Genomic DNA, 230,686 nt, shown 5'->3' with positions numbered 1-230,686 from the left:
TTATTAAGAAAGAAGAATTACCTCATGAATTGTACTCAGAACTCCAGGAAGAAATAAAAGCCCTTCCTGAAGGATACTATGCAGTAAGATCATCCGCAGTGGCTGAGGACCTGGAAGATGCCAGTTTCGCCGGGCAACTGGACAGTTTTCTGAATATAAAAAAAGAGGATATTCTGGATAAAGTTGTTGATTGCTGGGCTTCCTACTGGACTGATCGTGCGGTTAAATACAGGCACGATTCTTCCATCGGACATCTGGACACCGAACTGACTGCTGCAGGGATAGCAGTTCTGGTTCAGAAAATGGTCAATGCCCAGATCAGTGGGGTGACCTTCACTGCCAACCCGGTGAACGGGACTGATGAAATTGTAATTGAATCCACTTGGGGCCTTGGTGAAGCCATTGCCTCGGGAATAGTCACACCAGACATTTATGTCCTAGAAAGAGACGGAACATTGAAGGAAAAAACCATCAAAACCAAAAAGAAAGGATACTTCCTAATCAACGGTGAAAATACTTTAATTAATATTGATGAAGAAAAAAGGAAAACCCCAACTCTCAATAACGAAATCCTCAAAGAACTGCTGGATATTGCAATCAAGCTTGAAGAATTCTTTGGAGTGCCCCAGGACATTGAATGGGCCCTTGAAGGTGAATATAATCCGTCAGGAGTGGGAATAAAAAAACCAAAACCCTGCAAAATTTTCATACTCCAATCACGCCCTGTAACCACCCTCACCGATGATTTCAGTAAGGATGACGATGATATTTTATGGACACGGGCTTACGGGGATGAATACTGGGCTGATGCCACCACACCCCTCTTTTATGATGTTATGGGTAAAATGCTCACTGATTATGTGAACCACGAAGGTGCCAGGATTATGGGTTATAAAGAAATAACTGACACCCCACTCTTAAAACTTCATAAATCACGGGTTTACTTCAACAGCTGGGTCCTGGAAAAAGCCTTTTCATATTACCCTAAATTCGCCCGGTCCAAAGAGTTATTGAACTACTTTCCCCTGGAAGATCAGGAGCGCATATCCCATTACCCTTCCATACTGCACAAAACCTTACTCTCCCAGTTTTTAGTGGCTATCCGGGACCCGGATGGTATGATGCACCGCACAGATAAAGCCTACCGAAAATGGGCAGAAGGTTTCATGGAAAAATGTGAATCATTCGACAAAACCAATTTAAAGGCACTGAGTGATGAGGAGCTTTTAGAACTCTATGATGATATTGAAACCAGGGGGATTAAGCATTACCGGCTGATCAGATACGGTATGGTTTCTCATTCCATTGCCACCAACCTCATGGTTAAAAACTGGCTGGTGAAATGGCTGGATGATAATGATGGATCCCTTTATGCTGGTTTAATTTCCGGATTAGATGATAATAAAACTGTGGAAATGAATATCCGATTTTCTGACCTGGCCAAACTTTTAAAGGAAGATCATGAACTATTGCAAAAAGTAAATTCAATAAAGGACATCCGCTCCCTGAGTGCATCCCAGATTTATGAATTAATCTCTTCCCATCCCCAATTTAGAGAAGAATTTGATTTGTTTATTTCTGACTATGGACACCGTTCTAATACCCGTGAAATATTATACCCCCGCTGGAGGGAAGACCCGGCCTATGTGTTGGAAGTGGTTAAATTATTATCATCCTCAGATTTAGACCTGAGAAAAAAAGAATTAGAAAGCCAAGAAAACAGGTTGAAAACCGAAAAAGAAGTTTCAAATAGAATAAAAAAACTTAGAGCCGGATTTTTCAAGGAAAAAGTATTCAGGATTGTTCTGAAATTAGCTCAGACCTACCTGACATTCCGGGAAAATCAGAGATTCTACCTGGACCATCTCCTTTTCCGTCAGAGATTGATGCTCCGGGAGATGGGAAAGAGACTGGTGGAGAGGAATATTCTCCAAAAAGTCGATGACGTGTTCTTCTTATACGAAAAAGAATTATTCACCCTCTTCAATCCAAAAAATCTTCCAGGGGGTTCAGCAGAAAATATAAATCAAAATAATTCCCTTGAAAATGAAAACATCCCTTCAGAAGTGGGGGATATGATTCTGGAAAGGAAAAAAGAATTTCACCGCTTTAAATCATCCCTACCCCCAAAATTTATTAAAAACGGGATTGAATTTGATGACACAGTCACTGAGGACCATCAAAATGCAGTTTACGGTGCGGCAGCCAGCCCCGGAACCTTCACCGGCACTGCCCGGGTGGTGGAATCCATTGAGGAACTATCACAACTGGAAGAAAATGAAATTCTCATCACCAGTAACACTGACCCTGCCTGGACTGCAGTGTTCTCAAAGGTGGGCGGCCTTATCACAGAAACTGGTGGCATCCTATCCCATGGAGCCGTTATTTCACGTGAGTACCGGATACCTGCAGTCACTGCAGTTAAAGGAGCCACCGAAATTTTTAAGACAGGTGAAAAATTAATAGTGGATGGTAATGAGGGAGTGGTTTATAGACCCTGAATAAATTTTAAATTGCTCAAAAAAATAATCAACCCCCAGAAACTGATGAGGAGTCAGGATTATGAATTTTGATCTGGAAAATCTGAAAAAACACCCGGAATGGAATGAGAGCTATTACTTTAATTTTCATGATAAAAATAATGATTTAACTGCCTTCATGCGCATTGGAAACAAAATCAACAAAAAGGAAAAATCCATGTTTTTCTTTTTAATGTCTCCAGATATGGTGGCTGGAATTAAGTTAGAAGCCCCCTATGATAGTAATCCATTGAGCATTGCCGGCCTGGATTATGAAGAGCTAAAAGAGGGTAAATGGAGACTTAGATATGATGGTTCCATTTTCAACCCGGTTGCTGAAGCTCCTCAAGAATTTAAGGTTAAAATGGATGTAACCTGGGAAGCTTTAAACCCCCTGATGAATTATGAGGACTGTGTTGATGAAAGGCAGGCTGAATTATCATCCCAGGTGGCATCAGAACACTACGAGCAGTTTGGAAGAGCAGGGGGAACAATTGAAATCAACAAAAAAACCTTGGAAATTGAAGCCCTGGGTGAAAGGGATTACAGCTTGGGGGTGAGGATGTGGGGCTCTCCTCGGATGTGGATGTGGATTAACTCCGCCTTTTCCCAGAAGGAGGCCTTTAATATAACCAAACTCTCAGTGGATGAAGGAGATATTGATGCGGGATACTTCCATACCAGTTCAGTGAACCATCCCCTGGTAAAATCAGAAATAGATGTTAAATACCATAACCAGATTCCATCCACCTTTTCCATGATCTTGTCTGACAAAAATGGTTCCCAGTATGCCATTGAAGGAGAAGTAATTAGATATGGAATGATTCCAGTTGATGACCGGATGATTCTCATAGAAACCCTGTCCAAATATGACTGGGAGGGTAAAGAAGGTTATGGTGTGGCGGAGTTTTTAGTTCCCAGAGGGTAATGATTGGATGTGGCGATTAAATGCACAATGATTATTATTATCATCCAAAAAACATTAATTCAGTAATTTGTGGGAAAAAAATCCCACAACTGAACTTTCAACGTCATAATCAGGGTAAATTTTCTGTATTTTAAAAATTCCAGAAATCATTCGCCAAAAAATTTCTAAAGCAATGTTCTAGATCCTCTAAACTTTCATCAAGTTAAGTGTGCATACTCTTTCTTCAGGATAAGCATATTTAAAGTTTTTATAATGATTAGATTAACTTAATACTCTAATTTCAATTATACCTGTTTCTTCAAGATTTCAAATACTATCAATCTGCAAAAGCTTAATAGAAATTCTAATCTTTTCCTCCACTAAAAAATAGCTAATTAAGTAGGTATGAATAAAGAATACTTAAATCGTGCTTCACCCATTAATTTTTACTCATTGAGGCGTGTTTTTGTCATGGTTAAGGATTTATGATAGTTTGGTCAAGTTCGGGATATTTTATGTGAGATAGATCTAAATGTGGATGAGGCAAAGATTATAGAGTCAAAACATGGTATGAAGTCTTTTGATTTAAGATCTGCTTTTTTAAAATCGTGAGATTGTTTATGACTCTTTGATAAATAATAAGCCTGTTTTGATAGGTAAATCTGATTTCAACTCATTTAAACTGATTTATGAACATCCTGAAAAACATGGAGCAGAATTTTATTAATTATAAGTTCGGATGATAACGAAAATATTTTATTAGTTACGGTATATACCCATAGTAATGACAGGAGGATCAGGCCCTATGAAAGCCCATAATTCTTTTGAAGTAAATTATAACTATGATGGAGAGGTAGATGCACTATTTATTCATCTTAAAAAAGATTTCTCTTATGCTACTTCTGTTGAATTAAATGAAAATGTGATTCTTGATTTTGATTCAAACAGCCTTCCTGTTGCACTGGAAATATTAAATGCTTCTAAAATTCTAAAAACCACAAAATTTTCCTTGAGAAATATTCAGCAAATAAGAATGAGAGTAAATGTTGATTGTAGGTCCATCAGTCTCAAATTAAATCTTACTGTAGCGATTCATCATATGAATCAGACTCAGAAGGTTAACACCTTTACTTCTAATGATATTGGCATTCCTTCTATGCACAAAGAGTTAGTAACTGCATAGTTTGGAAATGAAACTTTTCTTTTACTTATTAATAGAAAAGCTCTAAATATTTCACCATACAAAATTTTAAGGTAGAATTGTAGGATGTATATTTTGAGGTAAATTGGATGGGTATCGGCCATCTAAGAATCACTGAAAATTAACATTCTTTTATAGAATTATTCCCATTTCAGGAGAGATATTCAATGTCAGAACCATCATCTACAGAACTTTACGAGGTTAAAAAGACGCTCAAAGAACTTTCAGATAAAAAAGGAAGGGGAACAGAGTTGGTGTCTGTTTACATTCCCCCTAATAAGCAGATCAGCGATGTGGTAAAGCACATGCGAGAAGAACTCAGTCAGAGTGCTAATATCAAGAGTAAACAGACAAAAAAGAACGTTCAGTCTGCTATTGAAGTTATAATGCAGCGTATGAAGCTTTTCCCCAAGCCACCTGAAAGGGGTCTGGTCCTGTTTGTGGGAATGATTCCCAAAGGAGGGCCGGGCACAGAAAAGATGGAAACCTATGTTTTCGAACCCCCGGAACCTGTTCAGACCTACACCTACCACTGCGACTCCCAGTTCTACCTGGAACCCCTTCAGGAAATCCTGGAAGATAAGGAAATCTATGGACTGGCTGTTATAGACCGGAAAGAAGCCACCATAGCCCTGATGAAGGGTAAAAGAATTGACATAGTGAAAAACATCACCAGCGGAGTTCCAGGTAAACACAAAGCAGGTGGACAGTCGCAGAGGCGTTTCGACCGATTGATTGAACTGGCAGCTCACGAATTCCTGAAGAGAATAGGAGAACATATGAATGAAGCCTTTTTAGATGTTGAAGGGCTTAAGGGAATTATAATTGGTGGACCGGGGCATACTAAAGAGGATTTCGTTAATGGGGATTACCTGCACCATGAGATCAAACAGAAGCTCATCACCACTGTGGACACCTCCTACACTGGAGAATTTGGTATCCGGGAAGTCATAGATAAATCCATGGATGTTTTAACTGAAATAGACATTATGAGGGAAAAAAAGCTGGTCCAAAGATTTTTAACCGAACTGGTGGATGAAAATGGCCTGGCCTCCTATGGTGAGAGAGAAGTCAGGCAGAACCTGATTAACGGTGCAGTGGAGGTTTTATTGCTCTCTGAAGATCTTAAATCCAAGAGGTACACTTACCAGTGCACTTCGTGTGGTGCTGAGGAAGTTACAACCATTAAAGATGGGGTTGAAGCTCAAGATAAAGCCTGTGACAAGTGTGGAGATACCATGAAAGCCTCTTCTTCTAAGGATATAATTGAGGAGTTTGTGGATATGGCTGAAGAGGTGGGTTCTGAGGTGGAGATCATATCCACCGAGACCGAGGAAGGGATGCAGCTACTCCGGGCCTTTGGTGGTATTGGAGCCATATTAAGGTACCGAGTGTAACTAATATGTGCCAGTGATGATTATTAGCAGTTATAAGGTTTTTTTAATTATTTTAAAAGTTCAAAGTAAAGTATATTAAAGTTTAGACTAACCCAAACGACTAACCCTTATCAGAGACTCCACTGGAACCTTTTCCACTTCTAATAATCCTTTCTTGTCGATTAAGACCACCGCAGCCAGTGGCTCTGCTTTCAGGTTTCTGAAAACCTTTATTGCCTCACCAATGGTGCCTCCGCTGGTTATGACATCATCCACTATTACCACCTTTTTCCCCTCAACAGAAGCGAAGTTGCTGCTTACAGCTCCCTTAGCATCTTTTCCTTTGCGGTGTTTAATGGGGTGGAAAACTGCCATGTCTGCATCTAAAAACTGGGCCATCATGGTGGCAAAGGGTATTCCACTGACTGTAATTCCCACCACCACTTCCACATCTCCGTGCTCTAATGCCATGTCTGCCATGGCTGCGGATACGTAGGACATTCTGGTGGAACTACCCCCCAGGCTCTTCCAGTTAATGGCAAAATCAAGTGGTGCTTTTTCCTCTGTTTTTTTCTGGGTTTTGTCTGTTGCCTGGAGTATAAGCCACCGTGCAGTGTCTTTGGAAACATTGAGTTCGTCAGCTATCTCACCAGTAGTAAAACCTCTGCTTCTAAGTTCATGAGCCTTTTCAATTAGTTTCTGATCCATTATACCCCTCCAAATCTCTCAAAAACAACCATAGTTGGTCTCTAATTTAATTATGACAGTTTCTAATTCTTTTTTTAATAATGTTATGGATTTATTAAAAGTTATGGCTTTATTTAAATATATTTATTATGGAACCTGTTACAAAAATCTAGCTTTAAAGCGTGGGAAATCAATGATGAATCCAACCAGTTATGGAATCAAATTTATCAACCCAGAAGGGAATGTGTTTCCAATAATTTGTTGAATAGAATATTTGCAATCATTTGTGGAGTATTATAATTTATTTGTAGATTATTTTAATCGATGTCAATGTTCACTGGTATTTTTTCTCTGGCAGATTTCATGGCGGCAAGAACTGTTTTCAAGGCGTGGATCCCGTCTTCTCCTGTGATTTTTGGTTTTTCGTCTAGGATTATTGCATTTAAAAATGAGTCCAGTTCCTCCATTAGTGGTTCATGGTGAGGTACCCTGACTTTACGGGCGTTTTTACCATAAACCTCTACATTCTGGTCTATGTAGTCCAGTGAAATTATTCCATCAGTTCCTGTGACTTCCAGTTGCCTTTTCTTGTAGGGAGTTAACCAGTTCACCTCCAGCATACCGGTGGCCTGATTGTAGAATTCCATCATAATCTCGGCATGGTCCTCGAATTCACATTTTTCAAGGCGGCTGCCCACATGAGCGTAAACCCTGGAAACAGGGCTGTCCATAAGGTAGGCCATGACATCAACTTCGTGGATTGCCAGATCAATGGTTACCCCCACATCTTTGATTCGTGGAGGGAATGGCCCCACCCTTTTGGCAGAGACTGAAACTACTTCCCCTATTAACTTTTCTCGGAGGAGCTTTTTAGCCTCCAAAACTGCGGGGTTGAAACGTTCCACATGACCAGTTGCCAGTTTCACTCCTTGCTTCCTGGCGGCCCTTACCATGTCTTTTGCTTCTTTCAGGGTGAAGGCTATGGGTTTTTCCACCAGCACATGTTTTCCCTGTTCAATGGCACTCATCACCACTTCGTGGTGGTAGGTGGTGGGAACACAGACACTGACTGCGTCGATTTCTGGCATTTTCAGGATGTTATCATAGTCAACGAATCCTACAGTGTTGTATTTCTTGGATACTTCTGCCAGGGTGCCTTTCATAAGGTCGCTTACTGCCAGGAGATTGGCGTTTTTGAGTCGGGTGTAGACCCGGACATGGTTGTGGCCCATGGCTCCTACACCAATCACCCCCACATTTACCTTATTCACGAGCAATCCTCCCTCATTCGTCTGGCAGCTTCAAGACCAATTTTTTCATAGTCACTGGCAGAACCGGTTACAACTTGTTGGGAGAGAATTTCACCCTCACGGGTTAGTAGAATAGTTTTAAGCTCCATTTCATCTCCTTTAATTCTTGCACAGACTCCAAGAGGCCACTGACAACCCACTCCCAGTTCTTCGAGTACTTTCTTTTCAGCCATCACTTCTTTGTAGGATGTATCATGGTTTAAGGCATGTAAAGTCTTTCTTTTAGGAGTATCTTCTCTTGCAACTATGGCCAGTGCTCCCTGACCAGCTGCGGGAGTCATGTAATCAATTGAAAATCTTTGCTGGATGTGACTGGTTAAGCCTAATCTTTTAATACCTGCTTCAGCCATTAATGTGGCATCATATTCCCCGGATACGACTTTTTTTATCCTGGTGTCAATGTTACCCCTTATTGGTTGAATTTCCAGATTTTTCTGATGATACCTGCAAAAGGCTTCTCTCCTGACACTGCTGGTTCCCAGTGTGGATCCTTCGGGGAGTTTATCCCAAGTGTAGGGTGATACCAGCACTTCATGGGGGGATTCTCTTGGGGGTACAGCTATGATTTCCAGATCATCAGCCAGTTCACTGGGAAGATCCTTTAAACTGTGTACCGCAAAATCCACATTCTCTTCAAGTACTGCTTTGTCCAGTTCTTTGGTGAAAATTCCTTTAACATCCATATTATAAAGTTGAGAATCTTTTATTTTATCCCCTGTAGTTTTTATTATTTTTATCCCTATTTCATCATCTGTTATTTTTGATAAAGAATTTATAACATACTTGGTTTGAACCATGGCCAGACTGCTGCCCCGTGTACCTACCTGCAATGCATCATCTCCGAATGTGGCGAATCACTGAATTTAAGTCATAAAAGTTCATCATTAGATAATAAGCATGGTGCCTACCATAGCTAACTAAAGATTAAGAATCCTTAGTAGATTGATACTGTATGATCTTTAATAAATGTTGCCATAGATAAAATTCCCCACCAATCCTCACTAACATGGCGGATAAAATAGAAATACTCCTTTAAAGGCTATCTTCTCCTTAAATCAGCATAATTAGAACGGAAAATGAGTAAAATATTTAAAGCGCCTTTGTCACGAGCTTTATTAACTGCCTGGTCTATTTGACTGTGATAAATCAGTTTAGAATTCATTTTATCATTTATGCTCCTGCCTAATTCTCCAGTTAGGATTACAGTGATCTCCTTACTGACCTGTTCCAGGTATTTGGAAAGTGATCTTTCATCAATTTCCTCGCATGTAACTCCGTAGCTTCCCCCCAGTACTAGGGCTGGTTTTTCATATTCCTGGATCATGTTAACTGCCTTTCGAACCGCAGTGACATTTATTCCAGGATTTATTTCTTCAAAAACCCGCACACCCCCGTGAGCAGCAAAATAATGATTGTTGATACTGGTTCTCCCTGGCAAACCTTTGAAACGTTCTAACCCCCGGATTATGGTTTCTGGATGAGTTCCCATAGATAATGAGGAACAAATTGCAGATAGAACATTTTCCAAGTGATAATCAGCAGGGGCGAAAGTGGAACACTCAAAAGAAGTGTTTATACACTTTCCATCTCTTGTTTTCAAATCACAGGCATTGACCAGAAATGAGGTTTTAAAAAGACCATAATTTACATGAGATACTGTTAAATTGGATCCTTCCTGTAGGGAGTAGGTATTCGTCTTCTGATCTAGAGTAGGGGAATTAGAACTTTGGGAATAAATGTTCTGGTAGGAATCATGGTCACAGACAACTAGTTTACTTTCAAACATCTGTGCTTTGGCTTTACTGGCACAGCTTTTTTTCTGGGCTATGGAGTAATCCTCGGCAATGTTGGTGATAACTCCCACCTCAGCCAGGCCAGTTCCTCCTAGGGAACTTTCAAATATGCATAAACCCACCCTGAAATTTTCTTTCTGTGAAAATTCTTCTGCCAGTTTCCAGGCAGTTATGATGCTGGCTGGAGTTATACTGATGTCTTTCAGAAGATTAATCACCCTTCCATCCTTTACTATTTCAACACCAAGACTGCTTAATATAAGGGGATTTTCATCCCGGTATATTTCCTTGAGTATGGCTACTGCACTGGTTTTTCCCTTCACACCAGTGACTTCTATTACTGGCACCCTGATTCTGTCCTTCAAAAGGTATCTGACTGCCTCATGGTGTGTCATGTGCACAGGGTAGGGTATGTTACAGTGCACCGGAGCAACCACCAATAATTCATCATTTTTAGCTGTTCTTAAGGGATTCGCTTCAAATCCTGATTTTCCCCCATCAAAGATAGTGGATCCGCCACTTTCAAAAGAGAATGACTCATCACCTTTTCCAGTGCCAAATGTGTTAGTTTCTGGGGGATTTTTGAATTCTTCTTGTGAATATTTATCTAAAAATGAAGCATCAACCAGCTGAACATTCTGATCTTCCAGTGCTGCCTTCTCTTCAGAGGATAGGGTATGGTATATATCCCAGGCGAAAACTTCAAAGCCTTGCTTTTTGGAGAATTCACTGGCCAGTACGGCTCCCCCATGGGTGGTATCAACCATCAGAACTTTCATTGGTTTATTCCACCCTGAGTTAATTTTTCTCTTACTTTACGATAGAAATCTTTGGTTAAACGCACAAAGTAGGCGCAGTTTTCTGATTTGCGGAAGGTGATCTCGTCCATGTAGTTTATTTCCTCTTCAAACTGACCATCAATCACTGCAATGGCCTTTTTACCTTCTCTTAATAGTTTGACCTTTATTATGCTTTCATCTGAAACTACTGTGGGTCTGGATCCTAGTTTAAAGGGGCATATAGGGACTATTATAAACGCTTTCACCCGGGGGTCAATGATAGGTCCCCCTGCAGACATGGAATAGGCTGTGGAACCACTGGGGGTGGCAATGATCAGACCATCGGCACGTAGCTCCTCCACAATCTCATCATCAACACTTACCTGAATGTGGAGCATTTTAGCTGGCTTACGGGTCATGAGAACCACTTCATTTAGGGCGGGGGGTAACTCGTGATTGTGCCATACTAAGAGCTGATTTCTCCTTTCCACTGAATAATTCCCGGCAAGAACCTCTTCTAAGGCATTGAAAGCATTTTCAGGATCTATCTCAGTTAAGAAGCCCACTGTTCCCATGTTAATCCCTATGAGGGGGATTTTTTTTCCGCTGATGTAACTCTGGGTGCGGAGTATGGTGCCATCTCCCCCTACAGCCACCATCATATCCACCTGCATATCCTCCAGTGCACACTGTTTATCCTGATATCTGCCCAGTTCTTGGGCTAGAGGTGTATCCAGAACAATGTTAACTCCTCTTTTTATCAAAAAATCAGCCAGTTGACCTGCTAATTCTACGGCCTCTTTAACATCGCTACGGGCCACCAGTCCCATCTTCATTAGATCCCCTCCACTATACTCATTATTTCACCATGAATAACCTGGTTACAAGTGGCGATCAGGGAAGTTTTCTCCAGGACATCTAATTCTCCACTCAAGGCCTGGCCGAAACGATCCGTAACCACCCCTCCACTTTCTTCCAGGATCAGCTTGGCTGCGGCCACATCCACCAATCTTAAGTTGTTCCTGACATCAACAAAGGCGTCGTAAGTCCCATCAGCAACATAAGCTATTTCTATGGCCACTGCTCCCAGAATTCTCATTCTCCTAACACTTTTACAAAGATTTTCTATTCTCCCCATGTTCATTCTGTAAACATAAGCCCCCAAAGATACGTGGGATAAATCTTGTTTAGAAGATGGTGTTAGATTTTTCCCATTAATTGAAGCACCTTTACCCTTAAATGCTGTGTAGAGATCATTTGTGGCGTAGTTTTTTACAAATCCCATTTGTATATCCTGAATGGTTAGTCTGCCATTGTGTTCAGGGGGGACTGGTGCCACTGCCACTGATATCCCATAGGCAGGTATATTCTTAAGTGCATTGCTGGTCCCATCAAGTGGATCAACCACCACCACCACCTCTGGTTGGCCTTTGCCTATATTAACTTCGCCAATTTCTTCACTGATCAATTTTAAAGGCTTGCCAACACTCTGGAGGATTTCTATAACCTTTTGTTCTGCGATGATATCGATTCTTGTGGTTGGTGTTCCATCAGCCCCCATTTTAACTATTTCTCCCCCTTTTTCAGACCCTATGAATGGTGATATTGCATTTTCAGTTTCTTCAATTAGCTCCTGGCAGATTTCATTCCAAAATTCCTGAGTTTTATCATCCATCATATCACACCATCTCCTTGGGCCTTTAATAAGACTTTATCCCCTTAATTTCATTAAATTATGATATATTCTGCTCAATCCTGGGAATAATTTAATTATCCTTTTTCATTAATACGTGCCCCATTCAACTTAAGATCCTAAAAATCTGTACTTATTTTAGATATACCAGTGCTGCCACTGCCACTGCCTCTTTTTTTACTTTATGACTTTCATATTGTATGATGATTTCCCTTGTGGTAAGCCCCCTCACCTGCATCATATATTTAACCATGGCCTCTGCTTCCTGTTTAATCTTTTCAGGGTCCTGGTTAATGCCTGAGTGCTCCACTACGCATCCGAAGTCATTGGAAGTTGCAACTGCCAGTGCTGCAGTTATCAAATCTCCTGGTTGGTCTGAATGTGCCGAGGCCAAGACACAATTTACCATTTCACCTTCTTTAATAGGGGGAAGTTCCACTATCTCTGTGTCCCGGGGTAGTATGCTGGAAACTGGTATGAGATTCACATCCCCAATTCCTGCATCCAGTAGGGCATTGTCAAAGGCATTTAGTCGTGTGGGTCCTTCAGATTTTCCAGAGGTTATTGACACTTTCATCATATCACTTATTATTTCACTTAAAAATTTAAATAGGGAAAAAAATATAGGCATTCCTATATCAGAATGAGATATCTATAAATATATTTATACCCCCTGTTAGATTATTAAAAAAAAGATTTGAAAAAAGGTTATAATTCAATATTAATGTTATAGATTCTTTTTCTAGTTTATAAAAATCTAAGGATCCCATGGGATCTGATTTTATATGTAATACGGAGGTAAAAAGCATGTCAACTAAGGTTGTGGAAGTTAAAACGCTTAAAGTAGGTAAATATGTGGTATTGGATGGTGAAGCATCTAAAATTGTGAATATTCAGACTTCATCCCCTGGAAAACACGGGGCAGCGAAGGCCCGTGTTGATGCCATTGGAATTTTTGATAATCAAAAAAGAAACCTGGTTAAACCAGTAGATGCCAAAATCGAAGTCCCCATTATTGACAAAAGAACCGCCCAGGTACTGGCTCTGATGGGTAGCGATGTTCAGCTCATGGATCTGGAGACCTATGAAACCTTTGAAGTGCCCATACCCGATGATATGCGTGATGAGCTTATTGAAGGGGCTGAAGTAGGCTACATCGTGGCCATGGGTAACAAAAAACTCATGAGAGTTAAATAAAACTCATGAAAATAAATCTTTATTTTTGAAAATTGATGAGGATTTGGATAAATGTATCTTTACACTGAAAATCCTCTAAAATTTGCTTTTTCTAAGGATTTAAACACTGCACTTTCCACTGATAACCCTGGTTTCGGTATTCTGGGTGTGCCCTTTGACAGTACCACCACCTACCAATCAGGGGCGCGTTTTGGTCCTTTTTTTGTGAGAGAATCTTCATACAACTTCGAGAAATACAACCTATTCCTGGATAAAGTCATGGATGCAAATGTCTTTGACCTGGGGAATCTGGAAGTTGTTCCTGGAAACCTGGAAAAAACCTACCAACACCTGGAATCTGTGATATCTTCCATGTCAGAAGACGGTTTAATCCCCTTAACCATTGGCGGTGAGCACAGCATCAGTTATGGAGTTATAGATGCTCTTCACAAGCGAGATGATCTTAATACACAAGATATTACCCTGCTGCATTTTGATGCCCATATGGATCTTAGAGACGATTATATGGGGGAGAAATACTCCCATGCCACAGTGATGAGACGGGTGCATGAAAAAAACCCCAGCAGGATAATCCAGATGGGTATTCGTTCTGCTTCTTTAGAAGAAGCAGAATTTGCCCGGGAGAATGGTATTGATTTTTACTCTCCCCAGGAGATAAGGGAAGACCTCCGCCAGATGGAAAAAATTATTCACCATATAGATGGACCCATCTATGTAACCGTGGATATGGATGTTCTGGACCCTGCTTTCGCTCCCAGTGTAGGAACACCAGCTCCCTGCGGTATAAGCCCCCAGGAACTGGAAAGCCTGATTTTTCAACTCAAAGGAAAAGAAGTGGTTGGATTTGACGTGGTTGAAGTTTCATCCACATCCATTGGAGATGTTACATCACATAACGCGGCCAAAGTACTTTTAGACTTTTTATTTCTGGTGTGAATTTGAATAAAGGCCTAATTTTCCCATAGATTATTATTTTAAGATGTAAATACCCATAAATATAAAAAAATATGGAAATGAATATTAATAATATGATTTGTTTAAATTTCTATTAAAATCACCGGAAAAATAGCATTCTCTGTGTGAAATTTTCACAGATACCCCCTATATAAATATTTATAGATAAGCACCCAATTATAGATTGCCACTTGAATCTGTGAAAATCTTTGAATATTAAGATTTACACATTTACGCACATCCTAAAATAAACTGATAACAAGTTATTTCTTCAAAAGCTCGGCTGAATTGGATTAGGAGGAATTATATAATGCATTCAAGAGAAGTTAAACTTTCCGGACATATTATCGACTCCCTCACCCTACCCAAAGCCCTGGATCTCATCATGGACATGGGTGGTGATTTCCAGATACTGGAATTTGAGGTGGGTAAAAGGAAAAAAGACACCAGTCATGCTAGGATCAAGGTTCAAGCTGAGAATGAACTCCTTTTAGGTGAAATTCTGGATGAGCTGGCAGAAATTGGTGCCATGGTAGTGGAGATTCAGGAGGTGCAGTTAGTTGCTGCCAGCAAAGATAAAACACTCCCTAATGACTTCTATTCTACCACCAATCATCCTACCTTTATCCGCTACCAGGATAAGTGGATACCTGTGGAGAACATAGAAATGGACTGCATGATTGTAGTTGACCCCCAGTCCGGGAAGGCCCTTATCAAACCCATAGGTCGGATTAAAAAGGGCGACCTGGTGGTGGTGGGTCGTGAAGGGATAAAAGTAATGGCACCACAACGGCCCCGTGGCAAGAAAGGAGTTTTTGAATTCATGGGAAGTGGGGCGTCATCAGAAAAACCCCTTAGAACTCTCATAAAAAGTCTGGCAAAGGAAATAAATGAAATTAAGGATCGTGGAGGTAAAATTGCACTGGTTGGTGGGCCTGCCATCATACACACCGGATCTGGTCCGGTTCTGGCTGAAATGATCCGGGAAGGACTTATTGATGTTATCTTTGCAGGTAATGCACTTGCCACTCATGATATTGAAAGTGCATTGTACGGAACTTCCCTTGGTATCTGTTTAAAGAGTGGGGATGCTGTGGCACGAGGACACCGCCACCATATATATGCCATCAACCAGATAAACCAGGCCGGCTCTATCCAGGGTGCAGTTGAGCAAGGTATTCTTAAGGAGGGGGTTATGTATGAATGTGTGAAGAACAATGTCCCCTTTGTGCTGGCAGGTTCCATAAGGGATGACGGACCTCTGCCTGATGTTATTACTGATGTTATTGATGCCCAGGATGAAATGAGGAAATATGTTCAGGGTGTGGATATGGTGCTGATGATTGCCACCATGCTCCATTCCATAGCCACTGGAAACATGCTCCCCTCCAAGGTTAAGAGCATATGTGTGGATATTAACCCTGCAACTGTCACCAAGCTTAGTGATCGTGGCAGTGCACAGGTACTGGGCATTGTTACTGATGTGGGAGCATTCCTACCCATGCTTTATCATGAAATCAAAAAGGTTAATGGAAAGAATTAATCATACCTTGAATGTTTTTTTTGCTTTCAAGAGAAGATGAAAATATACCCTTAACCTAATATCCCATTTACTTGGAAATAAAGCACTCCCTACCCATTGACTTAAAAAAATCCACTCAATTAACCAAATCCCTGAAAAACATCCAAAAATTAATAAATTACCTTTGATAGCTCACTCACGTTACTTATATGTTACAATCTCGTGATATCCCAGACTGTATTACCTGAATCCAGACATAAACCTGAATAGGGGGAATGTGATGATTAGAGGAAACCTGGTTAACCTTTTCAGCGAAGAGATAAATCCTGCAGAGATTGAAATAAAAAATGGGCTTATAAAATGTGTAAGGGAGGTTAAGGGTAGTTTTAAAAATTTTATCCTCCCAGGTTTTATTGATGCCCATATACATGTTGAAAGTTCAATGCTCACTCCCTCACGTTTCGCTGAGGCAGTTGTTCCCCATGGGACAACAGCAGTGGTGGCTGATCCTCATGAAATCGCCAATGTAATGGGAATGACAGGTATTAAATACATGATGGAGGATTCTGAGTCTGTTCCTCTTCGTTTTTTCTTCACTGCCCCCTCATGCGTCCCTGCCACTTTCTTTGAAACCTCAGGATCAGTTCTGGGTCCAGAGGAAATTGATGAACTCCTTCAAATGGAGGGTGTGGTGGCATTAGGAGAGATGATGAACTTCCCAGGAGTTATAGGGGATGATCCTACTGTTTTAGAGAAAATAAAAATTGCTAAGAATCATCGGAAGCCTGTTGATGGTCATGCACCTCTCCTTAGAGGTCATGACTTGTGTAAATATGTTGGAGCGGGTATTTCCACTGATCATGAATGCAGTCAACTGGAGGAAGCTATGGAGAAAAAACGGCTGGGAATGAAGATTATGATCCGGGAGGGATCCTCAGCCAAAAACCTGGAGGAGTTGTGGAGTGTGGGTGGTGATTTCCTGGTGTCTGATGATAAACATCCCGAAGACCTTCTGAAAGGCCATCTGAATGACACACTTAAAAAAGCTGTTCAACTGGGTACAGACCCCCTTGAAGCCATCCGAATGGTTACCTTTAACCCTGCATCCCATTATAACCTTAATAATGGTTCTATTTCCCCGGGTAAAGCAGCTGATCTGGTCATAGTTGATGATCTTGAAAATTTCAATGTTTTGAAGGTTCTTATCAACGGTGAACTCGTGGCCCGGGATGGTAAGCCACTATTCCAGGTTCAACCCGCACCGGTGCAGAATTCTTTTAACTTAACTGAAAAGAAAGCGGATGAGTTTGATATAAATTGTAACCTTAAAATAAATGTTAAATCACGTTCTGAAACTCTTAAAATTTCTAGACAAGCTGAAAAGGTATTAGTTAGGGTGATTAAGGTTATTGAAGGTCAACTTCTAACTGAAGAAACTGAAGCTGTTTTAGGGGTTTCTGATGGAATAATCAATCCTGATATTGGTCAGGATATCCTTAAAATTGCAGTTGTGGAAAGATATGGGCATAATCATGTTTCGAATGCCTTTGTACATGGTTTCGGACTTAAAAAAGGAGCAATTGCCTCCAGCATTGCCCATGACTCCCATAACATCATCGTGGTGGGCACCAGCAGTCAGGATATGGCAGAGGCTGTGAATAATCTCACCAGGAATAGAGGGGGGCTGGTTGCAGTGTGTGATGGGAATATTCATTCCCTGAAATTACCAGTAGCAGGCCTAATGAGCATGAAAGGTGCTAGTGAGGTTTCTTCCAAACTTAACCAGTTACATGATTTGGTTAAGGATATGGGTTGTAAACTGGCTTCACCATTCATGACCATGTCTTTTATGGCCCTACTGGTTATCCCCAAACTTAAAATAAGTGATCAGGGCTTATTTGATGTGGAAAGTTTCCAGTTTGTTGATGTTATAAAATAAATCATTTCCTAAATAAATCCCCCTCCTAAAATCCATTAACTAGAGTGCATTTAAAAAAAAGCATTGCAATTAATCCATGAATAATAATCTTAATGGGTGTTTTTTATGAAAATTGTTCCTCTGGCCTTTGAAAGCATGGGTGTGCGCTCCATGGCCACCTTCATTGAAACGGACCAGAAGATACTGGTGGATCCCGGGACATCCATCGCCCCGAAAAGATTCGGATTCCCACCCTGGAAGGATGAATTCGATGCTTTACATGAAACTCGATTTCAAATACAGAAATATGCTGCTAAGGCAGATATTATAATTATAAGCCACTACCATCATGATCATTTCACTCCCTTCAGTCTGGGTAGATATCTTGACTCCTCACCAGGGTATGCTGAAGAAATTTACTGTGACAAAAAACTTTTCATAAAACATCCCACATCCCAAATAAATAAAAGCCAGCAAAAAAGGGCTCGCGACTTTTTAGGGAATTTGAAAATCCTGGGAAACCGTGACATCCATTATGCTGATGGAAATTCCTTTAAAATTGGAGAGACTTTAATTAGATTTTCAAATCCACTACCCCACGGTGCTGCAGGAAGCAGGATGGGTTTTATAATCACCACCACCATTGAGTGGGAGGGTGAAAAGGTAATGCATGCTTCTGATGTGCAGGGACCAATCTATGAAGATACCAGGGAGATGATAATTAACTTGAAACCAGATACCGTGATTTTAAGTGGTCCTCCTACCTATCTTGAGGGTTTTGCCCTGGAAACTGAGGATCTTGAGAAAGCCCGTGCCAACCTTATAGAAATCGCCCGAGAAATACCACTGGTGGTTGTGGATCACCACCTGTTAAGAGATATTAACTGTTTCGATTTTATTGAGGCTGTTAGGAGAGATTCTGGTGGGAAAATAATGGTGGCATCAGAACTTCTGGGAAAAGAACCTTATTTATTGGAAGCAAGGCGGAAAGATTTCTATTATTAACAATACCTTTATTTCCATTCTATACTAAGTTATGTTTTTGTGCTCAGCCCTATAAATTCCTTTTTTTGAGTTTTACCCCTCATTAATTTCCTCTTTTGGTTTTTAACTCAACTTTTTTATGCTAAATAATGATGGTAAATAAAAGAATAATCATTTGTCCTTTAAATATTCCAAAATCATCTTCATTGCTTTTTTATGGTTTTCTCCCCCAACTTTATTCACCACCCTGGAGATTTCATTGATTTTTTCCAGGTTTCTTTCCTTCTCTTCTAGAGAAACAATTCCAATCCTACTTGAATACACTAATGCCTCGATTATGCCATAAATAGCCCTGTTTAAAGGTTCTGCGCAGGGATTAATTTGTACAACATCTTTAACACTGGCTGTGACAATATTCATGATGGAGGGGCCCATTTGATCCTTCCTCTCTATAATCCTTTCGTGAACAACTTCAGCCTTGAAAAAAGCATCAGCTCCTTTAAGGGAAAACCCGTTATCCTGAATTTGAAATTCTCCACTCTCAAGATTTCCTATGGTTGACTGGACAAACAAAAGGGGATCTTTTAGTATATTAACATGAAAACTCTTCTCACGTCTCACATTCAGATAAGTTTTCGACCCTTTGAATAGATAGAGAACGATTTCATTTTTGTCTTTGCATAACACTCCAATAGGTGCGGCATTAGGTGTTCCATCCCTGTTTCGGGTGGTGACAATGGTTTCATAGAGGAGACCTTTTTCCATTCCCAAAGAATAAAGATTTAACATTTTTTTGACCATTTTAATCATTAAATCTGTATTTTTATCTGTTACTTTTTTATCATCTTTTTGTATAAATTTCACCATTTAACGTACCGTTAATAATACAGTCGAAGTCTATTAACTCATCCCAACCTGCTTTTTGGAACATGTTCATGTAACAGAGTCCTATGATCTTGCCCGGTGGTTTTAGAATATCATCTAAGAGTTTTAAAACATCAGCAATATCCACCTGGTATTGGGGCATGGAAAGCCCCCCTAATAATGCCACCACACTTGAACAGGGATCCGCCTTTTTGGTAAACTGCATCCCCAGATCTGTGGATTCAATTTTGCGAGCAGTTTCTTTATCTGTCCGGGCCATGAAAACAGATTCTCTGTCACGTATTACATAAGCAAATAATTCAGCAAAAGGACTGCACACTCCAGGAATGCCTGCAAATGTAACCTTCTCTGCATCACCCACTTCTCTTTTGAATAATTTTAAATTCCCAGTTAAACCATGAAATTTTTCTGTTTCAATCACATTATCATCCCCTAAATCTTTAAAAATAACAATTTTTTGTTGATAAAAAAGGAATATAACCTTTCTAGACAGTGTGTTCTCTAAATTAATTAATTTTTAAATGGAATGTATTTTTCCTGTTTCTCAGGATCCCTTCAAAAATACATATATGATGTAGGCTATTACCAGAATAATTATAACTGGAAGTAACCATATAAAAACATAGAAGAAAACCACTGCCAGCACCAGGGCCACCAGTATGAGTAAAATGTCTCTTAGTTCCATATTTTTCTGTATAACCATTTTAACATAAAAATATTTCCATAAGAAAGATTTATAGATAAACATGGCCATTTACTAAATTAAATAAGCACCATCCACATTTATATTAAATTTAACTGATTAAAAGTATAGAATTCAAAAGATAAAATCAAGGAGATTGCCTATAATGATATTAGTGGTTAACAATCACGGACAGTATAATCACCGCATCCACCGTACCCTTCACTACCTTAAAATACATTCTGAACTGGTGCCCAACACCACTGCACTTTCTGAAATTGAAGAAAAGGAACCTCTGGGCCTTATACTGGGAGGTGGACCTTCAGTTGAGAGATCTGGTAACAGCTTAGAATATGTTAAAAAACTGGATTATCCCATTTTAGGAATATGTCTCGGTCATCAGATTATAGCCCAGGCCTATGGTGGTGAGATAGGATCAGCAGGTTCAGAAAGTTATGCTCAGATCCAGATTAACATCACTGATGAAAATGATATATTCAAGGGACTGGGCCCCCAGTTAGATGTGTGGGCCTCCCATAAGGATGAAGTAAGCAAACTACCCCCTAAATTTGAAATTCTCGCATCATCATCCATATGTGAAATTGAAGCCATGAAACACCCGGAAAAACCTTTATATGGAATACAATTTCATCCAGAGGTTTACCACACCCCCCAAGGACCCAAGGTTTTTGAGAATTTTTATGAAGTTTGTAAAAAATATCATAAAGGTGATTAAGATTCCACCGGGATTACTTGAGGGAATATCTGCCCATTTTTTAAATCCTAGAAGGAACCCCCAGTAGAATCTAATGATTAACTAAATATAAAAAAAAATTGAATGAATGAAAATCATTGCAGGTTGATAAAAATGTTAGATCCGTCTTCTTTTATTAAAGAATCAATAGAGACCATAAAAAACACCATAGGGGATAAAAAAGCTATAATCGCCCTATCTGGTGGTGTTGATAGCTCAGTAGCTTCAGTACTAGTTTCAAAGGCTATTGGAGAGAATTTAACTGCGGTTTTTGTAGATCATGGGCTTTTAAGAGAAGGAGAGGCTGATTACGTCCAAAAAACCTTTCAAAACCGGTTGAATCTGAAATATATTGATGCTAGTGAAGAATTCCTGGGGAGACTGGATGGTGTGGAAGATCCTGAGGAGAAAAGGAAGATCATTGGAGAAGTTTTCATCCGGGTTTTCGAAAGGGAAGCTGAAAAGGTCGGTGCTGAATTTCTGGTGCAGGGCACCATTGCTCCTGACTGGATAGAAAGCCATGGAGATATAAAATCACACCATAACGTGGCACTGCCCCATGGTATGGTTTTAGAAGTTGTGGAACCAATTAGAGAGCTTTACAAGGATGAAGTGAGGGTTATAGGAGCTGAAATGGGCTTGCCTGAGGAGATGGTGAAAAGACAACCTTATCCTGGTCCGGGTCTGGCAGTGCGCATTGCCGGAGTGATCACCCCTGAAAAGATTGAGATCTGCCGCAAAGCCAATGCCATTGTAGAGGAAGAAGTGCAAAAAGAGGGACTTGATAAAACTTTATGGCAATATTTCGCTGTTTTAACCGACACCAAGGTCACTGGAGTCAAGGGAGATATTCGGGACTATGGATACCTGGTTGTACTTCGAATGGTAGAATCATTGGATGCTATGACTGCAGATGTTCCAGAATTGCCCTGGGAAATGGTTAAAACTATCTCCAGGAGGATAACTGCAGAAATTCCCGAAGTAACTCATGTTTCTCTTTCTGTGAGTGATAAACCTCCCAGTACCATTGAACTGGCCTGATACTTCATAAAATTTTATGAAATTTTTTATAAGATTAATCCTGCCAGAAATGGTAAAACAATGTTTGTTTTTTGTATTACGGCTTTAAAGCAATATTTTTTAGAGAATACAATATTACAACCCACAATCCACTTTTTATGTAATGTGATTGAAAGCACATATCTTTTTGTCTTATTTATAATCATGTGAATGCATGATAATAACATTCATTGGCAATGATTTGATGAACGATCATTGATACACCCATTCTATTTGACTGATTAAAGGAAATTAAACAAAAAATAATGGATTGAAATTGACACTTTGTAGATTTTTTTAAAAGAAAAAAATAGTTCCATACTTAGGTAAAAAAACTAATTATAATCTTAGGTAGTTAAAGGTAAAGGCATCTAAAATTGGATATTGAACCATCTGAGGTAGTAAGAGGTGAATGAAGCTTTGAACCTTCTATTGATCTGAAATAAAATCCATTTATAAATTTTTTATGTGAATTTCATCTTTAAAACGGTTTGAACTTTAAACATCCTCTGCTACGGCTTTAAATGATAGTTGATTTGGAGTGGATAATTTCCATTAATTATAATATCCTCATAACACAAATTATTATAGGGGTTTGGTTTATCCATTCAGAGTTGGATGGCTATGAAGGATGAAAAAAAATCTAAACAAGAGTTAATTGATGAAATAAAAAAATATAGAGATTTATACTCTGAGTTAGAAGGCCACATGGCTGATTTTAATTTGCTTAAACCTGAGAATAAACCCTTTCAGGATGCTTTAAAATTTTTATATCCTCTAATTATGGATTTATTGAGACTGGATACAGAATCGGAAATATACGATTTTGTGATGGATAAACTTCAGGAAATAGTTAAAGACGCTTATATAATCATATCAACCTATGATAAAGAGACTGAGAGTTTTAAGATTCATGATATATCTGGAATGACTCCTAGAATGATTGCAATGGCTGAGAAGTTAACTGGTCTTGAAATAAATAATTTTCATTTTCCCGGGGATAACATTGATTCTGAGTCAAAGAATTTCTTATCCAGTGGTAAACTGCAAAAGATAGATGATGGGATTTACTATATCACCGCTGGAAAATTATCTAGAAAAACCTGCCAAATGATTGAGAAAGCCTTTGGTATTGGTGATGTTTATGTAATGGGTTTTTCACTTAAAGGGGAGATGTTTGGAAGCGTGAATATAGTTACACAGAAGAAAAGCAAACCCCTGAACATAACCACCATTGAAACTATTCTAAACATTGCTTCGGTTGTTCTGCAGCGTAAAATAGCTGAAAGAGAATTAGTCGAGCGTGAAAAACTTTTAAGTCTGGTCACAGATAACATGCTTAACGTGGTTGGTCAGATAGACAAAGATGGAACCTTCCAATATATCAGCCCATCCATAAAAACTGTACTGGGATATAATCCGGGAGAAATTTTAGGAGAGAGTGTCTACAAGTTCATTAATTTAACTCACCCTGATGATCAAATTAAGGTTAGTTCTTCCTTCTTGGAAGCTACTGTTTCATATTCCCCTGGAGATGTGCAGCATCGATTCAGACGTGCCGATGGAAGTTATATATGGGTTGAATCTTTGGGAAACCCCCTGTTTGATGAGGATAATCAATATATGGGGGTGGTATTCAGCATGACTGATATTGATTCTTTGAAGAATGCTGAAGAAAAATTTAAATCTTCCCTGGAAGAAAAAGAACTGCTTTTACGTGAGCTCCATCATAGGGTTAAAAACAATATGCAAATCATATCCAGCCTCCTGAGCCTTCAAAGTCAGCATATTAAAGATGAGAGGGATTTGAAGATCTTCGAAAGCAGCCAGAATCGGGTGAAAACCATGGCCCTTATTCATGAGGAACTCTACAGTTCCCAGGATTTGAAACATATCAGTCTGGCAGAATATATCCGAAACCTTACCAAAGAGCTTTTAACCTCACTAATTAGCAATCCCAGTAGAATCGAACTTAAAGTTGATGTGGAAGATGTGGATATGGAAATAGATACTGCCATACCACTGGGACTTCTTATTAATGAGCTGGTAGCCAATTCTCTGAATTATGCCTTTCCAGACGACCAGGAAGGTCAGATTATCGTTGACCTGCACCAAAATGAGGATAAATTTATTTTAACTGTGAGTGATAATGGAGTTGGAATACCCGAAGATATCGATTTTAAAAAAGCAGAAACTTTAGGATTTCAATTGATAAATAACCTGATGTATCAACTTGATGGTGAGATTGAATTGTGTGAGGGTGAAGGAACAACTTTCAAGATAAAATTCCAGGAATTGAATTACAAAAAAAGGTTTTAATATCCTTGTTATTAAAAATAAAAAAATCACCTTCTCATCAGATATATCTAAAGATTATTGATTACTAATTTAATTTTATTAGTTTAATTTTAAAACCTACTTAGTGAGCTTTATGTCAGGAAAACCAGAATTTCACCTAAAACAGCAATCAAAATACTGGGATGAACTAGCAGAGGTTAAAGATTTTCCCACCCCATTTAATATGTTGGATTTCCAAAAAAATGTCCCCAAAAGTAGTAAAATACTTGATGTGGGTTGTGGTTATGGTAGGACCCTTAATGAACTGTATAACCAGGGATATGAAAATTTAACCGGCGTGGATTTCTCCTCAAAAATGATAGAAAGAGGCTTGAGAATGCATCCTTATCTGAATCTTCTAAAAAATGATGGAGATGTCTTGCCCTTTCGAGAAAGTGCCTTTGATTCGGTTATTCTGATTGGTGTGCTTACCAGTAATGTACTAACCACTAAACAGGAAGAGTTAATTTCGGAAATATCTCGAGTTCTGAAAGAGGGAGGGATTTTATACCTTAGCGATTTTCTCTTAAATAATGATGCAAGAAATCTGAAGCGTTACCAGAAATACAAAGATAAATACGGTACCTATGGAGTTTTTGAACTTCCAGAAGGATTGGTCTTAAGACATCACAGCATAGAACATATTAAAAATTTAACCAAAGATTTTCATAAGATAATATTAAAAAAAACTGTTTACAAAACCATGAATGGCAATAAATCCAATGGTTTTTATTACATAGGGAAAAAACTCCGAAATCTAGAATAAAATATTGATATACATGATTTGAATCAAATCAACCCATTATCAATAAACTGTATGAACTTGAATAAAAACCCTGAATAAAAAAGAATTAACCTTATATTAACCTAAAAAATTTGGTCCTCAAAAATTAAACTAGAGGATTAAATTATAATGATGATTTCATTTAATGAATATGAATATGAATGATCCTTTATATAAAAAATTAAAAAAATAGACGATTTTTATTAAAAACACTCATTAACACTCCTCACAGATTTGATCCCTCTAAAAATTGTTTTACCTCCAGAAGGTTTTGGAAGTGTTTTACTGCTTTTCCATCAAAGTCTTCCAAGACCCTGGAATCAGAAACGAGCACCGGCATCATGTTGGCTTTTAAAGCTGCTATTATACCCTTCTTCGAGTCTTCTAGTACTAAACACTCCTCATTTTTAGAGTTCAGTTTTCTAGCGGCTGCTAAAAATATGTCTGGGTGGGGTTTGCCTTTGGAAACATCTTCTCCACAGATTATAACATCAAATTCTTGTCTAATACCCGCTGCTTCTAGGTAAAATTCAGTTCTTTCCCTTTCAGTGGAAGTGGCCACTGCTTTAAACACTGGCTTGTCAACTAGGTATTCCAGTAGTTCATAGAGACCCTTTTTTAGGGGGACACCATTTTTTTCAATGTAATCCCGAAGATAGGCTAATCTTAAATCCCTCATTTGATGGTAAGGAAAATCATCACCTAAATATTTTTTAAATACCCTTTCTGCACCCTGAATGTCTAAACCTGTGGATTCAAGAACAATTTGTTTTTTGATCTTAATTCCCGCAGTTTCACCTGCTTTAATCCATGTTTCTACATTTAATCTTTCTGTATCAAACATTAATCCATCCATGTCAAAGATTATAAGAGAAATTTTATTATTTATACCCATTTTTACCCCAATAGACCTTGTATAAGTTTATCATCATTTATTTTATTAATTACACTTATTAATTATTTTAATCATGAATATTTTTAATATGGGCCTAGTTTGAGTCTTAAAACCCTAATATTTATTTTGTTGTCTTGAATCCGTATCCATCTATTTTAAGCCTTAAAAGTTACATAATAATAAATAGTAATTAAAAATTACAATAGTGCCCTTAAAAGTTTTTAAAACAATACTTTGGTGTTTTTTATGGTTTACAAGCATGGAGATGATGATCTTATTCCCATCTATTTCACCAGTTCTGATGAGGTTAAACTTGTTGAACGGGTTGTTAAATCTGATGAAGAGTGGGAAAAGATTTTAAGTCCTGAACAGTTTAATGTTGCCCGGAAAAAAGGAACCGAACTTGCTTTTACTGGTAAATATCATGATTGCCATGAAGAAGGGATTTATCAGTGCGTTTGCTGTGGTACTGATCTTTTCAGTTCCCAGACAAAGTTCGATTCTGGTACTGGTTGGCCCAGTTTCTACGCTCCAGTGGCAGAAGAGAATATTATAACCAAAACTGACCGTAGTTTATTCATGATCCGTACTGAGGTGCTTTGCGCCCGATGCCATGCACATCTGGGGCATGTATTTGATGATGGGCCTCCCCCCACTGGTTTGCGTTACTGTATGAATTCAGCTTCCCTTAAGCTGGTGAGAAAATAATGAGATTACTCAGGAACTAATTAACATAATAACAAGGATTTATAATCATCTTCCAAGAGAGAAATTATTTAATTCTATTTACCAGCAAGTTTCTAGAAATTGATGATGGTATTAGTTCCCATCCTTGTGTAAACTATTTTATTCTGGCATTATAAATTAGATATTATGATGGGTAAGAAAACTTACCTTAAAAAGCTGACTTCTAAGTTTCAGATACCTTCAGTTGAGGTGGGTAAAGAGTTAGAGGGAAGCACACCCCCCTCGGTTTTTATAGGTAGCTGGAACTATCCCAAGGTCTATGCAGGCCCTATGATATCCCCGGTAGCTGGAGACACTACTATAATGGACACCCCTGAAGCATGGATACCTGGAGATAAAAGCCAGGAGGAGATTATTTCTTATCGCATGAGTCTTGTTCGGGGGAAAAATATGCTGGGAGTCACTGATCTGGATAATAGGATGGTGGAGAAACTTCAGGAGATCTCCCTGGCTTCGAGTTCCATTGACAGTGAAGCTCAGTTCTGGAAAGAACCTCGAGGAGTTTCATTCAGCGAATATCAGGCACCTCATGGTCCCAGTGCTATTCTGGAGAAGTTTGAAATTGACAATGTCCGCTGGGACCGGGAACTGGAGAAAGTATATTATGACACAGATCTCAGGGCCAGGGACGCGCTGATGGATTTGCACAGTAAAGATGTCCCCTTTTCTCACATGCAAAAAGCTTTTTCCGTTGGAACCATGGGTGTGGAGAAACGACGACGTTTGGTGCCTACCAGATGGTCTATAACTGCCTGTGACAGCACCATAGCCAATCAATTACTGAGAGAAGTTAAACATTACGATCTGCTGGACATCCACCGGGTTTATGAATTCCAGAGTCTGGAGAATTATTATGCAGTTCTCCTACTACCCACTCCCTGGCAGTACGAATGGATGGAAGCATTCCTGGAAGTTTTAGGAAAAGAAAAACTGATATTCTCTGATTATGAACATTACCAGGGTAAAAAAGAATATTCCAGGGTGGGGGGATGTTATTATACCTGTAAAATGGCTGTTCTTGAATCATTAGCTCTTCAAAAACTTCAATCTGGAGTTATAGTTTTCAGGGAGGCTTATTCTGGATATGTGCCTCTGGGTGTGTTTAATGTTAGGGAAAACGTTAGAAATGCTATGAAACAGCCCTACCTTGAATTTGAAGATATGAAATCTGCCCTTTCCTATATTGACAGCAAATTGAAGCTTTCAGTTGATAGTTTCATTAAAAAAAGCGACTTGCTGCAAGATATTCTCCGTTCCAGACAGACTACCCTTGATTCCTACTTCAAATGAATAAAAAGCCTCACTAAATAGTAGCCTTACTATACTTGACTATTAAAAAAAGAAATCCATTGCTTTAATATCTGTTTAGATGCTCTTAAAAATTAAAACACCTTAAAGCCTTTCCTTAATAACTTAATAAAGTACTTAATAAATTAAAACTCATCCTATACTTCATTCCAGCTTAAAAAATTAGAACCTTTAATTTGATTTGTTTATAAACTAAAATGGTAAATAAAACTGTGTATCATACTTAATTATGGAATTCAATTTACATTTCAATATAACCCATTTCTATATAACCCTACTCTCTTAAAAGAAGTGATTAGATGGAACTTTTCTTTAAAAAACCTTCAAGAGATGCGAGAGAAGCCATGTGCCAAGCTTCTCTAGAAATCGAAAACCAAAAAAAAGGTAATGAATACAGGAAAGCTGCTGAAGATGTTTTAAGAAAGGTTACTGGTCACAGCCACGCCCGGATGCTTTGTAGTGGTAATGCGGCTATTATGGCGGCCATGAGTATTATGAAAGGACCGGTTATGCTTCCGGATCAGGGCGGTTGGAGTGGATTTATTAAGATGGCCGAATTTTTTGGTCTTGAAATAGTGTATGTTCCCACCAGGATGGGAGTTATTGATCTCAGGATCCTTGAAGACTATATAATATCAAAAAATCCGGAATCCCTTTTTATTACTAGTTTTGCAGGTTATATGGCAGAACAACCAGTCCGGGAGATTTATGAGCTTTGTGATTCCAATAATGTGACCTTGGTTGAGGATGCTTCCGGGGCAGTGGGTGACCGGGATAAAAATCTGGCCTGGGGTGAGAACTCCCATATAATGGTGGCTTCAACTGGAGCTCCTAAAATGGTTAATTTAGGCAATGGTGGCTTTATTTCCACAGACAAACCTGAATTTTTCAATCGCGCCCATTATATCCTTAAAACATTAAAATGCAGTCCGGTTACCTGTGCTGGACTGGTGGAAGAAATTAAAAAAACCCCTGAAAATCTTCATAGAACTATTGCCGCTTGCCAATTCCTGAAAAAGAGAATTCCATCCAGTTTACATCAGGATAAATCTGGAATAAATGTGGTGATTCCAGTTCAAAACCCCAAATCCACGGCAAATTCACTCCGCAATCTTATCACAGTAAATGGTGGTGGTATGATCACTACCTGTCCCCGTTATGATCGAGTTAATGATTCTGCAGTTTGCCTAGAAATAAAAAACCTGGATATTCGCTGTTTAGACAAAGATAAACTAAAGTTTATATCAGAAATTGTTGAAAACCTAATATAAAAAAATTAAAGTTTGCGAATCAGTTCAAAAAGCTAGATCTAATTTATAGGATTAAAAAAATCCTTTCCTCGGAGGATATAGTTAATAAATAAAACTTTTATTGGGAAACTATATTCCTTTATTTCGACAATATTGGAATATATGGTCACATCCTTTGATTATACAAATTGATGATAAAATTGGTACAATTAAATTCCTAGAACCCCTTGGAACGTTAACGGGTAGAGGATATAAATGCGTAAATTAGTAATCACTCCGGAAGATGTGAGTAAATTTAAAGAAGAGTTCAATGAAGAAAAACTTCTAATGGCTCTCTTCTACCAGGAGGACAGTATGGTCCGGTACTCTGCAGCGGAAGCTCTGGGAGATTTGGAGGCTAAATTTGCGGTGGATGCGCTGATTGAAGCACTGGTAGATGAAGATGAAACTGTTCGTCAGATGGTAGTTTACGCCCTGGGAGAAATTGGAGATAAAAAAGCTGCTGAACCTATCATAGAAAGTATAGAATATGAAAATAGAGATTTTAAGGAAATAGCTATCTTTGCATTGGGAGAAATTGGAGGTAAACAGGCTACAGAGTACCTGATATGGATTTTAGAATGGGATGAGGAAGATGATATGAGGTGGAGAGCATCAGACGCTCTGGGGAAAGTGGGAAGTGTTGATGCTGTTTTGCCCCTTATCGCAGCCCTTCAAGATGACAACAAGGAAGTGCGTCACTCTGCTGCAGATGCACTGGGAGAGATTGATGACCAAAGATCAGTCCCTCCCCTTTTGCAGGCTTTGCAAGATGAAAGCTGGCAGGTTCGCAAATGCAGCTTAAATGCCCTGGCAAAACTTAATAAAATACCGCTTAATGTGTTAAATGCCTTATTGAAAGATGAAGATCCTCATGTAAGGGAAAAGGCAGTTCAGATAATTGGGAAGCTGGGAAATTATAAATTCATACCGGCCATTAAACCTTTACTGAATGATAAAGACCCTGACGTTCGTAAAACTGCATCTGATGTTTTGAAAAAACTGAAAAGTAGAAAAACAAGAATGAGACATCTGAAGAAATCTGATAAAATCTCTAAACATAGGCAAAGTCATATCGAAGAAGTGATTGAAAAGTTCGGGCCTGAAGAAGCAGTTGGAGTATTGATTGATGCCCTTAAAGAAGATGATCCTGATCTTAAACATCGAGCAGCCGAAGTTCTGGGAGAGATTAAAGATCCCCGTGCAATTCCCTTTCTCATCAAAGCCTTGAAGGATGAAAATCCCAGTGTCCAGTGGAGAGCTTCTGAAGCTCTGGAGAAGATTAAAGAACCTGCAGTTTTACCCCTGATTGATGCAATCCAATCTGATGATCCCAATGTCCGTAGTAGAGTTGTCTGGGCTCTGGGAGAAATTGGAGATCCCAGGGCAATCGAACCACTCATCGGGAATTTGAAAGATGATAATGCAGGTGTTCGATGGAAAACTGTACTTGCACTGGTCAAATTTGGTGAAAAAGCTGTTAAACCACTTAAAAATGCTTTAAAAAATGAAAATCCACTTATCAGGAAAAAAGCATCAGAAGCACTTGGAGAGATAGGTTCAACAACTGCTCTGGATTCTTTGAAAGCTTTACTGAAGGATGAAGACGCCTATGTCCGTCATGGGGCAGAAGAAGCTATAAAAAGAATAGAAAAGAAAAATTTAGTAAAAAAGGAATTGTGAATGGGAAAAATCCCGATCCATCTACAAGTAATTTATAATTAGATTTCAAGACTTAATAGAGCTGTTCTTTCTATCATAACCCTTTCAATATTCCCTGCAGCAGCTATTTCCTTATCATTGACCTTATAAATGTTTTTTAAAGTATTAATATTAGTATCAACTTCAAAGACTTCTTCATGGTTTTTTCCCAGAATCTCCATTATTTGAGAAAGAACCTGATTATCACCGTTGATTACCAGTACATATACTGAGTTTTCTCCTTTCTTAATACCCAGAATCTGTAAAGCCCTGGATATTTGCCTCTGAAAAGATGCACGGACACATATTTCCAATCCCAGGTCTTTTGAAATATTTTCACCCCTATCAAATGCTTTCAGGGCCTGGTATATTGCCTGTAATAAATGTTTTTCACCAGCTATTCCCTGTGCATTTATTATCTGGATGGTGCAATTCCCATTATTGCAACGTGAACTTACATCCTGGATCATGTTGATGGTTTTATTCGGGTCATTTATTTCTGTAATAAAACTTGCCATTTGAATCTTATTACCCAAAATCTGATATTCCTTCATTATTTCAACCTATAACATATCCATATTTGTCAGATTCTTAATTACTAATTGAGACTTCATTCAATAGAATTAAAAAGATAATTTACCTCAAAGGTTACCTCAAAAGCCCCATAAAGTCGTTGAAGGCTTCATAAAGTTAAATACTCCATAAAGTCCTTTAATGCCCATAGTTTTTAATGTTTTCCAAGCTCCTTATCACTGAGTACTTTGTTAATACCGCCGAGGAAAGCCTCTACACTGGCGTTTATAATATCGGGTTGGGTGCTTCTGGCACTCACTATTTTACCATCATGTTTGAGTTTAACCACCACATCTATAAGGGCGTCTGTTCCACCGGTTATGGCATCCACGTGATATTCTTCAAATTCAATTTCTGCCACGTCTTCGATGGTTTTTTTGATGGCTACAATAGCAGCGTCAACCGGACCCACACCCACACCTGCCTCTAATTTTTCAACATCCCCTATTTTAAGCTTCACAGATGCAGTGGGTGTTACCTTGTTACCTGAAACAATGGTAAGTTCTTCCAGCTCCACGGGTTTCTCAGCCATTACTCCTAAAACATCCTCTGCTATGGCCTGTAAATCCACGTCGGTGACGCATTTTCCCATATCTCCCAGTGATTTGATCCGGTTGAATATTTGTGAGAATTTTTCATCATCAACTCTGAAACCCATTTCATCAATTCTTTGTTTGATTATGTGGGAGCCTACATGTTTTCCCATGACAAATCGACGCCTGTGCCCCACAAGTTCTGGTGTGATGGGTTCGTATGTTTCAGCTTTCTTCATAACTCCATCTGCATGTATACCTGACTCATGAGCAAAGGCGTTTTCACCTACAATGGCCTTGTTGGGCTGTAGGTACATTCCAGTTATCCTGGCCACCATCTTAGAAACTTCATAGAGCATTTGAATGTTTACATCGGTCTTAACATCGTATAAAGAGTATAATGAAACTACCAATTCTTCTAAGGAAGCATTACCTGCTCTTTCACCTATTCCGTTAATGGTGACGTGGGCCTGAGTTGCTCCGGCCCGGATTCCTGAAAGGGAGTTGGCCACAGCCAGTCCAAAGTCATTGTGACAGTGCACACTCAAGGGAACTTTCAGTTCTGCCAGTTGACTGTAAAATTCAAATGAACGCTCCGGTGTTAGCATCCCCACCGTGTCGCAGGCACATATGCGCTTAGCCCCGGCATCAACACCTGCCTGGAAAATATCTTTCAAGTATCCCATATCACTGCGGGTGGAGTCTTCTGCAGATATTTCCACTAGAAGTCCATGGTCCACAGCGTATTGAGTGGACTCAACAGCCATGGCTTTCACTTCTTCCCGGGATTTGCGTAATTTGTGTTCCAGGTGCAGGTCTGATGTGGGAACTACCAGATGAATGCTGTCAACATTACATTCAATAGCTGCATCTATATCCACCTGAACTGCCCGGGTGAAACTGCATATCTCCGCAGAAAGGCCTTCGGAGGTTACTTTTTTAATACCTTCCCTTTCCCCTACAGATGTAATGGCGGAACCTGCTTCAATAACATTTACTCCTAATTCGTCCAGCTTTCTGGCTATTAAAAGTTTTTCATCCGGGGTTAAGGATATTCCCGGTGTTTGTTCTCCGTCACGAAGCGTGGTATCGAATATTCGGGCTTTCATTGGATTCACCATGTATAAATTTTCAATCAATACGATTTTATCCCCATAGATGTTCACATATAAGTGAATTTTTATTAAAATTGTGTAATCAATTTATATAATCATAAAATCTTGGTTTGAATTAGGATTTGCAAACCCCTCAAGTAACAGGGGAGTAAATCAGAGTTTTTAAAAGAGCAGCCTTATTAAAAAGTTTGAAAATGCTCAGTTAAATTTTTTCCAGTACTGATACAACCCTAGTTAAACTCTTATGCATTCTAATGTGGTGCTGTTCTATTATTTTAAATTTTGTACCTGCCAGCACCTCATCTAGATCAAGGTAATGAGGAGTTGCCAGACACATTAAACCATTATCAACTATTAATTCCTGTAAAGCAACCATTGATTTTTGGTATAGGTTTTCACTTTTCTCTCCACAGGTAGATGCAGATATGCCGTAAGGAGGGTCTGTTACGATAGAATTAACTTTATGGGGAAGTTCTAGTTCACGGGCATCTTTCTGGAAAACCTGAAAATCATGAATCCCACAATGCTCAAGGTTCTCCCTGGTGCCTTTAACCATCTTATAGTCAATATCTGTTCCTATGACCCGGGCTCCGATAATTCCGGCCTCTATAAGTATGCCACCAGTTCCGCAGAATGGATCCAGAACTGTTTCTCCCTGCTGAATGCGGGTTAAATTAACCATACACCTGGCAAGCTTGGGACTCATTGATCCAGGATAGAAAAAAGGCCTTTTGTGGGGTTTGAAATTGTAGAAATGTTTTTTAGATATTTCAGCAATTCTAGGACCGATTAATACTCTTTTTTCTGAAAGCAAAATTCTAATAAAAATTGAAGGATCTTCCAGATTAACCTTGACTTTTTCCCCAACTCTTCCATTAATTATTCCCCCTATTTCCCATTCAAGCTTTGAAGTATTAAAATTAGACTTTTTATCCATCTTTTTAACTCTTACGGAGTAATCAGAATTGATAATCTCGTTCCAGGGATAATCTTTTGCTTTGCTCGTGAATTCCTCTTCATCAGCCTCCATTAGAACCTGGAATACTTCATGGGTATAGGAAAGTCTTGTTATAATTTTCTTGAGATGGTCTGAATTTTCTTCTTTTAAATCTAAAATTAGCAGTCCTTCTTTCTCTGCTTTTATCCGGTAATCAATCCCCTCACACTGGAGTACTGCTACCACTTCCGCCAGGGGCAGGGTGGGATGTTCCTTGGATAATATCAGGGCTATTTCCATAGGATGGATATCCCCCGGGACAACATTTTAGGTAGAATAGAAAAGAGAATGCCTCTTTTAAACATTTCTTTAACCAATGTGGATTGGGTGTCCATATCCCCATACTGCGATATAATATCCTCTGCACCTTCTTCTTTGAGCTTACTGAACATGAATTCCAGATCAGAATCAGTAAGGGATCTAAAAACCTTGTGAACCATTAATTGTACTTTTAACTCTTTTTTGAATTGATCATTGCATTTTCTAGGATAATCTTTAAGTAATTTAATGTCTTCATCTTCTAGAGCTTTTGAAGCAACCTTGGAAGCTATTTCAGCACATTTAAAGCCCATTATTAGACCTCCACCAGTGGTTGGCTTGATCTGGGATGCAGCATCACCCATTAAAATAACCCTATCCTTTACTAGCTGCTTTCTCGGGTTGTGCTTTGGAATAACCCCATAATATTTCTTTAAGATGGTTGCTCCTTTAAGTTGAGTCTTTTTATTAATTGATTCATTGATATACTGGGTTAATTGTTGGTAGTTTGCATCGGCGAAAAGCCCTACCCTGGCTGTGGATTCAGATAAAGGTATGGTCCAAAAAAAGCCCGGAGAAATTTTTGAATCAACATAAAGATCTACATAATTTTTATCAAACCTTTTTTCTTTGAAATCAACAAGGTATTGTGCTGCCCGGAATGATTCAGGGGGAGGATTGAAGGTTCTAGATACTACTGAAGAATGTCCATCAGCTCCTACTATTAAATCAGCAGATATTTTAGTTTTTTCATTATCTTTAACCGTTATGATACCTTTAGTCGGATCTATTTTCTCCACTTTATGTTTTAAAAATAGATTTGCACCGGAATTTTCTGCTAATTCTGCCAGAAATTTATCATATCCCACCCTGTCCAGGACGTATGCTTCTGGCTTTTTTTTACTGACAAATAGCACATTATCTTCAGGTGAATGTAAGAATGCTCCTTTAACAGAATTAATTATAAATTCATCCGGTAGAATATTTACTTTTTTTATTTGTTTACCCAGAAGGCCTGCGCATTGTAATGGTACGCCAATCTCCTTCTTTTTCTCTATCATGGCAACTTCAAACCCTTTTTGCGCCATATATCTGGCGAATGTTGAACCCACTGGCCCAGCACCGACTACTGCCACGTCATAGTTTTTCATGCCCATGTCTATATATTCCTTTTAATTCAGTTTTTGAATAAGTTAGATAAAAATTAAAATAATGAGGAAACTTTAATCTCCCTAAAATATGTACTTGATTCTATTTTCATATTCGCCGGATTATCTTTTAAACTTTTGGTCATATTCTTCAATAATTGTTTTTCGGTGGGTTTTATTGCGCTTGGTACGATCCTGGGAGGTATAAAAACCTTCTTCACCTACCATAATACGGTCAATCATGTCTTCCACTTCTCTGGGGTTGGGGATGTCCTCTAAGACTATGTTGGTGTGCTCATGACCACCATAAATCTCTATATTCCCTGCAGAAAATATTCGATCCATAATTCCCTGATAAATATCAATATCCTGAATCTTAGCATAGTGGATGTAGGATCTCTTTCTTCTGAGGATACCCTGTTGAATGATTACCCTCTGATTGGTGAGCTGATATTTCTTCCTCCTCCAGGAGATTAAATCAAAGATTATGGATAATATCAATATCAGAATAATCAAGAGTAAAAAATAGAATGTGGCTTGAACGACAGGTAACTGTGTCATCTGCATTACATATTCCTGTAAAGATATTGAAAATGACATTATCATCCGGAAATAGTAGAATATCAGCAGTAAAAAAATTAATTTGAGAATGGTTGATTTGAGGTTGGCTAAAAATCGGGGCCGGGTTTCAAATATTAGCCTCTCCCCATGATTTGAATTGTTTTTTCTGTTAAACATTTAATATACCACCGTTAATTTCCAAAAACTATGATTAATTGTAACTATTTTAGTGAGTAAGAAATTTAAGGGAATAAGTTTGAAAATGGACTTTGCCTGGTTAAACTATAATGAAACATTGGCTTGGAAAGTATTTGAATATGAACTTTACATGATATGACTGGTAATCTATTAATAGTTTATCAACTGCATTAACCATATTCCTTTAGTGATGATAAAAAAGAGGATTCTGATCCATGAAACCAGCATTATGCTTAAATCCGATATTGAACCCTACCATCTCCCTAATTTTATTTTAAAACAACGCCAGGATTTAAAAAATTATATCAGAAGAAATAAAGAGTTTCAAACTAGTTTGGAGCCTGTTAAAATAATTGAAGCTCCCCTTATCGTGGAATTGATGGCAAAAGCTGCCAACATAGCTGGTGTGGGTCCTATGGCTGCAGTGGCTGGGACCATCTCCCAACTATCTATGAATTATCTGTTAAAGCAAGGTGCTAAACATGTTATTGTAGATAACGGAGGCGATATAGCTCTTAAGACTGATAAAAATGTGATTATAGGACTGTATGCTGGTGAATCATCTCTTTCAGGAAAAATTGGTTTTAGAATCAAACAGAAAAACACACCAGCCGGTATTTGCACCTCCTCAGGAACCGTGGGGCACTCCATAAGCTTTGGACGGGCAGATTCTGTTACCGTTTTTGCAGATGAAGCTAGCATTGCTGATGCTCTGGCAACAGCCATAGCAAACCATGCCACCGGGGAGAAGGATGAAGAATTGGTGGAAAATTCTCTAGCTAAATCCGATGAATTGAGAGAACACTTCAGAGGAGTAATGGTAATAGCTGGAGAAAATGCCGGTACAATTGGGAAGATTCCCAAAATGGTAGAAACAGATAAAAAGATGGTTTTAGGGGACCTTTTTGATGTATACTAGCATTAATACTGTAAAATAATAAAAATAATATAAATATTAATAGGATAAAAATTATTTTAATAATTTGATTATAATTGGATTGTGAAATTAAAATCCAGATAAAGGCATAACCTTGATTTTTTCATCTTTTTCAATGATTTCTACATTCTTGGGAACTTCAAAATAACCATCAGCTTCAGCAAGGGCGGTGATGGCACCAGAATCTTTTAATATTGGATGAGCAACATTTCCCTGGATCTTCACCAGGACCAGCTGGCTTCTTCCCCTTGCAGAGTGATATCTGCGAGATATATTAAGTGAAAAACCCTCTTTTTCATGGGAGTCTTGAGGAATCCCTGCAATCTTCTTTAAAAACGGAGCTACAAAACCCTGAAACACCATTAAAGCAGCAACAGGATATCCTGGAAGGCCGAATAAAATTAAATTAGTATTTTCTCGAGGTATGGTGCCAATTAAGGTTGGTTTACCTGGTTTTGTGGAAATTCCATGAACTAGAACATCCCCCATATCATCCACCACCCTACGCAGAACATCACCCGCTCCAGCAGATGTCCCCCCAGATGTTATTATCACATCAGCATGTTTAAATTCATCTATTTTATTTTTAATAGAATTATAATCATCTTTAACAATTTCAGATGTTAATGGGGTGCAACCACATGATTTTACGGCGCTGGAAATAGATTGTGAATTAGTATCATATAATTGACCGTATTGAATATCATCACCAGGGTTAATAAGCTCATTACCTGTAGAAATAACCGCAACTGTGGGTTTTCTGAATACTGGGACTTCTGACAAACCAATTGCACTTAAAACTCCAATTTTATCCGGAGTGAGTAGGGTGCCCTTTGATAAGAGCAGTTTTCCTTTTTCCATGTCAGAACCTCTGGCCGTGGTATTGGCTCCAGGGGTAACTGCCTCAAATATCTGAACATCTCCTCCCTTAATATCGGTGAATTCAACCATAACCACAGAATCAGAACCTTCTGGCATGGGTGCTCCGGTTCCAATCTCGCTACAAGTGCCTTCATCCACTTTTTTTAATGGAACATCTCCTGCTTGAACTTTTTCAATTAACTTTAAAGTCAGAGGATTATCCTCCGAAGCTCCAAAGGTGTCCTGGGCACGTACTGCATAGCCATCCATAGCTGCACGTTCAAAGGGAGGGAGATCTATTGTGGCATAGACATCTTCAGCTAAAACTCGCCTGTAAACATCACTTAGATTAATTTTTTCTACCTTTTCCTGAACTTTAAATGAATCCACAATTTCTTTAACTTCATCTGGATCCATCAAATTTAGAAATGTCTTCCCCATGAATACGCCTCAGTTCTAGTTGCGCTGTAATGCTGATTTTACCTGGCTACTAAATGCTACTAAATAATATTATTCAATTTTGATATTCACCAACATTAAAAAAGATTAAAATGAAATATTGATTGAATCGGTACCAAGCTAATGATATAAAAAGTTAAAAAAGATATAAATCCATCTGATAAAAATTGAATTTGTAATTTTATATTAATTTTAAAATCATTAACTTATAAGTGGATTTATAATCCTATTACAATCTTAGAGTGTTGGTTAAATCCACCAGAAATTGGACAATTAAATTAGTGTTTTACTCCTCTGCCTCGTTTGCTTCCAGGTTTCTTATGCTTTGCTTTAGTTCTTCTCTTGGTTCCTTTAATTTTTGCCATGTTATTCAACTCTTTATTCACTAATTTTAAATGAATTAAATTAAATGCTGGAAATATATGCCGGAAAAAATATTTGCTGAACTTTTTTATACAAAAAGTATCTAATCCATCACTAATTTATCCAAAAAGGCTTGAAATGATCTTTACTCTAATATCAATGAGTTAGATCATTTCAAAGAGTGATCAGAAAATTTTTTAAAATTTTTTCAGATTTTTTTTATTTTGATCACCATTTACTATCTTGAATATATTTTTAATTTTACTTTATATACGTTGCCCATTCACTATAATTTACTTAAAAACGATTGTTGATAATTTTTTTTCTTAAATAATTCTCCAGTTTTCTTTCATTAAAATAAGTTTTCATTTAATTTAAATTTATATTTAAATACTAAACTTTTTATATTGATTTATATAATTTATATCATGTCAAAGTGGGATCGTATTGAGATTAAGCGCCATATGTCGGCTGAAGAGCTTAATGAAAGAATTAAAACTTTGGAAAAAGACGTGAAAGTTTTAAACAGATTGCATTTCATTCGAAATCGATACATGGGTGATTCAGTCGAACTCGCAGCCTCTAAATCAGGAGCAACTAAGCGCGTGGGGTACATTTGGCAAGAGAGATGGAACGAAGAAGGATACGAAGGATTAAAACCAAAATATGGTGGTGGAAGACCAGGTCAACTCAGTGAGAAAAATAAAGCTGAATTGAAAGAAAAATTAAGTAAAAGAGATGATTGGACAACAAAAGAAGTTAAAAAACTCATAAAAGAAGAATTTGGCCCAGAGTTCTCAGAAAAACATGTGAGAACCATTTTACGAGATCTTGGAATGAAATTCGGTAGGCCTTATCCAAAGATTACAGAAGGACCTCCAGATGCTGAAGAACAGTTAAAAAAAACTTAAAAGAGCCTCTTAGTAAATAACCCCTTATTATTATTGGATTTTTAAATGAATCTTCACCTCAAATATACATCTAATACTCAAAAACTATGGTCAATTACCAAACCCACCATCACTAAAAATACCACAAAATTACGAGCCAACACATTTGGATTATGCTATAAAAGGAAATAGCGCTATTGATTTCAAAGAAAACTCACGAAAAGAAAATTTAGTAGAATTTTTAGAACTTATAAGGACTGTGAACCCGTTTGGAAGGATACTATATTATCCTTGATAATTTCAGATCACACCATGCTAAATTAACCACTGAAACAGCAGAAAAACTAGAAATAGACTTGGTATTCTTACCACCATACTCACCAGACCTTAATCCCATAGAATTCATCTGGAAAACAGTAAAAAGACACTTATCACCACTATTCATAGAAACTCAAGAACAATTAAGAGATATCATAGAAAAATACTTTAAAAAGAACTCAGAATCACTAACATTCGCCAGCGCATGGATAAAAAAATTCTTAAAAAGAGTACAATAAAATAGGTATTTACTACAATATTTACTGGACAAATAACACATATAAAAAAGGTTATCGTCTGCAAACTTACTAATTGGTTCATTTGTAGCTGACTTTTTTTATTCTTTTAAACCAATGATTACATAACTAAATAGTAGGGGGAAGTTCCTTGTTATCAGATGATTTTAAAGAAATTCTAGATCAATATCCCATAGAGAAGAAAAAAGATATTAAAGACAATCATTTTGCTTACAAAATGCGTAACGATTTTCTAGATGATTTAAAGCATTTTTTAGAGTCCATGCTGGATCTTGATAAATATAACATAAAAATATCTCATGGGCAGGGTAAATGGGTTGAAACACCGTGGGCAGGAATTACAAAGTTCAATAGTTTCCAAGAGGGGCTTAATATAGGTTTTACTTTTTTTCCAGATGATAAACTTGTCACATTACATATTGTACAGGGACACCAAAAAATCTCAAATTCGACATATAATGAAAGAAAAAAGGTACTAATTGGGATAATCAATCAACATAAGAATTTACGTTCAATATTAGAAAGACAAAATTTTACAGTACAAAAAACTTTAAACAGTGAAGATAGCAGTGAAATTATAGAGAAATTATATAAATATGATGAACTTAAAGATGACGACTTAAAAGAAGATTTAAGAGTACTTTTGGAAGCTTATCAAAAATTAACTCCCAAATATGAAGAAATGATGGGAAAGAAAACTGATTCTAATGATTTAAGATCTAAATTAGAATATAGAAGTAATTTGTCAAATGACCCAAATTCACATGATGGTTCTTATGAATTAGTAAATAAAACTGTTGAGTTTATTTCTAATGTAAATCCATCAAAACTGAACGTAAAAGACATGGATTTATTGTATTTAATGACTGTAGGAACATGGAAGTGTGGATGGGACTGTAAGTTACGTAGAATTGAAAACAGTAATCTTAAAGAAAATGATAAAAAGTCATTGATTCAAGTTTTAAATTCAGTCAAGGGGAAATTAGAAAACGGAGAATATAATAATTCAAAGGATCATGTGGGAATGTTTGGGGCTGGATTTATGGCTTTTGAAGGAAAATTGGATGGTGTAGATGCCAGAAAATTTTTAAGTCTGTGTGTAGAGCTTCAAAAAGCCGATAATGATGAAGTGATGTACAAGAAAGCTGAAAAAGTATTAAGTAGAGGAATCAAGGGATTAGGTGTTGCCACTGTTTCACAAATTTTACATTGCTTGAAGCCATTCACATTCCCCATAATTAATGGTGCTATGGGTAAAGGCACAATTGTCTATGATGAACTAGGAATTGAGTTAAAAAAACCTGTCTCAGAATCTAATTATATTGAAAACGCGATGTTAATTAAAAAATTTAAAGATACCAATTATGGTTTTATTAAGAATTATCGGGCTATTGATCTATTAAATTTTGAAATGGACAATAATAATTTAGAAAATGGCAAAAATGTTTGGTTATTAAGTCCTGGTGAAGATGCAGCCTATTGGGATGAATTTAGAAAAAATAATATTATTACTATTGGTTGGGGCAAATTAGGAGACTTAACCCAGTATGGTGGAGACAAAGACAAAATATTAGACGCACTAGAAAAAACATATCCCAAGAAATCAGGAACATATCGTGCTCAGGGTAGAAATAAAACCCCTAAACAAACAAATAATGCAAAAGCCATTTTAGATTTTTCACAAGAAATGAAGGTAGGAGATATTGTTTTTATTAAAAAAGGTACAACCACACTTTTAGGTGTAGGAATTATAACTTCTGATTATAAATTTTCTAAAGAATCTATGATTCCCATTGGATTAGAAAAAGTACCTGATTATAATCATTTTCGTGACGTAAAATGGTTGAAGTGTGGAGAATTTGATGCTACCCCTGAAGGCAAGATGAACCAGAAAACTTTAACAAATATTACAAATTATCCATCTAAGGCCTTTGAAGGGTTGCTCTATTATCAGGCTTTAGCAAAATTGATGGATGACTTTCCAATTGATGAATATATGCATCACCGAAAAAAACTTGGGATCAAATATGATAAAGAAGATTTTCTAGATGAGGTAGTATTTTTAGAAGAAGACTATAATCAACTAGTAAATCTCATAAAAAGAAAGAAAAACATTATTCTTCAAGGTCCTCCCGGTGTTGGGAAAAGTTTTATTGCAAAAAGATTAGCTTATTCCATCATGGGATGTAAGGATGAAACCCGTGTTGAATTTATTCAATTCCATCAAAGTTATTCTTATGAAGATTTTATCCAAGGTTTTCGTCCTGCTATAGATGGATTTGAATTAAAAAACGGAGTTTTCTACAATTTTTGCAGGAAAGCACAAGATGATCAAGAAAATGATTATTACTTCATAATCGATGAAATTAACCGGGGAAATATCAGTAAAATCTTTGGTGAAATAATGATGCTCATTGAGGAAGATAAAAGAGGAGAAGAGTTTGCAATACATTTAACCTACTCTGATGAAGATGAGCCTAAATTTTATATTCCTAACAATGTATATGTCATAGGAATGATGAATACTGCAGATAGAAGTTTAGCCATGATAGATTATGCTTTAAGGAGAAGATTTGTTTTTTACTCTGTTGATCCACTCTTTGAAGAAGAGGATCTATTTAAAAATCATTTAATTGGTTTGGGACTTAAAGAAGAACTAGCTAACAAGATCATATCCCGTTTCATAAAATTAAATCAGAAAATTTCGGAAGATGATAGTTTAGGAGATGGTTTTAAAATTGGTCATAGTTATTTCTGTGGAGAAGGATTTATTGATGATAGTTATGGATTTAAAAATGATGAAGATTGGTATAATTCCATAATAAATTATGAAATAGCCCCTCTTTTAAAGGAATATTGGTTTGATAGTCTAGAAACTGCCCAAGAAGAAATTGATAAACTTATTAATTGATTTTAATGATAACTGAAAGTAAAAAAAAACAAACAAACAAATCGGATGAATATCAACCAGATGGAGACATGGTTTCCAGGAAAAATGAGATTCCTATTAAAAATATTTACTATATGCTTAGCTATGCTTATACGAACCTCAAAATTGATGAAAACGTTAAGAAAGAATCTGAAAACTTTGAAAATATATATGAACTGTTATCACGGGTCTTAATTTCAGGTGTAAACAATTGATAAAAAGAGGATTCTATAAAGAGTATATTACAAGAGATGAAGATATCAAAAATATTCGCGGGAAAATCAACATTAACGAAACAATAAAAAGACAAACACAGATCTATAAAAAGTTAAACTGCATTTATGATGAATTTAGTGAGGATGTTTTGTTTAATTCTATAATTAAAAGCACGATTAATAATTTAATTAGAATTAAAGATTTAAATAAGAAATTAAAAGGTGAATTAAATAAATTAACTCTATTTTTTGATTTTGTAGCATCAATTGATTTAAGCCAACGTGTTTTCAGTTTAATTTTGTGGAATAGGAATAATCAACATTACAAGTTAATAATAAATATATGTGAATTGATCTTCAACTTAGAGCTTCCTGATGAGTCTAAAGATGGAGAAATCAATTTCAAAGACTTCATAAAAAGACATGAGAAGGAAATCGCCACCCTGTTTGAAAACTTTGTATTTAATTATTATAAAAAAGAATTTAAATATTTAAAAGTTTATAAACCCCATATAGAGTGGAATTTAGACTGGAAATACGAAAATAATTCTGATAACAACTTACTACCTACTATGAGAACAGATATTGTTTTAGAAAATAAAGATCTAGAATCTACCAATGCTAAACAGCTTGTAATTGATACTAAATTTTATTCAAGTATTTTATCTACTTATTATGAAAAATCATCCTTGAACTCTGGAAATCTCTATCAAATTTATTCTTATGTAAATAATAGCTCATTTTCTGGTGAAGTTAGGGGAATGTTACTTTATGCTGCCCTAGGAGAAGAAATTGATTTAGATTATAAACTCGGAGAACATATCATATACATAAAGACACTTAACCTAAATCAAGACTGGGTTGGAATAGATAAAAGATTAAAAGAGATAGCTAATTTAATTTCCTTTTAAGGCTTCGATCCCTAATCTGACTAATCAGATTTCGTATTTAGAGATTTAATATTTTGGTTATAGGCCTATTAAAGTTGTTGAAAAATAGCCAGATTAGAAATATGTTTTTTAAAAAAAATTTAAGGAAATATTACACTTTATCTGCAGTTTAAGGTGATGTGCGTACAATTTATTGAATTTTGGTTTAAATATTACATTTTTCAATATTTTAAAAAATCCAAATTATTCACATTTAAAAAACGGATTTTTTTTATTCAAGGGGTGTTTTTTTATACTCTGAAACACAATATAAAAAGAAAGAGTAAATGAATAAAGATGAATGTCAATAATAAGCACCATCTTTTTTATTGATTATTATCTTACTCATCATTTTAAAAATAAGGAGGAGAGTATTTGAGCAGAGGTCATAACCGCGATCAACAAACTCAGGAAGTGAGGAGGGTAAGATCCCCTAGAAGGGGAGAAATACCTGGTGTAGTAGAACAAATTATGGGACATGGTAAGCTTAAGGTGCGATGTAGCGATGGAAAAATAAGGCTCTGTCGTATTCCTGGGAAGATGAAGAAAAGAATCTGGATTAGAGAAGGAGACGTTGTTTTAATTAAACCATGGGCATTCCAGAGTGATGAAAAAGCAGATGTTATCTGGAGATACACTAGAACTGAATCCAACTACTTAGAACGTCGCGGATTCCTAAAACTCTGATATTGTTCATTAGATTTTCAATATCCTATATTATTTTCATTTAAAACTTGATTGAAGAACTCAAAAACTTGAAATAAAATAACAATGAATATAATTTAATAATATTAAATAATATTTTATTAAACTATGTTTATTAAATTATGGATGATTATTTTGGAAATTATAAAATCTTCCGGAATTATTAAATCCTGAAAAGTTCATATAATTACAATATATATGACCAGTGTATGACTAGTGTAAGATTTTATTTAAAATAATACTAATTTTTCCATTATTTTAATTTTTCAGGATTGATTTATGGACAAATTAGATTTATATAATTTATATAATTAATTAATCAAAAATTACTTAATTAACCATTAGAAAATGCGAAAAATCGTTATGTGAGATTTAATTGATGTGCTGGAAATGGAATCCCCTGTAACCAAGTCAGATATTAGCCTGCAGAAAATGCGGGAAGTGAAACGTCTGAAAAGTGTTGAAGATAAGAGAGTGGGTAGTGAGGTTTTTGACAGAATTACCCTGAAAACCCTGTACAAACTTGCTAATCAGGGTTATATTCATCTTTTAAACGGAGCTATCAGCACTGGTAAAGAGGCTAATGTTTTTAAAGGTGCTGATGAGGATGGAAATATTGTGGCTGTCAAAATATACCGGGTCACCACTTCAGATTTTAAAAAAATGCAATTTTACATCCAGGGAGATCCCAGATTCAATGTCAGAAGTAATAGTAAGCGTCAGCTGATAAATAATTGGGTTTTGAAGGAATTTAAAAACCTTAACCGAGCATACAATGCAGGAGTGCGAGTTCCTAAACCAATCATAGCTAAAAATAATGTGCTGGTCATGGAATTCATAGGAGATGAATATGGCAATCCAGCACAACTTCTGCGCCAGAGTGAAATTTCCAATCCCAAATACGTGGCTTGTAAAATAATTGATTACATTAAAAAGCTATATAAAGATGCAGAAATTGTTCATGGAGATTTATCTGGTTTTAACATCCTAATGGAAGATGGAGAACCGGTTATAATTGATCTGTCACAGGGCCTGGTGGTTGATCATCCCCTGGCAGTGGGGCTTTTAAACCGGGATATTGACAACTTGATTAAAGATTTCAAAAAAATGGGTATTGAAATATCCCATGATAAGATTAAAAGAAAAATTATGGATTTATGAGGATAGAAAAGTATATGTTAAAGGATAATGTAATATCTTTTCAAGGAGTAGAGGTGAACATTTTGCCAAACACAGAGTATCTTAAGATCCCCAAGGAAAGAGTGGGGGTACTTATTGGACCGCATGGAAAAACCAAGGAAACCATTGAAAAAACCACCCAAACCAGTATAGACGTGGACAGCGAAGCGGGAAGCATTGCTATAGCGCCACAAGAAGAATCTAAAGACCCTTTATCTGTTTGGAAAGCCCGTTACATGGTTAAAGCCATAGGCAGGGGATTCAACCCAGAAATAGCACTTAAACTTACTGATGATGAGGTAATGCTTGAGATTATCAACCTTCCCGATTATGTGGGTAAGTCAAAAAAGGCTATTTTAAGGCAAAAAGGACGTATTATTGGTAAAGATGGTAAAACCAGGGATATTATCACTGAAATGACCGGAACTTATGTTTCAATTTATGGAAAAACAGTTTCCATCATTGGTGACATGGAACATTTACAGATCGCCAAAGAAGCAGTAGAGATGATCTTAGATGGTGCCCGGCATAAAACAGTTTACGCCTTTCTGGAGCGTAAAAAACAGGAAATGAAACTCAGAGAAATCAAAATGGGGCCACCAATATAATTCACCCCCTACATAAAAATCATTACAGAACCTAATATTCAGAATCTTTAAGGAGGCATAGTTTGGAGCGAGAAGCAGCTGAACTTTTTGAGGAATTTAAAGAACTCACCGCATCTGAATTTTTCAGAAGAAACAAACAGATGCTGGGCTTTTCCGGGAAAATCCGGTCTTTAACCATGGTATTCCACGAACTGATCACCAACAGTCTGGATGCTGCGGAAGAAGCAGGGATACTTCCGGAAATAAAAATAGACCTCAAACGTTTAGATAAAGATCATTACATACTCAGACACACTGATAATGGACCTGGAATCCCTGAACCTTTTATAACCAAGGTTTACAGTACCATGTTTGCTGGTTCCAAGTTCAGGAACATTCAATCACGTGGACAGCAGGGATTAGGTTGCAGTGGATGTGTTTTATTATCACAGATGACCACCGGGAAACCTGCAAAAGTTATTTCAGGTTACAAGGATGGAGACACTCTTAAAGGCGTTGAAATGACCTTTAAGATGGATGTAAAGAAAAATAAAGGATTGGTTCTGGAGCGGAAGGATGTTGAAGTTCAAAACACCGGGGTGTCCATTGAATTACACTTTAAGGATGTTTCTTATTCCCTCTCAGAACAGGGAGCCTATGAATACATTCGAAGAACCATGATCGCCAACCCTCATGCTAAGATCACCTTCCGAGACCCCACAGGACACAAATATATTTTTAAAAGGGCTACTGAATTAATCCCTCCCCTGCCAAAGGAAGTACTTCCCCATCCCAAAGGAGTTACAGCGGATGATCTAATATTCATGGCCAAACACACCGATAAACGCCGCTTCCGCAGTCTGCTGACCAGTAACCTTTCCAGAATGTCCACTAAAAGGGTTAACGAGATCGAAGAAATCACAGGTATTGACCTTAACAAACGTCCCAAGGACATGAAATGGGAAGAAGCAGAAAAGATCGTGGAAACTTTCGCCAAAATGGACTTCATGGCACCACCCACCTCTGGACTTATACCCATAGGAAAGGAGCAGATAGAAAAAGGAATCAGGGAAATTTTGAATCCTGAATTCGTAGCCACTACAACTCGGAAGCCTAAAACATTCCGTGGAGGAGTTTCATTCATAATCGAAGCAGGTATTGCCTATGGGGGGGATTCCGGAAGAATGGTTGGTGAACAGAGAAAAGCAGAGATTATGCGTTTTGCCAATCGTGTGCCCCTGGCCTTTGACCAGGGCAGCTGTGCCATAACCGAAGCCCTCAAAAGTGTGGACTGGAAACGTTACGGGATAAGAGACCTTGATAACGCTCCCATTACTGTGTTCGTGAATATTGTCTCCACCAACGTACCCTACCTTTCCACTGGTAAACAGAGCGTGGCTCCTGAGCCTGATATTCTCCATGAGGTGAGACAGGCCACCATGAAGATTGCTCGTAGCATGCAGAAATACTTGCGCGCTAAAAAAGCTGCCAAGGAAGAAGCTATGCGTTCCAAGGTGTTTGAAAGCCTGGTTCCAGTTATAATACGTGAGGCAGCTGTGCTTGCAGAGAAGGATGTTCCTGAATATGATGCCGTACTAGCTAAAGTCACCCGCAGATCCAAATACGAAGGCGTGGTTCAAGATGAATAAGAAAGAAATTGCCGTTAACAAACTTAAAAGCCTGGGAGAGATGATCTTAGAAGATGTTAAAAATAACAATGTCCCAGCAATTAAAGTTCCTTCCCGTGGAACATCTAACATAGTCTACGATGATGAAAAGCGTTATTACGTGTTGGGAGATCGTTACGGGAAACGATCTCTGGGTAATGTTAAACAAATAAGTAAACTGGCCCAGATGGTTTATGTGGCCAACTTCTGTAAGGATTTGGTTCGTCGTAACAAAACAGCCACTTTAAGGGAGATGTACTACGTCTCAGAAGGTTGGGATGTGGATTTTGGAGACCAGCAGGAATCCAACATCGTTGGAGAGGACTTGGAAGTTACCCTGGGAATGACCCGTGAAGACTTGGGTCTGATGCCTGAAGAAGACGGAGCATCAGTTTATGGAAACATCACACTGAAGGATGATGATGTGGAAATAAACGCTCTTAGAGCCGGTAAATCTGGTTACACCATATCTCCCACCATTGACGAAGTGGAATTCGTGGACCATGATGTGCAGAGGGTTATTGCAGTGGAAACCATGGGTATGTTCCACAGGATGGTTCAAGAAAATGCTTACAAAAAATTTGACTCCCTTATTGTTGGTTTGAAGGGTCAGGCTGCGCGTGCCACCAGACGTTTCCTGAAAAGGGTTAATGAGGAACTCAATCTGCCGGTTTATATTTGTAATGACGGAGACCCCTGGGGATTTCACATTGCCATGGTTATCATCAGTGGAAGTGCCAAACTGGCCCACGTGAACCACCAGCTGGCAACACCTGATGCCAAGTTCCTGGGTGTTACTGCCTCGGATATCATCAACTACGATCTTCCCACCGACCCCCTTAAAGATATCGATGTTTTAAGGCTTAAAGAACTCTCCAAGGACCCCCGCTACAAAGATGAAAACTGGCAGGTGGAGATTAAGAAGATGCTCAAGATCGGGAAAAAAGCAGAACAGCAGTCTTTCTCCAAATACGGGCTAGAGTACGTGGTTGACACCTACCTACCTGAAAAACTTGAAGCACTGGAATAAATACGTAAATAACAGCCTTTAGATTTAAAAGGCTGAAAAAACTTTTTTTTTCATTTTTAAAAAAGATTTTTATTCTTTTTTCAATCCATATTTTATTTTTTTCATTGATTATCAAAACTTTCCAATGCCCTACTTTATTTTAAAGTTTTCCTAGTTTCAAAGATCCTTATTTATCTCCAATTTATAACCCCTTCATTGGAAATGGTGATGGACTAGTTTTTATAATAATAAAACTGATTAAAAGATGCTATCCTTTTTTAAAATTGAAACATAAAATTTATTATGTTCTAAAAAAGATAGATACTTTATATAATACTATAACGGGGATTTTATATATGAAGAACGTCGGGATAAATGGATACGGTACTATTGGTAAAAGAGTGGCAGATGCTGTTGCATGTCAGGATGATATGCAGATTGTTGGAGTGACTAAGAGAACACCTGACTTTGAAGCTCAAATGGCTGTGGATAAAGGATTCCCACTCTATATAAGTGCACCGGAGAGGGAAGGACTCTTTGAAGAAGCAGGAATAAAAGTTACAGGTACCATTGATGATCTCTACAATAAAATAGATGTAATGGTAGACTGCACCCCCGGAGGAATAGGTGCTAAAAATAAAGAAATCTATGCTGAAAAAGGTGTGAAAGGCATATTCCAGGGTGGAGAAAAACACGAGCAAATAGGAAAATCATTTAATTCATTTACCAATTATAAGGATAACTGGGGAGCAGATTTCGTTCGGGTGGTCAGCTGTAACACCACCGGACTCTGCAGAACTTTAAAACCAATCGACGACCTCTGCGGTATAAAAAAGGTTCGAGCCGTGATGGTTCGTCGTGGAGCAGACCCCGGGCAGATTAAATCAGGACCTATCAACGCTATAGTTCCCAACCCCCCAACTGTGCCATCTCACCACGGCCCTGATGTGCAAACTGTTATGTATGACCTGGATATTACTACCATGGCCTTACTGGTACCCACCACCATCATGCACCAGCACAACCTTATGGTGGAACTGGAAAACCCACCAGCAGTGGATGATGTGATTGAAGCTCTGGAAGCAACCCCTCGTGTTCTGCTGGTGGAAGCAGAGAAAGGTTTAGACTCCACAGCAACGGTTATGGAATGTGCACGAGATTTGGGTAGATCCAGAAGCGACCTATTTGAAATAGCTGTGTGGAAAGAGTCTTTAAACATTAAAGATGGTGAACTCTTTTACATGCAAGCCATACACCAAGAATCAGATGTTGTACCCGAGAATGTGGATTGCATACGTGCCATGTTAGAAATGGAGGAAGAACCATCTAAATCCATTGAAAAAACCAATAAGAATATGGGAATAATCGGATAAATTTCTCATTTTTTTATCCTTTTTTCCTGCGATCTAATATAAACCTCAGAAATTATTGTAGAACTCTTCTGAGAATTATTTATTAATGAATACTCTGTTTATACTTGATAGACCATCAATAAAAACCCTAACTATTAGAAACAGAATAATAATTCAACTTTATCCAGTCAACTAAATTTAAGCTAATTGATAGCCATAAAAAATTTCAGAAATTTCTGTATAATATAATTTCATCATAAACTATCCATTATCATTTATCATGTCCATGTGAAAAAATGGGAAAAAATAAAAATTTAAAATCTCACATCCAACCTTGAGAGATGGAACAAATGTCCCCCCCCCCAATTTCTCGGAGATTAGAGAAATAAATTAGAGAATAAAGAGATTATACCTACCATATTCTGTTTATACGTGGCAATTTAACTTGGTTTTCCATTGAATTCAGTAAATAAAAAAATAACTTGAAATCTAGAAATAATGTGAGATAAAGTTTAAATGTTTAATATCAATATTTCGGTGACAAGATATGCAATGCCAGGATTACTCCCTCAACAGAAACACTGAAAGAGATAACTTAAACCTCAACCCCCTCCAGAGGGGTGGTGTGCTTCCTCCGGAATCCCGGAAGGCACTTTATGAATTCTCAGATGGATACAGCATCTGCGATTACTGTGCTGGTCGTCTGGATGAAGTGTCCAAACCATCCATCCACGGTTTTCTGGAGGATCTGGCCAGTTTCATCAATACCGATTATGCAAGGACAGTGCACGGTGCAAGGGAAGGTAAATTTGCAGTAATGCATGCAATTTGTCGTCCGGGAGATACGGTAGTAATGGATGGTAATGCCCACTACACCAGTCACCTGGCAGCAGAAAGAAACAAACTCAACATTGTGGAGGTTCCCAGTAGCGAAGAACCCGAATATCGCATTGAACCAGTGGCTTATCAGGAAGTTCTAGACAGCCTTTATGACCGGGGAGAAGAGGTTAGTCTGGTTCTTTTAACCCATGTGGATGGTAATTACGGCAACCTAACTGACGCCAGGGCCATTGGAAAAATTGCTCATGATGCAGGTATACCCTTCCTTTTAAATTGTGCTTACTCCATGGGACGAATGCCTATAGATGCTAAGAAGTGGAATGTGGATTTCGTGGTGGGAAGTGGGCATAAAAGCATGGCTGCCTCCGGCCCCATTGGTGTTCTGGGAGTGCAGGAAGAATGGGTAGAACAGGTTCTTAAAAGGTCTATGCGACATCAGGTTAAAGAATTGGAAATGCTGGGATGCACCAGTAGAGGAGCTCCCATTGCAACTTTAATGGCATCACTCCCCCATTTAATAGATCGGGTGAATAAATGGGATGTTGAAGTAGAGAAAACTCGTTATTTTGTTTCTGAAATGGAAAAAATCAGTGGAGTGAAACAAGTGGGAGTACGACCAAAAGAACATGACTTAGTACGGTTTGAAACTCCATTTTTCCATCGCATCGCTCAAAAACATCCACGGAAAGGTTTTTATCTTTATGAAGAACTCAAAAAAAGGAATATTGTAGGTATCAAAAGGGGTCAGACCCAGTGGTTCAAGTGCAGTGTTTATGGTTTCAGCCAGGAACAGGTACATTACATTGCACATTCTTTTGCTGAAATTGCTTCTAAATTCAGAGAACTAGCTGATTGACTTGTCCAGTAATATCTCAGCATCTATTGAAATTTTTGGAAATTCAGAGGAAATCAGAGATATGTCAAACTGGAATCAGATTATAGCCAATCAATCACTTAATATTTCAATTTTATTTATTAATAGTTAATTTAATGATTAATGAGCCTCAAAAATAAAATTGAAACATGATTACTGAGGGGTTGCATTCCATGGGATATTTGTTCTGTCAAAAATGTGGAGGCTATTACGAACTTAGTGAAGGAGAAACCTTAGATGAATTTGCGCATTGCTCTTGTGGAGGTAGTTTAATCTACACTGAGAAAATCAAAGAACAAAGCCATCCACACAATACTTCTGAGAATTTAAATGAATCTAAAGATAAAAAAACTTCCATTCCTCCTCCTGAAGGGATTAATTCAAGGGAATTCGCTGATGATTTGGATGAAAAATCCAAAAACAAAACTAAAATGGACTATTACAATTTAAAATACCATAATGAGAAGCAAATATCTAAATTGGGCCTTATTCTAATGTTTATAGGATTATTATTGCTTATTTTAGCTTTTTTTTATCCTTTCTTATTATTTGGAACTGTAATAAATAATCCTGATAATTTTATTGGTTTATTTGTTCAAACTATTTGGATTTATATGATTTCCATAATTACGATGATTTTGGGAGCTTTCTTATTCCTCTTTTTCAATATTAGTATGAGTAACACCAAGAAAAGATCCAAAACCAGTCATATCAGGGAAAACTTGAAGAATCTCCCTGGTAGTTATACAATATTCCAAAATATCAGGATTCCCAAAACGAGAAGTTTAATTGGTCACATGGTCATTGGATCCAATGGTATCTTTATAATCCATCATGGAAGCAATAAGGGAAACTTCGTCATTCTAAAGGATGAATGGTGGAGATTGCAGGGAAACAAAAGAACTAAATCTGCATTTAATCCTGCTAAAACCGTTAAAATGAATGTGGTTGATTTAAAAAGGTTTTTAAACACACACAATGTTGATGTGGATTATAGGTTAATCACCCCCATTGTATCATTCCCTTCCAGACAGTTCACGGTTGAGGAAGCACCTGAGAAATACAATTTAATGCCACCAGAGGAAGTTTCCGAGTTTATAATCAACACCAAAAGGACCATGGATCCCCAACTTATGATGCGAGTTATTGCTTTAATAGCCCGCCACTCCAATTAATCTCCAAATAGTTTTCATGAATAATATTCGAGTTCAAGGAGGTGTATGATTAAAATGGATGGAAACCTATCAAATGCACTGATATTGAGTGGAACAGGAATTACAGGAATTGCCTGGGAGTTAGGTGTCCTTTTTGGATTTGAAGAAGGTGGAGTGGATGTAATTAACGCCAATCTAATTGCAAGCACATCAGCCGGCTCAATAGTGGGTGCTCAGATTTGCAGTGGTAAGAAAATGGAATATCTCTATCATCAGCAGCTGAAGTTCATTAAGGAAACCATGAAAAATGAAGTCATCATCAAAGGGCAAGAATTCCGTAAAATGATGGCAGCAGTAATCATGAGTTCTCCTGATTCAAAAACTGCCAGGATTCGTATTGGAGAAGCAGCTCTGGCAGCCAGTACCATGAGTGAGGGAGAGTATTTGGAGTTAATTGCAGAATATCTCCCCAGCCAGGAGTGGGATAGGAAGAGGAATCTGATAATCAATACCGTAAATGCAGAAAATGGTGAATGGGTAACCTTTGACTCTAATTCAAATATACCACTGCTAATTGCTGTGGCAGCTAGTTCAGCTGTTCCAGGAATGTTTCCACCAATTACAATAAATGGTAAACGTTATATTGATGGAGGGATAGCCGGGACCAATGCGGATTTAGGAAAAGGTTATGATGGGGTTCTAATATTAGTAGCTGAACCCAGCATAATTCATCCCCCCATGGGCCCTACCATGCACCGGAAGAGCTTCCAAGAAGAACTTAAGGAACTAGAACAATCAGGATGCAAAGTGATGATCATCACGCCTGATGAAGAGTCATTGCGCATTAAAGGAACCAACCCCTGGGATGTAACTTTAGCCAGTGCCTCTGCAGAGGCGGGTTACAGGCAGGGAATAAGCCTGTCTGAGGAAGTTAAAAGTTTCTGGGATTTTTAGTAAGAAGATATGGCTGGGATTAGATTCTTTTATATAAATAATGAATCGAAAGGGAGTTAAATGTGCTACTTGGAAAGTATACTCCTTGGAATGTGAATCTAATGTGGTTATTTAACTTAATCGGATGCTGATGACATATTCATATCCCTGGGGAGAGTTTTGCTGGGCATGTTCATCAAAAATGAATTCAACACTTTTACTGAAATGCTCTGCAGCCACTTTTAAATGGTAAAGTGCAATACCCATATCAATTGGAATATACTTCTTAAGCATAATTGCCCTGATGATATTGGGTTTTAGTGAATAGGCATGGATAATGTTTTTATCACCGGTGAAGTACCAGGGCTGACTATTGGTAGCAGAAGGTGCCAGGCGAGCTGCCTCCAGCAACTCATCAATTTCATTCCCACTTACATTGCATATTTTTTGTAAAGGTTTTCGCTTGAATTCCAGGATGCTCCTCCGGTGCAGTGGAACTTTCGCCTGGCCAAAGGCCATTAAAATCACGAATTCAAGTTTTGAACTTTTAAAAACATCTTTAGTTGGTTTGGGGATTCCCTGCCAGCAACTGCCCAGATCATGGGCAGAAAAATAGAGATCCATCTGTTGTAGCATGAATCCTATGTTGGTTTTATACCCTTCAGAAGATTCTGAAAAAGCGGCAATGTAGTGTGGTGCTTTCTTCATCATCCGTTGATTAACATCCTCATGGGAAATGATCTTAAAATCAGTTTTTACATCCTTAAATAAGGATTTTAAAGAATTTATCTCTTTTTTGATGTTTTTTAGAGTGCCTTCATCCAGAGGAGTTAATTCATAGTTACGAATAGACTTTCTCTTGAAAATGATGGGATAATAATCAGAACTCCCCATTATTTTGTCTCCTTTAAAAATAGTATAAAATTGCTTCGATTTTTAATTACCTGGATTTGTATTTATCATCAAATCTTCGCCAGGATTTTGCAATGTAAGGCTCACATTTATCCAGTTCTGTTAAAAGACACATCTTTATTGTTTCACTCTTGATCTCTTTTTCTTCGTCTATTTTTTTATTTATATTGGCTAATACTGCGCTGATAATGTCTTGTTTTTCTTCTAAAGTGTAACCTGCATCAATAGTTGCCTTCTGGAGGGAGCCTTTAATTTTATTAGGATTGAAAGATTCCACATTACCCTTCTTTTTTACGACTTTTTTCAACTAATTCACCACCCATTAAAATATTGTAATTAAATTTATTTATTTATTTCCAAAGTTGTAAAAAAGATAAGATTATCCGTGAAAGTTATTTTCAAGGATGTCCCTTAAAAAACCAAAGTAATTAATTTGTTTTAAATAAGAATATGAGGCTCAAAAACTGCAATGATCAAACCACCCTAAACAACTTTATACTTTCTTTTCTCACCATAAAAATGTAAAATAATTGTAATTTCAAATATTAACAGTAGAAAAGAAACATAAAAACCTAATCAACCTTTAAATCTTATTTAATTGAATTAAAGACTTTTGTGGCTCGTTAAATAAGAAATTAGCTTAAGATTAAAAATATGGATGGATAGAATGAATAAAAAAAAATGTTGTTACCTGAAAAAAGTGAAGAGGAATTAGTATTGCATACCCTCTTCATAAGGCTGAACAATTACAAATCCATTGCCCTGGAACTTTAACTGGAATTCTTCACCACTAGTTTTCCCTAATAAAGTTTTAAAACCTATATCAGTTTTAACAGAAGGGTTTAATCCACCAGACCAGGCCACTGTTGCCTGAGGATCAGTGAACACCGGTTCATCTGGTGTTACCACCAGTGTTATTGGTGTGAAATAAGTGGTTATTGCCACCATCCCAGTTCCTTCTAATTTTACATTAAATAATCCTGCTCCACTGGAAAGACCCACGCCAGTGCTCATCATGGTTATATCCCAGTCAATCTGGTCTTCGAAAGCCAGTAAATCATTCCCCTTTACATATATTCTTTCATTTTGAAGGTTCAAAACCACAACTTTCTTACCATAATCAGCCAGATAAGCTTTCCCACGGCCTTCCATTTTCATTAGAGTGGATGATTCCCCGGTAACTGCTTTTTTAACAAATTTGTCCAGTCCGTGTTCAAAAGTTCCCTCTTTTTTGAACTTTAAATCACCACTATAAGCAACCATTGCCCCTCTTTTAGACCAGACTCTGCCATTAACATTTATGTTTAACAGGTAATCATTTTCCAATTCGAAAATTTCACCTGTACCAGTTTTCTCTTGGGTTTTAGCCACAAATTCATCAATACTGTATTTCTTAGTAAGTTGAACTGGAGCAGTAGTCACTGCTGGCTCGAATTCCGGATTTTGGGTAGTCTCAGGCTCCTTTTCCACACTTTCAATGGCTGCACCACAATTAGGACAGAATTTTCCATCTCCAACCTCAGTTCCACACTCTGGACAAAACATTTATCACACCTCTTTTAGATTCACTTGTCCATAGAGTTGTCTTTAGGGGTTAATATGTGTAAGGGTTTGAGTGCTAAAACTGGATTTTAAAAAAAAAAGATTAAAAAAGATTGAATCATAAGAAGTTTCAGAGGATTAAAATCATTAAGGGATTAGATTAATGAGTTAGATCCCCTGATAAATATTTAATATCACCAACAATAGCTTCAACAGCAGTTTCCAGGAGTTTTTTACCTTTATCAGGATCAATGCAAACTCCCTCTTTTTTTATGGTTCGGGCAGCTTCATTTATACCCCTATTCGCCTTTCGAGCCTCATATAGACCAACCATTCCCACTTCAGGGTAATCCTCAAAATTGCAATGTTCATCAAGACGGGCTTCATCCACTATTCCCAGAACTGCACCCATGGAAAGTTCTCCAGTGCCGGCGTGTGGTCCTTCAATTTCCACGATTTTATTATTTAAGACAATTTTTAAGCCCAAATGGTTTTCCATTTCATCAATATAGTCTTTAATAGGTAAGTTACCCCCGTGACCATTTACCAGAACCACTGCGTGCAGATCCAGGTTATCTCTGGCACTTTTTAATGTGGGGATGAGTTCTTTTTTAACCAGATCCTCAGGGGGAAGGTGAACTCCGTGTTTAACATAATGGTATTCAGTTGCAGCATATAATATGCCTAAAAACTTAGCACCGGTGCGAAATGATGATTCTAAAGCTAAATATGAGGCTATTTTAGAATCCGTGTCAATGGGTAGTGCTGGACCATGGTTCTCTAAGTGAGAACCTATTGCCATCACCCCCACTTTATGAACCTCTGGTGAGAGCACATTCCCAGAAGAATATCGAAGATCAACCATATTATCCACTAAACATTAATAATTCTTTTTAGGCATTATTATAATTCATTTATTTCATCAGACTCGTTGTTAGGTTTCTCCCACTTTCAAAGTCTTTTTATGAACTACCATAAGTATGATGAATACTAGAGGCATCACAATGTCAAAGTAAAGCACAAATCCTGCGTTTCCAGCTGCCATGTTTCCTGTTTGCTGAATATTATAAATGTGACCTATGGCAGCCCCCCACATAAACACAGTGTAAGCTATGATGGTTGGTGCCCAGAAACTACGATAACGAATGGATATAATGCCCAGCAAGCCATAAGATATATTTGCAAAACCCACTTCCCGCAAAAACGGCGTGTTAGCCCAGCCTACAGATTGTGCAACCATTTCTGGAGACAAAACTTGGGCCAGACCACTGAATAGGGATCCCACTCCAATACCAACACCTAATAACCATATCAAAAGGACTTCCGTTATTCTGTTAAGAGTTTTTGGCTTTTTACTAACCAATAAATGTATTAAAGCCCCTATTATCGGAACTACGACAAAAATGTACCATATTTCCATTTATAACCACCTTTCGTGAATATTGCTACTAATATTGCCCATAAACAAAATATAATTACTGATATGTCATTAATTATGATTGTTGAAGCTTTAGGGATTAAAGATCAAAATTCCAAATTTTATCCCCAATATAATGGAGTGTCTTGACAGCCTTTCCTTTATCATTTTCAACCATTTCTTTCCCAGATATCAGGGCTTTCCCCATGGCTAAGGGTTTGTGGTGGTTTTCATCAACTATTATCACTGTTTCCCCCTCTTTAATTTGTGGATCGGCGTTTACTATTCCTGGAGACATTACATCCGCTCCACTGGCCATGAATTTCACTGCACCCATATCCACTACCACCATATGACTTTCTATGGGTTTTTGCAGGGCTCCTTTGAGTGTGGGGAATGGTTCACCATCTAAAATCATTAGTAATGGTTCACCATCAACCAGTATCAGATCAGGGAGTTCTGTTTCCAGCATTTCAACCCGGGCTTTGGAGGGTATGAGGGAACTGTAAGGCCCCAATTTAGCTTTCAGCTCTTTTAACTTCTTCTTCTTGAGATAATATCTCTTTTTGATTTTCACTTTACAACTCACCTTAATCCTGTTTCCATCCTCATTTTTATATTTTTGATGGCGGTACATTTAAATATAAATCTTACCAACATGATTGGTATAGGAAAGGTGATAATAGTGAGTGTACAGAAGAATGTTAATACATCACGACCATTAGATGTTTTAGGTCGAGCTCTTAACTCTCAAGTGTTAATTAAACTTAAAGGCGGCAGAGAATTCCGTGGAGTTCTCGAAAGCTTCGATATGCATATGAATTTAGTTCTAAATGACGCTGAAGAATTAGAAAGCGGGGAATCATCAAGAAGATTAGGTGTGGTCCTCATTCGTGGGGATAACATAGTATACATATCACCCGGATAAAACCATATTACCGGCCATTAAATGGTCGGGTGATGATAATTAGGAGGATATTAAATTGAAAGGTACACCATCATTTGGTAAACGTAATAAAAAAACCCATATTCGCTGCAGAAGATGTGGGAAAAACTCATACAATGCCAGGAAGCGCTACTGCGCTGCCTGTGGATTCGGACGATCCAAAAGGGTTCGAACCTACAACTGGCAGAACAAGAAGCTTAACGGCTACAGGTTGAAGTAAATGGAAATGAGAAATCCCATCGATGTGCGCATTATTGTGGAAGGAGCTTCCGATGTGGAAAATGTTTCCCGGGCACTGCAGAACATTGCTCTGGGAGCAGAGTACCATATAACCATCTCCTCCATTATACCCACCACCAATATTGAAATAGCTAAAAAGGCAGTTAGTGGTGCAGACATTGTTTTGATTGCCACCGATGTGGATGCTCCAGGAAGGGAACTGGCTGAAAAATTCCAGAAAGTTCTGAAAAAAGAAGTGGGTCATATTGAAAGGATGAAACTCCCCTTCGGCCATGATGTGGAGTACATTGACCCGGCACTCATCCGTAAAGAAATTAAAAACGCCATTATTCGTTCAGGACTAACATCCATAGCCAACTTGGGGCGTTTCCAGGAACTTAAAAACCGGCTTAAAGAATCTGAAAATAAAATTAAAGAATTAAATAAAGAAATAGATGATCTGTCTTCTTTTAATGAAAAATTAGCCAATGAAAATCAGGAACTGGCTTCTTCCCACGAGAGATTGGAGTTGAAACAGAAATCCCTCCAGGAAGAGTTCAAGGTTGTTAAACAAAACTATGCCGATGTTAAAAATCAGTACGGGATTATCCTGAATAAAAATCTGTACGAAACATTCAATCTTGGCGAATTATGGAAGGAAATATTTAACGAGCCTCTCGAAGAGGAAGATCATATTACTTTTATTACCACCGAATTTAAACCAGATAACATTGTTTTGGGGCAAGGTTTCATTGCTGCCCCTTCCAAAAAAGATGCAATAGACTGGTTAAAGGTTATTCGCACGGTACTTATTTTTTACGATTCAAAAATTGAAGATCTTAAAGAAGAAATAGGTGATGAGAAATTCAGCTCCAATCTGCTTAAGAGTTAGTGATTTTAAGAATTTTTCCATCTCTTTTTAGTATGAATACACCCGATAATTAAATCTTATATCTATAATATAATAATCAGGGAGAATTCCAATTGCAGGATAAATGCGGTATTGTTGGTGCTTATTCTAAAGATAAGTCCCATAATATTTCAAGAGAGATATACTACGGCCTATACGCTTTGCAACATCGTGGACAGGAGTCTGCAGGCATATCAGCCCATAACGGTGAGGAGATGCGCACCTACAGGGGCATGGGACTGGTTTGTGATGTGTTCAACAATGGGAACATCCAGGGATTGGATGGAAACGTTGGCATAGGTCATGTTCGTTACTCCACAACCGGTGAATCTCAAATACAGAATTCTCAACCATTCATAAGTAAATTCGACATGGGCACCATAGCTATAGCCCATAACGGAGATATTATCAACTCCATGGAACTTCGAAGAGAACTGGAAAGCGAAGGAAGAGAATTCTTATCAACAACTGATTCGGAAGTTGTGTGTCATCTGTTAACCCGGGAATACTCCAAAACTCAGGATATGATAGAATCCATTAAAAGAGTTTCCAGGAATCTTATTGGTTCATACTCCTTGGTGTTGCTGGTGAATGATGATCTGATGGTTGTAAGGGATCCTGTTGGGATCAAACCATTGGCACTGGGACGTAGCAAAGAAACCACCCTGGTGGCTTCTGAAACTGTTGCTTTCGATGTGGTGGGTGCTGAGTACGTGCGTGACGTGGAACCGGGAGAAATATTACTTATCAACGATGAAGTTAAAAGTTTTAAAATACCTCAAAATCCAGGAACACCCCGAGCCCATTGCATGTTTGAATACGTTTATTTTGCCCGTCCCGACAGTATACTGGATGGAAGGATTGTTTACAATGTGAGAAAAAACATTGGAAAAGCCCTGTGCAGGGAACATCCTGTGGAAGCTGATGTGGTTATGCCAGTACCTGACTCAGCAATTACCGCAGCCATTGGGTATTCACGTGCCTCAGGAATCCCTTATGGTGAAGGATTAATTAAAAACCGTTACATAGGCCGAACTTTTATCATGCCCACTCAGGAAGAACGTGAAACATCAGTGAAACTGAAGATGAACCCCATAAAGTCTGAACTTGAGGGTAAAAGCATTGTTCTTGTGGATGACAGCATAGTAAGGGGTACAACTTCTAAAGCCCTGGTTACCGTACTCCGTGAGGCTGGTGTAAAGGAGATTCATCTGCGCATTGGATCACCTCCCATTATTTCTCCCTGTTACTACGGAATTGCCATGGCCACCCGAAAGGAACTCATAGCATCAGACAAAGAAGTAGAAAAGATAAAAGAAACCTTGGGGGTTGATTCACTAGGTTACTTAAGTATAGAGTCCCTAGTAGAATGTATTGGCATTGAAAAGGATGAATTGTGCTTGGGATGTCTGACTGGCGAATATCCGACGGAATTACCTGCTGATATTGAAGAATATGAGTCCTGCCGCTGCTAATTTTTATAAGAGATTGCGATAAAAAATAAAAGTTTGAAAAAATAATTAAAACATTAATTAAATCTTATATTTACTTCTAAAATAAATTCCATATTAGTGGAAAAATTCTTTCTGTGGTTTTATGGTTGAATTACTATCTCCTGCACGGGACTTCACTGCCCTGGAATCAGCACTGCAAAATGGAGCAGATGCTGTGTATGTTGGTGTGCAGGGCTATAATATGCGCGCCCACAGTGCCAATTTCACATTAACCAACCTTAAACAGGCTGCAAATCGTTGCCATGAACATGGTTCTCGTCTTTATGTCTGTACCAACACAGTAATGAGAAACAGAGATATTGAACACCTTGAAACAATTTTACCTGAAATAAAAAGTTCAGGAGCAGATGCCATAATTGCATCTGACCTGGGAGTTCTTAAAATAGCCCATGATGAAGGTATTGATGTTCATATCAGTGTTCAGGCCAACATATCCAATTCAGAATCTCTGAAACTTCTGGCGGACTTAGGTGCTAAAAGGGTGATCCTATCGCGGGAGTTATCCCTGGAGGAGATTAAAGAAATAATCAGTGATAGTCCCCTGGAAGTGGAGGTCTTTGTGCATGGAGCCATGTGTCTGGCCATCTCCGGGAGATGTTTTTTAAGTTCTTACCTTTACCATAAGAATGCTAACTGTGGTGAATGCCTACAACCCTGTAGAAAAGAGTGGAAACTGGTTTGTGAGGAAAAATCTGAAGATATGTTAACTCTAAAAGGGGATAGTATTCTAAAAGGATATGATGATGGATTTAAAGGTCATATCTTAAGTCCTAAAGATCTGTGTATGATTGAACACATCCCCGAACTTATTGAAGCGGGAATTGCCTCTTTTAAGATTGAAGGAAGGGCTAGACCTGCAGATTATGTTGCCACCGTTACTAAAGTTTACAGAAAGGCCATTGATTCTTACCATCGTGGTTCATGGGAATTTCAGGACCACTGGATGGATGAACTCCGTAAGGTTTATCATCGTGGTTTTGACACTGGATTCTATTTCCAAACACCCCAAAAGACCAGTTGCTATAACCAGGCTACCCACAGCAAACAGGATATTGGTGAAGTGGTAAATTATTATTCTAAAGTGAAGGCTGCTGAGATACGCTTGTGGAACCCATTGCAAGTTGGGGATAATATTATAGTGCAGGGTCCTACCACTGGTTCTGTGATTGGAGAGGTTGAATCTATGCAAATCAGGGGTGAAAATGTTCAAAAAGGAGAGAAAGGGGAAAATGTGGGGATTCTATTTGATCAAAAAGTTAGGCCTGGAGATCTGGTCTATCGGCGTTATAAACGAAATTAAAACTTCAAATGTAAATAATAAAGAATATATTTACTAAAAAAAGTACTCAGACATGTTACCTCGGCCCCGGCAACACTGAGATTAGGCATGGACAGTTCATACAGTGTTCTCAAAGGCATTCACTAGCAAAAATTACATGTAAAGGACTGAACTAATTCTTTAGTTTTTTAGAGATTGAATTTATTTTCATTTCCAGTCTTTGTAGTTATTTCTCTTTATTTAGCCTATAATTTAATTAAATTCACTTTCATTTATGCCGATATAATAGTCAAGTTATTGCGGACCTAGAGAGAGTTCTAAAATCATGTTCTATTCCAAAAGAATAAGTTAATTAATGAATCTTTGAGTGGTCTAAATCCCTTATAATCTTCTTTTTCAATCTTATAATACCATGACAGATATGAAACAATTCTCTATGAAAAGTTATTTTGAATCATAAATATTGAAAAATATCTCCAGTAAATGATATTGGAAGAAATTTCCCTTTAAATATGAACACTTTTTATAAAAAACAATTATAGGAGTAGGATCAATAGCATTAACAATGATGAAGAAATTATATCTGTATCTATTGGAGATAAACGAAGGATTAATTTAAGATAATATGAGATTTAGATAAAAATGATAAAAAAAATATCATTTAAGAATATTTTTATGGATAAGGAGTTGATGTAATGAAAATTGAGGATGCCATGGAAAAAGAGGTAATCACATTCAAGGTGGATGATCGCATCATTGATGTGGCTGGAAGACTGCGTGAAAACAAGATCAGTGGCGCACCAGTAGTAAATAATGAAGGCCATCTGGTAGGAATCATCAGTGAAGGCGATATCATGCGACTCATAGAAGTTCACTCCCCCCATATGAACCTGATCCTACCTGCACCTCTGGATCTAATTGAACTACCCTTGCGCATGAAATATGAAATGGACGAAATAACCGAAGACATGAACAAAGCTGCCAGCATCCTTATTGGAGAAATAATGACTAAAAAGGTAGTCACCATCAGCCCGGATGCAGATATCTCGGATGCAGCCAAATTAATGGACACTCATGATGTTAAAAGGTTACCTGTAGTGGATTCCCAAGGAAAAATGGTGGGAATCATCACCAGAGGAGACATTATTGGAGCCATGGTGAGGGGATGAGTAAAAACAAAAACATTGCCATTTACGGGAAGGGAGGTATTGGCAAATCCACCATTGTCTCCAACCTGGCCGCAGCTTACTCAGAAAATAAAAAAGTGCTGGTTATAGGCTGCGACCCTAAAGCAGACACCACAAGAACTCTGGTGGGAATGAGAATACCCACCATACTGGACATCCTAAAAGAAAAAAGGGATGCCAACCAGGAGGATGTTCTCTTTAAAGGATTTGGTGGTGTGAGCTGTGTGGAAAGTGGAGGGCCCGAACCTGGAGTTGGCTGCGCAGGAAGAGGAGTGATTGTAGCCATGAAACTCCTGGAAAACTTGGAAGTCTTTTCTGATGAAGGAGAAGTTATCATCTACGATGTGCTAGGAGACGTTGTTTGCGGAGGATTCGCAGTCCCTTTGAGGGAAGACTATGCTGATGAGGTATACATTGTGACTTCTGGAGAGTACATGGCATTATATGCTGCTAATAACATCTCCAAAGGTATTAAAAAGCTTAAAAGCAATCTGGGAGGGATAATATGCAACTGCAGAGGAATTAACAAAGAAGTGGAGATTGTGGAAGAATTCGCCCGTAGAATCGGAAGTCAAGTTATTGGAATTATCCCGCGGAGTGAACTGGTTCAGAAAAGTGAGATTGATGCTAAAACAGTAGTGGAGAAGTACCCAGACTCAGCACAGGCCCAAAAATACCGTGAACTTTCCAAAACAATCTATGATAACCAGAAGTTTGTGGTACCCGAGCCCATGGATGTAGATGAATTTGAAGAATTTTTCAGGGATTTCCAGTGAAATGATTTTCTATAATCATTTAGATTTTTTTATTCTTAAGGAGAAGTCATAAACTTATCAAATTAAGCCCTAAATTTACCTAATTGTAATCCTAACTTTTCAAATGCACTTCTACATGAAAAATCAGCTTCAAAAGCTGAGGCAAAGTAAATTAGATGGGATTTGCATTTACAATCCGAAGAGCCAAAATTGGGAATTTCTACCCCTTGAAGGGCAATTTGGGTGGCAATTTCACATTCATGTTTTACACCATCATCTGACAAGTATACTCCCATTATCTCTGACTGAGGGTTTTCCAAGAGGTAGTCAATATGCCAGTGGAGTTTTTTACTATTTCCTAAATGTCTCTGTATCCTGCCATCCAAGGAGTTCATAGCAGAACCCACATAAACATAATAACCTTTATGAAAATTTATTTTACCTAGTTTCCCAATCTGAATAACCTGACCCTTTTTTAATTGAATGAAAATACAGTATGTGCCCTTCCGAATTGTTTTGTGAGTCATATGAATTATTATCCTCTGATCATTTCACATCTAATCTTTAATGCCATTAAATTTCCCAGTTCAACTATGATTTCAAACCAGCTGCATGGAAATGAATTTATCTTGAAACCACTATAAAACATTTTAAATATCCTTAAACCCCGTGCAGTGCCCTAATGCTACCATTTTTAAGACCTGGTTTTCTAAAGCCATTCATGTTTTTTCTATAATCTGGCAGGTGACTTGAACTAGGTTTGATCCTCAATAAACCACATATTTCATCTTGGAAGTATTCCTTATCTTGGAAGTACTCCTAATAAAATAGAGAATGTTAATCACACCTTGATGTGCGCATCCTGACAAAACAACTAGGCCCGGGTCTGTTTTTAGAACCAGATTTAGCTCATCAAGAATTTTATCTTTAAAAAATTGTTTATCCTCCTTATTACCCAATACTGAGGGATGATTTTGAAACTAGTGTGTTTATCTAACTAACTTGAAAATCCAAATGATTTCTTAAATATTATTAATCCATTACCTCAATTTGAATTATTGTTCATATTAGATATTAAATAGCTAGAACTTAACTAATTAATGGGTGATTAATTAATGAAATATACCTTCAAGGCCCATGGACATCACAATATTACCAGCAAACATCACAGCACATTCGAAGTAACTCGAGATAAGGATATTGGACTGGCAGCTGATTGTATAGTAGGAGTATCATCTAAAGTGTCCTTGAATGATTTGCCCCAGCAAATGAAGAGGGCAATTCAGCATGAGAAAAGCCAAGTCCAAGTAATTTTGGAAACAGAAAACGCTTCTGACATGATTATCGGGTATGGTCATCCTGGACTGACTCTGGATCATCCCACCGACATGGTGTGCCGCAAGAGCGATTACATTTGCAGCCGAACCCTCATGATACGTGCAGATAAGGCAGCTGTTGATTTAAACCCAGATCTGGTAGAGGATCTTAGATCAGGGAAAACATTAAAGGTTACCATAAACGTTCAAAACCCTGAAATAAATTTAAAATAGTTTTAATTAATTAATACAATCTAAAACAAGTGCAGGGGACGGGATTCGAACCCGCGAAGGGACTCACCCACTAGGCCCTCAACCTAGCGCCTTTGACCGCTCGACCACCCCTGCTGTGCTGATTCTCACACATGAGAGTAAAGCATACCATCATCTCTCACTTTCACTATTTAAAGGTTACCTTATGTGAGCATCCACAGTATCCATTATTATAAATGGGTAAAAAAATTACCCTAATTCATGAAAAAATAAATTAAGTGAATAGAATATTATCTATAGGGATAAATACTTTAATACCTATTTTTTACAATCTTAAAAATTTAAAGGATTGAATAAGGATAATATTGGGGATGCAGATGATAAATCAATCATTGAATGATTGAAAAGATGATTAAAATGAATAGAGTTCAATCTACTGCCAAAGGAATAACCGTTAACATAGAAGTATCACCAAACTCGAGTAAATTTCAGATCACCGGTTACAATCAATGGAGGCAAACTCTTGAAGTTAAAATCAAAGCACCTCCAAGCAAAGGGAAAGCCAATAAGGAAATAATGAAAGAATTCTCAAAACTTACTGGGTATGAAACCGAAATAGTATCTGGACATAAAAGTCGGCGAAAAACTCTTAGAATTAATGGAATAACAGAGCAAAGTTTTGTAAATATTTTAAAAAAATTGAAAATAGATTTATGATAAAAAATTTTCAAATGCAAATAATTAGATTAACTCTTACATATTACTCCTTGATAATCTCCACATTTTTGAACAAAAAAAATGAAAAAATAAGGTTTATTCAAACCTGGAGAAGTTTTTTTTATACCATTCCACAGTTTCCCGCATGGCATCCTCAAAAGGAGTTTCAGGCATCCAGCCCAGTTTCATGATCTTGGAAGAATCCAGGGAATAACGCCGATCATGACCTAAACGGTCTTCAACAAAGGTTATCAGGCTCTCTGGTTTTCCCAAGAGTTCCAGTATAAGGTGGGTTATCTCCAGATTATTTCTCTCGTTTCCTCCACCAATATTATAGACTTCTCCCAGCTTACCTTTCATCAGGGCTACTTCTATTCCCTTACAGTTATCCATGACATATATCCAGTCTCTAACATTTTTACCATCACCATAAACTGGTAACGGCTTATCCTGCATGGCGTTCATAATAAACAGGGGAATTAATTTTTCCGGGTATTGCCGGGGCCCGAAGTTGTTACTGCTCCTAGTGATGATGACCGGGGTGCCATAGGTCTTCCAGTAGGCACTTACCAGCAAATCACCCCCAGCTTTACTGGCAGAATAGGGGCTGGAAGGATCCACGTTGCTTTCCTCAGTAAATGAACCATTTTCAATACTACCGTAAACTTCATCAGTGGATATCTGCAAGTAACGCTCCACATCGTACTTGCGCACGCTTTCTAAAAGATTATAGGTGCCTATAACATCTGTTTTTACAAATACACCCGGGTCTTTTATTGAACGGTCCACATGGGTTTCAGCAGCAAAGTTTACTACCATATCGCAGTCTTTCATAGAACTGGAAACTGTTTCTTCGTCTGCAATGTCCCCTTTTACGAATTCTATTTTGTCACGGATTTCCTTGAGGTTTTCCAAATCCCCGGCATAAGTTAATTTGTCCAGGACAATTATTTCATAATCCTCATTCTCACTCATGTGGTGTACGAAGTTGGATCCAATGAATCCCGCACCACCTGTAATCATTATTTTCATAAAATCGCCAATATCATTTCTATACTAATAATATGCCACGATAGATGTTTATACCCCCAAAAGGCGTGTAGATCAAGGATTTAACCATGTTTTTTACTCTTATCCAATATCCAGTCGTAGGGTATTTCATCAGTGTCGGGGTCAAGTCTGTATTCATCAGGGTCATCGTAGTTAAATGGTAAGGTGGGGACGCTGACAAAATAGGCTGTTTCATCACCCACCGCTTTAAAACCATGATAGACGTATGGTGGGACGCTTATGAGCATTGGGTTTCTGTCTCCAATGAAAAATTCGTTTATCTCACCATAGGTAGGGGAATCCTCCCTGCTATCATATAATGCAACCTTCATCAGACCATGGACACAGGTGAAGTTATCAGTCTGCTTTTTATGCAGATGCCAGGCCTTCACCACTCCAGGATAAGCTGTGGTCAGATATACCTGTCCGAATTTTTCATAAATATCATCATCATTTCTTAATATTTCCATTAGCCAGCCCCTCTCATCTGGAATGACCTTAAGCTTCTTTACTTTTACGCCTTCAATCATAAGTACACCGTTTATTCTTCTTGGAAAGTTTTATATATCTCGCGCTTATTAACCATTACCATGGATCGTGTTTTGGTAACTGGAGGAAGTGGATTGTTAGGCTCCAGATTCCAGGACCTTGCCTGTGAAAACTACCAAATCATTAGCATCCATCATCATAACCCTCTGAAAGACACCATCTCACTGGACATTACAAAGGAGAAAGAGGTTCTGGATAAGTTAACTTATCTGAATCCAGATGTGGTTATACACTCCGCTGCACTTACCCAAGTGGACTACTGTGAAGAAAATCATGCACTAGCATGGAAGGTGAATGTAAAGGGAACTTGTAACCTGGTTAATATTTGTGAAAAATTAGGAGCCCGGTTGATATATGTTTCCACCGATTTTGTCTTTGATGGCAGCAAGGGAATGTACAGTGAGGATGATAAGCCCAATCCCCTCAATTACTATGCCTATACAAAACTTAAAGGCGAAGAGATAGTAAAAAAATCTGAACTTGAATTTGCAATTGCCCGGGTAAGTGTACTATACGGATGGCATAACCGGACGGGTTTCGTTAACTGGGTTATAAATGAGTTACAAAAAAATCATACAATAAAGGTGGTGGATGATCATTACAATTCCCCCACACTGGCGAATAATGCTGCACTGGCCATTTTAAGGATAATTGAGAAGAATAAAACAGGAATATATCATACTGCAGGCAGTGAGAGGATCAGCCGCTTTCAACTGGCACTGAATATTGCAAGGGTGTTTGAACTGGATGAAACTCTCATTAAACCTGTAAGTAGTTCAGAGTTAAAACAAAAAGCAAAAAGGCCCCGTGATTCATCATTATCTGTTAATAAAGTCCGAAGAGATCTTAAAATTCGGATGCTGGATACTAAAAAAGGATTAAAAATCATGAAAGAGGAAAGATTATGAAAGCTGTTATACCTGCCGCAGGGCTGGGAACTCGGTTCTTACCAGCTACCAAAGCCCAACCAAAAGAAATGCTACCTGTTTACAATAAACCAACTATACAATACGTGGTGGAGGAAGCAGTTGCCTCAGGAATCGATGATATACTGATTATAACTGGTAAGGGAAAAAGATCCATTGAAGACCACTTCGATCGTTCCTTTGAACTGGAGTACTCTCTGCGTAACTGTGGTAAGATGGATTACCTGGTGGAAGTGGAGGCCATATCAGAGATGGCAGATATCTACTACGTCCGGCAGAAGCAGCAGAAGGGATTGGGAGATGCCATCCTTTGTGCGAAAAAGCATATTGATGGTCAGTCCTTTGCCGTTCTCCTGGGAGATACAATTAGTCAGTCGAAAACTCCCTGTACTAAACAGCTTCTTAATATTCATGAAAAATACAAATCTTCTGCTATTGCCATTGAAAGAGTCCCCCGGGATAAAATTGAACGTTACGGAATTATTAAGGGACAGCAGGTTGAAGATTCTGTTTATAAAATTGAGGACATGGTTGAGAAACCACGGCCAGATGAAGCACCATCTGATTTAGCTATAACCGGACGTTATGTGCTTGAATCAGAAATATTCGACCATATTGAGGATGTTCCGCCTGGTGTGGGTGGGGAGATACAGTTAACTGATGCCATGCGACGATTGGATAACGTTTACGGCCATGTTTTCGATGGACGAATTTATGATATTGGGAACAATGTGGAATGGCTTAAAAGTTCTCTGGAGATTGCCCTGCAGGATCCTGAAGTAAATGGAGAGTTGAGAGAGTATTTAAAGAAGGTTTTAGAATAAAAACAATTTTTAAAGGAAGATCTAAAAATTAACAAATTCATTTGTTAATTTAACATTGAATTATCTTTTTTATGCCATTCCCAAGCTGTGGTGATGATTTTATTCAGATCATCATATTTAGGTTGCCATTTCAGGATTCTGCGGGCCTTTTCGGAACTTCCAACCAGAATGGGAGGATCACCAGGCCTTCTTTCTGTTTCGGTAGCTTTGATCTTTTTTCCTGTAACTTTTTTAGCCTCTTCTATTACCTCCCTCACTGAAAATCCGTTTCCATTTCCCAGATTGAAAACTTCACTCTGACCACCTTCTTCCAGATATTTTAAGGCTTTTATATGGGCATCTGCCAGATCAGTGACGTGTATGTAATCCCTGATGCATGTTCCATCATCTGTGGGATAATCTGTTCCGAATATTTTTATATCCTCTCTTTTCCCTGCTGCAGCATCTAAGATGAGTGGTATGAGATGAGTTTCTGGATGGTGCCTTTCTCCAACATCACCTTCAGGATCAGCTCCTGCTGCGTTAAAATAACGCAATGAAACGTATCGGAAATCATATGCCACATTGTAATCTGCTAGGACCTGTTCCACCATAAATTTACCCTTACCATATGGACTTATGGGATTTTGGGGATGGTTTTCAGTGATGGGGATTTCCTGAGGGTTTCCATAGGTAGCACAGGTTGATGAAAAAACTAACTTCCGTACCTTGAATTCATTCATCACCTGGAGAAGATTAAGGGTGTTTTTCAGGTTATTGAGGTAGTATTTTTCCGGATCTTCCACTGATTCACCTACATAGGTGAATGCTGCAAAGTGCATCACTGCATCGATGGTATATTTCCGGAAAACCTTTCTGAGTGAAACTAAATCAGCAAGATCAACTTCTTCCAGGACTCCCCACTTAAGAAAATCCTGGTGCCCGTAGCTCATATTATCCAGGACTACCGTATCGTATCCAGCACGGTTGAGCTCTTTATTGGCGTGGGAGCCTATGTATCCTGCCCCTCCAGTTACTAGTATCATGTTTTATGTGTTGAATTTTATTCCATTTATAGTCCATTGTGTTCTGGTCATGTTGCCATATTGATTCAGGAAACACAAATGACTACATATAGTCACAATAACAACTTTATTATCAAGAACAAACACTTGCTCAAATAATAACTAATTAGATAGGATTTAATAATCCACTAAATTGATTAAGAGGATAAAATGAACATGCGCTATTTACTGATTATAACCTGCATTATGATTCTAGCGGTTTCGGGATGTACTCATAGTGACTTAAATCAATCTATTAACTCATCATACTCTGATAACAGTACTTCTAAACCCACCCAGACTCCTACAGTCGCTGATAACCCCACTAACCTCACTAACCCCCAACCTGGTACTTTGACTGGTCAAAATGTGGAGGTGAGTGGTAAGTGTTACAAGGTAGTGGATGGAGACACCATAGATGTGGAAGGAGTGGGTAGAATACGTTTTGTGGGGGTTAACACCCCTGAGAGGGGAGAATCCGGATACCAGACAGCCAAGGACTATGTGACCAGCATGTGCCTGGGTAAAACCGTTGGCTTGGATATTGATGATAAAAAGAATAAGGATAAATATAGTCGCACCCTGGCTGTGGTCTATGTGGATGGAGTTAACCTAAATCAGGAGCTTTTAAAAAAGGGTTATGCTGAGGTGATGTATATTCCACCTTCGGAGTTTAGCCCTTATAGCTGGTTGTGAATCATTATATTCTATCATATGGTGATCTAATATATTTAAAAGGATATAAACTACAAAGATACAAATTCGATGCGAAATTGGATGAAAATATTGGATTAAAAAAAATTTAAGATGATTTAGGCAAATATTTTTTTAATGAAGATCGGCAAAGTAAGATAGTTCAAGGAGTGAAGTGATAATACTCCCCATCTGTAAGTGTTATCTTCTTTAAAAATCCTTTGTATTCCAGTGAAATGATAAGATTGTACATGCGAATGTTGCTTAACCTTAAATCTCCATAGAGAAGTGTTCCCTCCAGAAGAGTTCGTGAAATATTCCCTGATTCATCAACTAATTTGCTGATTATTTCCAGAGATTGCTGTTCAGTTTCAGAAAGCTCCTCTTTAACTTCATCCCCCCCAGCATCCCCCAGATCTTCATTAAATTCATTATACTCATTATCTTCATTTTTCCCATTATTCACATTTTCTTCTGTTTTTTCAGCTTTTCCCACCAAAACATCCCTTTCATCAGTTTTATCGCCAATAGATGATTTTGGAAAATTATTATCCACATGACTGTCTGCAGTTTCACTGGTAGTTTCCTTTGGTAAATTCTCCTGGAGAACAGTTTCGCCTTTTTCATCCCTTTCATTTTTCTTTCCATTAGTTTTAAGGCGGATAATGCCATCCTGCCATGATATGTACTCCTCTTCTTCGAGTTTATGCAAAATTAAGCTAAGATCATCTTCGGGAATGTTCAGATCCAGTTTCAGGATGTTGTAGGGAACTCCTTCCTGGTATTCTGCTTGGAATACTTTGATGGTGTTAAGAACCCTTTTTTGTTGGGGTTTGAGACTAGTCATAGTGATAGATTGGTTAAGCATGTTAATAAATAAAGTTTAAATCCACTTGGGCAGAATATATTTGTAATGTTCACCTACCTATTGACTTATTTGCCATGAAACTTATTTCGAAAACTCCTATATTAATTTGAGGGATCAAATGCTGGATTCACTTTATGAAAAGGCCTTGAAAAAGAGAAGTTATATTAATCAGAGATTAGAGGAAATCAGATTCTCACAATTGGATGCTGCAGAACACTGGGTTAATTTCCAGATAGAAGAAAGCACATCAGAAGTAAATATTGCTGCAGGCGATGGAAGTATAAATAAACGCAAGTTTTTGCCATTCATATTCTACGCTATTGATGCAGAAGGATTAATCCACACCAAAAATGGTCTTAAACGAGTTGAGAGCTCTGAAATTGACATTATCAACCACCATAAATATGTTGAGGATCGTTTAAGGAGTTATATGGAGATATTTGAAATAAAAAATGCCCTGAAAATGCTGGCTGAACATGAAGTTGATTTATTCCTCTTTGACGGATCTATTCTGGGCAACCTTATAAGACCGTTCCCCATTGAAAAAGAACTCAAAGAAGAAGTAAAAGAAAAAATAAGGGGGAAGTACTTACCAGCACTAGTTGAAGAGTTAAAATGTTCTGATGTGGGGATTTCTTCAGCTAAATTTGCTGGAGAAATCACCGCTGAATTTGAAGATAATACTGAACCTATGATCTACCTGGAAAACCTGGAAAAACTCCTGGTTATAAGCGAATTAATGGATATGAATGAGAAAATAGTTGCTATCTCCAAAACATCTACCCGTACCGAATATTTCGGTTCAAAAGTGCCTGATATGGCCATATTTGATATGCACCGTAAAACACAAGGGTACTCTAAACCAAGATATTCCAGTGTTTCAGAGGTTAAAAGGTATTTCCCAGTTAGAAACGATTTTCTGAAGAGTTTGACTTTCAGCATTTTTTACGCCAGATTATCCGATTATAAAAACATTCTAAAGTTTGAATTACCTTACCAAGCCACAGAAGAAGATATAAAAAAATTATTGGAAGATGTGAAGAACATCAGTGCAGAGGGATACCCTTTGTTACTAAAAAAAGCACATGATGATGTTGTAATCCGTAAAAGTGACTTGGAAAATCTTTCCAAGATAATTGGATTCCAGGAGAAAAGTGGGAGGGAAATGTTAAATGAATAGTATCCTAGGAAGATGCATTGGAGAAACTTCACTGGTTGATGTTAGTTTCATTTCAAAGGAAATGCCCAGGGTGGGCGAATACGTTTGCCTGAAATATGATGGAAAAAATGTTCTGGGAATGATCGAATCACTGGTAAGAGGCAGTGTTTCCATCAATGATCAAATATATGATCCCCTCACCATTGAAAAAATCAAAGCCATTGAAGGTGACGACCATTATGTGAAGGGAACCGTCAAAATACTGGGAGATATTGATAATGATCTACGCATCCCCCGAACACCAGCACCACCTGGAACCGAAATAAAAGTTGCTGATGCAGAGGTTTTAAAGAAAATATTCAAAGTGGATAAATATGGTTTGAAACTTGGAAATCTCATCACTCAAGATGAAGTGGCTGTAGAAGTTGATATCAATAAAATGGTGTCAAGACACTTGGCAGTTCTGGCTATGACCGGAGCAGGTAAATCAAATACTGTCTCAGTTATTGTTGATGGTCTTTTAAATGTTAAGGGAAGTGTTTTGATATTTGACATGCACTCTGAGTATGTGAACACTGATTTTGGAGAAGATAAAGTTAATGTAATAAATCCTCAAATTAACCCACTTTATCTATCATTCAGTGAAATGAAAAAACTATCAAACATCCCCTCCAATGCCTATGTTCAGGAAAGATACTTCTTGAAAGCTTATAAAATGGCACGTAAAAGTTTAATGCAAGGTTCTGCTACTGGAAAAGATTTTATTGCTCTTTTAATAAATCAACTGGAGAGCTGGCTCTCAGAATCAGAAGATCCTGAGAATAAATCTGGCAGTGCATCTGACAGGAAATCCATAGCTGATGTTTTGAATAAAATAGAGCACATGCAGGATAAATATGGTAACATACTCAGCCTGGAAGCAAAAGACATCATCGACAGCCTGGAAGTGGGCAAGGCCAATATACTGGATCTGGGTTCAGTGGATGAATTCGCATCTGATGTGGTGGTCAGCCACATACTAAGGAACGTGTTAAGCAGTCGGAAAGAGTTTTTAAGAACTGGAGACGGTCTTGAATTTCCAGTTTTCCTGATCCTGGAAGAAGCCCATATTTTAGCCCCTCAAAACAGGAAAACAGAATCCAAATCATGGATTAGTAGAATTGCACGGGAAGGGCGTAAATTTTCTGTTGGTCTGTGCCTGGTTAGTCAGAGCCCCAAATCTCTGGATTCTGATGCCCTGTCACAGGCAAATAACATGATAATTCTTCGCCTGGTGGAGCCAACTGACCAGAGTCATGTGCAGCGTGCCAGTGAAAGCCTGAGTGATGATCTAATAGCCCAACTCCCATCATTAAATATTGGTGAAGCGATTGTACTGGGTTTAATGACCCGAATCCCCACTCTAGTTAAAATTAATGAGTTTAAGGGTAAAATATCTGGTGGAGACCTGAATATTGTGGATGAATGGTCTAAATCCCATGAAAATCAAAGAAAAATCTTAGATGAACAGAAAAGGGAATATGAAGATCTTGGGGGAGATTACTGATGCAGTTTGCCCACCTTGCTGACACTCACCTGGGTTACCGCCAGTACGGGCTAATTCAACGGGAAGAGGACTTCCTACAAGTTTTTAATGAAACCATTGAAGAAATTATAAGAGAAAGACCTGAATTTGTCATCCACTCTGGAGATCTGTTTGAATACTCAAGACCCCCTACTAAAGCTTTGTTAACAGCACAGAGGGGAATTCTTAGATTAAAAGATGAGAACATCCCCATTTATGCAATTGCAGGTAATCATGATGTTGTGATGCGTAAAAACGCCCTTCCTCCACAAATTTTATATAAAAATTTTGGTTTAAAGCTTTTAAGCCCTAAAAAACCATTTTATATCAAGGATGATGTTTTCATAGGTGGTGCGCCCTATGCATCTAAATATCATTCCAAACATCTAATTAGAAGACTCCAATCAATAGAAAAATCATCAAATGATTTTAAGAAAAGGATTTTGGTACTTCATCAGGGTATCGACCGTTATATTCCCTATGAATATGAAATTAAGATTGGTGATGTTCCTCAGAGTTTCACCTACTGTGCATTTGGTCATATACACGAAAGAATAATTGATGACTTCGGAGAGGGTAAACTAGCCTATCCAGGTTCTACAGAGATATGGCGTTCCAACGAAGTTGAAGGGTATAAAAAGAACGGGAAAGGATTTTATCTGGTTGATATTAGTGGAGATATGCCAGAAATTGAAAATATCAATCTTAAACTGCCCCGGGAATTTATAAAAGAAGTTATTCCCTTCATAGAACTCCAGGACTTTCTATCAAGGATAAATAAGTACATATCAACCCTACCAAAAAAACCTATTCTCCTGGTTACTGTGGAAGGAGGGAATTTCAGCAGATCAGAGGTGTACGAAACTTTAAACCAGGAATTTTCTGATTCCTGCCTGGCAGTAAGGTCAAAATACAAACCTACAACAGTTGAAGATGGAAAAAGTCTTTTTAAACCGGACAGAGAAGTTTTAGATATTAAAAAGATGATTGAACATGGTCTTAAAGATTTTAACAATGAAAAAGTTAACCAGCTGGCAACGGATCTTTTAAAGGAGCTTTCTGAAGGAGATTTCAAAATGGCCGAAGAATTAGCTCAGAATTTCTATGAGGATTTATATGATCATTAGAAACCTTCACCTGAAGAATTTTAAATCACATAGGGATACTAGGATAGATTTTAATACTGGAATATCGCTTATAATTGGTGGAAATGGAGCGGGTAAGTCCAGTATTCTTGAGGCAGTGAGTTTTGCACTTTTCAAGCAGCATACCAGTAAAAGAATTGAGCAGCTTATAACTGTTGGTCAAAAAAGGATGTCCATCACCCTAGAATTTAAAGCCCACGGCCGTACGTATCGAGTTTTAAGAGAACGTTCTAAAACATCTTCCAGGGCAATTATGAGTATTAAGGAAGGTGGGAAGTTTCGATCATTAGTTTCAGGGGATAAACAAGTTACAATGGAAGTTCAGAATCTGCTGGAGATGGATGGAGATCTATTCCTCAATGCAGTATACGTTCGTCAGGGAGAAATTTCCGACTTAATTGAAAAAACATCATCTGAGAAAAAACAAATGATAGGCAGACTTTTAGGTATTGATTCTTTTGAAAAAGCCTGGAAAAATTTTAGAATTATCATAGATAAATATAACGAGAAAAAATTGATATTAAATGGTAAGATAGAATCCTTAAAAGAACTTGAAGGAGAATTAGATTCTAAAAAAGAACAAAAACAACAACTTAAAAGCAAAATTAAAAATCTTAACCGGGAAATAGAAGAAAAAATAATTGATACCAATCTAACCCGGGAAAAAAAGGAAATCCTTGATAAAAGAAGTTTAGAATTTGAAAAAAACCGAACACTCCTAAATTCACAAGAATCTCTCCTGGAACAACTGCAAAAAACCAAAAAAGATCTAAATTACCAGTTAACGGAAATAATGAGCAAAGAACAGGAAACAAAAGAATTGAGACCAAAATTAAGAAAGTTAGAAGTTTTAAAAAGTTTGGAAGAGAAAAGTAAAGAACTTAAAAACCTCAATAAAGACAAGGAAAGATTAATGAACATCTTAAATGATATTAAACGTTTTGATAATGTCTTAAAGGAAAATGAACATTATTATAATGAATATTCGGTTTTAAATAGTGATATTAATAATTTACAGAATGCTAAATATCAGATTGAGGGAAGTAGAGTACTATATGAACAATACACCACAAGAAAATTAAAAATTGAAGCTAAAATTAAGAAATCTCTTAAAAAAATAAATGATATCCTTATAAAATCTAATAAGATACTGGACACTAAATTTGACACTGCTGAAGAATTTGAGAATTATTTATCTGAATTCAAACCCCAATTAGATTCAGAGATAAATAAAACTTCAAAATTAATCCAAGATATACAAAAAGAACTATCAAATATTCAGGTGAAAAACAAAGACCTTGAAAAGCCTATTAAAGAGCTAAAACGTGTTAAAGATCTTTGTCCCATCTGTAAATCAACTATTAAACCAGAAAAAAGGGTTGAACTTTTAAATGAATATCAATCCGATATTGAGTCAAATATCCGAAGATCTAAAAGGTTGAAAGAAAAACTAAGGGAACTTGAAGCTCAAAAAGCCAATCTGGACTTAAAACAATCTAAAATCCAAAGTATAAATATTGGAATCTTAAAGGAATACCTTAGATCTGTTGAAGAAGATAATAAAGAGATTCAACAAATCAATGCAAATCTTGCAGAGCTTCAAAAAAAGATAGTTATTTTAGAAAGAATTGAAGAGGATATAAAGGAAAAAAAATCCCAAATTGAAAATATTAAAGGAAAATATGAAAATTACATCGCAGCTAAAGGTTCTTTAGAGTCTTTAGGAGATATTAAAAATCATTTATCGAATTTAGATGAAATTAACATAAATATTAGAGATTTGAGGAAAAATATCAGTTCCCTTATTGAAATTGCTGGAGATAGTGTGGAGAATCTTCCAGAAGAAATAAGTTACCTGGAGGAAATGAACAAAAGATATCAACGACTTTTAGGAGAAATTAAACAAAAAGATTCTCTTTTAAAGCGGGAAAAAGAAAATGAAACTCTTATCAAGGAAACTTTACAAGAAATGGAAGAGATAGGTAAAAAAATTGAAGCCTTGAATTATAATGAACAATCTCATGAAAGAGTTAAAAAGGATTGGGAATTGAAAAATGAAGAGTTGTCTAGGCTTACCGGAGAAAAACAGAAGTCAACTGGCCAGTTAGATCAGCTGAGCAATTCCATCACAGAGTTAGAATCTAAAATTCAATCCTATCAAAAGTATAAAAATGATTTGAAGAATCTTAAAGACTTCTTGAAATTATTGAAGTTTATCCGTGATCTTTTCAGTAAGGATGGGGTTCAAAAAGATTTGAGGAACATTTCAAGGCCATTAATAGAAGAAAAAACCAGAGAACTTTTTGAAAGGTTTAATTTTGAATATTCTGATATTAAACTGGATGAAGATTATGATGTGACTATTTATGGCCCCACCGGTGAAAGCAGCCTGGATATGATAAGTGGTGGAGAGAAAATAGCAGTAGCACTTGCTATGAGGTTAGGAATCACCCAAGTACTCTCTGGAGGTAGTTTAGAACTTATCATGCTGGATGAACCCACCATCCATCTTGATACCTACCGCAGACAGGAACTGATTGACCTGCTTAAGAAAATGTCCATAATACCCCAGATGATCATTGTTACTCATGATGCAGATCTGGAAGATGCTGCAGATAATATTTTAAGAATTGAAAAAGAAGATGGTGTTTCTTTTCTGTCAGAAGCCTGAAATAAATTATTTAGTTATTCTATCATTCTATTTTAATCAATTTTCTTTTGAATATTTTTTTAGCTGTATATAATTTATTTTTGATGACTTCCACTTTTTTAATAGTATTTACTCCAAATTATCACTCCAATAAACATCAAGAGTATTCCTAATATTTGTAATCCTCTCCCAGGAGTCATATGATACCCTAAATAAAAATCTGCCACATTAATAACAAAAAGGAGGATTCCTATTACAATTAAAGTTAGCGCCCTTTTATTGTAACTTATTTTCATCTTTAAATAATTTCAAAATTATATTAAATACAATTTTTGGTATCAATGGCTTTTTAAAAGATTAAATAATTGAGAGAGCTTTTATTGCCTATTTTTTTCTTCCTGATATCCACTCTCTCCCCTATACCATGATACAAACACTCCCACGAAACAGAGTGCAGTGAATACCACGAAGCATATCTGTATACTTTCAAGCAGGGCCGGATACTGAGCGGGTGCTATCTGAACACGGCCTATGAAGAGCGCGAAGATCAGGGTGGCTATTCCTATGCTCATGGTCTGGCCTATGAGTCGCATGGTGCTCACTGTAGCAGAAGCTACTCCATAGAATCTTCTCTCCACTGAACCCATAATCACATTGGTATTGGGTGAGGAAAAAAGTCCGAATCCCAGTCCCAATACAGCCAATCCTATTAGTATATCAGTTATGGGGGTGTTAGCATCAATGAATGTTAAGGTAAACAGAGCCAAGGTAACTGTGGCCATCCCAGTGGTGGCAATGAGACGGGCATCAAACCGGTCTGACATTCTCCCTGCGATAGGAGCCATGATGGCCATTACTATTGGTTGGGCCACCAGAATCATCCCCGCAGCCTGGGGTTCGAAGCCCTTTATGTACTGGAGGTAATAACTTAAAAGCAGAGTTACTGCAAAGGTAGCACTGTAGTTTATAAGCGCTGCCATGCTGGAAAAGGTGAAAGCGGTGTTTTTAAAAAGTCTAACATTGAACACTGGACTTTTGGTGCTGAGTTCCCATTTAACAAATGCCAGGAATCCGATTATCCCCAAAATTAACATGACCCACCCACTCATACCTGGCAGGCTAGAAAATCCGTACATAACTAAAAATAGCATTGAACTGTAAAGTATGGAACCAATATAGTCAAATTTTTCCCCCTTAGACGCAGCCCATTCATCGTGAAGCTTCCAAAATACTATTGCCACCACGAGAAGTCCAAAAGGTATCATGAGTAGGAATAAACTTCTCCACCCTAAGTACTGGGTCATTAAGCCGCCAACTACTGGTCCTACAGATAGTCCCACGTAAACTGCAGCTACATTAATACCAATGGCTTTTCCCCGGTGTTTTGGTGGGTATACTGAGCTGATAATGGCCAGACCGGTTACAAAGATCATGGCCGATCCAATCCCCTGCAGAACCCGGGAAGCTATGAGAGCCAGTGAATCTGGTGCCAATGCACAGAAAAAGGAGGCTACGGTGAATATGATGATCCCATAGGTGAAAATCCTCTTCATTCCATGTATATCAGCCACTCTTCCCAGGGGAACTGCGAAAATTGCAGCTGCCAGTAGAAATCCATTGGTGACCCAGTTTAATATAATGGCATCTGCCCCAAAATCAATTCCAATGGTGGGTAATGCAATATTAACTGAAGTTCCCATGAATGGAGTGAAAAAGGAAGCAATGGATGCAACTAAAAGTGCAGCTATTTTTACATCATTATCAACATGAAAAGAATCTTTATTAGGTTTCATTCACTCACCAAACCTTGAATATAATCTACATAAATAACAATTAATAACATATTTGATTTATACTGCTTAAATCCCAATGCAAGGATACTCAGATTTAAATAATTAATATTTGAAAATTAATGGAAATTAAAAAGAATAAAAAAATGGGAGGAATGTGGCCATAGTTGGCCTTTCAGACGATGTTGTGCTTCTGTAAGAGAAGTAACTCCTCAGTTGAAACCTTTTTACCTTCCCTGAATTTACGGTAGATTTCTTCAGCTTTCTCTTTTTCCTCAGAGTTTTTCTTGCGCACAATTTCGTCTTCTTTGCTTCTTTCCTTGGCTTTAACCCGGTCCATGCCCTTATTAGCTTTTCTTATTTTTCCAAAGGTTGCTTTAACTTCTTCATGGACTTTGTTAGCCTTTTCCCTTGTTTCTATGAATTTCTGATGGCATGCATCTGCCTGGCTGCGGATTTCATCGATTTTGCGGAAGTACTCCAGCATCTTTTCATGGGTTTCCTGTGCCTGGTCAGATAACTCCACCACTTTAGCATGATAATTTTCAGATTCTTCTTTAAACTTCAAAGCTTCGCTGCGGCTTTCTTCATCTTCCTGCATGCCCTGAAGTTTTTTACGGAGGTCTGTAACCTTTTTAACCAGCTCGTTTTCTTTTCTGATGTCCAGGACCCTGGTTTCAATGGTTTTCTCCAGGCGTTTTATCTCATCTTCCACTTGAATTGCTTCTCTTCTTCCAGAGGTCCATTCCATTTTCTTATATTTCTGATGGGCTTCATCACGGAGTTTTTTATATTTTTTAACTTCCTGGTTAACCTGGTCTCTTTCATCCCTGTATTTAAGGGCATTGTCCAGGTTCCCCCTTATCTGAGAGTTGAGTTCGTCCCTTTCCTGGCGAAATTTTTTAGCCTCATCATTAAGCTGGTCTCTTTCAGCTGTTAGTTCCTTTAGGACTTTTTCTAATTCTTTCTTCTTCGATAATAGTTCGCTGAAACTTTCTTGAGATTCTTCTTCAGCCTCTTTTTTGGAACTTGGATCATCAAATATTTCCAGTAATTCTCTTAAATCCTTCTTCTCAACTACAACATCAGCCATTTCTTTTAATACTGGTTTGGCATTGAAAGCTATTCCTAATCCTGCTTCTTTCAGCATGGAAACATCGTTAGCTCCGTCCCCCACTGCTGCACATTCATCAGATGAGATTTTTTCCAAACTCATTAACTCTTTGAGTATATCAGCTTTTGAACCATTAACCAGTGGCCCGGTAACTTTCCCAGTGAGAACTCCGTCCTTCTCCTCAAGAGAGTTGGAGTAAGTGTAATCCAGGTCAAGTTCATCCTTCATGCGCTGGGCAATAACATCAAAACTGCCAGTTATGGTTGCTATTTTATATCCTCTTTTTTTGAGCTGGCTTATACTTTCCTTCGCCCCTTCCATGAGAGGGATTTCCAGCATAACCTTGTTAATCTCTTCAACAGATGCTCCTTTCAAGAGTGCCACCCTTTCTGTAAGGGCTTTTCCGAAATCTAAGTCTCCTTCCATGGCCTGACTGGTTATTTTAGAAATTTCTTCCTCTACTCCAGTTAATTTAGCCATCTCGTCTATGACTTCACCGTCAATTAGAACGTTATCAAGATCAAATGCGATAAGTTTAATCAAAAGATCACCAAATATTACTTAAAAAGATAGAATTACAATAAATCTAATTCAGACAATCTTTCCTTTGTTTTTTCTACACCAAGCTGTGCGTCTGTGATAGTTTTTGCACCAGTACATACTACTTTACCAGACCCGAATAGTAATAATACTACTTTAGGTTCACCTAACCTGTAAACCAGTCCAGGGAATTGTTCTGGTTCATATTCCGTGTTTTCCAGGTCCAGGGCCACTGCCTCCAAATTCAGAGTTTTATCCAGATTGGCAGAGGCAACTATGTTCTGTACTTTAATTTCAAATTCATGAGGTATTTCCGGGTCTAAAGTGCGCATTTTGTCTACAGCAATGTGAATAGCCTTTTTAGAATCCTCGATAGACTTAGCCCCGGTGCACACCAGTTTTCCGGATCCAAATATGAGTGCGGCTGTTTTAGGTTCTTTAAGCTTGTAAACTAATCCAGGGAATTGTTCAAGATTATATTCTACACCTTCCAGTGCGGGTGCTACTTGGGGAAGGTCTACGGACTTTCCGAGCGTTGCGGAAGCCACTATGTTCTCCACTTTAATTTCAACTTTCATCATCTAACATCCTCCCATGGTTACTACTCATAACCATGTTCATTTTTATTCTTTATAAAAGGCCTTATATATACATATAAATGACCATGCATTTAACATAAAAATAGTTGTTTTAATACTACTAACGTTTCTAAAAAGACCCATTTATAACTTACTTGCCCTGAATATGTTTAATACCATATATATTAGTTTCCCGGTTATTAATTTCTAAGGCCATCTTAATAAATCAATTAAATGTGGATTTTATCCAGATTTTCAGAGCTAATTGAGTTTCAAGATTAAAAAAAGGAAACCCCTGCTATAAAAAATATAATTAAATTAATTAAATTTATTTCACATTAAACATATTAATTAAATTAAGTACTGTTATAAAATAATACACAATAATGATCTTGTTATTTAGATTCATAAGGTGAAAACAATGTTTGGTCCCAGAATGTACCAGCAACAACTTGATGAACTCGGAATTGATGGGCTGGAGATCGATGTTTCCAACATCCAGAGAGCCATGGAAACCCTTAATGAATTAGAGGACTATGAAGACGTGCTTAAAAAAATGCGCCACAATATTCGAACAGATATAAGAAATATTAGAAAAAAATACATTCAAATGATGAAAGAATTAGATCCCTCCCCTGAAGAAAAAAAACGTATGAAAGCTCGTGACATTGAGAAGATAATTAAAAAGAAGAAATCCATTGTAAAAAAAAGGAATAGTAAAATAAAATCATACGAAATCATTGAAAATCTTGTAGATAACTATTTAACCCAAATTTCCGATGCCCGGCTTTATATCAGAAATTCCATAGAAAGTAGAGTGGGTTGAAGTTGAATTTATTTTAGGCCCTGGAGTTAGCTATGATTGAAGTAGAAGTGAAAGCTCATGCAAATAAGGATTTTAGTAAATTAGAAGAAGATCTACTTAACTTAGGCGCCGTTCGAGTGGGTGATGAATTCCAGGAAGACACCTACTTTAATGCACCTCACCGAGATTTTTCCCTAACTGATGAAGCCCTCAGAATAAGGAAAATTCATTATAATGATTCAGAAGACATCTACATAACCTACAAGGGAGCCAAAATGGATAAGGTGAGTAAGACTCGGAAAGAAGTTGAAGTTAAGGTGGAAGATTCCCTTAAAGTCGCGGATATTTTGCAAAGCCTCAGCTTTCAGAGGGTGGCGACTGTGCGAAAAAATAGAATTATATACAATTTAGGGGATTTAATAATAACACTGGATGAAGTCCACGGAGTAGGTAATTTTGTGGAGATTGAAAAAGAAGTTGAAGAGGGTGAAGACACCCAAGAGGCCCTTAGCCAGATATTCTCCACTTATTCAGAAATTGGAATCAAGGATGGTTTTGAAAGAAGATCTTATCTTGAATTAATGGGAATACAATAAACCCGATCCCGATTAGCCGGCAGCCGGAATGATAGAGCCGGCATTAATCAGGATAAAAACGAAAAGTTCATTTATATCTAAATAATATTATCAAAGAAAGCACTCCTGAGAATCTAATAAAAATTTTGAAAGATTTCCAATGAAAATAGATGTTAAACAGTTTTTATAACCCTTAATTTAAACCAGTAATTTTAAACTGATATTATAAATTAATAATTTTCAAAAAGAACAGGTGGTAATGTTTTGGAATATTTTGTTAGCCCCTATAATCAATCAATTGATCTGAATTTCCCGGAAAAAATCACAGTTTACGACACCACCTTACGGGATGGTGAACAAACACCAGGTGTCTGCCTCAGAACACAGGAAAAACTTAAAATCGCGCGTAAACTAAATGAATTAGGATTACATCAGATTGAAGCCGGTTTTCCTGTTGTTTCCAAAGAAGAGACTCGTTCTGTAAAAGCCATTGTAGCAGAGGAGATGGATGCTGATATTCTGGTCCTATCCCGAACTAAAAAAGAGGATATTGATAAAGCTTTAGATTGTGATGTGGATGGGATAATCACTTTCATGGGAACTTCCCAACTTCATCTTAAACATAAATTAAAAATTACCCAAGAAGATGCTCTCAATATCTGTATGAATTCCATTGAACATGCGAAAGATCATGGTTTGTTCGTGGCCTTCTCAGCAGAAGATGCCACCAGGACTGACCTGGACTTTTTGAAGAAAATATATAAGAAAGCAGAGACCTACGGTGTGGATAGGATCCATATTGCAGACACAGTTGGCGCCATAAGCCCTCAGGGAATGGATTACCTGGTTCGAGAGCTAAAAAAGGAATTGAATGTGGATATAGCACTGCACTGCCATAATGATTTTGGAATGGCACTTTCGAATTGCATTTCAGGTTTACTGGCTGGTGCTAATGCCATTTCAACCACGGTCAATGGAATCGGTGAAAGAGCAGGTAACACTTCACTGGAAGAACTGGTAATGTCTTTACTCATTATATACGGCGTTGATCTTGGTTTTAATATTAGTGTGTTCCATGATCTTTCAAAACTGGTGGAAGAACTTACCAACATGAAAGTACCAGAAAACAAACCCATTGTAGGTAAAAATGTGTTCAGGCATGAATCAGGAATACACGTGGATGCCGTTCTAGAGGAACCATTAACCTATGAACCTTTTATTCCTGAACTGATAGGCCATCATCGGAGAATAGTGTTAGGAAAACATTCGGGATGCAGAGCAGTGAAAGCCAAACTGGATGAATACGGAATAGAGGTTACCCGTGATGAACTATGTAAGATTGTTGAAATAGTAAAAGAAAAACGTGAAGAAGGAAAATATATCAACGACCGACTTTTCAACGAGATCGTGCGTTCAGTGAGAGGACCATTTAATTTTTAGATAGTTAAAGAAAATTTATAATACAATTAATAGGTCAATGAAATATCAAATTTCTAGAAAATTTTTGAGTTATAAAAAAATAGTTCACTTACTAATTATCTTAATTTAAGGGATGTTTATGCAATGAATATCACGGAAAAAATACTGGCCAAAGCTTCTGGTGAGAAGGAAGTTCACCCTGGAGAAATAATTGAAGCAAAAGTAGACCTGGCCATGACCCACGATGGCACATCACCTCCCACCATAAACACTTTTAATAAAATCGCAGAGAAAGTATGGGATCCTGATAAAATCGTGATGGTCTTTGATCATAATATTCCCGCCAACACAATCGGTTCTGCAGAATTTCAAAGAGTAACGAAAGATTTTGCCAAAAAACAGGGGATTAAAAACCTTTTCACACATGGAGAGGGAATATGCCATCAGGTTCTTCCAGAGGAAGGTTTCATCAAACCAGGTACAGTGGTGGTTGGTGCTGATTCCCACACCTGCACTTACGGGGCTTTCGGAGCTTTTTCCACAGGCATGGGAGCAACTGATGTTGCAGTGATCTATGCAACTGGTAAAACATGGTTTATGGTCCCTGGAGCCTTAAAAATAGAAGTTAATGGGGAATTAAAAGAATACGTTACTGCTAAAGATTTGATTCTTCACATCATAGGCACTATAGGATCCTATGGTGCTACCTATAACTCTCTAGAATTTTGTGGAAACACAGTTCAGGATATGGATGTTTCTGGACGGATGACCATGTGCAACATGGCAGTGGAGTGCGGTGCAAAAAATGGGATCATGGAACCCAACACTGCAACCTTGAATTATCTAAAAAAACGTAATGTGGGAGATTTCAAGATATTCACCTCTGATGAGGATTCAGTTTATGAAAAATCATATCATTTCCAGGCAGATGATCTAAATCCACAAGTGGCTTGCCCTCATAATGTGGATAATGTTAAACCAGTCTCCAGTGTTTCTGGTGAAACCATTGACCAGGCATTTATTGGTTCATGCACCAACGGCCGTTTGGAAGACCTCAGTCAAGCCGCAGCGATTTTGGAAAATGAAAAAGTTCACCAGGATATCAGACTCATCGTGTCTCCTGCTTCACGCCGCATATATCAGGATGCCTTGGCTCTAGGAATTATACAAACCTTTCTCAAAGCAGGAGCCATTGTAATTAATCCTGGATGTGGGCCATGTTTAGGAGCCCATATGGGTGTTTTAACTGCAGGAGAAGTGTGCCTGGCCACCACCAATCGTAACTTCGTGGGCCGGATGGGTGATCCCCTTTCGGAAGTTTATCTTGCCAATCCAGCAGTGGTTGCCTATTCGGCTATTCACGGTGAAATAAGAGATCCCAGTGAATGAAAATGGACCCGGAAATCTTTGAAGGAATAAAAAATATTGAAAAAGAGTTAGGAAATCTTTCCAGTGCACAGAAGATACTTCTAGCTACTGATGGCTCTGTAACTACTATTCTTGATGTTTTAAAAGGACAAGTGAATATCAGGACCCTGGTGCAGGAATTTCGTGATGCAGATGATGAGGCAGCATCCCTTTTAAACATCCAAGTGGGTGACACCATTAACTACCGGGTGGTGGTTATTGAGGGAGATGAACCCCTCATATATGCCGTTTCCATGATACCCGTGAAAAGGTTGAACAATGATTTTAAAGAAGACCTTATACGGGCAGACATACCCATTGGCCGCATCCTACGCAAACACAATATCGAATCACGTAGGGAGATTAAATCAGTTTCAGTGGTGGAATCAAGTCCAGAGATGAGGGATATCTTCAAAACAAGTGCCAAAATGCTCAGGAGAACTTATAACATTATTCACAAAGACCAGATTCTCATATGGTTAATGGAAACCTTCCCCTACAGCATGTTTCGTGATTAAATATTACTATTGATTTATTCTAAATTTTAAACCATTAATTGCAATCAACTGAATGGTAGGTGTATGGATTATGGGTGTTAAGTTTAAAGACATTGTATCTCCAGATGAGATAAAATTCAATGATTTAGAGGGCAAAGTAGTGGCCCTTGATGCAGCAAATGTAATCTATCAATTTCTCTCCAGCATACGCCAGTATGATGGCACTCCTCTTAAGGATCAAAATGGAAGGATAACTTCCCATTTTAGTGGGATACTTTATCGCAGTTCTTCTCTTATAGAAAAAGGGATAAAACCAATTTATGTTTTTGATGGAAAGTCAAGTGCACTTAAAAAAGAGACTCAGGAAAAAAGAAAAGAGATTAAGGATGAGTCTGAGAGAAAATGGAAGCAAGCCCTTGAAGAAGGCCGGGTGGAGGATGCCCGGAAGTTTGCAGTCAGATCATCCAGAATGTCCCCTGAAATTGTGGAAGGATCTAAAAAACTCATTAAACTCATGGGAATCCCTTACATTCAGGCTAAAGGAGAAGGAGAAGCACAAGCATCTTATATGGTAATACGTGGTGATGCCTGGTGCGTTGCCTCCCAGGATTATGATTGCATGCTTTTTGGAGCTCCACGAATGGTAAAAAACCTCACTATAAGTGAAAATCAAAACTCACCCCAAATCATTGAATTGGAAAAAATCCTGAAAACCCTTGATATAACCCGCGAACAACTTGTGGACATGGCTATAATGGTTGGAACCGATTTTAATCAAGGAATAAAGGGAATAGGTGCTAAAAAAGGCTTGAAGCTCATCAAAAAACATGGTGATATATTTCATGTCCTGAAAAGTCTTGATGTTGAATTAGATGTGGATGCCCGGATTCTGCGTGAGATGTTCCTTAACCCTGAAGTTGATTCAGACTATGAATTAAAATGGAAGGATGCTGACCAGCAGGGGATTGTGGATTTTCTTTGTGGAGAGCATGATTTTTCTGAAGAAAGAGTGTTGAGTGCTGTTAGTAAACTAAAAAAATTGGAGACCAGCCAGAGTAGTTTGGAAAAGTGGTTTTGAAAATCCATCTAAAAAAAAAGAGTAATCTAAAAGCTATTAATTAAACCTACAAGAACAAACATTAAAATCCTATTAAAGAAACTAAAAGTAACCCTAAACATTTATGGCTTAAAATGGAAAATCAATCCTTAAGAACAATTTTTATTAATCCAATAGGATTATGGTTAATCCAATAAGATTATGGCCCCTGCGAATAGTTTAGTTGATTAAAAAGGAGGATAATCACCGAAAAACTCCTTAGCATATTTAATTGCAGTTTCAACCTGATTTGGATATATTTTTTTCATTGCAACTTCCAGTTCATCACGATTTCTTGACCAGGCAATGATCCTCAATACCCTTACATACACGTCTAGTGAATCTTTAGTGGGATTACAGGGCATTTCTAGGGTGATGCAAATATCATTCCTGGCGAAAAATTTGGTTCGGATAAAAGGAGATGCAGAACCTATTAACACCCCTCTCTCCAGCTCTATAAGAGGTGGAACACCAGATTTGATTCGTCTTTTCGGTGAGATTAGTTTTGAATAACTTTCTTTCTTATAACAGTGCGCTTCCACGTATACCTGGGGTTTGTAATGATTTATAAGGTATAAAACCTTTTTTCCTACCTTTGATTGGTAGTAAAGAGGATTCAAGGTGCTCAGATAAGGGCTTTCATCCCAGTTATGGATCACCAACTTCCCCGCAGCAACATCTTTTTCTCTGATTTCCTTCAGGGCGTCTTCTGTGCTTAAACCTTCCTTACCATGTAATCCCCCTATATAAAGACGGTTCATACCTTCTCCATTATCAATAATTTTGAAATAAGCCAAATAATCACCCGTGCTCTCGGAAAATTAAGTAAGCCTGAGTAAGTTGTTTTATCTGTGCTGGGTTAAGGTTAAAGCTGCCTCTTGATACTACTTCATTTACTAATTCCTCAAGATCTCTGTAATTTTTCAAATCTCTAAGTTGCACTTTTTTCTTAAGCTCAAAAAATGCAGGATAGAAATTGGTGGAATACTCCTTAAAATAATCACTCAAAATTTTCACTTGTAGGGGATAAACTTGACTCAACTTTTCCATGATTTGGGAACGATTATTGGACTTTGAAGCTATTTCCATCATTTTTTTGGCGACTTCTAAAGATTCTGGCGAGGGTTGGCAGGGTATTTCCAGAATAAAGGGGAAATCATAAAGATCAAAAAATACGGAACGAATGAGGGGTGATGTGGATCCTATTAAAACACCATTTTCCAGTTCCACCAGGCTTGGAACTCCGAATAGTTCTTTTCTATTTTTTCCTGTGAGTTTTAATTTTTTATCTGGATGGTAGCAGTGTAGTTCCAGATATATTTGTGGTTGGTATTTCCTGATGAGATCCAGGAGTTTTCCACCAGCAAGAGACATGTAGTAAAGAGGATTCAAGGTGCTCAGGTAGGGGCTGGGAGAGAAATTGGATAATACTAGACTTCCCCCACTCAGATGGAGATTTTCAGCACTCATAATGGCATGAATGGTGCTTTCACCTTCTTTTCCATGTATTCCACCCACAAAAAGGCGCGAAGGAGGTTCCTTCACACCCATTTCTTTGAAAAAATCAACTGCCATTTTAGGTCATTTACAGTCTCAGTTTTTAGGTTTCGGTTAATTTATAATTGAAAATTTGTAACTGGCAAGTGTTTGAGCTTATAATTGAACCGAGTTACTTTATGGGCAAACTGCCTAGTTAGCTCAAACTTACCAGCACTATTTCCAATTAAAACTTCCATGTTAAGTTCCGTGTTCCCATCCTTCCAGATACTCAACCTGTTTTTGAGATAGGTCATCAATTTCAATACCCATAGCCTCAAGTTTTAGTCTGGCCACGCGCATATCTGCTTCATCAGGGGTTTTGTGGACTCCTACTTCCATTTCATTATGGACTATTTGTTCAGCAGATAAGGCCTGCATGGCAAAGGAGAGGTCCATGATCTCAGCTGGATGCCCCTGTCCTCTTTCACCTGCTAGGTTAACCAGTCTACCTTCAGCCAGAAGGTAAATGCTACGACCGTCGTCCATTACAAATTCTTCAATATCTGGTTTGACTTGTTTCTGTTCAACTGCCAAAGCATCCAGGTCTTCCCGGTTAACTTCCACGTTAAAGTGACCAGAATTGGCCATTATACAGCCATCTTTCATTACCTTAAAGTCATCCCCCGAAATGACATCTATGTTTCCAGTGGCTGTCACCAGTATATCAGCATGTTTAACTGCCTCTCTTACTGGCATAACCCTGTAACCATCCATACGAGCTTCTAGTGCCCTTATTGGATCGATTTCAGTGACTATAACGTTGGCTCCCAGTCCCTGAGCCCGCAAAGCAATTCCTCTACCACACCAGCCATATCCACATACCACCACGGTTTTACCGGCGATTAGGATGTTGGTGGATCCCATTATAGAGTCAAAGGTTGATTGTCCTGTTCCGTAACGGTTATCAAAAAGGTATTTGGTGTAAGCATCGTTAACTGCTATTACTGGAAATTCCAGAGCACCATCAGCGTGCATGGACTTCAAGCGGTGAATTCCAGTGGTGGTTTCCTCACAGGCACCCCTAATCTTGTCCAGCACATCCCTTCTTTTTTTGTGAATCATGAAAATCATATCCGCACCATCGTCAATGATAATGTCTGGCTGGTGATCCAAGACCATGTTGATGGTTTGGTAGTATTCTTCATTTGTCTGCTCTCTCCATCCATACATATTTAGACCCATACTGGCACCGGCTGCCGTGGCATCATCCTGTGTGGATAGTGGGTTGCAACCAGTCATAGCCACTTCCGCCCCACCAGCCTGGAGGGTTAAACCCAAGTTTATTGTCTTAGGCTCCAGATGCAGGCAGGACCCTATGGTAATTCCCTCAAAGGGTTTTTCTTTTTCGAATCTTTTTTTAATGGTTTCCAGTACTGGCATGTGCTTCTGAACCCATTCAATCTTCTTTACACCCTGAGGGGCTAAATTCATGTCTTTTACTTTATAAGGCATTTTATCACCGTTAGATTCATGTAAAAATGAATTCAATCAGATTTCATTATTAGATTATTAACTTTAATTCTCTATTCTTTATATAAATAAGTCTCTATGTTAAAGTGATCCTTTGCTTATTTTAATTAAAAAGTTATTTAAAAAGTTATTTTATTTTAAACAGTGACTAATTAGGGGAATAGTAAATGTAAAAAAATGGAAAAATAAAAAAAAAGGAGAAAATTCCATTGTTAATCAGGAATTTTCTCCATTCATGGGTTTATGTATAGATAGGGGGTTTTCATGATGGTTTTCTAGTGATATTGTACCATATCCATTTTTTCTTCAGTTTTAACCTTCTTCATTGCTTCTTTGAATTGTTTCATCTTCACTTCTTCGGCTTGGATGTTCTCTCTTAGGGTTAACATGACTGCTTCCCGGCATACTGCCTCAATATCTGCACCTACATATTTCTCTGTGTTTTTGGCCAGGTATTCCAAGTCCACGTCATCAGCAAGAGGCATGTTTTTGGTGTGTACCTTGAATATTTCCAGTCTGGCTTCCTCGTCAGGATCATCTACCTTCACGTGTCGGTCAAATCTTCCAGGTCTCAGAAGGGCGGGATCCATTATGTCCACCCGGTTGGTGGCTGCGATTACTGCCACATCCTGAAGTTCTTCTAATCCATCGATTTCAGTTAAAAGCTGATTTACCACCCTTTGAGTGACTCCACTGTCAGTGCTTGCACCGGATCTGGCTGATGCTATGCTGTCTATTTCATCGAAGAATATTACAGTGGGTGCAGTTTGTCTTGCTTTGCGGAAAACTTCCCTTACACCTTTTTCTGATTCGCCAACCCATTTAGACAGTAATTCCGGTCCCTTAACTGCTATGAAGTTGGCTTTACTTTCATTAGCCACAGCTTTGGCCAGTAAAGTTTTTCCGGTTCCTGGTGGCCCATATATTAGAACACCTCGTGGTGGTGTGACTCCAAATTTGTCGAAACTCTCAGGATATTTAAGTGGCCATTCCACTGCCTCTCTGAGTTCTTGTTTGGCGTTTTCTAGACCTCCAATATCATCCCATTTTACATTGGGAACCTGTACCAGAACTTCACGAAGCGCAGATGGTTGTATTTCTTTTAAAGCTTCCTTGAAATCTGATTTCTTGATGATCATCTTTTTTAGGGTTTCTTTGGGTATTTCCTCATCTGCTTTAATCTCAGGAAGAACTCTTCTTAAAACCCGCATGGCTGCTTCTTTACATAACATTTCCAGGTCTGCTCCCACGAAACCATGGGTAATGTCTGCAATTTCATCAAGATCCACCTTCTCATCCAGGGGCATTCCCCTGGTATGTATCTGGAGAACTTCCCTGCGACCATCCTTATCTGGCACACCTATTTCTATTTCCCGGTCAAACCTCCCCCCACGGCGTAATGCAGGGTCCAGTGCATCAGGTCGGTTAGTGGCACCAATCACCACCACCTGACCCCTGGTTTTAAGACCATCCATTAGGGTTAAAAGCTGTGCTACAACACGTCTTTCAGTTTCCCCTGAAACTTCTTCCCTTTTAGGTGCTATGGCATCAATTTCATCAATGAAAACTATGGATGGAGCGTTTTCTTCTGCTTCTTCGAAGAATTCCCTTAATTTTTCTTCTGATCCACCCACGTATTTACTCATGATCTCTGGTCCCTGTATGGCTATGAAATGAGCATCACTTTCATTGGCCACTGCCTTAGCAAGTAAGGTTTTCCCTGTTCCGGGTGGTCCGTGCATCAGAACTCCTTTGGGTGGTGATATTCCCAGTCGTTCGAAAAGTTCTGGTCGTTTCAGGGGTATTTCAATCATTTCCCTGACTTTTTTAACTTCTTCTTTCAGCCCACCTATATCTTCGTAGGTGACATCCACCAGGGTTTTCACTCCCTCCAGTTTGGATATGTCAACTGGTTCAGTTTGAACTTCCACATCAGTCATTTCAGTAATTTTAACTGCTCCTGCAGGTTTTGTGGATACTACAGCCAGTTTAAGTTCTCCCATGGGACTAACATCAGCTAGGGCGTCCCGGAAGAATTCATCAAATAAGCTTCCACGCATGGCTGTTTGCTGCTGTCTGATTCCAGTTACTATGATATCTCCTTTAGACAGTACCCTTCCCTGGAATGCTCCTTTAACATCCCCACGAATCATGATTTTCTGGTCCACTGGAGCCAGCACCACTTTTTGTGCTTCTTTAACCCGAGCTTTTCGTACAATTACTTCCTCTCCCAAGGAGGTTCCAGCATTTTTTCTGATGTATCCATCAATTCTAATAATGCCCAGTCCAATGTCTGATTGGGATGATACCACTGTGGTGGCGGTGAGTTTTCTACCCTCTATTTCAATCATGTCTCCGTCCAGGAGATCTAGCTTTTCCATGCATGCCGGGTCTATCCTGGCTATTGATCTGCCAACATCTGCCTGTGAAAAGGCTTCTGCAACTTTTAGTTTCATTTCTTCATTTTTCATGATTAATCCCCCTATAAATTTTTTTATTTTTCAAATAAATGCAAATAACTAATTTAAAAACAAATATAGTACATTTTGATATTTAGTTAACTTATGTTACTTTAACCTTGTAGGTTCTACTATATAAATGTTGCGGTAGAAATGGATTTATGATTGTGTATAGAATCAACGAAAAAATGAGAAAAATTACATTTAGCCTCACCATGCAGCCAGGATCATGGCAATTACTATCAATATAAATCCTACATCCAATACAGGAACCGTGACCAGATCTAATCTTCTGGCCAGAGTTTCTTCTCCCCTTTTATAGTAATGGATGCCTTTTATATGCTTGCAGTTACTTTGTATAAACAGTTACTTTGTATAAATAGTAATATCTCATCTCCTATGGTGCCATTTGATAAGTTGAACATCCTTGGGAATCTTGGGATCAACGGTCCCCTCAACTACCTGGAAACTACCAACCCGGATTCAGATCTCCATTACAATAAACCAGATATAAAAATCAACTGTCCAGAGGTTGTCCTTATAGAGAGCAATTTAATTCTATGAATATTAAGAATGGTAACCATAATAGTTTTTTAAATAGTATTTTGTATTTGGTTTTTTATGGTTCCAAAAGAAGTTTTATAACACCTCTAAATCTAAATAACCCATCTAAACCCCATATTATCTAATTTTACCACCAAATGTTCTTAATAGATTTTCGACTTCCCTTCTGATGGGATAGTCAATCACCTGGTAGGAAATGGTAATACTAATCCATCCTTCAGGAATTTGTTCTCCATTATATATGTCTGAAACTTTAGTTCGGACCACGCCCTCAATTTTTTCGATGTTTTTGGCAATCAATTCTGGTTTAGAGTTTTCTGGAAACATCACCGAAACATCAAAGGTTTTCAGAGGAAAATGACCTATTTTCCATTGTTGGGTTTCTTCAGGAGTTAAAATTTCCACATTAGAAAGTTTAAGCCTGGTAGTTTTATTCCTCTCTTTCAATATGAGAAAATCAGGATTTAATTCTTCCAAGATTCCAATATGGATTTTCTGGGAGTACATATGCCTTAAACCTACTTCATGCCCTAGTGATTGTTTTAAATGAGTTATCTCTGCATTTAGAGCATTTATAGCCTTATCTGATCTTCCTAAAGCTGCTTCAATGTCATCAAGATGTTTGGCTGCTGAACTCATGGCTTTAACAAAATCTTCCTGGTTTTTTTTATCAATCATGGATTTGAGTTCCTGGAAGGTTGAAAGCAACGTCTGGTGGACCTCAGGAATGTGCTGGTTCTGGGTTTGGATAGAGTAGCATAGGTATGGATTCTGGGCTACAATACGAGCTATCATGTCCAGCATAAGGCTGTATATGGGACTGGCGAACTTGCGGGACTCTTTAATTTCAACTTGCATTCTTTCAATGGCTACTGCCACTGAAATATAGGCAAAATGAGTGAGTCCCTGGACAATGCTCATCATCCGATCATGTGATTCCGGCGTGGTGATGAGTACTCGGGCCTGTTCATTCTCCAGGAAACTCACTACCTTCCTGTACCATTTACCATCTACACTTCGCGGAGTTAAAACAATCACCTGCCCATCAAGAGACCTAACCCTGGGGCCGAACATGGGATGAGTGGGGAGTACTTCCACACCCTCAGGAACATGCTGGTACATGAGTGCTGCTGATTTCTCCTTTACAGACGTCACATCAACCAGTAAAGATCCTTTCTGAAGATGAGGAGACACTTCTTTTATTGTTCGAGGAGTTGCATCTATAGGAACAGCTATTATTACTATTTCTGCCTCTGAAGTAGCTTCAACATTGTTAGAAGTGTATGAAACTCCCATTTTACTGGCGATAGCTTCTCCCATAGGAGCATTCCTGCCAGTGATGGTGACCTGGCATCCTCTTTTATTTAGAAAATTCGCTATCCAGTTCCCCAGTCCACGGGTTCCTCCAATAATCGCTACTTTCATATAAGTTATCTATGGGGATGTGTAATAATAAATTTATCCCCCACTAGAAACACGTATTTTTAAATTTATCCCCTCATTGCCCATCATATTTCTAATGTTCTCACCTTATCATCCCCGGTAACTCCAGCCATAGCATCCAGTGTATCCATAAACTCCATTAAACGTGGTTTCTGCATAACTTCTAAAAATCGTTCCAGTTGTGTTCTACGCTGGAGAAATATGCCCCTGCGCTTAATAGGGCTTCCAAGTTCATCCAATGGATTTATTTCTACCATTATGCTTTCCTGATCGCCTCTTGTAGGAGCTTTGATTAAAAATACACCTTCAAGAGATGTGGGCACTCTTTGCCAGGGTTTAACATTTTCCAGGGTTTCTTTAATCTTACTTTCTAACTGGTTGTCCATATTTAATCACCAGCAAAATATTTGTAATACGTTTTATATAAAAGTTATGATTTTAGGTGTAAAAGATATGAGAGATGTAAAAGAAAATTAAGGATCTAATAAAAAGTTCCGACAACAAATAGGTTTAAAATGTTTGAAATACATCATAAAAATATATTTAACAAAAATATTCAACTAAAATCTATTGAAGCATGTTTAAATTGATATAGAAGGCCATATTATGCGCATAGTTTTTCAGGATGCTAAAAGGGGAATTATTGAGTTATTCCCAGAAACTTTGGATGATCTCTGGCATCTATCTCACCTTATTGAACCCGGAGATCTTGTTTCTTCGCGTACCACCCGCAGAATTCAGGACACAACTGGAGAGCGGTTGCGGAGTGATCGGGGAATCAAAAAAACCTTTTTCATGGGCATAAGAGTGGAAAGCATTAGTTTTCATAAGTACACTGGAAAATTACGTGCTAAGGGAGTTATTGAGAAGGGACCAGAAGATCTGGTGTCATTAGGAGCCCATCACACCCTGGATTTGAAGCTCAACAACTCGGTGAAAATAGAAAAAGAAAGATGGTCACGCTGGCACCGTAAAAGGATCAAAGAAGCCATTGATGCATCAAAAATACCAAAGGCCCTGGTAGTGGTAATAGAAGATGATAATGCAGATTTGGGTATCCTGAGACAGTACGGAGTGGAATACTACGGCCCCATAATTGGGGGCATCTCTGGTAAGAGAATGGTTCAAAAAAACCGTCAACAAGTCATTAACAATTTCTACGAGGAGATCGTAAGCACCATTAAAAAGTTTGAGGGGATAGAAGGAATGGTAATAGCCGGGCCTGGTTTTGGTAAAAATGATTTTTATCAATTTATCAGGCAGAAATATCCAGATATTGCCCGAATTTCCCGTCTGGAAAGTACCGGGGCTGGGGGCAGATCCGGGATCCATGAGGTGCTTCAGAAAGGTATTCTGGAAGAAATGGCCACTGAAGGTCGTATTGCCCAGGAAATAAGAATGATGGCCCGGGTTCTGGAGGAAATCGGGAAAAATTCTAATCTAGTCGCCTATGGAAAGAGTGAAGTTAAAACTGCTGCAGAAGCTGGTGCAGTTAGTGAGTTACTGGTTATTGATGAATTACTCCGGGAACTGGATGTGGAAAAGATTATGGACCTTACTGAGAACTTGGGGGGGAAAGTTATGGTCTTAAGCAGTGAACATGACGGTGGAAAACAGTTAAGTGCTCTGGGTGGATTAGCAGCGCTTTTAAGGTATGCTTTGAAATGAAGGTTAAGAGAGATTTGGATAAATGTATTCATTGCGGAGCTTGCGAAACCGTGATCTGTCCTCTGAGAAGCGCCTGGCGGAGTCTTGAGGAGGGTACTTGTATTGGATGCGGAGCATGCGTCCAGATATGTCCCGAAAAAGCTATATTAATAGATGAAACTGATGAATCTTATATAAACACCCGATTAACTGAAAAAACTGTTTATGTTAATCATAAAAAGATTCAAGCAAGGGGTTTCATTAAAGATGCCCTGAATATTTCAGGTGTCAAAATCTGTGATTTTCCAACTGTTTCAGATCTAGACACTCCCCTTAGAACAGTTTCCATGCCCTGCCTTTGTGGTGGTTGCTGGTCATGTGCTGTGAAAGCAGATGGAAGATACGCTCTTAGCTGCATCACTCCCCTCTATGATGGTATGAAAATTGAGTTACTGGAAGAACCTCCACCACTCAGAGCAGTGAGTGGATTCGGAGCCCATACAGTTGGTGGGGTGGGAACTCCTTATTATCTGAAAGGAACTGGTAAACCCATTGAAATTGCCTGTTTCACCCATGGTTGTAATCTTCGCTGCCCCCAATGTCAGAACTATCAGATGGCCTTTAGTGGTGGGGGACACCTCATGGAGTGTGAGGAAACTGCAATGGTGTTACTTGGACTTCAAAAACAATACAATGTTAACAGAATTGCAATTTCCGGTGGTGAAAGCACTTTAAATCCCACTTGGCTATTGGGCGTAATAAAATCTATCCGTGAAGCTGATAAAGACATTCATATCCATGTAGATACCAATGGAACCATATTAAACCCAGATTATATTGATAAACTGGTTAAAGCTGGAATGACAGAAATTGGGATTGACCTGAAAGGAATTTGTAGTGACACATTTAAGAAGATTACTGGACTTTCAGATGAAAAGCTAATAAAAAAATATCTTAAAAATTCTTGGAATGCAGTGAAATATATTTTAGAGAATCATGTTGATGATGTTTTCCTGGGAATTGGCATTCCCTATAATAAAGCCCTTATTTCCAAAGAAGAAGTGGAAAAAATGGGAGATGAGATAGCCCGTTTGAATGATAAAGTGCAAGTATGCATCCTTGATTATAGAGGCGAATTCCAGCAAAAAGAACTTTTATTGCCTTCTTATCAGGAGATGAAGAATATGAAAGATTTACTCAACCAGAAAGGTCTTAAAACTGTAATTGCACAAACACCTGAAGGACATGTAGGACCCTAGGAGTAAATGAAGGGTCCTAATAATACAATTATATTTAAAATCACCTTGACAAATTTATATCCGGGATGCCAATGAATATGACAAATTTATCTGTGATATTTTCAGTCTTCTTTCTATCAGTCAGCTTCACCATAGTCTTCTATAAATTATTTCCTAGGCTGGGAGGCAATCTTTACACAACCATACGTGGCGGAACACCCCGAGGAGTGGGTTTAGCCCCATTTTTAGTTCTATTACTATTCTTTCCATTCCCAGCCAACTATCTGATTGGAATAATAGGTTTATTCGCATTTCTAGATGATATTATTGGTCGTAAAAAATTGAAAAGACTCCCAGTTGAAATTGGTCAGTTCTCCAGAGGTATTGGTATGCTAATGGTTATGTTGGTAGGGTACTTCTACTTTGGCCCAGTTTCAATACTCATTGCACTCATGATCCAGCCCCTGAATATTGCAGATATGCAACCGGGGACTGCAGCCTCCACTGTGATTATAATGAGCTCTATAATGGCAATTCTCCTCTACCTAACCACTGGTAACCCTTACTCATTAGCACTGATTCTTTTAGCAGCCTGTATTGGATATGCACCCCTGGATTATCAGGGTAAAATCATGATGGGCGAAGTGGGAAACCATTCATTCGGTGTAGGACTGGGAATTATATACACACTGCTAGGAATTAACATTGCTAAGTTCCATGATTGGGGAACTTGGGGAGTTTTCCTAGTTGTGCTGGCACTCTTATTAATCACTGCCATCATTATAGCGTTATTGAGACGTGACAATCTAAAGAATTTCCTGGAAAAAAACCTAAAAATCCAAAAACCTACCTTTGGAGACTTAGTAATGGATGTCTTGACTGGTGGAGGTTTGGGGGATCTTCTCCGTAGAATTTTATTCAGGAAACAAAAAATATTGGTTAATAATAAATTCTTAATTGCATTAGGCATACGAAGATTAATTTATAATCCCCAAGTCAAACCATAATACGCTCATTAGAATTAAAAATCCAAATGATTTAAAAAAAAAGATTAAACTTGTTGGTTTGAGCTATTATTAGCAAATATGGCAAATATATGACTTAATTTATTTTATGACTTAATTTATCTTTTATGATGAGAAATTATGCTAAATGAATTGTGAGTTTTGATGAACAGCCAGGAATCTAATACTTTAGAGTCCCAGAAATGAAAAATTAAAAAGTTTTATACTTTTTTCATTCTCTCCCTTTTTAATGAGTATACCGCCAGTAGCATGAACAAAATGGCAAATATTAACAGAGCCAACAGATCTGTCCATATCTTATCCAAACCCCATCCTTTAAGCATCACTGCCCGGCAGGCATCCGCCGCATAGGTGGGGGGTACAAGATAAGAGAATGGTCTTAACCATTCGGGAATGGCTTGTATTGGCCAGAATACTCCTGAAAGTAGGAATGCAGGTAATATTACAAATGGGAAAAATTGTATTGCTTGTTCTGGGCGTTTGGCCAGGCTGGATAGCAATATTCCCAGTGCCTGGCAGGTTACAGCCAATATGGCGACTGCCAGGAAGGCCAGGAGTACGTTTCCCACCACCATGATGTTGAATACCATGATGGCTATTACCAGGAGGAGGGCAACTTGTATGATTCCCAGGGTACCGAAGGTAATGGCGTAACCAGTTACCACTTCCCCTTCTGTAACAGGGGTGGCAAGTACTCTTTCCAGAGTACCATTGGAGCGTTCCCCTACAAAGGTTATCAGGGTTAGAATGGTGGTTAAAAGGTAAACTACAAATGCCAGGATGCCCGGTACAAAGAAGTCAATGAATTCTGCATCCTTACCATAAATAGGATCAGAAGTTACCTTCAATGCAGGATTTACACCTTCTTCAGCCATGGTGTCAGAAACTGCATCGGTAACTGTCTTCAAAATTGCATTTTTGATGTTGGTTATGCTGTCATCACCCTGGATAACTATCTCCGCACTATCTGGATACGAAGAGTTTCGAGACTTTAAAATGGCATTTTCTGTGAAGTTTTCAGGGAATATGATCACTGCTGATACCTGGCCATTTATCACCTTTTGCCGGGCTTCATCAATGTTGGTCATATTCTGGATTTTCAATGTATTAGTATCAAGGTTGGAAATGATTTTTTCCGACAGGTAAGTGGTGTTTCCCAGTGGTGGGGTGAATCCCTGGTCCTGGTTGACTATGATTACATCCACATCCTCCACATCACCACTGAAGGCCAGGCCGAAGATGCACATGGCGAAGATGGGTGCCAGAAATAGCATGGCCAGGCTGCGTTTATCATTGGCCACATCACGAAAAACTCTCCGACTCACAGCCATGATTCTGTAAAACTTCACAAGCCCACCTCTTGATGGTTTCCATCACTTCTTGAAAATTCCAGAAAGGCATCTTCAAGTGAGTCCTTCCCACTCTTTTTAAGAAGTTCTTCAGGTGTGTCTTCTGCTATGAGACGCCCTCTCTCCATGAACCCAATGCGATCACAGTGGCGTGCTTCATCCATGTAGTGAGTGGTTATAAGTATGGTGACTCCTTTTCTCCTTAACTGGTTGAAATAATTCCAGAATGATACTCTAAGCTCAGGATCAACTCCCACTGTGGGTTCGTCTAAAAAAAGAATCTCTGGCTGGTGTATTAAAGTGCAGGCCAGTGATAACCGGTGCTTCATCCCTCCAGAAAGGTTCTCAGCCATTTCATGTTTCCAGTGAGTAAGATCCACGAATTTTAAAAGTTCATCCTCCCTTTTTTCCATTTCCTCATTTGTAAGATTAAATACCCTGGAATAGAATTTCAAGTTTTGATCCACGGTAAGTCCCAGATATAGGCCGGTTTCCTGGGGCATGTAACCTATTTTAGATGCTATTTTGCCGTCAGGTATTTTTTCTCCTAAAACTTTTGCCTCTCCAGAGGTGGGATTGACAATGGAAGAGAGCATTTTGATCAGGGTAGTTTTACCCGCACCATTAGGGCCAAGTAATCCGTATATCTCCCCTTTTTTCACCTTCAAGTCCAGATTATCCACAGCCACGAAGTCTCCGTATTTTTTGGTTAATTGGGTGGTTAGAATGGCGTATTCATTTTCCAGAGTCACTTTTTCACCTTCCCCTTGTCAAGTTTATGATCTGCTGATAGGAAACATTTATAGATTTTGTCACTAATAGAGTATAAAATGAAAATAATTGATGGATCTAGTGTGAGTTGGAATTATGCCCCTTAGTAGAGAATCCATAGAGGCTTTGAAATTAATGGGCCTCACTGATTATGAAACTCAAAGTTACGTGGCTTTAACCTCATTGATATCTGCTAATGCCACTGAGATTAGTTTAGCAGCTAATGTGCCCCGATCAAAGGTTTATCAGGTACTGAAAAGTCTGGTGGAAAAGGGTTTTATTGAAATGAACCAGGGCAAACCATTGAAATTCACGGTTATCCCTCCACATGAAGTATTTAAAAAAAGTAGAAACCATATCCTGGAGGCCATGGATCAGGCTGAAGCTGAGCTTAACCTGGTTTATGAGAGTCAGATTCCTCAAGTTCCGGCACCGATATGGTTACTGCATGGTCAGGAAAAAATAGTGAAAAAAGAGATGGAAATCATTTCCCGCAGTAAAGAATCCCTGTTTATAATGGGTGGTTTGATGTTTCCAGAAGAACCACAACAACTTAAGACCAGCCTGAGAAAACCATTAAATAAAGGAGTTGACATTCGCATGCTCACTGCTCCGGTTTGCTGGGTGGATGAGGTGGAAGTTCCCACCCAGGAGATTCTGCAAGATTTACCACTGGAGATCAAATTTTTCCCTGTTCCTTTCATTAAACTCATAGTACGGGACAAAAAAGAGATGTTAATTGCATTCTGCAAACTTTCAGGAAACAACGCAATTTCAGAAACTGCTATAGCCATATGGAATCAGTATCAGGAGTTTGTGGACACCATAGCCGGAATTTATGAATTCATATGGAATACAGATTTTTTCAATCAATATCCCCCAATAAAATAATATTATGAAACCGAAGATTCCAAGAAAGATTTATTATGAGATGTTCCAATAATGAATATAATACTTAATCAGCAATTAATGTTTGGAATGGTTTAAGGAGTTTAAATGAAAGCTTTATTCATAGTTACTGGTAGGGGGATTGGAGGTGATGCGGTTACCGCCCTAAATATTGCTCAAGCTCTATCTAAATATGATGTGGAATGTGAATTCGCATTAGATCACAGTGCCCCCGGACTTTTATTTAAAAAACACCATCTGGACTGGTATAAAATCAGTATACCTCAAGCTGGAGGTCATGCTGCCACCAACAAGACCCTGGCGAAAGCTGCGGTTAAAACCTCCAAAGCAGCTCTGGAAGCTGCTCGACTCATTCGAAAGGTGAAGCCAGATGTGGTGGTGGGTGTGATTGGAGGTGGGGCGGTAGTAGGATGTTTAGGGGCTAAAATGGCCAGCACACCATCAGTAGGTATTCTGATAACCCCTACAGATGCTAAGGTGTGCACCAAAATCACCACCACCGTAGCTTTACCAGAATCAAACCTTTTCCAGATGAATTTAAAGGATAAAAATATCCATAAATCTTATTCACCAGTTGATCCTGAGATTGTGATTGGAAATAAAGATACAGCACTGGATAAGTTACCAGCAGAGTTTGATATCAATCGTCCCACCATACTATTCTCCTCTGGTTCCACCCTTTTTGAAAAAATGGCACTAGGAGCATCAGAATTGGGAAAAGCTGACCTAGAGGTTAATATACTGGTAGTGGGAGATCCTCTGGAGGAAGAATACCGGGAGTATCTTGATGAAGAGAATATTATTTATCTGGGTTACATTGACTGGATAAGGGACCTTTACAAGGTAGTTGATCTGGCCGTGCTTACTGATGATGGGATGATGATCCAGGAAGCTATTGCCTGCCAACTGCCTATCATTGCCCTGTTAGGAGTGAAGTATGGACGTTATCATAACCTGGCCTCCATTTTTTCTGGAGCTGTGCTGGAAAGTGAACTGGAAGATATTGTGGAAGTAACTAAACATGCCTTTACCCATCTGGATGAATTAAAGGAAAATGCTCTTAAATACAGTGAGGATGTTTTAAATGCTTCTGATAAGATTGCAAGGGTAATTTATGACAAAATAAAGGGAAAAAACCGTAAATAAAAACAAACATTCCTTAATATCTCTCCTGTCTTCATTTAATTTTTTAAAACAGGTTATCCGAACATAACAAACATAACATTTTCAAATTTTTTTTATCTAACCATATTTAGCTAAAAAATGCAGTAATTTGTAAATCGCATCAGTTGAAGGGTGTGTTTCTATAAAGTCATCAAAATCAGAGGTTTTATAACCATCTTTAATCATTTTGGCCAGGTAGGGCATGCTGGTTCTGGATGAAGGGGATATGGAAGATGCATTAATTAAGTCACCAGTTTCCAGGTTGGCTGATATTTTAGTAAACCCTGTTTTACCGTCCAGGACATTCCAAAAAGATCCTGGACCTCCAGAACCTCTAATTCCAACATCAGTTGATTCTAATTTATCCTTAGATCCTGAAGATAAACTTTCAGTGTTTAAAAAGCTTACTGGATAGTAGAGACTAATTGATTGGGGTATAATACGGTAATCCATGGTGTTGGATATTCCACAGGCGTTTCTGGCTGCAACCACTCCTTCCATACGTGCTACTGGAGTGTTGCCGACTGTTCCCACCACATCACCTGCAGCATATATGGAGGGGTTGCTGGTTTGCATCTGTTTATTAACTATTATTTGGCCTTTAGACCCGATTTCAACCAGGTTTTTTGCTATTTCTGAGTTGGGAGTCATGCCCGTGGCCAGAAATACTGGTCCCTCCACTTCAGCATAGGAAGTGATTGCACCTTTTCCGGTTATTTCAGTAACCTGCACCTTCTCCTGGATTTCAACCTTGCTCAGGAGATGTTTCATGGTGTATTTTTTTATTTCAGGGTCCAAACCAGGTAAAAATTTCCTTCTGCATAGAACTTTAACATCACTGCCCAATGAGGAGAATATTCCCGCAAATTCGGCAGCTATCACTCCACTTCCCACTATGTTAAGCTTATCCGGAACTCTTTTAAAATCCAAAACATCAATGTAGGTTAATGCATTCTCCACCCCAGGGATGGGTGGTTTAAAGGGCCGGGCTCCAGTGGCTATCAAGAGTTTATCATAGGAATATTTTTCATCATTTGCAAATACTTCCCCTTGTTTGATCTCAGCTACTTCTCCCATGATTATTTCTGCCCCGGATTCTCTGGTTTCGTATTTTAAAACATCTTCTATCTTCCCAGTGACTTTTTTTATCCCTCTGGCAACTTGGGAGAAATTAACTGCTGGTGAATTAGGGATGATGCCCATTTCATGAAATTTATCTGCATCTAGATGGAAACGGACCACATCATTCAATCCACAGACCACCATGCATCCTTCATGGAGACAGGTCCCCCCAATATGTTTTTTTTCTATTAATGTGACTTCTGCATCCAGTTGTGCTGCTTCCATGGCTGCAGTTCGACCGGCTGGGCCCCCACCAATTATTACTATTTTCATTTATTCATACCACCTGATTATGATAAGTTATGAAAGTTTTCATCATTCCCCAAGATATTTATATGGTGATGATATCTATTAAAATAACTAAACCTACTTATTGAATTACTAATTAGAAAACTTCTGATTTAATATGATAATAGTATAATTAATCTAAATAATTTAAATATGCATATTGACTCTTTAAATGGATTTTAAAAAGGTGATCTTAATGTGTATCGCAGCACCAGCTCAAATTGTAGAAATTAATGATAATGTAGCTATTGTGGACTTTGGTGGGGTTAAACAGAAGGCTAAACTGGATTTAGTGGAAGATGTAGATGTGGGTCGCTACGTTCTGGTCCACTCCGGATACGCCATTGAAGTGTTATCAGACCAGGAAGCTCAGGAATCCCTGGAAGCATGGGACGAGCTTCTGAAGATTATGGACGAAGAGGATGCAGAAAGGGAAAGCCCCTAATAAGCGCCCAATAAGTGATTATCAGCTAAAAGACAGTATCAAATTTTTGAGTTTTTATTTTCAATCTTTCCCCTATTCTAATCCCCTTATATCACTTACTTATATCACCTTATAATTATTACTTTTTAATACTTTTTTAGGTTTTGTGATCCTGCCTATCCACATCCTATCCACATAGATTATAGATTCTACTTTTATATTCTCTGAAGTTTGGCTCTTGATCCCTTTATTGACTAATAGATAGAAACCCTTTTAACTCCTGGAATATCCAGAAACTTCTGGAACATTTCGCCCTTAACTGGTTTCTCGGTTATTATTGTTAGTTTAGGGTTTTCTTCCAGTTCAGGGTCTCCGGCATGTGCCTGTCTGATACTGATGTTTTCCTCTGCTATTAACTGGGTGGCAGTTGCCAGTATCCCTGGAGCACCGGCATGGGCTTCTACTTCCACCACTCCAAAACCAAGATCATGGGCAACGTTCTTTAGCAGGGCTCCTGCAGGGTATATATTGCTGAAAATGGCTGCTAGCTCCGGGTCTTCCATAATCACTTCTACGGTGGCCCTTATGGATCTGCGGTCCACCCCTGCCCCTCTGGCCAGTGCCACATCACTTATTTCCACATCACCACAATATATTTTACCGTTCTCACCGACTCTAAGGCCCAATTCAACGATTTTACGTGCTACTCCCATCCTTGCTGGGAATTTTTCGAATTTATGTTTTACACGGTCCCACATGTATTAATCTCCATGATCTCAAACTTATATCCACAATGAATCTATGAATAAAATTTTTTTCCCATCTTCAAATTCATTCACCCCTGCATTAATTTCATATTGACAGTGCTCATATAATTAATTTTACGTACATTTTTGTACTGTAAAGGTTTAAATAGTACAATAAAGTATATGAGTGTCAGTGACTAATTATGGTGAAAAAATGCATGGCTGTGAATGCTTTTGGCGAATATGAATATAAAAAAAAGGAAGTTAAAAAGGCAAGATTAGATTTCAACTCTCCTTTCGAACTTTTCAGAAAGATATACTCTAAATATCCCAACTGTTTTCTTTTAGAGTCCATGGAAAGTGATAGTGGTTTGGCCAGATATTCAGTTTTAGGGTTCAAACCCGTCGCTACCCTCAAAGCCCAAAATGGAATCCTGGAATTAAAAAAAGAAGATGAAACCATAGAAATTGAAACTCCCAATCCCTTTGATGAAATTAAAGGCATTATTGGAGAGGGAAGCCGTGAAAAAGGCTTCCTTGGAGGTCTGGTGGGATACGTATCCTATGAATCAGTGAGATATTTTGAACCCCTCGAGATGCCTGTGGGAGAAATGCCTGATTTCGAGTTTGGGCTTTACTTGGATGCTGTGATCTTCGACCGGCTTCAGAATAAATGTGAATATGTGACTCTGGGAGAAAACAGGGTGGATGAAATCAAAGCCACATCTGAGGAAGAATTTTCAGTTGAAAAACTATCTTTTGAAGAAAAAAACCATTATTTCTCTCGTAATCAATTTGAGAATATGGTAATGAAAGCTAAAGAAAAGATAAAAGCTGGCGAGATATTTCAGAGTGTCATCTCCAATGCTCGTGAGTACGAAATTAAAGGTAATAAACTCGCCTTTTATGAAGCCCTTCGCAATATTAATCCTTCTCCTTATATGTATCATTTGAAGTTAGGTCAAAGGGAGATAATTGGTTCCAGTCCGGAGATGCTTTTGCGGGTGGAGGGAAGAGATGTTGAAACTTATCCCATCGCTGGAACCCGGAAACGAGGAGCCCATCTCCAAGAAGATGAGGAGTTGCAAAATGAGCTGTTAAATGATGAAAAGGAAAAAGCTGAACATCTGATGCTGGTGGACTTGGCAAGAAACGATATTGGTAAGGTTAGTGAATTTGGTACTGTTCACGTGCCTGAATACATGACCGTGAAGAAATTCTCCCATGTTCAGCATATGGTGTCCAGAGTACAGGGTAAACTCCAAAAGGGGAAAAATTCAGTGGATGCTTTTGCCTCCATCTTCCCAGCAGGGACTGTAAGTGGAGCTCCTAAAATTCGGGCTATGGAAATAATAAACCACCTTGAAAGAATACCCCGTGGACCATACGCAGGTGCAGTGGGATATTTCGGTTTAAATGGAAATGCAGACTTTGCCATAACCATAAGAACTCTGGTTTGCAATGGAGACAGCGCGAAAATTCAGGCCGGAGCAGGAATAGTTCATGATTCTAATCCCACCAGTGAATATTACGAATGTGAAAACAAAGCAGAGGCACTTTTAAGTGCTCTTACCATGTCAGGTGAAGCAAAATGATACTTATAATCGATAACTATGATTCTTTCACCTATAATCTTTATCAACTGGTGGGAGAATTTGAAAAAGACATCATGGTTTATCGGAATGATGAAATAACCATTGAAGAAATAAAAAAACTCCAACCCTCCCGTATTATAATATCCCCTGGTCCTGGGAATCCTGAAAACGAACGGGATTTCGGAGTTTGCAAAGACACTATACTGAAGATAGGTAAAAAAATCCCAATATTAGGGGTTTGTCTGGGACATCAAGGAATTTTCACTGCTTTTGGTGGTGAAATTGCCCGTGCAGAACCAGTCCATGGGAAACAAACCCCTATATACCACCAAAAAACTGGAATGTTCCAAGGAGTGAGCAACCCCCTCCAAGCAGCAAGATACCATTCACTGGTCTGTAAAAGAGAAACCACCCCAAAATCTGTTGATATTTTAGCAGAAACCAGGGAAGGGATGATAATGGCAATTAAACACCACGATTATCCTATTTTTGGACTTCAATTCCACCCGGAGTCCATTGGAACCCTTGATGGTCAGATAATTTTGAAAAATTTCCTGGAGATGGAAGTATCATGAAAATCCCCAAAAGAAAGGGAGTTGAATTCTCATGAAATTCAATACCATTATTAAGGATAGGAAAAGGGTTCTGGAAATAAGAATGAAATATCAGCCCCTTAATGAGCTGAAAGATAATATAGAACGGGTTAAACTTCGAACTGATTTTAAAAAATCCTTGAACAAAGAAGAGGATGTTTCCATTATCTGTGAATACAAACCTGCATCCCCTTCACAAGGTGATATCAGCCCACTTATGATTAACGAGGTACTGCCCCAGTTTGAACAAGGAGGAGCCAGTTCCATCTCAGTACTCACCGAAGAAACCTACTTTAAAAGTAATATTGATAATCTGAAACTTGCCTGCAGAATAAGCAAACTTCCTTTACTGCGCAAGGATTTCATCCTTGATCCCTACCAGATATATGAAGCCCGAGCTTATGGTGCCAGTGCAGTTCTTTTAATGGCAGATTTATATCCCAACCTGCGGGAAGGAATTGAATTATGCCAATATTTAGATATGGATGCCTTGGTGGAGTGTAAAAACTCTGAAGAAATAGAAAAGGCCATGAAAGCAGGAGCAGATATAATTGGGATAAATAACAGGGATTTCAATGATTTTACCATTGATCTGTCAAGGACAGAGAAACTAGCCCGAATGGTTCCATCAAACATTACCCTGGTTTCGGAAAGTGGAGTGAAAAACGCCGAAGACGTTGAACTGCTTTCCAGTTTCGGTGCAGATGCCCTTCTGGTGGGTACCAGTGTCATGACCACCGAAAAAATCCATGATAAAGTCAGAGGATTAGTGTCTGCCGCTAAAAAATCTAGGGTGAAGCGTATGGACAATATTACCCGGGTAAATACAACATGAAGATTAAAAACATGAAGATTAAAATCTGCGGTATTCGGAATAAAGATGATCTTAAGACTTGCGAAGGAGCAGGTGCAGATCTCATGGGATTCATTAACATCGAAAGATCCAAGCGAATGGTTGAGATAGAGAAAATAAGGAACTTAACCTCTTCCATGAAGGATAAAAATAAGGCTGTACTCGTAATCGAACCTTCGAATATGGTAGATGCTGATGAAAGAATAAAAAAGTCAGGATTGAATAACATACAGCTTCATTCCCTATATCCAGATGAAATTAAAGAAATGAAGAATACTAACCCCCATTTAACTGTTACCAGAGCTATTGGAATATCTGAAGAGATTAAACCGAAAAAGGAACAGGAAATTAAAGATTTTGTCTGTGTTTCTGATAATATCCTTTTTGACTATGAATTTCAGGGAAAAACTGGTGGAACCGGAAGGCAGATCCCCACGGAAACTGCTCTAGAAGCAGCTGAAATTGCCAGATCCTATAATAAAAATGTTACACTTTTCCTTGCCGGAGGGATGAATGTTGAAAGAATCAAAAATGAAGGTAAAAAACTGGCAACTATCTTTAACTACTTTGATGTTAACTCTGGTGTAGAAGACGCGCCCGGAGTTAAAAATAGGGATAAAATTAGGGAATTAATGAAATTAAAATTTATAAACTAATCTTTGGTGATTGAATGATAACTAGTGGAAAATTTGGGAAATATGGAGGAATATTCGTACCAGAACTCCTCATACCTGCACTCGAAGAGCTTGAGGCAGCTTTCCTAAAATATAAGGATGATAAAAAGTTCAATGAAGAGCTTGACTACTACTTAAAGGAGTTTGCAGGGAGGCCCACTGCATTATATTATGCTCGGAACCTTTCAGAAAAACTTGGTTGCAAAATATATCTTAAAAGAGAAGATATGCTGCACACCGGGGCTCATAAAATTAACAACACCCTTGGACAGGGACTTCTCGCTAAATACATGGGTAAAAAAAGGATCATAGCCGAGACCGGGGCGGGGCAACATGGTATAGCCACTGCAGTCATTGGTTCTCTTCTAGGCATTCCTGTGGAGGTTTACATGGGATTAGAAGATGTAGAAAGACAAAAATTAAATGTTTTCAGGATGGAACTTTCCGGAGCCAAAGTCATACCCGTTGAAACCGGTTCACAAACCCTTAAAGATGCCATAAACGATGCTTTCCGTGACTGGGTGGCTACTGTAGAAACCACCCACTACTTAATTGGCTCCACCATGGGCCCCCATCCCTACCCCCTCATGGTTAAACACTTCCAGAGTATTATTGGCAGGGAAACCAGAGAAGAAATACTTCAAAAAGAGGGTAAACTTCCAGATGCAGTTATTGCCTGTGTTGGGGGTGGGAGTAACTCTCTGGGGATATTCTCAGGGTTTTTGGAAGATGATGAAGTGGAACTAGTTGGAGTTGAAGGTGGTGGAGATGGAGTAGAGACTGATCGAACTGGAGCAACCCTGTGCAAGGGTACCGAAGGAATATTACACGGTTCATTCTCCTTTGTCCTTCAAAATTATGATGGGCAGATAAAAGAAGCCCATTCAGTTTCTGCTGGTCTTGATTACCCTGGAGTTGGACCTGAACACGCCTACCTTAAAGTTACAGGAAGGGCCAACTACGTGGCTATAACCAATAAGGAAGCTCTGGAAGGCTTTGAAATGCTTTCCAAATATGAAGGAATAATCCCAGCTCTTGAAAGCTCCCACGCAGTTGCTTATGCAGTTAAATATGCTAAAAGACCTGAAAATAAAGGTAAAACCATTGTAGTGAACCTTTCTGGACGTGGGGATAAAGATATGTTTCTGGTTGCACGTGAAATGGGGGTGGAAGTATGAGTAACCCTCATGTAATTAGCGAGCCTGATAGGGAATCAAAAATTCACCCATTGGAAGTGGAAAGTTACGATGAAATGTTCCGTCGAGTTAAAGAAAAAAATGAAGGAGCATTCATTCCATTTATAGTTGCCGGAGATCCTGATTTTGATACTTCACTGGAGATTGTAAAAACCTATGTTGAAAATGGAGCGGATGGTCTGGAGATCGGGTTTGCCTTCAGTGATCCGGTTGCAGACGGGCCAACAGTCCAGACTGCAGATATTAGAGCCTTAAAATCAGGAATAACCACAGATAAAGGATTTGAATTTATCAGGAAAATCAGAGAGTTCACTTCAATTCCCATAGGACTCCTGGTGTACTATAATTTAATTTATCAAAAGGGAATAGATGAATTCTACCAAACTGCCAAGAAGAGTGGTGTTAACGCCATTCTTGCCGCGGATTTACCCCCTGAAGAGGCTTATGATGCCCTTAATGCTTCAAAAAAGCATGGAATTCAGCAAATTTTCATGGTTGCTCAGACCACCAGCAATGAAAGGTTGGAAAAAATATCCAAGATCTGTAGCGGTTTTCTGTATGTGGTGGCAGTTATGGGAGTCACCGGAGCACGTGAGGATATTAAATTCAGCACATTTGAACTGGTAGAACGGGTTAAAAGCCACAGTAACTTGCCAGTGGTGGTAGGTTTCGGGATATCCAAAGCAGAACATGTGCAGAATGTTATTGAGAGTGGTGCTGATGGTGCCATTGTAGCCAGTGCCATCCTGGATATGATAACTGAGAATCTCAATGATAAAGAGATTATGCTGGATAAGATCGGGGCATTCTGCCATGATTTGAAGGCAGCCACTAAAAAAACAATGATCTAGAAAATTATAGACAATGAACAGTGAGTCAGATGATTGAAGAGTGTTTAAAAAAGGTCGTCTCTGGACAGGATCTCAGTGAAGATGATGCTTACGCATGTATGATGGAAATAGTGAGTGGAAGTACCAGCGATGTGCATATAGCTGCCTTTTTATCCTCTCTTACCACTAAGGGTGAGTCTATTTCCGAGTTAACCGGTTTTGTAAGGGCCATGCGCCAGGTTTCCATCAAAGTATCTCCTCAGTTAGATCAGCCCTTAGTGGATACCTGCGGTACAGGAGGAGATAGGTTCAAAACCTTTAACATCAGCACCATCTCTGCCATTATTGCCGCGGCAGCCGGTGTTTGCATTGCTAAACATGGTAACCGAGCTATAAGCAGTAAATGTGGTGGGGCTGATATTCTAGAGGCCATGGGAGTGAATATAGAGGTTAAAGGCAGTGATGTGGAGTTTTGCCTGGAAAATGTAGGTATAGGGTTCATGTTCGCTCCTAGATTTCACCCGGCCATGAAACATGTCATGCCCGTCCGTAAAGAACTTGGCATCCGTACTGTTTTTAATATTTTAGGACCATTAAGTTCACCTGCAGATGCAGATATTCAACTTATGGGTGTTTTTGATCCAGAATATGTGGAAACCTTGGCCCATGTCCTTAAAAATTTAGGGGTGAAACGGGCCATGGTTGTGCATGGTTTTGATGGAAAAGGTAATGCAGCTATGGACGAAATCTCAATTATAGGCAAAACCAAAGCTGCTATTTTAGATGATGGTATAATAAAAGTTCAAGATTTATACCCGGAGGATTTTGGACTTGAAATTGTGGATAAAGAGTTGATAAATGGTCCTGAATCATTGCAAGAAAATCTGGAAATTGCCCTGAATGTTTTAAAAGGAAAAAGAGAAAGTGCCCAAGATAAAGCTCAAATGGATATTTGTCTGGCAAATGCGGGTGCGATTCTTTACCTGGCTGGTAAAACATCTGATCTTAAAGCAGGAGTAGAACTGGCCCGAAAAACCATCCAGAATGGTTCTGCTATGAGAAAGCTGCAAGAGTTTATTCAGGCCAGTTCAATTTGCAATTAGGGGTTTTTAATTTATTCAGGCTTTTTATTTAATAATTTATTAAAAATTAGAAGCCTTTACTTACTATCCTGATGGCATTGAGTATGACTGCTAGGCTGAGACCCATGTCCCCAATACCCACTGCCATCCATAGAGTGATAAATCCCAATACTGCCAGGAAAGCAAAAGAACTCTTAACTATTATGGAGAGTGCCACGTTCTCCTGAACAACTCTCATTGTCTTCTTACTCAGTTTAAGCAGATATTCCAGTTTAGAAAGGTCGTCATGCATCAGAGCAACATCAGCAGTTTCGATTGCCACATCAGAACCTGCAGCCCCCATAGCAATTCCTATATTGGCTCTTGCCAGTGCTGGCGCATCATTAACACCATCTCCCACCATGGCTACATTACCATGGATTTGCAGAAGTTCATCAATTTTTTTCACCTTATCCTCAGGGAGAAGACTGTGATAGCATTCATCTAATCCTAACCGGGAGGCTACCGCACTGGCTGTGCCCTGATTATCACCAGTCAGCATGACAGTCCGGATCCCATTATCTTTGAGGTATTTCACTGTTTTAGCTGCATCACCTCTTATTCGGTCCATCAATACTATTAAACCTATAATCTTTTCCTCATTTCCTACCAAAACCGTTGTTTTACCATCTTTTTCAAATTCCTTAATCTTCAGGGAGATATCTTCATTATTCAGATTACGCATTCCCTCAAAGAGGCTTTTATTACCTGCGTAGAATATTTTTCCATTGATTTCACCCTTCAAACCAGCACCAGTAATGGATTTGAAGCCGCTTACTTCTTCAAATTCCACTTTTTCCTCCTTGGCTTTTTTAAGTATGGCTTTGGCCAGGGGATGTTTGGAATGTGACTCCAGAGAAGCAGATATCTTTAAAACATCTCCTGAATTACCATTAAGAGGCAATACATCTGTAACTTCTAAGCTGCCTTCGGTTAATGTTCCAGTCTTATCAAACACAACAGCTTTCACATTCTTCATTTCTTCCACGTATTCTCCGCCTTTGATTAGAACACCGTTTCTGGTGGCTGATGTAATCCCAGAAACCATTGAAACAGGGGTTGATATTGCCAGGGCGCAGGGGCAGGACACCACCAGGAGAACCAGGGCTCGGTAGAACCAATCCTCCAGTGACATTCCAAACAGGAAAGGGGGAATGATGGCCACTGAAATGGCTAGTATGATGACTGCAGGAGTGTAGTAGCTTGCGAATTCATTGATAAATGCTTCGGTTTTTGATTTTTTATCTTTTGACTTTCGAACCAGTTCTATTATTTTGGATATGATAGTTTCATCTGACTTGCGCGTTACCTGCACCTCCAGGTAACCTTCCGTGTTAATAGTACCAGCAAAAACCTCATCCCCCTCCTTTTTGGTGACTGGAATACTTTCCCCGGTTAGGGGAGACTGATCCACGGCAGATGATCCTTTCACCACCAGACCATCCAGTGGTATCTTGTCACCAGGGCGAACCACAACTTTTTCATCCACCTGCACACTATGGACATGGACTTCCAGTTCCTTTCCTTTTCGAATTACACATGCAGTTTCCGGTGCCAGTTTAAGGAGGGCTGCTATGGATCTACGGGCCCTTTCACTGGCATAGTCTTCCAAAAATTCGGCAACATAGAAAAGGAACATGACAGCCGCACCCTCTTCACCATGCCCTATGAGAAATGCTCCGGTGGCTGCAATGGTTATAAGGAGGCTCATGTTGAAATGAAGATTTAAGAGTCCTTTGAAAGCGCCTTTAACAATATTGAAACCAGACACTGCCACCACTGCCAGGAAAGCCAACTCAGCAAGGTTTTCCTGGTTAAGGAATCTCTCAAGATAGATGGCAATGGCAAATATAGTAAGAGAGGTAATGATGATTGCAATTGGTTTCTGCTTCCACAGTGGAGGTTTTTCCTGGAAAAGGTCTCCCCCACAACAGCTGCATGTAACTTGGGCATCTGCATCTTCAGGATGATGATGGTCATTTTCTTGCATTTTTTTTGATTCCTCTTTTTATGAATATAGTAAAGTTGATGGATACAAATATCCAATTACATGAATGGATGTTCAATTGAACATATATAAAGTTTTACTGGTGGAGAATCCCATCTTCCATTCTAAACCTTCAAACGTCTGCATTACTCAATCCCAATCAAAATCCAATAAAATTGTTAAAGTGAATATTGGCGATCATTATAAGTTTTTCTCATAAAGCTATGATGAATTAACCAAAAATATTAATGCATCCTGCACTTAATTGAATATACTATTGCCGGGATAGTCTAGTCAGGTAAGGCGTAGGAGTCGAAATCCTATGAGCGATGCTCACCCTGGGTTCAAATCCCAGTCCCGGCGCTTAAATCTTGGAAAATTTTCACATATCAATGTACAATGCATTCAGGATGAGAAGAAAAAGTGACTTATATATACCGTCTAAAAAACACGACGGTTTTTCAATGGATAGAATATAATATCCACTAATTCACTTAACGAATTTAAAAGAAACATGAATAACGCTTAAAAACTTGACGCAACTGTAATGATGATTCCTGATAGCCATATCAAGTATTCCTTTTCTTATGACTCCCATAGTTCAGAGCTTGGATCTGGGGATAACCCTGAATGAGTATTTGCATACTGTGAAGAATATACTTGGAAAGTTTCACTGGAAAAAAGCTTGATTTTCATTGCTCTCTGTCTTGTTAACATTTCACTGTGAGAAAGATGAAAGAATAACCAGGAAAAACTGTGATACTGGGATAAACCTCAAGATCACAACCATTGCATTGTTTAATTAGTGGGGTTTCATTGGATGCCCCCTGACTCATCTGCAATTTCAATGGAAATTTCTTGATCTGGAGTTCTGAATTTCTCTAATGATTTCCAGTCGCCTTTCCAAAGCAGGATTAGCCCTAAAAGGACAGTGAATATAGTATTCCACACACCATATAAGGGGAAAGTGCCAGTTACCATTAGCGATGAATTGCGAACTCCATCATAGGCTGCGTGGAAGAAGGTTACCACTGCAATAATGTTACTCTTAGCCCAGATGTATGAAAAAATAGGCCCATCAAAGAAACAGTTAAGGAAACTATCTAAAAAGGTCCAGATAACAACCAGAAGCATCAGAGAACTATCTGCCCCTAACAAGTTCATGGCAAAAATTGCTCCACCTACTGCAACCGGCTGATGCCAGAACCACCATATTAAACTGTTTATGATTACAGCTTTCCTGGGGGTGTATCTGCGTGATAGGTGGGGTAAGAGGTACCCTCTGAAACCGAATTCTTCTCCAAAAGCAGGTACTATTACTGCAAGGGTGTATCCTCCCATTAACAAGATATATTGTGTCCAGGTGAAATTTGGAAGTAAAGCTGCTGATCCCTGGAAAATATTTATGAGCATGGGAATTCCAAATAAAAGGAAAGCGGTAGCGAAAGACAGTATGTAATGGATTGGTTTACCCCAAATCCATCCAACATCCTTGAAACCGTCCTTGAACACATATCTACCGGCAATGAAAGTGCCCACAGTTACCATTACCATGCCAGTAGAGCTAGAATAAGGGCAAATGTTCCATTATTTACAATTGCAGCCCAGGCAGTCACCATCAAAAATGGCCAGGAAAGAACAAAAATTATTAAAAGATAAATTTTAAGTGAAAAGGGACGTCCCTTTGAAACAACCTTATTATCAACCATTTAATCCCCCCTATATTACAAAAAATTTTCCCATATATATTTTCCAATAGACTATTCTATTTTTTATATGATATGTGTATTTATCCAGCACATGCAAGCGACTCCTAAAAAGTGTGAAAGTGAATTACTTTCATTTCATAGATACCCATAAATCTCGTTTAGTGTTATTTATCAGATTTATAGGTCAAGTTATAGACTAAAAATGGCATTAAAATTGAGTATTGTCCACATTATATAGGCAAACCCAACAATAGCCCCCAATGGGAAAGTCACAAACCACATTAAGGTTATTTTTGGTTTTTCAAATCTTAAACTGGTTGCAGTGGTCATTACATTGGCCCACAGGAACCAGAAACTGGTTAATGCGATAATGTAAAAACCCAATCTGGGGTTGATTAGTAGAAGAATAATCCCAGCAATAGTTGCCGGGCATGCTACAGTCAAATCAGCAAAGGCAATTCCATAATGAGTTTTTTGCTCATGCCAGTCATCTCTGGAACCGTCAGGATTATCATAGCCTTTACCTTTCAGAACCCGGTACTGGCCATACCAGATCACTACTGCAAAAAAACCAATTAAAACCAGTAAAATGTAAAGTGTTAACTGTGAGGTTAATGGCAGTTGCTGCACTTTCATCACCTATATATAATCTGTTTAATAACTGTAATAAATCTAAACATAAATGCAGAATTAAAGGATTAATAGTAACCCAATTCATTGTTCATTTGAATTGTAAATTTTTTTGCTATGATGTTTTTGATGTTGACCTCCTAATGTGGCTGATAATATGCCAGTGAAAACATTTTTAGATAATGCACATTATGGAAAAAATAACTGGTGGAGATATGTCTTAACCAGTTTGATTTCCTGGTTAGGGCCGCTAATTCTGATAATTGTAATTTCAATTCCATTTATAATTTTTCCGCACCTGTGGAAAGGAGGAATAAATGCACAGGGAGTGGTAAAAAATATTAATCCCCTTATTTTATTCTTATTTTTTGGAGGGTATTATTTTCTCTCTTTTTTAATTTTCTATGGATGCATCAGGTTTATTCATAAAAAAAAGCTCATCATATTGATAACCACGGCTTTTAAAGTTAAATGGATGAAAATTTTAAAAGGAGCAGGGTTATGGTTTGTTCTCATGGGACTTGCACTATTAATTGAAGTGTTAATCTACCCCTCATCTCTTAAATTTTCTTTTAATCCATCGTTTTTCATCCTTTTAGTTTTAAGCATAATCATTTACTCAATACAGGCCTCATTTGAAGAAATCTTTTTTAGAGGATACTTGATGCAGGGTTTAGGGCTTCTCACTTCTAAACCAGTTATTCCCCTTCTTATAACCTCTGCCATTTTCGCTGTGGGACATTTTTTTAATGGTTCTGATACCCCCACTGGCATTGGAGTGGTGATTAACATGTTCATTTTCGCAATGACACTGGGAATCATAACTATAGGAGAAAAAAGCCTGGAAACTGCCATGGGCGTACATATTGCTAATAATATATTCTTAACCACAATAATTAACAGCACGGGACTTTGGGAGGGCCTTCCTTCCTTATTTAGCATTGGAACAGAGTCTGCAATGATCATTCCATCCTTTATTCTGTTTCCAATCCTCCTATTTATTGTATTTAGGAATAATTGGGATAAACTAGAATCACTATTCAAAAAAAGGTCTGAAAGAGATGGAATATACAGACAAAATCATTTATTATGTGCTAATTGTAAGGCTGAAAATCCGGGTATAGCTGTTTTTTGTAGTCAGTGTGGTGAAAAAATTTCATTGAATTATGCTTCAACTTTCATAAAGATCGTTGCATTTTTAATTGATATTATATTTCTGTTATTTTTATGGGTATTTTTATTGATTGGAATAGTATCAGTCCACTTGGTTGGCAATCAGGAAATATCAAACGCTGAAATGTTAGCTGGTGTCTGGATAGCTTTATGTATCATTCTATCCTTCACTTATTTCATTATATTCGAAAAATATGGGCAAACAATCGGTGCAAAAATTATGAATATCAGAGTAGTGAATGATAGGGACCATAAACAAATTAGTTTTCGGCAAAGTATCCTACGAAATCTATTATTGATTGTAGACCTGATCCCCTACCCTCTACCTGGACTATTAGCCATAATATTTAGTTCCAAGTCTCCCAAAAAACAGAGAATTGGAGATTTGGTGGCTGGTACTTTAGTGGTTCAGAAGAAATGAATTTGGTGTTTTATAATCTTATAAATCACAAATATAACCCTAAATATTATTTATTTTTAAGTTTTTGGAAAAAAACCACTGTAACGTATGGACTGTAAAGTATGGGTTTTGGACTTTCATCAAAATTTCTAATTGGTTTATTATTGTTATTTCGCAAAACAAAGACAAATTTCATCATAGATTTTTTTGCGAATATCTCTCAACATCCCCCCAATAACTTTACACCCCCAATAAAAAAGTTTATATATTAGTTTACATATCAGGTAATATATTACCAATATATGTAATATATTACATGTTTGCGGTGAATGAAAATGAACCTAAAAATAATGTATATTAACCCAGTAATCATCGCGATTCTGGCGGTGATAGCCACCTTATCCGGCTTATTCTGGGAAAACTTGTACAACAATGACACGGTTTCCATTACTGCCCAGATGATGGGCCAGGATCTCATCACACTCCTGTTATGTGTGCCCATACTTCTTGTATCCCTGTTTCTTATATTCAGGGACTCAGTTAGAGGTCAGCTATTATGGATGGGAACAATATTCTACTTCCTGTACACCTACATGTCCATGTCATTTGCAGCGTCCTACAACCACTTATTCCTGGTCTATGTGGCTCTGTTTTCCCTATCCCTGTATACCTTTGTTTACGGACTGATAACCCTGGATGTTGAAACAGTTAAAAATAGCTTTCGACCTGGAATGACCACCAAAATTGCAGGGGTCTTTACCATATTCATGGCATCCATGTTAGCCTTCATGTGGCTCAGTATGATAATCCAATCTATTCTAACAGGAATTGCTCCAGCTTCACTGGAAAGTTACACCACCATGGTAATTCAAGCCTTAGACCTTGGTGTTCTTGTACCAGCAGCTCTTATCTCCAGCGTACTTATTCTAAAAGATAGGCCCCGGGGATATGCACTCATGTCTATCATGATTGTGAAGATGTCGTTACTGGGAACTGCCATTCTATCCATGATCTATTTCATGTTCCAAAGTGGGGTGAGCATCTCCAGGGAGCAAGTACTGTTCTTTACATTGGCCACTGTAGGAGGAATAATTATTGCCTTGGCATTCTATAGTAAAACCTGTAAAAAAGTTGCAGAATCTGATCACTTACTTATGAATGCTAATTTGAGCTGATTGAGGTGATTGAGCTGAGAATAATGAAAGATTCAGACAGTATTAAAGCAGAATTTGATGCGGAAAGACTGGACATGGAAAAATACATCCTGGTGGTTCTGTTCCTGGTAGAGCAGCGTTGGAGCTATGTCATTGGCCGGGAAATGGCCAAGGACCAGATTACCACCAAACAGTGGTTGATGATGATAGTACTGGCCAATGCCTTCCAAAGCCCCCCTTCCATGCAGGAAATGGCTGATGCCATGAGCACCACCCATCAGAATGTGAAACAACTGGCCAGCCGTCTGGAAGCACGTGGTTTTGTAAAAATAGAACGTGATAGTGAAAACCGACGCATACTTCGTTTGAAAGTAACCAGAAAATGCCAAAACTACTGGGAAAAAAGATCCCCGGAAGATATGAAAACTATTAAAACCTATTTTGAAGCATTGAATAATGAAGAAATCAGATCATTATTTCACATAATGGGTAAACTCGAAAAATCATCCCTTGATTTGTACGAAAAAGCCAGGAAGACACGTTGAAATTATATCAATCCCTAAAAATGTTTTGTCTTTTAAAGATTTTGCTAAATAATATAAAAGTATAGAAGTTTAATAAATTAATTTGGAGTTTTGTGATAAATATGAAAGCATTAGTTGTTTATGGAACCAGATACGGCACTGCCGCGGAAATAGCTGAAGAGATTGCCCGTGTTATTAAAGAAGAAGGAATTGAAGTTGATTTAGTAGATGCCCGGAAAATAAAGAGTTGTGATGTTTCCCCTTACGACCTGGTGGTAGCAGGGAGCGGTATAAAAATGGGTAAATGGACAAAAAAAGCGCTTAAATTTCTTCGAAACAATAAAGAAATACTGGCTGACAGAAAAGTCGCTTTATTTGTCTCCTGTGGTGCAGCCAATGAGGAGAAGAGCAGGGCAGAAGGACAGGAGAAATATTTGGATGAAGTTGCTGCCAAGAACCTGATAAACCCCCCTGTAGCTACTGGACTCTTTGGAAGCGTTTATGACCCTGATGCCAAACACGGAATTGTCTACAACCTCACCAACAGATTTATTAAAAAAGATCTGGAAAAGAAGGGATTGGATACTACTAAACGCCATGATTACCGTGACTGGGAGGGTATAAGGGCATGGGCCCGTAGTCTGGCCAGTATGCTAAAAGATTAATATGAAATAATGATTGAAAGGTACTTAAGAATATGAAGATCAAAAATCTATTAAAAACCGTGGGTATAGGTCTAATCCTAATAATAGTTGCCATATTCGCTTTTATGGGTGCTATTATATTTGATGTGGCCAGTTACACTGCTACTGGTTCTCAGACACTAGAACCCAATGGCACGGCTGTGGGAAACGCCCTGGTTGTTTACGACCCAGGACTCAGCGGGGCATCTACCAATGCAGCCAATATAATTGCCAGTACCCTGCAATCTAAAGGATTCAGGGTAGATTTAGTAGGTATTCGGAATTCTAAGGCAACTAATACATCAAACTACCGCCTAGTAATAGTGGGTGGTCCGGTTTACGCTGGTAAAGTAGCCAGTTCAGTTCAGGAATATTTAAAAAACTTGAATCTAACCCCTGGGACCAGAATAGGTGTTTTCGTCACTGGTCAGGACCCAGACAGTGCCAATGACTATAACTTGCTCCTTAAAGAAGCTGCTCCCCTTCCTGAAAACAGTACTCTTAGCATAAATGCCCTGATGAAAATAGTAAAAAATGACAATGATAAAATCATTGCTTTCGTAAACACCATCACTGCATAAAAGAACAAATAAAGAGTTAATAAAATGCTGAAAATAGAACGAATTAAAAATAAATGAGATTATTTATTCAGCAATTTTCTATGATGGACAAAATCCCCACATTTTTTTTATTTTTTTGGAGCCAATATGCTTAAAAAATCCCAAATTCCATCTTCAATTACCCTGATAAGATTGTTCATTGCACCTGTGATTTTTTACACCATTCTAGCTGATGAATACATTTTATCAGCAGTGTTACTAATTTTTGCAGGGTTTACAGACTTCCTCGATGGTTATCTGGCAAGAAAGCTGGATGCAGCCTCAGATAAAGGAGCTTATCTAGATGTGATCATTGACTTTATAATGATAATTGCAAGTTTTGTGGCATTTGTCCTTAAAAGCTGGTATGACCCCCTTATTGTCATGTTGATCATCACCATGTTCCTTATTTTTATTGGAACATCCAGTCTTAAAAAACCAGTTTACGACCCGATTGGCAAGTATTTAGGCGCATATCTTATGTTTATGATCTTATTTTCTCTATTATTCCCTTTAAACCTAATAAGAGAAATTTTGTTAGCAATTCTTATTGTTGTGTGTATTACGTCAATTATAAGCAGGTTTTTTCGTCTTTTCATTTTAAATTTAAGAAATTAGATTACAACTCGGATGCTATGATGTTTAGGGGTTATGGTGAATTTAAGGTGAAATGATGCAGAGAAGGTTTTAGATCAAGTTTTATTAATATTGACCTGTGCACAGAAGATGAAATATGCCTGATGATGGGAGTGCGATGAACTGGAGCCTTATGGAAAATCAGGCTTTTTAAAGCCAGTTAACAAAGATGCAAAACTGAAAAATCTCAGAAAGATAAAGAAAAAAATGAATTGACAATATTGGTTGAAGGAAAATATGCTGGTAATTGTTTGATCAAAAATTGACAATTATGAATCCTTAATATTACATCTGGCAGCTTTTTTTATTTAGTTCCCCACGAATCTTTTTACTATGATTTTTTTAAAATAGGGTGTATTAAATATATCAAATTACTCCATGCCATAACATAATAAGCTAATACCATTGCTAAAAGAGACAGTACTGGTAAAAATAGGTTCGAAATATTAATCAATTTTAAGGTTTTCTTATCTATATTTTCATCAACCAATCCCTTTCTAACGGCGTATTGCCAGTTTAGAATATAGATGAACCCTGCAATGAAGAGATTCATCTGGAAAATTATGTTAGCAGTTAGATAAGCTCCACCATATTCTGCTATTATCTCGGTGGAAAAGGGCATAAGAGCTATGAAAAGTAACCAGAACACGTTTATGGTTATTAAAGTTGGGTTGGAACGCTGGATAGATTGAAACTGCTGATGATTATTTCGCCAGAACCCAGCAAGTATCCAGAAAGAAAGGGCATAACACATAAGTTTAGGCCATAATACCCAGATCTGTTCTTGGAATGCTGCTTCACTTAGGTGATAGGGGATGTCTGGAACTCCAATGCTTAAAACCAGAAGTGTCATGGCAATGGAAAATATACCATCCACCAGTGTTTCAATTCGGCTGGTGGTCATCCATAAATTAAGAGTATTAGTCCGATTAGACATAACCGGATGTTTCTTTTTAAGCTATAAATCATTTACTGAACTTCCCACCAAAACTATGTACTTTAAAAAAAAAATGATGTAAATTCCATTTACAAAAAAAATTTAGGTGCTGTGAAGTTATTAGGGGTTGAGCGATATTTGCAAACAATCTTTGCCATAATTTATCTTTGTTTGGTGAAAGAACCATAATTAACGAATTTCAAATTATGATGAACACTCCAACACCCATTAACTTTACCGTCCCAAAATTTAGAAAAAAATTTACATGGAATTAAAATGTATCTTATAAATGGTGTAACTATGGAAGTGATAGAAAAAAGGATTGAAGAAGCCAAAGTAGCTTATATCCCTTATATGGGGAGTTATGATAAGATTCCAGAACTCATGCAGGAAGTAGGGCAGTGGGTCGCCGATAAAAAACTTCAAATGACTGGTCGAGTTTATGGAACTTACTTTAACAGCCCAGAAGATGTGGCTGAAGAAAAGTTACAGTATGAGATTGGCTTCGCATTTATCGGAGATGCCCTGCCCGAGGGAAAAATAGGGATTAAAGAGATCCCCGAGCACACAGTACTATCTGCCATGCACAAAGGACCCTATACTGAAGTTGGTCCAGTAATTCACGCTGTGGTGGATTATGCTGTGAAAATGGATATGATATTGTGGGACCTGTCACCGAAGTATATCTAAACGACCCTATGGAAGTTCCAGAAAGCGAACTTTTAACTGAAGTCCAGTTTCCAGTCATTAAATTGTAAAAATATACATTTAATAATTCTTTTTTTTTATTTAAACGTCCATTTTCAACTATTTATTCAAAACAAGAACAATTAAGCTCAATTGTTAACTTAAAAAAGTGAAATAGATTATACATAAACATCTATTCATTCATCTCACCACATTGTAGGGACATATTATACACAAGTTGGAAATAGTTCTATAGAAATGGTAATATTTGGGGGAAATTTGGGCATATCTATTTATTATTTGGAATTAATAAAATAAAATAGTTCTTAAGTAATTTTAAAAAATTTAAAGGGAATAAATAAACCCCTAAGAATTATTTAAAATGAACAAAATTCCAAGTTATTAAAAAAAGATTTAACTTATTAAAAATTGCCAACTGAATTATTAATAATATTAAAAGACCAGATCTTAATAGAAGAAAATATACAATCTATATTATAATCTATATTATAGATGTTAAAAAGAGTATTATAGTATTATAATATGGTCCGTGTTTAATTAAAATAAAAACAGGAGGAACAATGCGTAACCTTGAAAAATTAAGTTCATTCAAAGAATACATTCCAAGAATGAAGGAGTCTGGTGAAAAAAGAGTAGCTTTATTAGTAGACGGCCCAAATATGCTACGAAAAGAATTTGGCTTTGATCTTGATGAAGTTCAGAAATTACTGGTAGATTATGGTAAAGTAAAGGTTGGTAAAGTCTTCTTAAACCAGTATGCATCAGATAAACTTATTGAAGCCATAGTCAACCAAGGTTTTTCACCCATAATTGTGGCCGGAGATATTGATGTTCAAATGGCAGTTGAGGCCTTTGAAGCCATTCACAACCCTAATGTTGATGTTGTGGCATTGATGACTCGTAACACAGACTTCTTACCCCTGTTAAACATTGCCAAAGAAAATGGTAAGGAAACTTTGGTTATTGGTGCTGAACCTGGTTTCAGTATTGCACTGAAAAATTCAGCAGATAACACCATAATCCTGAAAAAAGAACAGCATCAAGCTCATGGAGCAGTTTAACCAACATATATTTATTTTTTCATCCTTTATTTTAAATTATTCCATTTTATTAGATTTAAATTAGATTTAGTAGATTTAGATTAGATTTAGTAGATTTAGATTAGATTTAGTAGATTTAGATTAGATTTAGTAGATTTAGATTAGATTTAGTAGATTTAGATTAGATTTAGTAGATTTAGATTAGATTTTTTAACAAATTACCAGATAAAAATTAGAATATTGTGAACTTTTCGAGCACCCAATTAGCTATGGCCAAACACATATCAGTAAAAATTTTAAGTTTGAAAGGTGATTTTGTTATTCATTGAGGTGAATTAGATGACCCTGAGCGATAATACCACTCCTCATTTGGCCAGGAATTATGATACAGATATAGGTTGCACCATTCCTTACTATCAATCATTTCACCAAGAAACAGTAAATATCATAAAGGCCCTTGGAATTAAACCGAAGATTTGGTTAGATACGGGTTGCGGAACAGGTTCTTTGATTAAAAGGGCAATAGAAGAGTTCCCCCAAACTTGTTTCATTATGGGAGACCCATCTCAAGATATGTTAATTGAGGCCAAAGAAAAACTTTCAAAATATCCCCCTGATAGACTGAAATTCCTGGAATCATCTACCCAGCAACTATCCCCAAAAAAATGTCAAAAGGCAGATGTGATCACTGCCATCCAATCACACCATTATCTATCACCTGAAGATAGGAAAAACGCTGAAAATACCTGTTATGAACTTTTAAATGATAATGGAGTTTTCATAACCTTTGAAAACATCCGCCCAGCCACTGCAGCAGGCATTAAAATTGGGAAAGAAAACTGGAGAAATTTCCAAATATCGTGTGGCCGGGATGAACAGGTAGTTGATGATCATTTAAAAAGGTTTAATAAGGAATACTTCCCCATAACCGTGGAAGATCATATTTCACTTTTAAAAGAAGTCGGTTTTAAGGTGGTGGAACTTTTATGGTTTTCCTACATGCAAGCTGGGTTTTATGCCATAAAATAGATCTAAAACCATGCATGAAAAATTTAAAGAAAATTTAATAAACAAAATATTAATGTTACTTGCATGTCACCAAACAACATGTTGAAACCCCATTAATGATGACTATAAAAAAAGACATAAAACGACCAGAATACGCCGCCAATTTAGTTTTTCCACTTTTTTCTTAATTTTCAGCATTTAGGTATGAGATTATACCTTATAGATTATTATTGGTTTCGAATGATATTCAGGATTAATTTTATTTTAGTCTCATTTAATATTAGTATAATACCTCTCAACTTTGAACGATGTTCAGCAACTATCGGGAAAAATTTATATGCCATATGAGGTCTATCTTTACGAGGTTAGAAATAATATTTATAAATCCACTTATGGAAATTTAATAAGTTTAAGATGCTTTTGAAATGAAATTGTGTTGCTTTGCAATTTCTAAAAAAACCCCAATAATGAAATAACCAAGATTAGGAGCATTTTTGATGGTTATGCCAATCTAATGTTTCCTTAAACTTATTAAAATTCAATCTTATATCTTTAATAATTCATCATGCTTAAAGGTGAGTTCAATATGTACGTGGTTGTAATGGGCGGTGGGCGAGTTGGGTTGAACCTGGCTTCTTTTTTAATTGCTGATGGTCATGATGTTACTCTAATAGAAAATGATGAAGGTTTATGCACCAATGCAGCAGCAGAATTAGATGCCTTGGTTATCTGTGGTAACGGTACTGACACAAAAACCCTGGAAGAAGCCAATGTAGCCAGTGCAGATGTTTTTGTGGCTGCAACTGGAAATGATGAAGCTAATCTACTGGCATGTATCCTAGTTAGAGAGTGTAAAATCCCCAAGATCATTGCCCGGGTGAGTGACCCCAGCCATGCTGATGCATTCCGTAAAGTGGGTATTGATTCTGTTATCAGTCCGGAGATCACTGCAGCCAGTTACCTGGAGAAACTTATTATCAGACCTAAAATTGCAGATCTGGTGGTCATGGGTAAAGGTGATGCAGAACTACTTGATTTTAACCTGGAAAACGAAAAGATGGTTGGTAAAAAAATAGGTGAGGTCAGTCCCACCGAAGACTTCATCATAGTTGCTGTATATGAAAACGGAGATATAACCATTCCCAAACCTGACGTAGTCCTAAAAAAAGGCATGAAAGTCTCTATTCTTGTAAAAACCAATGCCGCTCGGGAAGTTATGAAAAAATTCACCAAGTGAACCTTAACATCCCCCAATAAAGTATTTATTTTATAATGATCATCATTTGATAAATTTTGTCGATTAATTTTAGATTCTAAATCTTTTAGATTCTAAATACTATTTTGTAATCCCTCTTATTCAATTATTACTGCCCCTCATTTTTTTTAAAACGTGTTTTTTCATAGAAACCTCCCCAATTAATCAATTCATTAACTAGGGATAAATACATTTGAGTAAAATTCATTAGGATTGCTTTATATAATACGGATGAGTGGGATGGATGAGTGATTAGGAAAGGGAAAATGATACTTGTTACCGGTGGGACTGGACATATAGGGAATGTCTTGGTGCGCAGATTAACATCTCAGGGGATGAGAGTAAGGGTGATGATCCTTCCAGGAGATGATCTCAGACCAATCAAGGGATTGAATGTGGAGACCGTGGAGGGAGATGTAACTGATTTTGATTCAATCCTGCCCGCTTTTAAGGGTATAACTAGAGTATTTCATCTGGCAGGCATTATTTCCATAGTGCCTGGGGATATGAACTTCTCCAACGAGTGAATGTTGAGGGAACCCGTAATGTGGTTCGTGCGTGTCTTGAAAAGGGTGTAGATCGTTTGATTTACACTAGTTCAGTTCATGCTTTATGCGAACCCCCTCATGGGACTCAAATTGATGAATCATGCTCATTTGAACCAGAATTATCAAGAGGAGGTTATGATCGCAGCAAATCTCTGGCATCTTTAGAAGTGCTTAAAGGTGTTAGTAAAGGGCTTGATGCGGTCATTGTATGTCCCAGTGGAGTTATAGGACCTTATGACTACAAGATATCCCAGATGGGGCAAATGATTCTGAATTATATGCGTGGAGATATGAAGACCTATACTGACGGTGCTTATGACTTCGTTGATGTGCGTGATGTGGTTCAGGGACTTTTACTGGCCTGTCAGAAGGGTGTGAGTGGTGAAATTTACATATTATCTGGGGAGAAGATTACAGTCAAAGAACTCATGGTTACAATGGAAGAATTGACTTCAGTTGGCCGTCCCTGGCTTAAAATACCCCACTGGCTTGCCCATGCACTTGGAAAAATTACACCTTTATACTACCGTAACCGTAAAAACAAACCACTCTTTACCAGTTACTCCATGGAAGTGCTGGTGAGTAACTGCGATATAAGCAATAAAAAAGCACGAGAAGAATTAGGATACTCCCCAAGACCTATTAAAGAATCCATAAGAGATTCTGTAGAATGGTTTAAAAGAAATGCTTCTGAATAACGGCTCTGTAGAAGTTCTGTAGAAATCCTTTTAGAACTTGAACAATAAGTGTTTTTACGTAGCGTTGTAGGTTATAAAAGACGTTTCGTAGTTTGCTTTCTTTGTTTCTTAAACTATCTCTTCGGCTATTGTTTTTATCTCCTAATATCTCTTTTTAAAACTGAAATCACTGTTTCTACAATCCTCATTAGATGGTATCGTTTTTACTGAATAATGATTGCGTGCTTAATCAATATTTACCTGTTTTGATCCGTTTTTTGGCTGCTATCATGCTTGGATGCTCTTGTATTCTTCGTTTATGGGTGTGTGTATTCTTTTTCACTGTCGAATGCTCTGTCTAAAGCTGAAGCCCTGATGGTTTATATTTGTTTTCCTTATAGTTGGTATTGCATCTTTAGAATCAATGTCTAGGGCCTTTTGATACTTTCTGAGCTAGTATTGCTTGTTTTTTGGTGTCTACTGCTATTTGGTTTTTCGTGTAGCTTTTATCCTCTTTTTATTTTGTTTTTCGATTGTTCTATGCGTAATATGGCTGTATTGGTCTGTAGAGTAACCAGTTCCATCTACAACCACCCATGGTTCATTTATATCAAATAATTCAACTGTTAGCATTTTCATCGAAAAAAATGGGGATACTAAACATTTGAAGAATTATTTTGAAGTGTGGTGAAGTGTGGGATCTTTTTTAAGCCTAGTATTTCCTGTATTTTGGACTTTAATTTCACAATTTGAACAATTTCACGGTATTTCAGACTTAAACGTTTCATTAAAGATGTTAATCCCATATGTTGGTGTTGTGTGTAAAATCATGCTTTGAATATTTACACGAATAAGTAGCTATGGTCATTTTAGCCACTTTAAACGCGGTTGTAAGTGAATTTTATAAGTTCTTCAGGATCAAAATCGCACATGGGATCACTCCAGTACCACACTATATTACTAAAGTAGTGATCCCATCATACTAAATAGATTTCTACATAGCCAAAAAATTATTCAAATTCAATCACTCGGATGTTCCCCTAAAATGGTTGTATTTGTCCTTAATCTAGTTTTAAATCCGAAGAGAACCTTAAACATGTTTTTGAATGGTTTCCAGTAGATGTGTATATGGACCATAGTACCTATTACCATTAATATAGCCATTTCCACATGCCAGAAAGTCAATGAGGAGTTTAAAGCAGATCTTATTCCTAAATTTATCATAAGGGTTAAAAAAACTCCAGTCACCCCGGTTCCAAGATATCCTGCAGTTAACAGTAAATTCCATATTCTTTTATGCTTATTTCTTTTCAAGATCCCCTTTTTAAACAGGTAATAAGTGAATAAGTATCCTCCTATTATTATCATAGAAACTGGCAGCACATAGTAATTGCTATGATCTCCATTCAGAGTTCCTGTGTCTAAATTGGAAGAATCTGGCATTAAAGCAGGGTTTGGATCTGGAGATTGATCCGGTGTAATATCTGCGTTTGCTCCGTTTCCATGACCTTCATTTATGGGGCTGGTTGTTGTGGTGCCATCAGTTGATGTGGATGTATCAGTTGTGCCGTCAGATGATGTGGTGGAGGTTTCTGTGGTGGTAACCGGGGTTGCCTGGGAGAAATCGCAGAACCCATCACCACCAATATCCATATAACGGGAACAGTGCCCTGGAAAGGGATCATTAACCATTCCATAAGGACAGGTAGTAGCACATGAAGAAGACATGGTACTGGCTGCTAGGAAAGGAATAGTAGTGGCTGCTGCTAATAACTTTTGTTTAGCAGGAATTTTGGATAATGTTGAGCTAATGTTTTCTCTTGATAATGCAGATAATACTTTCTCCTTTGATAAAGAGTAAGTCAATTTCTCTTTTGCTAGTAAAGATCTTATCCTAATAATCATACTTTTGACCTCCTTTTCGCTGGGATGAACATGGTCCTTGCAGACTTCCAGTAGGTGTGGAAATGGAATACAGTTACCAGGGCTAGAGTTACGCCTAATTCAACATGCCAGTAAAGTAACTCTGGATTTATGGAGAGTTTGACCCCGAATTCCATGAATATTAGCAGGATGAAACCAGCTCCTGCAGATATTAGAAATGCTAACCCTATTATTAAATTCCATATGTTGATGTGTATTGCTTTTTTAATTAAATTCATTCTGTATAGACTGTAAGTGAGTAGATAGCCCCCGATAAATGGGAGGGCAGGTATAATCATATCATAAACCATAAGGATTCCCCCATAATTCTTTAAAAACACATATTCCAGTTATGTTCTGTTTTAAAACAATGTAGATGTTCTTTTTATTAAATAAAATTTTATGAAAAATTAAAACAATTCAAAGTTTAAGAACATCTTTTAAACCTGTTTTGAAGCCCGTTTTATCAGGCTACATATAATCAATAGATCATCCATATAAAAGTAATTATTCCAAGTTTATACCCAGATCTTTCCAAAATCATTACCAATTATGCTTTTAATGATAAATTCGAACTGTTCATATGAGTGATGTACAATTGGATGATTTTGGGGAGAAAAATGGGTGTGATCTGGGCATTAACTTGGAATAAACATTTACCCTTTATGGGAGTTATGCTAGTTCAACCACCAAGTGGAGGTGAAATCAAGTGAACAATTTGAAAAAGGGGATATTGATCTGTGCCCTGGTAATGATGGTAAGTATGGTTCCTGCCTTCGCATTGAACGATACATCCAACAACACTACTGGAGACCAGATCAGTGCTCAGACAACATCTCAGAACCAGCACCACTACGGTCAGAAGAATGCTGCCAGTGGTAACTGTGGAACTTGTGATGGAAGCGGCAATGGATCCTGTGACGGAACTTGCGATGGAGACCAGCACAAATACCAGTACGGGCAAAAAAACAGTGCTAAAGGTACAGGAAACTGTGACCAACCTCACAAGTATCAGTATGGCCAGAAAAACAGTAACTCCGGAAATGGAAATTGCGACGGTCAAAACTGTAAAAACACAACCACATAAAAATCCAGAAAGGTAACTTAACCTTTCTTTTTATTTTTTTTTTCTTTCGGAGATTTCATTTAAGAAAGTTAGTATTGAAAAATTGCTGTTTGTGATCTTCTTGGCAGAGTCTTTTACTATTTCTTTTCTTAGTAATTACATCTTCTAAATAATTAAATCAGTTTTTAAAGCTGTTTAAATCTGTTTAAGATCATTGAATTCCATAAAATAATTATTTTGGTACTCAATTGTTATTTTAGAAGATTTTAGAAGAAAAATCTCCTCCTGACACTGCACTTGAATTAAGGTCAGCTTCACCTTCTATACCACAATTCAATTATTATTATCTTTGAAATTTTTTGAAGAATAAAAGTCAGTGAAAATAAGTTTAGGGTGTTTTCCGGTATAATCCGGGTGTGATTTGGGTCTCAATTTGGAAAAATCATTTATCTTATAATGAAAGTTACATCTATTGGACCAAGCAGAGGAGGTGGAAGTTTTTCATCTGCATCATGCTGATGTTAAAGAACCTATATAAATGTCGGATCTTATCCTCACTCACCCAACCGCCTTAGATTAACCTCATGATAAGATCTATCTAATTCAGCATGGTGCAAAAAATTAATTCTAAATAAATGGAATTTCAGAACTCCAAAATAATTATCGGACAGTTCCCCCCAATAATAAAGGAAAAAAATAATTATTTTTACCAAAACCAGGGCTAAATAAATTTACTTACTATTGATTTTTCACATTGTATATACATATTATAAATACTAATGCAAATAGGAAAGTGCTCAGATAGTTGATCCAAGTGTATTGTCCCAATCCAAATATCTCATAAAGGCCAATTATCACTACCAATATGAAAAAGCAGCTGCTAATATGTTCGTGTCCATCTTTCCCCATCAATTTTTATATTTTTATTTAATTCTCACATAAAAATAAAGTTTTTAAGCCTATTGCGTGACAACAATCACCAACCACGAACCCATAATTATAGATGATTAATCATTATAAAATAGATTTATATTGGAAAAAACCTTATTAACCTAAAAATATTAGGAGGCTTAAAGATGAAATTCAATTTTAAAACTATGGGAATGCCCCTGGCTATAATTGCTTTTATAGTCGTTATGCTGATTCCCATGAAAGGTTTAAGCTATCCGGGTCATGCCGCACTTGCTCTACTTGTGTTCGCTATTATAATGTGGGCTTCTGAAACTGTTCATCTGGCTGTTACTTCTTTAATCATACTTTTCATCCAGCCCATAATTGGTGTTGAAAGCTTTAATGCGGCTGTAATTGGTTTTGCAAACCCTATAATATTTCTTATGATTGGTGGTTTCATTATTGCCGAAGCAATCAGAAAGAGTGGACTGGCAACCCGTCTGACCTACACCATGCTTAAAAAGTTTGGTACCACCCCTGATAAAAGTATCTTCGTGGCTGTTTTTTCCACAGGAATTTTATCAGCATGGATAGAAAACGTGGTGGCATTTGCAATGCTCATCCCCATTATAAAGGAAATCATTCCTTTAATGGGTGTAAATGACCCTGAGAAGGGTAAAAGTAACTTTGCAAAAGCCATGGTGCTTGGTGCTTCCTACGGTTCCCTTGCCGGTGGCTTCGGTACAGAGATAGGTACTGCCCCCAACCTGATGGCTGCAGCATACACCAACATCCCCTTTGCCAACTGGATGGTCTTTGGATTCCCCCTGGCCATTGCCTTGATGCTGGTAATCTGGAAACTACTGGGCAGAATATTCAAACCAGAAGTAAGTGGGATTGTGGGTGGAATGGATACCATAACCACTAAAATGGATTCATTGGGCCCCATGACTAAAAAGGAAAAAACTTCATTAGTTATACTATTGTTTACTATTGGATTGTGGGTTACCACAGGTATTACCAGGCTGGACAGTTATTCCATAGCTTTAATAGGTGCTGTGCTCTTCTTCATTTTCAAAGTTATTGACTGGAAAGATGCCCAGAGCGGTGTTGACTGGGGATTAATAGTCTTTTTTGGAGGAGCTTTAAGCCTTGGAGCTGCTTTACTGAATACTGGTGCAGCAAGCTGGCTCATAACCGATATTGTGAGTATGATGGGAACTAATCCCTCAGCCATTCTTATTACCTTGGTTCTGATGATAGTTGCAGTTATCATAACCCAAGTCATGTCCAACATTGCACTTTCAGCAATACTAGTGCCCTTATCAGTAACACTGGCCCAGGCGCAGGGACTGTCTGTAGGTACCTACGCAGTGCCAGTTGCCATTGCCTGTTCATTATCATTCATGCTCCCCATGGCTGATCCAACTGTGGCTATGGCCTATGGGACGGGGTATGTGAAGATCAAGGAGATATTAAAAGCAGGAGTTCCCCTGGTGATTATTGGAATTATACTGACCATTATAATTCTAATTAGTCCCCTTGCAAAACCAGCCCTGGGATAAGTTCAATGAAAAGGTTTAATTTATTTATCCTCATTATTTATTTTTAAAATCATTAAAGGTATGAATTGATTAAGGGAGGTTAAAAAAATGGTTTATAAAATATTATTACCCACAGATGGTTCGAAAAGCTCCGAGAGAGCTGGAGAATACGCTATCTCAGAAGCAAGTTTAAGTGGTGCTGACATAATCGTTTTAAATGTAATTGATATGGATTATTTGAATTCTTTACCACAAAGTGATTTAAGGGAAAAATTGGATGAAGAGCTACTTGCAGAAGGGAAAAAAGCTGTTGAAAAATTTAAAACTAGAATAGAAAAAGAGCAATGCAAGGGTAACTGTAAAAACGTTAACTTAATAACCATGATTAAAAAGGGAAAACCAGAAGAGGTTATATTAAAAACTGCTAAAGAAGAAAATGTAGATCAGATAATTATGGGAAAATCAGGTAAGCACGGATTGGAAAGGTTTTTGATGGGCAGTGTTACAGAACGGGTAGTTAGAGATTCCAAAATTCCAGTTAATATCATCGCATAAATTGAATTAGCACCGCTTTGAACCTTTTATGAAGTTGATTTTCTAATCTTCCTTTTTTGCTTGAAATCCCCTTCTAAACTTCTGCGTTTAGTTATGTCTCTCCAGTAAACTGATATTCCATCTTCTGAAGGATACACACTGAAATCGAACCATTTATCTTTATTTATTATACCTTGAGTTTCGAAATGCTGAACTTTATGGTTATACATTGCCGAGCGGAATTTTTCCTCATGTATGGTTCCTTTAAGTTCCGGAAATCGTTGCCACAGGTTTTGACCCAACAGTTCATCACCATCTATTCTTACATATTCTGATGCACAAGGATTAACATAAATAATATCCCATAAATTATTAAAAGCAACAAAACCATCCTGAATACTATCTAAAATTCGTGTTATTTTACTTCTACCACGTTCTAGTTCATCTTCAGCCAGCTTACGTTCAGTATCATCAAAAACGTAACCTTTTACTGTTTCGAGTTCCCCGGAGTCATTGAAAATACCCACAAGGTTGGCTACCACATGAATTTTCATGGCATCAGATCTTCTCTGCCAGCTCTGGAAACCCAGAATCTTTCCCTCATTTTTAAGCCTAGTGATCATGTAAGGCCAGTCAAATGGGTTTGATTGGGATATGTTCCACTTAAGTGCGTTTTCAATACTATTGAAACCATAGATTTCTGCAAAAGCAGGGTTGCACTCTAATATATTACCTTCAGGTGTGGCAATAAAATCCCCAGTTAAATCTTCTTCAAAAAGAAGATGATATTTTTCTTCACTATAAATTAAATCTTCTTCAGCCCTTTTACGTTCTGTATCATCATATAAATAGCCTTTTACCTTAATTAGTTGATTTAAATCGTCAAAAATTCCAATAACATTAGCTACAACATGAATTTTCTCACCATCAGCACGAGTCAGCCAGCTTTGATAACCTTCAACTTTTAACTGAGTTTCAAGCTGACCAATAAGATTAGACCAGTCCTTTTGGTTGAAATGCGAGATATTAATCCCTAGCACCTCTTGAGCATTAGAAAATCCGTGGATTTCAGCGAATGCAGGGTTACACTCCAAAACTATTCCTTCAGGAGTGGCAATAAAATTACCAGTTAAGTCTTCGTCAAACAATAGCCGGTACTTTTCTTCACTCTCCCTTAAAGCATCTTCAGCCCTTTTACGTTCCGTGTCATCGAAAATATAACCTTTAACTTGAATAATGTTCTGTGATTCATCGAATATTGCCACCACATTACTTATGACGTGGATTTGTTTTCCATCCGGCCTTTGATGTAGCGCTTGGTGTCCCCTGATTTTGTGTTCAACCTGCAAAGATTCCATTAGTTTTTTCCAGTCCTGAGGGTTGAATTGGGAGATATCTGTTTGGACGGCTTCTTCACAATTAGAAAATCCATAAATCTCAGCAAAAGCAGTATTACATTCCATTATTTTACCTTCAGGCGTTGCAATAAAATCTCCAGTCAAATCATCTTCAAAAAAACGACGATATTTTTCTTCACTAGCAATGAGTTCTTCATATTGCTTTTTTAGAGTGTTGTGCTGACACTGTCCTAAAAAAGCAGAATCAATAACTAAAACTGTACCCTCTATATATTCTGTTTCCGCCTGGGGATTGTATTCAGGATTAATCATACTTTCAGAATCAATACGAGTTTGAATTTTAATTAAACTGTCATCAAGTAATCTATCCTTTTCAAAAGGAACTATCAAACTGGTAAACAGATTCATCTCCCGGAGATCTTCAGTTTTATCAAAACCAGTTAATTCTAATGCAGCAGCATTTGCATAGACCAGTTCACCCCTCAAATCAAAAAGAAACATTGCCAGGGGCGATTTATGGAATATTTTCCTGAAAGAGCTTTTATCGATTTTAACCCTGATTCCTCCTATTTGATCATTTGCCTATACATTATTCATTGTTTTCGTTAAATTATATGTTTTTTAATATGGAATTGAAGATAAAGGATAATGCGTCATTGATATATGATTGAATAATTGTAAGAAAATAAGATAAAATGATTCATTAAGGAATCTGGTCATTTTAAACATTTTTATTCTTTTATCAGTTCTATGAATTTATCCATGTCTCGCACATTGAAAACGAATTTATGCCGGGCATTTGCTCCCTTGGGCCTCATGGACATCAGACAACTAACTGCTGATTTACTCTGATAATATTCGAAAATAGATTCAAACCAGTCCGCATCCTTACTATCTTCAAAAGTGACTTCCATTACACTGGAATGTTCCTCAACAGTACATTCCCTACCCTTTAGTGCTTCCTTTAGCTTTTGGATTTTTGGGGTTGGATTCATGGTATCTTCAAACTTTCTTGTACATAATATGTTTTTAAATTGTTTAAAAATATATTTTTTAGGTTTTTAATTTTTCTTTAACTTTTTCCTGTCTGTAAACCTTTAATGCAGCATAGGTAATCCCCAGAATTAGCGGTCCTATGAAGAGGCCCGGAAGGCCCATAGTGACTGCCCCGTAGATGAATCCCAGTAGAAAGACCAGGGGGTGGACTTCTGAGTACTGTACGGATATTCTTGGCCTAATGTAGAAATCAGTTGTTGTTTCAATGATCCAGCCTAAAAATATCACCATCACTCCCTGGAAGGTGTGTCCAATGAGAATGCTGAAAAGTCCTATTGCCACATAAACAATCCATGGCCCAATGATTGGTATGAACATGGCTACACCACTTACAATAGCCAGTAAAATCACGTAAGAATATCCCAGGAAATAATAAACCACTCCTGAGAGCAATCCCAGTATGGCAGCCGGTATGATGTTCCCCACAATGATGCTTTTTAGGACATCATCCGCACCCTTTAAAACCTCCCGGTAGAAACCCTTATCCTCATCTGGAAGTATGTCTTTTACGTATCTGACTATTTTATGCCCGTCTCTGGCAAAGTAGAATATAGAAAAGATTAATATGAGCACCTGAGCAGCTAACCCTGGTATTGAACTCACCATCGATATTAATGAATTGGTTACGGCAGATATGAGTTGTATTATGCCTGATTTGATAGCACTGGCAATTGATTGAGATAGACTGGATGAAAGACCCAGATTTTGCAAGGCAACATTGATCTGATCTAAATTCACGGTGGTATTTCCATTAGCTGCCTGTTGAACAGACCCGAATATCGCTCCAGAGATGCTTAAAATCTGAATAGTAGTTAAGTATAATAGTAGAACTATGGGTATGACTATCAAGAACATTCCCAGTAGCACTGCTAAAGTATCGTATTTAACGTAGGGTTTGATTTTACAAGCTAAGTAATGAACATAGTATGCCATTATCGCCCCGAATATCACCATAGTGATTATTGGTGATAATACAGCCAATGATAGAATGGTTAAAAGTGCTATGATAGGGATTATGGTTGAAGATGACAGGTTTTTTATATGTGAAATCATTTTTGCACCAAAAATTTTTAAAATCTATATCCCATCTAAAATTTCCTCTTAATATACATCATTGAATCAAATTCTACTGCCAATAAATCCATGCCTATAATCAAGAGTAAAAAGATTTAAATACTAAACCGACTAATCAGTCTATTAATTGATCATCATTAACTTCAAGGATGTAACAAATTGAAGGAAAAGGAACAGAAAATACTCAACTCAGCCCTTTCACTCTTTGTGGAAAAGGGTTTTCATGGGACTTCCACTGCCGAAATTGCCAGGACAGCAGGGGTGGCCACTGGTACATTATTCCATTATTTTAAGACTAAAGAGGAACTCATAGACCAGCTATACATTTACTCCAAAGAAAGCATTCTAGAAGAAGTTCAAGATGATTATGACAAGGCAAAACCGCTTAAGGAAAATGTTAAATCTTTGTGGCTGAAATTCGTGTGTTTAGGTATTGAAAATCCTGATAAATTCAGTTTCATAATGTCTTTTCACTGCTCTCCATATATTACATCCTTTACCAAGGAGAGAATTGAGGATAAGTTCTTTGAACTCTTTCAGATTTACAAAAAAGGATTTGAAGAGGGGGGAATTAAAGAAACATACGATGAACTCCTCATGGATTTCTTCTGGGGAAGCATAATCAATACTATAATGCACTTTGAGAAAAATCCAGAGAAAATGACCCCAGAGAATATTGATCTTTCCTTTGAACTGTTCTGGGATGGAATTTCCAAATAGGCTATATTTTTAAAAAATAATAATCGACTGACAGGTCAATCTAGCGAGGTATGTGTGATGAATTACCGGAAAATTGAAATAAATGGCGACGAATTATCGGCACTGGGATACGGTGCCATGAGACTGCCCACTAAAAATGGCAGGATCAACAAAGAAGAGGCTAAGAAACTGATATATTACGCCATAGACCATGGAGTGAATATTATTGACACAGCCTACCCTTACCATGGTGGGGCCAGTGAATCCTTTTTAGGTGAAATTCTCACTGATCAATACCGGGAAAAGGTAAAGATTATGACTAAAATGCCCTCCTGGTCTGTCAAAAAATATGAAGATATGGAAAAATATCTGGATATTCAACTTGAAAAGCTCCAGACAGACTGCATTGACTATTACCTTATTCACAACATAAGTATGGTGAGCTTAAAAAGACTGAAAAAACTGGGAGTTTTTGAATTTTTAGAAGATGCTAGGGAGAAGGGGAAAATAATTAACATAGGTTTTTCATTTCATTCCGATTTAGACTCCTTTAAAAAAATTGTAGATTCATACCCGTGGGATGTTTGTCTCATTCAGTACAATTATATGGATGAAAAAAATCAGGCAGGTGCAGAAGGGTTAAAATACGCTCACTCCAAAGGAATAAGCATATTCATTATGGAACCTTTAAAAGGCGGGATTCTAGCCGGTGAAATTCCAGATGAGGCAAAAAAGATTTGGGATGAATCTGAAACCAAAAGAAACCCTGCTGACTGGGCACTCCGATGGGTCTTGAACCACCCCGAAGTTACCACTGTTTTTTCTGGAATGGGCACCATGAACCAGGTTAAAGAAAATTTAAAAGTTGCAGATGAAACTTTACCTTATTCATTAACTGAGGATGAATTAGAACTTTATGAACGGGTTAAAGAAGTCTATACCAATCTAATGAAAGTTGATTGTACTGGATGTGGCTACTGTATGCCTTGCCCCCGTGGAGTGGATATACCTCGCTGCTTTAACCTCTACAACAACCAGTACATGTTCAATAAAAGCCAATCCTTTGATTATCTTTTCACATTAGGAGGGGTTTTTTCCGGCCAGGAGGCCTATGCTGGACTTTGTAATGGTTGTGGAAGATGCGTGAAAGCATGCCCTCAGGATCTGAAGATACCTGAACTTTTAGTTGATGTTTCCAGTGAACTAGAAGGTCGTGGTTTTAAATATAAAGTTAAAACTGCTGAATATGTGATAATGCCAGTTTTTGATGCTTTTATTTCAATAAGCGATCGATTCTCCCGCAGATCTCGATCCTAAAAACTTTTTTAACCATTAGAAAACTTAATTCCTGTAAAATCAGATCCCAGAGCATTCATACTTAGTTTTTTCAAGTTTCATTATTATTCACCAGCACACCCGGGAAGTAATTCTGGGAAGGGATGTGTCTGCCTTTTCAAAGGGAACTAAAAACTGGGATAAATATCTTATCCTATCCTACACTATTCTGGGACTTTATGGCCAATTTTTCGTAGCTGGATTGGATATTGGGCGCGTCAAATATCACTTACTTAGTCTGGAGTACCTCCTCGTAGTTTTATTGTTATACCTTGTTTCCATAGTTCTGGTGGTGTGGGCCATGATCCAAAACCCTTTCTTTAAACCATCAGTAAGAATACAGGAAGATAGAGGGCAGAAGGTTATCACATCAGGCCCTTAGCATTATTTGAGGCATCCGGGATATTTATCAGGAATTTTATGGGATGTGGCCATGCGCATGATTTTAGGGTCTGGTTTGGCCCTAATTTATGCTACTATAATCATTTTATTACTTCTCATACGCACTTATCTGGAAGATAAGGCACTTCAAGATGAGGTGGAAGGATATATAGAATACACATATAAAACCAGATACCGGATACTTCCGGGGGTCTGGTAAAAAAAAACTGGAGAAAGTTCAGATAAGCCTTTATTTAGAGATTATTAACCATTAAATATATTTCGATAACCTTTATAAAAATTTAATAATTCTTTTTAAGGCGGTTGATGTATATTGTAGCCCAGATGTAGGCCACTGCACATCCCAGACCTCCCCCCACCACTATTCCCCACCATACTCCTTGAGGGCCGAACCCCAAGGAGAAGGCAAATAGGTAGGCGAAGAAAGAGATAAAAATCACTTCCCGGATGACAGTTAGTATAAGGGAGGTTATTCCTTTACCCATGGCCTGAAAAACTGAGCTGGCAGTGATTCCCAGTGGAACAGTGAGATAGAATAAACACATCACTTGCAGGAAGGCTGCTATGGAGGGGGCCATGAAGGCACTAACTGAGGAGTAGGTGAATATGCTGGCTATGTTCCCGGCAAAGATGTAGGATAATAAACCGGTAATTACTGCGATTCCCACCCCCAACTTTGCTGAATAAGTTAGTGCGGTAGATAGGTTCACATATTTACGAGCACCATAGGCTGCTCCCGCCACAGTTATGGCTGCAGTTCCTATTCCTATGGGTATGATCATGGCCATCATAACCACCCTCCATCCTGCAGTGTAAACAGCAACTGCTTCTGACCCTCCGGTAATCACCAGCATAAGGTTTAAAACCACCCCCAATACAGACATGACAAATGACTCGGCACTGGCCGGTAATCCCACCATTAAAATATCTTTAATCACTTTAAAGCTGGGTTGGAAGTCTTCTCTGGCAAATGAAACATAGGTTTTCCCCTCCAGGAGTAACCAGTAAAACATCAGGATGCAGGAGATGGTGGATGAGACTATAGTGGCCCAGGCAGCTCCACTAACCCCCCATCCAAAGTAATAGATGAAAATGGGATCGATAACTATGTTTAGAATAGCAGTGGCAGCCATGGCGTACATGGGTCTTTTTGCATCTCCCTCGGCTCTTAATATGCCTGATGCTACACTGGAGAATATAAAGAGAACCAGACCTGCAAACACGATCTGACCATACTCCACTGCCAATTTTAATGTATCACCAGCACCCATCAACACTAGAATCTCAGGTAAAAATAACAAGGTCAAGGTGGTTAAGACTGCTGATACAACCATGGTCAGTATTAATGAGTGAATAGCTGCATTATCAGCACCTTTTTTATTCTGAGCACCTATACAACGTGCGATTAGAGATGTGGCCCCTGCTGCCAGTCCGTTACCAACACCTATAACTATGAAAAATAGGGGGTTTATGAAACCTAAAGCAGCCAGTGCATTGGGGCCCAGACCAGAAACCCAGATACTATCTGCCAAGTTATAGGCCATGATAAGGAACATGGATATGATCATGGGCATGGCCAGTACTCGGATAGCCTTTTTGGGGTCTCCTGTGACCATGGCTATACGCTGATCCACATCTTTCCGGGTATTTTTTGAATTCATCCGTATCTCCTATAATAACTCAAAATTGGAGTTTGAAACCATCGATTAACTTAAAAAAAATCTTAATCTCATTCAATTGGAATTAAGATGTTAATTTTCCAAATAATTGCATCGAAACTATCTATTTAAAATCTAAAATAGAAATTCAAAGTTCTAATTTGTGAATTGTACAATTCTAGTATATATTATCTTGTGCCGTTAAATTATGGTTTAATAGTATTCTTTTTTTGATGCTATTTACTAGTTATTATTCCAAATATTTTAGTTAAATACTAAAAGAACTATTTTTTGTTTTATTAAACTGATTCCGTTTTTTAGATTTTAACAATCTCCTTTTTATTTTACTTATCTTTATCATTTGAAATGTTCCATCCCTCCATAATACAAGTTCTTTAATATGTTGAAAATTAGAATTATTATAGGGTGATATGAATGATTAGTGTCAATGAGGAAGCACCGGTTTTAGCCAGAGCCGAAATAGATATTGACGCAGATCCAGGTACTGTATGGGATATTATGGCTGATATTGAAAATTGGCCCCAGTGGAATCCTGATGTAAAGAGTACTGCCTTGAGAGGGGAATTGAAACCAAGTACGCAGTTTCACTGGATAACCAGTCTTGGGGAAATAACATCCGTGCTGCAAGATGTAGAGAGACCTCATTTGTTAACTTGGATGGGAAAGACCATGGGCATTAATGCCATTCACATCTTTAAAATAGAAGAAAAAGATGGAAAAACCATTGCAATGGTTGAAGAATCCTGGGATGGTTTGATAAGCAGTTCCATGCATGACCGGATGGAAGAAATGCTCAAAGAGTCCTTAATATCTGTCTTAAAATGTCTTAAAAAGGAATCTGAAAAGGATTACCGTCCTTGATGAATTTTATCAGAATTTATAAAGTAGAATAATGATAAAGAGAGATTTTTACTCTAAAATTTGAAATTCCTGATAACAAGTCTGTTATTATTTATTTTTTATTGAATGTGGAATATCCAATAACTATTACATAGGAGGCAATGTGCAGCAAAAGTTAATCTCATCACTTTTGGTGTTTATGATCGAAAATCATTGGATTTTCCCAAAAAGGATTTTAATGGCAAAAATCTCCATCAAGCACTGACAATATGGTTTTATTATCATGGACAGGAATTTTTCTGGCACCTCCTGAAACTTTAACCATTAAATTACCTTTAAATCTCGGCTATGTTATTAGCAGCGGTTTTGCTCCCTGGATAAACTGGAACGCGAACAATTAATGCTTTAACAACACCTGCAATTTTTAGTTTGATTGTTTTTGGGTTAGAGATTCCCAGTATCGCTTTATTACTAGATAAATTAGTTTAAATTAATTTTACACTGATAAAACCGATTATTCTTCTATTCTCACAATATCAGCCTTCTAATAGAATTTTTCCAATTTTTCTTACTCCTTGTTAATATCCAACTCATAAGAATTTAAAAAACTTCATACTATTGTAGTTATTTGATGACAATATTTCTATAAGTCCTCATTAATTATAAAAAAGGTCAATATCCATATAGAGAGTCATCTAAAGATTTATAGGCCTTCTGAACATAAAATAACCTATTTCCAATTATAAGTTTATGCCAGATTTAAGCTTGGTTATAGGTTTAATTTACAAATCACCTTCAAAAATCAATGGTAAATCTCAAGAGGGAATCTAAGGATGAGTACTGTAGAAGTTGAAGTTCTGCGTAAAAAGGCCATGGAAGAGGAAAAAGAAGAAATAGAAAGAATAAAGGAAAAATTCAGAGAAAGACGAAAAAATCGTCAGAAAAATAAGGATTCCGAAAGCGCAGATCTGGAAATACAAGCCATTATTCGACAAGCAGAACTACAAGAATTGCGAGAAAGAGAACAAATACGACAAAAACTCAAACAAAAAAGACAACAACAACTCCAAGAACAACAAAAAAACACCAAAAACAACCAACAAAAACAACAACTCATACAACAAGCACAAAAACAAGAAAAACAAGAAAAAGAACAAATACGACAAAAACTCAAACAAAAAAGACAACAACAACTCCAAGAACAACAAAAAAACACCATAAACAACCAACAAAAACAACAACTCATACAACAAGCACAAAAACAAGAAAAACAAGAAAAAGAACAAATACGACAGAATCTCATACAAAGACGTGAAAAAACTGCTGCAAAAGACATCGGAAAAGAAGATATTTTTAGAAGGGCTTTGGATAGGGAAGAAGTAGAAAAAGATAATATTTGGGAACTTTATCTGGTTCAAAAGCCCAAAAAGAGCAGTGAAAGGTTTAATCAGTTGGGACAATTTGAAACCGCTAGTGAACTTGAGATTGAAAAGTTTGAAGGGGAAACTTTAAAGACGGAATATCTTGCTGGAGAAGCTGAAGAATTTGAAACTTTTGAAGAACCTGTTGGGGAAAGTATTGATAGGTCTGCTTTACTGGAAAAGTTCAATATAAGAGACATTCAAGATGATGAAGTTGATCATATACTGGAAAATTTCGATAGATCCCTAAGTGATGAGAATGTTGAAGAAATAGAAGAACAGCTAATGGAAAAAATAAAAAAATCCGCATTATCTCATCCCAAAATTGAATGGGTTAATGTGCTGGTGTTTTTAGATGAAAAAGAAATACAAGGAAACATAAAAATATTTGCAGAGTATAATAATGGAAGCTTATTGAACCGCATAATTTCTGCAGCTGATAATGAAAGATTAGAAATGGAATTAATGCAAATCGCATTATATGAGGTTTGGGATGTTTTCACCACCTTAGGGGTTAACACTGATTATCTTGAATCAAAAATAATGGTTGAAGTTGAACTGGACCGGGCTTAATAATCTAGAAAGATATAAAGTTTAGGCTTATATTGCCCTCTTTTAAACCTTCACAAGATATATGCTTGCACAGTATTGAGAATTTAATTTTTAAGTAGTAGTGACTGTGATCTATAAGTATCCTAGATTTCATTAGGTGCCGTTGAGAAATAGAGCATATTATTGCATTTTTTTACTCTGATTACTTGATTTATACTTGAATCATGTTCCCTGGATATATTAGTAGAATGATCAATAAATTTGGAGATGAATCTTTAAATAATGTTCTGATTATCATTAAAATCATTGTATATGAAATATTATAGCTATTTAAAACCCTCAGTACGATTTATATATTTAAAATTTTAAGATAGAAATTGTACAAACCCAAGATAAGGTGAATTAATGGCAGAGGATATTAAAGAGATGAAAAAAGTTGAAGTCTGGGACTACCTTAACATAACGATGGTTGGTTTTTTCCTGGTTCTCTTTAGTGTTGGGGCTATTTTACAGAGTTTTTACACTTCCACTTTAGTTCCTCTTGTTATTGAACCTCCTATAGTTGCCTATGTACTCTCACTTGCCACTTTTAGTTTAGCCCTTATTTCTTTGGGTTGCTGCTTTTTGCTTGTAGTTTTATGGATTTTCACTTTCAGAAAATATGTTAACCGGGAAAAGGAAAGCCCTAATAAACGGCTAGATACAATCTATTCCATTTGCATTCTTTTCATTGTATTATCTGTTTTGCAGAGTTTTTTCAGCTTTTTAGGTACTTTTTATTTTGCCATTTCCCCCTGGCAATATCAAATATCTGTGATTATTGCCAGTCTAGGGCTGCTTTCTCTGGTTGTATGCTACATAGGTTTGCTGCGTGGAAATTTTTCCTTCAAAAAATATGTGGACCCGGGTGATTATAATCAACAAAAAAAGTTTAATCTACGAACCTTCACTGGTAGAACATTACTAGTATTGACCATTAGTAGTGTGCCTGTTTCTTTCCTAGCTTTTGGATGGTTAGGTTTAATACTGGAATGGTTAGTGTTACTTATCCCCTTTTACTTAATTTTCGGGACTGATAAAATAATCAAGTTTGATAAATGAATTATAAGTGAAATATAAGTGAATAAATTTTCAACCATTCAAGAATGAGTGATTTTTTATAGAACTTAGATTAGTTTTTATCATTCAAATATAAATTCATAATATAATCATCCTGGATGAATTTCTTTCTACTGGGAAGTTTAGCTTCTAATAATATAATTTATTACTAGAAATATTATCACTAAACTCCACTAGTTACCAAACCTTATGGTATAATATTAAATCAAAAAAATGGGAAAAATAAAAGTGTTCAAAAACTGTTTTTTTTAGATGGTTTCCGTGAATTCTGTTGTCTCCTGAATTCCGGCTATTTTCTGAAGAATGTATCCTAATGCAAAGAGTAATACTCCATTGATAATGAGAATTACTGGAACCAGCATAGCGGGAATGAAGCCGGGTAAAAGCATGGATAAACCAAAAGCAATGGACACAAAATTCAAAATAGTCTGTGTGATCATCAATTTTTTGGCAATGGGAGGTAATACTACGGGTTCTAGTGGAGGATGCCTCAGCGCACCCAAAATGGGAATGAACCTTTTAAGGAGTAATATGACACCTCCAAGGATGTTCAAGATTCCGAGGAATATTTGGAGCATGGTGGTCAGAATTCCAGGGACTATACATGAGAAAGCTCCCAGAGTAGCGAATAGAATTCCAATTGATACCAGTAGCCAAGAACGCTTGTATTCGCCCATAGGGGTTTCTCCTAGGGCAGTGATTTGAATTGCCATTATTACCAGCAGCAGGCCAAGCTCACCATCAGGAGAGAAGGAAATAACACCCTGATTTATAGGGAAGAGAAATACTCCTAAGAGTATTAGGAGAACTCCAACCATAATCAGCACAGCCTGGGATAGAGAAATCTTTGCATCCTGTAACAATCTAAAAACTGCCTTTGAATCAGTTGTATCTAATTCAGGAGGTTTTTCCGGAGGATATATCCGGGTGACCTTCTGGATGCACCAGGCCAGATAGAAAAAACTGATCCCAAACGTAATAAGCAGTACCGCGATTTCTGGGTTGGTGGTAATACCCGGGATGAGTGTTAAAAGACCCAGCAAAATTGCCACCCCATATACCAGGGCACAGGCCAGGGTCAAATGCTGCAGCAGTCTAGAAGTTTTAATCCATATTTTAGCCTTCTTATCAGAAAGAAACAACTGTAAAAGTAGAGATATTCCACCGAAAAATAACATTAACCCTGCCAGTATACGGACGATCTCGGTTAAAGTTCCTGGAATGAAACAGGCAGTCATTCCAATGATTGCTGTGCCTATTCCAGTTATAACTAGAGCCCAGGACCGGCGAATATCACCAAAGGGAGTTCTGCCCATGGTGATGATCTGTAATGAAACTATGATCAGGAAAAGTCCATAGGTGCTGTCTGGGGCGTAAGGTAATTCTCCAGTGCTGATTTTAAACAGAACAATACCAAAAAGGAGCATGAATATCCCTAAAATGAGTAAGATAACCACTTCCAGTGATAGATCAGATTCTGCTCTTATGGGCGAGTAGCCCTTTTTTGGAAGATCTTCAGTTTTCAATATGATACCCCCTGCATCATCAAGTTGTAGTTTTCCCCCTTTTTTATAGACTGTTCGTGATCAAACACCATCGGCATCTATAATTCCTCCATTTCTTATCCCCTAGTATGTTCTTTTACCACTTAGTTAAATTTCATCCAGGATTATGATAATGAGCTTGGCACACGGGTTAAAACTCCTCTAACAAAGGGATGGTCATTAAATATTAAATAGATGTAATAAATTTCCATTAAACCTTTAACTTGTTTACCCCTTTAAAGCTGTTATTACTTACTTATACAAAATTTATATTATTAATCACTAATTTATATATTTAAAATACATCCAATAAACTGAATTTTTAAGTTTTAGACTTATATTTGTGAAATTTTTTAGATGTTGTTAACTTCTAATTGGGCATGATGAAAAGTAAATATCTCAGGAACGGTTCTAAATTCATAAGCACCCAGGGATTTAATAAGAAGCTTGATCAAAATGATCCATATGTTCTTTTTAAATTTATGGATAAATTCATAACCTAATAAGTAATTAATAAGTATTAGAGAGATTTTTATGTTAATGAATCCGCGCTTGGAATATGCTGCTTATAGTCTTAAAGAACTCGCCGGTAGTGAATGTGATAAAACCCGCTTTTATCAGCTCATGTGCTTACTGGACCGTGAAGAAGGTAATTTTGGCTGCGGACTGGATGTGCCTTACTACTGGTACCTGGATGGTGTGATGATAAATGATTCAGAACATCTTTTTCATTTGAGAAAAAGGGATTTATTTGATATAATTCCTCAGGATGAGAAAAAAACCATTGATAAAGCCATTATATGTGTCCTGGAGAAGTATGAATCCAAATCAAGTAAGGAACTTCAGAGTGAGATCTTTAAAGATGCCCCTTTTCCTTTTCAAAAAGAATTCAGCAAGTTTCTAATGGTTGTGAGGGGTTGGAAAGAAAAAACGACCCTGGATAACTATTTTAACTGTGGTTATGCAGATATTTTAAACCTCCTAGAGAAGCTGGAAAGATCATTTCCTCAGAAAGAATTTGAAGATCTTTATCCCTTATTTTTAAAGTGGAAAAAATCCACGGAATGCATGGTGAAGAAGGGAAAATCACGTGTTAAAACTGGATTACTGGCGGAGAAATTCTCATATCTTTTAAGTAAAAAGCTAAAAGTTGTGGCTCATGAAAATATATATCCTGAAATTGTTGCTTCCTGGAGATCAGATTATGAAAAAGCCCGTGTTAATTTTGAAGAATTTTTATTAGATTTCCAGCCGAAAGCTCAATCTAATCATGAACCATCAATAAAAGATTGAAAAAAAATAACAATTAATCCATATTTTACAAGAATAAAACTTTAATAATTTTACATTTTCAAATTAAGCTTTTTCAAACCTACATTCCTTACATTTTGCACAGGGAGGTAATCTATCGTTAACATCATCCAGATGCAAATCTTCACCACAATTCAAACAGATATAACGTCCTTTTCCTGGTTTTTGACCACATTTGTAGACCATTTTTTTCACCTATTTTAAAAAAAATATTAATAATAATATAACTAATTAATACTTATATATAATATGATCGTATTATGTTGAGCCACCCGTTGTTTTGGTTTAATCCCAGAAATTATTCAAGTTAATGTTCAAAGAATCTGTCAGATAATTATATTCACCTGAAATTTTTCTTATTCCATGATTTAAATCTCTATTTGTCCTTATTTTACTCATGATCTGGTGATTTGGGAAATTTGCTGATTTGAAATTGCAGATAGACCTATATAATCTTAAAGATCTTAAAAAATTTGCCTAATTTCTAAAATAGAATTTCTAAAATAAATATGATTGCAAAATGAACTCTTCCTGTCTGGCTTTTCTGCAGTTACCACCAGCGAAAAAAATAGGAAAATGGTGTTTTGGAGAATGGTGTTTTTATTATTATTTAGAGTTCATAACGCCGGGACAGGGATTTGAACCCTGGAGGAGCCATGCTCCACGGGATCTCAAGTCCCGCGCCTTACCTGGCTAGGCTATCCCGGCAATGGATTTTACTTTTATTAATCAAACCTTTTTTTGGATCAACCTTTATAAAAGGTTGGGATTTGTCTATCCCGGAAAAAAATGACTTAGATATTTAAATGGGAGTAATTTGTTTAAGCTGTTGTTTTCAGCTGTGAATATGTGCAATTTTTAGATGGGTTATTTAGCTTCGGAGTTCAATTTCAATACTCACATTATCCGGCACATTGACCTTCATAACCTGTCTCATGGCCCGTTCATCGGCTTCGATTCCCACCAGTCTCTTGTGTATCCTGAGTTCCCATTTTTCCCAGGTTGCTTTTCCCTCACCATCTGGTGATTTACGGGTGGGTACTACCAGTTTCTTGGTGGGTAGTGGTATGGGGCCTGAGAGATCTACACCTGTCCTTTCTGCGATCCTCTTAAGCTGGTCACAGACATAGGCTAATTTCTCTGGGTCGGTGCCGGTGAGTTTAATTCTAGCTTTGTTCATTACTCGATTCCTCCATTAAAAAGAAAGAGAAGGTAGTACAAACTGGCACATTCCAGTTCGCCCTTCAATTAAATATATCCTAGATTTACTTTGCTGGCACCAGATCAATGCACATACCAGCAGCCACAGTCTGACCCATATCACGGATAGCAAACCGGCCCATGTGTGGTATGTCCTTGATCTTCTCAATAACCATAGGCTTGGTAGGTTTAACCACCACAAAGGCAGCATCCCCAGTCTTGAGGAAGTCTGGGTTTTCTTCTTTAACCTGACCAGTGGCAGGGTCCAGTTTTTTCTGGAGTTCCAGGAAGGTACAGGCTACTTGAGCAGTGTGACAGTGGAATACTGGGGTGTAACCAACGGTGATAACACCAGGGTGCTGTAAAACTACGATTTGTGCTGTGAATTCTTTAGCCACTGTAGGTGCGTTATCAGTATGTCCGGCTACATCTCCACGGCGTATGTCATTTTTACCCACACCACGTACGTTAAATCCTACGTTATCTCCAGGTTCTGCTTTTTCTAGCATTTCGTGGTGCATTTCAATGGATTTTACTTCTCCACTTGCTCCTGGTGGTTCGAAGATGACGTTGTCACCTTTTTTCATGATTCCGGTTTCCACACGACCCACAGGCACAGTTCCCACACCAGTGATGGAGTATACATCCTGGACTGGTACTCGTAGTGGTAGGTCGGTTGGTTTTTCAGGTGCAGTAAATTCATCTAATGCTTTAACCAGGGTTGGTCCTTTGTACCAGGGAGTGTTTGCTGATGGTTCAGTTATGTTGTCTCCTTCAAAAGCAGATAGTGGTATGAAGTTGATGTCTTTGGGCTTGTAAGCCACGGTTTTAATTAAGTCTGAGACTTCTTCTTTGAGTTCATTGAATTTTTCTTCACTGTAGTCCACCAAGTCCATCTTGTTTATACCGATGATGAGCTGGTTGATTCCCAGAGTACGTGCTAGGAATGCGTGTTCCTTGGTCTGGGGCATTACACCATCATCTACTGCTACTACCAGTACTGCAGCATCTGCCTGAGATGCACCGGTGATCATGTTTTTCACAAAGTCACGGTGACCAGGGCAGTCCACAATGGTGAACTCATATTTAGGAGTGTCGAATCTGGCGTGGGCCAGGTCAATGGTCACTCCTCTTTCTCTTTCTTCGGAGAGTTTGTCCATAACAAATCTGAATTTGTCTTCTCCTTCGGATAGTTGCTGTTCAGCGATAGCTCCGGACTGTAATAGCAGGTGACCCACTAGAGTGGATTTACCGTGGTCTACGTGTCCGATAAACGCCAAATTCATGTGTTCTTTTCCTTTAGCCATAAATTATTCCTCCAATAAAATTCTCTTACTATGAATATTTAGAGAGCTTACTAGGCGTACTGGTTGGATTTATTGGTTCCCCTATTTAAATTAACCAGTAAAAAATTTGATCTGAATACCATTGTAGTAATGGTTATGAAATATATCCAGATTTTTTTATGATATTCCCCCACTCATCAGGGAATACTACCCAAAAAATTAAGGGGTTATCAAATAAGTGGTTGGGATAGTTTAAGTACTTATCCCAGATATGGATGATCACTCAGCCCAGGTAATGGTCAGGACCATAAGGCTGATCAGATAAACCTTTACGTTGCCTGATTTCCCGTATTATGGTATTTTGAAGTTCACGTGGGAGTCTTTCGAATCCTGCATTCTCTGTAGACCAGAGACAGCGTCCTTCTGTAGCTGATCGGATGTCTCCGGCGAATCCAAACATTTCTGCTACGGGTACTTTGGATTCTACAGTGGACATGTCACCTTCCTGGCCCATGTCCACGATCTGTCCACGCCGGTTCTGTATTTCACGGGTGGCTGATCCCATGTAGTCTTGGGGTGTGTTGATGAATACTTTCTGGATGGGTTCCAGTAGTGCTGGTTCAGCCATCATGATGGCACCGTATATTGCCTTTCTGATGGCCGGGAGAACTTGTGCTGGTCCCCTGTGCACGGCATCTTCGTGAATCTTGGCATCCATGAGTTTAATCTTGATTCCCATAACTTTTTCTTTGGCTATTGGTCCTTCATCCATTGCACTTTCGAATCCTTCCAGGAGTAATTCTTTTATCTCATCCAGGTACTGGATACCACGGGTCATGTTGACAAAGATGCTCTTCTCATACACATCCCATACTTTCCGTGCTTCTTCTTTAGGTAATCCGTATTCCTGGAATACTGGAACCAGTTCTTTACCTTTAACTCGACCTTCTTTGATTTTCCCATCAACTATGGCTTGGTATACTCCTTCGTCCAGTGGTTCGATTTCTATGTAGAACCTGTTGTGTTTGTTGGGGGATTTTCCTTCCACTGGCCCTGCTTTTCCAGCTATGGTCTCACGGTAAACCACGATAGGCTCGGATGTTTCGATTTCCACACCTTTCTCATTGATACGGTAGGCGATGATCTCTAGGTGGAGTTCACCCATTCCTGCTACCAGGTGCTCACCAGTTTCTTCATTTATTTGCATTTTAACAGTAGGGTCTTCTTTTCCAACCTGTCTTAGAACTTCTATAAGTTTTGGTAAGTCTTTGGTATTTTTAGCTTCAACTGCCACAGTAACCACCGGCTCTGAGATGTGTTCCAGACCTTCAAAGGCTTTGATTTTTCGTTCCACATCACAGAGAGTTTCCCCGGCTACGGCGTTTCTTGCCCCGGTAATGGCTACAATGTTCCCGGCAGGTACTCGGTCAGTGTTCACTCTTTCTGGTCCGAAGTAAACCCCTACTTGCTGGAGTCGTGCTTTTCCATGGCTTCCCACCATGAATATTTCAGTTCCCTTCTCCAGGGTTCCACCGTATACTCTTCCGGTGGCTATTTCTCCAGCGTGTTTGTCTATGCTCACATCAGTTACCATCACAGCCAGTGGTCCGTCAGGATCGGTTTTGAGCATACCCTGCCCTTCTTCACTTTCAATATCTCCCGACCAGATGCTAGGTACCCTGTAGGGCTGTGCTTTGTTGGGGCTGGGTAAGTGTTCCACCACCATTCCCAGAAGAACTTCAGATAGAGGTACTTTTTGGGCTAATTCTTTCTGGTTATCATTATTACAGTAATCAAGGATGTCTTTGAAGTTTATACCTGTTTTCTGCATGATATCCATGTTTATAGCCCAGTTGTGGTAGGCGGATCCGAAGGCTACGCTTCCATCCTCCACCTTTACCTGCCATTCTTTTTTAAGATGTTCTGGTGCCATGTTGCTGATGAGTTTGTTAGCGTTGGCAATGACTTTGATGAATCTTTGCTGGAGTTCCTGTGGGTCAAGTTTAAGCTCATTTATGAGTCTGTCTACTTTGTTGATGAAAAGTACAGGTCTTACGTTTTCTTTTAAAGCCTGGCGTAGCACAGTTTCAGTCTGGGGCATGATTCCTTCCACGGCACATACCACTACTACTGCTCCGTCCACTGCTCTCATAGCACGGGTTACGTCTCCACCGAAGTCCACGTGACCAGGGGTGTCTATGAGGTTGATGAGATAGTCATCGTCCTTGTATTTGTGCACCATGGAAACGTTTGCTGCGTCGATGGTGATTCCTCTGGCCTGTTCCTGTTCATCAAAGTCCAAGTATAACTGGTCTCCGGCCAGTTCTGATGAGATCATACCTGCTCCTGCCAGTAGGTTATCGGATAAGGTGGTTTTCCCATGATCTATATGGGCCACGATACCAATGTTACGAATGAAATCGGGTTCGTACATCAGTTCCTTGATCTTGTTGATCATTTTTGTACGTCTACTCAAAATAATCACCTGAAAAAAAGTTTTTTACCATATAAAAAAAATTTGGAGTGAAATGAATGCCCTTTAATGGGCTGATCTGGCCACTCGCTCTTTTTCCTCCTTCTTACCTACTGAGAAACTTCTGGTGTCTGCTTCTGCTGCCAGTAACAATTCCTCGGCCAGGCATTCTCCGGCGGATTTTTTCCTCTTAAATGCGGATTGTAAAGCTCCTTTGGTTATGAATCCTATGGCTAAGTCCACTCTGCGTTGCGGTGCTATGTCCACTGCCACTTGGTAACCAATTCCCCCGTATTTGATACGGGTTGTTTCTTCTCGGGGAGCTGCGTTTTCCACGGCTTTAACCAGTACCTGTACCGGATTTTCCTTGGTACGCTGGTTTATTACAGTGAATGCTTCTTTAACTATGTTGTAAGCTTTGTTTTTCTTACCGGAGTTCCTTTCGGTTCTCATGATTTTGTTAATTAATCTTTCCACAATTGATACTCTTGATTTGGCGAACTGTCTCTTGACGTGTCTTCCCATGGTGTGGGGGACCATTATTTCATCCAGGCAGATGTAGTTGACCAGTCCCAGGTCCTCTACCTTGACTTCGTCCAGTTCCCAACTATCAAATACTTTGAAGCTCATATCATAACCTCGCTTATCTCACTGGTTTTTCTATTTTACCCTTAACCATTTCTTCCAGGGCTACATTGTTAACTTTGGTGACTTTCCATCGGACTCCAGGAATGTCTCCCATGGACCTTCCTGATGGTCCGCCTATTCCTTCAATGACCACTTCATCGTGTTCATCTATGAATCCAATAGCACCGTCTCCTGGTGCGAATGCTGTTAGTTGTTTACCATTTTTAATGAGCTGAACTCGCACACATTTCCTTATAGCAGAGTTAGGCTGTTTGGCCTCAATTCCCACCTTTTCTATAACAATTCCCCGTGCCTGGGGTGCGCCTTCTAGTGGGTCTGCTTTCACATCCAAGCGTAATGCTTTGCGTTTGTATTCCGTGTCTTTCCACCGGAAGTTTTGTCTGTTCTTTTTAAGCTTTTTCGCTGCAAATAATCCTGGCAAGTATAATTCCTCCTTGTATAAGTTTAATACGATGACTATTCCCTGATCTTATTTTAATTAGGTTCCCTGGATCAGGGATTATGATCAGTATAATCTAAACGTTTGACAGTTTTTTACTTATTTTATAACTATATTATTTATATTGTGCTGCCTTTTGGCCAGTACCCGGGCTCTTTCAATATTTTGCCCGCCTTTTCCAATAGCAGTCCTTTTATTCCTAGAATCAGCTTCTAATGTGGCTATTTTCTCGCCGTTTTCTTTTTGAAGTATTCTTATACTCCTCATTTTGGCGGGGGCCACTAGATTAGCTATAAATTCTGCAGGATCATCAGAGTGTTCAATTACCTCCACACCCTTGTCCACAGTTTTTTGCACCTTACTAACAGTGCTCCCTCTTTTCCCTATAGCCAAACCCATGTCTCCTCTTTTCACCAGGAATGTGATCTTGCCGTTTTCATCATCCACCAGGCAATCTTTCACTGTGGCCCCGGTCATGCTTTCAAAGAGGGCTATGTATCTAATTTCATGGGTGCTGAATTTGATGGTCACAGTTTTACCCCACGATTTCTAGTATGGTAGAATCTCCAGGATCATTCACCATCATTGCGGCTACAGTGAATGGTTTCCCACATACTGATCCTAAATCCACGCTACTGCCTTCAAAGGTGATAACTGGGATGTCTGATAACTCTGAGTACTGCATCACGTCTTCTTTGGCCTCTTTTGGGCAATTTTCTGCTATGATGACTAGTTTCCCTTTTCCAAGCTTCAGGGCTTGGATTGTTTTTTTGGATCCCAGTGTGACATTACCTGTGTCTACTGCTACTCGTATTCCTCTCTCTACGTCCATAGACTGCCTCCTTATTTCTCTTTCATGATGACGCCAACTGAACCTGTTCCCAGTGGTATTGGCTGCCCGATTATAATGTTTTCTATTATTCCAGTGAGATGATCCACCTCACCCCGAATACTGGCCCGGAGAAGGTGTTTACCAGTTTCTTCGAAGGATGCTCTGGCCAGAACACTGGCTTTTTCACCGCTGATACCGTGACGTCCTATGGATTTTACTATACCATCGGCAGTCATCATATCTGCCACCAGCATAATATGCCGCACATCCACTGTGAGTCCCTGTTCTTCCATAGTGGTCTGGGCTTCGTGTATAATAGCGTTACGAGCGGCTTCTATTCCTAAAACCTTTTCAACCTCATGTATATCGTTAGTGGTTGTTCTAACGCGATCTACACCTTCCATTTTCAGGACAGCGCCCAGATTTGAACCTTCAGTATGTATAACCCATTCTTGCCCTTCTTTCCGGATCACGACCTTTCCTATGTTCTTAATTCCACTAATCTGGAGATCGCGAACCTTATCAGCTAAAAGTCGGAGTTCCCTAATGGCATGTTTAGGATCAGTAATCTTAGGTTCAAAACTCAGCAGGTTTTTATTTATTTCTACACTTTTAAAAGCTTTTTCTATCTTGGCCAAAACTTCTGTATAATCCAGACGTTTCTCCTTCACCAGCTCTTCATCTATCTCCACGCTCATGTTCATACTGGCGTAATTGACATTGAAGTCTTTGAGGATGTCATTTAAGGTGATCTTACCTATACGGTTGGCGATGGTGCGCACAAACTCCTCATCACTGGCATGTTCTTCATCAAAGTAGATGGCCATGGTTGGTGTGGATATCTTCTTACGGGCGTCCACGATCTCAATTAGTCGAGGTAACCCCAGGGTAACGTTTAACTCAGCCACTCCTGCATAGTGAAAGGTACGCATGGTCATCTGCGTACCTGGTTCTCCCACTGATTGGGCAGCTACCGTGCCCACTGCTTCACCAGGCTCCACTTCAGAGCGTGAGTAAGCTTTTTTTATTTCTTTAACCAGTTCATCCAGTTCTTTATCATCCAATGCGTGCCTTTCGGCAGCTTCAGCTATTTCCTGAATGAGTTTCTCTGGAAATTTGGCCCTTTTCTTTTTGACCACCTTTTCAACTTTCTCGATGTCCACAAAACCACCTATATTTTACTGTAAGTAAATCCCTATTACCTAATTTAATTTATAATCTATGCCTATTTGTTGATAAGTGCCCCTTAATTAGTAATATCCTTCTGAATATTGTCTTGATTGGTTATTTGCTGGATTTAGCTTTAATACGCATCTCCTCTATTAAACGATCAATATCTGCTACTTTTCCATAGTCACTTTTAGCCGGGTCTATTCCGTCTTCGCCATAGTGGGTTTGTATAACCACTCCCCGGTTGTCACGGACTGTTCTGTCAGTGCTGACCGAAAGATCCTGTAAAGCGTTTACCAGTCGACGTTGCATGTATCCACTCTGAGCTGTACGGATAGCTGTGTCCACCAGACCTTCACGTCCTCCCATGGCATGGAAGAAGAATTCCAATGGGTCTAGTCCGGCCTTGTAACTGGAGTGGACAAATCCACTAGCTTTAGCACCAAGTTCACCTTCTTGGAAGTGCGGAAGGGTTCTTTTACTGTAACCCCTTTCAATTCGACCCCCACGAACAGATTGTTGTCCCACACAAGCTGCGATCTGGGTCAGGTTCAGCATGGATCCACGAGCACCAGTCAGTGCCATTATAACTGCGTGGTTGTCCATCCCAAAGTAGCTTTCTGCGATTTCACCTGATTTGTCCCTAGCTTCACCCAATACTTGCATGATCTTCATCTCCAGGGTTTCCCTGAGACTGCGGCCAGGTAAAGCTTCCAGTTCATCATCACGGTAAGCTTCAATAAGCATTTCAACCTTTTCTTCTGCCTTGGAGAGGAGTTCCTCGATACGGTCTTTGGCTTCCTGAGGTATTTCTTCATCTGCAGTACTGGTGGTGAACCCTCTTTTCATAATACCTGATATAGCCAGTTTTGTGGCTGAATCCAGGAATTCTCTGGCCCTTTCAGTTCCATATTCCTTGACTATGGAATCCAGGATTTTACCAGAGAACGCTCCGAATGCTTTTTCGTCAATGGCACCGGATTTAAGTTCACCATTTTCTATAACCACGTAAGCATCGTTTTTACAGTCTTCTCTCAAGCATTCATCACATTTACGGCAGATTTCTGCCCTGTATACCATGTTCAGGTCTTTTGGTAACAGTAAACTGAATACTTCTTTACCAGTCCACTCCTGGTTTCGGGGTTTGGGTAGTGGCAACTGGGATCTTTTGAGCATCTGGAAGACATCGTCCTCTTTGAATTTTGATCCTTCCCTTGTGAGTAGGTATGCTCCGGATATGTGATCGTGTATTCCTCCAATAATGGGACCTCCGAAACGAGGCGATAGGATGTGTTCCTGGACTCTCATTAGGGATTTTGCCTCGGCACGTGATTCTTCAGTCTGGAATACGTGCATGTTCATTTCGTCCCCATCAAAATCAGCATTGTATGGTGGGCAGACACATAGGTTTAATCGGAAGGTTTTATAGGGCAGAACCTTCACTTCATGTGCCATCATGGACATTCGGTGCAGGGAGGGCTGTCGGTTAAATAATACTATATCTCCATCCATTAGGTGTCGTTCCACTATAAATTCTGGTTCCAGTTTTTCTATGATGGCTTCCTTGGTTTCATCATAGACCCTGATCTTCCTACCATCTGGTCGGATGACATAGTTGGCTCCAGGGTGTTTATTTGGTCCGTTGAGTATGTATTTTTTCATTTCCTCAATGTTCCATTCAGTGACGTAGATGGGTACCGTGACCTCAGTGGCGATCATCTGAGGCACACCCACCTCATTGATACTGATGTTGGGGTCCGGGGAGATAACTGTCCTGGCTGAGAAGTTTACCCTCTTACCAGATAGGTTACTTCTGAAACGTCCCTCTTTACCCTTCAAACGCTGGGCTAGTGTTTTAAGAGGCCTTCCTGATCTGTGTCTGGCTGGGGGTACTCCTGATGCTTCATTATCAAAATAAGTGGTTACATGATATTGTAATAATTCCCACAGATCCTCTACAATGAGTTGTGGTGCTCCAGCTTCCATGTTTTCCTTTAAGCGCTGGTTTATTCGCAGGATGTCTACCAGTTTGTGGGTCAGGTCATCCTCTGATCTTTCACCTGTTTCCAGGGTTATGGAGGGCCTTACAGTAACAGGTGGTACTGGCAGTACAGTTAGTACCATCCATTCTGGTCGGGCTACTTTGGAGTTGATTCCCAGAAAGATGTAATCTTCTTCAGGGATTTTCTCCAGTCTTTCTCTAACCTCGCTGGGTGTTAGTTTGTAATTGCCCTCCACAATGGAAACTGGTTTGTCTATTTTTATATCTTCCTGTTCTGTGTCACATTGGGGGCATTTATCACGACGAGCAGTGGTGTATACATCTTTCACCAGTCCGGTGATGCTCTCCTCGTTCTGGAGTCGGGATTCTATTTTATCATGGTAGTCGATTCTTTCAGTTTCTGTTAGTAGTACTTTTCCACATTCACTGCAGGTTGAACGTAATATTTTGTGTATGGTGTCTGCGAATCCCACATGAATTACTGGTCGTGCCAGGTTTATGTGTCCGAAGTGTCCCTGACAGTCTCCTCCTTTGGAACCGCAGGATCGGCATCTGAGCCCTGGGTCGATAACCCCCAGTCTGGGGTCCATGAGACCAGCTTCTATGGGGTATCCATCTTCATCGTAGGTATCGGGGGTCACGATTTTGGTGACAGACATTCTCCGGATGTTTTCCGGGGATAGCAGGCCAAAGTTGATCTGGGCGATCTTCTTTAAAATTCCTTTCAAGCTCACTCTCTCCTCTATTTTATATTAAGACCCTAATTTTTGTTTGATACCATTATCAGGCTTTGTCTTCAAGAACCAGTTTGGGGAATATGCACAGACTCTTGAGTTCGTCTAACAATAGTTTAAATGCGTATGATATTTCCACTGGGAAACTGTCTGAGTCCCCACAGATTGGGCAGTATTTTTTATCTCTTATGCGATCGTGTATGGCCACCATTCCGCATTCTCCACATACAATAGCCTCATATTTATCAGATTCATCCAGCAACCGCTCTTTAAGTGCTAATGCAGCCCCATGAGCTATCAGACAGTCCCTTTCCATTTCTCCAAATCTTAAACCACCTTCTCTGGCTCTTCCCTCGGTGGGTTGTCTTGTTAGTACCTGGACTGGCCCTCTTGACCTGGCGTAAACTTTATCAGAGGTCATGTGGTGCAGTTTCTGATAGTAGGCAACACCTACGAATATCTCTGCTTCGATTCTCTCACCAGTAATCCCGTTGTACAGAGATTCTCTGCCTGCGGTTTCGAAACCATTCGCTTTTAATAGTTCCATGATTTCATGTTCGTGTGTTCCACTGAATGGTGTTCCATCCATGCGTTGTCCTTCCATACAGCCCGCTTTTCCTGCCAGCATCTCCAGCACCTGTCCCACGGACATCCTGGATGGAATAGCATGGGGGTTGACAATTAGGTCTGGAACAACTCCTTCTGCTGTGAAGGGCATGTTTTCCTGTGACACTATAAGACCAACAACTCCTTTTTGTCCATGTCTTGATGCGAATTTATCTCCAAATTCAGGTTGTCTCTGGTCTCTTACTCTTATTTTGGCCAGTTTACTGCCTTCAACTGTTTCTGTGAGCATCACTGCATCCACCACCCCGTGTTCTCCGTGACGTACAGTTACTGAAGTTTCTCTTCTTCTTTCAGCTACAGTTCCAAATTCATCGATTTCTTCCAAAAAACGAGGTGGGGATGTTTTTCCTATGAGCACATCTCCAGATTTCACATTCACTTCCGGGTTTACAATTCCATCTTCATCCAGGTTACGGTAGACCTCTTCTGAACGGTATCCTCGTACCATGTTTTCTGGTACTTCGAATTTATCTTCCTGTCCTCCCGGATATCTTCGTTCAGAGGCTTCATAAGATCTGAAAAAAGAGGATCTGGCCAGTCCACGTTCCAGGGAGGCCTTGTTCAGTATGAGGGCATCTTCCATGTTGTAACCCTCATAGGACATGACTCCTACCACGAAATTCTGACCGGATGGTCTTTTATCGTAATGGGTGGCATCCATACTTCTGGTTTTAACGATTGGTACTTGTGGTTGGTGGAGTAAGTGTGCACGAGTGTCTGTTCTCAAGTTATAGTTTGAAACGTAAAGTCCCAGTGCCTGTTTGGTCATCCCTGCTTCCATGGTGTTACGAGGGGATGAGTTATGGTTGGCGTAGGGTATGATCCCGGCGCATATTCCCAGCATGGTTGCTGGGTCTATTTCCAAGTGGGTGTGATATTCATTGATTTCATGAGCGAACATGGCAATATAGGTGTTTTCTTCTTCCTCGGCATCCAGATATTCGATTACTCCCTCATTAACCAGGTCCTGCCAAACCATCTCACCATCGGCGATTTTTTGTATGTGTTCATCTGTTAAGAGTGCTTCACCGTTTTCCACTACTATTAATGGTCGGCGGGTTCTTCCCGGGTCATTGAATATATATATTTCATTATTCTCCGGGTAATGAGTAATGTTCATTTCATGGGAAACTTCCCCAGATCTTCTTTTCTGGCGCATTTCTTCCACAAATCCTTCTGGATCATCACAAGTTCCAATAAGTTTCCCGTTAGTATAAATTTTGCATTTTTTCACGAATCGGCCCCCAATAACTGGCTTTGATAATAAAATAAATTTTAACTCCTAAATTTCTATTCTTTCCCTTTTTTACAGATTTTCCATTTTTAGATGGGGTTTACGTTCTTCATTTTTTTGATTACAGCTTCCAGTTCATCAGGATCTGAACCCTCAGAGATCTTGGCCAGTATGGCCAGGTTTTTCACCAGTCCACAGTTGGGTCCCTCTGGGGTTTCATTGGGACATATCTTACCAAACTGGGTGGGATGCAAGTCACGAGCTTCAAAGTGAGGTTGGCTCCTTGAGAGAGGAGATACAACACGTTTAAGGTGAGAAAGAGTTCCCATGTAACTGGTGCGGTCAAGAAGCTGACTCACACCTGCCCTTCCCCCTACCCAGTTTCCAGTGGCTATGGCATGTTTGATGTTTTCCGTGAGCACATCAGAACGAACTGCCTGTTTGACTGACGGTTCTTTACCTCTTGCCAGGCTTCTTTCTAACTGGTATGTCATGTCACGGGTTAGGCTGGTGAATGCCACCCTGAAAAGGTCTTCCATGAGGTCTCCAGATACGCGAAGTCTTTTGTTAGCGTAGTGATCCTTGTCGTGTGGTTCACGTTCATCAAAAATAACTTGCAGAAGCATCTCGGTCATTTCAGCCAAGTATGTGGCTTTTTCAGCTCTTTTTTCCGGTTCCACACCAATGTGGGGTAAAAGGTAGCGGTCTATGACATCTTCGGCTCTTTTTATCCTGTATTCCTCTGTCATTCCCTTGGCCACCCGGTTACCAATGTATTTAATTGCATCGTAGGTATTGGTGATCTCAGAGGTCTGTATATCATCTATGAGTAGGAATTGTACGTCTTTTTCTTCTGAAACACTGCTGACCAAGTCTATATCTTTCTCTAAGCCCAGTGCACGGAGTAAAACTACCAGAGGTATTTCTCCAGGTACGTAAGGGAATGATATCCGGAGGAATACTCCTTTTTTCCGGGGTTTACGGTATTCGAGGGTTATCCTTGCTCTAAAACCACTTTTTATTGAGGTCACTATTGCTCGTGCTCGGCGCTCTTCCTTTTCCCCTATTCTTTCCAAGATGATTTTGTTGGGTGCAATTTCTTCCATGGTTACTATGGCTCTTTCTGAGCCGTTGACAATGAAGTAGCCTCCAGGATCCTGGGGATCTTCCCCATTTTCTTCCAGTTCCTTGTAGCTCAATCCATTTAAGTGACAGATATTGGATTTCAGCATTACTGGGAGTTCGCCGATGTACACTTTTTCCATCTGAGCTTCTTCTTCTCCTTTGGTGAGTGCCATTTCCATGTACATGTGGGCAGAGTAGGTGAGATTCCTGAGCCTGGCTTCAGTTGGAAATACATTACTTTTAGAACCATCTGCTTCTTTAATGTAAGGTGGTTTAATTTTTACTTCACCAGTCTCTATAGTGTATTCACCCTGCTCTAAAACAATTGGTTCAGTTATATCGATTATATCCTGTATACGGTGGTCTATGAAGTCATTATATGACTTAATATGATGATCCACTAATTTATATTCATCAAAAAAGGTATCAACAAGTCCCCAGGCATTTTTTACCATTAAATTCCTCCAAAAAACAATCCATACCTATCCATTGCACAACACCAAACGGTAGGTTCTAATTTTTATCTATGAGTTGAAATACAGTATAATAATTTATTAAATATACAATATTTATGTACCTATGTATAAGGTAGCAAATACAATTCTGTGAATTATTAACTCGATATTAATTAAATCTTCAATCAATTGTCCATTATATTTAATCTAAAACCAGATTAATTTTCTATTTATCTAAAACCAAACGATATGTTTCAAATCGTCCTGCAGTTTGGCTTTTTCTGGTTATTTTTAAAACATCCCCCGGTTTAGCTTCTATGGCCTTAACAACCGGATCATCAGCTTTTATTTTAGGAAGCTGTTCAGGATGGATATCCAGTTTTTTTAATACTTTTTTAACATCAGACTTCGACAAAACAACATGATCTGGAACCAGTTCGTGTTTTAAGATATCCTTCTTCACCATTTGATCCTCCACTAAAAATCAGAACGGGCCCGACGGGAATTGAACCCGCGACCACTTGGTTAAAAGCCAAGCGCTCTCCCAGACTGAGCTACGGGCCCTCTAGAACGCCCTGGCCGGGATTTGAACCCGAGTCGTGGGCTCGACAGGCCCACATGATAGCCCCTACACCACCAGGGCAACTTTAGCAGAACTAGAGTATATGGGTTTAAGACATACTTCCTTATATACTTTTCCTTTAGACTACTTATGTTTTAAACATTGTGTTATTATCTACAGGAGGATGTGAATTACTATTCTCAGTTACTTTATAACAGCTTGAAAAGTTTCATCGACTGTTTCCATGGATATAACTTAATTTTAAGTCCCGCCTGCCGGACTTGAACCAGCAACCCTCGGATCTACAGTCCGATGCTCTGCCAAATTGAGCTAAGGCGGGAATTACTTGTGATTTTTGTAAATTAGGTAATGATCAAATGGGACCACCCGGATTTGAACCGGAGTCTCAGGCTCCCAAAGCCCAAAGGATCGACCAAGCTACCCTATGGTCCCCATAACTTACCTAAACATTAATTAATGTGTAAATCATGCCATATTAGGGCTAAAATTACTGTTAACATCAGTTTAGAGCCCCGGACGGGAATTGAACCCGCGACCACGAGATTACAAGTCTCGCGCTCCACCAGACTGAGCTACCGAGGCATTTTAAGTTTTGAGATATTGCCTTATATAGTTTTGGGTGGAAACCAGGATGATGTTAAAAACATTACATTAGTCGTGGTAGTGATCATGATGGTTAATTCAAGTATTTATAGTTGATTTTTTATGCTAATTATTGGAGTACTAATTCTAATCATTTATTTATTTTTTACCCACCTATATTTTATTCTAAGGTTTCTTTATTTAATTGTTTAATTAATGTTTGGTTTTACCTTTTAATGCTGCTGTTCTGAGCACCTCCACAGCTGGTAATCTTTTTCCTGCTATTAAGCTTATGGAAGCTCCACCACCACTGCTAATATGGCTGATTCCAGTTAATCCCATTTGATTAGCAGCAGCTGCCAGGTGTCCGCCCCCAATAATAGAAAACGCTGCAGATGAAGATATGGCATTTAATATATCCTCAGTACCCTGATTAAATCCTTCTTTTTCAAAAACCCCTGCAGGTCCATTGGCAAATATGGTGCGTGCATTCCTAATAACACGAGCGTATTCTGTGGTGGTTTCAGTGCCCAAATCAAAAATAGGCAGGTTGGGAAGTTTACTCACCGGGTACTCCCATCTTTTATCATCCTTACAAACTGCAAGATCAGTAGGTACCATTATCTGACTTTTAAATTTTTTACAGAGTTTTCTGGCCTTTTTAACGTATGCACAGTAGTCTCTGTCCTCTATGAACTTTCTGTTATATTTTTGTATGTTTACTCCCCCACCCCAAAGGAATATGTTGGCCACCAATCCTGTGGTGAGGATGTAATCAGCACTCCCAGCTTCCAGGGCATTTTCCATGACCATAATGGAATCATCAACTTTCACTCCACCCAAAACATATACACATGGCCTTTCCACATTCATTACTGCACTATATAATGCTTTAAGTTCTCTTTCCATCACCCTGCCTGCTGCTGATGGCATTTTAAGAGCAAATCCTACTAAAGAAGGCTGGGAACGGTGGGCAGCTGCGAAAGCATCATTGATAAAAAAATCAGCTAAAGGTGAAAGCAGTCGTACCATGTGCGTTTCTGCCTGTTGTGCTGGTTCTCTCTGGAGTATTTCTTCAGAATAAAAGCGCACATTTTCCAGAAGAAGAATATCTCCATTATTTAACGATTTTATGGCTTCCCGGGCATTACTACCAAATATATCATCCACATAAAGTACCGGCCGGGCCAGAAGGTTAGAAAGGGCTTCGGCATGTTGCTCCATGGTGGTGAAATCTTTTTTGCCAGGGCGACTCTGATGAGCAAGCAATACTGTTTTAGCACCTTTATTCGCCAGTTCAGCTATGGTTTCAGCGTGCAGTCTGATGCGTGTGTCATCTAAGAGTAATCCCGTAAGAGGGTCAACTGGAGAATTGATGTCCACCCGTACCAGAACAGTTTTACCCTCCACATCAAAGTCATCTATAGTGTAAAAATCAGGAGCCATAATAACCCACATTCCATTTTATTATATGTTAGAAGTATTAGCTTAGAAGTAATTATTCTCTTAGAAGTAATTATTCCTAGATGTTTTATTGATTATATTTTACTCACCAGATCTAGCAGCGCCTGTTTAGGGTCAGAGGCAAGTATGATTCCTGATGCCAGGAGAACTCCTTCACTTCCCAGATCCAGGGCAGCTTTCATGTCATCACCAGTGGAAATTCCCGCACCACACAAAACCCTTACATTGGAATTTATGCTTTTAATGGCTGCTACACTACCCTCCACGATCTCAGGTTCAGCTTTAGAAACTGGTATTCCTGATCCAATTAGTTCTGGAGGTTCTATAGCCACAAAATCAGGGTTTAATGACGCTGCTGCGGCACTGGTCTGTATATTGTTGGTGCATAAAACACTGGTCATGTCCGCGGCATTGATTTTATTGACCACATATTCAATATCAGCCAGTTCCATCCGTTGCTCAGAATGATTTATAAGAGTTCCAGATGCTCCTGCTTCTTTGGCACATTCCAGTAGCATAGATCCAGTGTGTCCCCCTGCATCAACTGGATCAATGTGCTGTGCTAAAACTGGTATTTTAACTTCCTGGGATAATCTCCAGAGGTCGGCCCCTTGTGGTGCCGCTGCCATGTTTACCCCAGTCTCCTCAGCAACTTGTTCTAGGGCTCTGGCTAATTGCAGTGCATTTTCTCCAGTGGACTCCATGTAGGTTTTAAAATTTAAAATTACCAAAGGGGTTTGTGTTATTTTCATAATCAGCCTCCAAAAAGTGTGCAGTTTACTGTATTATCTTTTTAGGGGAGAGACATAAAAATATTGTGGTTTCAATGCAGATTGGATAAAAACTCCCCCCCATCATATAGAGCCCTTTAATTGTTGAATATAAATTTAAATTCAAAAAACATGACTCTGAGATGACTTTGAGATGATTCAACTTTTAAAAAAATAATCCACTAATAAATTGATGTGATTAAGATGAGAAAAGTGAGATAAATTATGGTAAAAAATTCAAATAAAATAAAAAGAGAGTTTTTCAACAGTTTTTGCGTTAAACTGCTGAGTTGTGGTTTTTATTCTTGCTATCAAATGTAGTTATTCTTTTATAACTATTTCAGAGCTGAGACGAGAAGTAGGTACACCCCTTTGTGGTACATCTCGGTAGTCAACCCATTGACCGTTTTGATAGACTTGCACTGAACGGTGATTGCTAACATAACTGTTTGCGTACTGGATTATTCGTGCTTTTTGACCAGATGATGTTAATCTATTGTAAGCTGCTTCACTGATATCCCAACAATCTCCGCTTCCACTCCATCCATAGTTATATTTGTAAGTTTTGGTGTAGCTTCGGACGGCTGTTGCGTAGGATTTTTTTGATGATGTTTGGGTTGATTTGCTTGAACTGTAACTGGATTCGCTGGTACTTTTTTCACCGGCTGCAGCCTGGACCTGAGCCACGTATTTGTCCCAGTTTTCCATGGCTTTTTGGTGTCTTTCCCCACAACTCCGTCAACTTTTAATCCGGCTTCTTCCTGGAAAACTTTAACCGCTTTTTCAGTGTCAGCACCGAAAATACCATCTATTTCACCAGAGTAGTAACCGTAATCAGTTAACCATTGTTGCAGTTCTTTGACCTTATCTCCGGTAGAACCGAGTTTTAATGAACCATCTGTTGTTTTGTTACCTAAGATTTTTGTGGAATTCTCACCGAATGGTTTTTTGTTTTGAATCACGTTCTGTGCTTCTTGAACATCAGAACCTGAAACTCCAACTTTCAAACCATCAGCAGGATTCGCTTGATTCACATCAGTTTTCTCGTCACCCACAGCACCCGAAATAGGCACCGCAGCAACAACCAAACACAGCATACAAACTACTGCGTAGGTAAAGTTTCGCTTCACTCGCTTAATTATACCGCCTCCGTGTCCCATAAAATAACTTTTAAAGGACTCTTTTGGACTACTCTATGATGGAAACAATATCACTTATAAAGGTTTCGAAATAATTCTCTAAAAAAGGACTTTATAGGGCTTTTTTTAACATTTAAGACACTCTGTGAGGTTATTTTAGTAGATGATCTCGAACAGACTGGTTCCTTTAGTATTTTTAATAAATCAGCTCAATTAAAAGCCCATTTTGCTAAAATAAGCATATGCAATTCATTAATCTATGAGAGACATACTCCCTTATTAACGATAAAATGGAATTAATCAAACTTTAAATGTTTAAAGAGCATCAAATCATGAGTTTTTACAAAAAATAGATAATATGAATAATAATCCTATTTAAAGAATTTTAAAGCTTTTTTCGAGAATCCACGCTTATTTTTGAATTGTTAATAATTTTAACCCTATTAGAAAGGAATAATTAATAATCTTTAATATGGAAATATCAGAACATGTGATTTTATCTGAATAGATACATATGATGCATTATGAAGTTGAATGATGAAACATACCACTATAAAAATATAATACTATTGATAAACTGAATGTAAACACTGAATTAATATCCTAAACATATATTACTTTATGCAAAATTTTTTTCAAAAATCTAAAAAAAATCTAATAAATATTTCACTGAATTTTATTAAAAAATAATCATTATTAATATAAAAATCCTTGACAATCCCTATTAACTCCTATCTCCATATTCTAATGGTGAAAAAAATATGCCAATATCAGATACAGTTATTAAAAATTTAGAGAAAAAAGGATATCGTTTTGTGGGCTCAAAAAGACATGCCGCAGCCAAAGTGTGTCACTGGACTAAAAAAAGCCTCCTTGATGAGGGAGTGTGCTATAAAGAAAAATTTTATGGTATAAAAAGCCATCGCTGTCTTCAGATGTCACCCAGCATTCCCTTCTGCCATCATAAATGCCTTTTCTGCTGGAGAGATATTTCCATAACCAGCACTACCTGGGATGAGGAATTTGATGACCCAGGAGATATAATTGATGGCTGTATTGAGGCTCAGCGCAAACTGCTGGTGGGTTTTTTTGGAAATTCCCAAGCTAATCAGAATAAGGTTAGGGAAGCCCAAAATCCTAATAATGCTGCCATTTCACTAGCTGGTGAACCTCTTCTTTATCCTTCAATAAATCAACTTTTAGAAGAGTACCAACAAAGAAACTTCACTACATTCCTGGTGAGTAACGGTTTAAGCCCTGAAAAACTAAAAAACCTTAATCCTGAACCAACCCAGCTTTACCTATCTCTTGATGCTCCCAATCCAGAAATATATAAAAGTATCTGTGATCCACAGGTTGAAAAGGGGTGGGAAAAACTAAAACAGTCCCTGGATCTTCTATCCACTTTCAACTGCCGCACTGTTATCAGAATGACTTGTGTTAAAGATTACAACATGTTCCATCCTGAGGAATATGCTCAAATAATTGAAGGTGCTGATCCTGACTTTGTGGAAATTAAGGCATACATGTATGTAGGGAGTTCCCGCGACCGGCTGAAATTTGATCATATGCCTAAATCTAAAGATATCTTCGAATTTGCAAATTCTGTTGCCAATCTATGCGGACGAAAAATAGTAGATCATGCCCCTGAAAGTAGAGTTGTTCTCTTGGCCTAATACCTAATAAGTTTTAGTACTCCCATGGCCATCAAACCGACAATATTCAAATTATAAAATCCGAAATGATATTTTGATCCACAATACTTTTATTTAGGTTTTTTATATGTTTTCCTTTTTCAATGACTAAATTCCCTTAAATTTCACTTAAATCTAAAGGAGAATTCTTTATTGGAATCTTTATGGGAAATAATTATTTTTGTATTGATATGCTTTATGCTTTCTAAAGAATTAAACAATGGCTAGATAAAATTAGATAAAAAAGTAGATAAAAATTAAGTTAGATGGATATTAAACAGTATTCTAATCAATATGAGATATATTATCTATCCAGTGATGTATCCTTCAGTTGCCTTTTGATCTATTTAAAAAAATTGACTGTTTGAAGAATATGCTCACTTTTTAAATAGTTTTTTAAATCATTTTTAATGATATTTTCCCATATATTTAATTATAAGTTAGGTAAATACAGATTAATTAATTAGTTTATAATATCTAGTTAGAATCTACTTATATGGAGGACAGAATAGGAAGTGGTAGGATGAAAAGGTTGTTGTTGGCATTAGTAGTGTTAATGTTTGTGATAAGTCCAATTTACAGTGCCAGTACATCGGGTTTTGCAATCACCTATGGGGAGACAACATACAATAACCCCTCATACAAGAGCACAGTTTTGAATTATTTCAAATCACAAACCAGTAAAGATGTTAATAGTGCTAATTCAAAGGTTATAACTGCATCCGAAGTTAATCAAATATCCAAAGACATCAGCGGCCGCACCTACAACTCACAGCAGATCTTTTCCTGTGCCATGGTAGATCTTAGTTACAGTCAGGGTATCAAAATCATTGTGGACAAAAATACCATAACCACAGTTACATCTAAAATGTATGCCAATGCTCTAAAGTCAACTGGAATAGAGAATGGTTATGTGGTGGTGACTGCACCAGTGACGGCTACTGGAGAATCAGCCCTGGCAGGAGTTTTAAGATCCTATGAAATTGCAGTGGGTGCATCTATACCTGCGGATGCTAAAAAAGCAGCTACTGAGGAACTGTACACCCAAACTCAGATCGCCAACCAGACCGGCCAAAATGCTGATAAAATTGCTGAACTTTTTGAAAAATCTAAACAGGAAGTACAAAAACAGAATTTGCAGGATCCCACCCAGATAAAGGCCATAGTTATAAACATTGCAGCCACTTTGAACATCAACCTAAGTGACCAGCAAGCCCAGCAGATAGCAGATGCTCTGGCTAACTCCCAAAAAGCCCAGAGTAGTCTAACTGATTTCAAAAACCAACTCCAATCTGCAACACAACAAGCATCACAATCTGAAGGAATACTGGGGCAGATATGGAACTACTTGCAGAGTTTCTTGGACTACCTGAGAGGTCTTATTGGCATCTGAAAATTAAAATAACCATTAAATAATATTCTGAATAATAGGAATGAGATGTTGTAGTTAAAATTAGATTAATAAAAATGAATCCCCATATTTCTTATTGAATGGATAGATTGAATACAATTTGGAGACTAGGGTTCATAAGAAAATTTATAACCAGATCACACCTACAATAGAGGAAGGGTTATTACATTTAATCTACGTAAAACTCAATCATCTTGCTGATTTATAAGGACTCTGTAAATATTAATTCATAGATTTATTCATAGCTATTCATAGCTTTAAGTTAATAATCCTGAACAACAACTGAAGACAGTTTACAACTTAACAATATATATTATAACCAAATTTGTGAAAATAATAGTGATAACCATGTTAATCGCCCAAAACCATCTGCAATTTATAATTGAAGTGGCCGTTATAATACAGTTGGGCGTTATACTCCTAATCAATATCATTCCATTTACCTTGAGCATGGTGTTGTTCCTTTCTCTTATTCTGACCATGCTTCTGGCTGGAATATTCAGTGTTGACACTGCTCTGCTCTTTTTACCCTATGTTTCTCATCAGGAATTCACACATCCCTTTGGTCCGCTGGCTGTCTTTGCATGGGTAACACTTTCCGCTTCAGCCAGTCTCTTAAGTGAGGTGGAAATCAAATCTACTTCTATCACTGCCCTTTCTCTCATCCTTTTTGGAGTGATAGCCGTTGCAGGAGGTTTGATGCATCGTTCTTTCCTAATTTTATGGTTCCTTGGATGGTTCCTGGGATACATAATAATGTCCAAAAGCTTCCGCAGAAGTGTGAAAATTACACGGAAAAGGGTTTTAACCGCAGTTGGAGCAGCATTGGGTGGTTTCATCATCCTGGAGATATTATCAAAACTATTCAATGCTTCGGTCTTAAGTCCTCTTCTTCGGTTAACTCGATTGGAGGAATATGCTCTACCCAGCCTTAAAATGGTGATTAAAAACACTACTCTTTGGGGGCACGTGCAGGGTTCCTGCTACTGGGGTGCAAGCTGTCTTGGAGGGTCTGATGGATACCTATCCCTTCCCATGAACATGATAAACACTTTTACCTTACCCTTCCCCCTGTTTTTCGGAGTTTTGGTTACCAAAAAAGACATTATCGACTACATGCTCCCGGGATTATTTGGAGTGGCCTTTGACTTTGGATATGGCGGGCTTCTGGCCTTACTGGCCTGGTGCACTTTTGTTATGTGCAGCGGTTTTTATGTGCTCCGCAAGTACCGCAGCAAAAGGAGAGTGGGTAGCAGGAGGTATCTGGGAAGAGAAGCCCTGCTCATTGGTGCATTAACCGCATTTATTGCCCAGTCCATAATAGGAATTTTCCTTTTCAACCGAACAATCAACGGATCAGCCATGCTTACCTATATATTCCTATCAGGCATGGTAATAGCTCACTTAGTGACAATTAAACCCAGTTTGAGGTAAATTGAAAGTTAATGAAAAATGTAAAATAAAAAATGTAAATAATTAAAAAAATAATATAAAAATTCTAAAAACCCAATATATCTATTTTATTCTAATTTAAGTTATTACATAGCTCAACTGCTTTCCTGGCAGCGGCTTCCATTGATGTTTCATAGCTCACTCCCGCAGAGTGTAGTATTCTTTGCCCTTCTTCTTCATTGGTACCTGTGAGTCTGATAACCAGTGGCACCTTTCTTTCTGAATCATTTAAAACAGTGATAACGCCATGTGCAACATCATCTGCCCTGGTGATTCCACCTAAAACATTCAAAAACACCACTTTAACCTTTGGATTTGATATAACCAGGTTCAGTGCCCGGGCAATATTTTCCTTTGATGCTCCCCCACCTATGTCCAGGAAAGTGGCTGGTTTTCCACCGTATAATTTGATCATATCCATGCCGGTTAGGGTGAGACCTGCACCGTTTCCAATAACTGCTATATCTCCATCCAGTTTCACGTAAGCAAATTCATCAATGGGTTCGGAACTTAATTGTGCCAGATCCTGGTGACGGTACAGCGAATCATCATCAATATCCAGTTTGGCATCAGCAGCTATTAACCCTTTTTGAGTTAAGACTAGGGGGTTGATTTCAGCTATGTTGGCATCGTAGTTTTGGAATACTTGGTAAAGTTTCCAGATGATCCCACCAACTGCTGGAATAAACTTGGAATCTAATCCCATTTTACGGGCTATTTCACGAGCCTGGTAAGGTAAAAACTCTTCCAGTGGATTAAGATGATATTTAACAATTTTTTCAGGATTTTGCCTTGCCACTTCTTCTATATCCATACCCCCAGACATACTGGCCATTATCAGAGGTTTCCGTGCTGATCGATCCACTGCCACACTCACATAGAATTCATCCTGAATATCAAGCATTTCCTCTACCAGAACTTTTTCCACAATTTCACCGCGGATTTCCAGCCCTATAAGTTCTTCAGTGAGTTTAAATGCCATTTCAGGGTTTTGAGCGAATTTTATCCCACCAGCTTTTCCCCTTCCACCAACCAGTACCTGTGACTTTATGGCCACGGATTTATTAATCTCCAGGGCAGCTTTGCGAGCTTTTTCAGGGTTTTCTGCCACAATACTTTTTGGTGTGGGTATTCCATTTACACTGAAAATTTCTTTGGCCTGGTATTCATGAATCTTCATGATTTGACGCCTCCTAAGGCAAGATATGATATCTCTTTGGAATTTTTTATCCTTAAATACAAAATTTTTAATCTCTCACTGGAAGTAATAATCTTTCTGGCAATATTAAATTTCACTGGGATTACTGGAATTATATCATCATCCTTAAATGAAATAATCCCTGATGAAGATTTTATATAATCTCTCACTGAGAATTTATACTCATCTAGGAAAGAGTTTTTATACGTGATTAGTAATTTATGCTTCCTCACGGGAAAGTTCCATTCCTGCTTCAAATGCTAACAGGTTCTTATCCTCAGTTCCAGGAGGTACGCTTGCTTTTATGGCTTCTCGTGCAGCTTCCTCAGATATGGCTTGGGTGAATCCAGTTATAGCTCCAATCATTACAATGTTAGCCACAATTCGAAGTCCCACTTTTTCATCAGCTGTGCGGGTGGCTGGAGCATGGTAAACTTTAATTTCATGTTTTTCTATAAATGCACTGATTTCATCCTCTATAACCATGTCTGGGTCGATAATCAGGATACCGCCATGTTTTAAACCATCGAGATATGCTAAAAGGGCCTCGTGGGACATGGCCACAAAGATGTCCGGATGATGAACCTTGGGATAGTCGATTTCCTCATCACTGATTACTAGTTCGGTTCGGGATGCACCTCCACGAGCTTCCGGGCCATAGGACTGTGTTTGAACTGCGTATAATCCATCATACAACGCTGCGGCCTTGCCTATTACTATCCCAGCCAGTATTACTCCTTGACCTCCGAAACCAGCTATTCTAATTTCTTTACGCAAATTTATCCCCCCTGATATGCGGATCTGGTTGCTGATGGTTTTCCAGTTGTGCATTTATCTTCAAGTAACTGGCAGACATTATCTGAGAATTCTGGTTCTTCTTTATTTTCAAATTCCCCTACTATGATTTTCCCCTCCAGTTCCTCTGGTGAAAGTTTATCAGCTCTTCTTTTAACAATGCTTTCCTCTTTCATCCATTTCATCATCTCAATGGGAGAACGCATCCTGTTTTTCCTACCGAAATAGGTGGGACACTGGGATATAACTTCTATGAATGAGAACCCCCTATTTTGAAGTCCTTTTTTAATAGCGTTAGATAGTTGCACTGGTTGGGCAGTGGTCCAACGAGCTACGTATGTTGCTCCGGCAGCTTTCACCATCTCTGAAAGATTGAATGATCTTTCCAGTGCCCCGTATGGTGCAGTTGATCCGTAACTTCCCTGGGGACTGGTGGGGCTAATCTGGCCTCCGGTCATACCATAGATGCTGTTGTTGATACAAATTACAGTGATGTTTATGTTACGACGAGCAGCGTGAATAAGGTGGTTGCCTCCAATTGCTGCGGCATCTCCGTCTCCGGTGAATACCACCACCTCGTTTTGGGTGTTGGCCAGTTTGATTCCGGTGGCGAATGATATGGGTCGGCCATGAGTGGTGTGCAGTGAGTCACATTTAACGTAGCCTGGTATTCGGGAGGAACATCCAATTCCTGATACCATAACCACCTTTTCAAAGTCCACTTCTGCCATTTCCATACCATTGAAGAATGTGTTCATGATAATTCCATTTCCGCATCCTGCGCAGAAAATATGGGGAAGCCTGTCCTTCCTTAAATACTTCATAAAACGGTTTTCCCTGTTTTGGTCCATCTTCTCCATCTCCATGGGATGAAAATTATTTATTAATCTTGATTTATTTGATTAAATATTAATTATCAGTTAATTTATTTAATAGTGGAATTAGGATTGTATAATTTTTAATCAATGTTTACCCTTTGATTTTTTCTAAAATTTCTTCTGGGAAGTGCATTTCACCACCGATTTTAGGTGCTAATTCCACTTGTGATTGGGGAAGAATTCTTTGAACTTCGTAGAAGATCTGTCCCAGGTTCATCTCTACCACAAGCACCCTATTTGCTTTACCCACAGCATTACGGATCATTTCCTCTGGGAACGGCCAGACAATGTCTATTTTTATAAATCCTGCCTTAATACCCTGATCTCTGGCAGTTCTCACTGCTTTAAGAGCAGATCTTGATGGTGCGCCGTAGGAAACTACGATTATTTCCGCATCTTCAGTACTCTCTGTTTTTATCCGGGATATTTCATCGGTGTGGTGGAGGATTTTATCACATAAACGTTTCACCAGTTTGGAGTGTGCCTGTGGATTTGAAGCTTCCGGGTATCCGCGTTCATCATGTGTCAATCCGGTGATGTGCATTTTGTATCCATCGCCGAAAGATGGCATGGGACTGGTTCCATCAGGTGCTGCATGATATGGTAGGAATTTTTCTGGTCCTTCGGTGGGCATTTGACGGGCCTTGATATCAACTTTATCCGGAATGGTGATTTTCTCCCGCATATGACCTACAATTTCGTCACTCATCACCATAACTGGTACTCTGTACGCCTCAGCCAGGTTGAATGCTTCTACAGTGAAGTCAAAACATTCCTGAACTGATGATGGTGATAAAGCTATTAATTCATAGTCTCCGTGGGATCCCCAGCGGGCCTGCATCATATCACTTTGACTGGCCATGGTGGGTTGTCCTGTGGATGGTGACCCCCTTTGCATGTTGACGATTACCAGAGGGGTTTCAGTCATCACTGCATAGCCTATATGTTCCTGCATTAGTGAGAATCCCGGACCTGAAGTGGCGGTCATTCCTTTCATACCCGACCAAACTGCTCCGATAACTGCACCCAGGGCAGCGATTTCATCTTCCATCTGGACAAATATCCCCCCTTCTCGGGGTAAGAACACTGCCATATCCTCTGCGATTTCTGTGGAAGGAGTTATGGGGTATCCGGCGAAAAATCGGCAGCCGGCTTTTATTGCTCCTCTGGCACAGGCCTCATTACCCTGTATAAAATAATCTTCAGTTTTCATCCTTCTCATCCGCTTTTTCATCAACTTTTATTGCCTGATCAGGACACATCATGACACATAACTGGCATTGTGTGCATTTGTCCTCATTTTCAGGTACTGGAACATGCACCCCTTTCTTGTTTAGGGTCCCGGATTCCTGGTAAACCTTACGGGGACAGAACTCAGTGCAGATATTGCATCCCTTACAAAGATTTTCATCAACGGTTATCATGAAATCTACCATTTTTTATATTATTAGCTATTTTAGTTAACTATTGATATTATCAAAAATATTTTAAATGAATTGTTTAAGATCCCCCAACCAGTACATTAGACTATATGTCCATTTGACTATGTATACGTTAAATTGGATTATAGGTTTTATATTTATTTAATCCACTTCCTCCACGTACATCAAAGGGTATTGAAGTTCTTCAATGTATTGCATGCGCACTACTGCTCTGACCCCCTTATACTCGGATACCAGCCGCACATCCAGCATATCCCCAGTAAGAGAAAGATAATCATATTCATTCTCTGTTTCCTTCAGTAGTTCACGATTGATTTGCACCTTTACACTGCTAATGCATGGTTGTAAGGACAATGATTCTTCCATAGCTGTTTCCAGGGAATCCGCACTTTTTATATTTACTGGTGTGCCTACGAACTGGTGGAAGAGCGCACCCATGGTAATTGCTCCTTCAAATATGGATCTTTCTCTTGTGGTGATGTTTTGAAAGTATTTTTCATCATTCATCCAAACACCTCTTATGAGTTTCAATTACATTCTATAAAAATTTTTAAACTTAACCACAGCTTTAACTTAAGAGCAGACTATGTTTATTGACTAGATTAGCTCTTATTTAGCGTTTTAAATCTTATTCATTTATATGCAATGTATAAATCGACTTTAGAATCCTAATCCCAGAAAATCAGTTACTCTGGATATGTTTGATTCCAGAGTACTGGGTGGGGTGGGAAAGAAATAACCAAGAACCAGGAAGAATGTTAAAGCTACTGTAACCAGGAAGACTATGGCTCTGTCTTCTTTAACTGGGTATAAGTAACTTAAAACTGTTCCTGCGGCCATGAATGCCACGATTATGATAATAGCATAATACTGTTGTGGATTAGCCATCCTTACGGTTTTGATGGGTTGTATGTTTCCCTGCTTAGCTTTGATTATCAACCTCTCCTTGGTTGAACCCAGAGGATAGCAGGTGATGAGAAACAGCACATTTCCCTGTTCAACTGATAATCGGTAATCCGCAGGTACGATTGTACTGTTTTCTATGGTGTATTCAACGTAGCCTATTCCCGGCCATTCCAGGGTTACGTTATCTCCTGGTTGTAGCTGGTCAAGTTTCAGGAAGGGTGATCCATGAAATGTGCGATGACCAAATAATACCACTGTGCCGCTGCCTGGTTTAGCTGATTGAGGCTCATGATAAATTCCATAATCAACGGATTTATTGTTAATAGCCTCATCAACCCCGATCTTGGGTATTGTTACGTAAGGGGTCTCTCCAGGTTGCTGGTTAAGAGTTTGGGTGGAAGAATAGTAATTAACCTCAATCAATGCATACGCAGAGATAATGAGCATACCTGCTATTATAAAAAAGGTGGACATTTTCATGGGATTTCACTTGATGGGCCTGTATCAAATTTTTAAGATCAAAATATAAAATTAATACAATAAAAGATAAATTAAGGAATGTTGATGTTCATTATGTTCTTATTATCATTTTATATCTGAAGGGTGTTTTATTTTCCTATCATTTAAGAGATTAAGGGGATGGTTTTATTATCAGTCTCAATTTTCAAATCCATTTTATTTTTGAGATTAATTAGATTTCTGGTAGATCATGGGATATAAAAATTTGGATAAAAATAAAAAAATAGAAAAAAAAGTTTGATCTCCTTATCTCCTTCACTTTCGGAAGAATTTAGCGTAGCTTACTCCACCAGCTATGATCACAGCTCCCACCACAAAGAGGGCAAATGGAACTCCAGTTTCAGAGGTGGGTATTGTAGCATTGGTGGCAGCCGCAGCAGTGGTGGGGATGTTGTATGATGATGAGCCTGCACTTCCTTTATATGTGGAACTGCTCCCTGCTGGCCACTGATAAGTGTAAGAGAAATGTTTGCTTTGGCCCGGGTACAGAACAACATCCCAAGCTGCAGTATTTGCCCATGAAAGCTGTTTATCAATGTAAGTTACCTGAGGATTACTATAGGTGAGGTTTGAGTCAATTGGAACAATTGGTGCTCTTACAATCCCCGAAACTTTCGGACGGGTTGTATCATTATTTTTAATCCAGAAACAGAACTGACCCTTCCATGATTCAAGTTTTAAACTAGGATTTAAGTACTCAATTTCATTAGGCAGGAACCATGATGCTTGTAAGCCAGGTTCATTTAAAAGGGGCCAGAAAGTGTTATTGATTCCAGGTTGTCTTATATAATTAGGATACTCTGCAGTAGGGGTTGGATAGGCAACTAGTTTAAATGAAACTGTTTTGGTTTCACCCGCTTGGATCTTCCATCCGAGATCATCCTCATCAACATCATTCATAAATTTGATCATTTTTAATGCACAGGGGTCAGTCCATGCAATCTGCCAATATATGGGTGTAGCTGGATCCAGTGTTCCCTGATATCTTTGGCTAATCTTGAAATATTCAACATGGTCATTGTTGTTTTTTATAGTTACGGTGATGATGGCTTGAAGATAAGTGAAAAATACTTCTGAACTTTGTTCTTGAACCCATGCCTGCTGATCTTTGAATGGATCATCCCATGCCCATGAAGATGAAATGACTGTGAATAGGATTAAAGCTATTAAAGCTATCACAGTCAAGTTTAGTTTGTTTAAGTTCATCTTTTACTTCCCCCAATTATTAGATGTTTTTGATAATTTCACCTTCAGGGACTCATCCTGTTCCATATATCCTCTTCAACTCAGTTATCATCCATTCAGGAGCTTTCTGGGTTGGAACAGTTAGTTGCAAGCTTTGGCTGTTCTGCATAAGGAAAAGTGCATTTTCACGGGGCACTTCCAGAACAATCATGTATCTCACATCAAGTTCACCAAGATTCGAAGCACGTTCAAAGTCGGATAATCTCCAACCATAGGCTTTTAGTAAGCTATTTACCTGTGCCTCGTTCCAGGTCCTTGAAGCAGCGGCCTTTAGAAGCTCTTCAACATCAGTTCCAGCACTTTGACTCCTACTGTTAGTCATGGTTAGGGTATTGAAGGCTATCTCCTGGGATTGTTGCAACTGAGCAGTCACAGCTCCACTGTCTTTAGCCCTTAATATGGCCAGGACAGTAGATCCACTAATTGTGGGGGATGTTCCACTGGTTTGTGTAGTTTCAGTTGTGTTGGTGGCATTGGTTGCTGGGGTTGATGTGGAAGTATTTGTTGTGGCAAGATAAACATCCACCGTGTCTCCTACATTGACCAGACCTCCAGCAGCCTGCAGTCTGCTTATTATTATGGGCACAGCAACTGTATCCGGTGTTTTTATTTCCATGTTGGATAATACTGCGGCATCCGCCTCATTAACTATCTTCTGAGCATCCGATGTTTTCATCATGAGGTTTTTCTGTCCACCCGCAGCATAGGTAATCATCACCCGACCATAGGGATCTTTTTTGGCTTCTATCTGTTGATTCTGATATTCTCGCCATCCAGAGGTAGCTGGACCAATAACATCTACAGCCAGAACCATTTCTGGAGTGGTCCCACCATCTATTTCCGCCAAAATGGATGATTTTCTTGGATCTAATGCAAGGGGTCCCTTAAAGTAGGTGTTAACCTCGGTGATCTTGGTTTGTTTCGCTGCGGACATGGCATCCTGGTAGGGTGCGTAAACAAAAAAGTAGTAACCGGCGCCAACCAAAACTATGAGTATAATTCCAAAAACAGCCGCCCCCACCAGAGTTTTCTGATCATCATCAGGAAGTCCTCTTCCCAAACCAGCCGCAGCACCAAAACCACCCTTTTTCTTCGGTTGCTTTTTAAGTGGTGGTTTCAATGTAGGTCTGTCCTTAGCCATGGGGCGAGGTTTGGGCCGTGGCTTGGGCATGGGTCGGGGGATCTTCTTTTCTGAGGAAGGTTTCTCATCTCCCCCTTTGCCATTGCTGTTAATTTTTTCCTTGGATTTTTCAGTGGCCTTGGACACCATACCCTTTAAACGCCCCCCAATGTCCGAGTCCTGTTTTTTCCCTTCTTTACGCAGATCAGGGACATCTTTCTTATCTTTATCCTTCTTTCCTAAGATCTTATCTAACATGTGGACCACTTCTAGAAAGTCTGCCGTATAATTCCATAAGAGGCACTATTAATACATATAATATAGTGAAGATGAATAAAAGCTTTGCGGGAAGATAGTTAATAGTTGATAAAATGTTCTGTGGCAAAATTGTTCCAATGATCAATACAGCGCCTCCAACCATAATTATCATTCCCCTAAATTTGGGATACTCAATGGTACTTATCATGAACACCGCTATCACCGCCATGATGATTAGTGCAAGGTCCATTCGAAACATACCTGAGAGGTAGAATGATCCTAGTATCAAGGCAGTGATAGGTATAGGTAGTCCCACGAATTTTTCTCCACCTGGAACATCAGTTGAATCTACCAGTACATTGAACCGGGAGAGTCTTAATATTCCACATATAACTATTAGGAGTGCTACTAGTATATTAATGTATTGGATAAAAAACCATTGGCACGCAGAAAACAAAAGCATTCCGGGTGCAACACCAAATGAGATCACATCCGAAAGTGAGTCCATGTTCTTGCCAAAACCATGTTCATCAACCCGGTTAGTTCGACGGGCTACCCAACCATCCACAGAGTCAAAGATCACCGCCAAGAGCATGAACTGGGCTGCCAGTATTAAGTTTCCAGTGGACACCATTACCACAGCAAGGAACCCTGAAGATGCATTTGCCAAGGAAACCAAGTCAGCAGCAGCCATATAATGACTTATCTTCATATTAGTACTCCAACATTAATTATAAAGCCATTTTTAATTTTTTTTATGCATCCGGGCAATGATAGTCTCCCCTGCAGTTGGTTTTTTCCCTTCACTGACTAGCAATTCAGTGTTTTCAAAAGGGATAATAAGATCAACCCTGGAACCAAATCTTATCATTCCCAGACGGTCCCCTGTTTTCACATGGTCCCCAACTTCAACATATTGAACTATGCGCCGGGCAACAAAACCTGCTATCTGAATAACTCCCACTTTTCCATACTCTGAATCTATAACTATTAAATTCTTTTCATTTTCCGTAAGTACATTTCTCATGGCAATTTTAAATTTACCAGAGTAATGTTTGGTCTTCACTATGGTGCCTGAGATGGGAGCCCGATTAACATGGACATCAAAAGGTGACATGAAGGTACTTACCAAAATACCTTTTCCTCCAGGACTTAGTATGTACTTCATCAGAGGATCATGGTAATGAACTGTTTTTACCCGATCAATTTTTCCCTTAAACACTCTTCCATCAGCTGGAGCAACAATCAAGCCATCATTCTGAGGAATATGACGCTTAGGGTCCCTAAAAAACTGCATCAGAAAAGCTATGCCTGAGAACATTAGGAAACTAATAATAAAATAGCCAAAAAGGAAAGGTAAAACCGCCAGGGTTAATAAAATGCCAACTTTTTTGAAAGTTCCCTTGACGAACATCTGTAATCCCTAGATCAAAATTTAATTATGATTGTTTATATGTGTGTTAACCCTTTTTTCAGACAATAAGCAACATATCATAAGTATAATTATACATATTTAGAAAGTGTATACTGATAGTAAAGTTAATCAATTACTTATATATTTAGAAATACTAGAGTAGTTCTATTGTTAATCATTGTATTATTATATTTTCTAGAAAGGTTAAACTACGCTATATTGTTCAGATAATAAAAAATTGTAGCGATTGACAGTGCTATATATATAAATTTGGAAAATGAATTGAACTTAATCACTACTGATATTATTATTAAAGGCAGGTTTAATCATTTTATTTATATATTATAGAAATTAAATTCATATGTCGAACTATTTATTGTAAAATTTTCAAGAAAATATTAATTCAATTTTATATGAAAGTGGTGACTGATGATCGAGAATAAAATAAAAATCCTGCGAAAGGCAGCAGAAGTTTCCACCGTTCTAGATTCAGATTATATCTGGTGTGTGATTGCAGGTAATGAGGATATGGTTAATAATGTAGCATACTCCGCCATAGTAGACAAGGACAGAGTGAGAATATTATGCAGGGAGCATGTAACCACCAGAGAATCATTCGTAACCAAAAAATTTGATTTTATCATGCTTCATGGAGAAACCAGTAAAATAAGAGAGCTGAGTATGATATGTAAAGAAAATGGTGGAGCTTATCTAAAAATAGCACCTTATTACGTTAAAGATGAGGCTAACCTTCTTTTAATAGTTGGTCCTGAAAATTCCATTAAAAAATTTATTGGTGATAGTGAAAAAAGTCGGGTTAAACTTTCATTCCTAATAGAGGATCAGACCACTGGTTTCATAGAAACCGATGTGTATATAACTAACATGTTACCTCGTTTCATTCGAAACACCATTGACCCCCTTTTTAAAATGGCGGATGTTGCATTATCCACTGTTTTATTATCTGCAGATGATGAGAACATTCCGAAGATAAAGGAGATTGCCAAGTCAAATAAGATATTCTTAATAGAATTTAACAAAATATTGAAGGAGGATTAATAAATGTTCAGTTTTTTAAGTAAAAAAGAGGAAGTAGAAGAGGAGAAGAAAAAAGCTCTGTCCAACACTTTGGGAATCGATCTCGGAACCCTTAACACTGTGGTGGCCAGACCATCAGGAGATAAATTTGATTTATTCAAAATCCCTTCAGTAGTAGCCGTGAAGAAAGAAGACCCGGGTTACGTTCTAGCTGTTGGTGAAGAAGCTAAGTCCATGTTAGGAAGAACCCCTGAAGATATTATTGCTGTCCGACCACTCCGGCAGGGAGTTATTGAAAGCATAGCCCAGGCAGAAGCCCTCCTGGTTTATGCCATGGAACTGGGTTCCGGTGAAGCCATGGAAACCATTGACCGTATAGTTGTGGGCATCCCTGGTGATGCTTCCGAAGTGGAGAAAAAAGCTGTGGAAGATATCGGGAAGAAAGCAGGAGCTAATTATGTTCTGGTAATAAGTGAAGGACTGGCAGCAGCAATTGGTTCCGGTTTACCCATCGCAGAAGCTTCAGGTACCATGGTTATTGATATAGGCGCAGGATCCAGTGATGTGGTGGTTATCTCCCTGGGAGGAATAACTGACATTGAAACCATACGCAGTGGTGGAGATGATGTGGATAACAACATTGTGGAAAAAGTTAAAGAGATCTACAATGTAGAAATAGGACTTCACGAAGCTGAGAAAGCAAAAATAGAAGTGGGCATGGTTCATTCTGAGAATGAAACCGAAGTTGGTAAAACCACTGTTATTGGTAAATCCATGGAAACCAACAAACCTGAAAAAGTTGAAATTAATTCCACTCTGGTGGCAGACGCTGCTGAGCCCATAATCGTGAACCTTGTAGAGGCCTTAGCAAAAGTCCTGGAAAGAATGTCTCCTGAATTGATTTCCGGAGTTTACAATAAGACCGTTGTAGTTGGAGGCACATCCCAACTTAAAGGACTTAAAGAACGTATCTATGAGGAAGTTGGTGTGCCAGTGGAGATATCAGATGACCCTATGACTGTAGTTGCCAAAGGAACTGCAATTGTAGCAGCTGAACCACGCGCACTGGAACCCGAAGTGCGTTTAAAAGCCATGAAATAAAATCATGGCTAAACTTTTTTAAAAATCATTTATACAATTGCCATGAATCATCCTCACAAAAAATATTCATCCCCTTAAGAGGAAAGGGTAACCATCCATGAAACTTTTAGGAATAGATGAAGCAGGTAGAGGATCCGTTTTAGGGCCTTTAGTTGTTTCAGGTGTAGCATTAGAAGAAGATAGAGTTAAATTTTTAGAAAGACTATGTTTAAAGGATTCTAAAAAGATTTCACCCAAAAGAAGAATTGCTTTGTACCGTAAGATAAATAGAATTGCTGAATGTCAAACTGTGCACATTAAAGCCCAAGATATTGACATGCTTCGTTCAAGAGATATTAACCTCAACGAAATTGAAAAAATAGCCATTAACCAGATAATCAATAGATTGAATCCAACCACATGTTACATCGATTCCATGGATGTTAAACCAGAACGCTTAACCAGTGAATTAGAAACTTTACACCCAGAAATTAAGGTACTAGCTGAACACAAAGCAGATGACACTTATCCTATTGTCTCTGCTGCCTCTATTATCGCCAAAGTGGAACGTGACCGGGCTATTCAGGATATTAAGAAAGAATATGAAAATATAGGATCCGGGTATCCCAGTGACCCCCAAACCATAGAATTTCTAAAAACAATACCCTCAGGAGAACTACCTGATTTTATACGCAGATCATGGGCCACTGTGGAGAGAATTCGAGGAAAAGAATAAGTTTTTAATATCAAACCATATTGTACTATAAAGGGGAAAGAATGATTTACGAATTTTTTGCAGGCTCCTTCAACACCTTACTGGAGATGTTCAAAAGTGGAGGAGTTATAACTTATATCATTACCATAATCGGAATATATGGTATTATCTATTCTCTTGAGAAGCTTTATTATTTGCGCAAGATATCACAGGTAACTTTACCCCAGATCATGGGTGAAGTTAACAAAGCCATGGAAAGAGGCGGATCCCTGGAAGCTTTACGTTCTATTGGACGTTATCAAAACCCAGTTTCAAAGATCGTTGCCGAGGCATTGAAAATTGGTTTTCGTAATAATAGAGAAGTTGAGGATGCCATGGAAAGGGTTTTTATTGTGGAAATGGGTCGGATGACCAAAGGACTGGACACCATCCGTACTATTATTGAACTTGCACCCTTATTAGGACTTATTGGAACTGTTTTAGGAATGTGGTACACTTTCAAAGCCATGGGAGTGAATGCCAGTGCCACCGGCATGGCTGAAGGAATTTACGTGGCATTAATAACCACTATTGCCGGTTTAACCGTTGCCATAATCCTGTTGCCACTTTACTCAATTATTAATGGTAGAATAGAAAGTGAGTTAGATAAGATCGAAATTGCTAAAAAGATGACTAACTGGCGCACTGCAGAGATGCGTATAAATGTAGAAACAGACGTTAAAAAAGCATCAGAAGCTTTAAAAGAATCAGATGGTATTCTAGAAGTAAAAGAAATACTGGATAAAAATGCCAATATCTGGATTTCATTTAATCCCCATATGCTGGAAAAAAGTATTGGCAACATTATAAAAGAAAAATGTAATGCTGAAGCAAGAATAGTGGAAAGCAAGCTGAAGCAGTGACTTTAGATAGTAAAAACATTAATTTAATAGAAGCATCACGGAAAAAATATAAAAAAAGTACATATAAGTATGCTATCTGTTGTTAACTATCTTTTATTTAATATTTGATTATTGGAGAATGATTATTGCATTATTTGCAGAAAGTTGTGGGAGAATAATATGACCATCGATACCACTAGTTACCGGAGGAAATTGCACAGCAGACAGGCTCGGGTTAACCTAGTACCCCTTATTGACGTGATTTTTACCATCCTCATATTTCTCATGGTAACCAGTAGTTTTCAGGCAGTTGCAGACACCACTGCTAGCAGTGGAAAACCTCAAGTTAGTCAAAGTAGTGGCAGCTCAGAGTATTACCTAATACCAGTGGCAGGTCTTAAAAAAGTAACCGTAAATGGAGTGGATATGTCCAGTTATATTCGTAAAAGTGCCATTGCAGTTCACACTAGGGTAATTGATGAAGGAGAAATAAGCATCAAACCAAAGGATGGGGCTATCATCATCATAACTCCTCCAGATATGAGTCCAGAAAAGGCAGTTAGCATACCTCAAACCTAACTTTATAATTTATTATATAACATATAACTTTAAAAGAACTAAACTGTACATGAACAAAATTAGTTAAATAAATTAGTTAAATATTAATTCGCTTTATTATAAGAGAAAATAATTAAAAAAATCTAAAATAGTTAAGATAAACCCGTTTAAAAAAAGTTTAACAAAAATAATTAGCCTTTGAGGAAACTGATTCATTTTATTATGAGTTATCTTTCTCCCAGAAAAAATTTATAAAAAAGATGGTAAATGAAAGGTGATTTAATGTATCTAGGAAGAATACTGGCAGTGGGAAGTAATGAAGATGGGAACTTTGTGGCTTATAGGGTTTCCAGCAGATCATTCCCTAACAGGATTACCCGTACTTTTAAGGATAGAGTAGCAGTGATCCCTAAAGAAGGCTATGAAAAAGATGTTTTTGAAAGCCCATATATTGCCTACAACTGCATACGTCTGGTGGGTGATGTGGCAGTGGTTTCCAATGGATCCCATACAGATGTTATTGCTGAGAAGATTGCCTCGGGTATGAGCATCCGAGATTCATTAGCACTTTCCCTTATGACCATGGATTATGAGAAGGATGATTTTAACACCCCCCGTATAGCTGGAGCCACCACTCTGGAGGGAGAATCATACATAGGTATTGTTACTCATGAAAAAGTCCAGGTAGAAAAAGTACCGGCTAATGAAGCTAGTTATATATCAGTTTATGAACATATAAACCCTAATAAAGTCAAATTTGCTGCATCAAATGCTTCTGAAGCTGCTCAATTTATAATGGATGGTGGTAAGTTTTCCCAATTCACCAACCCAGTGAGTTCTGCGGCTGCATTTGGTCAGAATTCTTGGGAGTTGAAATCAATTTAGATAAAAAAATGGGTATGGTCCTTTTTCATATCCTTTTTCATTTCTAAATTTTATAATAGACTATTATTTAATATGTAAATTTGTCTGATAATTTGATTCTAATAAAATTGAATCTAAATCTAATAATGTAGACTCATTGGATATATAATCATTGAAATCCTTTACTAGAATAGGATAATAAGTTAGTATAAAATTTTGAAAAATCTAAAAAATAGTATTTATCACTGATAATATATCACTGATATGAATGATGCGCCTTTTTTATATCCTGTTTGTATTATTGATCTGGAATCAGCTTTCAAAGTTAAGTTAGTGGTGCAACCATGGAAATCAAAATTATAGGTCTCACACACATCCCCCTCATTAAAAAGGGAGATTCAATATCTCTTCTGATTCTGAAAGCTGCAAAAAAGCAGGGCATTTCATTAGAAGATGAGGATGTTCTTATAGTCGCTGAAACTGCAGTGGCTAAATCAGAAGGGAATTTTATTCATCTAAATGACTTGGATCCTGGAGAAAAAGCTCTTGAAATTTCCAGAATCACTGGAAAAAATGCCGAGCTGGTTGAGGCAATACTTCAAGAGTCTGAAGAGATCATTAAGGTGGGACCGGACTTCATTATTTCTGAAACCAAACACGGTTTCGTCTGTGCCAATGCAGGTATTGATGAATCCAACGTGGACCAGGGACTGGCAACACCCATACCTATTAACCCCGATGACAGTGCCCGTCAAATTAGGGAAAAAATTGAAGAAAAAACTGGTAAAAATATTGCCGTCATAATATCTGATACCCAGGGAAGAGCCTTCCGGGAAGGTGCTATAGGAACAGCCATTGGTATTTCTGGAATGGAACCACTATGGGATCGTTGCGGTGAGCTGGACTTGTATGGTAGAAAACTTCAAACCACACAGATAGCTGTAGCCGATGAGCTGGCATCAGCAGCATCCCTGGTAATGGGACAGGCTGATGAAGGCATACCTGTAGTTATAATCCGGGGCGTTTCTTACTTTAAAAAGCTAAAGAATGATTCGGCCACCATCAAACCATTGATAAGGCCAAAAAGATATGATGTTTTTCGTGATTAATGGATTATTTTGAAATTTAATACTATTCCTGTTATTATTCCTGTTATTTAAAATACTGTGAAAATTAAATGAAAGGATTTTTAACTGAAAAATGTTTAGAGTAGTACTTGACTAGAGTAGTACTTGATTGAATTTTGACATTTAATTGGATATAATAGTTTGATATGAGTTGATCCCTATGCCTGTAAATCAGATGGAAACCCAACTGGAAGCAATAACCACCACCATTGCATATTTAAAGAAGCAAAAAACCTGTGATCCTGTGGTGGTGGAAAAACTGAAAATTGAACGTGACCGTCTGCTGCGAGAACTTAATGTACACCGAATTTAATGAATTGATAAAATGATATGTGTCCTTTCCGGTGGAACTGGTACACCTAAGCTATTGCAGGGCATGGTGCAGGTGATAGAACCAGAAGATATTACGGTGATTGTAAACACGGTAGAGAATAATTATTTCTCAGGAGTTTACGTGGCCCCAGACGTGGATACTGTACTTTACACCCTGGCCGGGATCATCAATGAGGAAACATGGTACGGGGTTAAGGAAGATAGTTTTATTACCCATGACCGGTTAAAGGAGATCGGATGTCCGGAAACCCTCAGGATTGGGGATCGTGACCGTGCCCTCAAGATTCAAAAAACCATCCTAATGGAGAATAAAACATTTTCTCAGGCTGTGGATATTCAAAGACGAGAACTGGGCATCAAATCGCGTGTAATTCCCATGAGTGACCAGGAATCTCATATCACCATCAGCACTGACATTGGTGAACTGGAGTTTCATGAGTTTCTGGTAGAACATCAGGGAACCCCCCAAGTAGTTGATATTTACTACCAGAAAGTAGATCCAGCACCCGGAGTGATTGAGGCCATTGAAAATTCAGATATGGTAGTTATAGGACCATCAAACCCCATAACTTCAATCGGACCAATAATATCAACCAAAAGCGTGGTGAAAGCCCTTCAAAAAACTTATGTTGTGGGTGTTTCCCCCATCATTGGGAATCATCCAGTTAGTGGACCTGCTGCTAAATTTATGCAGGCTAAGGGTTATGAAGTTTCATCTTTAGGTGTTGCTGAGATATATAAAGATTTTCTGGACAAATTCATTATTGATATCGCTGATAAAGATCAGGGTAAAGAAATAGAAAGACTAATAAAAGATGTTATGATAACTCAGACCATAATGAGAAATATCACAGATAAAATAAATTTAGCCAGATGTATTTTGGGTGAAAATGTATGATACAAATGACTTTAATACAGATTGACAACTATGGCCCCTGGACTGTTACCCCCACACCCCGGGCCGAAGCCGACCTGCAGATTCTGCAGGCAGAATTATACGCCGACCTGCAAAGGCAATTCGCAGCCAAAGGAGGACTGGTTTTCTTCACCCGCTTTGATAACATGCTGGCAGTGACCAACGGAGTGGATATGGATCATCATCTTCGTATCCAGAAATCAATTAACAACCGCTACCCCATCACCGTGAGTATGGGTGTGGGAACCGCAGAAACTCCCTACGAAGCCCAGAGAAGTGCTACCAGTGCACTGCAAAAATATGGTGGGGCACAATCCGAGGATCGTAGCGAAATTCTGGCAATTGAAGGACTGGTTAATCCAGATGATAGCTTCGTACAGATTGCCCACATTGACATAAATGGAATTACTGATTCACTCACCGACATTATTCCAGCATACGATACATCTTTCATAGTAAACCGGGTTCAGCATTTCCTCATGAAAAAATTGATTGAAAAGGGATCTCTACTCTTTTTCATTGGTGGGGATAATTTCATGTCTCCCTGTAATGGTATGACTCCAGAGGGAATCCTCACCATAATAGAGGAAATTGAAGAAGAAATTAACATCGCCCTCAAGGCAGGTGTGGGAAAGGCCCCAACCGCTGAAAAAGCCGCTAACCTCGCTGATTTAGCTTTAGAAGAAATTAGAGACGGGAACACTTATAATCTAGTTCATGTGATGAAATAATTTATCAATAATCCTTTAATGTTATTATAATTATTATTGTTATATTTGAGTTATTCCACTATGGCGACTCTATAGACAAAAATCGTCAGCTAAGAATCTGGTATGTTTTTGTATTATATGTTTGATTAACTATCCATCAAACTATCTTTCTCATTCATACGGCTTAAATTGATAATTAAATAATTTTAAACCAAGAATTGGAGTGTATTGTTATTAAAGTACTGGCTCCCATGGCCGGCATTACTGATGGTGATTTTTGTCGTAAGCTTTCAACTTACGGTTTTGACATGGTAACTTTAGGAGGTTACAATGCTGATGCCGCCACCATAAAAGCAGGCAGTAAAATCCTAGCACGAGGAAGGTTGGAATTTGATATTGGAGAAGAAGAATTAGTAAACCATATTGAAGAACAAACTCTCCTGGTTAAGGAAGGAAAATCTTGGGATGGGATGATTTCTGTGAATCTTCGTTCTCTTACCCCAGAACCCATTATAGAAATTTCCAAACTTGAAAATGTGGATGTGGTGGAGATCAATGCCCACTGCAGGCAGCCAGAGATAACAGATCTTGGATGTGGTCAGGCTCTTTTAGAAAACCCTTCCCATCTGGAAAATTTCACCAGAAAAGTGGTACAGAAATCTAAATGTCAGGTTTCTGTGAAGATCAGGGCAAATGTGCCTGGTGTTGATGATATCAGATTAGCCCAGGTTATTGAGAATTCTGGAGCAGATTATATCCATGTTGATGCCATGAACCCGGGTTTTGACACTGCTGATTATGAAATAATAAAGTCAATCCGAAAGGAAACTTCAATGTTTATTATTGGCAATAATTCCATAAGAGACCTCCAATCTGCCAGGAAAATGTTAGATGCTGGAGCTGATGGAATATCAATTGCCCGAGCTACTATGAATGGAACACTACCTTTTGATCTATCTCTAATATAGAAAGAGGATATTTTTTTATATCCTATAATTTTTAATATAAAATCATATAAAAATAAATGTAATAGATCAGAAATAACATAACTATTACGTTCATGGAAAAATTAACTCACTAACTAATTATTCAGGAAAAAAGGTGGTTGTATGTCTTTTATAAAATTAGAAAATGTCACCAAGTCCTTTGACGGAACGGTAATCCTTAAAAATTTGAACATAACCATAAATGAAGGATCTGTCCTGGGTATTCTCGGAAGGAGTGGTTCTGGAAAGTCTGTGCTCATAAACATGTTAAGAGGAATGAAAGATTACCGGCCCAATGAAGGCCGAATCATTTATACCGTGGCTGTTTGCCCAGAATGTATGAGAGTGGAACCGCCTTCAATGGAAAGCAAATCTTGTAAATGTGGAGGCAGTTTCAAAGTACAGAAGGTTGATTTCTGGAATGCTGATCGTAAACTTTTTGCTGCTATCAAACGCCGTATTTCTATTATGTTACAGAGGACATTTGCCTTGTACGAAGATGATACAGTTATTGATAACGTTATAAAATCAATATCCGGACATGACGAAGAAGAAAGCACTTATATGGCCATCGACCTACTGGACATGGCCCAGATGACCCACAGAATAACCCATATTGCCCGGGACTTAAGTGGGGGGGAAAAACAACGAGTAGTTCTTGCCCGTCAGATTGCCAAGGAACCGATGATTTTCCTGGCTGACGAACCTACAGGTACCCTTGACCCTCAAACTGCAGAATTAATCCACCAGGCACTAATCGAAGGAGTGAAAGAGCAGGGCACCACCATGGTAATTACCTCCCACTGGCCAGAAGTTATGCGCCAGCTTTCCGATTATGTTATCTGGCTGGAGAAAGGAGAAATCAAGGAAGAAGGAGATCCAGAAACAGTGGTACAGAGTTTCCTGGACCAAGTACCACTCCCTGAAAAGAAAACTGAATACAAAACTGGCGGTCCCATAATTAAAATGGAAGGAGTTAAAAAACATTACTACTCCATTGACCGGGGTGTGGTAAAGGCCGTGGATGGTATAGATCTGGTTGTGGATCAAGGAGAAATATTCGGAGTGGTAGGACTTTCTGGAGCCGGGAAAACCACCCTTTCCCGCATTCTCTACGGACTTACCGATCCCAGCAGTGGACAGATCATGGTTAAATTAGGGGAAGACTGGATAGACATGACAGAAAAGGGTATATTCGGAAGAGGCCGAGTTAAACCCTATTTAGGAATTTTACACCAGGAATACAGTTTATACCCCCATCGTAATGTTCTGGGAAACCTTACTGAAGCCATAAGCCTGGAATTACCTGCAGAATTTGCAAAAATGAAGGCACTGTACGTTCTAAATGCTGTGGGTTTTGATGAGAACTATGCTGAAAAAATAATTACCAAATATCCTGATGAACTGAGTGGTGGAGAACGTCACCGAGTGGCTTTAGCCCAAGTTCTGATTAAAGAACCAAATATAGTGATATTAGACGAACCTACTGGTACCATGGATCCCATAACCAGAGTACAGGTTACTGATTCCATCCGTAGGGCTCGAGATGAACTTAAACAAACTTTCCTGATTATAAGTCATGATATGGACTTCGTGCTGGATGTCTGTGACCGAGCCGCCCTCATGAGAGGAGGTAAAATCTTGAAAACAGGCTTGCCCGCAGAAATTGTAGAAGACCTGACCCCTTCAGAGAAAGAAAAAATGTTAAAGGAGGAATAAGATGGTATGGGAGGATTCACCATCACACGTATGCCGAGGGGGAGATAAAAGAGCATTAACATTTTGTTGTCCGCCTGTTAAACCTTGTCCAGTGGTATTTGCCCTGGAAGAGGCTGGGATAACTCCGCAGGAGTATATTGAGATTAAAGAAAAATTCGGAGAAAAAACACGTCTGGGACAGGGTGAAGGAACCTGTTTCGGATCACTGGTTTGGTGTTGTAAACCATCCAAACCCTGTCCCCTGAGGGATATGGTTTTACGCAGAATTGGAATGAGTCATGACGAGTATATGGATTTAAAACACCAGTTGTCGCAGGAACTGGTTGGTCATGAGCCCATAGATAATGAAGCCAGCATAAAAGCTCTTTCTGAAACTTTTGATGTACCTGCAGAAGAAGCGTCCCAAGTCCTTTCTGAATGTAATAATGACCTTAAAACCGCCATCAAGGTTCTTAGAATGAAGAATCTGGAGATATAACTGATTTTTAAGTTTAGCTGGAGATTAAGGCTTAGTGGAGTGTTTCAGATGGGATGGACTCCCCTCTTCCTGGAAATGCAGGATAAGAATGTTCTGGTGGTGGGATCCGGGGAAGTTGGCACCAGAAGAGCGCAACGCTTCCTTAAATCCGGAGCGAATGTGATTATAACTGCTGGGCATCCTTCAGATGAACTGAAAGAATTGGGAGCAGTTCATAAACCCCGTGAGGAACTCCCAAAATGGATTGAGTGGGCGGATCTGGTGGTGGTGGCCAGTGGCAACCCCCAATTAAATCAGGAAGTTTCTTTATTAGCTGATGATAAACTAATTAACCGAGCTGACAATCCTGAAGATGGAAACCTCATAGTTCCGTCCTCTTTTTTTATTGGTGATGTTCAGTTTTCCATATATACCCAGGGAAAAAGCCCTCTTATGGCTAAGGAGATTCGAAAACGCATTCAGTCAGTTGTTCATGAAAAAGACATACTTCAACTGGAACTGCAGCATTTCACCCGCCAGTTGTTAAAAGAAAAAGTAGATAACCAAAAAAATCGTCGTAACTACTTATACCAAATCTTGGATGATAAAGATATTAATATACTTTTAGAAAAAGGTAAACTGGACGAAGCTAAAATATATGTTGAAAAATCTTTGAAATCCATGTTGAACCATCAAAAGATTGTCAAGCAAAAAAATTAAGCTACCTTTTAACTAAACAACTTTTAATCATTATATTAAACTACTAATAGATCATACCACATACTAATTATTAATACTAATAATAAATAACCTAAAATTAGTATCAACAAACCATATATCCTGCTAGGAGGGTTAAAGTGATTTTAAACATTCGAATCGACCATAAAATCGCGAACATTAACAAAATAGAAGAATCCGCAGGTAATATGGATGAAATATTCGCGAAGATACAAAAGGAACATCACGTGCAGGAGTATGTTCAAATAAAAACCTGCAATCGTTCTGAACTCTATCTGGTTATGGATGAATACCCCCTAAACTACCACTGGAACGGTTTGGTAGTGGAAAAGGATGAAAAAGCCCTGGAACATATTCTTAAACTTTCTAGTGGCTTGGAATCCATGATTATTGGAGAAGATCAGATACTGGGCCAGATAAGGGATGCACATAAAATCAGCCTTAAGGAAAAACATTGCGGTCCGGTTTTAAACACTGTTTTTATGAAAGCCCTTCATGTGGGACAATCTGTTAGAAAAAAAACCCGAATTAATCAGGGTTCTGTTTCCATAGGCTCTGCAGCTGTTGATCTGGCCGAATCAGTTCATGGTGATCTTAAATGTAAGAAAGTGCTGGTTATTGGTGCGGGTAAGATGGGTACCCTGGTGGCCAAGGCCCTGGTGGAAAAAAATCTCAGAGCCATAGTAGTTGCTAATCGGACCTATGATCGAGCAGTGTGCCTTGCAAGGGAACTGGAAGGGAGTGCTATTCACTTTGATCGTCTGGCTGAAGCCTTGTACGATGCAGATGTAGTTATCAGTGCCACAGGAGCACCTCACACCATAATCACCAGAGAAAAACTGGAAACTGCTGTTCCTCCTGAAAACTTGGAGAAAATGGTGATGGTAGATATAGCCAACCCCCGGGATATTGAGGAAGAGGTTTCAAATCTGGGAGTTAAACTTTATAACATCGATGATCTTAGAGGTGTGGCTGATAAGAATAAAAAGATGAGAGAAAGTGAAGCAAAGAAAGCTGAAAAGATCATCAGTGCCGAGTTGGAACTTTTAGAAAAATCCCTGAGACACCTCGAAGTGGAACCTATCATTGCCCATATTAGATCTCAGGCTGAGAATATTCGCCAGCGTGAAAAAGAGAAGGCATTTCATATGCTGGGAGACTTGAATGGTAAGGAGAAGATTGTGGATGATCTTACCAAGGTCTTGGTAGATAGGGTCTTTTATGATGTTATCCGCAACTTGAGGGAAGCTGCTGAAAATGATGATAAAGAGGTTTTAACAGTGGCTCAAAGAATTTTTAACCATAATAATCAATGATTTATTTTAAATAATTTTTCACCTATGAAACTTTTTACTTTTGAAATTGCTTTGATAGTGGCTTTGATAGTGATTTTCAATGCTTAAGAACTTACTAATCCTTCAAATCTATCAGTCCTAGTAAACGGGTGGTAAATAGGATTAGAAAAGGGGCGATTAAAACTGTAGATAATAAATCTCCCAATGTAATATTTCCCCAAAAAGTAGTGCCTAAAAAATAGAATTCATGCATGGTGTCAAAAATCGCTTGTTTTAGGATGTATATGACCACAATATTAATCATGGTGATAAAAAACATGTTTTTCAATCCCACTTCTTTAATTTTTCTAAAAACCATTACCATATCAAAGCCTGAACGAATACTTCCTTCATGGTGAGCCATGTTCAAAACTGCACCCTGGAAGAGGATGTTAAAGCATATAAATAGGATTATTGCAATAAATAATGCGAATTCCATGATGATTGTGCTGAAATCAAGTTTAAACATCAATTCAAACTCAGAAATCCCAATAATTACCATTATCATGGGAAGAATGAAATATGTGCCTAAAATCACACTTTCCTTTATTCCATGCACCATGAGGTTAAGAGGATGGTGAAAGCCTGGTGGCTTGCTGGACCCATGAACTGTTTCCTCCACTATTCGGAACCCATATCCAATTTCCAGGAAAGATAAAAAGATGATGAGAATAACTATTAACACATCAGTTATACCCTCTATCATAAAAGGAACATCAAAATCAATAAGATAGTCCGTTAAAAACAGTGTTAATCCCAATATAAGAATATTGTACCAGTCTGAAAGCGAGTATATAGCCGCATCCTTTAACATTGTTTTAAATTTCATGATTCACCTTTTAATAGCCAATGAAAATTGAAGATTTTTTTTAACGCCACGACAAATAAATTCGACAAATGCATTACTCTTTTATGAAAATTAATCTATTAAAGGTTTTAAATTTAATCAGAGAACTTCAAAAAAAATTAGAGAAAATATGAACTTCTCTTAAAGAATATTAAAAAGAATCAGGCAAACATGCCTTTAGGTTCATTTTCCTCTTTCTCATTAAGTTTGAGGGCATACAGGAAGTTATCCCAATTTACAACCTCCTGATCTTCAGAAATGGCCTTATGAAGAGCCACTTTCAATATGCGGTCTTTAATATCCCTTCCAGACATTCCTTTAGAAAGTTTTGCCAGTTTATTAACATCCGCTTCCACTGGAAGGGGCATGGATTTGATGTACATTTCCAGGATTTCCCTTCGCTCATCTTCATTAGGAAGCACGAATTCTATTTCCTCTTCAAATCTGCTTCTAAGAGCATAATCCAGTAATTGTGGGTTATTTGTAGCCCCGATGGTGACCACTCCCAGATTGGGATTAATTCCATCCATTTCTGTTAAAAGAGCATTCACCACCTCGGAAACATCTCCCCTGAGGGACTGGTAACGACGATCCAGACCAATGGCATCTATTTCATCAATAAAGATGACTGCCGGCGCGCTTGCTGCCGCAGCATCAAAGAGATCGTGTATCTGACGTGCACCATCACCTACATGTTCGCCTATTAGGCTAGTGGCTTTAACCAGGAAAAGGGGAACTTGTAATTCATGGGATAAAGATTTGGCCAGCATTGTTTTCCCAGTGCCTGGTGTTCCGTGGAATAAAACGTTTCTGGGAGCCCATTCCTGGAAACTTTCTGGTTCCTGCAAGTACTTGCTTATGATCTTGCATTTGGTTTTAGCTCGTTTTTGACCAATAACATCACTCATTTTAAGGTTACTTTCAATCTTCTTGATCTCCTGAACCTCTTCCACCTCCATTAGGAGTATTGAGGTGTTTTTAGTTATTCTGGAATCATCAGGATGAGCTTTAATTACTTTAAAAGCAAAATCAGGCAATAATTTCTGATCGAAAAGGAAAGAGCCTTCTTTGACTGTGTAACCCATCCACTGTTCACGAGCGTATAACTCAAATAGTTCATTGTCGAATATTTCAACTTTAGGATTCTCGACTAAATTGCATAGGAATGGGTAGCCAATGGATTGGAGTACAACCATTTTCGCTTCTTTACCTGTGTCTTCAAGACCGGTGGAAGTCTTTTTTTCAGATACAATTGGTTCTGGAGTTATGTTGTTAAGTTTCAATATATCACTGATTATTTTGATAAAGTAAATTCAATTAGGGGTAAATGAAATAATAAAACTAAGTTTCTGTGTCAAAAGTATATATAGATACAAGTTATTTAAGAATTTTTTTGTTGGTCGAACTTTTAATAAAACGAGTAAATTTAAAAACAATTAAAATCTTTATAATCTTTCCTTTTTAAGTTTCCTTTTCAAGAGGGACCTAAAAACTGTTTTTTATGTGATCTTTAAATGTTTGATTAGTTGATTAGAATAGATAAGAATCACAGTTGATGCTATAAGAAAAAATGGTACAAATTTTGAATACAGTAGACGCATATTGAAAGATTTATTCTCGGAAAAATCATGATATTGTCTGCAATAAGTTCATAAGAGAAGGTTCAGAGCATTTGAAGGTACTTTAGATCTTAAGAGCATGATTTTTAATTATATTACTATTTTCAGACATATTACTCATTGTGGTTAAACAACGTCTAGAGAATTAGCATGCTCCAGTTTCCCACCACAATCACACTCGTCAGCAAAATCTTCCGGAGACTCTCCGGGTTGTAATTCATAGTAACCTCCACAGTTATCACAGACTAAATAACCTGGATTCTTGTTTTCTCGTTTATTTCTTTTTTCCCTGAACTTTTCCTTTAATTCATCACTAGGAAGAGTGTCATCTCCAGTTAAAGTTCTTTTTCTACCCGGTGAACGCTTTTCAGCCAGTCTTCTTTTAATTTCATCATTTGACACCATACAAACACCTTTTAGTTTTCATTTAAAGACTTGATTTTTATTCGATCATGAAATCGGAAATTTTAACCTTAATTGTATTGTTCTTTAAATTTGATTTCAAATTTGGTTCCATTAGTACTGTCAAGTTCTATGTTCCCGTCAATCTGTGCGGTTAAATTGTTAACCAGTTGTAAACCCAGTGAATCTGTGTTCCGGAAATTGAGATTCTCTGGGAATCCAACACCATTATCTGCAATTATAAGAGTGAATTCATCATCTTTTTTGTAGAATTCGATGTTAATCTCCCCTTATGATTAGAGGGAAATGCATGTTTCATAGAATTGGTAAGCAGTTCATTTAAAATTAGACCCAGAGGAACTGTGGTGTTTATATCCACCATCAAGTCTTCCAGTTTCAGGTTGAGTTTTATCTTGCTCTCGTCTGGAACGTAAGTACGGTAAAGCTCTGTGCTCAGTGTTCGAATATAATCTCCAAAATCGATCCTTTTCAGATCAGTGGATCGGTACAGCCTCTCATGTATAATAGCCATGGACTTGGCACGGTTCTGACTTTCCCTGAATATGTCCAGAGCTTCTTCGTCCTGAATATATCTGGACTGAAGATTCAATAAACTGGATATAACCATTAAATTATTTTTAACCCGATGATGTATCTCTTTTAAGAGCATTTCCTTCTCTTTTAGAGCTTTTTTTATCTCATTTTCAGCTTTTTTCCGTTCTGTTATATCCTGGTTTGCACCGTAAACTTTGATAGTGTTACCTTTTTCGTCTTTTTCAATTCCATTGCGGACAATAATACATCTTTTTTCTCCATCTGCTCTGATTATTACATGTTCTATTTCATTGGAGTAATTCGGATCATCGGTGGCTAAAACTCTTTCAATTTCCTCAGCCACGAGTGAAGCCTCCTCTGGAGGGATGAACTTAGCAGCATACGTTTCAGAGGACATTTGGGAGCCGCCCTCTGCCTCAACTGTGGTTCCGTATATGGAATAGAATTGATCATCAAAGGTAAATGTGTCTGATGCTACATCATATTCCCAGCTACCCATTTTAGCCAGATCCAGGGCAATCCTTAGACGATGCTGTGTGGCAATTAACTCCTGTTCCGTTTTTTTACGCTGAGTTATGTCCCTTAATGATCCTTCAATCCCCACTGTTTGGCCATTATCATCCAGTAGGAAGTGTGCATTCACCGAGGCATAAACTGTTTTTCCAAATTTGTCTTGGAGAGTTATTTCAAAATCATTGACCTCTCCTTTCTCTTTAATTATTTTTAGCATTTTCTTCCTTTCTTCCGGATTTTTGTAAACAGTTTCCACCTGTCTACCAATTAAATAATCCCTTGAAAAACCAGAATACCTTTCAATGGAAGGACTTATTTCTGTTATGTTTCCATTAATATTAGTCTGATAGAAAACATCCTGAACATTTTCAAAAATTTTCCGGTATTTCCGTTCACTTTCTTCCAGATCATTTTCAATCTTGCGTCGCTGCATAGCCACCGCAAAGAGGTTTATTAACGACTGTATCAATTCTTCATCTTCCAGGGTTTGCCTTTTTTTAAGGAATATGTTAACAGTCCCATAAAGTTTGCCTTTGGATTTAAAACCAGTCCCATAAATATCACCAATATCAAAGGTGATTTCAGCCAGTTTAGCTAGTTTTTTAGGAAAAGTCCCACATAATACTTGATATAATCCTTTTTCGATTTTATGCAGTTTTCCACTTAGAATTCTGCTCCGAGATTCTTCATCATATGCTTCATTGAAATCAGCCAAAGATACCTGTAGATCAATCAAATCAGCACCTAAAAATTTTTTAGAAAAATTAGTTAATATTTCGTTCCTTCCGGCCACAGAACGCACCTTAAAACTATCTAAAACAGGATCATATACTGTAACCACAATTACCGAGTTTTCAACCAATTCATTCAATTTTTTAGCAATAAATTCATATAAATTTGCATCTAAAGACAAATCAACTAACTCCAGGGATGTTTGTGATAAAAATCGCTCTTTTTCCAGTATATTTCTGGTTGATTCCTCTTTAGATTTTAAAATAGTTCTTAATTTATTTAATTCATCTAAGAGTTCTTCTCTGGATTTTTTTTCATCCAACATATATGAAGCCCCAGACTTAGCAATATTATAATTATTCAGATTTTAAAAAAATGTAAGAATTTTATATGTTTTTTAAAGAATATTAATTTTTTCTTGGTTCAATCATTATGAAGAGGATGATAAATGGGATATAAGCCCATTTAAAACAGATATAATCAACTTTTTAGAATTTTATGCTCATATAATATAGTTTTAATTAGAAAACAATAATTCACACCCATTTACATCTTAATAATCCCCTATTATGATTATTCATTTTTTACGGCTACCTACCCAAAAGTATAAATATTTTGTTCTATGAGTATAGAACATTCTATATGTATAGAACTATTCTATCCGAATAGAACAAATTTAGTGGTGAATCCCCCCATAAAAAAACACTAAACAATGGAAAATAAAAGGAAAACCCGTATTCTTTGACTTATTTAAAAAAAAAAGGTTTTGATTAATAGGAGGAAGTAAAGTGGAAAAAAAGGAAGCATTAGATATGTTCTGTTACCAGTGCTCGCAAACCGCCCGTGAAACTGGTTGCACCATTCGAGGAGTATGTGGAAAAGAGCCCACTGTAGCTAGACTACAAGACAACTTGTTATACGCCATAAAGGGTATTTCAGCCTACCTCTACCATGCCCGTGAGTTAGGGTACACTGATGAAGAAGTAGACGCATTCCTGGAAAAAGGTTTCTACTCCACTCTTACCAACGTCAACTTTGATCCTCAGGAATTTGTGAAAATGGCTCTTGAAGCCGGTAAAATGAACATAAAAACCATGCAACTATTAAAAAAAGCTCACATCGAAAAATATGGCGAACCTGTGCCCACAGAAGTGCCCGTAGGTTCAGTAAAAGGTCCTGGTATATTAGCTACTGGCCATAGCCTTAAAGCATTGGAAGAACTCCTGAAACAAACTGAAGGGAAGGGGATCAATGTTTACACTCACTCTGAATTACTACCTGCCCATGGATACCCCCAACTTAAAAAATACAAACACTTGGTAGGGCAACTGGGAGGAGCATGGTTTGACCAGAAACAGACTTTCGCCAAATATAATGTAGCCATTTTAGGAACTTCCAATTGTGTGCTGTTACCTAAAGATGAATATAGAGAAAGGATGTTCACCAGTGGTGTGGCTCAACTGCCAGGAGTGCAGCATATAGAAAACTATGATTTCACTCCTGTAATTGAAAAAGCTCTGGAACTACCTGAACTGGAAGATGAACCCGGTAAAAAAGTTCTCACCACAGGATTCGGAGCTTCCACTGTACTATCTCTGGCACCAAAAATCAAAGAACTGGTGGAATCTGGCAAAATAAAACGATTCATACTGGTTGGTGGATGTGACTCTCCTAAACCTCAGGCTAAATACTACACAGAATTTGTGGAAAAATTACCAAAAGATGTGATTGTGTTGACTCTGGCATGTGGTAAGTACCGTTTCAATGAGATGGATCTGGGAGATATTGAAGGAGTGCCCCGACTGATAGATCTGGGTCAATGTAACGATGCCATTGTAGCTGTAGATATTGCCATGGCCTTAACTGAACTATTGGGAGTAGAACTGAATGAATTACCCTTAACCCTAGTATTAAGCTGGATGGAACAAAAAGCAGTTGCCATTTTATGGAGTTTGCTGGCTCTGGACATTAAAGATATGTACATTGGCCCCATAATCCCTGGATGGGTTAATAGCGATATTTTAAATGTTTTAGTGGAAAACTACGGATTGAAACCCATCGGTGATCCCGAAGAAGATATAAAGGCCATATTGGGGTAATCAATCAACCCCAAACCATTTATTAAAATTATCATCCCCTAAAATATCTTCCAATAAATATCTCCTAATATTTAATAAAGAAAATAATCTGAATGAATATTCTAAAAAAATTAATTAAATATATTATTCGATGATTGGTTAAATTGGGAACACCTCCCCTGTCTAAAAAAAATGAAAAGGTGATTTATTTGCCAAAAAAAGAAATAGATGAAGATAAAGCGTTTGAACAGGCACTGAAAGGTAAAATGGGATGGAAGTGTTCGTGTTCTTTGGAAATAATTGATAAAAAGTCTTCCCTTCGAGATGTGACTTGTAAAAAATGTGGGATAACCTTCAAAACAGATCGAGACACGGACACCTGTTTTCGCTGCGAAAGAGGGTTATGATGAATTTAATCTCCACAGAATTGAAAGGTGAATTAATAGTTAAATAAATAAAAAATAAATTAAAAATCCTAATAAAAGAAAGATAGTTAAGAAATATGGAATCAGTTCACTACGCTCCAAAAAAAGCTGGAAAAATATAAAAAAATGAATGATAAAAACGAAGAATTAGAAAAAAATAAACTCGATAATTCCCGGATAGAATTATTCGCCACTCCAGGAGGGGTTAAAGCCATTAAAAGCCCGGTGAGGGTGAAGATACTTTCTGTGCTACGCGAAGGTGATCTCAGTTTCGATGAAATCGTGAAGCTCTCTGGTCGTGCCAAGTCCACTGTATCCAGCCATCTGAAAGCAATGACCAGAGATGGTATAATTAACGCCCGTTTGGATCCTAAAGATGCTCGAAAGAAAATATTTTTCATTCAATCAGAGTATATTGGAAAATTACACCAGCAGCAGCTTCAGGAGGACATATCCAGTTACATTCAGAGGTACATTGCAAGTGAAAATGATCCTTTCGAGTTTTTTAGATTAATATTTCACACGTTAAGGATTTCATTACTCACCCAGGGTGTTGACATAGACCCTATACTCCATGAAGCCGGTTTAAAAGTGGGGGAAGCCCTTTACGAAAAAGTTAAAGACCCTGATATGGAAAAATTCCTAACAAACATTTCCAGTTTCTGGGAAACACATAGTCTGGGAAGAATTGAAGTAAAAAATCTAAACCCCCTCACCATCAGTGTGGAAGATTGTTTTGAATGCAGTGGACTCCCTTATCTAGGTAGGCCCGCCTGTGCATTTGACAGCGGCATTCTTGAATCATTATTCAGTTTATACCATGAAGAAGAAGCTAAAGTTTCAGAAACTGAATGTTACGCTTTGGGAGATTCTGCATGCCGTTTTGTTATCGAATGAAAAGATTTGAAGTCTAAATTAATAATTAATCAGTCAAATCAGGCAAAACTACTGCTAATAATATTATTTAAATACTAGAAAAATAAATCAATCTATTTAAGTAAATAAATTAATCTATATCTTAATCTAAAATCTAATTATCTCGTTCTCAGAATGTTCTGGTATTTTTCCTGCATTATAAGGGCATCCTTTTCCAGGAAGGGAGTTTCACAAATTATAGTTGCATCCCACCCATAATCAATAAGTACTTCCAGTAAAGGGCTTAGTGGTGGACCATACTCTTTTTCCAGCATCACATGATGTTTTCTCTCACCAGCATCAGTATATTCAATCCGCGTGAAATGACAGTGCAAATATTCACTATCCCTGCCAACAGCAGCTAATTCATCCTCTAATTTGCCTAAAATATTATAATAATCCTCATATCTTTTAATGCAACCCCTATTCCTGGCATGTATATGGGCAAAATCAATTGTAGGGGCGAAATGATCAAAAGACTGACAGATATCAATAATTTCTTCCAAATCACCAAGCTGTGACCTTTTACCAGTAGTTTCTGGTGCAAAGGTGAAATTTTTAATTCCCAAAGCATCTACTTCATCCATTAAAAGCGATATAGTGGCTTTGCACCGTTTAAGTGCTTCTTTAGCCGTGTATTTTGTATAAAATCCTGGATGGAATACTATACGGTTAGCTCCAATCCATTCAGCTGCCCTTGCGGATTGAACCAGCCTCTGGATGGATCTTTTTAACACGTCTTCCTTTTCAGCACAGAGATTGATATAATAAGGAGCATGCATTGAAACTTTTACCTCATTCTTCCGAGCATTTTCAGCCAGTTCAAGGGCTGATTGTTTCTTTATGCGCACTCCATAGGTGGCCTGGTACTCGTATGCTTCTAATCCCATTTCATGGATATAATCACATACATTTACTGTCTGTCCCTTAAAACCCAGAGGATTACCTGCCGGTCCGAATTTAATTTTATCATTCATATTATTAGATTATTGATTATTTAGGCGATTATATTAGCGATTAAGTGTTTATAATGATTTCAATAAGTTGTTTTGCTAAATAAGTTGTTTTACGCTTTATCATTTTCATTTTTTAGGATTTTATTCTTTAACATCTTCGAATGCAGATAAGGAAGCTACTGCTCCTTCAGCACAGGCCACCACCCACTGTTTAACACCGCCAGTTATATCTCCTGCAGCATAAACTCCGGGGATGTTTGTTCGCTGGTATTTATCAGTTACGATATAGCCTTCTTTATCAACTTCCACTCCAGCATTCTGGGCAAATTTACTGAGAGGTTCTTCCCCCACGGCAATGAAAATACCATCTATGGGCAATTCAGTCTTCTCCAGGGTTTTGACATTGTTTAGAATTACATTTTCTACAACCATATCCCCCTTTATTTCTTCCACCACTGCATCCCAGATAACCGGAATTTCATTTTCTTCTAATTTTTTCTGAAGATATGTTTCTGCCCTTAACTGGTCTCTTCGGTGTATTATGGTCACGTTACAACCGAGAGTTTTTAGATAGATCGCCTCCTGGACAGCTGCATTACCTCCACCTACCACCACCACATCTTTACCCTGATATAGTGGTCCGTCACAGGTGGCACAATAACAAACTCCACGACCAATAAATTCCACCTCACCAGGTACTTTCAACCTCCTGTGACGACTCCCTGTGGATATGATCACAGCTTTTGATTTATATTCACTTTTTGATGTAATGACACGTATATGTGATTTATCAACTCTGTTAATTTCCTTAACCTCTTCCATGTTCCTAAAGGAAACATGCTTTTCTGCCTGTTTCCTCATCTTTTCCAGCAAATCCTTTCCAGAAATCAAATCAAAACCAGGATAGTTCTCCATGAGAGGAACCATGTACCCGGAACCTGCCCCCATCATCATTTCCAGTACCAGAGTGTTCATTCCCTGTCTTCCTGCGTAAATTCCAGCAGTTAAACCGGCTGGTCCTCCCCCAATAATAATTAAATCATACTCTTCCATGCCTACACCTTCATCTATAAATTTTTCTGTATCTCTTCCTTCAAAAGTTTATTAACCAGTTTTCCATCGGCTTTACCCTTAAGTTCTTTCATTGCCATGCCCATCAGAGGCCCCATTGACCCCATTTTTCTCTCTTTAACCATGGATTCCTGGGAAGACACAATTTCCCTTATAATTTTATCCACATCTTCTTCACTGAGCATCAAAAGATTTAAATTCTCTGCTACTTCTTCAGGAGATGATTTTTCCTTTAAAACTCCCACTAATACATGGGATACTGCATCTTTTGATATTTTACCATCTGAAAGTAAGTGGAATGTTCCCAGTAATTGATCATCAGAGAGGTTCTCCACATCTAATCCGTCTCTTCTAAGTTCCTTGAGAGTATAAGCCAATAGGGATGCTACGGTGGTGGGTTCCACTTCACATGCCGCCATTATTTCCTCAAACTGTGTGACTTTATCCTGACGTACTAGTTGCTGGGCCAAATCCTCACTTAGGGAATACTCATCAATGATTCTGGCCTTTTTTTCATCAGGAAGTTCTGGTAAATTAGCTTTAACCTGTTCCAAGAGTTCCTGGGAGACAACCTGAGCAGGAATATCGGTTTCAACGTACATCCTGCTGGCAGTGGGTAATGGTCGGAGATACTCTGTATTAGCATCATCTAAAGCCTTTCTGGTTTCCTCTGGGACTCCTTTCATAGCCATTTTAGCTCTTCTCTGCACTTCCCTCAGGGCATTTCTAGCTTTTCTTTCCTTATCTGCCACCAGGATAAATGCATCATTTTCTGCCAATTTTAAGAACTCTTTAACCTTTTCCACTTCTTCTTTGGTTATTCCATAGGCTGGTAATTCATCTGTATGGAAAATGCCCGCTACCCCCATTTTTTTAGCATATGCTGCTAGTTCAGTTCCGAATCGCCTGTTGGGTTGTAAATCCATACCAATCAATCCCTTGAAACCCTTTAGTTTAATAGCTAATACTTTCCCCCCTTTTTTAAGGGCTTGGGATATTATTTTTGATTCTGCATTCTGGAATACTTCTCCAAGATCATATATTTCATTATCCACTTCTGCGCCTCTTTTCAGGAGTTCATCCCGAATCTCAATAAGTTTTAACTGACGCTGGATCTCATTTTCCACCATTTGAGCCATTGAATCCAGGTCCTGAACTCCTTTTATTTCAACCCGGGCTCCCTCCCTGATTGAAATATTCAGATCCTGACGTATGGTTCCCAGCCCCCTTTTTACTTTAGTACTGCGCAGAACCTGACCGATCTGGTATGCTACTTCCCGCACCTGCAGAGGGTGGTTCATGGATGGATCAGTGGTTATCTCTAAAAGAGGTATTCCCAGTCTGTCCAATCGGAATTCCACTTTTCCTTTCCTTTCACCCATACGTCGAGCCGCGTCCTCTTCCAGGCAGAGGTTTTCAATGATTACTTTACCGTAAGGAGTATCCAAGTGTCCATGGGTGGCGAGTAATCCTGTTCTTTGAAATCCTCCTGTGTTACTTCCGTCTATTACCTGTTTTCGCATGGTGTGGAACTCGTCAACCACTTGCATGTTCAGCAGTTCTGCAATAATAAGACCTAATTTTAGGGCTTCCTGATTTAGAGGATGTGGTGGTTCATCATCTGATTCTACCAGACATGTGTGATGAGGATAGGCATCATAGATGAATGTGAGTTTTCTTTGTGATTCTTCAAAGGCTGCCCTGTCGATTTTTCCAAGTTCACTCTGAGTTGGTCTGAGATTCCTTAAAACCCTGTATTTTGGTTTTTTGTCAGTGAGTTCGCATTCACAGGGACAGAAGAGTTTTTTGGTTGTGTTAAGCTGCTGATGTATTTCCAGACCCATCATCAGGCCCAGTTCATTATAATCAATCCTATTATTCATATTAATCACCAAAAAGTTCTCCTTATTCCCCGTAATCTCTAAGGAAATATTGGGAAGATGATTTATCTCCCAGTTCTCCTTTTATGTTAGTTTCCATTATTCGTTTAACTTCTTCCGGTTTGGTGGTCTGTCCCAGGGCCCAGACCAGTTTCACGTAAGCTGTTTCTGGCAACATGTCAACCCCTGGAATTACACCTGCAGATAATAGTTTACGGCCTGTGCTGTAAACATTGAGGTTGGTGCGACCGTAAAGACACTGAGAAGTCATTACCACTGCGATTTCCTCATCAACTGCTCGATGTATGGATGGTATCATTTCCTCAGGGCAATGCCCCAATCCGGTTCCCTCGATTAAAATGCCCCTGTATCCTCTGTCAACATAATAATCTATCAATTCCCCAGTGATTCCAGGATAACTCTTTATGAAAGCCACCTTCTCTTCCAGAGAATCATGGACTTTCAAATCACAACCTCCCCTTTTAGGGTAATTGGAAATTTTATCCTTAATCTTAACCTTTCCTTCCTTTACTTTAGCTAATGGTGGGCTGTTAATGCTTTGAAAAGTGTCTCTGCGACTGGTGTGCATTTTACGCACTCTGGTACCTCGGTGTACCATGGCATGGGTGTCATTTTCTGATGCATGCATACAAACCACTACTTCAGCTAGGTCTGATTTTGCCACTGCCACGGAACTCATGAGGTTGAGGAATGCATCGGAGGATGGACGGTCTGAACTTCTCTGGGCACCGGTAAGTACCACCGGGACTGGTGTTTCCAGTATGAAACTCAAAGCAGCTGAGGTATAGTGCATGGTGTCTGTACCATGGGCCAATACCACCCCATCAGCGCCATTATTAATCTCATCAGCCACTGCACGAGCAGCTTGCCCCCAAAGTTCAGGTTTCATGTTCTCAGAGAGGATGTTCATTATAGCCTTTCCAGTGATGTTGGCCTCCTCCAGGAGCTCAGGTGTTGCCCGTAGAAGGTCGTCTGCAGTAAAAGCAGGGTGTACTGCTCCAGTTTTATAATCAATAATTGAAGCTACTGTTCCCCCCGTAGATACAATCGATACGTCCATTTTTTCAGGATCTTTCTCTATTTCCAGTGGAGGTAAATCTATTTTAGGCTTTTCACCTTTCTCTAAAAGTTCAATTTTAGCTCCAGCAATATTAACACCGATGTTGTAACCATTATCAAGCTTCATGACTAGGTGAAACTCATCAGCGTCTTCAGCTCGGTCCAGTAACATTCCCTGATATTCTATGCTTTCTTTTTGTATTGATATAATGTCTCCAATGGATATGTTCTGTGATTTTAGAAATTCTGCAGCGGATCCGCTATAACTCATATCATCCCTCTAAATTTTTATCAGTCCTGATTAGAATAATTCCAAATTTTAGTTGTTTAAATTTTACTTGTTTATTATTGGATAAATAATCTATAAATTTTTTTATGAAAAGACAATCTAATACCCTATTTTGGATTAATATAGTTAATAAATCATTTTTAAAAATAAAAAAAACCAAACCAATAGCTGATTATGATACTAGAAGGTTTTTTTGAATTTAAAGTCCTCTTAATTCTTTTTCAGTTCCTTTAATACAGAACAGATCGTTTTTCAGTTCCAGGTTCTCTGTGACTTCACATTCCGGACATATACAGTCGTCTTCCTCCAAGTTGCATTCAGATTTTCCCAGAAAACAGTAGAGTCCTTCATATTTCTCCTGGGCGCACTGATTGTACATGGGACAGTCTGGACAGATGCACTGATCTCCCATTTCATCTAAAAACATTTTATTCATTTCATCATCTGATATGCCTTTTTCAGCGATTTCTTCCATTTTTTCCAGAAATTTATCCATTTACATCCCTCATAGCCTAAGTTTTGTTTTATTTACTTTTTTTCTTATCCTCTAGTTACCCATGTTTGGGATTGATTTGAACCCTGATTTTATTAGTCAGATTTATTAGTTAAACTTGATTTTTCTTTATTATATAAGCCATTAATCCGACCATGCCAGAGAAGTGAATCAGAAGCCTCTTCCATACCTGGAGCGGGGATTGGAGGATTTAATACGGCCAGGATATCTTTGTATTGTGATAGAATAATTTTGAAGGTAAGATCAATTTTATCCTTATACTTATTTACCCTAATAAAGAATGCATTTTGCTTACTGAGTTCACTCTCATCCTTAATGGAATTTTTAAGATTTTATCCAGTTTTATGCGAATCCAGACAAGCCACTTTTGAGATTTAATCCAATTTTAAATCAAGACCCACAGGGCAGTGGTCTGAACCCATAACATCTGAAAGTATGTAGGCTGATTCCACTTTATCCATGAATTCTTCATTTACAAAGAAGTAGTCCAGTCTCCAGCCCACATTCCTCTCTCGAGCCCGGGTACGGTAGCTCCACCAGGTGTAGTTTTTTGGCTCCTGGTTGAATTCCCGGAAAGTGTCCACATAACCATGACTTAAGAAACGATCAATCCATTCCCTTTCAATAGGTAAGAAACCAGATATTTTCTCATTTTCCTTGGGACGGGCCAAGTCTATTTCTTTATGGGCGGTGTTGACATCCCCACAAACTATGATATTCCTTCCTTTTTCTTTAAGAGAGTCCACATAGTCTAAAAAGGAGTCATAAAAATCCAGTTTGTACTGCAATCTCTCATCAGACATTTTTCCATTGGGAAAATAAGTATTGAATAATACAAAATCTCCAAAATCAGTTATTAGAGTACGACCTTCACTGTCGAATTTTTCAATTCCAAACCCATTTTGCACTTTTTCTGGTTTTCGGTTGGTGTAAGTTGCCACTCCACTGTATCCCTTGCGCTCAGCTTCGGAAAGATATAGATTATAACCATCAATTTCCCGAATATCTTTTGGAAATTGTTTCCGATGGGCTTTGGTTTCTTGAATACATAAAATATCAGGTTTAGCTTCATTGAACCAGTCAAGGAATCCTTTTCTATGCACAGCCCGGATCCCATTTACATTCCATGATAATATTCTAATTTTCCTCAATTTTTCACCTCATAGTAGATAGATTAGATATTTCACAAATCTAGATGTTTCACATCCCCTTCAGATTTCAAATAAAACCTCAGATTCATAACTAATAAAATTCATTCACTCCTATCCCAAGCCTAAAAATCATCTTTTACCATCAACTAGAGATGTGATTTTACCCATATCCACTTTTCTCTGGAATAATGGTGACTTATCATCCCAATAAACCCTTAAATTCTCTTCAAAGGTATTTTTATTAGAATTCTGGTAGAATATGCCCAAAGGGTATTCTCCAGTTTCTGTGGCCCTCTGGAATGCCATGTTTCTATCATGTGGATCATGATCTTCTTCCAAATAGTAGGTATGTTCCTTGAACCATTGCCTGGTGTTTACCTTGTTGAAGGTCACGCAGGGCTGGAATATATCCACCAAGCTATAGCCTTTATGTTTTATGGCTGCCTTGAAAATTTCGATAGTTTGTTTGCGATCTCCACTATATGCTCTGGCCACGAATGAGGCATCAAGTGCTATAGCCACTGCCAAGGGATTGAATGGTTCCAGGAAAACCCCATCGATCTGTAAGGGTGTGCTGAAATCCCTCTGACTAGTGGGGGATGCCTGTCCCTTGGTGAGGCCGTAGACCATGTTATTATGTACCAGGTTGGTGATGTCTGGGTTGCGTCTCATGGTGTGCATGAAATGGTTACCACCCTCTCCGTACATGCAACCATCTCCACTAACATCTATGACTGTTAACTGGGGGTTGGCAGCTTTAATGCCTGTTGCAGGTGATAATGATCTGCCGTGCAGTCCGTTGAATACGTTGCCTTTGATGTAGTGTGGTAGTTTACCTGCCTGCCCTATTCCTGATACAAAAACTAAATCTTTCGGTTCTATTTCAAGTTGAGCCAGGGCAGTTTTGAGGCTGCGCAGGATTGAAAGGTTACCACATCCCGGACACCAGGCCACATCGCTATCTGGCATGTCAAAATCTTGTGGCCTCATTTATACCCCTCCCCTAATGCCAGAAAGATTATTATTGAAGCTTATGAATTTTTTAAGGTTATATTCAACTTCTTCCACAGAGAAGGGCATGCCATTATATTTCAAAACTTTTTCATGTATCTCGAATCCAGTTTCTAGTTTTATGAGGTTGGCCATTTGTCCCTGGGCATTGTTCTCGAAAATAATCACGTCTTCGGCTTTTTCAAAATATGGGGACACTCTTTTGTGGAAAGGATAAACTTGCTTAAAATGAAGGAAACTCATCTTCTGGTCTGAATTTTCCATTTTTATATTTTCCAGAGCCTCCCTTATGGGCCAGTAGGTGGATCCCCATCCTATAATCAGTTTATGGTAATCTTCATCTCCAACCAGTTCCGGAATAATAGCATCCTCCCTTATCCCATCCATTTTTTTCATCCTTTTATTCACCATCTGTGTCCTTATTTCCAGGTCTTCGGTGATATGTCCTTCTTCATCATGCTCGTCCGAGTCTACCACCACCAATCCCTCTCCATATCCAGGTATTCCGCGGGGTGTGACCCCATCATGAGTAATTAAGTATCTCTGGTATCCGGGAGTGGTTTTAACCAGATAATCTTCATTAACTACATCTTCCAATGGTAAGGATGGGATGTTATAATAGCAATCAGCGAAGTACTGGTCTGAAAGGATGAAAACAGGTATCTGATATTTTTCAGCTAGATTAAAAGCTCTTTGAGTTAATATGAATGCATCTTCCAGTTTTCCGGGTGCGAAGATGATTCTGGGAAACTCTCCTGGACCGGAATAGAGTGCCAGATTCAAATCCTCCTGGCTGGTGCGGGTGGGCAGTCCCACTGCAGGTCCTGGTCTTTGGCCGATGTAGATAACTACTGGAGTTTCAATCATCCCCGCCAATCCTACGCCTTCTTCCATAAGGGCAAATCCACTTCCAGAGGTGGCTACCATGCTTCTGGCACCTGCAAATGATGCTCCCAGGGCCATGTTAATTGCAGCTATTTCATCTTCTGCCTGTTCATAGACCAGTTCAAATTCATGGGAACAGCTGGCCAGGAAAACCTGTAAAGGGGTGGAAGGAGTCATGGGGTAGGATGCCATGAATCTGCAACCACCTGCCAGGCAACCGAATCCTACGGCGTCAGTTCCGTTCATTAAGAGTTCATCACCAACTTCTGACTTGCCGGTGAGTGGAAGTTTAATGTTCTCTGCCTGAGATTCTTTTAATTCCACACCGATCTGGTAACCTGCCTCTGCTGCCTTTAAATCGTTTTCAAGGATTTTTGAACCCTTTCTTGCGAACATGTCAGTGATAATGCCGTTAAATATTTCTTGAGGAATGTTCAGAATGCATGAAAGGACTCCTGCAGCTATTACATTGGCAAATATTAGTCCTCCAATTTCCTGGGCAGTATCCATAAGAGGAATCTGAATAATGGCCTGTTCATTTATGTTTTTCCTTAAAAAGTCCTTTTTTGCTGCTTTGAGATGTTCAGGATCTCCTAATATAATGGTATCATTGGATATTCTATCTTTAAGATGTTTTAAAGCTCCGGAACTCAATGCCAATAGTATGTCAATGCGGTGTAGGTAAGAGGCGACTCTGTGGGACGATACTCTGATTTCTGTGGAGTTCTGACCTCCCCTGACCCTGGACATGTATTCTTTGGTGGAGAAAATATGGTAACCACTCTGTTTAATGGTCTGGGCCAGTATGGATTCCACAGTCTGGATACCCTGACCTGCTTCTCCACACAAAACCAGAGAAATGTCATCTTTTTTTGATAAAACAGTCATTTATTTACCCCCATAATTATAATCCCCTTTATGTAATCTATAATCCTCCTAAATGAATTATAACATATTTATTTATGATCTTTGGTTCACTTAAAATTTGAGTTTATTGATAGTTTATTGATATATTCTAGATTTATAACAGTCTAAAAATAACACTTTAATCATTCCTGTCCATAAGATCAGCCCCCCAATAGATAAAAAAAAGAATAAAGAAATAGAAAAAAAATTATAATTTAAGGTTTTCCCGTGCCCACTGGGCACCTGCTTCCAGTATTTCAAGATTTACAGGAATTAAGTTTGGTTTCCTGTGGAAAGTGTGTTCCACTGCCTCTTTGAATACCTTTTCAGGTAAATTGGTTACTCCCATGGCCATCAAAACCCCTAACATCACAGTGTTAGCTGCCCTTGGCACTCCATGTGCCTTGGCCATTTTTCTAGCTGGCACAGCAATGGCCTTTAAACCATCAGGAATTAAAGTTTCAGGATCTTTAAACTGAATCATGCGCTCATCATACAGGATCAAACCATTTGCCCTCACCTGAGTGGCGAATTTCTCCAGTGAAGGCCTGTTTAATGCCACCAAAATGTCTGATGTCTGAAGAACAGGTGATCCAATAGTTTCTCCTGAAATGACCACAGTACAATCCGAGGTTCCGCCTCGCTGTTCTGGTCCGTAGGAAGGATACCAGGAAACGTGCCTCTGATCATTACAGGCTGCCTGAGCCAGGGTGAGTCCCATGCTTAATACTCCCTGACCTCCGAAACCAGCTATACGTACCACCTTCCTTTCAAATGAGGGATCATCTTTGGCTGCCCAGGAAGTGTCTTCTCTTACTTCAAAGATTTTATCCAGAGATTCCTGTGAAAAATCACTTTTATCCCGGCATAGAGGTTCAACCTCTTTTCTTCTGTCTCTGAAATTCTTTAATGGGAATTCTTTGCACATTTCATTGTTTACGAAGTCTTCTGAACCTTTAGCATCTGTCCGGAGGTTGGTGGGGCATGGTGAGAGCACCTCCACAAATGCATATCCTTTACCATCCCTCTGAACTTCCAGTGCCTTCTTCACGGCTATTTTTGCTTTGCGAATGTGTTTGGGATCAGAGACAGAAACTCTTTCAATGAAAACTGGTGCATCCAGGTTGTTTAATAGTTCAGACATGTGCAGGGGATATCCTGCATACCTGGGGTCTCTGCCTCCCTGGCAGGTTACAGTGACTTCTCCCACCAGGGTGGTGGGTGCCATCTGCCCTCCAGTCATACCATAGACTGTGTTGTTAACAAAGAACACTGCCATTTTTTCTCCGCGGTTTGCAGCCTGTATGGTTTCGTTTAATCCTATTGATGCCAGGTCACCATCCCCCTGGTAAAGAATTACAACAGCATCATCTTCCGCCCTTGATAGACCCGTTCCCACTGCTGGGGCTCTTCCATGAGCTACTTGCACATGGCCACAGTCAAAGTAGTAATAGGCAAACACGGCACAGCCCACTGGACTGGTCATTACAGTGCGGTCCTGTATTCCCAGATCATCTATGGCCTCCCCAATGAGTTTGTGTAGTATTCCGTGGCCACATCCCGGGCAGTAATGGGTGGCAGTTGGTGCGCTTCCCCCTTTGCGGGGATATTCATCAAGTATGGATCTGGGTTTTTTTATGATTTTCTCATCCAGGGAGTTATTCTTCATTGGGACCATTATCTTGTCTTCTGCCATCATTTACCCCCTGCCATTTCATGAATCTTATCGGTAATGCTTTTCTGATCTATAAGATTACCACCCATTCGGTTAACCAGTTCTACCGGACGCGAACATCCAATTGCCAAGATTATATCTTCTCTCATTTGTCCGTTACTCATTTCTACTGATAAAAACTGACAATCTCTTCTTTCAGCAATTTTCATCAGTTCCTTTTCCGGGAAAGGGAATAATGTTTTGGGACGGAATAAACCTGCTTTTATTCCCTCTGCTCGCACCTGATCCACTGCTGAACGAGCCACCCGGCTGCTTATTCCATAAGCCACCAGGATGATATCCGCATCATCCATCATATACTCCTCATAATCAACTTCGTTTCTGCGTATTTCCTCATATTTATCCTGTATACGGTAGTTAAAGTCTTCCAGTTGGTCAAAGTTTAGGAATATGCTGGTTACCAGATTTCCACGTGTTTCATGGTTTCCTCGCACTGCCCATGATTCATTAAAAACTGGTTCAATGGCTTCTGAGGGGAAGTGGAGTCTTTCAACCATCTGCCCCAGAACTCCATCAGCCAGTACTATAGCCGGGTTACGATATTTCTCAGCCAGTTGGAAGGCTCTAATGGTTAGATCACACATTTCCTGCACGGAATTCGGTGCCAGTACTAGGTTACGATAGTTTCCATGACCTCCCCCTTTTACCAGTTGGGTGTAATCAGCCTGCTCCGGCCCTATGTTTCCCAGGCCAGGCCCGGCACGCATTATATCAACAATAACACAGGGGAGTTCTGCTCCTGCCAGGAAAGATATTCCCTCCTGTTTTAAGCTGATTCCTGGGCCTGATGAGGCTGTTATGACTCTGTGACCGGCTGCAGCTGCCCCGTATACCATGTTAATGGCAGCTTCCTCTGATTCTGCCTGAACAAACTTTCTACCCACCTTGGGGAAGTAAAGGGATGCTTCGTGTAAAATTTCTGAGGCCGGAGTAATGGGATAACCAAAGAAGCAATCACAACCAGCGTACATTGCCCCTATTATCACGGCAGTGTTACCTTTGATTAACTGAATAGTCATCCATCTTCCTCCTCAGCAGGACCTTCCTTCTCAAATGAATCTTCATTTACAACGGCTATATTTTTACTCTGGCTTTTACCCTTAACTTTGCGAGGTATGTGAACTTCCACAGCCAGGGGCTCAGGACAAGTGTAGTAGCAGTCTGCGCAACCAGTACATCCTTTCCCTTGGTAGACTGGATAGTGATAACCACGTTCATTTATGTCTTCACTCATCTTGAGGACACCTTCACGGCAGGCAATTACGCATCTTTCGCATGCTTTACATTCAAGTTCGTTGAAAACAGGATAAGGTTCTTTCTTCCTACTCGTCATGATCCATCTTCATCCTTTAATTCTTAATCTCTTAGAATCCTAGTAAATTTTATCAATGGTTGTTTATTATGGTTTTTTATCAGATCAGTTCATTAAATTATTCAAATTCTCTAATTAATTTCTCTAATTATAGATGAACAATTACATGGACTGACATGGACTGGAATATCTATTATCAATTTACTGTTTCTCATCCCTTTCCCGGATTTCTACACGCCTGATTTTACCACTTATGGTTTTAGGGAGCTCATCCACGAATTCTATTACTCTAGGATATTTGTAGGGAGCAGTTACCTGTTTAACATGGTTTTGTATTTCTTTAGCCAGTTCTGGGGAAGCTTCATAATCTGCAGTGAGTACAATGGTAGCTTTTACCACCTGCCCCCTTACTGGATGCGGAACCCCAGTTATGGCACATTCCAGTACGGATGGATGTGAAATGACCGCGCTTTCCACTTCGAAGGGGCCAATACGATACCCGGAACTTTTTATCATATCATCGTTACGTCCTACGAACCATAAATATCCATCTTCATCCATCCAGGCAGTGTCACCTGTGTGATAGTAGCCATCGTGCCAGGCTGCCTCAGTTCTTTCTTCTTCCCGGTAATATCCTCTGAAGAGACCTGGTGGTTTTCCATCAGCAGTTTTTATTACCAGTTCACCCTCTTCACCCACATCGCATATCTTTCCCTCGGAGTTCATGAGTTGAATATCATAACCCGGTGATGGTTTTCCCATGGATCCGGGCCTGGGTTCCATCCAGGGGAAGTTAGCCACACAAACCACGCACTCTGTCTGGCCAAAACCTTCCATTAACTTGAGTCCGGTGAATTCCTTAAACTTGTTGTAAACTTCAGGGTTTAATGGTTCACCAGCAGTTACTGCATATTTAAGGGTGGAAAAGTCGTACTGAGAAAGATCCTCTTTGATGAGGAAGCGGTATATGGTAGGTGGAGCGCAGAAGGTATTAACTCCATGGTACGATGCCTTTTCAAGCATTTTACCAGCGTCAAATCTATCATAGTCATAGACAAATACTGCACTGCCTAATATCCATTGCCCATATATCTGACCCCACATGGCCTTAGCCCAGCCAGTGTCCGCTACAGTGTAATGAAGTCCATTATCGAATACGTTCTGCCAGTAAGCTGTTAGTATATGTCCAAAAGGGTAGGTGAAGTCATGCATTATCATTTTTGGCATGCCTGTGGTTCCTGATGAGAAATATATAAGTGCTATTTCATCATTTCTGGTTCCATCATCACCTGTTGGACGTTCAAATTCTGGTGATGCACTGGCAATCTCTTTGCGGAAGTTCAGCCAGCCATCTCTGTCCTCATCCCCCACAATAGACTTTATGAGCTTTATCTCACCTAATTCTTTTTGAGCTTCATCAAAATAATCTGGTACCCCATCTTCAGCTATACAAACCACCATCTTGATCCCTGCATTTTCTATACGGTAGACTATGTCTTTGGTTTTCAGCATATGGGTGGCAGGGATAGTTATGGCTCCTAATTTGTGAAGGGCCAGGATACAGAACCAGAATTCATACCGGCTTTTAAGGGTTAACATTACCCGATCTCCCTTTCCTATACCCTGATCTTTGAAAAAGTTAGCTGTTCGATCTGAATACTCTTTCAACTCTTTGAAAGTGAACTTTACATCTTTTTCATCATTGCACCATACCAGTGCGACTTTATCCGGGTCTTCCCGAGCGTATTCATCCACCACATCATAGGCAAAGTTGAAGTTTTCTGGGATTTTTATATGGAAATTATCCCTGAAGTCCTGATATGACTCGAAATCTGTTTTTGATACGAATTTATCCAGTAAAGATGACATATTAATCACCGATTAACTTAATTTTAAATAAAACCTAATAATTTTATTTTAACTAAACTGCATTTTTTCTTTTTAATCCTGATTCGCTGTTATAATTAGTTCCCATCACATGAATAGGTCCTACATTACAATGGCCAGGAATTTGGCTGGTTTGTTTTCCAGGGCTTCCATGGCATGTTCATAGGATGAATCAAAGAAGATTGAATCCCCTTCATGGAGTATGATCTCATTGTCATGGATGTAAATTTTCAGTACCCCCTCTAAAATATAGTTGAATTCCTGTCCCGGATGAGAGTTTGTTGTAGGTTTATTAGCACCTTTTTTGGGTTCCACAGTTACAATAAAGGGTTCAGCTTTTTTGTGGATGAATTTTTCAGCCAGATTCTCATATTGGTACTGTTTTCTACGGCCCACTTCAACTCCTTTCCCCTTTCTGGTCACGCTGAAAATGTGCATTCTGGTCTCTTCCCCAGTAAGAAGCAGTCCCATGTCTACTTCCAGCTTTTGAGCGATTTCAAACAGGATACTGGCAGGAATGTCTGCTTTACCTTCTTCATATTCCTGATAGGTTTGCAGAGGGATTTCAAGGTAGTTCGCCATATCCTGAACACTGATATCTGAAAGCTCTCTAAGCTCCATAATACGCAGCCCTATTTCCTTCATCTTCTCTTTCATAACTAAAACCTCACAATCAACATGGTTAAACCTTTTTTAGTCAAGCCCTTGGCTGGATAGCCATGGTTTATAAAACAAACAGGATTATCAGATCTTAAATCTAATTCTAGGTATGTGATCTGACTCCAATTCTATATAATAATTTTTGAGGTAATGATTTGTATCATTTTATAATGATTGTTAATGACAATTAAATTGTGCTACTATAAATAAATTACCACCATTAATGCTCGAGAAACAATCGATAGTTAAGCTAACTAATAATGACCCCCTAATATAATAAACATTTCCAAACGTCCACAAAATTATTCAAATTTTTAAGAAAATTTAGACAAATAAAGGAATTCAAAGTGATTAATATGAAACTTGATATTTTATCGGTTAAATTGGAAGCACCTGAAGATTGTAATCTTATATTGGGTCAGAGCCACTTCATAAAGACAGTTGAAGATCTTTATGAGGCCATTGTTAATACCGTGCCCCAAGCAGAGTTCGGATTAGCATTTGGAGAGGCTTCAGGTGACTGTAAAGTGAGAACTGCTGGTAATAACGTGGAACTGGAAAAGTTAGCTGCAGAAAAAATGTTAGAGATGGCCTGCGGCCACAGCTTTCTGATTTTCCTTCGCAATGCATTCCCCATCAACTTAACCCAAAGTATCCGGAATGTTCCAGAAGTAGTTAACCTCTTTTGTGCAACTGCCAATCCAGTTCAAGTTCTAATAGTAGAATCCCAACAGGGAAGAGGCATAATTGGAGTAATTGATGGTTTCAAACCTAAAGATATTGAAACGGAAGAAGATGTTACTTGGAGAAAGAAATTTTTAAGAGATATTGGCTATAAATTCTAGAAAAATAACCATTAAAGCTTTATTTTATTTTTAAAGACCATAGATATTTTTTAAATGGAAAAACCCACCTTATGCTAAACTTTTATCTGAAAAAAATCTAAAAACTTCATCAAAATAAAAAAAAAGAAATGTGGGATAAAATCTCTTTTATTGGTTTTTTCGTGTGCTGATAACTCCACCCAGTACCATCAGAATGGCTAAAACTATTCCTGCCATAGGTGTGCCGGTTTTTTGCATGGCTATGGTTTTGCTTGATATTGCTGACGCTGCGCTTACATTAGGAGCTTGTAGAATTTTTACTGTAGTGGAAACTATATAACCATCCATTGCGGTTAATGTGGCTATTCCAGGTCCTTCGTCACCTCTTAAAAAGGTTGTGACTAATCCCAGAGCCCATGGCACTGTGATAGTTTTGCTTCCAATATTTCCCAAATTGGTGGTAAATGTAAGTTCTGGTCCACTAAAGAATTTTTCTGCGTCTTGACTGTGATCCACATTATCAGAATCCATGTAAACATTGGCAGTGATTTTTGAGCTCTGTCCAGTGTAAATAGTAGATGGGTCAGAGTATATATTCAGTTCAAGCCATGGAGCAACATCAACGTTAACATCAGAACCATCTGTTGCTGCAATTAGGTTTGGAATGGTTTTAGGATCTTTATCTGAGCCCCACCAATTATGCTCTCCTTGGATGACTCCAGACCATGCATTGTGGATTGCATTGCTACCATCGGTGAGGTCGGTTGCGGTGTTGCCTATAATTCGGTTGTAATGAGCAGTCAACGGTCCCCAGTTATAGAACGCTCCACCTTGGGATGCGGTGTTACTTGCGATATTACAACCACTGACGGTCAAAGTCCCTTCTGAGGTAGATTGAGGTCGATTATAAATAGCACCACCATACATTGCCGTGTTACTTGTGAAGATACTATGAGTTATGGTAGCAGTACCCCAGTTAAAGACTGCTCCACCACCTTGTGTTGTTCCGGCATTGTTACCTGTAAATGTGGAACTGCTTACAATTAAAGTACCATAACTGTTGTATATGGTTCCACCGTCGCCATTTGCACTGTTGCCGATGAAATTACTATTGGTCACAGTCAAAGCACGTAATTCGTTGTAGATAGCACCTCCGGAGCCTGCAGTGTTACCCGTAAATGTGGAACCACTCACAGTTGAAGTACCAAGGTGAGTGGAGATAGCACCTCCGAAGCCTGCAGTGTTACCCGTAAATGTGGAACCACTCACAGTTGAAGTACCATGGTAAGTGTATATAGCACCACCTGATTGTGTTGATCCTGCAGTGTTACCCGTAAAACTGGATTCGGTGACGCTTAAAGTACCTTGATCGTTGAAACCACCAAAGTTATAGATAGCTCCACCACAACCATTTGCAATATTATCTGTGAAAATACAACGGTTTACTGTCAAATGACCTGCATTGTTATGGATAGCTCCACCACCACCTTGTGCAGTGTTACTTGTGAAAGTAGAGTCTGTTAAAGTAGCATAACCATAGTTATTATAGATAGCACTGCCCACTAATCCCGAGTTCTCAGTGAAAGTACATCTATTGACGTTAATGTTACCATTTTGGTTGATGTTAATAGAACCGGCAAATGAATTTGAGTTTTTAATGGTTAGATCGTTGAATGTAACTGTTTTACCAGTAGCAACAGTAAATGCTCCTCCAATATTCTCACAATCGATAATGGTTTTATCCTGTCCTGCTCCCTGGATTGTAATGTCTTTATTTATGTGAATAGGTGTATTTCCGGATCCTGAGTATATACCGGGTGCTATGTTGATCTTATTACCATCTGTCACACCAGTATAACCTTCACTTAGGGTCTTAAATGCTTGGGCCCATGAGCTCCCGTCTCCAGAAGTGGCCACAGATCCATTTACATAAGTATCTGCTGCATTGACTGCTGAAAACGAAATCAGAACAGTAAGTAGGGTGATTGTTAAAAGCATTATTTGTTTTTTCAAGTTTTTCACCTCCTTTATGTTAGATAAAAATTTAGTATTAATTAGTATTAATGATATTGTTAGCACATAATAATATAGTTAACTACGAACAGTTCGTCATAGAATAATTGGAAAAAAAATTTTTTAAAAAATTTTTCTCTGTAGAAATCCTTTTTAGAATTTGAACAATAAGTGTTTCACGTAGCGATGTAGGTTTATAACATATATTTAGTAGTTTGATTTCTTTGTTTCTTAAAATATCACTTCGGCTATTGTTTTTAACTCCAAATAATCTTTTTAAAACTGAAATCACTGTTTCTACAATGCTCCTTAGATGCTATCATTTTTTTTTTAATGCTATATGATTGCATGCTTAATCGATATTATACCTTTTTTTGATCCGTTTTTTTGGCCAGTGCCATGCTTGGATGCTATTTTGTATTCTTCCTTTAAGAGGTGTGTGTATTCTTTTTAACTGTCGAATACTCTTCTAATCTGAATCCCTGATTGTTTTCTATATTGTTTTTGTTTTTCATAATATAGTTGTATTTACATCTTTTTGAATCAATTTTTAGGACCTTCTGGCTACTTTTTGAGCAAATATATATGCTTGTGTATTTTTGGGTTTCTATTAATATTTGGTTTTTAGTGTAGCTTTTTATCCTTTTTTCTTTTCTTTTTTCGATTTTTTTTAGCGTAATATATATGCTGGCTTGGTCTTCGGAGTGGCCAGTTCCATCTACAGCCACCCATGGTTCATTTACATCAAATAATTCAACTGTTTAACTTAGCATTTTAATCGAAGAAAATAGGGATCCGAAACGCTTGAAGAATTTTTGAAATGTGGTGAAGGAGGGAATCTCTTTTTTAAGCCAAGTGTTTCCTGTATTATTTGGGGCATTAATTGCACAATTTTGAACAAATTTCACGGTATTTCAGCCTCAAAGGTTTCATTAAACATATAAAGCCATATTTGGTGTTTTGTGTAAAATTATGCTTTGAAGATTTCGCACGAATAAGTAGGTATGGTCATTTCAGCCACTTTAAACGCGGTTGTAAGTAAATTTTATAAGTTCGTTAGGTTAAAATCACGCATGGGGATCACTCCAGTATTACGCTATAATACTAAAATAGTGATCCCATCATACTAAATGATTCCTACAAAGCCTATTTAAAAAAAATTGGTAAAAAAATTGGGGGTAAAATATGTCAAATATCGTTTTTCATAGAGTGAGTGGGAGTAAAAAGAAGGACATTTCTTTGGATGTGGATGATAAATACATATCCCTCCAAAATAAAAGAGAAGGAGCCTTAATTGTTAATTTCAAAGGCCCTGAAGAAAAAATAATGGAAATTTATCATTTCTTCGAGGGACTGGATGACATGGAAACTATTCCCATGGACATAGACCATACCGGTGCAGTGGAACACTATTTCAGAGGTATATCCCCCATCAGTGATGATACTGATGAAGGCATGCCCGTTAAGAAATTCAGTGCAACCCTGCAGCTTAGAAGAGAACTTATTTAATCTTTAAGCATTTGTGCGTGCTTTTCGAATATGGCTGGAATTTCTTCCGGATTTTCAAATGCAGTAGTGCTTTCCATTGCCGCAACCCTTTCCACGTGCTCTGCATCCTCCCGAGTTATGGTTAACTCCAGATCTTTACCATTGGGGAGTTTAGTGGTAACAATACCCTCCCTGAAGTCTGTGGGCATAATATAAAGGGGTGTGTTTGTTTTCTGACCCATGATAGCTGCGTTGGTTAGTAAGGTGTCAGCTATGCGCAGGGATATTTTAGCCACAGTATTGGAGGTTGCCGGAGCCACCAGGAGAAATTCGTATCTTCCCAGTTGAATCTGACCAGCTAAGAAAGGGGCATTGGAATTTATTTCAGTCCAGGTTTTGTCAAATTTTGTTTCCAGAGTGTTTGAGAGGTTGTAATATTTTAAAACCTGATCTCCTGCTTTAGAAATGAATACTCTAATCTCGAATTGTTTATGGTACTCATCCCTCATCTGCTGCATAATTTCCACTGTTTCAACCAGTTTCTCACCACTTCCCGTGATCCCCCAGGCAATTTTTCTTTTTTGCTTCATGACCATATTTTTTGTACTTATTCCATAATCTATTTTTCCATTACCTTTTGAAAAACTTATATCAGTCTCTGAAAATAACAGAATGATGAACTATTAGAAATAATATCATTGGTTTGAGAATCAACCAGATGATAAATCCTAGATTTAAACCCTTAAAAAAGTATATCATAAAAAATTATTATTAGAAATTTAGACTAAAAATATCGATAAATGCACCTATACTATTATTAGCCAGTAGGTGGTGTTAATATACAGGAAAATAACCTTGAAGAAAATGAAAAACTTAAAAATACCAGCGTAGAATCCGATATACATAAAGAACCTGAAAAAATAGATAAAAGTGAAATGGATAAAAGTGAAAAATTAGAGACCTGCTACACTTGTGGTAAAAAGTTTGACATGAATAAAGAAGATGGTAGTCGCTATCGATACGATAAATTCCCTTTATGCGCCTATTGTGCTGAGTTCTATGGCTTCTATTTTGATGACCCTGGACAAAAAAGAATAGAAAAAAAGTAAGGATACGAAAAGACGGAAGTAAATTATTCCAAATTTTAGTTTCTAAACGATTTTAGTTTTCTAAATGTTTGTTTACCAGGGATATACCCCACTCCGCCATTTTCCGAGCATCATTCACATCTTTAGCCTCTGCAAAGCATCTGAATATTGGTTCTGTTCCTGAGGGGCGGATAATAAGCCATCCTTCTTCTCTGAATATTTTCACACCATCAGTGGTGTCTATTTCATATTCCTGTGTGTCTTGAGCAATTTTATCCATAATCTCCTGTTTACGGTTATCAGGACATTCCACCTTCATTTTTACTGACTGGTAGGCTGGTAATTCTGCCACCAGCTGGGAAAGTGGTTTTTTAGTTAAAGCCATGATTTCCACTATTTTAGCTGTTGAAAGGGCTGCATCCCTACCATAAACGAAATCAGGGAATATTAGACCTCCGTTTTCTTCTCCCCCAAATAAACCATCACTGTTTTTCAGTTCTCTGGCTACGAGTAGGTCTCCCACGCGGGTTGCAGTTACCTCACCACCGTACTCTTCAGCAATGTCGTATATTGCAGTGGAGGTGGCTACAGTGGTTACTATGAGTCCTCCCTGGTTTTCCTGGAGTAAATGTTTTTCTACCAGGGCGAATGTTTTATCCCCCATTACAAAGTTCCCCTGCTCATCAATACATATGGTTCGGTCGGCATCACCATCATGGGCAATTCCCAGATCAGCCCCAGTGGCTTTAACTGTTTTTATGAGTTCTTGAAGGTTGTCTTCAGTGGGTTCCGGGTTTCTTCCTGGGAAAAATCCATCTGGCTGGCAGTTTAAGGTGGTAACCTCACATCCCATTTTACGCAGGATATAAGGTGTGGTGGAACAGGCTGCTCCACTTCCACAATCCACTATGACCTTCAAATTAGCATCTTTTATGGCATCATGATCCACCCTCTGGATGACCTCCTCAATGTATTCATCCACCAGACCATCATTGGTGGTGACTTCACCAATTTCATCATAGCTAACTCTGTCCGGGTTTTCATTGAAGAACATATCCTCAATTTTAAGTTCCATTTCTTCAGCTATGCCTATTCCATCTTCATCCACGAATTTAATACCATTGTACTGTGGAGGGTTATGGGATGCTGTGATGATCACTCCACCATCATAGTAGTTTCTGACTGCGTATTGCACTGCAGGTGTGGGTAATATTCCCAGATCAACCACACGGCAACCGGATGATAGAAGTCCAGCTATTACTGCATGTTTTATGAGGGGGGTGGATGTTCTGGGATCTCCTCCTACTGCCACCCATCCTTTAACCAGTGTCCCATACGCTGCTGCTAGTTTTGATGCGAATTCAGGTGTTAACTCTTTATTAGCGATTCTTCTAACCCCAAATGTTCCGAATAACTTTTTCATAAACACACTTCCTGTAAGATACGTTGAAATTTTTTAAAGAATTCTAAAATTAATTAATTCCATTCGTAAGATTAAACTGCCTGATATCATTTTTTGAATGTCAATTGATTATAAATTAATCCTTAATCCTTCGATGATTAATTTTATTATAAAAATTTATCCTTTATTTAATTATATTTTGAATAACATTGTCTTTAATCTATTTTCCTGTAAGATTTTCCTGAATCATTAAATAATTACTTATCCTGTCTGAATAGCATATTTTGAATACAATACATCTAGATATCTACCCTCCAAACTTTATAATCTTTGTTCTGGTAAACCAGGGTGAAATAACTCTGGTGAGGTATGGGAGATGACTCTACAAAGTATTTGATTTTATCCCTCCTAACATCCTCTTTGGTGTAGGTTCCACTGTAGTAAAGGTCTCGATCCAATACTTTAACCATTCCTGGCTGGTAGCCTCCTGTGGAGACTGGTTGTCTTGAAATGGAAACAATCACAGGGTCGATTCCTTCAGTTAAAGACATTACTACCCCCTTTTTATCCCCGTTTTCAGCGAACCATTGGGCTAAATCCCTTTGAGAGTCATTTACCAATGGTTTAACCGAAATAGCATAGTTTAAACCAGATATAACTGCGCCAAGTATAAGAAGAACAACTAAAACCCGGTGTAATTTATCATAAACCTGTTTTTTACCATTTAAATCTTTGATGGATTCCAGGCCCAGAGCTGCCATGACCATCACCGGAAAGACTAGAAAGTTTAAAATCCGATCAATTAAGATGGAAACTCCCAGCAAATAGACGTTGCTCAATACCAATAAGAATAAAACCCATATAATCATTAAAACATCTTTACAGTACAATTCATGAACTTTATCACTATTTTTTTTCCTGAATTGGATGAATGACCATAAAATAGCGAATATTATCCCTGGAACACCTACTGTCTTACCCAATATGATTAAATACTCAACAGGCCCCTCTATAATTGTTTGAGGATTATTGAAAACAAATCCATGCTGAATGATTAAAGGAAGCCACCAGATAGATGCCACCAGAAGGGTGAAACCTAGAAATATCCATAAAGACTTATAATCCACTTTTTCCTTTCGTATTTTCAAGGCTAATGTGAATAGCAATACCACTCCCAGCATAATTAATGCGGTGAGATTATGAGTTAACATCATTAATCCGCTGATAATACCTGCTATAACTGCATATTTTGATCCTTTTCCTTCTAAGGCCCTGTAGTAAAGGTAAACTGCCAGGGGAAAGAATATTAAAGCCATGGTTTCAGGTATGGGTAACATGGCCCTGTGGAACACTGAAGTGAAAAACAAAAAAAATCCAACTAAAATTCCTATTTTCAGATTGTAGAACTCTTTGGCCACACAAGTAAATGATAAAACCAATAGAAATGCGAAAACAGGCTGCAGATATCGGGAAACTTGGAATAGATCCCCATGGAAAATTATGGAAATAAGTGCCAGGAGATAATGGAAGAGGGGTGGATAGAATATGGGCCTTCCGTAGGGTGCGTAGGTTAAGGAGTCCCAGAAGGTGAATCCCTGAGCCAAATAAAGCTTGCTTATATGCACATGATAATATATATCCCAACTTAAAGGCCACTGGTACTTCAAAGTAGGAATTAATGCTATGATTAAAGCAGCTAAAGCTGGGATTAATAATAAAAAATGCCTTTTTTGGGTAAGGAGGGAGTAGTTCATTTAAAACACCATGTTTTATATGAAATGAAACCTATTTAAATTATAACATTATACTATTGCTGATACTATTGCTAACTTTACCATATTTCATATTAATGAATTATAGGAATTTTAAATGAAAATCATAACTATTATTCCCGCTTATAATGAAGAAAAAACCATACAAAAAGTTGTGGATGGTGTTAAAAAGTACTCCCACGTCTTGGTTGTAGATGATGGATCTGAAGATAAAACCGCAACTCTGGCAAAAAAAGGCAATGCTAGAGTTATTAAACATGAAAAAAATCGTGGAAAAGGTGCAGCAATCAAAACTGGACTCAGATATGCTATTAGAAATGATTATGATATGATTGTAATTATTGATGGTGATGGTCAGCACGACCCTCGCTGTATACCTCGCTTGGTGGAGGGGATGGTTGGAAAAGATGTGATTATAGGATCACGTTTCATGGATATTCCACCTAAAAACATGCCCTGGCAACGCCGGCTTTCCAATGGAATAACCACCCGTCTGATAAGATTCGTGACAGGTTATCATATCACTGACAGCCAATGCGGATTTAGAGTAATATCTAAAAAAGCAGCAGCATTTTTTGTTGATATAAACTATAATGACTATGTTTATGAATCAGAAGTTCTGTGTAAAGCATCTGAAAACAACTTAGCTGTTGGGGAAAAGCCCATTGAGTGTACTTATGGTAATGAAAAGTCTTATGTTCGATTCCGTCATGTTGTGCATTATATTATGTTCACACTGCGCCTTCTG

General features: G+C 38.4%; 213 protein-coding genes, 8 tRNA genes and 4 pseudogenes (2 of these 225 only partly in view). 115 read left to right on the top strand and 110 right to left on the bottom strand.

The window, feature by feature from the left end; genetic code table 11:
• The 4 genes from HVN35_01395 to prf1 all read left to right on the top strand — a co-directional run.
• Window positions 1-2,501: the 3' portion of a phosphoenolpyruvate protein kinase gene (locus HVN35_01395; GenBank protein ID NYB51207.1), read on the top strand. 256 nt of this gene lie to the left of the window's left edge; 2,501 of the gene's 2,757 nt are visible here — the last part of the coding sequence; its start codon lies beyond the left edge, outside the window; it ends in the stop codon at window positions 2,499-2,501.
• A 61-nt stretch (window positions 2,502-2,562) separates the two neighbouring features.
• Window positions 2,563-3,447 carry a hypothetical protein gene (locus tag HVN35_01390; protein NYB51206.1) on the top strand — a complete coding sequence of 295 codons (885 nt, stop codon included), beginning with the start codon at window positions 2,563-2,565 and terminating at the stop codon, window positions 3,445-3,447.
• A gap of 784 nt (window positions 3,448-4,231) precedes the next feature.
• Complete coding sequence (locus HVN35_01385) at window positions 4,232-4,609, top strand: DUF2283 domain-containing protein (GenBank protein NYB51205.1); 378 nt, start codon at window positions 4,232-4,234, stop codon at window positions 4,607-4,609.
• A 185-nt stretch (window positions 4,610-4,794) separates the two neighbouring features.
• Complete coding sequence (gene prf1 / locus HVN35_01380; protein NYB51204.1) at window positions 4,795-6,024, top strand: peptide chain release factor 1; 1,230 nt, start codon at window positions 4,795-4,797, stop codon at window positions 6,022-6,024.
• An 87-nt stretch (window positions 6,025-6,111) separates the two neighbouring features.
• On the opposite strand, the gene HVN35_01375 is transcribed toward prf1, so the two are convergent.
• From HVN35_01375 to HVN35_01345, 7 genes are all read right to left on the bottom strand, one after another.
• Window positions 6,112-6,711, bottom strand: a complete 600-nt coding sequence (locus HVN35_01375; protein ID NYB51203.1) for an orotate phosphoribosyltransferase-like protein — start codon at window positions 6,709-6,711, stop codon at window positions 6,112-6,114.
• A 296-nt stretch (window positions 6,712-7,007) separates the two neighbouring features.
• Window positions 7,008-7,961 (bottom strand): Gfo/Idh/MocA family oxidoreductase, encoded by a 954-nt coding sequence (locus tag HVN35_01370; protein NYB51202.1) that lies wholly within the window; start codon window positions 7,959-7,961, stop codon window positions 7,008-7,010.
• Window positions 7,958-8,830, bottom strand: a complete 873-nt coding sequence (gene hemC / locus HVN35_01365; GenBank protein NYB51201.1) for a hydroxymethylbilane synthase — start codon at window positions 8,828-8,830, stop codon at window positions 7,958-7,960. The genes HVN35_01370 and hemC overlap by 4 nt, the downstream gene beginning before the upstream one ends.
• Window positions 8,831-9,039: 209 nt before the next feature.
• Complete coding sequence (gene cfbE / locus HVN35_01360) at window positions 9,040-10,572, bottom strand: coenzyme F430 synthase (protein ID NYB51200.1); 1,533 nt, start codon at window positions 10,570-10,572, stop codon at window positions 9,040-9,042.
• Window positions 10,569-11,408 carry an NAD(+) kinase gene (locus HVN35_01355; GenBank protein NYB51199.1) on the bottom strand — a complete coding sequence of 280 codons (840 nt, stop codon included), beginning with the start codon at window positions 11,406-11,408 and terminating at the stop codon, window positions 10,569-10,571. Before HVN35_01355 ends, cfbE begins: the two co-directional genes overlap by 4 nt.
• Complete coding sequence (locus HVN35_01350) at window positions 11,408-12,247, bottom strand: bifunctional fructose-bisphosphatase/inositol-phosphate phosphatase (GenBank protein NYB51198.1); 840 nt, start codon at window positions 12,245-12,247, stop codon at window positions 11,408-11,410. The genes HVN35_01355 and HVN35_01350 overlap by 1 nt, the downstream gene beginning before the upstream one ends.
• 151 nt (window positions 12,248-12,398) lie before the next feature.
• Window positions 12,399-12,842 (bottom strand): arginine decarboxylase, pyruvoyl-dependent, encoded by a 444-nt coding sequence (locus HVN35_01345; protein ID NYB51197.1) that lies wholly within the window; start codon window positions 12,840-12,842, stop codon window positions 12,399-12,401.
• A gap of 230 nt (window positions 12,843-13,072) precedes the next feature.
• Here HVN35_01345 and HVN35_01340 point away from each other — a divergent pair, with 230 nt between their 5' ends.
• From HVN35_01340 to HVN35_01320, 5 genes are all read left to right on the top strand, one after another.
• Window positions 13,073-13,462 carry a translation initiation factor IF-5A gene (locus tag HVN35_01340; GenBank protein ID NYB51196.1) on the top strand — a complete coding sequence of 130 codons (390 nt, stop codon included), beginning with the start codon at window positions 13,073-13,075 and terminating at the stop codon, window positions 13,460-13,462.
• Between the two features lie 51 nt (window positions 13,463-13,513).
• Entirely contained in the window at window positions 13,514-14,398 is an 885-nt protein-coding gene (speB, locus tag HVN35_01335; protein ID NYB51195.1) for an agmatinase, read from the top strand.
• A 328-nt stretch (window positions 14,399-14,726) separates the two neighbouring features.
• Window positions 14,727-15,959, top strand: a complete 1,233-nt coding sequence (locus HVN35_01330; GenBank protein ID NYB51194.1) for a TIGR00300 family protein — start codon at window positions 14,727-14,729, stop codon at window positions 15,957-15,959.
• A gap of 259 nt (window positions 15,960-16,218) precedes the next feature.
• Entirely contained in the window at window positions 16,219-17,877 is a 1,659-nt protein-coding gene (gene ade, locus HVN35_01325; GenBank protein NYB51193.1) for an adenine deaminase, read from the top strand.
• A gap of 105 nt (window positions 17,878-17,982) precedes the next feature.
• On the top strand, window positions 17,983-18,861 hold the full coding sequence (locus HVN35_01320) for an MBL fold metallo-hydrolase (protein NYB51192.1): 879 nt from the start codon (window positions 17,983-17,985) through the stop codon (window positions 18,859-18,861).
• Between the two features lie 150 nt (window positions 18,862-19,011).
• Here HVN35_01320 and HVN35_01315 read toward each other — a convergent pair whose 3' ends face one another.
• From HVN35_01315 to HVN35_01305, 3 genes are all read right to left on the bottom strand, one after another.
• The gene (locus HVN35_01315) at window positions 19,012-19,629 is read right to left on the bottom strand and encodes a DUF447 family protein (protein ID NYB51191.1); all 618 of its coding nucleotides are present in this window, start codon (window positions 19,627-19,629) and stop codon (window positions 19,012-19,014) included.
• Between the two features lie 52 nt (window positions 19,630-19,681).
• Window positions 19,682-20,146, bottom strand: coding sequence for a DUF2124 domain-containing protein (locus HVN35_01310; GenBank protein NYB51190.1), 465 nt, complete (start codon window positions 20,144-20,146; stop codon window positions 19,682-19,684).
• 123 nt (window positions 20,147-20,269) lie between these two features.
• Window positions 20,270-20,410 carry a hypothetical protein gene (locus HVN35_01305; protein NYB51189.1) on the bottom strand — a complete coding sequence of 47 codons (141 nt, stop codon included), beginning with the start codon at window positions 20,408-20,410 and terminating at the stop codon, window positions 20,270-20,272.
• A 163-nt stretch (window positions 20,411-20,573) separates the two neighbouring features.
• Here HVN35_01305 and HVN35_01300 point away from each other — a divergent pair, with 163 nt between their 5' ends.
• The 4 genes from HVN35_01300 (at window position 20,574) to HVN35_01285 (ending at window position 25,323) form a co-directional block, all read left to right on the top strand.
• The gene (locus HVN35_01300; protein NYB51188.1) at window positions 20,574-21,143 is read left to right on the top strand and encodes a GMP synthase subunit A; all 570 of its coding nucleotides are present in this window, start codon (window positions 20,574-20,576) and stop codon (window positions 21,141-21,143) included.
• 132 nt (window positions 21,144-21,275) lie between these two features.
• Window positions 21,276-22,202, top strand: coding sequence for a glutamine-hydrolyzing GMP synthase subunit GuaA (gene guaA, locus HVN35_01295; protein NYB51187.1), 927 nt, complete (start codon window positions 21,276-21,278; stop codon window positions 22,200-22,202).
• A gap of 636 nt (window positions 22,203-22,838) precedes the next feature.
• A complete protein-coding gene (locus HVN35_01290) occupies window positions 22,839-24,539 on the top strand; it encodes a PAS domain S-box protein (protein ID NYB51186.1) in 1,701 nt (566 codons plus the stop codon).
• Between the two features lie 112 nt (window positions 24,540-24,651).
• Complete coding sequence (locus tag HVN35_01285; GenBank protein ID NYB51185.1) at window positions 24,652-25,323, top strand: class I SAM-dependent methyltransferase; 672 nt, start codon at window positions 24,652-24,654, stop codon at window positions 25,321-25,323.
• A 244-nt stretch (window positions 25,324-25,567) separates the two neighbouring features.
• Here HVN35_01285 and HVN35_01280 read toward each other — a convergent pair whose 3' ends face one another.
• On the bottom strand, window positions 25,568-26,236 hold the full coding sequence (locus HVN35_01280; protein NYB51184.1) for an HAD family phosphatase: 669 nt from the start codon (window positions 26,234-26,236) through the stop codon (window positions 25,568-25,570).
• Window positions 26,237-26,482: 246 nt separating this feature from the next.
• On the opposite strand from HVN35_01280, the gene msrB reads away from it, so the two are divergent.
• The 4 genes from msrB to HVN35_01260 all read left to right on the top strand — a co-directional run bounded on the left by msrB (window position 26,483) and on the right by HVN35_01260 (window position 31,263).
• Window positions 26,483-26,944, top strand: coding sequence for a peptide-methionine (R)-S-oxide reductase MsrB (msrB, locus tag HVN35_01275; GenBank protein ID NYB51183.1), 462 nt, complete (start codon window positions 26,483-26,485; stop codon window positions 26,942-26,944).
• A gap of 165 nt (window positions 26,945-27,109) precedes the next feature.
• A complete protein-coding gene (locus tag HVN35_01270) occupies window positions 27,110-28,273 on the top strand; it encodes a hypothetical protein (protein ID NYB51182.1) in 1,164 nt (387 codons plus the stop codon).
• A 317-nt stretch (window positions 28,274-28,590) separates the two neighbouring features.
• Complete coding sequence (locus HVN35_01265) at window positions 28,591-29,562, top strand: DegT/DnrJ/EryC1/StrS aminotransferase family protein (protein NYB51181.1); 972 nt, start codon at window positions 28,591-28,593, stop codon at window positions 29,560-29,562.
• A gap of 234 nt (window positions 29,563-29,796) precedes the next feature.
• Window positions 29,797-31,263, top strand: a complete 1,467-nt coding sequence (locus tag HVN35_01260) for a HEAT repeat domain-containing protein (GenBank protein NYB51180.1) — start codon at window positions 29,797-29,799, stop codon at window positions 31,261-31,263.
• 38 nt (window positions 31,264-31,301) lie between these two features.
• Here HVN35_01260 and HVN35_01255 read toward each other — a convergent pair whose 3' ends face one another.
• The 5 genes from HVN35_01255 to HVN35_01235 form a co-directional block, all read right to left on the bottom strand.
• Window positions 31,302-31,835 carry a hypothetical protein gene (locus tag HVN35_01255; GenBank protein ID NYB51179.1) on the bottom strand — a complete coding sequence of 178 codons (534 nt, stop codon included), beginning with the start codon at window positions 31,833-31,835 and terminating at the stop codon, window positions 31,302-31,304.
• Window positions 31,836-32,008: 173 nt separating this feature from the next.
• A complete protein-coding gene (locus tag HVN35_01250) occupies window positions 32,009-33,496 on the bottom strand; it encodes a 2-isopropylmalate synthase (GenBank protein NYB51178.1) in 1,488 nt (495 codons plus the stop codon).
• Window positions 33,497-33,704: 208 nt separating this feature from the next.
• The gene (locus HVN35_01245; protein ID NYB51177.1) at window positions 33,705-34,739 is read right to left on the bottom strand and encodes a TIGR01177 family methyltransferase; all 1,035 of its coding nucleotides are present in this window, start codon (window positions 34,737-34,739) and stop codon (window positions 33,705-33,707) included.
• Window positions 34,730-35,908 carry an NAD(P)/FAD-dependent oxidoreductase gene (locus HVN35_01240; protein ID NYB51176.1) on the bottom strand — a complete coding sequence of 393 codons (1,179 nt, stop codon included), beginning with the start codon at window positions 35,906-35,908 and terminating at the stop codon, window positions 34,730-34,732. Before HVN35_01240 ends, HVN35_01245 begins: the two co-directional genes overlap by 10 nt.
• Before the next feature lie 120 nt (window positions 35,909-36,028).
• Complete coding sequence (locus HVN35_01235) at window positions 36,029-36,643, bottom strand: PH domain-containing protein (GenBank protein ID NYB51175.1); 615 nt, start codon at window positions 36,641-36,643, stop codon at window positions 36,029-36,031.
• Between the two features lie 211 nt (window positions 36,644-36,854).
• Here HVN35_01235 and HVN35_01230 point away from each other — a divergent pair, with 211 nt between their 5' ends.
• Window positions 36,855-37,583: a UPF0280 family protein gene (locus HVN35_01230; GenBank protein ID NYB51174.1), complete on the top strand. Its 729-nt coding sequence runs from the start codon at window positions 36,855-36,857 to the stop codon at window positions 37,581-37,583.
• Window positions 37,584-37,670: 87 nt separating this feature from the next.
• Here HVN35_01230 and HVN35_01225 read toward each other — a convergent pair whose 3' ends face one another.
• On the bottom strand, window positions 37,671-38,903 hold the full coding sequence (locus tag HVN35_01225; GenBank protein ID NYB51173.1) for a molybdopterin molybdenumtransferase MoeA: 1,233 nt from the start codon (window positions 38,901-38,903) through the stop codon (window positions 37,671-37,673).
• 809 nt (window positions 38,904-39,712) lie between these two features.
• On the opposite strand from HVN35_01225, the pseudogene HVN35_01220 reads away from it, so the two are divergent.
• The 13 genes and pseudogenes from HVN35_01220 to HVN35_01160 all read left to right on the top strand — a co-directional run bounded on the left by HVN35_01220 (window position 39,713) and on the right by HVN35_01160 (window position 55,143).
• Window positions 39,713-40,731 (top strand): annotated as a pseudogene (locus HVN35_01220) (IS630 family transposase).
• Window positions 40,732-40,879: 148 nt separating this feature from the next.
• Window positions 40,880-43,660, top strand: a complete 2,781-nt coding sequence (locus HVN35_01215; protein ID NYB51172.1) for a DUF3578 domain-containing protein — start codon at window positions 40,880-40,882, stop codon at window positions 43,658-43,660.
• Window positions 43,661-43,665: 5 nt separating this feature from the next.
• Window positions 43,666-43,893: a hypothetical protein gene (locus HVN35_01210; GenBank protein NYB51171.1), complete on the top strand. Its 228-nt coding sequence runs from the start codon at window positions 43,666-43,668 to the stop codon at window positions 43,891-43,893.
• Window positions 43,890-44,804 carry a 5-methylcytosine-specific restriction system specificity protein McrC gene (locus tag HVN35_01205; protein NYB51170.1) on the top strand — a complete coding sequence of 305 codons (915 nt, stop codon included), beginning with the start codon at window positions 43,890-43,892 and terminating at the stop codon, window positions 44,802-44,804. Before HVN35_01210 ends, HVN35_01205 begins: the two co-directional genes overlap by 4 nt.
• A gap of 393 nt (window positions 44,805-45,197) precedes the next feature.
• Entirely contained in the window at window positions 45,198-45,509 is a 312-nt protein-coding gene (gene eif1A / locus HVN35_01200) for a translation initiation factor eIF-1A (GenBank protein NYB51169.1), read from the top strand.
• A 408-nt stretch (window positions 45,510-45,917) separates the two neighbouring features.
• Window positions 45,918-46,688, top strand: coding sequence for a serine protein kinase RIO (locus HVN35_01195; GenBank protein ID NYB51168.1), 771 nt, complete (start codon window positions 45,918-45,920; stop codon window positions 46,686-46,688).
• 62 nt (window positions 46,689-46,750) lie between these two features.
• Window positions 46,751-47,314, top strand: a complete 564-nt coding sequence (locus HVN35_01190) for an RNA-processing protein (GenBank protein ID NYB51167.1) — start codon at window positions 46,751-46,753, stop codon at window positions 47,312-47,314.
• Window positions 47,315-47,376: 62 nt separating this feature from the next.
• Entirely contained in the window at window positions 47,377-48,942 is a 1,566-nt protein-coding gene (top6B, locus tag HVN35_01185; protein NYB51166.1) for a DNA topoisomerase VI subunit B, read from the top strand.
• Window positions 48,935-49,990: a DNA topoisomerase IV subunit A gene (locus HVN35_01180; GenBank protein NYB51165.1), complete on the top strand. Its 1,056-nt coding sequence runs from the start codon at window positions 48,935-48,937 to the stop codon at window positions 49,988-49,990. The genes top6B and HVN35_01180 overlap by 8 nt, the downstream gene beginning before the upstream one ends.
• A gap of 335 nt (window positions 49,991-50,325) precedes the next feature.
• Window positions 50,326-51,342 carry a phosphorylating glyceraldehyde-3-phosphate dehydrogenase gene (locus HVN35_01175; GenBank protein NYB51164.1) on the top strand — a complete coding sequence of 339 codons (1,017 nt, stop codon included), beginning with the start codon at window positions 50,326-50,328 and terminating at the stop codon, window positions 51,340-51,342.
• A 526-nt stretch (window positions 51,343-51,868) separates the two neighbouring features.
• On the top strand, window positions 51,869-53,017 hold the full coding sequence (pscS, locus tag HVN35_01170; protein ID NYB51163.1) for an O-phospho-L-seryl-tRNA:Cys-tRNA synthase: 1,149 nt from the start codon (window positions 51,869-51,871) through the stop codon (window positions 53,015-53,017).
• A gap of 191 nt (window positions 53,018-53,208) precedes the next feature.
• Window positions 53,209-54,210, top strand: a complete 1,002-nt coding sequence (locus tag HVN35_01165) for an NERD domain-containing protein (GenBank protein ID NYB51162.1) — start codon at window positions 53,209-53,211, stop codon at window positions 54,208-54,210.
• Between the two features lie 54 nt (window positions 54,211-54,264).
• A complete protein-coding gene (locus HVN35_01160; GenBank protein ID NYB51161.1) occupies window positions 54,265-55,143 on the top strand; it encodes a patatin-like phospholipase family protein in 879 nt (292 codons plus the stop codon).
• Window positions 55,144-55,254: 111 nt separating this feature from the next.
• Here the strand turns inward: HVN35_01160 and HVN35_01155 are convergent, their stop codons facing one another.
• From HVN35_01155 to HVN35_01130, 6 genes are all read right to left on the bottom strand, one after another.
• A complete protein-coding gene (locus HVN35_01155; protein NYB51160.1) occupies window positions 55,255-56,016 on the bottom strand; it encodes a nitroreductase family protein in 762 nt (253 codons plus the stop codon).
• A 46-nt stretch (window positions 56,017-56,062) separates the two neighbouring features.
• On the bottom strand, window positions 56,063-56,341 hold the full coding sequence (locus tag HVN35_01150; GenBank protein ID NYB51159.1) for a transcriptional regulator: 279 nt from the start codon (window positions 56,339-56,341) through the stop codon (window positions 56,063-56,065).
• Window positions 56,342-56,745: 404 nt separating this feature from the next.
• The gene (locus HVN35_01145; GenBank protein NYB51158.1) at window positions 56,746-57,579 is read right to left on the bottom strand and encodes an AIM24 family protein; all 834 of its coding nucleotides are present in this window, start codon (window positions 57,577-57,579) and stop codon (window positions 56,746-56,748) included.
• A 157-nt stretch (window positions 57,580-57,736) separates the two neighbouring features.
• The gene (gene arfB / locus HVN35_01140; GenBank protein NYB51157.1) at window positions 57,737-58,441 is read right to left on the bottom strand and encodes a 2-amino-5-formylamino-6-ribosylaminopyrimidin-4(3H)-one 5'-monophosphate deformylase; all 705 of its coding nucleotides are present in this window, start codon (window positions 58,439-58,441) and stop codon (window positions 57,737-57,739) included.
• 69 nt (window positions 58,442-58,510) lie between these two features.
• On the bottom strand, window positions 58,511-58,996 hold the full coding sequence (locus tag HVN35_01135; protein NYB51156.1) for a hypothetical protein: 486 nt from the start codon (window positions 58,994-58,996) through the stop codon (window positions 58,511-58,513).
• Window positions 58,997-59,093: 97 nt separating this feature from the next.
• Window positions 59,094-59,630, bottom strand: coding sequence for a DUF1947 domain-containing protein (locus HVN35_01130; GenBank protein ID NYB51155.1), 537 nt, complete (start codon window positions 59,628-59,630; stop codon window positions 59,094-59,096).
• A 21-nt stretch (window positions 59,631-59,651) separates the two neighbouring features.
• Between HVN35_01130 and HVN35_01125 the strand changes: the two genes are divergently transcribed.
• The 7 genes from HVN35_01125 (at window position 59,652) to cfbC (ending at window position 65,824) form a co-directional block, all read left to right on the top strand.
• On the top strand, window positions 59,652-59,921 hold the full coding sequence (locus tag HVN35_01125) for an RNA-binding protein (GenBank protein ID NYB51154.1): 270 nt from the start codon (window positions 59,652-59,654) through the stop codon (window positions 59,919-59,921).
• A gap of 55 nt (window positions 59,922-59,976) precedes the next feature.
• Window positions 59,977-60,159, top strand: a complete 183-nt coding sequence (locus HVN35_01120) for a 50S ribosomal protein L37e (protein ID NYB51153.1) — start codon at window positions 59,977-59,979, stop codon at window positions 60,157-60,159.
• Window positions 60,160-61,050, top strand: coding sequence for a topoisomerase (locus tag HVN35_01115; protein NYB51152.1), 891 nt, complete (start codon window positions 60,160-60,162; stop codon window positions 61,048-61,050).
• 92 nt (window positions 61,051-61,142) lie between these two features.
• The gene (gene purF, locus HVN35_01110; protein ID NYB51151.1) at window positions 61,143-62,543 is read left to right on the top strand and encodes an amidophosphoribosyltransferase; all 1,401 of its coding nucleotides are present in this window, start codon (window positions 61,143-61,145) and stop codon (window positions 62,541-62,543) included.
• 121 nt (window positions 62,544-62,664) lie between these two features.
• Window positions 62,665-63,882: a U32 family peptidase gene (locus tag HVN35_01105; protein ID NYB51150.1), complete on the top strand. Its 1,218-nt coding sequence runs from the start codon at window positions 62,665-62,667 to the stop codon at window positions 63,880-63,882.
• 674 nt (window positions 63,883-64,556) lie between these two features.
• Complete coding sequence (locus HVN35_01100) at window positions 64,557-65,030, top strand: CBS domain-containing protein (protein ID NYB51149.1); 474 nt, start codon at window positions 64,557-64,559, stop codon at window positions 65,028-65,030.
• Window positions 65,027-65,824, top strand: a complete 798-nt coding sequence (cfbC, locus tag HVN35_01095) for a Ni-sirohydrochlorin a,c-diamide reductive cyclase ATP-dependent reductase subunit (GenBank protein NYB51148.1) — start codon at window positions 65,027-65,029, stop codon at window positions 65,822-65,824. The genes HVN35_01100 and cfbC overlap by 4 nt, the downstream gene beginning before the upstream one ends.
• 62 nt (window positions 65,825-65,886) lie before the next feature.
• Here cfbC and HVN35_01090 read toward each other — a convergent pair whose 3' ends face one another.
• Window positions 65,887-66,330, bottom strand: a complete 444-nt coding sequence (locus tag HVN35_01090) for a GIY-YIG nuclease family protein (protein ID NYB51147.1) — start codon at window positions 66,328-66,330, stop codon at window positions 65,887-65,889.
• 588 nt (window positions 66,331-66,918) lie between these two features.
• Here HVN35_01090 and HVN35_01085 point away from each other — a divergent pair.
• Entirely contained in the window at window positions 66,919-67,353 is a 435-nt protein-coding gene (locus tag HVN35_01085) for a DUF371 domain-containing protein (GenBank protein NYB51146.1), read from the top strand.
• 30 nt (window positions 67,354-67,383) lie between these two features.
• On the opposite strand, the gene HVN35_01080 is transcribed toward HVN35_01085, so the two are convergent.
• A tRNA-Leu gene (locus HVN35_01080) sits at window positions 67,384-67,467 on the bottom strand.
• A 282-nt stretch (window positions 67,468-67,749) separates the two neighbouring features.
• Here HVN35_01080 and HVN35_01075 point away from each other — a divergent pair.
• The gene (locus tag HVN35_01075) at window positions 67,750-68,049 is read left to right on the top strand and encodes a YggU family protein (GenBank protein NYB51145.1); all 300 of its coding nucleotides are present in this window, start codon (window positions 67,750-67,752) and stop codon (window positions 68,047-68,049) included.
• A gap of 96 nt (window positions 68,050-68,145) precedes the next feature.
• Here the strand turns inward: HVN35_01075 and rfbB are convergent, their stop codons facing one another.
• Window positions 68,146-69,081 carry a dTDP-glucose 4,6-dehydratase gene (rfbB, locus tag HVN35_01070; protein ID NYB51144.1) on the bottom strand — a complete coding sequence of 312 codons (936 nt, stop codon included), beginning with the start codon at window positions 69,079-69,081 and terminating at the stop codon, window positions 68,146-68,148.
• Window positions 69,082-69,161: 80 nt separating this feature from the next.
• A complete protein-coding gene (locus HVN35_01065) occupies window positions 69,162-69,629 on the bottom strand; it encodes a dTDP-4-dehydrorhamnose 3,5-epimerase family protein (GenBank protein NYB51143.1) in 468 nt (155 codons plus the stop codon).
• A gap of 60 nt (window positions 69,630-69,689) precedes the next feature.
• Between HVN35_01065 and rfbD the strand changes: the two genes are divergently transcribed.
• Window positions 69,690-70,556 (top strand): dTDP-4-dehydrorhamnose reductase, encoded by an 867-nt coding sequence (rfbD, locus tag HVN35_01060; GenBank protein NYB51142.1) that lies wholly within the window; start codon window positions 69,690-69,692, stop codon window positions 70,554-70,556.
• The gene (galU, locus tag HVN35_01055) at window positions 70,553-71,398 is read left to right on the top strand and encodes a UTP--glucose-1-phosphate uridylyltransferase GalU (protein NYB51141.1); all 846 of its coding nucleotides are present in this window, start codon (window positions 70,553-70,555) and stop codon (window positions 71,396-71,398) included. The genes rfbD and galU overlap by 4 nt, the downstream gene beginning before the upstream one ends.
• Before the next feature lie 44 nt (window positions 71,399-71,442).
• On the opposite strand, the gene galE is transcribed toward galU, so the two are convergent.
• A complete protein-coding gene (galE, locus tag HVN35_01050; protein ID NYB51140.1) occupies window positions 71,443-72,423 on the bottom strand; it encodes a UDP-glucose 4-epimerase GalE in 981 nt (326 codons plus the stop codon).
• Between the two features lie 189 nt (window positions 72,424-72,612).
• Between galE and HVN35_01045 the strand changes: the two genes are divergently transcribed.
• Entirely contained in the window at window positions 72,613-73,137 is a 525-nt protein-coding gene (locus tag HVN35_01045; protein NYB51139.1) for a thermonuclease family protein, read from the top strand.
• 160 nt (window positions 73,138-73,297) lie between these two features.
• On the opposite strand, the gene HVN35_01040 is transcribed toward HVN35_01045, so the two are convergent.
• Window positions 73,298-73,981, bottom strand: a complete 684-nt coding sequence (locus HVN35_01040; GenBank protein NYB51138.1) for a hypothetical protein — start codon at window positions 73,979-73,981, stop codon at window positions 73,298-73,300.
• A gap of 139 nt (window positions 73,982-74,120) precedes the next feature.
• On the opposite strand from HVN35_01040, the gene HVN35_01035 reads away from it, so the two are divergent.
• From HVN35_01035 to HVN35_01020, 4 genes are read left to right on the top strand one after another with little or no spacing between them, the layout of a single operon-like run.
• Complete coding sequence (locus HVN35_01035) at window positions 74,121-75,182, top strand: DNA double-strand break repair nuclease NurA (GenBank protein NYB51137.1); 1,062 nt, start codon at window positions 74,121-74,123, stop codon at window positions 75,180-75,182.
• On the top strand, window positions 75,175-76,707 hold the full coding sequence (locus tag HVN35_01030) for an ATP-binding protein (protein NYB51136.1): 1,533 nt from the start codon (window positions 75,175-75,177) through the stop codon (window positions 76,705-76,707). Before HVN35_01035 ends, HVN35_01030 begins: the two co-directional genes overlap by 8 nt.
• Window positions 76,707-77,852 carry a DNA repair exonuclease gene (locus HVN35_01025; protein NYB51135.1) on the top strand — a complete coding sequence of 382 codons (1,146 nt, stop codon included), beginning with the start codon at window positions 76,707-76,709 and terminating at the stop codon, window positions 77,850-77,852. The genes HVN35_01030 and HVN35_01025 overlap by 1 nt, the downstream gene beginning before the upstream one ends.
• Window positions 77,842-80,541 (top strand): AAA family ATPase, encoded by a 2,700-nt coding sequence (locus tag HVN35_01020; protein ID NYB51134.1) that lies wholly within the window; start codon window positions 77,842-77,844, stop codon window positions 80,539-80,541. Before HVN35_01025 ends, HVN35_01020 begins: the two co-directional genes overlap by 11 nt.
• A 356-nt stretch (window positions 80,542-80,897) precedes the next feature.
• Here the strand turns inward: HVN35_01020 and HVN35_01015 are convergent, their stop codons facing one another.
• From HVN35_01015 to HVN35_01005, 3 genes are all read right to left on the bottom strand, one after another.
• Window positions 80,898-82,313, bottom strand: coding sequence for an MFS transporter (locus HVN35_01015; protein ID NYB51133.1), 1,416 nt, complete (start codon window positions 82,311-82,313; stop codon window positions 80,898-80,900).
• 172 nt (window positions 82,314-82,485) lie between these two features.
• Entirely contained in the window at window positions 82,486-83,967 is a 1,482-nt protein-coding gene (serB, locus tag HVN35_01010) for a phosphoserine phosphatase SerB (protein ID NYB51132.1), read from the bottom strand.
• A gap of 32 nt (window positions 83,968-83,999) precedes the next feature.
• Window positions 84,000-84,545: a TATA-box-binding protein gene (locus tag HVN35_01005; protein NYB51131.1), complete on the bottom strand. Its 546-nt coding sequence runs from the start codon at window positions 84,543-84,545 to the stop codon at window positions 84,000-84,002.
• A gap of 418 nt (window positions 84,546-84,963) precedes the next feature.
• Here HVN35_01005 and HVN35_01000 point away from each other — a divergent pair, with 418 nt between their 5' ends.
• The 6 genes from HVN35_01000 to fen all read left to right on the top strand — a co-directional run bounded on the left by HVN35_01000 (window position 84,964) and on the right by fen (window position 90,323).
• Complete coding sequence (locus tag HVN35_01000) at window positions 84,964-85,368, top strand: hypothetical protein (protein NYB51130.1); 405 nt, start codon at window positions 84,964-84,966, stop codon at window positions 85,366-85,368.
• A 32-nt stretch (window positions 85,369-85,400) separates the two neighbouring features.
• Window positions 85,401-85,943 (top strand): class IV adenylate cyclase, encoded by a 543-nt coding sequence (cyaB, locus tag HVN35_00995; GenBank protein NYB51129.1) that lies wholly within the window; start codon window positions 85,401-85,403, stop codon window positions 85,941-85,943.
• A gap of 243 nt (window positions 85,944-86,186) precedes the next feature.
• The gene (aksA, locus tag HVN35_00990; protein ID NYB51128.1) at window positions 86,187-87,362 is read left to right on the top strand and encodes a homoaconitate hydratase; all 1,176 of its coding nucleotides are present in this window, start codon (window positions 86,187-86,189) and stop codon (window positions 87,360-87,362) included.
• Window positions 87,363-87,485: 123 nt separating this feature from the next.
• A complete protein-coding gene (locus tag HVN35_00985) occupies window positions 87,486-88,730 on the top strand; it encodes a 3-isopropylmalate dehydratase large subunit (GenBank protein NYB51127.1) in 1,245 nt (414 codons plus the stop codon).
• Window positions 88,731-88,732: 2 nt separating this feature from the next.
• Window positions 88,733-89,266: a chorismate lyase gene (locus tag HVN35_00980; GenBank protein ID NYB51126.1), complete on the top strand. Its 534-nt coding sequence runs from the start codon at window positions 88,733-88,735 to the stop codon at window positions 89,264-89,266.
• A 70-nt stretch (window positions 89,267-89,336) separates the two neighbouring features.
• Entirely contained in the window at window positions 89,337-90,323 is a 987-nt protein-coding gene (gene fen / locus HVN35_00975) for a flap endonuclease-1 (protein NYB51125.1), read from the top strand.
• A gap of 206 nt (window positions 90,324-90,529) precedes the next feature.
• Here the strand turns inward: fen and HVN35_00970 are convergent, their stop codons facing one another.
• From HVN35_00970 to HVN35_00955, 4 genes are all read right to left on the bottom strand, one after another.
• Window positions 90,530-91,138 carry a DUF2119 domain-containing protein gene (locus tag HVN35_00970; GenBank protein ID NYB51124.1) on the bottom strand — a complete coding sequence of 203 codons (609 nt, stop codon included), beginning with the start codon at window positions 91,136-91,138 and terminating at the stop codon, window positions 90,530-90,532.
• 4 nt (window positions 91,139-91,142) lie between these two features.
• Window positions 91,143-91,916, bottom strand: a complete 774-nt coding sequence (locus HVN35_00965) for a DUF2119 domain-containing protein (protein NYB51123.1) — start codon at window positions 91,914-91,916, stop codon at window positions 91,143-91,145.
• A gap of 162 nt (window positions 91,917-92,078) precedes the next feature.
• Window positions 92,079-93,332: an adenosylhomocysteinase gene (locus tag HVN35_00960; protein NYB51122.1), complete on the bottom strand. Its 1,254-nt coding sequence runs from the start codon at window positions 93,330-93,332 to the stop codon at window positions 92,079-92,081.
• Window positions 93,333-93,625: 293 nt separating this feature from the next.
• Entirely contained in the window at window positions 93,626-95,821 is a 2,196-nt protein-coding gene (locus HVN35_00955; protein NYB51121.1) for a CDC48 family AAA ATPase, read from the bottom strand.
• A gap of 387 nt (window positions 95,822-96,208) precedes the next feature.
• Here HVN35_00955 and HVN35_00950 point away from each other — a divergent pair, with 387 nt between their 5' ends.
• Complete coding sequence (locus HVN35_00950) at window positions 96,209-96,373, top strand: hypothetical protein (protein ID NYB51120.1); 165 nt, start codon at window positions 96,209-96,211, stop codon at window positions 96,371-96,373.
• Between the two features lie 117 nt (window positions 96,374-96,490).
• Here HVN35_00950 and HVN35_00945 read toward each other — a convergent pair whose 3' ends face one another.
• Together HVN35_00945 and HVN35_00940 are read right to left on the bottom strand one after the other, a co-directional pair.
• Complete coding sequence (locus HVN35_00945) at window positions 96,491-97,798, bottom strand: prephenate dehydrogenase (protein NYB51119.1); 1,308 nt, start codon at window positions 97,796-97,798, stop codon at window positions 96,491-96,493.
• Window positions 97,799-97,881: 83 nt separating this feature from the next.
• Entirely contained in the window at window positions 97,882-98,202 is a 321-nt protein-coding gene (locus HVN35_00940; protein ID NYB51118.1) for a hypothetical protein, read from the bottom strand.
• A 220-nt stretch (window positions 98,203-98,422) separates the two neighbouring features.
• On the opposite strand from HVN35_00940, the gene HVN35_00935 reads away from it, so the two are divergent.
• The 3 genes from HVN35_00935 (at window position 98,423) to HVN35_00925 (ending at window position 101,708) form a co-directional block, all read left to right on the top strand.
• Entirely contained in the window at window positions 98,423-99,484 is a 1,062-nt protein-coding gene (locus tag HVN35_00935) for an mRNA surveillance protein pelota (GenBank protein NYB51117.1), read from the top strand.
• Window positions 99,481-100,722 (top strand): radical SAM protein, encoded by a 1,242-nt coding sequence (locus HVN35_00930; GenBank protein ID NYB51116.1) that lies wholly within the window; start codon window positions 99,481-99,483, stop codon window positions 100,720-100,722. Before HVN35_00935 ends, HVN35_00930 begins: the two co-directional genes overlap by 4 nt.
• Window positions 100,723-100,793: 71 nt before the next feature.
• Window positions 100,794-101,708: a cell wall biosynthesis protein gene (locus HVN35_00925; GenBank protein NYB51115.1), complete on the top strand. Its 915-nt coding sequence runs from the start codon at window positions 100,794-100,796 to the stop codon at window positions 101,706-101,708.
• A 218-nt stretch (window positions 101,709-101,926) separates the two neighbouring features.
• On the opposite strand, the gene HVN35_00920 is transcribed toward HVN35_00925, so the two are convergent.
• A complete protein-coding gene (locus HVN35_00920; protein ID NYB51114.1) occupies window positions 101,927-103,075 on the bottom strand; it encodes an ABC transporter permease in 1,149 nt (382 codons plus the stop codon).
• Window positions 103,072-103,827 carry an ABC transporter ATP-binding protein gene (locus HVN35_00915; protein ID NYB51113.1) on the bottom strand — a complete coding sequence of 252 codons (756 nt, stop codon included), beginning with the start codon at window positions 103,825-103,827 and terminating at the stop codon, window positions 103,072-103,074. The genes HVN35_00920 and HVN35_00915 overlap by 4 nt, the downstream gene beginning before the upstream one ends.
• A 115-nt stretch (window positions 103,828-103,942) precedes the next feature.
• Here HVN35_00915 and HVN35_00910 point away from each other — a divergent pair, with 115 nt between their 5' ends.
• Together HVN35_00910 and HVN35_00905 are read left to right on the top strand one after the other, a co-directional pair.
• Window positions 103,943-104,737: a TrmB family transcriptional regulator gene (locus HVN35_00910; protein NYB51112.1), complete on the top strand. Its 795-nt coding sequence runs from the start codon at window positions 103,943-103,945 to the stop codon at window positions 104,735-104,737.
• Window positions 104,738-104,842: 105 nt separating this feature from the next.
• Complete coding sequence (locus HVN35_00905; GenBank protein NYB51111.1) at window positions 104,843-105,901, top strand: glycosyltransferase; 1,059 nt, start codon at window positions 104,843-104,845, stop codon at window positions 105,899-105,901.
• Window positions 105,902-105,997: 96 nt separating this feature from the next.
• Here HVN35_00905 and HVN35_00900 read toward each other — a convergent pair whose 3' ends face one another.
• Window positions 105,998-107,314, bottom strand: a complete 1,317-nt coding sequence (locus HVN35_00900) for an NAD(P)/FAD-dependent oxidoreductase (GenBank protein NYB51110.1) — start codon at window positions 107,312-107,314, stop codon at window positions 105,998-106,000.
• 211 nt (window positions 107,315-107,525) lie between these two features.
• Between HVN35_00900 and HVN35_00895 the strand changes: the two genes are divergently transcribed.
• Entirely contained in the window at window positions 107,526-107,774 is a 249-nt protein-coding gene (locus HVN35_00895) for a HypC/HybG/HupF family hydrogenase formation chaperone (protein ID NYB51109.1), read from the top strand.
• A gap of 233 nt (window positions 107,775-108,007) precedes the next feature.
• Here the strand turns inward: HVN35_00895 and HVN35_00890 are convergent, their stop codons facing one another.
• Window positions 108,008-108,511 carry an amino acid-binding protein gene (locus tag HVN35_00890; protein NYB51108.1) on the bottom strand — a complete coding sequence of 168 codons (504 nt, stop codon included), beginning with the start codon at window positions 108,509-108,511 and terminating at the stop codon, window positions 108,008-108,010.
• A 191-nt stretch (window positions 108,512-108,702) separates the two neighbouring features.
• Here HVN35_00890 and trpE point away from each other — a divergent pair, with 191 nt between their 5' ends.
• The 7 genes from trpE to trpD are packed head-to-tail and all read left to right on the top strand — an operon-like array spanning window position 108,703 to window position 115,343.
• Entirely contained in the window at window positions 108,703-110,094 is a 1,392-nt protein-coding gene (gene trpE / locus HVN35_00885; GenBank protein ID NYB51107.1) for an anthranilate synthase component I, read from the top strand.
• The gene (locus tag HVN35_00880; GenBank protein ID NYB51106.1) at window positions 110,091-110,669 is read left to right on the top strand and encodes an aminodeoxychorismate/anthranilate synthase component II; all 579 of its coding nucleotides are present in this window, start codon (window positions 110,091-110,093) and stop codon (window positions 110,667-110,669) included. The genes trpE and HVN35_00880 overlap by 4 nt, the downstream gene beginning before the upstream one ends.
• Before the next feature lie 31 nt (window positions 110,670-110,700).
• The gene (locus HVN35_00875; protein ID NYB51105.1) at window positions 110,701-111,522 is read left to right on the top strand and encodes an indole-3-glycerol-phosphate synthase; all 822 of its coding nucleotides are present in this window, start codon (window positions 110,701-110,703) and stop codon (window positions 111,520-111,522) included.
• 11 nt (window positions 111,523-111,533) lie between these two features.
• Window positions 111,534-112,196 (top strand): phosphoribosylanthranilate isomerase, encoded by a 663-nt coding sequence (locus tag HVN35_00870; GenBank protein NYB51104.1) that lies wholly within the window; start codon window positions 111,534-111,536, stop codon window positions 112,194-112,196.
• Between the two features lie 14 nt (window positions 112,197-112,210).
• Window positions 112,211-113,392, top strand: a complete 1,182-nt coding sequence (trpB, locus tag HVN35_00865; protein NYB51103.1) for a tryptophan synthase subunit beta — start codon at window positions 112,211-112,213, stop codon at window positions 113,390-113,392.
• Entirely contained in the window at window positions 113,389-114,261 is an 873-nt protein-coding gene (gene trpA, locus HVN35_00860) for a tryptophan synthase subunit alpha (GenBank protein NYB51102.1), read from the top strand. Before trpB ends, trpA begins: the two co-directional genes overlap by 4 nt.
• A 29-nt stretch (window positions 114,262-114,290) precedes the next feature.
• Window positions 114,291-115,343 carry an anthranilate phosphoribosyltransferase gene (gene trpD / locus HVN35_00855; protein NYB51101.1) on the top strand — a complete coding sequence of 351 codons (1,053 nt, stop codon included), beginning with the start codon at window positions 114,291-114,293 and terminating at the stop codon, window positions 115,341-115,343.
• A gap of 46 nt (window positions 115,344-115,389) precedes the next feature.
• Here trpD and cadA read toward each other — a convergent pair whose 3' ends face one another.
• On the bottom strand, window positions 115,390-117,351 hold the full coding sequence (gene cadA, locus HVN35_00850; protein NYB51100.1) for a cadmium-translocating P-type ATPase: 1,962 nt from the start codon (window positions 117,349-117,351) through the stop codon (window positions 115,390-115,392).
• A gap of 276 nt (window positions 117,352-117,627) precedes the next feature.
• Here cadA and HVN35_00845 point away from each other — a divergent pair.
• Window positions 117,628-117,711 (top strand) — tRNA-Ser (locus HVN35_00845).
• Window positions 117,712-118,161: 450 nt separating this feature from the next.
• On the opposite strand, the gene HVN35_00840 is transcribed toward HVN35_00845, so the two are convergent.
• From HVN35_00840 to HVN35_00830, 3 genes are all read right to left on the bottom strand, one after another.
• Window positions 118,162-118,902 (bottom strand): CPBP family intramembrane metalloprotease, encoded by a 741-nt coding sequence (locus tag HVN35_00840; GenBank protein ID NYB51099.1) that lies wholly within the window; start codon window positions 118,900-118,902, stop codon window positions 118,162-118,164.
• Entirely contained in the window at window positions 118,896-119,057 is a 162-nt protein-coding gene (locus HVN35_00835; protein ID NYB51098.1) for a hypothetical protein, read from the bottom strand. The genes HVN35_00840 and HVN35_00835 overlap by 7 nt, the downstream gene beginning before the upstream one ends.
• Window positions 119,058-119,246: 189 nt before the next feature.
• Window positions 119,247-119,687, bottom strand: a complete 441-nt coding sequence (locus tag HVN35_00830) for a hypothetical protein (protein ID NYB51097.1) — start codon at window positions 119,685-119,687, stop codon at window positions 119,247-119,249.
• A gap of 157 nt (window positions 119,688-119,844) precedes the next feature.
• Between HVN35_00830 and HVN35_00825 the strand changes: the two genes are divergently transcribed.
• The 6 genes from HVN35_00825 to HVN35_00800 all read left to right on the top strand — a co-directional run bounded on the left by HVN35_00825 (window position 119,845) and on the right by HVN35_00800 (window position 124,838).
• On the top strand, window positions 119,845-121,281 hold the full coding sequence (locus tag HVN35_00825; protein NYB51096.1) for an RDD family protein: 1,437 nt from the start codon (window positions 119,845-119,847) through the stop codon (window positions 121,279-121,281).
• A gap of 314 nt (window positions 121,282-121,595) precedes the next feature.
• Window positions 121,596-122,435 carry a hypothetical protein gene (locus HVN35_00820; GenBank protein NYB51095.1) on the top strand — a complete coding sequence of 280 codons (840 nt, stop codon included), beginning with the start codon at window positions 121,596-121,598 and terminating at the stop codon, window positions 122,433-122,435.
• A gap of 23 nt (window positions 122,436-122,458) precedes the next feature.
• Window positions 122,459-122,959: a MarR family transcriptional regulator gene (locus HVN35_00815; protein NYB51094.1), complete on the top strand. Its 501-nt coding sequence runs from the start codon at window positions 122,459-122,461 to the stop codon at window positions 122,957-122,959.
• 101 nt (window positions 122,960-123,060) lie between these two features.
• A complete protein-coding gene (locus HVN35_00810; protein NYB51093.1) occupies window positions 123,061-123,603 on the top strand; it encodes a flavodoxin domain-containing protein in 543 nt (180 codons plus the stop codon).
• A gap of 32 nt (window positions 123,604-123,635) precedes the next feature.
• On the top strand, window positions 123,636-124,202 hold the full coding sequence (locus HVN35_00805; protein NYB51092.1) for a hypothetical protein: 567 nt from the start codon (window positions 123,636-123,638) through the stop codon (window positions 124,200-124,202).
• Window positions 124,203-124,328: 126 nt separating this feature from the next.
• Complete coding sequence (locus tag HVN35_00800) at window positions 124,329-124,838, top strand: CDP-alcohol phosphatidyltransferase family protein (protein NYB51091.1); 510 nt, start codon at window positions 124,329-124,331, stop codon at window positions 124,836-124,838.
• Window positions 124,839-125,187: 349 nt separating this feature from the next.
• On the opposite strand, the gene HVN35_00795 is transcribed toward HVN35_00800, so the two are convergent.
• The gene (locus tag HVN35_00795; GenBank protein ID NYB51090.1) at window positions 125,188-125,793 is read right to left on the bottom strand and encodes a DUF1211 domain-containing protein; all 606 of its coding nucleotides are present in this window, start codon (window positions 125,791-125,793) and stop codon (window positions 125,188-125,190) included.
• Between the two features lie 300 nt (window positions 125,794-126,093).
• Between HVN35_00795 and HVN35_00790 the strand changes: the two are divergent.
• The 5 genes and pseudogenes from HVN35_00790 (at window position 126,094) to HVN35_00770 (ending at window position 131,050) form a co-directional block, all read left to right on the top strand.
• Window positions 126,094-126,551 (top strand): annotated as a pseudogene (locus tag HVN35_00790) (GyrI-like domain-containing protein).
• A 510-nt stretch (window positions 126,552-127,061) separates the two neighbouring features.
• The gene (locus tag HVN35_00785; protein ID NYB51089.1) at window positions 127,062-127,562 is read left to right on the top strand and encodes a TIGR00288 family NYN domain-containing protein; all 501 of its coding nucleotides are present in this window, start codon (window positions 127,062-127,064) and stop codon (window positions 127,560-127,562) included.
• Between the two features lie 318 nt (window positions 127,563-127,880).
• The gene (locus HVN35_00780; protein NYB51088.1) at window positions 127,881-128,570 is read left to right on the top strand and encodes a class I SAM-dependent methyltransferase; all 690 of its coding nucleotides are present in this window, start codon (window positions 127,881-127,883) and stop codon (window positions 128,568-128,570) included.
• A 565-nt stretch (window positions 128,571-129,135) separates the two neighbouring features.
• Entirely contained in the window at window positions 129,136-129,786 is a 651-nt protein-coding gene (locus HVN35_00775) for a TrkA family potassium uptake protein (GenBank protein NYB51087.1), read from the top strand.
• 284 nt (window positions 129,787-130,070) lie between these two features.
• Window positions 130,071-131,050: pseudogene (locus HVN35_00770) on the top strand (SDR family oxidoreductase).
• A gap of 462 nt (window positions 131,051-131,512) precedes the next feature.
• On the opposite strand, the gene HVN35_00765 reads toward HVN35_00770, so the two are convergent.
• From HVN35_00765 to HVN35_00755, 3 genes are all read right to left on the bottom strand, one after another.
• Window positions 131,513-131,668: a hypothetical protein gene (locus HVN35_00765; GenBank protein NYB51086.1), complete on the bottom strand. Its 156-nt coding sequence runs from the start codon at window positions 131,666-131,668 to the stop codon at window positions 131,513-131,515.
• 381 nt (window positions 131,669-132,049) lie between these two features.
• On the bottom strand, window positions 132,050-132,934 hold the full coding sequence (locus tag HVN35_00760) for a hypothetical protein (GenBank protein ID NYB51085.1): 885 nt from the start codon (window positions 132,932-132,934) through the stop codon (window positions 132,050-132,052).
• Complete coding sequence (locus HVN35_00755; protein NYB51084.1) at window positions 132,931-133,263, bottom strand: hypothetical protein; 333 nt, start codon at window positions 133,261-133,263, stop codon at window positions 132,931-132,933. Before HVN35_00755 ends, HVN35_00760 begins: the two co-directional genes overlap by 4 nt.
• Window positions 133,264-133,661: 398 nt before the next feature.
• On the opposite strand from HVN35_00755, the gene HVN35_00750 reads away from it, so the two are divergent.
• The 3 genes from HVN35_00750 to HVN35_00740 all read left to right on the top strand — a co-directional run bounded on the left by HVN35_00750 (window position 133,662) and on the right by HVN35_00740 (window position 137,008).
• Window positions 133,662-134,039: a hypothetical protein gene (locus HVN35_00750; GenBank protein ID NYB51083.1), complete on the top strand. Its 378-nt coding sequence runs from the start codon at window positions 133,662-133,664 to the stop codon at window positions 134,037-134,039.
• A 1,082-nt stretch (window positions 134,040-135,121) separates the two neighbouring features.
• Window positions 135,122-136,474 carry a DASS family sodium-coupled anion symporter gene (locus HVN35_00745; GenBank protein ID NYB51082.1) on the top strand — a complete coding sequence of 451 codons (1,353 nt, stop codon included), beginning with the start codon at window positions 135,122-135,124 and terminating at the stop codon, window positions 136,472-136,474.
• Between the two features lie 87 nt (window positions 136,475-136,561).
• Window positions 136,562-137,008, top strand: a complete 447-nt coding sequence (locus HVN35_00740) for a universal stress protein (protein ID NYB51081.1) — start codon at window positions 136,562-136,564, stop codon at window positions 137,006-137,008.
• Between the two features lie 26 nt (window positions 137,009-137,034).
• On the opposite strand, the gene HVN35_00735 is transcribed toward HVN35_00740, so the two are convergent.
• The 3 genes from HVN35_00735 to HVN35_00725 form a co-directional block, all read right to left on the bottom strand.
• A complete protein-coding gene (locus HVN35_00735; protein ID NYB51080.1) occupies window positions 137,035-138,852 on the bottom strand; it encodes a PAS domain S-box protein in 1,818 nt (605 codons plus the stop codon).
• Window positions 138,853-139,076: 224 nt separating this feature from the next.
• Window positions 139,077-139,340: a hypothetical protein gene (locus HVN35_00730; protein ID NYB51079.1), complete on the bottom strand. Its 264-nt coding sequence runs from the start codon at window positions 139,338-139,340 to the stop codon at window positions 139,077-139,079.
• A 58-nt stretch (window positions 139,341-139,398) separates the two neighbouring features.
• Complete coding sequence (locus HVN35_00725; GenBank protein ID NYB51078.1) at window positions 139,399-140,454, bottom strand: AI-2E family transporter; 1,056 nt, start codon at window positions 140,452-140,454, stop codon at window positions 139,399-139,401.
• 180 nt (window positions 140,455-140,634) lie between these two features.
• On the opposite strand from HVN35_00725, the gene HVN35_00720 reads away from it, so the two are divergent.
• The 4 genes from HVN35_00720 to HVN35_00705 all read left to right on the top strand — a co-directional run bounded on the left by HVN35_00720 (window position 140,635) and on the right by HVN35_00705 (window position 143,110).
• The gene (locus HVN35_00720) at window positions 140,635-141,195 is read left to right on the top strand and encodes a TetR/AcrR family transcriptional regulator (GenBank protein ID NYB51077.1); all 561 of its coding nucleotides are present in this window, start codon (window positions 140,635-140,637) and stop codon (window positions 141,193-141,195) included.
• A gap of 57 nt (window positions 141,196-141,252) precedes the next feature.
• A complete protein-coding gene (locus HVN35_00715; GenBank protein ID NYB51076.1) occupies window positions 141,253-142,491 on the top strand; it encodes an aldo/keto reductase in 1,239 nt (412 codons plus the stop codon).
• Window positions 142,492-142,615: 124 nt separating this feature from the next.
• Window positions 142,616-142,891 carry a hypothetical protein gene (locus HVN35_00710; GenBank protein NYB51075.1) on the top strand — a complete coding sequence of 92 codons (276 nt, stop codon included), beginning with the start codon at window positions 142,616-142,618 and terminating at the stop codon, window positions 142,889-142,891.
• A 6-nt stretch (window positions 142,892-142,897) separates the two neighbouring features.
• Entirely contained in the window at window positions 142,898-143,110 is a 213-nt protein-coding gene (locus HVN35_00705) for a hypothetical protein (GenBank protein ID NYB51074.1), read from the top strand.
• Window positions 143,111-143,192: 82 nt separating this feature from the next.
• Here the strand turns inward: HVN35_00705 and HVN35_00700 are convergent, their stop codons facing one another.
• Window positions 143,193-144,572, bottom strand: a complete 1,380-nt coding sequence (locus HVN35_00700; GenBank protein ID NYB51073.1) for an MATE family efflux transporter — start codon at window positions 144,570-144,572, stop codon at window positions 143,193-143,195.
• Window positions 144,573-145,004: 432 nt separating this feature from the next.
• Between HVN35_00700 and HVN35_00695 the strand changes: the two genes are divergently transcribed.
• The 3 genes from HVN35_00695 (at window position 145,005) to HVN35_00685 (ending at window position 148,504) form a co-directional block, all read left to right on the top strand.
• Window positions 145,005-145,451: an SRPBCC family protein gene (locus tag HVN35_00695; protein ID NYB51072.1), complete on the top strand. Its 447-nt coding sequence runs from the start codon at window positions 145,005-145,007 to the stop codon at window positions 145,449-145,451.
• 812 nt (window positions 145,452-146,263) lie between these two features.
• Complete coding sequence (locus HVN35_00690; protein NYB51071.1) at window positions 146,264-147,424, top strand: hypothetical protein; 1,161 nt, start codon at window positions 146,264-146,266, stop codon at window positions 147,422-147,424.
• A 384-nt stretch (window positions 147,425-147,808) separates the two neighbouring features.
• Complete coding sequence (locus HVN35_00685) at window positions 147,809-148,504, top strand: hypothetical protein (protein ID NYB51070.1); 696 nt, start codon at window positions 147,809-147,811, stop codon at window positions 148,502-148,504.
• 266 nt (window positions 148,505-148,770) lie between these two features.
• On the opposite strand, the gene HVN35_00680 is transcribed toward HVN35_00685, so the two are convergent.
• Window positions 148,771-150,009 carry a hypothetical protein gene (locus HVN35_00680; GenBank protein ID NYB51069.1) on the bottom strand — a complete coding sequence of 413 codons (1,239 nt, stop codon included), beginning with the start codon at window positions 150,007-150,009 and terminating at the stop codon, window positions 148,771-148,773.
• Window positions 150,010-150,600: 591 nt separating this feature from the next.
• Between HVN35_00680 and HVN35_00675 the strand changes: the two genes are divergently transcribed.
• Window positions 150,601-151,359, top strand: coding sequence for a hypothetical protein (locus HVN35_00675; GenBank protein NYB51068.1), 759 nt, complete (start codon window positions 150,601-150,603; stop codon window positions 151,357-151,359).
• Window positions 151,360-151,422: 63 nt separating this feature from the next.
• On the opposite strand, the gene HVN35_00670 is transcribed toward HVN35_00675, so the two are convergent.
• From HVN35_00670 to HVN35_00565, 22 genes and pseudogenes are all read right to left on the bottom strand, one after another.
• A complete protein-coding gene (locus tag HVN35_00670) occupies window positions 151,423-151,563 on the bottom strand; it encodes a hypothetical protein (protein NYB51067.1) in 141 nt (46 codons plus the stop codon).
• A gap of 437 nt (window positions 151,564-152,000) precedes the next feature.
• Window positions 152,001-152,085, bottom strand: a tRNA-Ser gene (locus HVN35_00665).
• Between the two features lie 163 nt (window positions 152,086-152,248).
• Window positions 152,249-152,557: a 30S ribosomal protein S10 gene (locus HVN35_00660; protein ID NYB51066.1), complete on the bottom strand. Its 309-nt coding sequence runs from the start codon at window positions 152,555-152,557 to the stop codon at window positions 152,249-152,251.
• Window positions 152,558-152,642: 85 nt separating this feature from the next.
• Window positions 152,643-153,884 carry a translation elongation factor EF-1 subunit alpha gene (tuf, locus tag HVN35_00655; GenBank protein ID NYB51065.1) on the bottom strand — a complete coding sequence of 414 codons (1,242 nt, stop codon included), beginning with the start codon at window positions 153,882-153,884 and terminating at the stop codon, window positions 152,643-152,645.
• A 262-nt stretch (window positions 153,885-154,146) separates the two neighbouring features.
• Window positions 154,147-156,339 (bottom strand): elongation factor EF-2, encoded by a 2,193-nt coding sequence (locus tag HVN35_00650; protein ID NYB51064.1) that lies wholly within the window; start codon window positions 156,337-156,339, stop codon window positions 154,147-154,149.
• 63 nt (window positions 156,340-156,402) lie between these two features.
• Window positions 156,403-156,966, bottom strand: a complete 564-nt coding sequence (locus HVN35_00645) for a 30S ribosomal protein S7 (protein ID NYB51063.1) — start codon at window positions 156,964-156,966, stop codon at window positions 156,403-156,405.
• Window positions 156,967-156,979: 13 nt separating this feature from the next.
• Window positions 156,980-157,405 (bottom strand): 30S ribosomal protein S12, encoded by a 426-nt coding sequence (locus HVN35_00640; protein ID NYB51062.1) that lies wholly within the window; start codon window positions 157,403-157,405, stop codon window positions 156,980-156,982.
• A 117-nt stretch (window positions 157,406-157,522) separates the two neighbouring features.
• Window positions 157,523-157,954 carry a NusA-like transcription termination signal-binding factor gene (locus tag HVN35_00635; GenBank protein NYB51061.1) on the bottom strand — a complete coding sequence of 144 codons (432 nt, stop codon included), beginning with the start codon at window positions 157,952-157,954 and terminating at the stop codon, window positions 157,523-157,525.
• 4 nt (window positions 157,955-157,958) lie between these two features.
• The gene (locus tag HVN35_00630) at window positions 157,959-158,255 is read right to left on the bottom strand and encodes a 50S ribosomal protein L30e (GenBank protein ID NYB51060.1); all 297 of its coding nucleotides are present in this window, start codon (window positions 158,253-158,255) and stop codon (window positions 157,959-157,961) included.
• A gap of 11 nt (window positions 158,256-158,266) precedes the next feature.
• Window positions 158,267-159,418: a DNA-directed RNA polymerase subunit A'' gene (rpoA2, locus tag HVN35_00625; GenBank protein ID NYB51059.1), complete on the bottom strand. Its 1,152-nt coding sequence runs from the start codon at window positions 159,416-159,418 to the stop codon at window positions 158,267-158,269.
• Between the two features lie 121 nt (window positions 159,419-159,539).
• A complete protein-coding gene (locus HVN35_00620; GenBank protein ID NYB51058.1) occupies window positions 159,540-162,155 on the bottom strand; it encodes a DNA-directed RNA polymerase subunit A' in 2,616 nt (871 codons plus the stop codon).
• Between the two features lie 55 nt (window positions 162,156-162,210).
• Window positions 162,211-164,022, bottom strand: coding sequence for a DNA-directed RNA polymerase subunit B (gene rpoB / locus HVN35_00615; GenBank protein ID NYB51057.1), 1,812 nt, complete (start codon window positions 164,020-164,022; stop codon window positions 162,211-162,213).
• 89 nt (window positions 164,023-164,111) lie between these two features.
• The gene (locus HVN35_00610) at window positions 164,112-165,602 is read right to left on the bottom strand and encodes a DNA-directed RNA polymerase subunit B'' (protein ID NYB51056.1); all 1,491 of its coding nucleotides are present in this window, start codon (window positions 165,600-165,602) and stop codon (window positions 164,112-164,114) included.
• A 226-nt stretch (window positions 165,603-165,828) separates the two neighbouring features.
• Window positions 165,829-166,068: a DNA-directed RNA polymerase subunit H gene (locus tag HVN35_00605; protein ID NYB51055.1), complete on the bottom strand. Its 240-nt coding sequence runs from the start codon at window positions 166,066-166,068 to the stop codon at window positions 165,829-165,831.
• Between the two features lie 24 nt (window positions 166,069-166,092).
• Window positions 166,093-166,166 (bottom strand) — tRNA-Lys (locus tag HVN35_00600).
• Window positions 166,167-166,173: 7 nt separating this feature from the next.
• Window positions 166,174-166,245: transfer RNA gene (locus HVN35_00595), tRNA-Asp, on the bottom strand.
• Window positions 166,246-166,430: 185 nt separating this feature from the next.
• Window positions 166,431-166,504: transfer RNA gene (locus HVN35_00590), tRNA-Tyr, on the bottom strand.
• Between the two features lie 38 nt (window positions 166,505-166,542).
• Window positions 166,543-166,617 (bottom strand) — tRNA-Pro (locus HVN35_00585).
• A 76-nt stretch (window positions 166,618-166,693) separates the two neighbouring features.
• Window positions 166,694-166,767, bottom strand: a tRNA-Thr gene (locus HVN35_00580).
• A 213-nt stretch (window positions 166,768-166,980) separates the two neighbouring features.
• Window positions 166,981-168,213: a phosphoglycerate kinase gene (gene pgk, locus HVN35_00575; protein ID NYB51054.1), complete on the bottom strand. Its 1,233-nt coding sequence runs from the start codon at window positions 168,211-168,213 to the stop codon at window positions 166,981-166,983.
• A 92-nt stretch (window positions 168,214-168,305) separates the two neighbouring features.
• Entirely contained in the window at window positions 168,306-168,983 is a 678-nt protein-coding gene (gene tpiA, locus HVN35_00570; protein NYB51053.1) for a triose-phosphate isomerase, read from the bottom strand.
• Between the two features lie 339 nt (window positions 168,984-169,322).
• Window positions 169,323-170,098: pseudogene (locus HVN35_00565) on the bottom strand (peptidoglycan-binding protein).
• Between the two features lie 803 nt (window positions 170,099-170,901).
• On the opposite strand from HVN35_00565, the gene HVN35_00560 reads away from it, so the two are divergent.
• From HVN35_00560 to HVN35_00550, 3 genes are all read left to right on the top strand, one after another.
• Window positions 170,902-171,816 carry a 4-demethylwyosine synthase TYW1 gene (locus HVN35_00560; GenBank protein ID NYB51052.1) on the top strand — a complete coding sequence of 305 codons (915 nt, stop codon included), beginning with the start codon at window positions 170,902-170,904 and terminating at the stop codon, window positions 171,814-171,816.
• 541 nt (window positions 171,817-172,357) lie between these two features.
• Window positions 172,358-173,227, top strand: a complete 870-nt coding sequence (locus tag HVN35_00555) for a DUF1002 domain-containing protein (GenBank protein ID NYB51051.1) — start codon at window positions 172,358-172,360, stop codon at window positions 173,225-173,227.
• 366 nt (window positions 173,228-173,593) lie between these two features.
• Window positions 173,594-174,679 carry a hypothetical protein gene (locus HVN35_00550; GenBank protein NYB51050.1) on the top strand — a complete coding sequence of 362 codons (1,086 nt, stop codon included), beginning with the start codon at window positions 173,594-173,596 and terminating at the stop codon, window positions 174,677-174,679.
• A 91-nt stretch (window positions 174,680-174,770) separates the two neighbouring features.
• Here HVN35_00550 and sucC read toward each other — a convergent pair whose 3' ends face one another.
• The 11 genes from sucC to HVN35_00495 all read right to left on the bottom strand — a co-directional run bounded on the left by sucC (window position 174,771) and on the right by HVN35_00495 (window position 184,472).
• A complete protein-coding gene (gene sucC, locus HVN35_00545) occupies window positions 174,771-175,877 on the bottom strand; it encodes an ADP-forming succinate--CoA ligase subunit beta (protein ID NYB51049.1) in 1,107 nt (368 codons plus the stop codon).
• 237 nt (window positions 175,878-176,114) lie between these two features.
• The gene (locus HVN35_00540; GenBank protein NYB51048.1) at window positions 176,115-176,726 is read right to left on the bottom strand and encodes a 2-oxoacid:ferredoxin oxidoreductase subunit gamma; all 612 of its coding nucleotides are present in this window, start codon (window positions 176,724-176,726) and stop codon (window positions 176,115-176,117) included.
• On the bottom strand, window positions 176,675-177,556 hold the full coding sequence (locus HVN35_00535; GenBank protein ID NYB51047.1) for a 2-oxoacid:ferredoxin oxidoreductase subunit beta: 882 nt from the start codon (window positions 177,554-177,556) through the stop codon (window positions 176,675-176,677). The genes HVN35_00540 and HVN35_00535 overlap by 52 nt, the downstream gene beginning before the upstream one ends.
• Before the next feature lie 103 nt (window positions 177,557-177,659).
• Entirely contained in the window at window positions 177,660-178,781 is a 1,122-nt protein-coding gene (locus HVN35_00530) for a 2-oxoacid:acceptor oxidoreductase subunit alpha (GenBank protein NYB51046.1), read from the bottom strand.
• Window positions 178,771-178,992, bottom strand: a complete 222-nt coding sequence (locus HVN35_00525) for a ferredoxin family protein (protein ID NYB51045.1) — start codon at window positions 178,990-178,992, stop codon at window positions 178,771-178,773. Before HVN35_00525 ends, HVN35_00530 begins: the two co-directional genes overlap by 11 nt.
• A 159-nt stretch (window positions 178,993-179,151) precedes the next feature.
• Window positions 179,152-179,517 (bottom strand): dihydroneopterin aldolase family protein, encoded by a 366-nt coding sequence (locus HVN35_00520; protein ID NYB51044.1) that lies wholly within the window; start codon window positions 179,515-179,517, stop codon window positions 179,152-179,154.
• Window positions 179,518-179,670: 153 nt separating this feature from the next.
• The gene (locus HVN35_00515; GenBank protein NYB51043.1) at window positions 179,671-180,396 is read right to left on the bottom strand and encodes a class E sortase; all 726 of its coding nucleotides are present in this window, start codon (window positions 180,394-180,396) and stop codon (window positions 179,671-179,673) included.
• 294 nt (window positions 180,397-180,690) lie between these two features.
• Window positions 180,691-181,641 carry a hypothetical protein gene (locus tag HVN35_00510; GenBank protein NYB51042.1) on the bottom strand — a complete coding sequence of 317 codons (951 nt, stop codon included), beginning with the start codon at window positions 181,639-181,641 and terminating at the stop codon, window positions 180,691-180,693.
• A gap of 52 nt (window positions 181,642-181,693) precedes the next feature.
• Window positions 181,694-183,058: a DUF515 domain-containing protein gene (locus HVN35_00505; protein ID NYB51041.1), complete on the bottom strand. Its 1,365-nt coding sequence runs from the start codon at window positions 183,056-183,058 to the stop codon at window positions 181,694-181,696.
• Window positions 183,048-183,770: an archaetidylserine synthase gene (locus HVN35_00500; GenBank protein NYB51040.1), complete on the bottom strand. Its 723-nt coding sequence runs from the start codon at window positions 183,768-183,770 to the stop codon at window positions 183,048-183,050. Before HVN35_00500 ends, HVN35_00505 begins: the two co-directional genes overlap by 11 nt.
• 33 nt (window positions 183,771-183,803) lie before the next feature.
• Complete coding sequence (locus HVN35_00495; protein NYB51039.1) at window positions 183,804-184,472, bottom strand: phosphatidylserine decarboxylase family protein; 669 nt, start codon at window positions 184,470-184,472, stop codon at window positions 183,804-183,806.
• Between the two features lie 429 nt (window positions 184,473-184,901).
• Here HVN35_00495 and HVN35_00490 point away from each other — a divergent pair, with 429 nt between their 5' ends.
• From HVN35_00490 to HVN35_00420, 15 genes are all read left to right on the top strand, one after another.
• Complete coding sequence (locus HVN35_00490) at window positions 184,902-185,531, top strand: hypothetical protein (protein ID NYB51038.1); 630 nt, start codon at window positions 184,902-184,904, stop codon at window positions 185,529-185,531.
• A 3-nt stretch (window positions 185,532-185,534) separates the two neighbouring features.
• Window positions 185,535-186,611, top strand: coding sequence for a rod shape-determining protein (locus tag HVN35_00485; GenBank protein NYB51037.1), 1,077 nt, complete (start codon window positions 185,535-185,537; stop codon window positions 186,609-186,611).
• Between the two features lie 97 nt (window positions 186,612-186,708).
• Window positions 186,709-187,326, top strand: coding sequence for a ribonuclease HII (locus HVN35_00480; GenBank protein ID NYB51036.1), 618 nt, complete (start codon window positions 186,709-186,711; stop codon window positions 187,324-187,326).
• Window positions 187,327-187,367: 41 nt separating this feature from the next.
• Window positions 187,368-188,207: a MotA/TolQ/ExbB proton channel family protein gene (locus HVN35_00475; GenBank protein NYB51035.1), complete on the top strand. Its 840-nt coding sequence runs from the start codon at window positions 187,368-187,370 to the stop codon at window positions 188,205-188,207.
• A gap of 159 nt (window positions 188,208-188,366) precedes the next feature.
• The gene (locus HVN35_00470; protein ID NYB51034.1) at window positions 188,367-188,765 is read left to right on the top strand and encodes a biopolymer transporter ExbD; all 399 of its coding nucleotides are present in this window, start codon (window positions 188,367-188,369) and stop codon (window positions 188,763-188,765) included.
• A gap of 261 nt (window positions 188,766-189,026) precedes the next feature.
• The gene (locus HVN35_00465; GenBank protein NYB51033.1) at window positions 189,027-189,629 is read left to right on the top strand and encodes an IMP cyclohydrolase; all 603 of its coding nucleotides are present in this window, start codon (window positions 189,027-189,029) and stop codon (window positions 189,627-189,629) included.
• 323 nt (window positions 189,630-189,952) lie between these two features.
• Complete coding sequence (locus HVN35_00460) at window positions 189,953-190,717, top strand: coenzyme F420-0:L-glutamate ligase (GenBank protein NYB51032.1); 765 nt, start codon at window positions 189,953-189,955, stop codon at window positions 190,715-190,717.
• A 178-nt stretch (window positions 190,718-190,895) separates the two neighbouring features.
• Window positions 190,896-191,048, top strand: coding sequence for a hypothetical protein (locus HVN35_00455; protein NYB51031.1), 153 nt, complete (start codon window positions 190,896-190,898; stop codon window positions 191,046-191,048).
• A 12-nt stretch (window positions 191,049-191,060) separates the two neighbouring features.
• A complete protein-coding gene (locus tag HVN35_00450; protein NYB51030.1) occupies window positions 191,061-191,966 on the top strand; it encodes a 2-phospho-L-lactate transferase in 906 nt (301 codons plus the stop codon).
• Window positions 191,963-192,715 carry a GTP cyclohydrolase IIa gene (locus HVN35_00445; GenBank protein NYB51029.1) on the top strand — a complete coding sequence of 251 codons (753 nt, stop codon included), beginning with the start codon at window positions 191,963-191,965 and terminating at the stop codon, window positions 192,713-192,715. Before HVN35_00450 ends, HVN35_00445 begins: the two co-directional genes overlap by 4 nt.
• A 230-nt stretch (window positions 192,716-192,945) precedes the next feature.
• On the top strand, window positions 192,946-193,662 hold the full coding sequence (locus HVN35_00440; GenBank protein NYB51028.1) for a tRNA-dihydrouridine synthase: 717 nt from the start codon (window positions 192,946-192,948) through the stop codon (window positions 193,660-193,662).
• A gap of 141 nt (window positions 193,663-193,803) precedes the next feature.
• Window positions 193,804-195,399 carry a methyl coenzyme M reductase system, component A2 gene (gene atwA / locus HVN35_00435; GenBank protein ID NYB51027.1) on the top strand — a complete coding sequence of 532 codons (1,596 nt, stop codon included), beginning with the start codon at window positions 193,804-193,806 and terminating at the stop codon, window positions 195,397-195,399.
• 1 nt (window position 195,400) lies between these two features.
• Window positions 195,401-195,877: a methanogenesis marker 9 domain-containing protein gene (locus tag HVN35_00430; protein NYB51026.1), complete on the top strand. Its 477-nt coding sequence runs from the start codon at window positions 195,401-195,403 to the stop codon at window positions 195,875-195,877.
• 48 nt (window positions 195,878-195,925) lie between these two features.
• Window positions 195,926-196,576: a bifunctional precorrin-2 dehydrogenase/sirohydrochlorin ferrochelatase gene (locus HVN35_00425; GenBank protein NYB51025.1), complete on the top strand. Its 651-nt coding sequence runs from the start codon at window positions 195,926-195,928 to the stop codon at window positions 196,574-196,576.
• A gap of 137 nt (window positions 196,577-196,713) precedes the next feature.
• Window positions 196,714-197,910: a glutamyl-tRNA reductase gene (locus tag HVN35_00420; protein NYB51024.1), complete on the top strand. Its 1,197-nt coding sequence runs from the start codon at window positions 196,714-196,716 to the stop codon at window positions 197,908-197,910.
• Between the two features lie 94 nt (window positions 197,911-198,004).
• On the opposite strand, the gene HVN35_00415 is transcribed toward HVN35_00420, so the two are convergent.
• From HVN35_00415 to HVN35_00400, 4 genes are all read right to left on the bottom strand, one after another.
• Window positions 198,005-198,757 (bottom strand): DUF4013 domain-containing protein, encoded by a 753-nt coding sequence (locus HVN35_00415; protein ID NYB51023.1) that lies wholly within the window; start codon window positions 198,755-198,757, stop codon window positions 198,005-198,007.
• A gap of 179 nt (window positions 198,758-198,936) precedes the next feature.
• Window positions 198,937-200,058 (bottom strand): AAA family ATPase, encoded by a 1,122-nt coding sequence (locus HVN35_00410; GenBank protein NYB51022.1) that lies wholly within the window; start codon window positions 200,056-200,058, stop codon window positions 198,937-198,939.
• A gap of 462 nt (window positions 200,059-200,520) precedes the next feature.
• Complete coding sequence (locus HVN35_00405) at window positions 200,521-200,799, bottom strand: protease htpX (protein NYB51021.1); 279 nt, start codon at window positions 200,797-200,799, stop codon at window positions 200,521-200,523.
• Window positions 200,800-201,034: 235 nt separating this feature from the next.
• A complete protein-coding gene (locus HVN35_00400) occupies window positions 201,035-202,921 on the bottom strand; it encodes a PAS domain S-box protein (GenBank protein ID NYB51020.1) in 1,887 nt (628 codons plus the stop codon).
• A 487-nt stretch (window positions 202,922-203,408) separates the two neighbouring features.
• Between HVN35_00400 and hcp the strand changes: the two genes are divergently transcribed.
• The 3 genes from hcp to HVN35_00385 all read left to right on the top strand — a co-directional run bounded on the left by hcp (window position 203,409) and on the right by HVN35_00385 (window position 205,996).
• Window positions 203,409-204,695, top strand: a complete 1,287-nt coding sequence (gene hcp / locus HVN35_00395) for a hydroxylamine reductase (protein ID NYB51019.1) — start codon at window positions 203,409-203,411, stop codon at window positions 204,693-204,695.
• A gap of 188 nt (window positions 204,696-204,883) precedes the next feature.
• Complete coding sequence (locus HVN35_00390) at window positions 204,884-205,081, top strand: hypothetical protein (protein NYB51018.1); 198 nt, start codon at window positions 204,884-204,886, stop codon at window positions 205,079-205,081.
• A gap of 144 nt (window positions 205,082-205,225) precedes the next feature.
• Window positions 205,226-205,996 (top strand): ArsR family transcriptional regulator, encoded by a 771-nt coding sequence (locus HVN35_00385; protein ID NYB51017.1) that lies wholly within the window; start codon window positions 205,226-205,228, stop codon window positions 205,994-205,996.
• 137 nt (window positions 205,997-206,133) lie between these two features.
• On the opposite strand, the gene HVN35_00380 is transcribed toward HVN35_00385, so the two are convergent.
• The 13 genes from HVN35_00380 to HVN35_00320 form a co-directional block, all read right to left on the bottom strand.
• The gene (locus HVN35_00380; protein ID NYB51016.1) at window positions 206,134-206,991 is read right to left on the bottom strand and encodes a TIM barrel protein; all 858 of its coding nucleotides are present in this window, start codon (window positions 206,989-206,991) and stop codon (window positions 206,134-206,136) included.
• Between the two features lie 120 nt (window positions 206,992-207,111).
• Window positions 207,112-208,023 (bottom strand): thioredoxin-disulfide reductase, encoded by a 912-nt coding sequence (gene trxB, locus HVN35_00375; protein ID NYB51015.1) that lies wholly within the window; start codon window positions 208,021-208,023, stop codon window positions 207,112-207,114.
• Between the two features lie 14 nt (window positions 208,024-208,037).
• Window positions 208,038-209,912, bottom strand: a complete 1,875-nt coding sequence (gene gatE / locus HVN35_00370; GenBank protein ID NYB51014.1) for a Glu-tRNA(Gln) amidotransferase subunit GatE — start codon at window positions 209,910-209,912, stop codon at window positions 208,038-208,040.
• A gap of 34 nt (window positions 209,913-209,946) precedes the next feature.
• On the bottom strand, window positions 209,947-211,272 hold the full coding sequence (gene gatD, locus HVN35_00365) for a Glu-tRNA(Gln) amidotransferase subunit GatD (protein ID NYB51013.1): 1,326 nt from the start codon (window positions 211,270-211,272) through the stop codon (window positions 209,947-209,949).
• Window positions 211,273-211,489: 217 nt separating this feature from the next.
• The gene (locus tag HVN35_00360; protein NYB51012.1) at window positions 211,490-211,786 is read right to left on the bottom strand and encodes a DUF2769 domain-containing protein; all 297 of its coding nucleotides are present in this window, start codon (window positions 211,784-211,786) and stop codon (window positions 211,490-211,492) included.
• Window positions 211,787-212,178: 392 nt separating this feature from the next.
• On the bottom strand, window positions 212,179-212,955 hold the full coding sequence (xth, locus tag HVN35_00355; GenBank protein NYB51011.1) for an exodeoxyribonuclease III: 777 nt from the start codon (window positions 212,953-212,955) through the stop codon (window positions 212,179-212,181).
• A gap of 129 nt (window positions 212,956-213,084) precedes the next feature.
• Window positions 213,085-213,945 carry a 2-oxoacid ferredoxin oxidoreductase gene (locus HVN35_00350; protein ID NYB51010.1) on the bottom strand — a complete coding sequence of 287 codons (861 nt, stop codon included), beginning with the start codon at window positions 213,943-213,945 and terminating at the stop codon, window positions 213,085-213,087.
• On the bottom strand, window positions 213,946-215,739 hold the full coding sequence (locus tag HVN35_00345; protein ID NYB51009.1) for a 2-oxoacid:acceptor oxidoreductase subunit alpha: 1,794 nt from the start codon (window positions 215,737-215,739) through the stop codon (window positions 213,946-213,948).
• Between the two features lie 226 nt (window positions 215,740-215,965).
• The gene (locus HVN35_00340; GenBank protein NYB51008.1) at window positions 215,966-217,426 is read right to left on the bottom strand and encodes a 2-oxoacid:acceptor oxidoreductase family protein; all 1,461 of its coding nucleotides are present in this window, start codon (window positions 217,424-217,426) and stop codon (window positions 215,966-215,968) included.
• Between the two features lie 26 nt (window positions 217,427-217,452).
• The gene (locus tag HVN35_00335; GenBank protein ID NYB51007.1) at window positions 217,453-218,511 is read right to left on the bottom strand and encodes a 3-methyl-2-oxobutanoate dehydrogenase subunit VorB; all 1,059 of its coding nucleotides are present in this window, start codon (window positions 218,509-218,511) and stop codon (window positions 217,453-217,455) included.
• Window positions 218,508-218,825, bottom strand: coding sequence for a 4Fe-4S dicluster domain-containing protein (locus HVN35_00330; protein NYB51006.1), 318 nt, complete (start codon window positions 218,823-218,825; stop codon window positions 218,508-218,510). The genes HVN35_00335 and HVN35_00330 overlap by 4 nt, the downstream gene beginning before the upstream one ends.
• A gap of 180 nt (window positions 218,826-219,005) precedes the next feature.
• Complete coding sequence (locus tag HVN35_00325) at window positions 219,006-220,673, bottom strand: AMP-binding protein (GenBank protein ID NYB51005.1); 1,668 nt, start codon at window positions 220,671-220,673, stop codon at window positions 219,006-219,008.
• A 120-nt stretch (window positions 220,674-220,793) separates the two neighbouring features.
• A complete protein-coding gene (locus HVN35_00320; protein ID NYB51004.1) occupies window positions 220,794-221,348 on the bottom strand; it encodes a helix-turn-helix transcriptional regulator in 555 nt (184 codons plus the stop codon).
• Between the two features lie 359 nt (window positions 221,349-221,707).
• Here HVN35_00320 and HVN35_00315 point away from each other — a divergent pair, with 359 nt between their 5' ends.
• Complete coding sequence (locus tag HVN35_00315; protein NYB51003.1) at window positions 221,708-222,196, top strand: adenosine-specific kinase; 489 nt, start codon at window positions 221,708-221,710, stop codon at window positions 222,194-222,196.
• 147 nt (window positions 222,197-222,343) lie between these two features.
• Here HVN35_00315 and HVN35_00310 read toward each other — a convergent pair whose 3' ends face one another.
• Both HVN35_00310 and HVN35_00305 read right to left on the bottom strand, forming a co-directional pair.
• The gene (locus HVN35_00310) at window positions 222,344-224,188 is read right to left on the bottom strand and encodes a hypothetical protein (GenBank protein NYB51002.1); all 1,845 of its coding nucleotides are present in this window, start codon (window positions 224,186-224,188) and stop codon (window positions 222,344-222,346) included.
• Between the two features lie 428 nt (window positions 224,189-224,616).
• On the bottom strand, window positions 224,617-224,916 hold the full coding sequence (locus HVN35_00305) for a hypothetical protein (protein NYB51001.1): 300 nt from the start codon (window positions 224,914-224,916) through the stop codon (window positions 224,617-224,619).
• Window positions 224,917-225,373: 457 nt separating this feature from the next.
• Here HVN35_00305 and HVN35_00300 point away from each other — a divergent pair, with 457 nt between their 5' ends.
• A complete protein-coding gene (locus tag HVN35_00300) occupies window positions 225,374-225,697 on the top strand; it encodes a hypothetical protein (GenBank protein ID NYB51000.1) in 324 nt (107 codons plus the stop codon).
• Here the strand turns inward: HVN35_00300 and afpA are convergent.
• A complete protein-coding gene (afpA, locus tag HVN35_00295) occupies window positions 225,694-226,266 on the bottom strand; it encodes an archaeoflavoprotein AfpA (protein ID NYB50999.1) in 573 nt (190 codons plus the stop codon). The two genes, HVN35_00300 and afpA, sit on opposite strands and share 4 nt — an antisense overlap.
• 345 nt (window positions 226,267-226,611) lie before the next feature.
• Here afpA and HVN35_00290 point away from each other — a divergent pair, with 345 nt between their 5' ends.
• Complete coding sequence (locus tag HVN35_00290) at window positions 226,612-226,785, top strand: hypothetical protein (protein NYB50998.1); 174 nt, start codon at window positions 226,612-226,614, stop codon at window positions 226,783-226,785.
• Between the two features lie 52 nt (window positions 226,786-226,837).
• On the opposite strand, the gene glmM is transcribed toward HVN35_00290, so the two are convergent.
• Complete coding sequence (gene glmM, locus HVN35_00285) at window positions 226,838-228,187, bottom strand: phosphoglucosamine mutase (protein NYB50997.1); 1,350 nt, start codon at window positions 228,185-228,187, stop codon at window positions 226,838-226,840.
• A 278-nt stretch (window positions 228,188-228,465) separates the two neighbouring features.
• A complete protein-coding gene (locus HVN35_00280; protein ID NYB50996.1) occupies window positions 228,466-229,920 on the bottom strand; it encodes a glycosyltransferase family 39 protein in 1,455 nt (484 codons plus the stop codon).
• A 115-nt stretch (window positions 229,921-230,035) separates the two neighbouring features.
• On the opposite strand from HVN35_00280, the gene HVN35_00275 reads away from it, so the two are divergent.
• On the top strand, window positions 230,036-230,686 hold the 5' portion of the coding sequence (locus HVN35_00275; protein ID NYB50995.1) for a glycosyltransferase family 2 protein. The gene runs 27 nt beyond the window's last position; only the first 651 of its 678 coding nucleotides appear in the window; the start codon lies at window positions 230,036-230,038; its stop codon lies off the right edge, out of view.

It is taken from the genome of Methanobacteriaceae archaeon (genome assembly GCA_013403005.1).
Taxonomy (GTDB): domain Archaea; phylum Methanobacteriota; class Methanobacteria; order Methanobacteriales; family Methanobacteriaceae; genus Methanobacterium.
The sequence above is the reverse complement of the archived record's forward strand: the minus strand, read 5'-3'. Positions and strand labels throughout refer to the sequence as shown.

Excerpts from the sequence above, each read along its gene's own strand:
- HVN35_00810 (NYB51093.1), top strand. The coding sequence starts at position 123,061 with ATGAAAGCATTAGTTGTTTATGGAACCAGATACGGCACTGCCGCGGAA.
- HVN35_00875 (NYB51105.1), top strand. The coding sequence starts at position 110,701 with ATGAAATTCAATACCATTATTAAGGATAGGAAAAGGGTTCTGGAAATA.
- HVN35_00425 (NYB51025.1), top strand. The coding sequence starts at position 195,926 with ATGGGATGGACTCCCCTCTTCCTGGAAATGCAGGATAAGAATGTTCTG.
- HVN35_00605 (NYB51055.1), bottom strand. The coding sequence starts at position 166,068 with ATGGTGAAGAAGGATATCTTAAAACACGAACTGGTTCCAGATCATGTT.
- HVN35_00465 (NYB51033.1), top strand. The coding sequence starts at position 189,027 with ATGTATCTAGGAAGAATACTGGCAGTGGGAAGTAATGAAGATGGGAAC.
- HVN35_00540 (NYB51048.1), bottom strand. The coding sequence starts at position 176,726 with ATGCACAACTGGAAAACCATCAGCAACCAGATCCGCATATCAGGGGGG.
- afpA (NYB50999.1), bottom strand. The coding sequence starts at position 226,266 with ATGAAGCAAAAAAGAAAAATTGCCTGGGGGATCACGGGAAGTGGTGAG.
- HVN35_01315 (NYB51191.1), bottom strand. The coding sequence starts at position 19,629 with ATGTTAAATCTTTATTCTTTGGGAATGGAAAAAGGTCTCCTCTATGAA.
- HVN35_00345 (NYB51009.1), bottom strand. The coding sequence starts at position 215,739 with ATGACTGTTTTATCAAAAAAAGATGACATTTCTCTGGTTTTGTGTGGA.
- HVN35_00510 (NYB51042.1), bottom strand. The coding sequence starts at position 181,641 with ATGAACTTAAACAAACTAAACTTGACTGTGATAGCTTTAATAGCTTTA.
- atwA (NYB51027.1), top strand. The coding sequence starts at position 193,804 with ATGTCTTTTATAAAATTAGAAAATGTCACCAAGTCCTTTGACGGAACG.
- HVN35_00660 (NYB51066.1), bottom strand. The coding sequence starts at position 152,557 with ATGAACAAAGCTAGAATTAAACTCACCGGCACCGACCCAGAGAAATTA.
- HVN35_00470 (NYB51034.1), top strand. The coding sequence starts at position 188,367 with ATGACCATCGATACCACTAGTTACCGGAGGAAATTGCACAGCAGACAG.
- HVN35_00835 (NYB51098.1), bottom strand. The coding sequence starts at position 119,057 with ATGGTTGATAATAAGGTTGTTTCAAAGGGACGTCCCTTTTCACTTAAA.
- HVN35_00340 (NYB51008.1), bottom strand. The coding sequence starts at position 217,426 with ATGAAGAATAACTCCCTGGATGAGAAAATCATAAAAAAACCCAGATCC.
- HVN35_00325 (NYB51005.1), bottom strand. The coding sequence starts at position 220,673 with ATGTCATCTTTACTGGATAAATTCGTATCAAAAACAGATTTCGAGTCA.
- HVN35_00330 (NYB51006.1), bottom strand. The coding sequence starts at position 218,825 with ATGACGAGTAGGAAGAAAGAACCTTATCCTGTTTTCAACGAACTTGAA.
- HVN35_01100 (NYB51149.1), top strand. The coding sequence starts at position 64,557 with ATGAAAATTGAGGATGCCATGGAAAAAGAGGTAATCACATTCAAGGTG.
- HVN35_01195 (NYB51168.1), top strand. The coding sequence starts at position 45,918 with ATGGAATCCCCTGTAACCAAGTCAGATATTAGCCTGCAGAAAATGCGG.
- HVN35_00945 (NYB51119.1), bottom strand. The coding sequence starts at position 97,798 with ATGAAAGTAGCGATTATTGGAGGAACCCGTGGACTGGGGAACTGGATA.
- HVN35_00985 (NYB51127.1), top strand. The coding sequence starts at position 87,486 with ATGAATATCACGGAAAAAATACTGGCCAAAGCTTCTGGTGAGAAGGAA.
- trpB (NYB51103.1), top strand. The coding sequence starts at position 112,211 with ATGATAACTAGTGGAAAATTTGGGAAATATGGAGGAATATTCGTACCA.
- trpA (NYB51102.1), top strand. The coding sequence starts at position 113,389 with ATGAGTAACCCTCATGTAATTAGCGAGCCTGATAGGGAATCAAAAATT.
- HVN35_00690 (NYB51071.1), top strand. The coding sequence starts at position 146,264 with ATGAGTACTGTAGAAGTTGAAGTTCTGCGTAAAAAGGCCATGGAAGAG.
- HVN35_01125 (NYB51154.1), top strand. The coding sequence starts at position 59,652 with ATGATTGGTATAGGAAAGGTGATAATAGTGAGTGTACAGAAGAATGTT.
- HVN35_00785 (NYB51089.1), top strand. The coding sequence starts at position 127,062 with ATGCGTAACCTTGAAAAATTAAGTTCATTCAAAGAATACATTCCAAGA.
- HVN35_01005 (NYB51131.1), bottom strand. The coding sequence starts at position 84,545 with ATGATGAAAGTTGAAATTAAAGTGGAGAACATAGTGGCTTCCGCAACG.
- HVN35_01280 (NYB51184.1), bottom strand. The coding sequence starts at position 26,236 with ATGGGTATAAATAATAAAATTTCTCTTATAATCTTTGACATGGATGGA.
- HVN35_01160 (NYB51161.1), top strand. The coding sequence starts at position 54,265 with ATGGATGGAAACCTATCAAATGCACTGATATTGAGTGGAACAGGAATT.
- HVN35_00480 (NYB51036.1), top strand. The coding sequence starts at position 186,709 with ATGAAACTTTTAGGAATAGATGAAGCAGGTAGAGGATCCGTTTTAGGG.
- tuf (NYB51065.1), bottom strand. The coding sequence starts at position 153,884 with ATGGCTAAAGGAAAAGAACACATGAATTTGGCGTTTATCGGACACGTA.
- HVN35_00925 (NYB51115.1), top strand. The coding sequence starts at position 100,794 with ATGAATATGACAAATTTATCTGTGATATTTTCAGTCTTCTTTCTATCA.
- HVN35_01040 (NYB51138.1), bottom strand. The coding sequence starts at position 73,981 with ATGACTAGTCTCAAACCCCAACAAAAAAGGGTTCTTAACACCATCAAA.
- HVN35_00360 (NYB51012.1), bottom strand. The coding sequence starts at position 211,786 with ATGGATAAATTTCTGGAAAAAATGGAAGAAATCGCTGAAAAAGGCATA.
- HVN35_01015 (NYB51133.1), bottom strand. The coding sequence starts at position 82,313 with ATGAAACCTAATAAAGATTCTTTTCATGTTGATAATGATGTAAAAATA.
- HVN35_01245 (NYB51177.1), bottom strand. The coding sequence starts at position 34,739 with ATGGAAATAGCCCTGATATTATCCAAGGAACATCCCACCCTGCCCCTG.
- HVN35_01165 (NYB51162.1), top strand. The coding sequence starts at position 53,209 with ATGGGATATTTGTTCTGTCAAAAATGTGGAGGCTATTACGAACTTAGT.
- HVN35_00870 (NYB51104.1), top strand. The coding sequence starts at position 111,534 with ATGAAGATTAAAATCTGCGGTATTCGGAATAAAGATGATCTTAAGACT.
- HVN35_00755 (NYB51084.1), bottom strand. The coding sequence starts at position 133,263 with ATGGTTTATGATATGATTATACCTGCCCTCCCATTTATCGGGGGCTAT.
- HVN35_01350 (NYB51198.1), bottom strand. The coding sequence starts at position 12,247 with ATGGATGATAAAACTCAGGAATTTTGGAATGAAATCTGCCAGGAGCTA.
- HVN35_00725 (NYB51078.1), bottom strand. The coding sequence starts at position 140,454 with ATGATTTCACATATAAAAAACCTGTCATCTTCAACCATAATCCCTATC.
- HVN35_00780 (NYB51088.1), top strand. The coding sequence starts at position 127,881 with ATGACCCTGAGCGATAATACCACTCCTCATTTGGCCAGGAATTATGAT.
- HVN35_00795 (NYB51090.1), bottom strand. The coding sequence starts at position 125,793 with ATGTCTAATCGGACTAATACTCTTAATTTATGGATGACCACCAGCCGA.
- HVN35_00385 (NYB51017.1), top strand. The coding sequence starts at position 205,226 with ATGAATGATAAAAACGAAGAATTAGAAAAAAATAAACTCGATAATTCC.
- HVN35_00380 (NYB51016.1), bottom strand. The coding sequence starts at position 206,991 with ATGAATGATAAAATTAAATTCGGACCGGCAGGTAATCCTCTGGGTTTT.
- HVN35_01260 (NYB51180.1), top strand. The coding sequence starts at position 29,797 with ATGCGTAAATTAGTAATCACTCCGGAAGATGTGAGTAAATTTAAAGAA.
- HVN35_01075 (NYB51145.1), top strand. The coding sequence starts at position 67,750 with ATGAATAGAGTTCAATCTACTGCCAAAGGAATAACCGTTAACATAGAA.
- HVN35_01225 (NYB51173.1), bottom strand. The coding sequence starts at position 38,903 with ATGGGGAAGACATTTCTAAATTTGATGGATCCAGATGAAGTTAAAGAA.
- HVN35_00895 (NYB51109.1), top strand. The coding sequence starts at position 107,526 with ATGTGTATCGCAGCACCAGCTCAAATTGTAGAAATTAATGATAATGTA.
- HVN35_00315 (NYB51003.1), top strand. The coding sequence starts at position 221,708 with ATGAAACTTGATATTTTATCGGTTAAATTGGAAGCACCTGAAGATTGT.
- HVN35_00645 (NYB51063.1), bottom strand. The coding sequence starts at position 156,966 with ATGAGCTTCAAAGTATTTGATAGTTGGGAACTGGACGAAGTCAAGGTA.
- HVN35_00905 (NYB51111.1), top strand. The coding sequence starts at position 104,843 with ATGAAAGCTTTATTCATAGTTACTGGTAGGGGGATTGGAGGTGATGCG.
- HVN35_01180 (NYB51165.1), top strand. The coding sequence starts at position 48,935 with ATGAATAAGAAAGAAATTGCCGTTAACAAACTTAAAAGCCTGGGAGAG.
- HVN35_00350 (NYB51010.1), bottom strand. The coding sequence starts at position 213,945 with ATGAGGCCACAAGATTTTGACATGCCAGATAGCGATGTGGCCTGGTGT.
- HVN35_01300 (NYB51188.1), top strand. The coding sequence starts at position 20,574 with ATGATATTAGTGGTTAACAATCACGGACAGTATAATCACCGCATCCAC.
- HVN35_01105 (NYB51150.1), top strand. The coding sequence starts at position 62,665 with ATGGTTGAATTACTATCTCCTGCACGGGACTTCACTGCCCTGGAATCA.
- HVN35_00290 (NYB50998.1), top strand. The coding sequence starts at position 226,612 with ATGGATAAAAGTGAAAAATTAGAGACCTGCTACACTTGTGGTAAAAAG.
- HVN35_00805 (NYB51092.1), top strand. The coding sequence starts at position 123,636 with ATGAAGATCAAAAATCTATTAAAAACCGTGGGTATAGGTCTAATCCTA.
- HVN35_01135 (NYB51156.1), bottom strand. The coding sequence starts at position 58,996 with ATGGAAATATGGTACATTTTTGTCGTAGTTCCGATAATAGGGGCTTTA.
- HVN35_01130 (NYB51155.1), bottom strand. The coding sequence starts at position 59,630 with ATGTACCGCCATCAAAAATATAAAAATGAGGATGGAAACAGGATTAAG.
- HVN35_00520 (NYB51044.1), bottom strand. The coding sequence starts at position 179,517 with ATGAATGATGAAAAATACTTTCAAAACATCACCACAAGAGAAAGATCC.
- ade (NYB51193.1), top strand. The coding sequence starts at position 16,219 with ATGATTAGAGGAAACCTGGTTAACCTTTTCAGCGAAGAGATAAATCCT.
- HVN35_01090 (NYB51147.1), bottom strand. The coding sequence starts at position 66,330 with ATGACTCACAAAACAATTCGGAAGGGCACATACTGTATTTTCATTCAA.
- HVN35_00475 (NYB51035.1), top strand. The coding sequence starts at position 187,368 with ATGATTTACGAATTTTTTGCAGGCTCCTTCAACACCTTACTGGAGATG.
- HVN35_00320 (NYB51004.1), bottom strand. The coding sequence starts at position 221,348 with ATGAAAGAGAAGATGAAGGAAATAGGGCTGCGTATTATGGAGCTTAGA.
- galE (NYB51140.1), bottom strand. The coding sequence starts at position 72,423 with ATGATACTAGTAACTGGAGGGGCAGGATACATAGGCTCCCACGCCAAT.
- pgk (NYB51054.1), bottom strand. The coding sequence starts at position 168,213 with ATGGCTCCTGATTTTTACACTATAGATGACTTTGATGTGGAGGGTAAA.
- HVN35_01390 (NYB51206.1), top strand. The coding sequence starts at position 2,563 with ATGAATTTTGATCTGGAAAATCTGAAAAAACACCCGGAATGGAATGAG.
- HVN35_01385 (NYB51205.1), top strand. The coding sequence starts at position 4,232 with ATGAAAGCCCATAATTCTTTTGAAGTAAATTATAACTATGATGGAGAG.
- HVN35_00550 (NYB51050.1), top strand. The coding sequence starts at position 173,594 with ATGTTAATCGCCCAAAACCATCTGCAATTTATAATTGAAGTGGCCGTT.
- HVN35_00900 (NYB51110.1), bottom strand. The coding sequence starts at position 107,314 with ATGAAAATAGTAATAATTGGTGGGGGCCCAGCCGGTCGAACTGCAGCC.
- cadA (NYB51100.1), bottom strand. The coding sequence starts at position 117,351 with ATGCAAGAAAATGACCATCATCATCCTGAAGATGCAGATGCCCAAGTT.
- HVN35_00930 (NYB51116.1), top strand. The coding sequence starts at position 99,481 with ATGAAGGTTAAGAGAGATTTGGATAAATGTATTCATTGCGGAGCTTGC.
- HVN35_01000 (NYB51130.1), top strand. The coding sequence starts at position 84,964 with ATGTTTGGTCCCAGAATGTACCAGCAACAACTTGATGAACTCGGAATT.
- HVN35_01250 (NYB51178.1), bottom strand. The coding sequence starts at position 33,496 with ATGAAAGCCCGAATATTCGATACCACGCTTCGTGACGGAGAACAAACA.
- HVN35_01175 (NYB51164.1), top strand. The coding sequence starts at position 50,326 with ATGAAGAACGTCGGGATAAATGGATACGGTACTATTGGTAAAAGAGTG.
- HVN35_00965 (NYB51123.1), bottom strand. The coding sequence starts at position 91,916 with ATGGCAGTTGATTTTTTCAAAGAAATGGGTGTGAAGGAACCTCCTTCG.
- HVN35_01030 (NYB51136.1), top strand. The coding sequence starts at position 75,175 with ATGAATAGTATCCTAGGAAGATGCATTGGAGAAACTTCACTGGTTGAT.
- HVN35_01085 (NYB51146.1), top strand. The coding sequence starts at position 66,919 with ATGAAATATACCTTCAAGGCCCATGGACATCACAATATTACCAGCAAA.
- HVN35_00730 (NYB51079.1), bottom strand. The coding sequence starts at position 139,340 with ATGAATCCAACCCCAAAAATCCAAAAGCTAAAGGAAGCACTAAAGGGT.
- HVN35_00300 (NYB51000.1), top strand. The coding sequence starts at position 225,374 with ATGTCAAATATCGTTTTTCATAGAGTGAGTGGGAGTAAAAAGAAGGAC.
- HVN35_01155 (NYB51160.1), bottom strand. The coding sequence starts at position 56,016 with ATGGGGAGTTCTGATTATTATCCCATCATTTTCAAGAGAAAGTCTATT.
- HVN35_00765 (NYB51086.1), bottom strand. The coding sequence starts at position 131,668 with ATGAAAATGCTAACAGTTGAATTATTTGATATAAATGAACCATGGGTG.
- cfbC (NYB51148.1), top strand. The coding sequence starts at position 65,027 with ATGAGTAAAAACAAAAACATTGCCATTTACGGGAAGGGAGGTATTGGC.
- HVN35_00515 (NYB51043.1), bottom strand. The coding sequence starts at position 180,396 with ATGAAAATGTCCACCTTTTTTATAATAGCAGGTATGCTCATTATCTCT.
- HVN35_00880 (NYB51106.1), top strand. The coding sequence starts at position 110,091 with ATGATACTTATAATCGATAACTATGATTCTTTCACCTATAATCTTTAT.
- HVN35_00955 (NYB51121.1), bottom strand. The coding sequence starts at position 95,821 with ATGAAAAATGAAGAAATGAAACTAAAAGTTGCAGAAGCCTTTTCACAG.
- HVN35_00490 (NYB51038.1), top strand. The coding sequence starts at position 184,902 with ATGATCGAGAATAAAATAAAAATCCTGCGAAAGGCAGCAGAAGTTTCC.
- HVN35_00460 (NYB51032.1), top strand. The coding sequence starts at position 189,953 with ATGGAAATCAAAATTATAGGTCTCACACACATCCCCCTCATTAAAAAG.
- HVN35_00700 (NYB51073.1), bottom strand. The coding sequence starts at position 144,572 with ATGAATTCAAAAAATACCCGGAAAGATGTGGATCAGCGTATAGCCATG.
- HVN35_00630 (NYB51060.1), bottom strand. The coding sequence starts at position 158,255 with ATGGACGTAGAGAGAGGAATACGAGTAGCAGTAGACACAGGTAATGTC.
- HVN35_01145 (NYB51158.1), bottom strand. The coding sequence starts at position 57,579 with ATGTTTTGTCCAGAGTGTGGAACTGAGGTTGGAGATGGAAAATTCTGT.
- fen (NYB51125.1), top strand. The coding sequence starts at position 89,337 with ATGGGTGTTAAGTTTAAAGACATTGTATCTCCAGATGAGATAAAATTC.
- HVN35_01285 (NYB51185.1), top strand. The coding sequence starts at position 24,652 with ATGTCAGGAAAACCAGAATTTCACCTAAAACAGCAATCAAAATACTGG.
- HVN35_00695 (NYB51072.1), top strand. The coding sequence starts at position 145,005 with ATGATTAGTGTCAATGAGGAAGCACCGGTTTTAGCCAGAGCCGAAATA.
- HVN35_00675 (NYB51068.1), top strand. The coding sequence starts at position 150,601 with ATGTTAATGAATCCGCGCTTGGAATATGCTGCTTATAGTCTTAAAGAA.
- HVN35_01345 (NYB51197.1), bottom strand. The coding sequence starts at position 12,842 with ATGAAAGTGTCAATAACCTCTGGAAAATCTGAAGGACCCACACGACTA.
- HVN35_01255 (NYB51179.1), bottom strand. The coding sequence starts at position 31,835 with ATGAAGGAATATCAGATTTTGGGTAATAAGATTCAAATGGCAAGTTTT.
- HVN35_01375 (NYB51203.1), bottom strand. The coding sequence starts at position 6,711 with ATGGATCAGAAACTAATTGAAAAGGCTCATGAACTTAGAAGCAGAGGT.
- HVN35_00530 (NYB51046.1), bottom strand. The coding sequence starts at position 178,781 with ATGAAAACTGAAGATTATTTTATACAGGGTAATGAGGCCTGTGCCAGA.
- HVN35_00960 (NYB51122.1), bottom strand. The coding sequence starts at position 93,332 with ATGCCTTATAAAGTAAAAGACATGAATTTAGCCCCTCAGGGTGTAAAG.
- HVN35_00815 (NYB51094.1), top strand. The coding sequence starts at position 122,459 with ATGAAAGATTCAGACAGTATTAAAGCAGAATTTGATGCGGAAAGACTG.
- HVN35_01290 (NYB51186.1), top strand. The coding sequence starts at position 22,839 with ATGGCTATGAAGGATGAAAAAAAATCTAAACAAGAGTTAATTGATGAA.
- sucC (NYB51049.1), bottom strand. The coding sequence starts at position 175,877 with ATGAAGATTCATGAATACCAGGCCAAAGAAATTTTCAGTGTAAATGGA.
- HVN35_01235 (NYB51175.1), bottom strand. The coding sequence starts at position 36,643 with ATGTTTAACAGAAAAAACAATTCAAATCATGGGGAGAGGCTAATATTT.
- HVN35_00760 (NYB51085.1), bottom strand. The coding sequence starts at position 132,934 with ATGATTATTAGGATAAGATCTTTACTAGCAAAAGAGAAATTGACTTAC.
- HVN35_01045 (NYB51139.1), top strand. The coding sequence starts at position 72,613 with ATGAACATGCGCTATTTACTGATTATAACCTGCATTATGATTCTAGCG.
- gatD (NYB51013.1), bottom strand. The coding sequence starts at position 211,272 with ATGAGTTATAGCGGATCCGCTGCAGAATTTCTAAAATCACAGAACATA.
- HVN35_00980 (NYB51126.1), top strand. The coding sequence starts at position 88,733 with ATGGACCCGGAAATCTTTGAAGGAATAAAAAATATTGAAAAAGAGTTA.
- HVN35_01210 (NYB51171.1), top strand. The coding sequence starts at position 43,666 with ATGATAACTGAAAGTAAAAAAAAACAAACAAACAAATCGGATGAATAT.
- HVN35_00440 (NYB51028.1), top strand. The coding sequence starts at position 192,946 with ATGGCCGGCATTACTGATGGTGATTTTTGTCGTAAGCTTTCAACTTAC.
- HVN35_00280 (NYB50996.1), bottom strand. The coding sequence starts at position 229,920 with ATGAACTACTCCCTCCTTACCCAAAAAAGGCATTTTTTATTATTAATC.
- galU (NYB51141.1), top strand. The coding sequence starts at position 70,553 with ATGAAAGCTGTTATACCTGCCGCAGGGCTGGGAACTCGGTTCTTACCA.
- HVN35_01355 (NYB51199.1), bottom strand. The coding sequence starts at position 11,408 with ATGAAGATGGGACTGGTGGCCCGTAGCGATGTTAAAGAGGCCGTAGAA.
- HVN35_00670 (NYB51067.1), bottom strand. The coding sequence starts at position 151,563 with ATGGTCTACAAATGTGGTCAAAAACCAGGAAAAGGACGTTATATCTGT.
- HVN35_00505 (NYB51041.1), bottom strand. The coding sequence starts at position 183,058 with ATGTTAGATAAGATCTTAGGAAAGAAGGATAAAGATAAGAAAGATGTC.
- HVN35_00405 (NYB51021.1), bottom strand. The coding sequence starts at position 200,799 with ATGGTGTCAAATGATGAAATTAAAAGAAGACTGGCTGAAAAGCGTTCA.
- HVN35_01025 (NYB51135.1), top strand. The coding sequence starts at position 76,707 with ATGCAGTTTGCCCACCTTGCTGACACTCACCTGGGTTACCGCCAGTAC.
- HVN35_00555 (NYB51051.1), top strand. The coding sequence starts at position 172,358 with ATGAAAAGGTTGTTGTTGGCATTAGTAGTGTTAATGTTTGTGATAAGT.
- HVN35_00430 (NYB51026.1), top strand. The coding sequence starts at position 195,401 with ATGGTATGGGAGGATTCACCATCACACGTATGCCGAGGGGGAGATAAA.
- cfbE (NYB51200.1), bottom strand. The coding sequence starts at position 10,572 with ATGAAAGTTCTGATGGTTGATACCACCCATGGGGGAGCCGTACTGGCC.
- HVN35_01020 (NYB51134.1), top strand. The coding sequence starts at position 77,842 with ATGATCATTAGAAACCTTCACCTGAAGAATTTTAAATCACATAGGGAT.
- HVN35_01230 (NYB51174.1), top strand. The coding sequence starts at position 36,855 with ATGATAAAAAAGAGGATTCTGATCCATGAAACCAGCATTATGCTTAAA.
- HVN35_00450 (NYB51030.1), top strand. The coding sequence starts at position 191,061 with ATGATATGTGTCCTTTCCGGTGGAACTGGTACACCTAAGCTATTGCAG.
- HVN35_00610 (NYB51056.1), bottom strand. The coding sequence starts at position 165,602 with ATGGTAAAAAATGCCTGGGGACTTGTTGATACCTTTTTTGATGAATAT.
- HVN35_00940 (NYB51118.1), bottom strand. The coding sequence starts at position 98,202 with ATGGACAACCAGTTAGAAAGTAAGATTAAAGAAACCCTGGAAAATGTT.
- HVN35_01320 (NYB51192.1), top strand. The coding sequence starts at position 17,983 with ATGAAAATTGTTCCTCTGGCCTTTGAAAGCATGGGTGTGCGCTCCATG.
- HVN35_01305 (NYB51189.1), bottom strand. The coding sequence starts at position 20,410 with ATGGAACTAAGAGACATTTTACTCATACTGGTGGCCCTGGTGCTGGCA.
- HVN35_00485 (NYB51037.1), top strand. The coding sequence starts at position 185,535 with ATGTTCAGTTTTTTAAGTAAAAAAGAGGAAGTAGAAGAGGAGAAGAAA.
- trpD (NYB51101.1), top strand. The coding sequence starts at position 114,291 with ATGATTGAAGAGTGTTTAAAAAAGGTCGTCTCTGGACAGGATCTCAGT.
- trxB (NYB51015.1), bottom strand. The coding sequence starts at position 208,023 with ATGGAAGAGTATGATTTAATTATTATTGGGGGAGGACCAGCCGGTTTA.
- HVN35_00535 (NYB51047.1), bottom strand. The coding sequence starts at position 177,556 with ATGGAGATGGAGAAGATGGACCAAAACAGGGAAAACCGTTTTATGAAG.
- HVN35_01065 (NYB51143.1), bottom strand. The coding sequence starts at position 69,629 with ATGATTGAAGGCGTAAAAGTAAAGAAGCTTAAGGTCATTCCAGATGAG.
- rfbD (NYB51142.1), top strand. The coding sequence starts at position 69,690 with ATGGATCGTGTTTTGGTAACTGGAGGAAGTGGATTGTTAGGCTCCAGA.
- HVN35_01115 (NYB51152.1), top strand. The coding sequence starts at position 60,160 with ATGGAAATGAGAAATCCCATCGATGTGCGCATTATTGTGGAAGGAGCT.
- HVN35_00400 (NYB51020.1), bottom strand. The coding sequence starts at position 202,921 with ATGTTGGATGAAAAAAAATCCAGAGAAGAACTCTTAGATGAATTAAAT.
- HVN35_01035 (NYB51137.1), top strand. The coding sequence starts at position 74,121 with ATGCTGGATTCACTTTATGAAAAGGCCTTGAAAAAGAGAAGTTATATT.
- HVN35_00560 (NYB51052.1), top strand. The coding sequence starts at position 170,902 with ATGCCAATATCAGATACAGTTATTAAAAATTTAGAGAAAAAAGGATAT.
- HVN35_00935 (NYB51117.1), top strand. The coding sequence starts at position 98,423 with ATGCGCATAGTTTTTCAGGATGCTAAAAGGGGAATTATTGAGTTATTC.
- HVN35_01270 (NYB51182.1), top strand. The coding sequence starts at position 27,110 with ATGATGGGTAAGAAAACTTACCTTAAAAAGCTGACTTCTAAGTTTCAG.
- HVN35_00825 (NYB51096.1), top strand. The coding sequence starts at position 119,845 with ATGCCAGTGAAAACATTTTTAGATAATGCACATTATGGAAAAAATAAC.
- HVN35_00910 (NYB51112.1), top strand. The coding sequence starts at position 103,943 with ATGCCCCTTAGTAGAGAATCCATAGAGGCTTTGAAATTAATGGGCCTC.
- HVN35_01240 (NYB51176.1), bottom strand. The coding sequence starts at position 35,908 with ATGAAAAACTATGACGTGGCAGTAGTCGGTGCTGGGCCAGTGGGTTCA.
- HVN35_00500 (NYB51040.1), bottom strand. The coding sequence starts at position 183,770 with ATGAAGATAAGTCATTATATGGCTGCTGCTGACTTGGTTTCCTTGGCA.
- speB (NYB51195.1), top strand. The coding sequence starts at position 13,514 with ATGTATCTTTACACTGAAAATCCTCTAAAATTTGCTTTTTCTAAGGAT.
- HVN35_00745 (NYB51082.1), top strand. The coding sequence starts at position 135,122 with ATGCCCCTGGCTATAATTGCTTTTATAGTCGTTATGCTGATTCCCATG.
- HVN35_00740 (NYB51081.1), top strand. The coding sequence starts at position 136,562 with ATGGTTTATAAAATATTATTACCCACAGATGGTTCGAAAAGCTCCGAG.
- cyaB (NYB51129.1), top strand. The coding sequence starts at position 85,401 with ATGATTGAAGTAGAAGTGAAAGCTCATGCAAATAAGGATTTTAGTAAA.
- HVN35_01340 (NYB51196.1), top strand. The coding sequence starts at position 13,073 with ATGTCAACTAAGGTTGTGGAAGTTAAAACGCTTAAAGTAGGTAAATAT.
- HVN35_00715 (NYB51076.1), top strand. The coding sequence starts at position 141,253 with ATGAATTACCGGAAAATTGAAATAAATGGCGACGAATTATCGGCACTG.
- HVN35_00840 (NYB51099.1), bottom strand. The coding sequence starts at position 118,902 with ATGGTAATGGTAACTGTGGGCACTTTCATTGCCGGTAGATATGTGTTC.
- HVN35_01330 (NYB51194.1), top strand. The coding sequence starts at position 14,727 with ATGCATTCAAGAGAAGTTAAACTTTCCGGACATATTATCGACTCCCTC.
- HVN35_00890 (NYB51108.1), bottom strand. The coding sequence starts at position 108,511 with ATGTGGGACCGTGTAAAACATAAATTCGAAAAATTCCCAGCAAGGATG.
- pscS (NYB51163.1), top strand. The coding sequence starts at position 51,869 with ATGCAATGCCAGGATTACTCCCTCAACAGAAACACTGAAAGAGATAAC.
- msrB (NYB51183.1), top strand. The coding sequence starts at position 26,483 with ATGGTTTACAAGCATGGAGATGATGATCTTATTCCCATCTATTTCACC.
- HVN35_00525 (NYB51045.1), bottom strand. The coding sequence starts at position 178,992 with ATGATAACCGTTGATGAAAATCTTTGTAAGGGATGCAATATCTGCACT.
- trpE (NYB51107.1), top strand. The coding sequence starts at position 108,703 with ATGGTGAAAAAATGCATGGCTGTGAATGCTTTTGGCGAATATGAATAT.
- prf1 (NYB51204.1), top strand. The coding sequence starts at position 4,795 with ATGTCAGAACCATCATCTACAGAACTTTACGAGGTTAAAAAGACGCTC.
- rfbB (NYB51144.1), bottom strand. The coding sequence starts at position 69,081 with ATGAAAATAATGATTACAGGTGGTGCGGGATTCATTGGATCCAACTTC.
- arfB (NYB51157.1), bottom strand. The coding sequence starts at position 58,441 with ATGGTTGATCTTCGATATTCTTCTGGGAATGTGCTCTCACCAGAGGTT.
- HVN35_00685 (NYB51070.1), top strand. The coding sequence starts at position 147,809 with ATGGCAGAGGATATTAAAGAGATGAAAAAAGTTGAAGTCTGGGACTAC.
- glmM (NYB50997.1), bottom strand. The coding sequence starts at position 228,187 with ATGAAAAAGTTATTCGGAACATTTGGGGTTAGAAGAATCGCTAATAAA.
- HVN35_01265 (NYB51181.1), top strand. The coding sequence starts at position 28,591 with ATGGAACTTTTCTTTAAAAAACCTTCAAGAGATGCGAGAGAAGCCATG.
- HVN35_00415 (NYB51023.1), bottom strand. The coding sequence starts at position 198,757 with ATGAAATTTAAAACAATGTTAAAGGATGCGGCTATATACTCGCTTTCA.
- guaA (NYB51187.1), top strand. The coding sequence starts at position 21,276 with ATGTTAGATCCGTCTTCTTTTATTAAAGAATCAATAGAGACCATAAAA.
- HVN35_00950 (NYB51120.1), top strand. The coding sequence starts at position 96,209 with ATGGTGCCATTTGATAAGTTGAACATCCTTGGGAATCTTGGGATCAAC.
- HVN35_00445 (NYB51029.1), top strand. The coding sequence starts at position 191,963 with ATGATACAAATGACTTTAATACAGATTGACAACTATGGCCCCTGGACT.
- HVN35_00775 (NYB51087.1), top strand. The coding sequence starts at position 129,136 with ATGTACGTGGTTGTAATGGGCGGTGGGCGAGTTGGGTTGAACCTGGCT.
- tpiA (NYB51053.1), bottom strand. The coding sequence starts at position 168,983 with ATGAAAATAACACAAACCCCTTTGGTAATTTTAAATTTTAAAACCTAC.
- hcp (NYB51019.1), top strand. The coding sequence starts at position 203,409 with ATGTTCTGTTACCAGTGCTCGCAAACCGCCCGTGAAACTGGTTGCACC.
- HVN35_00455 (NYB51031.1), top strand. The coding sequence starts at position 190,896 with ATGCCTGTAAATCAGATGGAAACCCAACTGGAAGCAATAACCACCACC.
- HVN35_00335 (NYB51007.1), bottom strand. The coding sequence starts at position 218,511 with ATGACTATTCAGTTAATCAAAGGTAACACTGCCGTGATAATAGGGGCA.
- HVN35_00495 (NYB51039.1), bottom strand. The coding sequence starts at position 184,472 with ATGTTCGTCAAGGGAACTTTCAAAAAAGTTGGCATTTTATTAACCCTG.
- HVN35_00800 (NYB51091.1), top strand. The coding sequence starts at position 124,329 with ATGCTTAAAAAATCCCAAATTCCATCTTCAATTACCCTGATAAGATTG.
- HVN35_00820 (NYB51095.1), top strand. The coding sequence starts at position 121,596 with ATGAACCTAAAAATAATGTATATTAACCCAGTAATCATCGCGATTCTG.